211 protein-coding genes and 4 pseudogenes (2 of these 215 cut by a window edge) are annotated in these 221,858 nt (G+C 68.8%); 124 read left to right on the top strand and 91 right to left on the bottom strand.

Features of this window, described 5'->3' with window-relative positions:
• Positions 1-501, bottom strand: partial view of a glycosyltransferase family 4 protein gene (locus ACSQ2G_RS07945; RefSeq protein ID WP_436029768.1) — the beginning only. The gene continues 744 nt to the left of window position 1, outside the view; the window shows 501 of its 1,245 coding nt (coding positions 1-501); it begins with the start codon at positions 499-501; its stop codon lies beyond the left edge, outside the window.
• 77 nt (positions 502-578) lie between these two features.
• On the opposite strand from ACSQ2G_RS07945, the gene ACSQ2G_RS07940 reads away from it, so the two are divergent.
• Complete coding sequence (locus tag ACSQ2G_RS07940; RefSeq protein ID WP_436029767.1) at positions 579-1,625, top strand: glycosyltransferase family 2 protein; 1,047 nt, start codon at positions 579-581, stop codon at positions 1,623-1,625.
• On the opposite strand, the gene argE is transcribed toward ACSQ2G_RS07940, so the two are convergent.
• A complete protein-coding gene (gene argE, locus ACSQ2G_RS07935; protein WP_436029765.1) occupies positions 1,588-2,781 on the bottom strand; it encodes an acetylornithine deacetylase in 1,194 nt (397 codons plus the stop codon). The two genes, ACSQ2G_RS07940 and argE, sit on opposite strands and share 38 nt — an antisense overlap.
• Before the next feature lie 100 nt (positions 2,782-2,881).
• Between argE and ACSQ2G_RS07930 the strand changes: the two genes are divergently transcribed.
• Positions 2,882-3,526: a glutathione binding-like protein gene (locus ACSQ2G_RS07930; RefSeq protein ID WP_436029763.1), complete on the top strand. Its 645-nt coding sequence runs from the start codon at positions 2,882-2,884 to the stop codon at positions 3,524-3,526.
• 12 nt (positions 3,527-3,538) lie between these two features.
• Here the strand turns inward: ACSQ2G_RS07930 and ACSQ2G_RS07925 are convergent, their stop codons facing one another.
• Positions 3,539-4,057 (bottom strand): FKBP-type peptidyl-prolyl cis-trans isomerase, encoded by a 519-nt coding sequence (locus ACSQ2G_RS07925; RefSeq protein ID WP_436029761.1) that lies wholly within the window; start codon positions 4,055-4,057, stop codon positions 3,539-3,541.
• A gap of 182 nt (positions 4,058-4,239) precedes the next feature.
• Here ACSQ2G_RS07925 and ACSQ2G_RS07920 point away from each other — a divergent pair, with 182 nt between their 5' ends.
• A complete protein-coding gene (locus ACSQ2G_RS07920) occupies positions 4,240-5,106 on the top strand; it encodes a UTP--glucose-1-phosphate uridylyltransferase (protein WP_436029760.1) in 867 nt (288 codons plus the stop codon).
• Positions 5,107-5,152: 46 nt separating this feature from the next.
• Here the strand turns inward: ACSQ2G_RS07920 and ACSQ2G_RS07915 are convergent, their stop codons facing one another.
• Complete coding sequence (locus ACSQ2G_RS07915; RefSeq protein ID WP_436029758.1) at positions 5,153-6,118, bottom strand: hypothetical protein; 966 nt, start codon at positions 6,116-6,118, stop codon at positions 5,153-5,155.
• A 168-nt stretch (positions 6,119-6,286) separates the two neighbouring features.
• Between ACSQ2G_RS07915 and ACSQ2G_RS07910 the strand changes: the two genes are divergently transcribed.
• On the top strand, positions 6,287-7,159 hold the full coding sequence (locus ACSQ2G_RS07910; protein ID WP_436029756.1) for a hypothetical protein: 873 nt from the start codon (positions 6,287-6,289) through the stop codon (positions 7,157-7,159).
• Positions 7,160-7,168: 9 nt separating this feature from the next.
• Here the strand turns inward: ACSQ2G_RS07910 and ACSQ2G_RS07905 are convergent, their stop codons facing one another.
• From ACSQ2G_RS07905 to ACSQ2G_RS07840, 14 genes are all read right to left on the bottom strand, one after another.
• A complete protein-coding gene (locus ACSQ2G_RS07905; RefSeq protein WP_436029754.1) occupies positions 7,169-8,371 on the bottom strand; it encodes a threonine ammonia-lyase in 1,203 nt (400 codons plus the stop codon).
• Positions 8,372-8,473: 102 nt separating this feature from the next.
• A complete protein-coding gene (locus tag ACSQ2G_RS07900; RefSeq protein ID WP_436029752.1) occupies positions 8,474-9,436 on the bottom strand; it encodes an FkbM family methyltransferase in 963 nt (320 codons plus the stop codon).
• Positions 9,437-9,496: 60 nt separating this feature from the next.
• Positions 9,497-11,341: a glycosyltransferase family 61 protein gene (locus ACSQ2G_RS07895; protein WP_436029750.1), complete on the bottom strand. Its 1,845-nt coding sequence runs from the start codon at positions 11,339-11,341 to the stop codon at positions 9,497-9,499.
• A gap of 23 nt (positions 11,342-11,364) precedes the next feature.
• Positions 11,365-12,591 carry a glycosyltransferase gene (locus tag ACSQ2G_RS07890; protein WP_436029748.1) on the bottom strand — a complete coding sequence of 409 codons (1,227 nt, stop codon included), beginning with the start codon at positions 12,589-12,591 and terminating at the stop codon, positions 11,365-11,367.
• Positions 12,591-13,955: a glycosyltransferase family 4 protein gene (locus tag ACSQ2G_RS07885; RefSeq protein ID WP_436029746.1), complete on the bottom strand. Its 1,365-nt coding sequence runs from the start codon at positions 13,953-13,955 to the stop codon at positions 12,591-12,593. Before ACSQ2G_RS07885 ends, ACSQ2G_RS07890 begins: the two co-directional genes overlap by 1 nt.
• A gap of 151 nt (positions 13,956-14,106) precedes the next feature.
• Positions 14,107-14,946 (bottom strand): FkbM family methyltransferase, encoded by an 840-nt coding sequence (locus tag ACSQ2G_RS07880; RefSeq protein ID WP_436029744.1) that lies wholly within the window; start codon positions 14,944-14,946, stop codon positions 14,107-14,109.
• A gap of 82 nt (positions 14,947-15,028) precedes the next feature.
• Positions 15,029-15,778, bottom strand: coding sequence for an ABC transporter ATP-binding protein (locus tag ACSQ2G_RS07875; protein WP_436029742.1), 750 nt, complete (start codon positions 15,776-15,778; stop codon positions 15,029-15,031).
• A gap of 8 nt (positions 15,779-15,786) precedes the next feature.
• Complete coding sequence (locus ACSQ2G_RS07870; RefSeq protein WP_436029739.1) at positions 15,787-16,578, bottom strand: ABC transporter permease; 792 nt, start codon at positions 16,576-16,578, stop codon at positions 15,787-15,789.
• A gap of 390 nt (positions 16,579-16,968) precedes the next feature.
• Positions 16,969-17,937 (bottom strand): UDP-glucuronic acid decarboxylase family protein, encoded by a 969-nt coding sequence (locus ACSQ2G_RS07865; protein ID WP_436029738.1) that lies wholly within the window; start codon positions 17,935-17,937, stop codon positions 16,969-16,971.
• A 136-nt stretch (positions 17,938-18,073) separates the two neighbouring features.
• Entirely contained in the window at positions 18,074-21,388 is a 3,315-nt protein-coding gene (locus ACSQ2G_RS07860; protein ID WP_436029737.1) for a calcium-binding protein, read from the bottom strand.
• Positions 21,389-21,507: 119 nt separating this feature from the next.
• Positions 21,508-25,278: a M10 family metallopeptidase C-terminal domain-containing protein gene (locus ACSQ2G_RS07855; RefSeq protein WP_436029736.1), complete on the bottom strand. Its 3,771-nt coding sequence runs from the start codon at positions 25,276-25,278 to the stop codon at positions 21,508-21,510.
• Between the two features lie 172 nt (positions 25,279-25,450).
• Positions 25,451-26,614, bottom strand: a complete 1,164-nt coding sequence (locus ACSQ2G_RS07850; protein ID WP_436029735.1) for an AGE family epimerase/isomerase — start codon at positions 26,612-26,614, stop codon at positions 25,451-25,453.
• 64 nt (positions 26,615-26,678) lie between these two features.
• The gene (locus tag ACSQ2G_RS07845) at positions 26,679-27,743 is read right to left on the bottom strand and encodes a GHMP family kinase ATP-binding protein (RefSeq protein ID WP_436029734.1); all 1,065 of its coding nucleotides are present in this window, start codon (positions 27,741-27,743) and stop codon (positions 26,679-26,681) included.
• A gap of 155 nt (positions 27,744-27,898) precedes the next feature.
• On the bottom strand, positions 27,899-28,633 hold the full coding sequence (locus tag ACSQ2G_RS07840) for a hypothetical protein (RefSeq protein WP_436029732.1): 735 nt from the start codon (positions 28,631-28,633) through the stop codon (positions 27,899-27,901).
• Between the two features lie 162 nt (positions 28,634-28,795).
• Between ACSQ2G_RS07840 and ACSQ2G_RS07835 the strand changes: the two genes are divergently transcribed.
• Both ACSQ2G_RS07835 and ACSQ2G_RS07830 read left to right on the top strand, forming a co-directional pair.
• Positions 28,796-29,860: a GSCFA domain-containing protein gene (locus ACSQ2G_RS07835; protein WP_436029731.1), complete on the top strand. Its 1,065-nt coding sequence runs from the start codon at positions 28,796-28,798 to the stop codon at positions 29,858-29,860.
• A gap of 389 nt (positions 29,861-30,249) precedes the next feature.
• Entirely contained in the window at positions 30,250-31,047 is a 798-nt protein-coding gene (locus ACSQ2G_RS07830; RefSeq protein ID WP_436029730.1) for a hypothetical protein, read from the top strand.
• 20 nt (positions 31,048-31,067) lie between these two features.
• Here ACSQ2G_RS07830 and ACSQ2G_RS07825 read toward each other — a convergent pair whose 3' ends face one another.
• From ACSQ2G_RS07825 to ACSQ2G_RS07810, 4 genes are all read right to left on the bottom strand, one after another.
• Positions 31,068-31,841, bottom strand: coding sequence for an NAD-dependent epimerase/dehydratase family protein (locus ACSQ2G_RS07825; RefSeq protein ID WP_436029729.1), 774 nt, complete (start codon positions 31,839-31,841; stop codon positions 31,068-31,070).
• 80 nt (positions 31,842-31,921) lie between these two features.
• Complete coding sequence (locus ACSQ2G_RS07820; protein ID WP_436029728.1) at positions 31,922-32,869, bottom strand: NAD-dependent epimerase/dehydratase family protein; 948 nt, start codon at positions 32,867-32,869, stop codon at positions 31,922-31,924.
• 35 nt (positions 32,870-32,904) lie between these two features.
• Positions 32,905-33,555, bottom strand: coding sequence for a D-glycero-alpha-D-manno-heptose-1,7-bisphosphate 7-phosphatase (locus ACSQ2G_RS07815; protein WP_436029726.1), 651 nt, complete (start codon positions 33,553-33,555; stop codon positions 32,905-32,907).
• A complete protein-coding gene (locus ACSQ2G_RS07810) occupies positions 33,552-34,679 on the bottom strand; it encodes an NAD(P)/FAD-dependent oxidoreductase (protein ID WP_436029725.1) in 1,128 nt (375 codons plus the stop codon). The genes ACSQ2G_RS07815 and ACSQ2G_RS07810 overlap by 4 nt, the downstream gene beginning before the upstream one ends.
• 74 nt (positions 34,680-34,753) lie before the next feature.
• Between ACSQ2G_RS07810 and ACSQ2G_RS07805 the strand changes: the two genes are divergently transcribed.
• The gene (locus ACSQ2G_RS07805; protein WP_436029724.1) at positions 34,754-35,476 is read left to right on the top strand and encodes a nucleotidyltransferase family protein; all 723 of its coding nucleotides are present in this window, start codon (positions 34,754-34,756) and stop codon (positions 35,474-35,476) included.
• A 52-nt stretch (positions 35,477-35,528) separates the two neighbouring features.
• Positions 35,529-36,467: an NAD-dependent epimerase/dehydratase family protein gene (locus ACSQ2G_RS07800; protein WP_436029723.1), complete on the top strand. Its 939-nt coding sequence runs from the start codon at positions 35,529-35,531 to the stop codon at positions 36,465-36,467.
• A gap of 64 nt (positions 36,468-36,531) precedes the next feature.
• Here the strand turns inward: ACSQ2G_RS07800 and ACSQ2G_RS07795 are convergent, their stop codons facing one another.
• The gene (locus tag ACSQ2G_RS07795) at positions 36,532-38,580 is read right to left on the bottom strand and encodes an NAD(+) synthase (protein WP_436029721.1); all 2,049 of its coding nucleotides are present in this window, start codon (positions 38,578-38,580) and stop codon (positions 36,532-36,534) included.
• Positions 38,581-38,780: 200 nt separating this feature from the next.
• Between ACSQ2G_RS07795 and tkt the strand changes: the two genes are divergently transcribed.
• From tkt to ACSQ2G_RS07740, 11 genes are all read left to right on the top strand, one after another.
• Positions 38,781-40,745, top strand: a complete 1,965-nt coding sequence (gene tkt, locus ACSQ2G_RS07790) for a transketolase (protein WP_436029719.1) — start codon at positions 38,781-38,783, stop codon at positions 40,743-40,745.
• Positions 40,746-40,903: 158 nt separating this feature from the next.
• On the top strand, positions 40,904-41,890 hold the full coding sequence (gene gmd, locus ACSQ2G_RS07785) for a GDP-mannose 4,6-dehydratase (RefSeq protein ID WP_436029717.1): 987 nt from the start codon (positions 40,904-40,906) through the stop codon (positions 41,888-41,890).
• Positions 41,887-42,852 (top strand): GDP-mannose 4,6-dehydratase, encoded by a 966-nt coding sequence (locus tag ACSQ2G_RS07780; protein ID WP_436029715.1) that lies wholly within the window; start codon positions 41,887-41,889, stop codon positions 42,850-42,852. The genes gmd and ACSQ2G_RS07780 overlap by 4 nt, the downstream gene beginning before the upstream one ends.
• A 45-nt stretch (positions 42,853-42,897) precedes the next feature.
• Complete coding sequence (locus ACSQ2G_RS07775) at positions 42,898-47,355, top strand: glycosyltransferase (RefSeq protein ID WP_436029713.1); 4,458 nt, start codon at positions 42,898-42,900, stop codon at positions 47,353-47,355.
• Positions 47,356-47,383: 28 nt separating this feature from the next.
• The gene (locus ACSQ2G_RS07770; RefSeq protein WP_436029711.1) at positions 47,384-48,712 is read left to right on the top strand and encodes a mannose-1-phosphate guanylyltransferase; all 1,329 of its coding nucleotides are present in this window, start codon (positions 47,384-47,386) and stop codon (positions 48,710-48,712) included.
• 62 nt (positions 48,713-48,774) lie between these two features.
• The gene (gene fsa, locus ACSQ2G_RS07765) at positions 48,775-49,428 is read left to right on the top strand and encodes a fructose-6-phosphate aldolase (RefSeq protein ID WP_028039372.1); all 654 of its coding nucleotides are present in this window, start codon (positions 48,775-48,777) and stop codon (positions 49,426-49,428) included.
• 132 nt (positions 49,429-49,560) lie between these two features.
• Entirely contained in the window at positions 49,561-49,794 is a 234-nt protein-coding gene (locus ACSQ2G_RS07760; protein WP_436029708.1) for a hypothetical protein, read from the top strand.
• A gap of 101 nt (positions 49,795-49,895) precedes the next feature.
• The gene (locus ACSQ2G_RS07755) at positions 49,896-51,296 is read left to right on the top strand and encodes a pyridoxal-phosphate dependent enzyme (protein ID WP_436029706.1); all 1,401 of its coding nucleotides are present in this window, start codon (positions 49,896-49,898) and stop codon (positions 51,294-51,296) included.
• A 68-nt stretch (positions 51,297-51,364) separates the two neighbouring features.
• Positions 51,365-51,631, top strand: coding sequence for a type II toxin-antitoxin system ParD family antitoxin (locus ACSQ2G_RS07750; RefSeq protein WP_436029704.1), 267 nt, complete (start codon positions 51,365-51,367; stop codon positions 51,629-51,631).
• Complete coding sequence (locus ACSQ2G_RS07745) at positions 51,631-51,951, top strand: type II toxin-antitoxin system RelE/ParE family toxin (protein WP_436029702.1); 321 nt, start codon at positions 51,631-51,633, stop codon at positions 51,949-51,951. Before ACSQ2G_RS07750 ends, ACSQ2G_RS07745 begins: the two co-directional genes overlap by 1 nt.
• Before the next feature lie 14 nt (positions 51,952-51,965).
• Entirely contained in the window at positions 51,966-53,153 is a 1,188-nt protein-coding gene (locus ACSQ2G_RS07740) for a trans-sulfuration enzyme family protein (protein WP_436029700.1), read from the top strand.
• Here the strand turns inward: ACSQ2G_RS07740 and ACSQ2G_RS07735 are convergent.
• Positions 53,071-54,066, bottom strand: coding sequence for a mechanosensitive ion channel family protein (locus ACSQ2G_RS07735; RefSeq protein ID WP_436029699.1), 996 nt, complete (start codon positions 54,064-54,066; stop codon positions 53,071-53,073). The two genes, ACSQ2G_RS07740 and ACSQ2G_RS07735, sit on opposite strands and share 83 nt — an antisense overlap.
• Before the next feature lie 161 nt (positions 54,067-54,227).
• Between ACSQ2G_RS07735 and ACSQ2G_RS07730 the strand changes: the two genes are divergently transcribed.
• The 4 genes from ACSQ2G_RS07730 (at position 54,228) to ACSQ2G_RS07715 (ending at position 58,484) form a co-directional block, all read left to right on the top strand.
• Positions 54,228-55,388 (top strand): DegT/DnrJ/EryC1/StrS family aminotransferase, encoded by a 1,161-nt coding sequence (locus ACSQ2G_RS07730; protein ID WP_436029698.1) that lies wholly within the window; start codon positions 54,228-54,230, stop codon positions 55,386-55,388.
• Between the two features lie 64 nt (positions 55,389-55,452).
• The gene (locus ACSQ2G_RS07725; protein WP_436029696.1) at positions 55,453-56,205 is read left to right on the top strand and encodes a hypothetical protein; all 753 of its coding nucleotides are present in this window, start codon (positions 55,453-55,455) and stop codon (positions 56,203-56,205) included.
• Positions 56,205-57,089 (top strand): hypothetical protein, encoded by an 885-nt coding sequence (locus ACSQ2G_RS07720; protein ID WP_436029694.1) that lies wholly within the window; start codon positions 56,205-56,207, stop codon positions 57,087-57,089. Before ACSQ2G_RS07725 ends, ACSQ2G_RS07720 begins: the two co-directional genes overlap by 1 nt.
• A 171-nt stretch (positions 57,090-57,260) precedes the next feature.
• Positions 57,261-58,484, top strand: a complete 1,224-nt coding sequence (locus tag ACSQ2G_RS07715; RefSeq protein ID WP_436030545.1) for a multidrug effflux MFS transporter — start codon at positions 57,261-57,263, stop codon at positions 58,482-58,484.
• Positions 58,485-58,494: 10 nt separating this feature from the next.
• Here the strand turns inward: ACSQ2G_RS07715 and ACSQ2G_RS07710 are convergent, their stop codons facing one another.
• Positions 58,495-60,099, bottom strand: a complete 1,605-nt coding sequence (locus ACSQ2G_RS07710) for a cisplatin damage response ATP-dependent DNA ligase (protein WP_436029692.1) — start codon at positions 60,097-60,099, stop codon at positions 58,495-58,497.
• A 107-nt stretch (positions 60,100-60,206) separates the two neighbouring features.
• On the opposite strand from ACSQ2G_RS07710, the gene ACSQ2G_RS07705 reads away from it, so the two are divergent.
• Positions 60,207-61,172 (top strand): DUF2167 domain-containing protein, encoded by a 966-nt coding sequence (locus ACSQ2G_RS07705; protein ID WP_436029690.1) that lies wholly within the window; start codon positions 60,207-60,209, stop codon positions 61,170-61,172.
• A 92-nt stretch (positions 61,173-61,264) separates the two neighbouring features.
• Positions 61,265-61,675 (top strand): PaaI family thioesterase, encoded by a 411-nt coding sequence (locus ACSQ2G_RS07700; RefSeq protein ID WP_436029688.1) that lies wholly within the window; start codon positions 61,265-61,267, stop codon positions 61,673-61,675.
• 15 nt (positions 61,676-61,690) lie between these two features.
• Here ACSQ2G_RS07700 and ACSQ2G_RS07695 read toward each other — a convergent pair whose 3' ends face one another.
• Positions 61,691-62,698, bottom strand: a complete 1,008-nt coding sequence (locus tag ACSQ2G_RS07695; protein ID WP_436029686.1) for a ligase-associated DNA damage response exonuclease — start codon at positions 62,696-62,698, stop codon at positions 61,691-61,693.
• Between the two features lie 57 nt (positions 62,699-62,755).
• Here ACSQ2G_RS07695 and ACSQ2G_RS07690 point away from each other — a divergent pair, with 57 nt between their 5' ends.
• Positions 62,756-63,247, top strand: a complete 492-nt coding sequence (locus ACSQ2G_RS07690) for a PaaI family thioesterase (protein ID WP_436030543.1) — start codon at positions 62,756-62,758, stop codon at positions 63,245-63,247.
• Positions 63,244-63,663, top strand: coding sequence for a PaaI family thioesterase (locus tag ACSQ2G_RS07685; RefSeq protein WP_436029684.1), 420 nt, complete (start codon positions 63,244-63,246; stop codon positions 63,661-63,663). Before ACSQ2G_RS07690 ends, ACSQ2G_RS07685 begins: the two co-directional genes overlap by 4 nt.
• 306 nt (positions 63,664-63,969) lie before the next feature.
• Here the strand turns inward: ACSQ2G_RS07685 and ACSQ2G_RS07680 are convergent, their stop codons facing one another.
• Positions 63,970-64,926, bottom strand: a complete 957-nt coding sequence (locus ACSQ2G_RS07680; protein ID WP_436029682.1) for a histone deacetylase family protein — start codon at positions 64,924-64,926, stop codon at positions 63,970-63,972.
• Between the two features lie 79 nt (positions 64,927-65,005).
• On the opposite strand from ACSQ2G_RS07680, the gene tesB reads away from it, so the two are divergent.
• Complete coding sequence (gene tesB / locus ACSQ2G_RS07675; protein WP_436029680.1) at positions 65,006-65,863, top strand: acyl-CoA thioesterase II; 858 nt, start codon at positions 65,006-65,008, stop codon at positions 65,861-65,863.
• A 59-nt stretch (positions 65,864-65,922) separates the two neighbouring features.
• Here the strand turns inward: tesB and ACSQ2G_RS07670 are convergent, their stop codons facing one another.
• The 9 genes from ACSQ2G_RS07670 to ACSQ2G_RS07630 form a co-directional block, all read right to left on the bottom strand.
• Positions 65,923-66,525 carry an NUDIX hydrolase gene (locus ACSQ2G_RS07670; protein ID WP_436029679.1) on the bottom strand — a complete coding sequence of 201 codons (603 nt, stop codon included), beginning with the start codon at positions 66,523-66,525 and terminating at the stop codon, positions 65,923-65,925.
• A 10-nt stretch (positions 66,526-66,535) separates the two neighbouring features.
• The gene (gene rimM / locus ACSQ2G_RS07665; RefSeq protein WP_436029677.1) at positions 66,536-67,093 is read right to left on the bottom strand and encodes a ribosome maturation factor RimM; all 558 of its coding nucleotides are present in this window, start codon (positions 67,091-67,093) and stop codon (positions 66,536-66,538) included.
• Positions 67,094-67,168: 75 nt separating this feature from the next.
• Entirely contained in the window at positions 67,169-67,714 is a 546-nt protein-coding gene (rpsP, locus tag ACSQ2G_RS07660) for a 30S ribosomal protein S16 (protein WP_436029675.1), read from the bottom strand.
• Positions 67,715-67,738: 24 nt separating this feature from the next.
• Positions 67,739-69,274: a signal recognition particle protein gene (ffh, locus tag ACSQ2G_RS07655; protein WP_436029673.1), complete on the bottom strand. Its 1,536-nt coding sequence runs from the start codon at positions 69,272-69,274 to the stop codon at positions 67,739-67,741.
• Positions 69,275-69,465: 191 nt separating this feature from the next.
• Entirely contained in the window at positions 69,466-69,858 is a 393-nt protein-coding gene (locus tag ACSQ2G_RS07650; RefSeq protein WP_436029671.1) for a VOC family protein, read from the bottom strand.
• Between the two features lie 79 nt (positions 69,859-69,937).
• On the bottom strand, positions 69,938-72,070 hold the full coding sequence (locus ACSQ2G_RS07645) for a M10 family metallopeptidase C-terminal domain-containing protein (protein ID WP_436029669.1): 2,133 nt from the start codon (positions 72,068-72,070) through the stop codon (positions 69,938-69,940).
• A gap of 55 nt (positions 72,071-72,125) precedes the next feature.
• Positions 72,126-72,581 (bottom strand): hypothetical protein, encoded by a 456-nt coding sequence (locus tag ACSQ2G_RS07640; RefSeq protein ID WP_436029667.1) that lies wholly within the window; start codon positions 72,579-72,581, stop codon positions 72,126-72,128.
• 192 nt (positions 72,582-72,773) lie between these two features.
• Positions 72,774-73,775 (bottom strand): TraB/GumN family protein, encoded by a 1,002-nt coding sequence (locus ACSQ2G_RS07635; protein WP_436029666.1) that lies wholly within the window; start codon positions 73,773-73,775, stop codon positions 72,774-72,776.
• 42 nt (positions 73,776-73,817) lie between these two features.
• Positions 73,818-74,747 carry a hydrogen peroxide-inducible genes activator gene (locus ACSQ2G_RS07630; RefSeq protein ID WP_436029664.1) on the bottom strand — a complete coding sequence of 310 codons (930 nt, stop codon included), beginning with the start codon at positions 74,745-74,747 and terminating at the stop codon, positions 73,818-73,820.
• 182 nt (positions 74,748-74,929) lie between these two features.
• Between ACSQ2G_RS07630 and ahpC the strand changes: the two genes are divergently transcribed.
• From ahpC to ACSQ2G_RS07610, 4 genes are all read left to right on the top strand, one after another.
• Positions 74,930-75,493 (top strand): alkyl hydroperoxide reductase subunit C, encoded by a 564-nt coding sequence (gene ahpC / locus ACSQ2G_RS07625; RefSeq protein ID WP_028039395.1) that lies wholly within the window; start codon positions 74,930-74,932, stop codon positions 75,491-75,493.
• 168 nt (positions 75,494-75,661) lie between these two features.
• Entirely contained in the window at positions 75,662-77,266 is a 1,605-nt protein-coding gene (gene ahpF, locus ACSQ2G_RS07620; protein WP_436029662.1) for an alkyl hydroperoxide reductase subunit F, read from the top strand.
• Positions 77,267-77,533: 267 nt separating this feature from the next.
• Positions 77,534-78,922 (top strand): intermediate filament-like cell shape determinant CreS, encoded by a 1,389-nt coding sequence (locus ACSQ2G_RS07615; RefSeq protein ID WP_436029660.1) that lies wholly within the window; start codon positions 77,534-77,536, stop codon positions 78,920-78,922.
• A gap of 214 nt (positions 78,923-79,136) precedes the next feature.
• On the top strand, positions 79,137-80,801 hold the full coding sequence (locus tag ACSQ2G_RS07610; RefSeq protein WP_436029658.1) for a hypothetical protein: 1,665 nt from the start codon (positions 79,137-79,139) through the stop codon (positions 80,799-80,801).
• A 7-nt stretch (positions 80,802-80,808) separates the two neighbouring features.
• On the opposite strand, the gene ACSQ2G_RS07605 is transcribed toward ACSQ2G_RS07610, so the two are convergent.
• The 3 genes from ACSQ2G_RS07605 to ACSQ2G_RS07595 all read right to left on the bottom strand — a co-directional run bounded on the left by ACSQ2G_RS07605 (position 80,809) and on the right by ACSQ2G_RS07595 (position 82,852).
• A complete protein-coding gene (locus ACSQ2G_RS07605; RefSeq protein ID WP_436029656.1) occupies positions 80,809-81,351 on the bottom strand; it encodes an SRPBCC family protein in 543 nt (180 codons plus the stop codon).
• A gap of 158 nt (positions 81,352-81,509) precedes the next feature.
• Positions 81,510-81,860 (bottom strand): type II toxin-antitoxin system PemK/MazF family toxin, encoded by a 351-nt coding sequence (locus tag ACSQ2G_RS07600; protein ID WP_436029654.1) that lies wholly within the window; start codon positions 81,858-81,860, stop codon positions 81,510-81,512.
• Between the two features lie 140 nt (positions 81,861-82,000).
• Complete coding sequence (locus tag ACSQ2G_RS07595; protein WP_436029652.1) at positions 82,001-82,852, bottom strand: glutamate racemase; 852 nt, start codon at positions 82,850-82,852, stop codon at positions 82,001-82,003.
• 230 nt (positions 82,853-83,082) lie between these two features.
• On the opposite strand from ACSQ2G_RS07595, the gene ACSQ2G_RS07590 reads away from it, so the two are divergent.
• From ACSQ2G_RS07590 to ACSQ2G_RS07575, 4 genes are all read left to right on the top strand, one after another.
• The gene (locus tag ACSQ2G_RS07590) at positions 83,083-85,218 is read left to right on the top strand and encodes a M3 family metallopeptidase (RefSeq protein WP_436029650.1); all 2,136 of its coding nucleotides are present in this window, start codon (positions 83,083-83,085) and stop codon (positions 85,216-85,218) included.
• 146 nt (positions 85,219-85,364) lie between these two features.
• Positions 85,365-85,940: a PadR family transcriptional regulator gene (locus ACSQ2G_RS07585; RefSeq protein WP_436029648.1), complete on the top strand. Its 576-nt coding sequence runs from the start codon at positions 85,365-85,367 to the stop codon at positions 85,938-85,940.
• 5 nt (positions 85,941-85,945) lie between these two features.
• Positions 85,946-86,284 (top strand): DUF2218 domain-containing protein, encoded by a 339-nt coding sequence (locus tag ACSQ2G_RS07580; protein ID WP_436029646.1) that lies wholly within the window; start codon positions 85,946-85,948, stop codon positions 86,282-86,284.
• A gap of 122 nt (positions 86,285-86,406) precedes the next feature.
• A complete protein-coding gene (locus tag ACSQ2G_RS07575) occupies positions 86,407-86,553 on the top strand; it encodes a hypothetical protein (RefSeq protein WP_436029644.1) in 147 nt (48 codons plus the stop codon).
• 10 nt (positions 86,554-86,563) lie between these two features.
• On the opposite strand, the gene ACSQ2G_RS07570 is transcribed toward ACSQ2G_RS07575, so the two are convergent.
• A complete protein-coding gene (locus tag ACSQ2G_RS07570) occupies positions 86,564-87,646 on the bottom strand; it encodes a GNAT family N-acetyltransferase (RefSeq protein ID WP_436029642.1) in 1,083 nt (360 codons plus the stop codon).
• A gap of 119 nt (positions 87,647-87,765) precedes the next feature.
• On the bottom strand, positions 87,766-89,907 hold the full coding sequence (locus ACSQ2G_RS07565) for a prolyl oligopeptidase family serine peptidase (protein ID WP_436029640.1): 2,142 nt from the start codon (positions 89,905-89,907) through the stop codon (positions 87,766-87,768).
• 217 nt (positions 89,908-90,124) lie between these two features.
• Here ACSQ2G_RS07565 and dapF point away from each other — a divergent pair, with 217 nt between their 5' ends.
• The 6 genes from dapF to ACSQ2G_RS07535 are packed head-to-tail and all read left to right on the top strand — an operon-like array spanning position 90,125 to position 95,610.
• A complete protein-coding gene (dapF, locus tag ACSQ2G_RS07560) occupies positions 90,125-90,979 on the top strand; it encodes a diaminopimelate epimerase (protein WP_436029638.1) in 855 nt (284 codons plus the stop codon).
• Positions 90,892-91,806, top strand: a complete 915-nt coding sequence (locus ACSQ2G_RS07555) for an SDR family NAD(P)-dependent oxidoreductase (RefSeq protein ID WP_436029636.1) — start codon at positions 90,892-90,894, stop codon at positions 91,804-91,806. Before dapF ends, ACSQ2G_RS07555 begins: the two co-directional genes overlap by 88 nt.
• On the top strand, positions 91,803-92,750 hold the full coding sequence (lepB, locus tag ACSQ2G_RS07550) for a signal peptidase I (RefSeq protein WP_436029634.1): 948 nt from the start codon (positions 91,803-91,805) through the stop codon (positions 92,748-92,750). The genes ACSQ2G_RS07555 and lepB overlap by 4 nt, the downstream gene beginning before the upstream one ends.
• Complete coding sequence (mtaB, locus tag ACSQ2G_RS07545) at positions 92,747-94,078, top strand: tRNA (N(6)-L-threonylcarbamoyladenosine(37)-C(2))-methylthiotransferase MtaB (RefSeq protein WP_436029632.1); 1,332 nt, start codon at positions 92,747-92,749, stop codon at positions 94,076-94,078. The genes lepB and mtaB overlap by 4 nt, the downstream gene beginning before the upstream one ends.
• 2 nt (positions 94,079-94,080) lie before the next feature.
• Entirely contained in the window at positions 94,081-95,160 is a 1,080-nt protein-coding gene (locus tag ACSQ2G_RS07540; protein WP_436029630.1) for an endonuclease/exonuclease/phosphatase family protein, read from the top strand.
• Positions 95,161-95,169: 9 nt separating this feature from the next.
• Positions 95,170-95,610 carry a GFA family protein gene (locus ACSQ2G_RS07535; protein WP_436029629.1) on the top strand — a complete coding sequence of 147 codons (441 nt, stop codon included), beginning with the start codon at positions 95,170-95,172 and terminating at the stop codon, positions 95,608-95,610.
• A gap of 7 nt (positions 95,611-95,617) precedes the next feature.
• Here the strand turns inward: ACSQ2G_RS07535 and ACSQ2G_RS07530 are convergent, their stop codons facing one another.
• The gene (locus ACSQ2G_RS07530) at positions 95,618-96,010 is read right to left on the bottom strand and encodes a thermonuclease family protein (RefSeq protein WP_436029627.1); all 393 of its coding nucleotides are present in this window, start codon (positions 96,008-96,010) and stop codon (positions 95,618-95,620) included.
• Between the two features lie 176 nt (positions 96,011-96,186).
• On the opposite strand from ACSQ2G_RS07530, the gene ACSQ2G_RS07525 reads away from it, so the two are divergent.
• Positions 96,187-96,564, top strand: coding sequence for a helix-turn-helix domain-containing protein (locus ACSQ2G_RS07525; protein ID WP_436029626.1), 378 nt, complete (start codon positions 96,187-96,189; stop codon positions 96,562-96,564).
• Here ACSQ2G_RS07525 and ACSQ2G_RS07520 read toward each other — a convergent pair.
• Positions 96,561-97,193, bottom strand: a complete 633-nt coding sequence (locus ACSQ2G_RS07520; RefSeq protein ID WP_436029624.1) for a trimeric intracellular cation channel family protein — start codon at positions 97,191-97,193, stop codon at positions 96,561-96,563. The genes ACSQ2G_RS07525 and ACSQ2G_RS07520 overlap by 4 nt on opposite strands.
• Positions 97,194-97,308: 115 nt before the next feature.
• Between ACSQ2G_RS07520 and ftsY the strand changes: the two genes are divergently transcribed.
• The 4 genes from ftsY (at position 97,309) to ACSQ2G_RS07500 (ending at position 100,451) form a co-directional block, all read left to right on the top strand.
• Complete coding sequence (gene ftsY, locus ACSQ2G_RS07515; protein WP_163233351.1) at positions 97,309-98,250, top strand: signal recognition particle-docking protein FtsY; 942 nt, start codon at positions 97,309-97,311, stop codon at positions 98,248-98,250.
• A 3-nt stretch (positions 98,251-98,253) separates the two neighbouring features.
• On the top strand, positions 98,254-98,892 hold the full coding sequence (locus ACSQ2G_RS07510; protein ID WP_436029622.1) for an inner membrane-spanning protein YciB: 639 nt from the start codon (positions 98,254-98,256) through the stop codon (positions 98,890-98,892).
• A gap of 87 nt (positions 98,893-98,979) precedes the next feature.
• On the top strand, positions 98,980-99,555 hold the full coding sequence (locus tag ACSQ2G_RS07505; protein WP_436029620.1) for a MarR family winged helix-turn-helix transcriptional regulator: 576 nt from the start codon (positions 98,980-98,982) through the stop codon (positions 99,553-99,555).
• 785 nt (positions 99,556-100,340) lie between these two features.
• On the top strand, positions 100,341-100,451 hold the full coding sequence (locus ACSQ2G_RS07500) for a hypothetical protein (RefSeq protein ID WP_018061233.1): 111 nt from the start codon (positions 100,341-100,343) through the stop codon (positions 100,449-100,451).
• A 15-nt stretch (positions 100,452-100,466) separates the two neighbouring features.
• Here the strand turns inward: ACSQ2G_RS07500 and ACSQ2G_RS07495 are convergent, their stop codons facing one another.
• The 8 genes from ACSQ2G_RS07495 to ACSQ2G_RS07460 form a co-directional block, all read right to left on the bottom strand.
• Positions 100,467-101,951: an FAD-dependent monooxygenase gene (locus ACSQ2G_RS07495; RefSeq protein ID WP_436029617.1), complete on the bottom strand. Its 1,485-nt coding sequence runs from the start codon at positions 101,949-101,951 to the stop codon at positions 100,467-100,469.
• 213 nt (positions 101,952-102,164) lie between these two features.
• Positions 102,165-102,500, bottom strand: a complete 336-nt coding sequence (gene trxA, locus ACSQ2G_RS07490) for a thioredoxin (RefSeq protein WP_018061274.1) — start codon at positions 102,498-102,500, stop codon at positions 102,165-102,167.
• Between the two features lie 117 nt (positions 102,501-102,617).
• Positions 102,618-106,085, bottom strand: coding sequence for a double-strand break repair helicase AddA (gene addA / locus ACSQ2G_RS07485; RefSeq protein WP_436029615.1), 3,468 nt, complete (start codon positions 106,083-106,085; stop codon positions 102,618-102,620).
• A gap of 133 nt (positions 106,086-106,218) precedes the next feature.
• Positions 106,219-109,203 (bottom strand): double-strand break repair protein AddB, encoded by a 2,985-nt coding sequence (gene addB / locus ACSQ2G_RS07480; RefSeq protein WP_436029613.1) that lies wholly within the window; start codon positions 109,201-109,203, stop codon positions 106,219-106,221.
• 2 nt (positions 109,204-109,205) lie between these two features.
• The gene (gene murU, locus ACSQ2G_RS07475; protein WP_436029611.1) at positions 109,206-109,961 is read right to left on the bottom strand and encodes an N-acetylmuramate alpha-1-phosphate uridylyltransferase MurU; all 756 of its coding nucleotides are present in this window, start codon (positions 109,959-109,961) and stop codon (positions 109,206-109,208) included.
• Positions 109,958-111,049, bottom strand: a complete 1,092-nt coding sequence (gene amgK / locus ACSQ2G_RS07470; RefSeq protein WP_436029609.1) for an N-acetylmuramate/N-acetylglucosamine kinase AmgK — start codon at positions 111,047-111,049, stop codon at positions 109,958-109,960. The genes murU and amgK overlap by 4 nt, the downstream gene beginning before the upstream one ends.
• Positions 111,039-111,494 (bottom strand): tRNA (adenosine(37)-N6)-threonylcarbamoyltransferase complex ATPase subunit type 1 TsaE, encoded by a 456-nt coding sequence (gene tsaE / locus ACSQ2G_RS07465; RefSeq protein ID WP_436029607.1) that lies wholly within the window; start codon positions 111,492-111,494, stop codon positions 111,039-111,041. The genes amgK and tsaE overlap by 11 nt, the downstream gene beginning before the upstream one ends.
• Positions 111,491-112,345, bottom strand: a complete 855-nt coding sequence (locus ACSQ2G_RS07460) for a 1-acyl-sn-glycerol-3-phosphate acyltransferase (RefSeq protein WP_436029605.1) — start codon at positions 112,343-112,345, stop codon at positions 111,491-111,493. The genes tsaE and ACSQ2G_RS07460 overlap by 4 nt, the downstream gene beginning before the upstream one ends.
• Before the next feature lie 105 nt (positions 112,346-112,450).
• Here ACSQ2G_RS07460 and ACSQ2G_RS07455 point away from each other — a divergent pair, with 105 nt between their 5' ends.
• Complete coding sequence (locus ACSQ2G_RS07455) at positions 112,451-113,086, top strand: hypothetical protein (RefSeq protein ID WP_436029604.1); 636 nt, start codon at positions 112,451-112,453, stop codon at positions 113,084-113,086.
• A 152-nt stretch (positions 113,087-113,238) separates the two neighbouring features.
• Here ACSQ2G_RS07455 and ACSQ2G_RS07450 read toward each other — a convergent pair whose 3' ends face one another.
• The gene (locus tag ACSQ2G_RS07450) at positions 113,239-113,430 is read right to left on the bottom strand and encodes a hypothetical protein (RefSeq protein ID WP_436029602.1); all 192 of its coding nucleotides are present in this window, start codon (positions 113,428-113,430) and stop codon (positions 113,239-113,241) included.
• Between the two features lie 130 nt (positions 113,431-113,560).
• On the opposite strand from ACSQ2G_RS07450, the gene zapE reads away from it, so the two are divergent.
• From zapE to ACSQ2G_RS07410, 8 genes are all read left to right on the top strand, one after another.
• A complete protein-coding gene (zapE, locus tag ACSQ2G_RS07445) occupies positions 113,561-114,679 on the top strand; it encodes a cell division protein ZapE (protein WP_436029600.1) in 1,119 nt (372 codons plus the stop codon).
• A gap of 167 nt (positions 114,680-114,846) precedes the next feature.
• A complete protein-coding gene (locus tag ACSQ2G_RS07440) occupies positions 114,847-115,428 on the top strand; it encodes an NUDIX domain-containing protein (RefSeq protein WP_436029598.1) in 582 nt (193 codons plus the stop codon).
• Between the two features lie 126 nt (positions 115,429-115,554).
• Complete coding sequence (sdhC, locus tag ACSQ2G_RS07435; protein WP_436029596.1) at positions 115,555-115,962, top strand: succinate dehydrogenase, cytochrome b556 subunit; 408 nt, start codon at positions 115,555-115,557, stop codon at positions 115,960-115,962.
• A gap of 2 nt (positions 115,963-115,964) precedes the next feature.
• Positions 115,965-116,372, top strand: coding sequence for a succinate dehydrogenase, hydrophobic membrane anchor protein (gene sdhD / locus ACSQ2G_RS07430; protein ID WP_436029595.1), 408 nt, complete (start codon positions 115,965-115,967; stop codon positions 116,370-116,372).
• The gene (gene sdhA, locus ACSQ2G_RS07425) at positions 116,372-118,159 is read left to right on the top strand and encodes a succinate dehydrogenase flavoprotein subunit (RefSeq protein WP_436029593.1); all 1,788 of its coding nucleotides are present in this window, start codon (positions 116,372-116,374) and stop codon (positions 118,157-118,159) included. The genes sdhD and sdhA overlap by 1 nt, the downstream gene beginning before the upstream one ends.
• 11 nt (positions 118,160-118,170) lie before the next feature.
• On the top strand, positions 118,171-118,953 hold the full coding sequence (locus tag ACSQ2G_RS07420; RefSeq protein WP_310080265.1) for a succinate dehydrogenase iron-sulfur subunit: 783 nt from the start codon (positions 118,171-118,173) through the stop codon (positions 118,951-118,953).
• A 194-nt stretch (positions 118,954-119,147) separates the two neighbouring features.
• Positions 119,148-120,368 (top strand): NAD(P)/FAD-dependent oxidoreductase, encoded by a 1,221-nt coding sequence (locus tag ACSQ2G_RS07415; RefSeq protein WP_436030541.1) that lies wholly within the window; start codon positions 119,148-119,150, stop codon positions 120,366-120,368.
• Between the two features lie 31 nt (positions 120,369-120,399).
• Positions 120,400-120,720 carry a 2Fe-2S iron-sulfur cluster-binding protein gene (locus tag ACSQ2G_RS07410; RefSeq protein WP_028039434.1) on the top strand — a complete coding sequence of 107 codons (321 nt, stop codon included), beginning with the start codon at positions 120,400-120,402 and terminating at the stop codon, positions 120,718-120,720.
• A gap of 140 nt (positions 120,721-120,860) precedes the next feature.
• Here ACSQ2G_RS07410 and divL read toward each other — a convergent pair whose 3' ends face one another.
• Positions 120,861-123,173 (bottom strand): cell cycle protein kinase DivL, encoded by a 2,313-nt coding sequence (gene divL, locus ACSQ2G_RS07405; protein WP_436029590.1) that lies wholly within the window; start codon positions 123,171-123,173, stop codon positions 120,861-120,863.
• 139 nt (positions 123,174-123,312) lie between these two features.
• On the opposite strand from divL, the gene ACSQ2G_RS07400 reads away from it, so the two are divergent.
• Both ACSQ2G_RS07400 and ACSQ2G_RS07395 read left to right on the top strand, forming a co-directional pair.
• Complete coding sequence (locus ACSQ2G_RS07400) at positions 123,313-123,726, top strand: metallopeptidase family protein (RefSeq protein ID WP_436029589.1); 414 nt, start codon at positions 123,313-123,315, stop codon at positions 123,724-123,726.
• Positions 123,723-124,145 (top strand): SWIM zinc finger family protein, encoded by a 423-nt coding sequence (locus ACSQ2G_RS07395; protein WP_436029587.1) that lies wholly within the window; start codon positions 123,723-123,725, stop codon positions 124,143-124,145. Before ACSQ2G_RS07400 ends, ACSQ2G_RS07395 begins: the two co-directional genes overlap by 4 nt.
• Positions 124,146-124,160: 15 nt before the next feature.
• Here the strand turns inward: ACSQ2G_RS07395 and ACSQ2G_RS07390 are convergent, their stop codons facing one another.
• Entirely contained in the window at positions 124,161-124,616 is a 456-nt protein-coding gene (locus ACSQ2G_RS07390; protein ID WP_436029585.1) for a VOC family protein, read from the bottom strand.
• Between the two features lie 113 nt (positions 124,617-124,729).
• Positions 124,730-125,437, bottom strand: coding sequence for an NAD-dependent deacylase (locus ACSQ2G_RS07385; RefSeq protein WP_436029584.1), 708 nt, complete (start codon positions 125,435-125,437; stop codon positions 124,730-124,732).
• Positions 125,438-125,605: 168 nt separating this feature from the next.
• Between ACSQ2G_RS07385 and ACSQ2G_RS07380 the strand changes: the two genes are divergently transcribed.
• The 5 genes from ACSQ2G_RS07380 (at position 125,606) to mmcB (ending at position 128,514) form a co-directional block, all read left to right on the top strand.
• Positions 125,606-126,730 (top strand): ferritin-like domain-containing protein, encoded by a 1,125-nt coding sequence (locus ACSQ2G_RS07380; RefSeq protein ID WP_436030540.1) that lies wholly within the window; start codon positions 125,606-125,608, stop codon positions 126,728-126,730.
• 87 nt (positions 126,731-126,817) lie between these two features.
• Positions 126,818-127,345, top strand: coding sequence for a lipocalin family protein (locus tag ACSQ2G_RS07375; RefSeq protein WP_436029582.1), 528 nt, complete (start codon positions 126,818-126,820; stop codon positions 127,343-127,345).
• Between the two features lie 153 nt (positions 127,346-127,498).
• Positions 127,499-127,753: a type II toxin-antitoxin system Phd/YefM family antitoxin gene (locus ACSQ2G_RS07370; RefSeq protein ID WP_436029580.1), complete on the top strand. Its 255-nt coding sequence runs from the start codon at positions 127,499-127,501 to the stop codon at positions 127,751-127,753.
• Positions 127,750-128,016 carry a Txe/YoeB family addiction module toxin gene (locus tag ACSQ2G_RS07365; RefSeq protein ID WP_436029578.1) on the top strand — a complete coding sequence of 89 codons (267 nt, stop codon included), beginning with the start codon at positions 127,750-127,752 and terminating at the stop codon, positions 128,014-128,016. The genes ACSQ2G_RS07370 and ACSQ2G_RS07365 overlap by 4 nt, the downstream gene beginning before the upstream one ends.
• Positions 128,017-128,055: 39 nt before the next feature.
• Complete coding sequence (mmcB, locus tag ACSQ2G_RS07360) at positions 128,056-128,514, top strand: DNA repair putative endonuclease MmcB (protein WP_436029576.1); 459 nt, start codon at positions 128,056-128,058, stop codon at positions 128,512-128,514.
• 5 nt (positions 128,515-128,519) lie between these two features.
• Here mmcB and ACSQ2G_RS07355 read toward each other — a convergent pair whose 3' ends face one another.
• Complete coding sequence (locus ACSQ2G_RS07355; RefSeq protein WP_436029574.1) at positions 128,520-128,816, bottom strand: hypothetical protein; 297 nt, start codon at positions 128,814-128,816, stop codon at positions 128,520-128,522.
• Positions 128,817-128,889: 73 nt separating this feature from the next.
• The gene (gene recQ / locus ACSQ2G_RS07350) at positions 128,890-130,725 is read right to left on the bottom strand and encodes a DNA helicase RecQ (protein ID WP_436030538.1); all 1,836 of its coding nucleotides are present in this window, start codon (positions 130,723-130,725) and stop codon (positions 128,890-128,892) included.
• Positions 130,726-131,100: 375 nt separating this feature from the next.
• Here recQ and ACSQ2G_RS07345 point away from each other — a divergent pair, with 375 nt between their 5' ends.
• Positions 131,101-133,065, top strand: coding sequence for a transglycosylase domain-containing protein (locus ACSQ2G_RS07345; RefSeq protein WP_436029572.1), 1,965 nt, complete (start codon positions 131,101-131,103; stop codon positions 133,063-133,065).
• 374 nt (positions 133,066-133,439) lie between these two features.
• Here the strand turns inward: ACSQ2G_RS07345 and ACSQ2G_RS07340 are convergent.
• The 4 genes from ACSQ2G_RS07340 to ACSQ2G_RS07325 form a co-directional block, all read right to left on the bottom strand.
• A protein-coding gene (locus tag ACSQ2G_RS07340; protein ID WP_436027530.1) for an IS630 family transposase occupies positions 133,440-134,385 on the bottom strand; the annotation gives its coding sequence in 2 pieces (ribosomal slippage) (positions 133,440-134,042 and positions 134,044-134,385; 945 coding nt in all).
• Between the two features lie 597 nt (positions 134,386-134,982).
• A complete protein-coding gene (locus tag ACSQ2G_RS07335) occupies positions 134,983-135,702 on the bottom strand; it encodes a M48 family metallopeptidase (protein ID WP_436029570.1) in 720 nt (239 codons plus the stop codon).
• A gap of 240 nt (positions 135,703-135,942) precedes the next feature.
• The gene (locus ACSQ2G_RS07330) at positions 135,943-137,196 is read right to left on the bottom strand and encodes a polyhydroxyalkanoate depolymerase (RefSeq protein ID WP_436029569.1); all 1,254 of its coding nucleotides are present in this window, start codon (positions 137,194-137,196) and stop codon (positions 135,943-135,945) included.
• A 155-nt stretch (positions 137,197-137,351) separates the two neighbouring features.
• Entirely contained in the window at positions 137,352-137,948 is a 597-nt protein-coding gene (locus tag ACSQ2G_RS07325; RefSeq protein ID WP_436029567.1) for an SCO family protein, read from the bottom strand.
• Between the two features lie 55 nt (positions 137,949-138,003).
• On the opposite strand from ACSQ2G_RS07325, the gene ACSQ2G_RS07320 reads away from it, so the two are divergent.
• Together ACSQ2G_RS07320 and ACSQ2G_RS07315 are read left to right on the top strand one after the other, a co-directional pair.
• Positions 138,004-139,413: an ActS/PrrB/RegB family redox-sensitive histidine kinase gene (locus ACSQ2G_RS07320; protein ID WP_436029565.1), complete on the top strand. Its 1,410-nt coding sequence runs from the start codon at positions 138,004-138,006 to the stop codon at positions 139,411-139,413.
• A gap of 88 nt (positions 139,414-139,501) precedes the next feature.
• Positions 139,502-140,059: an ActR/PrrA/RegA family redox response regulator transcription factor gene (locus ACSQ2G_RS07315; RefSeq protein WP_310080238.1), complete on the top strand. Its 558-nt coding sequence runs from the start codon at positions 139,502-139,504 to the stop codon at positions 140,057-140,059.
• A 158-nt stretch (positions 140,060-140,217) separates the two neighbouring features.
• On the opposite strand, the gene ACSQ2G_RS07310 is transcribed toward ACSQ2G_RS07315, so the two are convergent.
• The 3 genes from ACSQ2G_RS07310 to ACSQ2G_RS07300 all read right to left on the bottom strand — a co-directional run bounded on the left by ACSQ2G_RS07310 (position 140,218) and on the right by ACSQ2G_RS07300 (position 142,196).
• On the bottom strand, positions 140,218-141,003 hold the full coding sequence (locus ACSQ2G_RS07310) for an SDR family oxidoreductase (protein WP_436029562.1): 786 nt from the start codon (positions 141,001-141,003) through the stop codon (positions 140,218-140,220).
• Between the two features lie 234 nt (positions 141,004-141,237).
• The gene (locus tag ACSQ2G_RS07305) at positions 141,238-141,525 is read right to left on the bottom strand and encodes a 4a-hydroxytetrahydrobiopterin dehydratase (RefSeq protein WP_436029560.1); all 288 of its coding nucleotides are present in this window, start codon (positions 141,523-141,525) and stop codon (positions 141,238-141,240) included.
• 29 nt (positions 141,526-141,554) lie between these two features.
• Complete coding sequence (locus ACSQ2G_RS07300; RefSeq protein ID WP_436029558.1) at positions 141,555-142,196, bottom strand: HAD-IA family hydrolase; 642 nt, start codon at positions 142,194-142,196, stop codon at positions 141,555-141,557.
• Positions 142,197-142,349: 153 nt separating this feature from the next.
• Between ACSQ2G_RS07300 and ACSQ2G_RS07295 the strand changes: the two genes are divergently transcribed.
• Together ACSQ2G_RS07295 and ACSQ2G_RS07290 are read left to right on the top strand one after the other, a co-directional pair.
• Positions 142,350-142,742: a hypothetical protein gene (locus ACSQ2G_RS07295; protein WP_436029556.1), complete on the top strand. Its 393-nt coding sequence runs from the start codon at positions 142,350-142,352 to the stop codon at positions 142,740-142,742.
• A gap of 371 nt (positions 142,743-143,113) precedes the next feature.
• Positions 143,114-145,240: an AsmA family protein gene (locus ACSQ2G_RS07290; RefSeq protein WP_436029554.1), complete on the top strand. Its 2,127-nt coding sequence runs from the start codon at positions 143,114-143,116 to the stop codon at positions 145,238-145,240.
• A gap of 8 nt (positions 145,241-145,248) precedes the next feature.
• Here the strand turns inward: ACSQ2G_RS07290 and rsmD are convergent, their stop codons facing one another.
• Together rsmD and ACSQ2G_RS07280 are read right to left on the bottom strand one after the other, a co-directional pair.
• Positions 145,249-145,812 (bottom strand): 16S rRNA (guanine(966)-N(2))-methyltransferase RsmD, encoded by a 564-nt coding sequence (gene rsmD, locus ACSQ2G_RS07285; RefSeq protein WP_436029552.1) that lies wholly within the window; start codon positions 145,810-145,812, stop codon positions 145,249-145,251.
• 4 nt (positions 145,813-145,816) lie between these two features.
• Entirely contained in the window at positions 145,817-146,455 is a 639-nt protein-coding gene (locus ACSQ2G_RS07280; protein WP_436029550.1) for a TMEM175 family protein, read from the bottom strand.
• A 142-nt stretch (positions 146,456-146,597) separates the two neighbouring features.
• Between ACSQ2G_RS07280 and ACSQ2G_RS07275 the strand changes: the two genes are divergently transcribed.
• Positions 146,598-147,536, top strand: coding sequence for a CPBP family intramembrane glutamic endopeptidase (locus ACSQ2G_RS07275; RefSeq protein WP_436029548.1), 939 nt, complete (start codon positions 146,598-146,600; stop codon positions 147,534-147,536).
• Positions 147,537-147,646: 110 nt separating this feature from the next.
• Here ACSQ2G_RS07275 and ACSQ2G_RS07270 read toward each other — a convergent pair whose 3' ends face one another.
• Positions 147,647-148,285: a lysophospholipid acyltransferase family protein gene (locus ACSQ2G_RS07270; protein ID WP_436029546.1), complete on the bottom strand. Its 639-nt coding sequence runs from the start codon at positions 148,283-148,285 to the stop codon at positions 147,647-147,649.
• A gap of 16 nt (positions 148,286-148,301) precedes the next feature.
• On the bottom strand, positions 148,302-149,276 hold the full coding sequence (locus ACSQ2G_RS07265) for a phosphatidate cytidylyltransferase (protein ID WP_436029544.1): 975 nt from the start codon (positions 149,274-149,276) through the stop codon (positions 148,302-148,304).
• Positions 149,277-149,351: 75 nt separating this feature from the next.
• Between ACSQ2G_RS07265 and ACSQ2G_RS07260 the strand changes: the two genes are divergently transcribed.
• Positions 149,352-150,014 carry a CDP-alcohol phosphatidyltransferase family protein gene (locus tag ACSQ2G_RS07260; protein ID WP_436029542.1) on the top strand — a complete coding sequence of 221 codons (663 nt, stop codon included), beginning with the start codon at positions 149,352-149,354 and terminating at the stop codon, positions 150,012-150,014.
• 62 nt (positions 150,015-150,076) lie between these two features.
• Here the strand turns inward: ACSQ2G_RS07260 and ACSQ2G_RS07255 are convergent, their stop codons facing one another.
• The gene (locus tag ACSQ2G_RS07255; RefSeq protein ID WP_436029540.1) at positions 150,077-151,582 is read right to left on the bottom strand and encodes a pseudouridine synthase; all 1,506 of its coding nucleotides are present in this window, start codon (positions 151,580-151,582) and stop codon (positions 150,077-150,079) included.
• Positions 151,583-151,632: 50 nt separating this feature from the next.
• Here ACSQ2G_RS07255 and ACSQ2G_RS07250 point away from each other — a divergent pair, with 50 nt between their 5' ends.
• On the top strand, positions 151,633-152,121 hold the full coding sequence (locus tag ACSQ2G_RS07250; RefSeq protein WP_436029538.1) for a nucleoside deaminase: 489 nt from the start codon (positions 151,633-151,635) through the stop codon (positions 152,119-152,121).
• A gap of 13 nt (positions 152,122-152,134) precedes the next feature.
• On the opposite strand, the gene ACSQ2G_RS07245 is transcribed toward ACSQ2G_RS07250, so the two are convergent.
• Positions 152,135-152,542 (bottom strand): hypothetical protein, encoded by a 408-nt coding sequence (locus ACSQ2G_RS07245; protein WP_436029536.1) that lies wholly within the window; start codon positions 152,540-152,542, stop codon positions 152,135-152,137.
• Positions 152,543-152,658: 116 nt separating this feature from the next.
• Here ACSQ2G_RS07245 and pseB point away from each other — a divergent pair, with 116 nt between their 5' ends.
• The 3 genes from pseB (at position 152,659) to ACSQ2G_RS07230 (ending at position 156,354) form a co-directional block, all read left to right on the top strand.
• Positions 152,659-153,693: a UDP-N-acetylglucosamine 4,6-dehydratase (inverting) gene (gene pseB / locus ACSQ2G_RS07240; RefSeq protein WP_436029534.1), complete on the top strand. Its 1,035-nt coding sequence runs from the start codon at positions 152,659-152,661 to the stop codon at positions 153,691-153,693.
• Positions 153,693-154,880, top strand: coding sequence for a UDP-4-amino-4,6-dideoxy-N-acetyl-beta-L-altrosamine transaminase (gene pseC / locus ACSQ2G_RS07235; protein WP_436029532.1), 1,188 nt, complete (start codon positions 153,693-153,695; stop codon positions 154,878-154,880). Before pseB ends, pseC begins: the two co-directional genes overlap by 1 nt.
• Before the next feature lie 421 nt (positions 154,881-155,301).
• Positions 155,302-156,354 carry an alpha/beta hydrolase gene (locus ACSQ2G_RS07230; protein ID WP_436029530.1) on the top strand — a complete coding sequence of 351 codons (1,053 nt, stop codon included), beginning with the start codon at positions 155,302-155,304 and terminating at the stop codon, positions 156,352-156,354.
• A 183-nt stretch (positions 156,355-156,537) separates the two neighbouring features.
• Here ACSQ2G_RS07230 and ACSQ2G_RS07225 read toward each other — a convergent pair whose 3' ends face one another.
• On the bottom strand, positions 156,538-158,247 hold the full coding sequence (locus ACSQ2G_RS07225; RefSeq protein WP_436029528.1) for a hypothetical protein: 1,710 nt from the start codon (positions 158,245-158,247) through the stop codon (positions 156,538-156,540).
• A gap of 242 nt (positions 158,248-158,489) precedes the next feature.
• On the opposite strand from ACSQ2G_RS07225, the gene ACSQ2G_RS07220 reads away from it, so the two are divergent.
• From ACSQ2G_RS07220 to ACSQ2G_RS07200, 5 genes and pseudogenes are all read left to right on the top strand, one after another.
• Positions 158,490-159,200 (top strand): response regulator transcription factor, encoded by a 711-nt coding sequence (locus tag ACSQ2G_RS07220; protein ID WP_035080721.1) that lies wholly within the window; start codon positions 158,490-158,492, stop codon positions 159,198-159,200.
• Positions 159,169-160,860 (top strand): annotated as a pseudogene (locus ACSQ2G_RS07215) (ATP-binding protein); the annotation flags it as partial. The gene ACSQ2G_RS07220 and the pseudogene ACSQ2G_RS07215, both read left to right, overlap by 32 nt.
• 101 nt (positions 160,861-160,961) lie before the next feature.
• Positions 160,962-161,396: an HPr kinase/phosphorylase gene (locus tag ACSQ2G_RS07210; protein WP_436029525.1), complete on the top strand. Its 435-nt coding sequence runs from the start codon at positions 160,962-160,964 to the stop codon at positions 161,394-161,396.
• Positions 161,397-161,471: 75 nt separating this feature from the next.
• Positions 161,472-161,879 carry a PTS sugar transporter subunit IIA gene (locus tag ACSQ2G_RS07205; protein ID WP_310080191.1) on the top strand — a complete coding sequence of 136 codons (408 nt, stop codon included), beginning with the start codon at positions 161,472-161,474 and terminating at the stop codon, positions 161,877-161,879.
• On the top strand, positions 161,876-162,154 hold the full coding sequence (locus tag ACSQ2G_RS07200) for an HPr family phosphocarrier protein (protein WP_028039473.1): 279 nt from the start codon (positions 161,876-161,878) through the stop codon (positions 162,152-162,154). Before ACSQ2G_RS07205 ends, ACSQ2G_RS07200 begins: the two co-directional genes overlap by 4 nt.
• Positions 162,155-162,316: 162 nt before the next feature.
• Here the strand turns inward: ACSQ2G_RS07200 and bioB are convergent, their stop codons facing one another.
• Positions 162,317-163,333, bottom strand: a complete 1,017-nt coding sequence (gene bioB / locus ACSQ2G_RS07195) for a biotin synthase BioB (RefSeq protein WP_436029522.1) — start codon at positions 163,331-163,333, stop codon at positions 162,317-162,319.
• Positions 163,334-163,441: 108 nt separating this feature from the next.
• Between bioB and ACSQ2G_RS07190 the strand changes: the two genes are divergently transcribed.
• From ACSQ2G_RS07190 to ACSQ2G_RS07175, 4 genes are all read left to right on the top strand, one after another.
• Entirely contained in the window at positions 163,442-164,971 is a 1,530-nt protein-coding gene (locus ACSQ2G_RS07190) for a CHAD domain-containing protein (RefSeq protein ID WP_436029520.1), read from the top strand.
• Positions 164,972-165,070: 99 nt separating this feature from the next.
• The gene (gene ahcY, locus ACSQ2G_RS07185) at positions 165,071-166,462 is read left to right on the top strand and encodes an adenosylhomocysteinase (protein ID WP_436029518.1); all 1,392 of its coding nucleotides are present in this window, start codon (positions 165,071-165,073) and stop codon (positions 166,460-166,462) included.
• A 107-nt stretch (positions 166,463-166,569) separates the two neighbouring features.
• Entirely contained in the window at positions 166,570-167,430 is an 861-nt protein-coding gene (locus ACSQ2G_RS07180) for a bifunctional hydroxymethylpyrimidine kinase/phosphomethylpyrimidine kinase (RefSeq protein ID WP_436029516.1), read from the top strand.
• Between the two features lie 114 nt (positions 167,431-167,544).
• Positions 167,545-169,206 (top strand): MFS transporter, encoded by a 1,662-nt coding sequence (locus ACSQ2G_RS07175; protein WP_436029514.1) that lies wholly within the window; start codon positions 167,545-167,547, stop codon positions 169,204-169,206.
• On the opposite strand, the gene ACSQ2G_RS07170 is transcribed toward ACSQ2G_RS07175, so the two are convergent.
• A complete protein-coding gene (locus ACSQ2G_RS07170; RefSeq protein ID WP_436029512.1) occupies positions 169,203-170,081 on the bottom strand; it encodes an NAD(P)-dependent oxidoreductase in 879 nt (292 codons plus the stop codon). The genes ACSQ2G_RS07175 and ACSQ2G_RS07170 overlap by 4 nt on opposite strands.
• 151 nt (positions 170,082-170,232) lie before the next feature.
• Between ACSQ2G_RS07170 and ACSQ2G_RS07165 the strand changes: the two genes are divergently transcribed.
• The 8 genes and pseudogenes from ACSQ2G_RS07165 (at position 170,233) to ACSQ2G_RS07130 (ending at position 175,004) form a co-directional block, all read left to right on the top strand.
• Positions 170,233-170,787 (top strand): (2Fe-2S)-binding protein, encoded by a 555-nt coding sequence (locus ACSQ2G_RS07165; protein WP_436029510.1) that lies wholly within the window; start codon positions 170,233-170,235, stop codon positions 170,785-170,787.
• Positions 170,784-172,973, top strand: coding sequence for a molybdopterin cofactor-binding domain-containing protein (locus tag ACSQ2G_RS07160; RefSeq protein ID WP_436029508.1), 2,190 nt, complete (start codon positions 170,784-170,786; stop codon positions 172,971-172,973). The genes ACSQ2G_RS07165 and ACSQ2G_RS07160 overlap by 4 nt, the downstream gene beginning before the upstream one ends.
• A 134-nt stretch (positions 172,974-173,107) precedes the next feature.
• A pseudogene (locus tag ACSQ2G_RS07155) lies at positions 173,108-173,287 on the top strand (response regulator transcription factor); the annotation flags it as partial.
• 124 nt (positions 173,288-173,411) lie between these two features.
• Positions 173,412-173,672 (top strand): hypothetical protein, encoded by a 261-nt coding sequence (locus ACSQ2G_RS07150; protein WP_310080172.1) that lies wholly within the window; start codon positions 173,412-173,414, stop codon positions 173,670-173,672.
• Positions 173,673-173,677: 5 nt separating this feature from the next.
• On the top strand, positions 173,678-173,815 hold the full coding sequence (locus tag ACSQ2G_RS07145) for a hypothetical protein (RefSeq protein ID WP_165916653.1): 138 nt from the start codon (positions 173,678-173,680) through the stop codon (positions 173,813-173,815).
• A gap of 74 nt (positions 173,816-173,889) precedes the next feature.
• A complete protein-coding gene (locus tag ACSQ2G_RS07140) occupies positions 173,890-174,237 on the top strand; it encodes a hypothetical protein (protein ID WP_436029506.1) in 348 nt (115 codons plus the stop codon).
• A 58-nt stretch (positions 174,238-174,295) separates the two neighbouring features.
• Positions 174,296-174,520 carry a hypothetical protein gene (locus ACSQ2G_RS07135; protein WP_436029504.1) on the top strand — a complete coding sequence of 75 codons (225 nt, stop codon included), beginning with the start codon at positions 174,296-174,298 and terminating at the stop codon, positions 174,518-174,520.
• Positions 174,521-174,593: 73 nt separating this feature from the next.
• Positions 174,594-175,004 carry a hypothetical protein gene (locus ACSQ2G_RS07130; RefSeq protein ID WP_436029502.1) on the top strand — a complete coding sequence of 137 codons (411 nt, stop codon included), beginning with the start codon at positions 174,594-174,596 and terminating at the stop codon, positions 175,002-175,004.
• A gap of 21 nt (positions 175,005-175,025) precedes the next feature.
• Here ACSQ2G_RS07130 and ACSQ2G_RS07125 read toward each other — a convergent pair whose 3' ends face one another.
• Positions 175,026-175,631, bottom strand: a complete 606-nt coding sequence (locus ACSQ2G_RS07125; RefSeq protein WP_436029500.1) for a nucleotidyltransferase family protein — start codon at positions 175,629-175,631, stop codon at positions 175,026-175,028.
• Positions 175,632-175,660: 29 nt separating this feature from the next.
• On the opposite strand from ACSQ2G_RS07125, the gene moaA reads away from it, so the two are divergent.
• Genes moaA through moaC form a run of 5 tightly spaced genes read left to right on the top strand, consistent with a single transcriptional unit; the run spans position 175,661 to position 178,446 of the window.
• Positions 175,661-176,707 (top strand): GTP 3',8-cyclase MoaA, encoded by a 1,047-nt coding sequence (gene moaA / locus ACSQ2G_RS07120; RefSeq protein WP_436029498.1) that lies wholly within the window; start codon positions 175,661-175,663, stop codon positions 176,705-176,707.
• Positions 176,708-176,709: 2 nt separating this feature from the next.
• Positions 176,710-176,949, top strand: a complete 240-nt coding sequence (locus tag ACSQ2G_RS07115) for a MoaD/ThiS family protein (RefSeq protein WP_057186034.1) — start codon at positions 176,710-176,712, stop codon at positions 176,947-176,949.
• The gene (locus ACSQ2G_RS07110) at positions 176,946-177,401 is read left to right on the top strand and encodes a molybdenum cofactor biosynthesis protein MoaE (protein WP_436029495.1); all 456 of its coding nucleotides are present in this window, start codon (positions 176,946-176,948) and stop codon (positions 177,399-177,401) included. The genes ACSQ2G_RS07115 and ACSQ2G_RS07110 overlap by 4 nt, the downstream gene beginning before the upstream one ends.
• 9 nt (positions 177,402-177,410) lie before the next feature.
• On the top strand, positions 177,411-177,962 hold the full coding sequence (gene moaB, locus ACSQ2G_RS07105) for a molybdenum cofactor biosynthesis protein B (protein ID WP_436029493.1): 552 nt from the start codon (positions 177,411-177,413) through the stop codon (positions 177,960-177,962).
• Positions 177,963-177,975: 13 nt separating this feature from the next.
• On the top strand, positions 177,976-178,446 hold the full coding sequence (moaC, locus tag ACSQ2G_RS07100; protein WP_436029491.1) for a cyclic pyranopterin monophosphate synthase MoaC: 471 nt from the start codon (positions 177,976-177,978) through the stop codon (positions 178,444-178,446).
• Between the two features lie 114 nt (positions 178,447-178,560).
• On the opposite strand, the gene ACSQ2G_RS07095 is transcribed toward moaC, so the two are convergent.
• Complete coding sequence (locus ACSQ2G_RS07095) at positions 178,561-178,902, bottom strand: endonuclease domain-containing protein (protein WP_436029489.1); 342 nt, start codon at positions 178,900-178,902, stop codon at positions 178,561-178,563.
• Positions 178,903-179,602: 700 nt separating this feature from the next.
• The gene (locus ACSQ2G_RS07090) at positions 179,603-180,655 is read right to left on the bottom strand and encodes an XdhC family protein (RefSeq protein WP_436029487.1); all 1,053 of its coding nucleotides are present in this window, start codon (positions 180,653-180,655) and stop codon (positions 179,603-179,605) included.
• A 99-nt stretch (positions 180,656-180,754) separates the two neighbouring features.
• Here ACSQ2G_RS07090 and ACSQ2G_RS07085 point away from each other — a divergent pair, with 99 nt between their 5' ends.
• From ACSQ2G_RS07085 to ACSQ2G_RS07075, 3 genes and pseudogenes are all read left to right on the top strand, one after another.
• The gene (locus tag ACSQ2G_RS07085; RefSeq protein WP_436029485.1) at positions 180,755-181,630 is read left to right on the top strand and encodes a bifunctional regulator KidO; all 876 of its coding nucleotides are present in this window, start codon (positions 180,755-180,757) and stop codon (positions 181,628-181,630) included.
• A 66-nt stretch (positions 181,631-181,696) separates the two neighbouring features.
• Entirely contained in the window at positions 181,697-182,401 is a 705-nt protein-coding gene (locus tag ACSQ2G_RS07080; protein WP_436029483.1) for a glycosyltransferase family protein, read from the top strand.
• A gap of 23 nt (positions 182,402-182,424) precedes the next feature.
• Positions 182,425-182,531: pseudogene (locus tag ACSQ2G_RS07075) on the top strand (hypothetical protein).
• Here the strand turns inward: ACSQ2G_RS07075 and ald are convergent.
• Positions 182,513-183,625 (bottom strand): alanine dehydrogenase, encoded by a 1,113-nt coding sequence (ald, locus tag ACSQ2G_RS07070; protein ID WP_436029481.1) that lies wholly within the window; start codon positions 183,623-183,625, stop codon positions 182,513-182,515. The pseudogene ACSQ2G_RS07075 and the gene ald sit on opposite strands and share 19 nt — an antisense overlap.
• 120 nt (positions 183,626-183,745) lie before the next feature.
• Here ald and ACSQ2G_RS07065 point away from each other — a divergent pair, with 120 nt between their 5' ends.
• From ACSQ2G_RS07065 to ACSQ2G_RS07045, 5 genes are all read left to right on the top strand, one after another.
• Positions 183,746-184,219 carry an Lrp/AsnC family transcriptional regulator gene (locus tag ACSQ2G_RS07065; protein ID WP_028040077.1) on the top strand — a complete coding sequence of 158 codons (474 nt, stop codon included), beginning with the start codon at positions 183,746-183,748 and terminating at the stop codon, positions 184,217-184,219.
• Positions 184,220-184,300: 81 nt separating this feature from the next.
• On the top strand, positions 184,301-185,131 hold the full coding sequence (locus ACSQ2G_RS07060) for a carbonic anhydrase (RefSeq protein ID WP_436029478.1): 831 nt from the start codon (positions 184,301-184,303) through the stop codon (positions 185,129-185,131).
• A gap of 134 nt (positions 185,132-185,265) precedes the next feature.
• Positions 185,266-190,299: an alpha-2-macroglobulin family protein gene (locus ACSQ2G_RS07055; RefSeq protein ID WP_436029476.1), complete on the top strand. Its 5,034-nt coding sequence runs from the start codon at positions 185,266-185,268 to the stop codon at positions 190,297-190,299.
• Positions 190,300-190,431: 132 nt separating this feature from the next.
• Positions 190,432-192,474, top strand: a complete 2,043-nt coding sequence (gene pbpC, locus ACSQ2G_RS07050) for a penicillin-binding protein 1C (RefSeq protein WP_436030536.1) — start codon at positions 190,432-190,434, stop codon at positions 192,472-192,474.
• 274 nt (positions 192,475-192,748) lie between these two features.
• Positions 192,749-193,576: a flagellin gene (locus tag ACSQ2G_RS07045; protein WP_436029474.1), complete on the top strand. Its 828-nt coding sequence runs from the start codon at positions 192,749-192,751 to the stop codon at positions 193,574-193,576.
• Positions 193,577-193,644: 68 nt separating this feature from the next.
• Here ACSQ2G_RS07045 and ACSQ2G_RS07040 read toward each other — a convergent pair whose 3' ends face one another.
• From ACSQ2G_RS07040 to ACSQ2G_RS07030, 3 genes are read right to left on the bottom strand one after another with little or no spacing between them, the layout of a single operon-like run.
• The gene (locus tag ACSQ2G_RS07040) at positions 193,645-194,271 is read right to left on the bottom strand and encodes a carbonic anhydrase (RefSeq protein ID WP_436029472.1); all 627 of its coding nucleotides are present in this window, start codon (positions 194,269-194,271) and stop codon (positions 193,645-193,647) included.
• Positions 194,264-194,905, bottom strand: coding sequence for a maleylacetoacetate isomerase (maiA, locus tag ACSQ2G_RS07035; RefSeq protein ID WP_436029470.1), 642 nt, complete (start codon positions 194,903-194,905; stop codon positions 194,264-194,266). The genes ACSQ2G_RS07040 and maiA overlap by 8 nt, the downstream gene beginning before the upstream one ends.
• A gap of 8 nt (positions 194,906-194,913) precedes the next feature.
• Positions 194,914-195,591: a fumarylacetoacetate hydrolase family protein gene (locus ACSQ2G_RS07030; protein ID WP_436029468.1), complete on the bottom strand. Its 678-nt coding sequence runs from the start codon at positions 195,589-195,591 to the stop codon at positions 194,914-194,916.
• 190 nt (positions 195,592-195,781) lie between these two features.
• Here ACSQ2G_RS07030 and ACSQ2G_RS07025 point away from each other — a divergent pair, with 190 nt between their 5' ends.
• The 3 genes from ACSQ2G_RS07025 to ACSQ2G_RS07015 are packed head-to-tail and all read left to right on the top strand — an operon-like array spanning position 195,782 to position 200,738.
• Positions 195,782-196,660 (top strand): ABC transporter ATP-binding protein, encoded by an 879-nt coding sequence (locus ACSQ2G_RS07025; protein ID WP_436029466.1) that lies wholly within the window; start codon positions 195,782-195,784, stop codon positions 196,658-196,660.
• Positions 196,661-196,686: 26 nt separating this feature from the next.
• A complete protein-coding gene (locus ACSQ2G_RS07020) occupies positions 196,687-200,307 on the top strand; it encodes an ABC transporter permease subunit (RefSeq protein WP_436029464.1) in 3,621 nt (1,206 codons plus the stop codon).
• Positions 200,304-200,738, top strand: a complete 435-nt coding sequence (locus ACSQ2G_RS07015) for a PaaI family thioesterase (RefSeq protein ID WP_436029462.1) — start codon at positions 200,304-200,306, stop codon at positions 200,736-200,738. Before ACSQ2G_RS07020 ends, ACSQ2G_RS07015 begins: the two co-directional genes overlap by 4 nt.
• Positions 200,739-200,762: 24 nt before the next feature.
• Here the strand turns inward: ACSQ2G_RS07015 and ACSQ2G_RS07010 are convergent, their stop codons facing one another.
• A complete protein-coding gene (locus tag ACSQ2G_RS07010; protein ID WP_436029460.1) occupies positions 200,763-201,437 on the bottom strand; it encodes a DUF4142 domain-containing protein in 675 nt (224 codons plus the stop codon).
• A 124-nt stretch (positions 201,438-201,561) separates the two neighbouring features.
• On the opposite strand from ACSQ2G_RS07010, the gene ACSQ2G_RS07005 reads away from it, so the two are divergent.
• A complete protein-coding gene (locus ACSQ2G_RS07005; protein WP_436029458.1) occupies positions 201,562-202,758 on the top strand; it encodes a CaiB/BaiF CoA transferase family protein in 1,197 nt (398 codons plus the stop codon).
• A complete protein-coding gene (locus tag ACSQ2G_RS07000) occupies positions 202,758-203,171 on the top strand; it encodes a GFA family protein (protein WP_436029456.1) in 414 nt (137 codons plus the stop codon). The genes ACSQ2G_RS07005 and ACSQ2G_RS07000 overlap by 1 nt, the downstream gene beginning before the upstream one ends.
• Positions 203,172-203,472: 301 nt before the next feature.
• Here ACSQ2G_RS07000 and ACSQ2G_RS06995 read toward each other — a convergent pair.
• Both ACSQ2G_RS06995 and ACSQ2G_RS06990 read right to left on the bottom strand, forming a co-directional pair.
• Positions 203,473-203,567, bottom strand: a pseudogene (locus ACSQ2G_RS06995) (hypothetical protein); the annotation flags it as partial.
• Between the two features lie 467 nt (positions 203,568-204,034).
• On the bottom strand, positions 204,035-205,948 hold the full coding sequence (locus tag ACSQ2G_RS06990) for an HWE histidine kinase domain-containing protein (protein ID WP_436029455.1): 1,914 nt from the start codon (positions 205,946-205,948) through the stop codon (positions 204,035-204,037).
• 196 nt (positions 205,949-206,144) lie between these two features.
• On the opposite strand from ACSQ2G_RS06990, the gene ACSQ2G_RS06985 reads away from it, so the two are divergent.
• The 3 genes from ACSQ2G_RS06985 (at position 206,145) to ACSQ2G_RS06975 (ending at position 207,727) form a co-directional block, all read left to right on the top strand.
• Positions 206,145-206,531: a hypothetical protein gene (locus ACSQ2G_RS06985; protein WP_436029453.1), complete on the top strand. Its 387-nt coding sequence runs from the start codon at positions 206,145-206,147 to the stop codon at positions 206,529-206,531.
• Positions 206,528-206,923: a hypothetical protein gene (locus ACSQ2G_RS06980; protein WP_436029451.1), complete on the top strand. Its 396-nt coding sequence runs from the start codon at positions 206,528-206,530 to the stop codon at positions 206,921-206,923. The genes ACSQ2G_RS06985 and ACSQ2G_RS06980 overlap by 4 nt, the downstream gene beginning before the upstream one ends.
• A 186-nt stretch (positions 206,924-207,109) precedes the next feature.
• A complete protein-coding gene (locus tag ACSQ2G_RS06975; RefSeq protein ID WP_436029449.1) occupies positions 207,110-207,727 on the top strand; it encodes a superoxide dismutase in 618 nt (205 codons plus the stop codon).
• A gap of 15 nt (positions 207,728-207,742) precedes the next feature.
• On the opposite strand, the gene ACSQ2G_RS06970 is transcribed toward ACSQ2G_RS06975, so the two are convergent.
• Complete coding sequence (locus ACSQ2G_RS06970) at positions 207,743-208,594, bottom strand: metallophosphoesterase family protein (protein ID WP_436029447.1); 852 nt, start codon at positions 208,592-208,594, stop codon at positions 207,743-207,745.
• Entirely contained in the window at positions 208,591-209,439 is an 849-nt protein-coding gene (locus ACSQ2G_RS06965) for a diacylglycerol/lipid kinase family protein (protein WP_436029445.1), read from the bottom strand. Before ACSQ2G_RS06965 ends, ACSQ2G_RS06970 begins: the two co-directional genes overlap by 4 nt.
• Positions 209,440-209,592: 153 nt before the next feature.
• Between ACSQ2G_RS06965 and ACSQ2G_RS06960 the strand changes: the two genes are divergently transcribed.
• The 4 genes from ACSQ2G_RS06960 (at position 209,593) to ACSQ2G_RS06945 (ending at position 211,271) form a co-directional block, all read left to right on the top strand.
• Positions 209,593-209,934 carry a glycine zipper domain-containing protein gene (locus ACSQ2G_RS06960; RefSeq protein WP_028040099.1) on the top strand — a complete coding sequence of 114 codons (342 nt, stop codon included), beginning with the start codon at positions 209,593-209,595 and terminating at the stop codon, positions 209,932-209,934.
• A gap of 80 nt (positions 209,935-210,014) precedes the next feature.
• Positions 210,015-210,479: an OmpA family protein gene (locus tag ACSQ2G_RS06955; RefSeq protein ID WP_436029443.1), complete on the top strand. Its 465-nt coding sequence runs from the start codon at positions 210,015-210,017 to the stop codon at positions 210,477-210,479.
• 318 nt (positions 210,480-210,797) lie between these two features.
• Positions 210,798-211,007: a hypothetical protein gene (locus ACSQ2G_RS06950; RefSeq protein WP_436029441.1), complete on the top strand. Its 210-nt coding sequence runs from the start codon at positions 210,798-210,800 to the stop codon at positions 211,005-211,007.
• A 12-nt stretch (positions 211,008-211,019) separates the two neighbouring features.
• Positions 211,020-211,271 (top strand): hypothetical protein, encoded by a 252-nt coding sequence (locus ACSQ2G_RS06945; RefSeq protein ID WP_436029440.1) that lies wholly within the window; start codon positions 211,020-211,022, stop codon positions 211,269-211,271.
• A 97-nt stretch (positions 211,272-211,368) separates the two neighbouring features.
• Here ACSQ2G_RS06945 and phyR read toward each other — a convergent pair whose 3' ends face one another.
• Positions 211,369-212,169, bottom strand: coding sequence for an anti-anti sigma factor/receiver protein PhyR (phyR, locus tag ACSQ2G_RS06940; protein WP_436029438.1), 801 nt, complete (start codon positions 212,167-212,169; stop codon positions 211,369-211,371).
• Positions 212,170-212,414: 245 nt separating this feature from the next.
• Between phyR and nepR the strand changes: the two genes are divergently transcribed.
• The 5 genes from nepR to ACSQ2G_RS06915 all read left to right on the top strand — a co-directional run bounded on the left by nepR (position 212,415) and on the right by ACSQ2G_RS06915 (position 216,469).
• Complete coding sequence (gene nepR / locus ACSQ2G_RS06935; RefSeq protein WP_310080096.1) at positions 212,415-212,600, top strand: anti-sigma T factor NepR; 186 nt, start codon at positions 212,415-212,417, stop codon at positions 212,598-212,600.
• Positions 212,601-212,602: 2 nt separating this feature from the next.
• Positions 212,603-213,208, top strand: a complete 606-nt coding sequence (locus ACSQ2G_RS06930) for a sigma-70 family RNA polymerase sigma factor (RefSeq protein WP_310080094.1) — start codon at positions 212,603-212,605, stop codon at positions 213,206-213,208.
• A complete protein-coding gene (gene phyK, locus ACSQ2G_RS06925) occupies positions 213,205-214,917 on the top strand; it encodes a sensor histidine kinase PhyK (RefSeq protein WP_436029435.1) in 1,713 nt (570 codons plus the stop codon). The genes ACSQ2G_RS06930 and phyK overlap by 4 nt, the downstream gene beginning before the upstream one ends.
• Before the next feature lie 68 nt (positions 214,918-214,985).
• The gene (locus ACSQ2G_RS06920) at positions 214,986-215,120 is read left to right on the top strand and encodes an entericidin A/B family lipoprotein (RefSeq protein ID WP_028040107.1); all 135 of its coding nucleotides are present in this window, start codon (positions 214,986-214,988) and stop codon (positions 215,118-215,120) included.
• A gap of 287 nt (positions 215,121-215,407) precedes the next feature.
• Positions 215,408-216,469 carry a hypothetical protein gene (locus ACSQ2G_RS06915; protein WP_436029433.1) on the top strand — a complete coding sequence of 354 codons (1,062 nt, stop codon included), beginning with the start codon at positions 215,408-215,410 and terminating at the stop codon, positions 216,467-216,469.
• Between the two features lie 13 nt (positions 216,470-216,482).
• On the opposite strand, the gene ACSQ2G_RS06910 is transcribed toward ACSQ2G_RS06915, so the two are convergent.
• From ACSQ2G_RS06910 to chpT, 3 genes are all read right to left on the bottom strand, one after another.
• Positions 216,483-217,295 carry a CheR family methyltransferase gene (locus ACSQ2G_RS06910; RefSeq protein ID WP_310080089.1) on the bottom strand — a complete coding sequence of 271 codons (813 nt, stop codon included), beginning with the start codon at positions 217,293-217,295 and terminating at the stop codon, positions 216,483-216,485.
• A complete protein-coding gene (locus ACSQ2G_RS06905) occupies positions 217,292-217,669 on the bottom strand; it encodes a response regulator (protein ID WP_165916747.1) in 378 nt (125 codons plus the stop codon). The genes ACSQ2G_RS06910 and ACSQ2G_RS06905 overlap by 4 nt, the downstream gene beginning before the upstream one ends.
• 82 nt (positions 217,670-217,751) lie before the next feature.
• On the bottom strand, positions 217,752-218,444 hold the full coding sequence (gene chpT / locus ACSQ2G_RS06900) for a histidine phosphotransferase ChpT (RefSeq protein WP_436029431.1): 693 nt from the start codon (positions 218,442-218,444) through the stop codon (positions 217,752-217,754).
• 65 nt (positions 218,445-218,509) lie between these two features.
• On the opposite strand from chpT, the gene ACSQ2G_RS06895 reads away from it, so the two are divergent.
• Positions 218,510-218,695, top strand: coding sequence for a DUF3553 domain-containing protein (locus ACSQ2G_RS06895; protein ID WP_028040112.1), 186 nt, complete (start codon positions 218,510-218,512; stop codon positions 218,693-218,695).
• Positions 218,696-219,472, top strand: a complete 777-nt coding sequence (gene cysQ, locus ACSQ2G_RS06890) for a 3'(2'),5'-bisphosphate nucleotidase CysQ (protein WP_436029430.1) — start codon at positions 218,696-218,698, stop codon at positions 219,470-219,472.
• A gap of 99 nt (positions 219,473-219,571) precedes the next feature.
• Here the strand turns inward: cysQ and ACSQ2G_RS06885 are convergent, their stop codons facing one another.
• Together ACSQ2G_RS06885 and ACSQ2G_RS06880 are read right to left on the bottom strand one after the other, a co-directional pair.
• The gene (locus tag ACSQ2G_RS06885) at positions 219,572-220,513 is read right to left on the bottom strand and encodes an EF-hand domain-containing protein (protein ID WP_436029429.1); all 942 of its coding nucleotides are present in this window, start codon (positions 220,511-220,513) and stop codon (positions 219,572-219,574) included.
• Between the two features lie 46 nt (positions 220,514-220,559).
• Positions 220,560-221,390: a helix-turn-helix domain-containing protein gene (locus tag ACSQ2G_RS06880; RefSeq protein WP_436029427.1), complete on the bottom strand. Its 831-nt coding sequence runs from the start codon at positions 221,388-221,390 to the stop codon at positions 220,560-220,562.
• Between the two features lie 122 nt (positions 221,391-221,512).
• On the opposite strand from ACSQ2G_RS06880, the gene ACSQ2G_RS06875 reads away from it, so the two are divergent.
• Positions 221,513-221,858, top strand: the beginning of a protein-coding gene (locus ACSQ2G_RS06875) for an alpha/beta fold hydrolase (protein ID WP_436029425.1). 626 nt of this gene lie beyond the right edge of the window; the window shows 346 of its 972 coding nt (coding positions 1-346); it begins with the start codon at positions 221,513-221,515; its stop codon lies off the right edge, out of view.

Raw genomic sequence — 221,858 nt, 5'->3', positions numbered from 1 at the left:
AGCGTCGGCGGTGAATTCCGAGAGGGCCCAGACCTCGTCGACATAGCGGAACGCCGGCTTCCACAGGGCCGGAATCTCGGAAAGCTCCCAGGCCCAATAACCGATGACGTACTTGCCCTCGAACGCCGCCGCCCCCGTCGTGCTGATCAGGCGAATCAGCTCGGGCGGGTTCATCTGGGCGATCAGCATGCCTGGACCCGGCGCGGGCGGAGTCGGATCGCCCGCCGACAGGCGTCGCGCGTGACCCATCAGTTCGGAAATGTCCCAGGCTCCCGCCCCCACGCCGGCGTCGCTCAAGGCCAGGGTCGTCGAACGGACAGCCTCGCCCAGGCCGAGGACGGCGCCGTGGAAACCGGCGACGGTGATCGGCGCGACGCGCGGCGGCCGCGCGCGGCGGCGCCAACCGTAGAGGCGGTAGGCCCTGAGCGCGGGCAGGCGCGTCGAAACCGCCTGGCTGAACGCCGGCGCATGGCGCCAAGTCAGGTCGCGGAGATATTTCATTACGATCACTGTACCTGAGACGGGTCGAGCTGTGTTAGCCAGTTCCTCCGCTTGGCTTCAATAGAACAGTCGTGTCCATGGGTTCGCCGCCGCTCGTCAGCGTGATCATCGTCTCGTATCAGAGCGGTCCGACGTTGACGCGATGCCTGGAGGCGTTGCGGGCCCAGACCTTCACCGATTTCGAGATCCTGTTGGTCGACAACGCCTCGAACGACGGCGCGCCCCAAGCCGCCGTCGCGGCGGATCCGACCCTGCGTTTCCTGCAGCCCGGCGTCAATCTCGGCTTCGCGGCCGGCAACAACCTGGCGGTCCGGCAGGCCAAGGGGCGCTGGTTGGTGCTGCTCAACCCCGACGCCTATGCTCGGCCCGACTGGCTGGAGGCCCTGCTCGCGGGCGCCGCGCGCCATCCCGAGGTCCGCTGCTTCACGTCGCTGCAGATGGTGGCCGACGAGCCGGGCCTGATGGACGGAACGGGCGATGTGATGACCTCCGCCGGCATCCCGTACCGGGGCGGCTATCGGCGGCGCCGGCCGCCGAACCTGCCGGAGGGCGAGGTGTTCTCGGCCTGCGGCGCGGCGACCCTGATCGATCGCGAGCTGTTCCTGGGCGCGGGCGGATTCGATGAGCGGTTCTTCTGCTATTGCGAGGACGTCGATCTGGGCTATCGCCTGCGGCTGGCCGGCGAGCCGACCTTGCTGCTGCCGACGGCGGTGGTCGAGCATGTGGGCTCGGCCAGCACGGGAGTGCGGTCGGACTTCGCGATCTTCCACGGTTCGCGCAACCGCGTCTGGACCTTCATCAAGAACACCCCGCCGCTCTTGCTGTGGCTGACGACGCCTCTGCACGTGGCGGTGACGGCCGGCCTGCTGCTGCTGCATTGGCGGCGGGGCGACGCCGGTCCGGTGGTGCGCGGGATCCGAGCCGCCTTCCAGCGCCAGGCGCTGAGCCCGATCCTGGCTTCGCGGCGTGAACTGCAGGCCGGTCGCAAGGTCGGGTCCTGGGCCATCCTGCGGGCCATGGCCATCGATCCGGCGGCCTTTGTCGGCCGGCGGATCGTCATCCGCCGCCACCGGTCGCCGAAACCGGTCACGCCCGTGAAAGGTCCTCGATCAGCCGGCGCATGAAGGCCGCGCCGCGCTCCATCTGGCTGACCTCCACATATTCGTCGGGCTGGTGAGCCTGGTCGATCGAGCCGGGGCCGCAGATCACGGTCGAGAAGCCCGCGCCCTGGAACTGGCCGGCCTCGGCGGCGTAGGGCACGACGCGCGGCGGGCCGTTGTCGCCGGCGATGCGGCGGGCGAAGGTCTCGGCCGCCCCGTCGACCTCGGGGGCGAAGGCCGGGGTCATCGAGCGGGTCTCGACCACGACGCCGCCCTCGGGGGCCTTGGCCTTGACCTGGCCGTCCAGCGCGTCGGCCAGGGCGAAGAAGTCGGCCAGGATCTCCCTGGGCTCCAGGCCCGCGGGAACGCGCAGGTCGAAGATGAACACGCATTCCCGGGCCAGGATGTTGACCGCGGTGCCGCCGTTCACCTGGCCGACGGTCAGGGTCGCGCCCTTGGGGGTGAACGGCGAGGCCGGGTCGGCCTCGCGCTCCAGCCGCTCGGACAGCTCGACCAGGTGGTTCATCAACTTGATGGCGACCATGTTGGCCGAGACGCCCAGGTGGGTCAGGCTGGAATGGGCCTCGCGGCCGGTGACCGTGACGCGGAAGCTGGCGATGCCCTTGTGGCCGCGCACCGCGACCATGTCGGTGGGCTCGCCGACCACCACCAGGGCGGGGCGGGGCAGCTCGCTGGCGATCACCGCGATCATGTCCGGCGCGCCCAGGCAGCCGACTTCCTCGTCATAGGAGAAGGCCAGGTGGACGGGGCGGTCGAGGGCGGCCTGGGCCAGGTCGGGCGCGGCGGCCAGGGCCAGGGCCAGGAAGCCCTTCATGTCGCAGGTCCCGCGACCGTAGAGCCGGCCGTCGCGGGGGGTCAGGACGAACGGGTCGCTGCTCCAAGGCTGGCCGTCGACCGGCACCACGTCGGTATGGCCCGACAGCACGACGCCGCCCGGGACCGTCGGGCCGATGCTGGCCAGCAGGTTGCTCTTTGTTCCGTCGTGATTGGGCACTCGCCGGGAGGCGACGCCGAGATCCGACAGATAGGCCTCGACCCATTCGACCAGGGCCAGGTTGGACAGCCGCGAGGTGGTGTCGAAGGCCACCAGGGTGGCGAGGATGTCGACGGCGCGGGCGGCCAGGACTTCGGACGAGGCGATCTGCGGGGAACGAACCATGGCGCGACCCTAGCCCGGCGGCCGGCGCGCGCCTACCGGCAGCCTGGTCCAGGCGAGCAGTTTCGCGTTCTAATGCCTGGACGACAAGCGGAGACGCGCCATGATCGACCTCTACACCTGGACCACCCCGAACGGCCGCAAGATCCCCATCGCGCTCGAAGAGCTGGGGTTGGAGTACCGCACGCACCCGGTCGATATCGGCCAGAACCAGCAGTTCGCGCCGGATTTCCTGGCCATCTCGCCCAACAACAAGATCCCCGCCATCGTCGACCATGACCCGCCAAGTGGATTGGGGGACGGGCCGCAGTCGGTGTTCGAGAGCGGGGCGATCCTGGTCTATCTGGCCGAGAAGACCGGAAAGCTGCTGGCGGCTTCGGGCCGGGCCCGGGTGGCGGCGCTGGAATGGACCTTCTGGCAGGTCGGCGGGCTGGGGCCGATGGCGGGCCAACTGGGCTATTTCGCCCTGCGCGCCCCCGAGCCGGTCGAGCTGGCCATCGACCGCTTCGCCGACGAGGTGCGGCGGTTGCTGGGGGTGATGGAAGGGCGGCTGGAGAAGGTCCGCTACCTGGCCGGCGACGACTATTCGATCGCCGACATCGCCAGTTTCGCCTGGACCCTGGCGGCGCTGGAGACCCTGGAGAAGATCCAGCCGGACCGTCCGCCCCTGCCGGCGGTGCGCGCCTGGCTGGAGCGGGTCGGTGAGCGGGCCGCTGTGCGACGCGGCATGGCCGTGCCCAAGGTGTGAAGGGGACCGCCCCTAGGCGGGCGGGCGTTGCTTGGGGGCCTGGATCTTCGTGGGCAGGACGTCGATCAGTTCGATGCGGAAGATCATCACGCTGTTGCCGGGGATCGGGCCCTTGTCCTCGGCGCCGTAGCCCAGTTCCGGCGGGACATAGAGCGTCCATTCGTCGCCGGGCCGCATCATGACCAGGGCTTCCTTCCAGGCTGGCACCAGGCCCTGCAGGGGGAACGAGGCGGGCACGCCGCGCTCGTAGGAACTGTCGAACACCGTGCCGTCGACCAGCTTGCCCTCGTAATTGACCTTGACCTCGTCGGTCGGCGCCGGCTTGGCCCCGCCGGGCGGGCCGGAGCGGACGACCTTGTACTGCAGGCCGTCGGCCAGGGTGACGACGCCGGGCTGCTTGGCGTTCTGGGCCATGAACGCCTGGGCGGCGGCCAGGCTTTCCTGCTGCTTTTTGCTGGGGCCGCAGGCCGACAGGGCCAGGGCGGCGCCGAGGGCGATGGCGGCGAGGACGAAGCTTAGGGGGCGGACCATGGGACGGCGGACTCCGACGAGCATTCGTCCGTGCTAGACCAATTCGCGCTCGTCCGCGCGCCGATTTTCGGCAGCCACAAGCTTGGCCGGAGTTTGAGACGCGCAGTCACAGAACAGTGGTGGCGCCCGATCGCAGCGCGCCCTAGAAACCGTCCGCACCAGTGACCGCTCACGAGGCCTTCATGAAACCCGTCCGCAAAGCCGTCCTTCCCGTCGCAGGCTTCGGCACCCGAGTCCTGCCGGGCACCAAGACGACCCCGAAGGAGCTGCTGAACGTCGTCGATCGGCCGATCCTGTCGTACATCGTCGAAGAAGGCCGCGCCGCGGGCATCGAGCACTTCGTCTTCGTGACCGGGCGCAACAAGGGCGCGATCGAGGACTATTTCGACCACCAGGTCGAGCTGGAGGCCGCCTTGGCCGCCAAGGGCAAGACCGCCCTGCTCGAAGAGCTGCTGGGCGAGTTGCCCCGGCCGGGCGAGATGAGCTTCGTGCGCCAGATGGCCCCGCTGGGCCTGGGCCACGCGGTGTGGTGCGCCCGCGACATCGTCGGCGACGAGCCCTTCGCGGTGATGCTGCCCGACATGGTGATGTCGGCCAGCAAGCCGGCCCTGGCCCAGGCCATCGAGGCCTATGACCAGAAGGGCGGCAACATCGTCGTGGTCGAGCCCGCCCCCGAAGGCATGGCCCACCAGTACGGCATCGTCGCGCTGGACGGCCAGGACGGCCGCCTGAACCGCATGACGGGCATGGTCGAGAAGCCGCCGAAGGGGACCGAGCCCTCGAACCTGTTCATCTCGGGCCGCTACATCCTGCAGCCGGAAATCTTCGACCTGCTGGAGAAGCAGGGCAAGGGCGCCGGCGGCGAGATCCAGCTGACCGATTCGATGCTGACCCTGCTGGAAAGCCAGGATTTCCACGCCCTGGAGTACGAGGGCGAAACCTATGACTGCGGCGACAAGATCGGCCTGCTGCGAGCCAATGTCGCCCTGGCCCTGAAGCGTCCGGACCTGGCCGACGCGGCGCGGACGATGATCAAGGGGCTGCTGTAGGACCCTCGTCGGCCTCGCGGCCGATCGAGAGTCCCACGAAAGGCGGCTACTTCAGCGGCGTGGTCGAGGTCGGCGCACCGTTGTTGACGTTGCCGTCGACCTGGTTGTTGCCGTACGAGATCAGCTGCCCGCTGCTCTGCGGGTTTAGGCCCGTGGTGTTGCCGGTGACGGTCGACGAGCCGAAGATGATCGACGCCGTCGAGCCGTTGGCGTTCAGGCCGTTGGTGCCGTTGTTGGCCGCGATCGACTGATTGAGCATGATGGCGACCGGCGAGGCGGTGGTCGTCAGGGCGATCACGCCGCCGAAGCCGTTGCTGACGAAGCTGCCGCCCGTCACGGTAATCTTCACGCCGGCCGCAGCGGCCGTGGCCCCTTCACCGCGGATCCCGAAGGTGTTGCGGGTGAACTGGCTGTTGGTGATCGTGACATTGGCCGACCCCGTCCCGCCGGTCGGGCGGACGATGAGCCCGCCGCCGGTGGTCGTGGCGATGGTGCCGTTGTTGGTGATGTTGCTGTCGATCACGTGCAGCACGCTGGCCCCGGCCGGCGAGAAGTCGATGCCGAACCCGGCGTTGGCCCCGGCGATGTCGCATTGGTCGACGATCAGCGCCGCGCCGGCCAGGAAGCGGATCCCGTTGACGCCGGTGCCGGCGCCTTGGATGCCGATGCGGCGCAAAACCACGACATCGTTGACGCCGGCGTTGATCGTCACGCCGTTCGTGCCTGCGTTGAGGATGCCGCCATAGCCTTCCGGCCCGTTGATGGTGATCGCCTTGGTGACGGTCACCGCGCCGAAGCCGCCCGGATCGAGCACGTCGATCTCGCCGCCGGCCGCGGTCTTGGAGATGGCGCCCGCGAAGGTCTTGCAGGGCGCGGTGCGACTGCAGGGGTTGACGTCATCGCCGACGCCCGAAACCCAGGTCCTGGTCGCCTGGGCATGGGCGCTGGAGCCGATCAGCGTGGCGGCGACGAGCGCCCCCAGGAAGCATGACTTGATCTTGGAGATGGTCATTCAGCGGTCCTCTTTTGGGCTAATGGGACGCCGAGCGGGTCAGGCGGCGGGTCCCCCTTTCACGCGAACTTCACCATAAGACATCTTGCAACGAGAGTGTCGAGCCATATTCTACCCGGAGGGGAGTCTTGGACTGGTGAACCCGGGACGGCTGGTCGGAGGCCGCGCGTGGCTGATTCTTTGTGGGGAGACACGGCGGAGGGGTGGCTGCTGGACCGCAGCGCCAACCGCCGCCTGCCCGTGTTCCACGGCCAGGACGGCCGGCTGCTGGCCAATCCCCGCCAGGGCGACGGTCCGCCGGTGGCGATCATCTCGATTCCCAAGGCTGGCACCTACCTGATGGCCCTGCTGCTCGAACGCCTGGGCTACCAGGACACGGAGCTGCACGTGTCCCAGGCCTTCCTGACCGACTACCGGCGGCTGTCGATCGCCGAGAAGCGCGGCCGGGGCTTTGCCGAGCGCAACTACGCCCTGCCGATCGGCGCCAGCGCCCAACTGGTCGGCGATGGGCAGTTCCTGGTCGGCCACCTGCGGCTCGACGACGACGCCCGGCGGGCCCTGATCGGCTTCAAGAAGGTGTTTCTCTATCGCGACCTGGTCGACGCGACGCTGTCGCACCTGCGATTCTTCATCGACACGGGGCGCGCCGACCCCCAGGCCTGTTGGGCGTCGATGCAGCCTTCACCGGCCCAGGTCCTGGGCTTCCTGAAGGATCACAGCGGCTACCTGTTCGACCTGGCCTATAGGCCGATGATCGGCTGGCTGGACGAGCCCGACCTGTTCGCCATCTCGTTCGAGGAGTTGGCGGGAGATCATGGCGTCGAGCACCGTGCGGCCCGCCTGCGGGACCTGGCGGCATACCTCGGCGCGGAGGACGACCTGGAGACGCTGCTGACGACCCAGGTCATGGGGCGGGAGACCAAGACCCTGTCCAGCGGCCGCACGCGGGCCGAGCCGTATCTGGACGAGGCGGTCCGCCAGGCTTTGCGCGACCTGGGCCTCAACGCGCTGCACGCCCGGCTGGGCTATCCGCCGGTCTGAGGCGAGCGGCTACACCGCCCGCGGCGGGTAGCCCTTCTCGCGCAGGGCGTCCATGACGTCCTGGGTGTGCTGGGCGTCGCGGGTCTCGATGGTGATGTCGAACTCCGCGCCCTTGGCCGGCACGTCCAGGGCCAGACGGTTGTGGTTCACCTCGATGATGTTGGCGCCCATCGAGCCGATGACGCTGGCCACGGTGGACAGAAGGCCCGGGCGGTCGTCGCCGACGATGCGCAGGGACACCAGCCGCTGGGCGCGCACCAGCTCACGGGTCAGGACCGAGGCCAGCAGGCGGGTGTCGATATTGCCGCCGCACAGGATCAGGCCGCACTTCTTGCCACGGAAGCGCTCGGGATAGGCCAGCAGGGCCGCCAACGAGGCCGCGCCGGCCCCTTCGGCGATCGTCTTCTCTACATTGCAGTAGAGCGCCACGGCCTGCTCGATGTGCGGCTCTTCCAGCAGCAGCACGTCGTCGATCAGCGGCCGGGCGACGCCGTAGGTCAGCTCGCCGACCGTCTTGACCGCGACGCCCTCGGCGATGGTCTGGCCGCCGCAATGGGCGGCGACGCCGCGCATCTTGGCGGTGAACGAGGGATACATGGCCGGCTCGCAGCCGATGATGCGGATGTCGGGCTTGACCGCCTTGGCCGCCGTGGCCACGCCGCTGATCAGGCCGCCGCCGCCGATCGGGACAGGCAGCACCTCCAGGTCGGGCGCGTCCTCCAGCATCTCCAGCGCGATCGTGCCCTGGCCGGCCATGATGTCGTAGTCGTCGAACGGATGGACGAAGGTCAGGCCCTGCTCGGCCTGCAGCTTGCGGGCGTGGGCGGAGGCGTCGTCATAGGTCTCGCCCTCGATGACCACAGTCGCCCCGAAGTCGCGCGTATGCTGCACCTTCACGAACGGGGTGGTCTTGGGCATGACGATGGTCACTGGCACGCCCAGGCGGGCGCCGTGATAGGCCAAACCCTGGGCGTGGTTGCCGGCGCTGGCGGCGATGACGCCCTGGGCCTTCTCGGCGTCCGACAGGAGCATGAGCTTGTTGAGCGCCCCCCGCTCCTTATAGGCGGCGGTGAACTGCAGGTTTTCGAACTTCACCCACACTTCCGCGCCGGTAATCTTCGACAAGGTCCGGGAATAGCGGCACGGCGTGCGCTCGATCTGGCCGGCGAGGCGAGCCGCGGCGGCACGGATGGTGGTGATGTCGAGGGTCATCGAGAGCTTTGCGGCTGCGAGCAAGGGCGCGGAACTTAGCCGCGACGGGTCCGCCCGGCAATGCGCGGCCCTCGCCCGCGGAACGAGGGTCGCGGCGTGGGGCTAGGCCAGGGACATGTTTCGCCAAAGCTGTGACCCGTCCTTGTAGGTCAGGCCGGTCAGGGTGGGTGAGTCGGCCATGCCATAGAAGCGGCAGGGCTTCTCGCGAAACAGCTTCCAGTTCTTCCGGATCAGCAGGTCGATCAGGTCGCCTTCGATCTTCCGGTTGTGGGTGCCTACGGTCATGCAGCGGACCTTGGAACAGAAGAAGTCGATCGCGTTGCTGATCAGCTCCCACTCCGCGCCCTGGATGTCGATGTGCATGAAGTCGATGACGGCATAGGGCGCGCAGAGGTCTGGGATCGAGATCGCCGGCACGCGTTCGTGGTCGAACACCTGGCCACGATAGTCAGCGGTCTCGCCGCCTGAGCGGGTGACCGCCAGGCCGGCGTCCTCGATCGAGGCGTTGCGCGGGAAGAACAGGGTCTCCTTTCGCCACCAGCCGGCGGCGCGCAGGGCGTGCACGGTGACCGTCCCGGTGGTGGCGGTGGTGGCGTCGACCGACGGCAGCAGACCGTTCTCGAAAAGATGCGACTGCAGCCCCAGGAAGCGCTTCTCGTCCGCCTCGATGCCGATCGAGGTGACCTTCTCGAAGCCCTTGCGCTCGGCCAGCTTGGCCATCAGCGCGGTCCACGGACCCCAGCCGGCGCCGACCTCGATGAAGGTGAAATCGGGGCCCAGGGCGTCCTTCAGGGCGATGCCGACCGACGCGTATTCGATGCCTTCAGCCAAATAGGTGTCGTCAGGGAACGGCGGCTGGGTAAGCACTTCGCCGCCCCGGTGCGCCGCCCAGGCCATGCGGTCGGCCCGCGTGTGGACGCCAAAGAAGTCGGTGATAAAGCCCGGACGAACCTCGCCCGCCACGCCGAGCGCCGCGACGCGCTCAAGGTCTTCAATCTCGTAGCCGCGATAAATTTCGTCTTCGCAGACTTGCGGGAAACGCGTTTCGGCGCCGGTCTCGTTCATCAAATTTCCAATCCACTCTATCGGATCCAAGTTTCCGAACCGGTAGGTCCCACTCGGACGTCAGGCCGACAACAAGGTCTCGAGGGCGATCTTCAGCGCGCCGGGATCGACGATGATGTCCCGGTTGTGCACGTTGCCGAACGAAGAATAATCGACGCCTTCGACCACCTCTTCGTCCACGGAGATCACCTGGTGGCGTAGGCCGCAGACCACGGCCAACTCCGAGAACATCCGCGCCAGGCCTACCGATATGTTGCGAGGGTTCTCGAGCAGCAGCATCCGACAGTCGGGCGGCGAGAAGATCATGTTGGCCAACCCGGCTCCATGCACCCCGATGACCGCCTCGGCCTGCGAGAACAGGCGGATCTGTTCGATGACGCTGAGATCCTCGAGTATGACCGGCTCGAAGCCGTACGTCAGCAGCAGCGGCTCGATCACGTCGATATTGGCGATGCGCCGCTTGGGAGTGTCGAACTTCTGCCGACTGATGAAGATCCTTCGCCGACGCGTTTCCGTCGGTTCGTCCGACGTCAGGCCAGCCATCACCTTGCTGGCGAATTCCCTGACGATCTCGGGATAGTATTTCGTCTGCGGAAGGAACGAGACGAGGATCGCCTCTTCTAGTTGGTAGTCATACGCGTCGTCGGCGAAGAAGATCCGCTCCTGGGGAACGCCAAGCGCCAGCAGGAACGAGCGATAGGGCTCGATCGCCGCCCGATGGTCGATCATGAACTTGACCGAGGGGTCGTGGAACACTTCGGGGGCTAGCCGCTCGAGCACCAAAAGGCGCGGGCACCAGTTGAAGAGCCAATGATAGTAAGCGTTGTCGACAGGGCCGCCGATCACGACGTGCTTTCCCGGGAGGGGTATCACCCGGTCTGACTCGAACGTGTAGCGCCCATCGTCCGTGCGCGGTCTCAGATTGAACCAGGCCGCGGCGTCGACATAGATCTGGTTCAGGAACAGCCTGTTCTTGAATGCGTCGATGCTGACATAGCAACTGGAGACTATGGCGTTCGGCACGCTGAAGGTGACCAGCGGCGCTTCCTCGGCCTGACCCGAAGGCCAGTCGACCACGGCGGTCGAGACCTGCCTGTGGTTGGAATAGTCCCAGGCGATCTCATGATCGGCGATGATCACGCCCTCGGTGCGAACCGAGCGGGCCTGCCCCATTCGAAGGGCGCGTTCCTCGAGCCGGCCCCAGGGTGGGGCAGTGTCGAGCGCCACCGTGTCGAGCCTGTTGACTAACTCGAAGCTGGCCTGGCGGTCGCCCATGATGCTGTGTAGTTGCTTCGCGCCGGCCTGACCGGGATCGAGCGGGCTGACCAAGCCAGTCAGGCTGTCGACTACGCCCACCGCGCCGATCAGGGCGACCAGGCGGTCCAAGAGCTCTCCGAGTTCGAGATTGTTCGCTTCCAGTTCGACGTCGGTGAAGCGCAGGAGCACGAGCGGATTGCTGGCGGCGAGCGAGGCCCGGGCCCCCTCCAGACTCCGCAGCGCCTCGACCACGGGCACGGCGGCTTCGATCAGATCGATGTCGCCGAACGTCGCGTGGCTCTCGTCGATCGTGGTCCCGCCTTCGCGACCTGAACCGAAGGTGTCGGTCACAATGGCGATCCGGTCGTCCAAGCCGTTCAGGGCGAAGGTTTCACGGAGATTGGCGACCAGAGAGGGTGACGCCTCGGAAATCCAAATCCTCGCCTGCTGATAGTTGTCGTGGATGGAAAAGGCGCCGGTCCCAATGCCGCCGCCCAGGCACAAGGCCTTGGAAACGGGCAGGTTCTCGCGATTCCTGTGGAGCAGGTTGAACAGGGCCGACTTGTCGTGGCCGGGCAAAGCTTGGAACCGCCAATCGTCGTGGGGACCGACAATGTTGTAGGGCTTCAGCAGTTGAAACGTGCGCACTACCATTTCCTGGTCAACGAGCATTATGCGGCTTGGTCCAGCTTGAGCAGAGCGCGAACATCGTTCGCTAGGGTGCTGTCGGCGAAACCTCGATCCCAATACACGGTTTCACGCAAAAGCAGATCTTTCTTCTTCAGCTTCAACGATGGCTGTTTGAAGACCTGCGCGATCGCTCGACGGAAGGTTTCGGGGGTGTCAGCTATGACCACGCCCGGCGCATCGCGAAAAGCGTCGAAGCCGCGCATCGCCGTGCTCGTGGCGATCACGTGCTTGTTCGACGCCAGCGCCTCGGCGGTCTTGAGATTGCTGCCGCCGCCAAACTGGATCGGCAGCAGGACAACATGGCAAGCGGCCTTGAGCGCTGAAAGGTCGTCGTCGGAAATATCGGGAAAGAAGTGCAGGCGCTCGCTGTTAGCGATCAGGAAGCGCTGGTACTGGCGACTATTGAAGATGCCGTCCGAGACGCCCCCGCACACGGCAAAGCGCTTTTCGGGCGGCGCCATGTAGAGGCCCCCGTCAGCGACGAGATTGCAGAAACCCTCGATATTGGGCGGATAGGCGCTGCCCACGAACAGCGCGAACGGCTTGTCGCCGAAGATTTTACGCTGCGCCGGGGTGAGGACGGCGTCGCCGGGCGACCGCTGCACGCCATTGGGCACCACGTGGACGGGGGTGTCGTCGGTCAAGGCGCGATATTGGGCCGCGTCGCTCTCGGAGACGGCGACGATGAGATCCGACGCCTCGATCACGTCGCGCTCGAGTTCCAGGATCCGCTCTCCGACCTCCGCGGCCCGTGCTTCGGGCACGCCGCTGCGTCGAAGGATGTCCACCTTCAGCGGCGCCTCCCAGTTGTGGGAAGAGTAGAAGAGTTTCACGTCGGCCAGCAGGCCCTCGTCGCGCAAGACGCGCACCAGCGGCCACATGAAAGGATGGTCCAACTGGATCGCGGCGGGTCGGACGGTTTCGATCACCTGTCGAAAGTGGGCGAGGCCGGAGCCTGTGGCCGCGAAATCGCCCGAGAGGATGTCGTCGACGAACGGAACGCCGTTCCAGCGCGGATCGACGTGGCCGAGCTTCAGGTCATGCCGGCCGACCTCGTGCGCCTGATAGGGTGGCGACTGGTAGATCGAGGCGGACTGGAAATCCAGGCCGAGTCCACGATAGAAATCGCCGAAGGCCGCGACGCGTCGCTGGCCGCCATGGCGAGGCGCGGCGATCGGATAGGTCGTGAGGCTGAGGATCGCGGGCATCACGCCACCAGCTCGGGAAGTTGTTCGAAGAACCGACGCGAGGCCATGTCCCAGGTCACGGGCGAGAAATCCGCCTCGATCCGTTCTCGATGCTTGTTCAGCAGGTCCGGGTCGTTGAAGAAGGCCGCCATCGCCTCCGCCCAGCCAAAGATGTCCAGCGGGTCCTTGTAGACCACGAAGGATTGTCCGACCTCGCGCAGCGACCCCGCCGAACTAGAAATGCAGGGCTTGCCATGGCCCAGCAGTTCGGAAACCGGCAGGCCGTAGCCCTCGTAGAACGAGGGGAAGATGCCGAAATCGGCGCCCTGGTACAGCGCGCGCAACGTCGCGTCGTCCACCGAGCCAGTCACCACGATCGTGTCGCTGGTGACGGGATTGGCGCCGATCTCGTGCATCAGTTCGTTGATATTCCATCCTGGTCGGCCGACGAAGACCAAGCGGCAGGTTTGCGGGTCGATTTGACCCGTCTCGATCCCGTGCGCCCAGGCTTGATAGGCGACACGGTGGTTCTTGCGGGGTTCCAGCGTGGACACGAAGATCGCGTAGCGTTTTCCGATCAGGGCGCCGGGAACGTTGGCGACGGCGTCGACGGCGCGCGGCAGATCGCTACCCAGCGGGAAGCTGCGCGTCGGCGGCGGCGTGACGCCCAGTCGTCGGCAGTGGTCCAGCAGGTCCCTCTGAGTGGATTCCGAGATGCACATGAAGCCGTCCGACAACCAAAGCAGCTCGCCGAAATAATCGTGCAGCAGCTCGACATAGCCCGGCACCAGGAAGTGCGGCATCAGCAGCGGAATGACGTCGTAGACTATCGCGACATAGCGGAAGTTTTTCTTCTGCTTGAGCCGGTAGAGTGCGCGAAGGTCCTTGTGTTCCCAGTCGAGACCGCCCGAAATCACCGTCACGTCAGGCGACAGGACCACGTCTCCGTCGCAGACCTGGGAAAGGGGCAGCACGGTCGGCTTTGACGTGACATCCAGTCTTCCCCGCGCCTCGTGGGCTCGGATCTCCGCGATCTGTTCCAGGCTGAAGGACAGGCCGCGCAGGCGTTGGACCTGTCGGTAGACCCGTGGAAACCTCAGCACGAGGTCGCGGACTTGGCGGCGCAGGCTGACGGCGGGCGCGGTCTCCGACAGAGGGCTGACATCCTGATCGAAATTGACCCCGACTCGGCCTTCGATGATGTCCAGCGCCGCCTCGGGGGTCAGGATGCGGAAGCGGTTCTCCGACTTCACATAGACGCAGTAGCCGATGTCGCCTTGGAGATGGGCCATCGCGCGGCGTGCTAGTTCGCGTTCAACACGAACGATCCCAACGCTATGGCCCGACCACCGCGCGGATGTGGTCAGGTCAAAATAGAACTGCAAAGTCGCATCCCCTGAGCAAGCTTGGCCTGATATGGAAACCCGACCGTGGCGCGCAGCGCTTCCATCCGCCAGCCCCGCTGGTCTTTGCCACAGTTCCCCGGGGGAGTGAAGCCTTCGCGCCCGAGCCTGCCTTCCGGTTCGCGCCGATCGCCTAACCGAAAACGACGCCGTGGGCGGCGACATCCGCCACGCTGTCATCGTGGAGGAAGAAGTAGTTGACTGACATCAGCGGCCCGCCCAGCGGTTGCAGCCGGTTCTCGGTCGGGAAGTAGGTGTAGCCGCCGAATCCTTGGCTCCGCATCCAGTCGACGACCTCGGACGTGTCGCTGCGTTCGCACAAGACGATGGGCTTGGACCGAGCCAGGGTTTCGCGCCCACCCTTCAGCACCCCCAGCTCGCCGCCTTCCACGTCGATCTTCAGGAACTTCGGCGCCAGGTTGAAGGAATCGAGGGTGCGGATCTCGGCGTCCAAGCGCAGCAGTTCGAAGCTGTCGCGCCCGGTGATCTGCCGCCAGCCGTGGAGACGGGATTCGAGGTCGAAGATCGCCGGGTCCAGGGCCGACCAGGCCGTGCACAGCAGGTCCTGGAACACGGGCACATAGACGCTGGTCTTGCTGGACCGGTCGGACAGCCCGACCGTGTTGAAGGTGAAGTCAGGCACGTCCTTGGCCACCCGTTCGAGGACGCGGCCCAACAGCGGCACCAGTTCGAACGAATGAATCTTCACGCTCTTGTTGACGTTGCGCGTCGAGATCGCGGAGGCGCCCATATTGGCGCCGACATCCACGAACAGTCCTGGTTCGCCGTCGAAGCTCCCGAACAGCCGGAAGTCTTCTTCATGCACGGGGCTGTCGACGAACGCGGTCCGGGTGTTGGCGTAGTTGGTTTCCGCCATTCGGGACAGGCTGGTCCAGCCATGCCAGTTCGAGGTGGCGTACTCGGTTTCGAAGCGGCGCTTCTTGAACGTATTGAGTTCGACGATCTCGTACATGGGACACTCCTGGCGGTCGCGCTGCGGCGACCGTCGTCGGGCACGCGGCGAGGCGGCCGACCAGATTTGAAGGTCTTGACTGTCAGGCGGCGTTTTGGGCCTGTCGCATGAACCAGGTCAGCGTGTCGCCGAAGTACTTCACCTTGCCCCCGTCCATCACGCAGACCTTGTTGCAGACCCGTTGGACCAGGCCGTAATCGTGCGAGGCCAGGACCACGATGCGGGCTTGGTCGACGAACGAGCTCATCCGGTCGGCGGCCTTGGAGAAGAAGTCGGCGTCGCCGGCCCCCAGCCACTCGTCGAGCACCAGGATTTCGGGGTCGAACGCGGTGGTCACGGCGAACATCAGACGGGCGATCATCCCGGCCGAATAGGTGCGGACCGGGAAGTCGATGAACTGGGCCAGACCGGAGAATTCGACGATCGAGTCGATCTTCGACTCGACGACCTTCTTGGACACCATGCGCATCATGCCTAGGGTGCGGATGTTCTTCAGTCCGCTGGCTTCCATGTCCAGGCCGGCGCCGAACGAAATCGTCGAGGTGATGTGACCCTGGGAGGCGATCCGCCCGGATGTCGGCTCGAAGATTCCGGCGATCACCTTCAGCAGGGTGGTCTTGCCCGAACCGTTGTGGCCGATTAGGGCCAGGCGGTCGCCCTCGTTGAGAGTGAAGCTGACGCCGCTGAGGGCGCGCACCAGGGGCGTATTGTTGCTGCGATACAGCTTGCCGCCGACGGTGGCGTTGAACACGCTGGTTCGCAGCGATCGGGCCGAGAGCGTGTAGATGGGATAGTCGAGGCTGACTTGATTGAGTTCGAGGCGCGTGTGCATGAAGCTCCTCACATCCAAAAGATGACGCGCTTGCGGAACATCGCCAGCAAGATCACGGTCGTGATGAAACCGATGATGCAGATTCCGATCGACCAGATCCAGTGCATCGGATCAGGGGCGACGCCCATCAGGGGTTGGCGGATAAGTTCCAGTTCGTGGGCCAGCGGGTTGTAGTCCACCAGCAACCGGCGCACACCCGTCATCTTGTCGGCAGGCCAGAAGACCGGGGTCAGGAAAAACAACACGCTGGCCGCCAGACCAGCCATGTGGCTGACGTCCCGGAACCGGGTCGCGGGGAAGGCGACGATGAAACTGAGGAAGAAGGTGTTGATCGTCACCAGAACAATCGCCGGAAGGAACGTCCACGACGGGATCGAGAACAGGCCCAGGGCGATCAGCAGCACCACCGCGACGACGAACTGGCAGAAGTAGTTGATCACCATCCGGTACATGTGAAGCACGACGTGGAAGCTGAGCGGCAACTTCTGGACCATCATCATCGGGGCGCCCACGATGAACGCGTTCGCGCCTTCGGCGATGGCCGCGCCCATCAGCGACCAGGCCAGAACGCCGTAGATCACATGCTCGAAGGTCTTGGTCCAGTCAGATCCCAGCAGTCCGCCGAATACAAAGCTCAGGGCGAACGCCATGCCCAGCAGGCCTGACGACAACCAGAACGGGCCAAGCAGGGTTCTCTGGAAGCGGGATCGCGTCTGATCCCATCCGATCGCGCCCCAGAGCGGCGCTAGTTTGATGCTGGCTTGAAGATCGGAAAGCGCCGCCTTGACTTGAGCAATCATATTGTCTCGCCTGCCTTCACGATCGGATCGCAAGGCGTGTTGTTACGACCCAGGCCAAGCCAGGTTTTGTATCGACCGACGTCAGGTCCGGTCGCGATATCAAGGTCAAATCCATGAATCCAAGATCTTGCAGGCTGTTCTTGAAGCACGTCCCGACCTTCCCAGAAATCCCAGGAAGGCCTGGCTATTAGCGGTTGCCCCCAATCAAGGCAAGGTGATCGGATTTGTTATTTATTGACCCGCTCGCGACCGGCTTTCGGCCAACTTCGCCCCTTTTTCCGAGGCGGCGCGCGAGCGGATTTCGCGGGGATCCGATACCGCGATTGGTGTGGTGGAAATGAGGCGACGGTCGGTTCGCGGGCAGGGATGCCCAACCGCCGCCTCAGGGTCTCAGCCAAGCTTCAGTACAGACTCGAAGTAGGGAATGGCGCGCTCCAGACCCTGACGAAGGGACACGCGCGGCTCCCAATCCAGCATGGTTTTGGCCTTGCTGATGTCTGGGCGGCGCTGGCGGGGATCGTCCTGGGGAAGAGGCTTGAAGACCAGTTCCGAGCGCGAACCTGTCAGTTCGAGCACCAATTCCGCCAACTCGCGGATGGTGAATTCCGAAGGATTGCCCAGGTTGATCGGGCCGGTGACGTCCCCGGGCGAGTTCATCAATCGCATCAAAGCATCGACCAGATCGTCGACATAGCAGAACGACCGCGTCTGCTGCCCGTCACCGAACAGAGTGATGGGGCGGCCCAGGAGGGCCTGCATCACGAAGTTCGACACCACGCGACCGTCGCTCGGGTGCATGTTGGGGCCGTAGGTGTTGAATATGCGGGCGACCTTGATGCTGACCTGATGCTGACGCCAGTAGTCGAAGAACAGGGTTTCGGCGCAACGCTTGCCCTCGTCATAACAGGAGCGGAAGCCGATCGGATTGACATTGCCCCAGTATTCCTCGGTCTGGGGGTGTTCGACGGGATCGCCATAGACCTCGCTGGTGGAGGCTTGGAGGATTCGCGCCTTCACGCGCTTGGCCAGGCCCAGCATGTTGATCGCACCGTGGACGCTGGTCTTGGTCGTCTGCACGGGGTCGAATTGGTAGTGCACCGGGCTGGCGGGGCAGGCTAGGTTGTAGATCTGGTCGACTTCCACGAACAGCGGCACGGTCACGTCGTGACGCATGAGCTCGAAGGACGGGTGGTTGAGAAGATCGCCCAGGTTGTCGCGCGCGCCAGTAAAGAAATTATCGACGCACAGGACCTCGTGGCCCTGATCGATAAGGCGGCGGCATAGGTGAGAACCGATGAAGCCAGCCCCGCCCGTGACGAGGATACGCGTCCGACGAAATTCCCGTACGGTGGATGACATGCGAACTCGGTCCCTTAGGCACGCTCTTTTCGAGAGCGTACCCCTTTAGACCAGCAGCGAACGGCTCGCCACCGCTCGTATGAGGCGGCGAACCGTTTCCGCGAACGGCCGTCTGGCAGACGTCTTCGACAGCCTGCTAGAACAGGTAGTCGCCGCTGGAGATGGCGGCGGTTCCGGTGAGTTGGATGGTCATGTCGCCGACGCCATCGCCGTGCAAGTCGACGAAGACGAAGGTCGAGCCGCCTGTGCTGTAGACGCCCAGCACGTCGGAAGCGCCCGTGCGCACGGCGGTCAGGTCCAGTTTGTCGACGCCCGACTGGAAATCGAAGATCGAGTCGGTGTTGGCGGCGGTGGAATCACTGGCGGCCAGGTACCTGAAGACGTCGGCCCCGGCCTGGCCGTACAGCACGTCGCCGCCGCCGCCGCCGATGATCACGTCATCGCCGTCGCCCGATTGGATAATGTCGGCGTTGACGCCGCCAATGAAGGTGTTCGCCGTCTCGTCGCCGATCATGTAGATGCCGTGACTATCGCCGGTGATGATGTCCTGGCCGTTGAGGTCGTAGCCAATTGTAGCCAGTTGCATCGGGCCGAAAGAGGTGTTGGCGAACAGGAAGGTCGAGCCGCCCGAGCGAATCAGGCTGACCTCCTTGGGATAGACGCTGCCGAGGTCGATCTTGTCGACGCCGGTCTCGAACACGAACAGGCCGTCCGAGCCGCTGGCGTTGCTGTCCATCGCCGAGCGGTACGTTATGGTGTCCGCCCCCGCCTGGCCGAAGATCACGTCGCCGCCGCCGCCGCCGATGATCACGTCGTCGCCGGCGCCGCTCTGGATGACGTCGCCGGCGATGCCGCCGATCAGGGTGTTGGCCGCTCCGTCGCCGATCATGTAGACGCCGTGGCCGTCGTAAGTCAGCACGTCGATGCCGTTGACCTGACCGTTGGCGGCGATGGTCATCTGGCCGCCGGGCGCGCTGACGAACACGAAGGTCGCGGCGCCGGAGGTGACCAGCGAGACTTCGACGGGCCGGACGCCGATCAGGTCGAGCAGGTCCGAGCCGACGGTGAAGTCGGTGATGATGTCATAAGCGTCGGGCTTGCTGTCCGCCACGTACGCATAGCGGAAGGTGTCGTTCCCCGCGCCGCCGGTCAGGGAATCCCCGCCTCCCCCGCCGATCAGGATGTCGTTCCCGGCGCCGCCGTCGAGGGTGTCCGAGCCCGCGCCGCCGTCCAGGTAATCGGCTCCATCGCCACCGCCCAGCGTGTCGTCGCCCGCGTTTCCGGCAAGAATGTCGTTGCCCGCTTCGCCCCACAGGACGTCGGCGGCGTCTCCTCCGGTCAGCGTGTCGTCGCCGCCGCCGCCGGAGAAGCTCATCGCGAAGGCTTGGTTCTGACCGTTCATGTGGTTTTCGAGGGCGTTGCCGACCGCCGCCACGGGGGCCGCGCCCAGCACCGAAAGATGCTCGACATTGTCGGCCAGCGTCAGGAAGGTCTGGCTGTTGAGATCCTGAAGGACGACGGTGTCTACGCCTTCGCCCGCGCTCTCGACGATCTTGTCGTTCGCGTCGACCTGGTGGTGGAAGTTGTAGGTGTCGTCGCCCCGACCGCCCGCCATCGTATCGGCGCCCATATCGCCATCGAGGACGTCGTTTCCGTCGCCGCCGCTGAGCATGTCGTCCCCCCACCCAGCGAGAAGCGTGTCGCTTGCCGCGCCGCCCTGCAGGGTATCGCCGCCGCCGCCGGTCGAAACCCAGCTTCCACCGGCCGCGGCGGTGACCTGCAAGCCGAGCCACCCGGTGTAGCTGAAGGCCTCGACATTGGCGTAGGCGGCCAAGTCGAACGTCGGCTTGAACACGACATCGACAACGAGCCGATCATAACCCCCGTCGGAGGCCTCGATGATCGCGTCGCTCGCCTCGTCGATTTGATAGGTATCGTCTCCCGCGCCGCCGGTCATGACGCGACCGTCGAGGATGTCGTTCCCGTCGCCGCCGGCCAGGTGATCGTCTCCGTCGCCACCGTGCAGTTCGTCGTTCCCAGAGCCCCCGTCGAGCGTGTCCGCCCCTGCGCCTCCGTACAGCACGTCCGCCCCGGCCCCGCCTTCCAGCGTGTCGTCGCCTCCGTTGCCGGCGAGGACGTCGTCGCCCGCGTCGCCCCGCAAATGGTCGACCATCTGTCCGCCGCTCAGCCAGTCGTCCCCGTCGCCTCCCGAGAAGTCCACCGCGAAGAAGGTCGAGTTCTCGGCGTTCATGCGGTTCCTGAGCGCGTTGCCGACCACCTCGACGGCGCCGCGGTCCATTGTCGAGACGTTCTCGACATTGTCCGCCAGCGAAATAGTGGCGGCGTCGTAGAGCAGGACGGTGTCGACGCCTTCGTTGGCGTTCTCGACGATCGCGTCGTTCGGATCGACCCCGGCATAGAAGCTGTAGGTGTCGTCGCCCCGTCCGCCGATCATCATGTCGGCGCCCAGCCCGCCTTCGAGCATGTCGCCGCCGTCGCCACCGCGGAGCGTGTCGTTTCCGGCCCCGCCAACCAACGCGTCGTCGCCGGCGCCGCCTTGGAGCGTGTCGACGCCGCTGCCGGTGGTGATCCAACTTCCGCCGGCCGCGGCGGTCACTTGCAGGCCGGTTGGCCCGTCATAGCTGAATGCGTCGACATTGACGTAGTCGGCCATGTCGAAGGTCAGCTTGAAAGCGTAGTCGATGGTGAGCTGGTCGAAGCCCTCGTTAGGGTTCTCGACGATCGTGTCGTTCACGTCGTCGATGCTATAGATGTCGTCTCCCAGACCCCCGATCAGCACGTCGTGGCCAAGTTCGCCGCGCAGCAGGTCGCCGCCGCCGCCGCCGACTAGCCAGTCATTTCCGTCGCCGCCGCTCATCATGTCGTTGCCGGCGCCGCCGGTGATGCGATCGTCACCCTGTCCGCCCAGGAAGGAGATCTCCTCGATGCGGGTGAGCGAGCCGTGGGCGATCCCGCCGACCGTTATCGCATTGACGGCGTCGGCGTCGCTGAGGTCCAGCACGACGGCCTGGTTCGCATAGCGATAGTTGAGATGGGCCCAGTCGCGGCCGGCGCCGCCGTCGATGACGTCCGCCCCCCAGTCATAGGCGCTCGTCTGGACGACATAGCCGTCGTTGGCGCTCGGATTTCCCGCACCGTTGAGGATGGAATCGTCGCCGTCATCGCCGTGCAGGAGATCCGCGCCGCCGCCGCCGAAGATCACGTCGTCGCCCGCTCCGCCGTGAATCGTATCGGCTCCGGCCGCGTAATAGTCGGCGCCTACGCCTTCCCCGGCGATAAAATCATCGCCGTCCCCGCCGTTCAGCGTGTCTCCGCCAAGGCCGCCGTCGAGAACGTCCTGGCCGGCCAGGCCGTCCGCGATATCGACGCCGGCGTCGCCGACATACTTGTCGTCACCCGCGGTGGCGGTCCCCGAAATCCAAGCCCCCACGTTCCACCCTCAAGACTTCCACTTGAGGTTTTCAACCACACGTATCAGGTGCTGTCCAGCATCGAGGCCCGCCACGCGCCGAACGTGGCGGGCCTCGTCGCCAAGTCGGCGCGGCGCCTCTAGAACAGGTAGTCGCTGCTGGTGATGGAGGCGGTTCCGGACAGTTGGATGGTCATGTCCCCCACCCCGTCGCCGTGCAGGTCGATGAACAGGAAGGTCGAGCCGCCGGAATTGACGACGCCCAGCAGGTCGCTGGCCCCGGTGCGTAGGGCCGACAGATCGATCTTGTCCACGCCGGACTGGAAGTCGAAAATGGTGTCGGTTCCGGCGCTGTTGCTGTCGGTGGCGGCCAGATAACGGAACACGTCCGCCCCTGCCCCGCCCCAGATGGCGTCGCCGCCGCCACCGCCGATGATGATGTCGTCGCCGGCGTTCGCTTGGATCACGTCGCCGGTCGAGCCGCCGATCAGAGTGTCGCTGACGCTGTCGCCGATCATGTAGAAGCCGTGATTGTCGCCGGTGATCACATCGCGGCCGTTGAGATCGTAGCCGACCGTGGCCAGCTGCATCGGGCCTTGGGGCGTGCTCGCGAACAGGAAGGTCGAGCCGCCCGAGCGAATCAGGCTGACCTCACCGGGATGCATCGCCGACAGATCGATCTTGTCGACGCCGGTTTCGAACACGAACAAGCCGTCAGAGCCGTTGGCGTTGCTATCCAGGACCGAGAGATACTTGATGGTGTCGGCTCCGGCCTGGCCGAAGATCACGTCGCCGCCGCCGCCGCCGACGATCACGTCATCGCCCGCGCCGCTCTGGATGACGTCGCCGGTGGCTCCGCCGACCAGGGTGTTGGCCGCCCCGTCGCCGATCATGTAAACGCCGTGGCCGTCGTGGGTCAGCACGTCCGAGCCGTTGACCTGACCATTGGCGGCGATGGTCATCTGGCCGCCGGGCGCGTTGACGAACACGAAGGTCGCGGCGCCGGAGGTGACCAGCGACACCTCGGTCGGCGTCACGCCCCTCAGGTCCAATTGGTCCGAGCCCGTCGTGAAGTCGGCGATGATGTCGTAGGCGTCCGGGTTGCTGTCGCTGGCCGCCGTGTATTTGAAGATGTCGTTGCCGCCGCCGCCGGTCAGGCTGTCGCCGCCGCCGCCGCCGACCAGGGTGTCCGAGCCCGCGCCGCCGGTCAGGGTGTCCGCGCCCGCGCCGCCCGTATAGGTCTGGCCTGGATTGGACAGGATCAGGTCGCCGGCCTGAAGCGAGGCGGTCAGCCGCACCGTCAACACCGCGCCGCCGGCGGCGGTCACTTGCAGGGTGGTGTAGCCGTCGGCCTGGCCGATCGTGTAGGCGCTGGGCGAAAGGGCCGACACGTCGATCTTGTCGACGCCGCTGACGAAGTCCTGGATCACGTCCGGCGCGATCGTATCGGTCGACACCGAGTCCGTGGCCGCGGAGTAGATGAAGGTGTCCGCCCCAGCCCCGCCGGTCAGCTGATCGCTGTCGCCCCCGCCGGCGATGAAATCGTTCCCGTCGCCGCCCAGGATCAGGTCGCTCCCGGCGGCGCCGAAGATGATGTCGTCGCCGGCGAAGCCCTGAATGACGTTGGCGGTTGCATCGCCGCTCAGAATGTCCCCGAAATTGCTGCCGAGCAGGCCTTCGATCGACGCATAGCTGTCGCCCGATGCTTCGCCGCTGTTGGAGCTGGGGTTGTTCAGCGCCGCGCTGACGCCGGTCAGGGCGCCGGTGTAGGACGCATAGTCGAAGCCGCCGTCGCCGCGCAGGGCGTCGGCGCCGGCGCCCCCCTCGAGCAGGTCGTCGCCGTCACCGCCAATGAGGTTGTCCCCGCCGTCCAAGCCGAACAGCACGTTAGAGCCGGCGTTGCCGTACAGGAAGTCAGAGTAGTTCGAACCCGCTAGGTTCTCGACGTTCGTGTAGGTGTCGCCGGCGGCGTCGCCGGCGTTTAGGCTCGGCGTGCCGAGCGAGGCCACCAGGTTGACGTCGGGACCGCTCGTCACATAGCTGACCAGGTCCACGCCCAAGCCGCCGTCCAGGCTGTCGGCGCCGGCGCCGCCGACCAAGGTGTCGTCGCCAGTCCCGCCGATGATCGTGTCGTTTCCTGCGTCGCCGTTCAGCGTATTGCCGCCGCCGTTACCGCCGCGCAGCGTGTCGTCCCCCTCCAGGCCGCGCAAGGTCACGCCATAGCTGTCGTTGGCGAACAGCGTGTCGTTGAAATTGCTGCCGTCGAGTTGCTGGATGTATTCGTAGGTGTCGCCGGCGGCGTCGCCTGTGTTGAGGCTGGCGTTGCCGAGCGAGGCGATGACTCCGGCCGAGGCCGTACTGTAGGCGGCGATGTTGTGGCCCGCGCTGCCGGACAAGGTGTCCGCGCCGGCGCCGCCGATCAGAGTGTCGTCGCCCGCGTTGCCGATCAGGGTGTCGTTCCCGCCGGCGCCTTGCAGGGTGTCGTTCGAGCTCGCGCCGATGATCAGATCGGCGAAGGCCGTGCCGATGAGGCCCTCGACCGAGGTGTAGGTGTCGCCAGCGGCGTTGCCGGTGTTGACGCCGGGCAATTCCAGCGAGATCGTCAGGCCGACCGTCGATTCACTGTAGATCGCGTAGTCGAAGCCCGCGCCGCCATCGAGGACGTCGGCCCCAAGACCGCCTTCCAGCAAATCCTCGCCGCCGCCGCCCCGCAGGGTGTCGGCTCCAGCCGCTCCGAAAAGAACGTTGGAGGCGCCATCGCCTTCGAGGGTGTCGTTGAAGGCCGAACCGACCATGTTTTCGACGCTCGAATAGGTGTCGCCGGCGGCGTCGCCAGTGTTCGAGCCAGCGTTGGCCAGCGAGGCCGAAACCGCAGCCAGGGCGTCGCTATAGGCCGCCGCGTCGATACCCGCGCCGCCGTCCAGGGCGTCGCCGCCGCCGCCGCCGTCGAGGGTGTCGTCGCCATCGCCGCCGTGCAGGGTGTCGCTGCCGAACAGGCCGCCATAGGCGAGGCGGAGCGGGTCGCCGAGCAGGTTGTTGTTGCCCGCGTCGCCATAGAGCACGTCGTTGAAGGGTGAGCCAGCCAGGTCGGCGCCGAGCAGGCCGATATAGGTGTCACCCGCCGCGTCGCCGGTGTTGAGCGCGGTATTGGCCAGCGAGGCGGTTACGCCGCTCGCCGCGGTTTCGTAGTCAACTTCGTTGCCCGCCGTACCGCCGTGCAGTTCGTCGGCCCCCTCGCCACCGATCAGCACCGTGTAGGCGCCGGCGCCGTAGAGGATGTCGTTGCCGCCCTGGCCCTGAAGCTGGTTCAGGTTCAAGGCGTTGGTGTTGCCGCGGATGACGTCGTTGAAGTTGGTGCCGATGACGTCGTGGACATTGGCGTAGGTGTCGCCGGCCGCGTCCCCCGTGTTGAGGCCGTTGTCGGCCAGGGAGACCGTCACGCCGCTGGTGGACAGGATGTAGGAGACGGTGTTTTCCCCATCGCCGCCGTCCATGATGTCCAGGCCGGCCCCGCCGACCAGGGTGTCGTCGCCGGCTTCGCCGAACAGCCGGCTCGTCGAACCCACCGAGCCGAAGCCGTACAGGGTGTCCATTCCCCCGCCGCCGTACAGCTTGTTGTTCTGGCCATTGCCCGAGATGTAGTCGTCGAAGGCGGTGCCGACGACGTTCTCGATCGAGTTGTAGGTGTCGCCAAGGGCGTCGCCCACGGGCGAGCCGCCGCCGGTCAGGAAGACCTGGACCCGCGAGGTCGCGGTCGCGTAGGAGGCCGTATCCTCGCCCGTTCCGCCCTCGAGCGTATCGCCGCCCCCGCCTCCGATCAGGATGTCGTCGCCACCAAGCCCCTGCAGGGTGTCGGCGCCGGCCGTTCCCTGCAGGGTCTCGGAGATCGCGGTGCCGGTGATGATGGCCATGGTGCCTCTACGATGAAGGGGCTGCTGAGAAGGGGTCGCGGACCGGGCGTGACAACAATGGCGCGGAACGCCGCCGACGCGTCGCGATGCTAGGTTGTACGCCCCCGAGTTCGCCGGACCTTATCAATCAAAAGTAAACGCGCTCCTGACGGCCGATTCTCAGGCGCCGGCTTCAGTCGGCGGCGATCACCTTGGCGATCCGCAGCGCTTCGGCGAAGGCGAGGAACACATGATACAACGTCGAGGTCGGGATGTTCTTGGCGGTCGGGGCCAGGGTCTCGTCGAAGACGTCGATCCACACGCCCGGCGGCTTCTGGGCCAGGTAACGATCGAGCAGCACCCGGCCGCTGTCGGCGATCACCGCCCGGGGATCATCGCCCCGCAGGGCGTGCATAGCCACTGCGCCCTTGATCCGCTCGGTATTGGGCCAGGTGCGCGAGGTGCGCTTGAGCGGCGTGCCGTCGTCGCGCACGACGTCGTAGACGGCGCGGGTCCCGGGATCCACGCCATGACGCTCGGCGAAATCGAACAGGCTGCAGGCCTGGTCGGCGACGTCGGCTCCGTTCAGGCGGCGATGATTGGCCAGGATCCAGGACCATTCGAATTGGTGGCCCGGCTCGACTATCCGACCCTGTTCGCCAGGCGCGCGCGACCAATCGTCGCCGAAATACTCGGCCAGGGTCCGGCCATCGAAGAATCGGCGGGCGAACAGGTCGGCCAGTTCGTCGGCGAGGGCGCGCCAGCGGGGCTCGCCGCTCGCTTCGCACAGCACCAGGGCCGCTTCCAGCATGTGCATATGCGGGTTCTGGAGGCGCCAGCCGGTGGCGGGCAGCTCGTGCAGGAAGCCCTCCCCGCCGGGATGCCGCAGGTGCTTGTCGATGAAGTCCATCGTCCGGTGCGCCAGGGCCAGGGATTCCTCGCAACCCAGCGCCAGGTTTCGCCAGCCCAGCGCGAAGAGCACGAAGGCGTGGTCGTAGAGGTCCGGGGTCGTGTCGAGCGGTTGGCCCTCGGCGTCCAGGGTGCGAGCCCAGCCACGATCGTCGCCCAGCCAGGCCTTGTCCCGTAGAAAGGCGAAGCCGTGGTCCGACAGCGCCGCGCCTTGAGTCCAGCCGAGCTTGTGAGCGTGAGCAAAAACGTAGATCTGGCGACAGACGACCCGCGTCCTGCGGAATGTGGCCGTCGGGTTCAGATCGAAGTCGAGGGATTCCACATAGCCGCCAACCCGTCGGTCGACGCCCTGTTCGCCCCAGAAGGGGAGGGCCTCCTCGAACATCCAGCGTCGGGCGTCGGTGATGAAGGCGTCGAACGTGGCGATCGCCTCGGCGTGGTCAGTCATGCGAACTCCTGGGCGGCCGGGTCCGACCGGCTGCTTACGTTAATCTGAAGAGGCTAAAAACGCGCTAGACGGTGGTGAGTCGGCGGCTCTCGTCGAGCGAACGGTCGTAGTTCATCGTCAGATCGGGGCGATGCAGGACGACGGTGCTGCCTTCCTCTTCCATGTGCATCGGCACGTGGGTCGCGCCGGCGCCGATGCCCGCGAGGGCCTGTTTGACCGCGTCTTGTCGGTCGAGCGGCACGAAGAACAGCAAAAACCCGCCGCCGCCCGCGCCGAGCAGCTTGCCCCCAAGGGCGCCAGCCCGCAGAGCCGCGGCGTACAGAGCGTCGATCGGGCCTGAAGAGACCGCGCTCGACAGCGCTCTCTTGTATTGCCAACCTTCGTGGAGGAGCGCGCCGAAATCGTCGAGCGAGGCGAAGGGATTCTCCAGAATTTTCCGTCCACGATCGACCATTTCATAGAGCCGCGCCATTTCGGCGGTCCGGTCCTTGAAAGAGTCGATCTTGGTCTTCTCGATGCCTCCGGCGTCGCGGGTGAAGCCGGTGAAGAACATCATCAGTCGGCTATCGAGCTCGGTCTTGCGGCGACGGCCCAGGTCGATGGGATCGATCAGCAGGGAACCGTCGGCCTTGAAGTCGATGCGATTAAGGCCGCCGAACGCCACGGCCGTCTGGTCCTGCGAGCCCACCGGCTCGCACAGCAGTTCTTGCTCCACGCGAATGGCTTCGCGGGCCAGGCGCATCTTGTCGCAGCCCTGGTTGCGGTAGCGGAACATGGCGTGCAGGGCGGCGACCGTGAAGGCCGAGGACGAGCCCAGACCGGATCGGGCCGGAAGGTCGGCGTGGTAGACCACCTCGTAGCCGCAGGCGCCGCTCGGCGCGAAATGGCGAAGAACTTCGCGGACGACGGGGTGCTGGATCTCGTCGATCGTGTTGCACTGCTCGACCCGGCTCCACACGACGCGATACTTGAAGCTGAAGATGGGCGGGAGCGGACGGATGGTGATGTAGACGTATTGATCGATCGACGTCGAAAGAACCGCGCCCGGGCCATGCTGCTTGAACCAGGTCGGATGGTCGGTGCCGCCTCCGAAGAATGACACTCTCAGTGGTGTGCGGACAATGATCATTCGGTCTACGTTTTCTCCCTGCGCGCCGCAGATCACCAAAACTCAGGGCGGACGCTCGAGCACATACAAGATCAATTTCGCTCTTCCGGTCGCCCCGCGGAAAGGTGGTCTGACGCAGCTTTAGCGGCCAATCGCCTGAAGAGCCAGCGACGCGATTACGAAAACTTGTCGTCAAGTGCTCTCAGCAGCGCGGCGCCGTAGGCGTTGTTGGCGTGCATAGAGTCATCTTTGATATGTTCGGCGCGCATGTAGCCTGCTTCCGTGATGTTGTCGGGCGGCACGGGGAAGAATTCGACCCCCGAACGCTCGCATTCCTCGCGGATGATCTCGGAATGCAACAGGAACATCTTATGACGAAGCGGAGCCTTGGTCACGCCGTGGGCTAGGCAAAGCTGCTTCAGGCCTGGCGGGGCGTGTTCCATGACGTGGGCGTCGTCCTCGATCGGCGGAGGCGGCTCGATATAGACGATCGGCATGGAGGCGGTTTCGCTGATGACCCGAAGGCCCAACACCACATGGCGAATGTGCAAACGCAGCTCGCTGCGGATCTCCGCGTAGGGGATCAGGCGCGCGTCCTCGATTTCCGGCAGATCCGGATGCGACGGCAGGACGAAGTCGAACTCCTCCTCGCGTTTGCTGAGGCAGTAGTTCAGCCAGTCGCTGCCCGAGATCGTCACCAGCAGGCGCTCGGCCTCCAGCGCCTGTAGCCAGGCGCGCAGATCTGGCAGGAGGGCATAGTCATCCCACGCGCCGTGTTCGGGAACGATGATCCTTGAGCCGGAATTATAGTTGCCGAGATATTCGAACTCGAAGGTGTTTCGGGTTTCAATGCGCCCCTTCAGCATCGCGTAAATGTGGCTGCTACCCAGAACCTGAACCTTCAATTCCATACTCCGTTGGTCCTCGCGCCGGGTAAGCGCGCCGGGATGTTTATCGTTGACCGGACAAGGTGTGCAAGCCGTTCCCATCGGCAGTCGTCGTGTGTATCGTGTGCAGGAGGAGCAGGGTTAAGGGCCCTGCCGCAACGCCGCCGCAAGGAAATTTCAGCGCCGATGAAGAATCCGTACGCTTCGGCCCCTCAGCACGCTTTCTGGTCGCGTGCGATTTCGAGAAAGGCGTCCGACGAGGTCGATCCGGTTGTCGCCCCCTCTTTCCGGATCTCTCCCAAGACCAAGGTGGCGACCGCCGGTAGCTGCTTCGCCCAGCATATCGCCAAGCATTTGCGCAAGGTAGGCATCAATCCGCTGGTGACGGAGCGCCCCCACGCCGAGGTCGTCCGGTTTGCCGAGGACTTCCACTATGGCGTCTATACCGCCCGCTACGGCAACATTTATAGCGGTCGGCAACTTGTCCAGCTTTTCGAGCGGGCCTACGGCGCGTTCGTGCCGGAGGAACAGCCTTGGCGCGGCAAGGGCGGCGAATATATCGACCCCTTCCGGCCGCTGATTCCGGCGGGCTTCGCGACAATCCGCGAGTTCGAGCGCGACCGCGAACGTCACTTCGCCGCCATCCGCGAGATGTTCGAAACGCTGGATGTGATGGTCTTCACCCTGGGCCTGACCGAGACTTGGGCTTCGCGCGCCGACGGCGCGGTCTTCCCTTCCTGTCCCGGTTCCGTGGCGGGTGTCTGGGATCCTGACAAGTATGTCTTCGTCAACCAGTCGGTGACGGATGTGGTTGCCGACCTGACGCGGTTCATCGCCCGGCTGCGCACGGTCAACCCCGACGCCAAGGTCCTGCTCACGGTGTCACCGGTGCCGCTCGTTGCGACGGCGACCGGCGGCCACGTGTTGCCCGCGACCGTCTATTCGAAATCCGTTCTCCGGGTCGCCGCCCAGCAGGTGGTCGACGTCCATGAAAACGTCGACTATTTCCCCTCGTACGAGATCATCACGGGACCCCACGCAGGCGCCTATTTCGAGGACGACCGGCGCAATGTCCGCTCGGCGGGTGTCGAGGCGGTCATGAAGGTCTTCGGCCGTCAGTATGTCGACGCCGCCGGGGTCGTGGAAGATGTCGCGCCACTGGACCAGTGTCCGAGTTCGGACACCGACCTGGCCAGTCGAGAGATGGATGTGATCTGCGACGAGCTGTTCCATGACTATGAGGAACCCTAGAGCAAGCCGCGTGATCATAGGGACCGCTCGACCTGCTCTAGATTTTGGTTTTCGCGTCGTTTTGCGGAAAACCGGCATCCACTTTTCCGCGCGATGCTCTAGCCGCGGTTTGGTCGCGGTCGGAAGCGGCGCGTTCCATGCGGTCAGCCGCATGCTGCCTTCGCGGCATCTTCGCATTTGGGGGAGAGGCAATTCAACGTTGTTTTTGCTCGCCTACATTGTATGCGCTTGCGGCGGCGTTATTCCTCCGCCAGAAACCCAACTCAATGGCCGAGCCAAATTGACCCCGAAGGTTGGTCTTCTTCGGGGGCATTGTCGTACATAAACAATAAAAATCGCCCGCCGCCGGATTATTCCGATGTGTAGAGGTTCTGCGCAGAGATCGTGTAATGGAAAAACAAGTTAATATTTCCCTAAAGAAGAGCTTTGAAAAGTTTGAAGCACTCCACCCTAGCCAGTCTGTACTCATAAATTCCACGCCGAAAGCGGGTACACATCTTCTCCGTAACGTCGTAGCCCACTTCGTGGGCGAAAACTGCCGCGAACAGTTCGTGATGTATGACGATATCGCGACAACCTTTCCGCTCGCTGAGGGCCAGGTTGTTGTCGGACACGTGCCTTGGTGTGTGGATGGCATTTTGGCCACGCGAGGCTTGCCGCAGATCTTGCTGATCCGCGATCCGGTTGATGTCCTGGTCTCGCTCAGCCGAGCGGCGTTCGCCCCAAATGAAACGCGAAACGATTATGTGTTCGCAAGGGAGAATCTGACTCTTCATCAGTACATGGCGCTGCTGGTCACCGGATATGATATCGACGGCGTCTCCGTTGGGTCGTTTTCCAGGTTTCTCCACGAATTCATGATCGGCTGGTACGGTCAGGACGTCTTTCTGATCGACTTCTCCGAGGTGATCTCGCTGGATCGGTCTATGTTGCGGGACCTGCTGGGCTTTATCGGCGTGAACCTGCCACGGGATTGGCGCAAGCGCCTGGCCGCGGGCATGAAGCCCAGCCTGAGCGCGACCTATATCCCCCCCTTGCCGCAACGCGAGAAGGCGGAGGCTCGGGCCTTCGCCGAGGACCTGCTCACCTTCCACATGCCTGGCGCCATCACGTGGTATTCGAACGCGCGCGAGGCGGTGGCCCGGCGGCGCGCTTGTAGCGGGCAGCCGGGCGCGATCGGCGTCTGAGACCCCTCGAAACTCCGACTTTAGCGGCCTTCAGTCAGGAAGAAGGCCTCGACCTCGTCCGCCGAACTCGGCAGGGACACGCCGGTCAGGCGGGCGAGCTTGTCGGTCGAGATTTCGAAGCGGATCCGGCGGGCCTGATCGGCGAAGGGAGAGCCAGTCTGGAGGCGCGCGTGGAGGTCGCCGATCCTGACCACGCCGCGCGCGCCCAGATTGACGGTCTCTTGGCCGACGCCGTTTTCATATAGCCGCCAGACCAGCCGCGCGGCCGTATCGGTGCTGATGAACTGCAGCTCGCTGTCGGGCGTCAACCACACAGGTTGGGCGTTGAGCATGTCGAAGACCGCGTTCTTCAGCATGCCCGGCCCGACGAACCCGCCCATGCGCATCACGATCCAGCGCGGATGCAACGACCGCACCAGGTGTTCGGCCATGTGCTTGTGCAAGCCGTAGCGGCTCTGCCGTCGGGAATCGATGTCCTGACTTTCCAACGAGACTTCGGGCGAATGGGTCTCGGGATAGACGTCGCCCGTGGACAGATGGATGTAGCAATCCGACTTGATGTCCTCCAGCGAGTGCAGGACCGAGCGCACGGACGCATCGAACTCCCACTTGGGATCGCGATCAGCCATGAACTTCTTGGAGTTGCCGTTGGCGTTGATCAGCACGTCGCAGCGCTGGCCCACGAAGTCGGCGTAGTTGGCGCGGGTGATCACTTGATGCTCGAGCCCCAGGTGCTGGAACAGCCGGGGATAGGCCGAACCGACATAGCCTTCGCCGCCGATGATGAAGATCATGAGAGCCTACTCCAAGCGCTCGCCCGCCGGCGCCATGTGCCAAGGGTTGGAAGCCGCGCCAGGCGCGCCTTCCACAATGTCTAGAGACGCAGACCGTCGCCGGCGGTGGCGTAGTTCTTGGCGAACCAGTCGATGGTGCGTTTCAGGCCGTCACGCAGCGGGGTGTCGCAAGACAAGCCCAGGCCCGCCAGCCGCTCGGTGGCGAAGATTTTGAACATCTGGCCATCGGGCTTGTCGGCGTCCCAGCGGATCTCGCCGTTGAAGTTGACGAGCTCGGCGATAGTCTCCGCCAGTTCCTTGATCTCAGTGGTCCTGCCAGCCGAAATGTTGACGGGTTCGTAGCTGTCGTAGCTGTCGATGAAATAGGGGATCAGGGCCGCCACATCGGCGGCGTAGACGAAATCGCGCGTCGGCTTGCCCGAGCCCCACATCACGACTTCCTTGGCGCCGTTCAACTCGGCCTCGTAATAGCGACGCAGCATGGCGGGCACCACGTGGCTATCGAGCGTCGAGAAGTTGTCGTACTCGCCGTACATGTTGCCCGGGATAATGACGACGGCGTTTAGACCATACTGGGTGCGGTACGACTTGGCCGCCACCGTGCCCATCATCTTGGCCGTCGAATAGCCGGCGCTTTCGTTCTGGGGGTAGCCCTTCCAGAGCTGGGACTCATCAATCGGGCTGGTGGCTACGGCCGGATAGGAGCAGCCGCCCATCGGGTAGACCAGCTTGCTGACCTTGCGACGCGCGGCGACCTCGAAGGTCAGGGCGGTCAGGATCGTGTTGCGGAAGTAGAAGTCGGCCGGATAGGCGCGGTTTGCGCCGATGCCACCGGAATAGGCCGCATAGTGGACGACGACGTCGGGTTCGACTTCTTCGAACATGCGCTCGACCTGAGAGCGGTCCATCAGGTCGTAGTCCGATGACGAGACGCCGACGACGTTGTCGGCGCCATAGGCCTTCTGAAGGACGGGGAGGGTATGGCGACCAAGGAAGCCAGAAGCTCCCGTCAGCAGAACGCGCGTCATCGGATTTCCAGAGCTGCGAAGAATTCGCGCCCTGGTTACCCGGCGGGTCTGGCCTGCGCAAGCCGCGCCCAGTCGCCGAGGCCGCGAAGCTCGGCCAAATCCTCAACCAGCCGCAGATCACGCCGTCCGACGCCGAAGGCCTCGACGTCCGGCCGCAGGCGGCGGCCATGGCCGGTGCGCAGGTGAACCAGGGTATCGACCCCCGCGGCGGCTCCAGCCTGCATGTCGGTGAGGTGGTCTCCCGCCATGATGCTCCGCGAAAGGTCGAGGCCCAGAGCGTCGGCCGCGTGCAACAGCATGCCTGGATTGGGCTTTCGCCAGGGGTGCCCGTCGATCCGCAGTTCCGGGGTGACGGCCTGCGGGTGGCAGCCGCTGGCGGCGATGAAATCGAACGGCGCGTCGCCGGACCCGATCTGTCGGGCGATCTCGGCCTGGACCGCCTCGAAGTCGGCCCAGCCGTAGTAGCCGCGGCCAACACCGGCCTGGTTGGTGACCACGCCGACCGCGAAGCCGTGCGACCGGGCATGTTCCAGCAGATCGGCCACCCCGTCCAGCAACCGCACGTCCTCCACCTGACCTAGGTAATCGACTTCCTCGACGAGGACGCCATCCCGGTCGAGGAACAACGCCGGACGGCCGTCGCCCGGGCGCGCGTAGGCGCGCCAGTAGGTCTGCGGTATCGTCACGCGCGGGTCTCCTTGAGAATTTGGCGCACCCGTTCGGCGATCGACAATGATCCTGTCAGGCCGGGACTCTCCATGCCCAGCAGATTGACAAGGCCATTGACGCCGTGCTCGGCCGGGCCCTGGATCACGAAGTCCGCCGCCGGCTCGGCCGGGCCGGCGAGCTTGGCCCGCACGCCGGCATAGGCGGGCAGGATGGCGCCGTCGGGAAGGCCTGGCCAGTAGCGGCGCACCGCGGCGTAAAACCCATCGGCCCGCCGCACGTCGACGGCGTATTCGATCGTGTCGACCCATTCGACGTCCGGCCCGAACCGCATGGCCCCGCTCATGTCCAGCGTCACGTGAACGCCCAGTCCGCCCGCTTCCGGCGCGGGATAGATCAGCCGCGAGAACGGGGCGCGGCCGCGGTAGGCGAAATAGCTGCCTTTGGCGAAATGTAGGCGTGGCGCACGATCCTCTGGGAAGCCGTCGATCGCCCGCAACAGCACTTCCTGACCAAGACCGGTGCTGGTCACCAGATTGCGGGCCAGAACGTCGTGGCGCTCGCCGCCGGATTCTACATGAAGCACGATCCCTTCGGCGGTGACGGCGCCGCCCGTCACTCGGCTGTTGAAGGCGATCATGCCGCCAGCATCCTCGAGCTCGCCCCGCAGCGACAGCATGTAGGCGTGGCTGTCGAGGATGCCGGTCTCCGCCGACAGCAGCGCACCCGTGCAGGACAGCGCCGGCTCAAGGGCCTGGGCCTGGGCCGCGGACAGACGTGACATGCCCTCCACCTCGTTAGCGCGGGCGCTGGCCTCCAGGCGGTCGAGCACCGCCAACTCGGCCTGGCTGGTGGCGACGATCAGCTTGCCGCACCGGCGGTAGGGCACACGCCGCGCGTCGCAGTAGTCGTAGAGGCGCCGGCGGCCGTCCACGCACAGCTCGGCCTTCAGGCTTCGCCGCGGGTAGTAGATGCCCGCGTGGATCACCTCGCTGTTGCGCGACGAGGTCTCGGAGCCGATCAGCGACGCCGCCTCGATCACCACCACCTCCAGGCCGGATCGGGCGAGGGCCCTGGCGCAAGCCAGGCCGATGACGCCCGCCCCCACGACCACACAGTCAATACTATCCAACGGGACCTCCAAGGAGGCGCTTTTCGCCGAGGTTGCGTCGGTCCGCAAGCAGCCGCTATTGCTCTCGCCAGCAGGAGAGCCGCCGCATGTCCGCTTCGCACGATCGTCTGGACGCCATCATTCTGGCCGGGGGGCTCGGAACGCGTCTGCGCGAGGTGGTGTCGGACGTGCCAAAACCCCTGGCGCCGGTGAATGGCCGACCCTTCCTCGACTATCAACTGGCGCAACTGGCCCGCTTTCCCCAGATCGGCAAGGTCGTGCTCGCTATCGGCCATATGGCCGACAAGGTCGTCGCCCACTATCGCGAGAACCCGCCGCCCCTGCCGGTGGAGTTCGTGGTCGAGACCGAATTGTTGGGCACAGGCGGTGGCTTGCGCAACGCCCTGGACGCCACGCGCGGCGGTCGCGTCTTGGCGCTCAACGGCGACAGCGTCTTTCGATGGGGGCTGGAGCCGCTGATCGAGGCCCACGTGGCGGCCGACGCCCTGGCCACCCTAGCGCTAGTCGAGGTCGACGACACCAGCCGATACGGCGCTGTCACCCTGGACCAGGGCCACGTTTTGGCCTTCGTGGAAAAGCAGGCGGCGGCGGGCGCGGGAACGATCAACGCGGGCGTCTATCTGTTCGAGCGTTCGGCGCTCGCCGCCATTCCGACCGGGGAAGTGGTTTCGCTGGAACGGGAAGTCTTTCCGGGCCTTTGCCATCGCGGGCGACTAGCGGCGACGGTGTTCAGGTCGCAATTCATTGACATCGGCCTGCCGCAGACTTACTCGGCGGCCGGGACCATCTTGCCTGGTTTGACCGATTAGACGTCGCGGCCGCGACGGTCGCGCGCTGAGCCAGGCCCATCAAGGAAACACCATGACTCAACGCGTGCTCGTCACGGGCGGCTCCGGCTACATCGGCTCGATCCTCGTGCCTCAACTCCTGGCGGCCGGCCACCAGGTCACGGTGCTGGACACCTTCCGTCATGGTGGGACCGAGCTGGCCCCGGCCTGCCAATACGCGACCTTCAAGCCGATCAAGGGCGACGCGCGCGACGAACGCTTGCTCGACGAGTTGGTCCCGCAGCACGACCTGCTGATTCCGCTGGCCGCGTTGGTCGGCGCGCCGCTCTGCAAGGAAGACCAGATCGGTGCGGTGACCCTGAACCGCGACGCCGTCGCGGCCCTGGTCAAGCGCACCAGCAAGGACCAACGAGTCATCTACCCGACCACCAATTCGGGCTATGGCATCGGCGAGCAGGGCAAGTTCTGCACCGAAGAGACGCCGCTGCGCCCGATCTCGCTGTACGGCGTGACCAAGTCCGAAGCCGAAGCGGTGGTGCTGGAGCACGGCAACGGCGTCAGCTTCCGCCTGGCCACGGTGTTCGGCATGGGTCCGCGAATGCGGATCGACCTACTGGTCAACGATTTCACCTATCGGGCGGTCAACGACCGCGCCGTGCTGATCTTCGAAGGCCACTTCAAGCGCAACTACATCCATATCCGCGATGTGGTGAAGGCGTTCGTGCACGCCATGGACAACTTCGAGGCCATGAAGGGCCAAGCCTATAACTTGGGCCTGTCGTCGGCGAACCTCTCCAAGCTGGAACTGTGCGAACGGATCCAGAAGCAGTTGCCGAATTTCGTCTATGTCGAAGCGCCGATCGGCGAGGACCCCGACAAGCGCGACTACATCGTCTCGAACGAGAAGCTCGAAAAGGCCGGCTGGACGCCGGACTGGACGCTGGACGCCGGCATCGCCGAGCTGATCCGCGGCTATACGATGATCCGCAACTCCAAGTTCGCCAACGTCTAGCAAGGTCGCGCCCAGGTCAGGAAAGGCGCCGCGAGAGCGGCGTCTTTTTTGTCGCCTGCCTCCGTCAGCCCGGCGTTCCAGCCCGGAGCTCGGCCAACCATGCATCCGCCGTGGCATCCGACGGCATGCGCCAGTCGCCGCGCGGCGACAGGGCTCCGCCGGACGAGATCTTCGGTCCGTTGGGCATGGCCGAGCGCTTGAACTGGTTGGCGAAGAACCGCTTCAGGAACAGCTCCAGCCAGCGCTTGATCTCCGGCAGGTCGTAGGCCCGCCGGGCCGCCTCGGGGATCCCGGCCGGCCAGGCGCCGGCGGCCGCGTCGTGCCAAGCGCTCCAGGCCAGGAAGGCGATCTTCGACGGCGCCATGCCGTAGCGGGTCAGGTAGTAGAGGTTGAAGTCCTGCAGGGCGTAGGGGCCCACGAAGCTCTCGGTGGCCTGGACCGCCTCGCCCGGCACCAGTTCCGGCGAGATCTCGGTAGCCAGGATGTCTTCCAGCAGGTCGCCGGTCGCCGCATCGACATCGCCCGAGGCCGCGACGAAGCGGATCAGGTGCTGGATCAGGGTCTTGGGCACCCCGGAATTGGGATTGTAGTGGCTCATCTGGTCGCCGACCCCGTAGGTGCACCAGCCCAGGGCCAGTTCCGACAGGTCGCCGGTGCCAACCACCATGCCCCGGTGGTGGTTGGCCAACCGGAACAGGTAGTCGGTGCGCAGGCCGGCCTGGACGTTCTCGAAGGTCACGTCATAGACCGGCTCGCCCTTGGCGAACGGATGGCCAAGGTCGGCCAGCATCTGCCGGGCGGCGGGGCGGATGTCGATCTCGTCGGCGGTGACGCCGATGGCCTTCATCAGCGCCCAGGCGTTGGACTTGGTGCGGTCCGAGGTCGCGAAGCCCGGCAAGGTGTAGGCCCGGATGTCCGAACGCGGTCGGCCCAGCTGGTCCATGGCCTTGGCGGCGACGATCAGGGCGTGGGTCGAGTCCAGCCCGCCGGAGATCCCGATCACCAGGCTCTTCGAGCCCGTCGCCTCGACCCGGCGCGCCAGGCCCTGGACCTGGATATTGTAGGCCTCGTAGCAGTTCTCGGCCAGCTTGGTCGGGTCGGACGGGGTGAACGGGAAGCGTTCGATCGGCCGCACCAGGGCCAGGTCGCCGGCCGGCGGCGCGAAGTCCAGCGGCACGAGCCGGAAAGGCGCCGGCGGCGGGCTCAGGGTGGTGGAGTCGCCGAAGCTGCCGACCCGCATCCGCTCCTGCCGCAGGCGGGCGACATCGACGTCAGCCATGGCCATCGCCGGGCCGGTCGAGAACCGCGGACTCTGGGCCAGCAGGTTCCCCATCTCGTGGATGTCGACGTGGCCGTCCCAGGCCAGGTCGGTCGAGCTCTCGCCTGCCCCGGCCGCCGAATAGACATAGGCCGAGATCGTCCGGGCCGACTGGCTGGCGCACAGCAGGCGGCGGGTCTCGGACTTGCCGATGGTGATGTTGCTGGCCGACAGGTTCAGCAGGATCTCGGCCCCGGCCATGGCCTGGGCGGTGCTGGGCGGCGCCGGGGTCCAGACGTCCTCGCAGATCTCGATCCCGACGGTGAAGGCGGTCTGGCCCCCAGGACTGGGGAGGTTGCGCAACAGCACGTCGGTTCCGAACGGCACGGCCTGACCGGCCAGGTCCAGGGTGCGGCCGACCACGCCCGCGCCGGGGCTGAACCACCGCCGCTCGTAGAACTCGCGATAGTTGGGCAGGAAGCTCTTGGGGACCACCGCTCGCACCTGGCCGCCCTGGATGGCGACGGCGGTGTTGTAGAGCCGGCCGGCGTCGCGCAGCGGCGCGCCGACCACGAACAGCGGCGAGAGCGCCTTGCTCTCCCGGGCCAGGGTGGCGATCGCCGTCTCGACCGTGTCGAGCAGGGCGTCCTGCTGCAGCAGATCGTCGACCGTGTAGCCGGTCAGGCCCAGCTCGGGCAGGACCAGCACCGCGACGCCGGCGTCATGCGCCTGGCGCACCAGGGCCAGCACGCTCTGGGCGTTGGCGGCGGGATCCGCCAGCTTGACCTTGGGAACGGCGGTGGCGACCCGGACGAAGCCGTGACGATAGGGCGAGAAGAACGACGGAGAACTCAAGAGACCCGGCCTTTCAAGGTTATGCTGAAAATGAGCATAAGGCTGTCTCCAGCTATAACGCCTGCCGACGTTGTTGCATAGCGCCCACGCGACCGCCCCCGTAAACCTCGAGGGCTGGCTCGCGGGTTGACCCCCAGGGGGTCGTCGTGCGACCTGCCGCCTCGCGCAGCTCTGCAAAACAAGAAAAAACCGGATCATTCATGCCCGTTTCGCCCGTCAAGATGGCCGACGCGATCCGCGTCCTTTCCATGGACGCCGTCCACAAGGCCAAGTCCGGCCACCAGGGCATGCCGATGGGCATGGCCGACGTGGCCACGGTGCTGTGGGGCAAGTTCCTGAAGTTCGACGCCAGCAAACCCGACTGGGCCGACCGCGACCGCTTCGTGCTGTCGGCCGGCCACGGCTCGATGCTGCTCTATTCCCTGCTGCACCTGACCGGCTTCAAGGCCGTGACGATGCGGGAGATCGAGAACTTCCGCCAATGGGGCTCGCTGACCCCCGGCCACCCCGAGGTGCACCACACCCCCGGCGTTGAATGCACCACCGGTCCGCTCGGCCAAGGCCTGGCGATGTCGGTCGGCATGGCCATGGCCGAAGCCCACCTCGCCGCCCGTTTCGGCGCGGATGTGGTCGACCACCGCACCTGGGTGATCGCCGGCGACGGCTGCCTGATGGAGGGCGTCAGTCACGAGGCGATCAGCCTGGCCGGCCGCCTGAAGCTCAGCAAGCTGACGGTGCTGTTCGACGACAACAACACCACCATCGACGGCGAGGCGACCATCGCCGAGACCGGCGACCAGCTGGCCCGGTTCAAGGCCGCCGGCTGGGCGGTCAAGGCCGTCGACGGCCATGACCACGGCAAGATCGCCGCCGCCCTGCGCTGGGCCACCCGGCAGGACCGCCCGACCCTGATCGCCTGCAAGACCCTGATCTCCAAGGGCGCGGGCCCCAAGGAAGGCGACCCCCACAGCCACGGCTACACCCTGTTCGACGACCAGATCCGCGACGCGCGCCTGGCCATGGGCTGGGACGCCCAGCCGTTCACCGTGCCGGAAGACATCGCCAAGGCCTGGAAGAGCGTCGGCCGCCGCGGCGCCCGCGTCCGCAAGGCCTGGGAAGCCGCCGTCGCCGCCTCTCCCCTGGCCGAGGACTTCGCCCGGGCCATGAAGGGCCAGCTGCCGGCCGACGCCTTCAAGGCCCTGGACGCCCACATCGCCGAGGCGGCCAGGACCAAGCCAGGCAACGCCACCCGCGTCCACTCGGGCGCGGCGCTGGACCAGCTGATCCCGACCGTCACCGACATGGTCGGCGGCTCGGCCGACCTGACCGGCTCGAACAACACCTTCGTCAAGGGCATGAAGCCGTTCGACGCCCCCGACTACGCCGGCCGCTACGTGCACTACGGCGTGCGCGAGTTCGGCATGGCGGCGGCGATGAACGGCATGGCCCTGCACGGCGGCATCATCCCTTATTCGGGCACCTTCCTGGCTTTCGCCGACTACAGCCGTCCGGCCATTCGTCTGGGGGCCCTGATGGGCGCCAAGGTCATCCACGTGATGACCCACGACTCCATCGGCCTGGGCGAGGACGGCCCCACCCACCAGCCGGTCGAGCACGTGGCGTCCTTGCGCGCCATTCCCAACCTGCTGGTCTTCCGTCCGGCCGACGCGGTCGAGACCGCCGAGTGCTGGAAGCTCGCCCTGCAACAGGCCGCCACCCCGTCGGTGATGTGCCTGTCGCGCCAGAAGGTCCCGGGCGTGCGCGACACCGCCGCGCAGAACCTGTCGGCCAAGGGCGCCTATGAGCTGCTGGCCGCCGAAGGCGGTGAAGCCGCCGTGACGATCTTCGCCTCGGGCACCGAAGTTTCGGTCGCCGCGGCGGCCCGCGACATCCTGCAGGGCCAGGGCAAGCCGACCCGTGTCGTCTCGACTCCCTGCTGGGAGCTGTTCGAGCAGCAGGACGCCGCCTACAAGGCCGCGGTGATCGGCGCCGCCCCTGTCCGAGTGGCGGTGGAAGCCGCGGTGCGCATGGGCTGGGAGCGCTTCATCGGCGAGGACGGCAAGTTCGTCGGCATGACCGGATTCGGCGCCAGCGCGCCCTACGAGCGCCTGTACAAGGAATTCGGCGTGACGGCCGAAGCGGTTGCCGCCGCCGCCGGCGGCTGACGCCGGTCAAGGCGTCCAATCCGCGTGGCCTGGGCGCGCGTCGCGGGGGAGCCGCCTCGGTCCGGCTCTCGGTGTGATTGAGCCCGCCGGGACGACTTGTTAAAGTAAATACCGGGTGTTACTAGCCGGAAAACAATCAAGCGAAACTAAGGATTTCTATGGCCCGTACAGCCTTGGTCACTGGTATTACCGGTCAGGATGGAGCATATCTCGCTCAATTGTTGGTATCCAAGGGCTACAAGGTCCATGGATTGGTGCGTCGGAGCAGCCACGCAGAGGTCCATTTCCATCGATTACAGTGGCTGGGCGTTGAAAATGACGTCGAATTTCATGACGGTGACTTGACAGATCTTTCGTCGCTGTCACGTCTGGTTCGCCAGCTTCAACCTGACGAGGTTTATAATCTCGCAGCGCAATCCTTCGTGAAAGCTTCCTGGCAGCAGCCGCTGCTGACGACCGCCGTTACGGGCACGGGCGTCGCCAATATTCTAGAGGCCGTTCGACTGGAAGCGCCGGGAGCGCGTTTCTACCAAGCCTCTTCTTCGGAAATGTTCGGCCTGATCCAGGCCGCCGAGCAAAACGAAAAGACCCCGTTCTACCCGCGCAGTCCCTATGCGGTGGCCAAGCTCTACGGCCACTGGCTGACCGTGAACTATCGCGAGAGCTTCGGGCTTCACGCCTCCAGCGGCATCCTGTTCAACCACGAGTCGCCGTTGCGCGGACTCGAGTTCGTGACCCGGAAGGTTACGGACGGCGCGGCGCGGATCAAGCTCGGGATGGCCAGCATGCTCGAAATGGGCAACCTGGACGCCACCCGCGACTGGGGTCACGCCCGGGACTATGTCGACGCCATGTGGCGTATGCTGCAACAGGACGTCGCCGACGACTATGTCGTCGCCACGGGCCGCACGATCTCGGTGCGCGAACTCTGTCGCCTCGCCTTCGCCCAGGTCGGCCTGGACTATCAGGACCATGTGCGCCTAGCCGAGCAGTTCATGCGCCCCGCCGAGGTCGACGTGTTGCTGGGCGACCCATCCAAGGCGCGCGACAAGCTGGGTTGGACGCCCTCGACCTCGTTCGAGGACATGATCGCGGAGATGGTCGAGGCGGACCTGGCGCGCCACGGCAAGGGCGCAGGCAAATGACAGCCGACGTCTCGGGTCCTGTGCTCCTCACGGGCGCTTCGGGGTTCATAGGCACGGCCTTGCTGCCGGTTCTCGCCGCGCGATACGGTGACCGCCGCATCGTGGCGGCGGGCGGCCGATCGCGGCCCGCCCGCCTGCCGGAGGGCGTCGAAGGGGCGGTTCTCGATCTCAACGATCCCCGGGGCGTTCGTGACCTGATCGGCGGCCTGGCGCCCTCGACCGTCATTCATCTGGCCGCCCTGTCCAGCGTGCAACAGTCGGCGGTCGATCCGATCTCCGTCTGGTCGGCGAACATGCTGAGCGTGGTGGGGTTGGTCCAGGCCGTCCAGGCCGCTCGGCCCGACGCCCTGTTTGTTCATGCGTCCTCGGCCGAGGTCTATGGCCAGTCGTTCCTGAGCGGCGAGCCGCTCACCGAGGACGCGCCGTTGCAGCCCGGCAACCCCTACGCGCGCAGCAAGGCCGCGTGCGAGATGGTTCTGCGCGATATCCATCGACCGGACGGCCGCTTGGTCATCCTCAGGACCTTCAACCATATCGGTCCCGGTCAGGACGAGCGTTTCGTGGCCGCCACCTTCGCGGCGCAGATCGCCCGCATCGAATCGGGCGTCGCCGAGCCGATGATCCGGGTCGGAGATCTGTCCGCCGAGCGCGACTTCGGCGATATTCAGGATCTGGTGGAAGCGTATGACGCAATTTTAGCGCATGCTGGCGACTTTCCGCCTGTCAGCGTCTTCAATGTCTGCTCCGGCGTCACCCGGCCGGTTGCGGAATTGCTGGCCACCCTCAAGGGCATGGCGCGCACCCCCGTGGAGATCGAGGTGGATCCCGCCCGGTTGAGACCGCAGGGCATCCCTCGCGCGGCTGGGTCTTGCGCCGCCTTGACGGCGGCCACGGGATGGCGACCCAAGGTGCCGTTCGAGACATCGCTCGAGCGAATTCTGGATGCATGGCGCGCACGCTAGCCGTTTTAAAACGGCAGGCGGGAACAATAAAGACCCGGGAGTTACATGGCTGTTTTCTATATCGCCGAGCAGAGCGCGGTGTCCATCAGCGGCCACTACTACGCCTACACGCAATGCGTCGCGCGGAGCGCCCGCGCGGCTGGCTTCGACGTCGTCATTCTTGAAAACACCCGCTTCCACGACGACTGGAACACCGAGGGCGTCAAGGGCGTCCCGGCTTTCAGCAAGACCTGGGGTGAAGCCGAGCAGATCTTCTTCCACCTGTGGGCGCCGGGCAACATCGCCTACGAGTTCGTCGAGGCAACTCGCTCGAATCCGCCGCGCGCGGGCGACCATGTCCTGTTCCATACGCTCGGTTTCGCCGAGCTGCGCTGCATTCTCGACTATTTGATCGATCTGCCGGTTTCCGACGACCTGCCCTTCATCCATGTGCTGCTGCGCTACGATCCGGAGCTCATCCGGATCAACATCGACCTGTTCGGCTCGCTGTTCGATAAGATCAACGCCACGGAGCACCTCCGGCGCAAGGTGGTGTTCCACACCGACACCGACTTGCTGTCGGCGGAGTACGCCCGGCTGACCGGCACGCCTTTCAACACCTTGCCGATCCCCTTCCAACAGAAGCGCCTGCGCGAGCGGCTGGCGTCGCCCGCCCCGCGCGAACCGGGCAGTCCCCTGGTCATCACCTATCTGGGCGACGCGCGCCTGGAGAAGGGTTATCGCGACTTCCCCGCGGCCCTGGAGTTCGTGAAGCCGCAGCTCGCCGCGAGCAAGGTCCGTTTCCGTCTGCAGTCCAACTTCAACAGCGTCGGCGGCGAAGCGGGGATCATGGCCGCCGTCCAAAAGCTGGGCCAGTATCCGGCCAGTCAGGTCGAGCTGATGATGAATCCGCTCGATCACAATGCGTACTACGACCATCTCGTCGATGCGGACGCCGTCCTCATCCCTTACGATCCGGACCGCTATCGCGCGCGCAGCTCCGGGGTCCTGATAGAGGCGATGTCGGCCGGCAAGCCGGTGATCACCACCCGCGGCTCGTGGATGGAGACCCAAGTCACGGCCGAGAACGCCGTCTTGTGCGACGACAGCTCGAAGCTTGGTCCGGCTCTGCTGGAGATGGTTCAGAATTTCAGTCGCTACGACGCCGGCGCGAAGGCCCGCGCGGCGACCGCGCTGAAAACCTCGACGGGCGATCATTTCGTCGCCGAACTGCTGAAGTCCACCAAGCTCAGAACTCCGCCCGCACGCGTGGACAAGGCCCCGCGCGTGCTCGTCGTGATGAACGGCGACGCGGTCATCCAGCAGAACGGCGCGGGTCAGGTCGCCTGCAGCCAGTTCGCGTACCTGAAGAAGGCCGGATATAAGGTCGTGGGCCTGTTCCTGGCCAATGACGCCGAGGCTGGGCCCAAGGCCATGGAGGCGTGGACTCGGCTGCTGCTTCGTCAGATGGCGCCCCACGACCTCGAGGCGGTCTTCGTCGCGGCCCCCGGGCGCTTGTCCACCGACGTGCTTCGCCAGCAGGCGGGGCGCCATCGCCACGAGTCGTCGATCCGCCACGAACTGGAGAAGGTCGCGGCTTACGACGTCCATCTCGAGTTGGTCGATCACCTGCGCCAGCGTCCCGTCGACGTGACGTTGCTGAACTACATCACCAGCTTTCCCCTGGTCGAGCGGCTGGGCCTGACCGACGGTCCCGTGATCTGCGAAATGCTGGACGTGCAGTCGTTCCAGAAGGCGATCTACGGCCACCGGCCGGTCACCCAGGCCGACCTAGACGAGGAGTTCGCGCTGCTGGGGCGTTGCCAACAGCTGATCTCGCTCAACCCGACCGAGACCAAGTTCGTCCTCGAACGCCTGCCTGGAACGCCGATCGTGACCACGGGCATCTTCCCCTCCGTGGAAGCCGCGAGGCTTGACGCCCTGGCCGGCGTGACCTCGGTGGCCGAACTGGTTTCCAGCACTCAGCCGCTGCGGCCCGAATTCCAGATGACCACGCTGCGCGGCGGCCCCGGTGAAAAGCTGGCGGCCCTGCAGGACAAGGCAGGCGTCGATCTGCTGTTCGTGAGTTCCAGCCACCTAGCCAATGTCGGCGGCCTGCGCTGGTTCCTCGAGAATGTCTTCCTGCCCAATCTCGCGCCGTTGGGCGTGCATATGATGGTGGCCGGTTCGATCGGCGACATCGCCGGCTGGCCTGAGCATCCCAACCTGACCTTCATCGGCCGGGTTGGTGACCTAGCCCCGTTGTACGCGGCGGCGCGGGTGGTTGTGATCCCGATTCTCGAAGGGGCCGGCGCGCCGGTGAAGACCTTCGAAGCCCTTTGCTACGGCACGCCGGTCGTGGCCACGACGATCGCCATGCGCGCCTGCGAGGATGTGGACGGCGTCCTCGTGGGCGACAGCCCGGAAGACTTCACGGCGGCGATCGAAACCCTGCTGGCCTCCAGGACGCTGCGGGAACGACAGGCCGCCAAGGCGCTCGTGGCGGCTAACCGGATGAGCAGCCCCAACCTCTATGTTCGCCAGATGAACACCGCGTTTGAGCGGGTGCTCGGAAAGCGCACGTTGAAGGTGGCCGAGCAGCCGGCGACCGCCGCGCCGACCCATGAACCGCCGGAACTCGACCGTCGGATCTTCGCGGTCAACCGCCTGATCCGCAACTGGATCGACAACGAGCCACTCTCGGGCGACGCTCTTCAACTGCTGGCCGCCGAACCGGCCGAAGCGGTCGCGGATCTGGTTGGCAGGCTGGCCGACGCGATGATCGTCAAGCACACCGCGCCGTTGCTCGTCGCGGAGCCGCGGATCCTCAGCCGGGTGCTGCAAGAGAACATCGCCACCCAGGCCGAGTCCTGCAAGGACTTGATCATCCATGCAATCGCGATCCATCGTCCAGTCGCGGACGAGGGCGCGCTCGACGTCACCGGCCTTTCGAGCGCGAGCCTGGACGTCCATGTGGTTCAGCGGTCCGGCGCCGCCCCCAAGACCATCGCGGTGGATGGCGAAGCCCTGCCGCTCTTGGCCACCGGCGCGACGAATGTCCGCCGCGCGGTTCGCGCCGCGCTCAAGGCGCCGGCCTACGATCTAAGCTTCTACCGCGTGCAGAAGCCCTCGGGCAAGGGCGAGGCGCACTTGGTCGTCAGCCAGGACGTCTCGTTCGCCAGCGGCTGCAAGCTCTATGGCGAGGACATTCTGCTGGTGCATGGACGTCAGGTCGGCAAGGGCTCGCGGGTGCGCCTGTTCGATGGCGAGACCGCCGACGGCGTGATCCCCCGGCCAGCCGCCGTCGACGGCGTCGGCAGCGCATTTCTCGATATCCTTGCCCAGCAGGAATCGGAAGCCGAACTCGAGATTAAGCTTGATGGCGCCGTCGTGTGCGCCGTCAAGCTGCTGGCCGACGATCACAGCGTCTACCGCGTAAGGGTTTCCGCCCGAGAGCCTGGCGCGCGTTACGGTCTGTCGACACTGAACATCGAGGCCTTCGGCGACGTGACCCTGTTGGGGGCCCGCCTGCACCTGGTCTCCGGCCCGACCCCCGAGGCAACGTTGAGCGAGGTGGACGCCGCAGAGGGCAAGGATGTTCTCGATGAGGGCGTCAGTCTCGTTGCGCGCGCCTCGATGATCAACTCTCTCACGCAGACGGCTCGCACCGGGGCCGGTTCCGACCGGACTCGCGCCGAGGCCCTGCGACGCCATCTGCTGGCGTCGGGAGATCGCGTCGAGACCTCGACGGCGCTGGCAGAACTAGGTTCGGCCGTTTCCGCGGCTCAGATCGCCGCCTATCTCGAACCCGTCCGCGTCCTGGCGAGCGCTCGCGAGGCGGCGACGCCAGCCGACACCATGTTTGTCGCCGCCGCCGGCCTGACCTTGGAAATCGAGGCGCGAGTCGAATCGCCCTCGGGCGCCGCCGTCGCCTGTCTGGTCGACGGCGCGGCGGCGATATCCCTGGGCGCCGTTGCGCCCGACGCGGAGCGGTGGCGGATTCCCGGCGTCGTCGCTTCCGATACGGCCTGGTTACGGACGGTGAAGTTCGTCACCGGCGGCGCGCCCGTGACGCCCACCCGAGTGGCGGCCTGGTTTCGCCTGCCCGCGCGACTGGATCCGGTCACGGGCGAGACGTTCCTGCGCGTCGAGAACACGCATGCGCCGGAACTCCTGGACGCCTATACGGGTCTGGTCTGGACCGGCCCTCGCCCCCGCATGACGCTTCAATTGCCCGTGGCGATCACCCATCCTGGGCAATTGCAGGTCAGGATCGTCAATCTGGGCCACAATCGCCAGCCGCAGGACTTGGACGTATTCATCAACGGGCGGCCCGTTGCGTTCGGCCTGGACTGCGAGGGCGATGTGGCGGTTATGACGGCGGCGTTTGAGGCCGAGGCCAGTCCGCTGGCGGTCACGGAAATCCAGATCGTTTCGCGCAAGTTGCACACGATCCCCTTTGATCGTCGGCGCTTGGGTTTCGCCATCGGCGAAATCGCTCTAGCGCTCTGGCTGCGGGGCTGAGGGCGGCAGTGACAAGGGTGGAAGGTCCATGACCGCGTTGTATCCCGTCATCCTGTGCGGCGGTTCGGGCACCCGACTCTGGCCGTCGTCGCGCCCAGATCGTCCCAAGCAGTTTCTCAAGCTGATCGGCGAGCGGTCGAGCTTTCAAGATACGATTTTGCGCGTGACATCGATGGGCGCGGCGGAGGTCGTGATCGTCACGGGCCAGAGCATGGCCGAGATGGTCGAGCGGCAGGCCGCCGAGATCGGCGCCGACGTGACAGTCATTATCGAGCCCGAGGCCCGGGATTCCGGACCGGCGATCGCCGCCGCGGCCGCTTATGTGCTGACGCGCGATCCGAAGGGCATCGTGCTGATGCTGGCCGCCGACCACCACATCGTTGAGCCGGACATGTTTCGCGACGCCGCGATCGTCGCCACCCGCGCGGCCGAGGAGGGCATGATCGCGACCTTCGGCGTCAAGCCGACTTCGGCCGCTACGGGATTTGGCTATATCAAGCCGGGCGAGATGCTCGATTGCGGTGTCCAGCGCGTCGATTCCTTCGTCGAGAAGCCCGATGAGATCACCGCGGCGCGGTACGTCCAGGACGGTTATTACTGGAACAGCGGCAATTTCGCCTTCGCCGCCTCGATCCTGCTCGAGGAACTGCAGTTGTACGAGCCGGCGATAGCCGCGGCGGCGCTGGGCGCCATCGCGGCGGCCCGCACCGAAGATGGTCGGTTGCATCTGGACCGCGGCTTCTTCGTACAGGCGCCCAAGAAGTCGCTGGACTACGCCGTGATGGAACACACCAAGCGCGCCGTCGTGGCGGCCGCGTCCTTCACCTGGTCGGACCTGGGCTCTTGGGATGCGATCTGGACCTCGTCACTACAAGACGCGACCGGGAACAGTTCGGCGGGCGATGTCCATCTGATCAACACCAAAGGCGTCCTGGCGCGCTCGAACGGACCGTTCGTCGGAGTCATCGGCGTACATGACCTGATGGTGATCGCCGAACCGGACGCGGTACTGATCTGCCATCGCAACGACGCCCAAGCGGTCAAGGTGATGGTCGACGTCCTCAAGGCCAATGGTCGGGACATCGCGCACAGACATGCGATCAGCTATAGCGGCGGCGTCGAGCGCCAACCGCTGACCCGCACCAAGAGCACGGTCGTCGAGCTCTGGCGGGTGGAGGACGGCGTTCTGATCAGCCTGCCCGTGGGACTGATCCACGTGCTCGAGGGGCGACTGGCCGGCGCCGACGAGACGTTCGACACCGGTGCGCGGGCCGACCTGACGTCGATCACCCTCGTGCGGGCGGCGGGCGGGGCTGCGATCTTGGTGACGCGCCCGGCCGAAGACGCCAGCCTGTAGCTGGCGTCGCGGAGCCGGGCGGGCTAAACGGACGACAAAACACCTTCAAGGCGCGCAGACCCATGCAGATCTTCCTCGACAGCACCGACACCAAGGTCATCGCCGACCTGGCTTCCACCGGCCTGGTGGACGGGGTGACCACCAACCCGACCCTGATCGCCAAGGCGGGCCGTCCGATGCTCGAGGTGATCGCCGAAATCTGCGACCTGGTGCCGGGCCCGATCAGCGCCGAGGTCGCCGCCACCACCCATGAGGCGATGGTCGCCGAGGGCCGGAAGCTGGCCGCGATCGCCCCGAACGTCGTCGTCAAGATCCCGCTGACCCGCGACGGCCTGATCGCCTGCGCGGCCTTCGCCGGCGAGGGCATCTCGACCAATGTCACCCTCTGCTTCTCGCCGACCCAGGCCCTGCTGGCCGCCAAGGCTGGCGCGACTTACGTCTCGCCGTTCATCGGCCGCCTGGATGACTACGGCTTCGACGGCATGGACCTGATCCGCGACATCCGCGCGATCTACGACAACTACGGCTACGAGACCGAGATCCTGGCGGCCTCGGTGCGCAACGTCGCCCACGTCAAGGACGCGGCCATCGTCGGCGCCGACGTGGTCACCATCCCGCCGGCCGTGTTCGGCGACCTGTTCAAGCACCCGCTGACCGACAAGGGTCTGGAACAGTTCCTGAAGGATTGGGCCGGAACCGGGCAATCGATCCTCTAGATCGACCGTCATCGCCCGATTATCGCGCGGCCCCGGATTTAATCCGGGGCCGTTTTATTGTGCAGCTGCGAACTGGGTTCGCATTTGCGAGTTCATGCGTTAGGGTCCTGTCAACCACGCGGGAGCGCGCCCATGAACGCCGCCGACATCGCCGTCGAGATCTGCATCGCCTCGGCCGAGGAAGCCCTGCGCTTCTCCGGGTTCGTCCGGGACTTCCTGGCCCGCAACGGCTTTCCGTTCGTGATGATCCACGACGCGCCGGGCCTTTCCGGTGAGCGCCGCAAGGTGGTGTTCGAAGACGCCGTGGTCGGCCGCAAGTTCGCCCGCGAGTGGCGGATGGACCGGCTCGCCGCCAGCGGCGTCTGAGGTCGCGGGCGTCTGGCGGTCAAGCTCGCGTAACGCTGTTGGCGCTTTCGTGAAACGGGCCTAAATAGGGAGATCATTTCTCTCTGTCGCCGAGTTGCGCCATGAACGACCCCAAATTCACGCTTCCTCCGGTCGTCGGTTCCGCGCTTGAGCTGATCGGCCGCACGCCGATGATCGAGGTCCGCAACCTCGACACCGGCCCGTGCCGGCTGTTCCTGAAGTTGGAGAACCAGAACCCCGGAGGCTCGATCAAGGACCGCGTGGCCCGGGCGATGATCGAGGCGGCCGAGGCCGACGGCAGCCTCAAGCCGGGCGGCACGATCATCGAGGCGACGGCCGGCAATACCGGCCTGGGCCTGGCCCAGGTGGCGACGCTGAAGGGCTACAAGCTGATCCTGGTCGTGCCCGACAAGATGGCGCGAGAGAAGATCCTGCATCTGCGGGCCATGGGCGTGGACGTGCGCCTGACCCGCAGCGACGTTGGCAAGGGGCACCCGGAATACTACCAGGACATGGCCCAGGCCCTGGCCCAGTCGATCCCGGGCGCGCTCTACGCCAACCAGTTCGAGAACCCGGCCAACCCGCTGGCCCACGAGACCACCACCGGCCCGGAGATCTTCGAGCAGATGGGCGGCGACGTCGACGCCGTGGTCGTGGGTGTCGGCTCGGGCGGCACCCTGACCGGCATCGGCCGGTTCATGGCCAGGCATTCACCGAAGACGCAGATGGTGTTGGCCGACCCGGTCGGCTCGATCCTCTGCGACTACGTGGCGACCGGAACCTATGGCGAGGCCGGCTCGTGGATCGTCGAGGGCATCGGCGAGGACTTCATCCCGGCCAACGCCCAGATGGATCTCGTCCGGAAAGCCTATTCGATCAGCGATCGTGAGAGCGTCGACACCGCCCGCCTGCTGCTGCGCAAGGAAGGCGTGCTCGCGGGCTCGTCCTCGGGCACCCTGCTGGCCGCGGCGTTGCGCTGGTGCCGCGAGCAGACCGAACCGAAGCGGGTGGTGACCCTGGTCTGCGACACCGGCGCCAAGTACCTGACCAAGATGTTCAACGACATGTGGCTGGCCGCCCACGGCTTCGACCAGCGCGAGCTGCACGGCGACCTGCGCGACCTGATCGCCAAGCGCTACGCCGACGGCGGGGTGGTGGCCATCGGGCCGGACGACACCCTGATGACCGCCTATAACCGCATGCGCAGCGCCGACATCAGCCAGCTGCCGGTGGTCGACCACGGCAAGCTGGTCGGCATCCTCGACGAGAGCGACATCCTGGCCGCCGTCGAGGGGCCCGACGACGCCCGCGGGCCCAAGTTCAAGACCCTGGTCGGAGCGGCCATGACCAAGGCGGTCAACACTCTCCAGTCGACCCAGGGCGTCGACGCCCTGCCGGAGGTGTTCGACCGCGACGAGGTGGCCCTGGTGGTCGATGGCGACGAGTTCGTGGGCGTGATCACCCGCGTCGACCTGATCAATCACCTGCGGATGAGCGCGTAGGCGTTGCGGAAATGTTCCAAGAAGACCATTCTCCTAGACTGAGAATGGGAGACGAGGGTCGCTTGGCCATGAACGTCAAACTGTCACCGGACGTCGAAAAGTTCGCCGAGGCGTGTGTCGCGGAAGGTCGCTTCGGTGGCGTCGGCGAAGTGGTTGATGCGGCCATGCACCTGCTCCAGGATCAGGAGGAGCGGCGGCGAGCGTTCATCCAGTCGTTGAAGGACGCCGAGGAAGAATCAGAGCGTGACGGCTATGTCACCCTGGAAGAGGTGATGGCTGATATCGACGCCATCATCGAAGCCGCCGAAGCTTCTGAAGCCGCCCAGGCCGATTAGTGCCGCCTGCTCGCCTGACGCTGCAAGCCCGTCGTGACGTGCGGGCCGCGTTTGTCGCGATTTCCGCTGACAGTGCGTGGGCCGCCCGTCGCTTCCAGACCTTGCTGAAAGATCTGCTGATCCGCCTTGGCGAATACCCGGCGATCGGTGTTGAGCGTCCCGAGATCATCGGTCCGCCTTACCGATTCGTCGCCTTTCGCGGCTTTCCGTACCTTGCCGTTTACAATTCGCGCCATCGACCGCCGCTAGTCGTGCGTATCCCCCACGGCGCCCAGGACTTGGCGAATCTGCTTCGTGACCTGCCGCTGAACGACGTTTGAACCGAAAGTCTCCCATGACCGACATCCCCGGCAAGAACCGCCTGGCCTTCGCCACCCGCACGATCCATGGCGGCCAGTTTCCCGACCCGACGACCGGGGCGGTGATGGTGCCGATCTACGCGACCTCGACCTATGTCCAGTCCAGTCCGGGCGAGCACAAGGGTTTCGAGTACAGCCGCAGCCACAACCCCACCCGCTTCGCCTTCGAGCGCTGCATCGCCGACCTGGAGAGCGGCACGGCGGGCTTCGCCTTCGCCTCGGGGCTGGCGGCGGCCTCGACGATCCTGGAGATCCTCGACAGCGGCGCGCACGTGATCGCCAGCGACGATCTCTATGGCGGCTCGTTCCGGCTGTTCGACAAGGTGCGCAAGCGCTCGGCCGGGCTGAAGTTCAGCTTCGTCGACATGGGCGACCTGGCGGCCATCGAAGCGGCCATCACGCCCGAGACACGGATGATCTGGGTGGAGACCCCGACCAATCCTATGCTGCGCCTGGCCGACCTTTCGGCCATCGCCGCCCTGGCCAAGAAGCATGCCCTGATCACCGTGGCTGACAACACCTTCGCCAGCCCCTTCGTCCAGCGGCCGCTGGAGCTGGGCTTCGACATCGTCATGCACTCGGCCACCAAGTACCTGAACGGCCATTCCGACGTGGTGGCGGGGGTGGCGGTGGTCGGCGACAACGCCGAGATCGCAGAGAAGCTGAAGTTCCTGCAGAACGCCGTCGGGGCGGTGCTGGGGCCGTTCGACAGCTTCCTGGCCCTGCGCGGCGTCAAGACCCTGGCCCTGCGCATGCAGCGGGCCTGCGACAGCGCCCTGGCCATCGCCCAATGGCTGTCGACCCGCAAGGACGTCGCCCGGGTGATCTATCCGGGCCTGTCCAGCCACCCGCAGCACGATTTGGCCCGGCGCCAGATGCGGGGCGGGTTCGGCGGGATCATCTCGGTCGAACTGAACGGCGACGTCAACACCGCCCGGCGGATGCTGGAGCGCACGCGCCTGTTCACGCTGGCGGAAAGTCTGGGCGGGGTCGAGAGCCTGATCGAGCATCCGGCCATCATGACCCACGCCTCGATTCCGGCCGATCAGCGCGCCGCCCTAGGCATCTCCGACACCCTGATCAGGCTGTCGGTGGGGATCGAGGACTGCGAGGATCTGATCGCCGATCTTTCCGAGGCCCTAGGCGGGGGTGGGGCAGCCTGAACAGATGGTGCTCGGCGTCGCCGGGCATGGCCGGCGAGGGATCCGGCGCCTTCGAGGGGCGCGGTGGCGGCAGGACCCGCGTCGGGTCCTCGGCCCACAGGTGGGCGGCCAGCATCAGGTCAGTCTTGACCGGGCCGTAGTCCTCCTTGGCGGTCCAGACGCGGATGGCGGCCTGGGCGAAGGCTTCGCTGAGGTCGACCACCTCGATCATCGGCGCCGGCTCCTTGCGCACCCGCGGATCGCCCTCGGCCCGCTCGCGCATCTTCTGCAGCACCGTCACCAGGTCGGTCTTCAGCGGGACCTTGAACACCACGTCGGCCCGGCGGCTGCGGTGGGTCGAGTAGTTGAGGATGACATCGCCAAACACCTTGCTGTTGGGGATCATCACCTTGACGTTGTCGGGCGTGGCGATCTCGGTGAATAGCAGATCCAGCGCCTTGACCGTGCCGTTGCGGGTCGATGTCTCGATCACGTCGCCCACCTTGTAGGGCCGGAACAACAGGATCATCACCCCGGCGGCCACGTTCGATAGCGCGCCCTGCAGGGCCAGGCCGATGGCCAGCGACGCCGCGCCCAGGACGGCGATGATCGAGGTGGCCTGGACCCCCAGCTGCTGCAGCACCGCCACCAAGCCGACGGCGACAACGGCGTAGCGCACCAGGGACGAGACGAAGCTTTCCAGGGTCGGATCGGGGTTCTTGCGGTGCATGCGGCCCAGCCCGCGCCGCGCCACGCCCGCCAACCAGGCCGCCACCCAGAAGGTGACGACCAGGATCAGGGCGGCGACCACCAGGTTGACCGCCAGCTTGCCCAGCCAGTCGAGGAAGTGGCCGAACATCGTCTCGTCGGCCTTTACATTGGCCAGGGAGGGCAGGGAGGTGTCGGCGGGGATCAGGCTGGGCTTGGTCTGCATGGATCTCTGGATGGCGCCCCCGCCCCAAACCGTCAACGAAGACCCGTCAACGAACGGGGTGGACCCCCGTTCCCGCCAAAGGCGGCGCTTCGTTCTCCGGAAACAGTCGGTTACATCAATTGGCTCGAACCCGAGCCGATCCGCCTCTAAGAGCGCCGCCCATGAGCATGTCTTTCATCGACCTCGCCGCGCAGCAGCGCCGGATCCGCGACCGGATCGACGCCGCGATCGCCGCCGTCCTGGACAGCGGCGCCTATGTGATGGGGCCGCAGGTCCGCGAGTTCGAGGCGAAGCTGGCGGCGTTCGGTCAGGCCAGGCTGGCCTTGTCCTGCGCCAACGGCACAGACGCTATCGCCCTGCCGCTGATGGCCTGGGGCGTGGGCCCCGGCGACGCGGTCTTCTGTCCGTCCTTCACCTTCGCCGCCACGCCCGAAGTCGTGCCGTGGGTCGGGGCGACGCCGGTGTTCGTGGACGTGCTGCCCGACACCTTCAACCTCGATCCCGCCAGGCTGGAGGCCGCGATCGCCGGTGTGAAGGCGGACGGCAAGCTGGTCCCCAGGGTGGTGATCGCCGTCGACCTGTTCGGCCAGCCCGCCGACTATCCCGCCATCAACGCCATCTGCGAGCGCGAAGGCCTGAAGCTGATCGCCGACAGCGCCCAGGGCTTCGGCTGCACGCTGGACGGCAAGCATCCGCTGCACTGGGCCGACGTGGCCACCACCAGCTTCTTCCCGGCCAAGCCCCTGGGCTGCTACGGCGACGGCGGGGCGGTGCTGACCGACGACCAGGATCTGTGGGACCTGATGGACAGCTTCCGGGTGCACGGCAAGGCCGTCGCCCCCGACCTGGTCGGCCGGACCTTCGATCACGACACCAAATACCTGAACACCCGCATCGGCATGAACTCGCGGCTGGACACGATCCAGGCGGCGATCCTGATCGAGAAGCTGGCCCTCTTCCAGGAAGAGATCAACCTGCGCCAGGTGGTGGCCGACCGCTACGCCGAGGGCCTGAAGGGCGCGGTGATCGCCACGCCCAAGGTCATCGACGGCGGCGTCTCCGTCTGGGCTCAGTACGTGATCGAGCACCAGAACCGCGACGGCCTGGCGGCGCACCTGAAGACGCAGGGGATCCCGACGGCGGTCTACTATCCGGTGCCGATGCACGTGCAGGCCCCCTATGCAGCCTTCCCGCGCGGCGCGGGCGGCCTGCCGGTGACCGAAGCCAAGGCCGAGACGGTGCTGGCCCTGCCGATGCATCCTTATCTGTCGCAGTCAGACCAGCAACGCATCATCGACGCGATCCGCGCCTTTAACGGCTAAGCTGCGCCCCATTCACGCCTCACCCTGGGGTATGTTGGCGTCGAAAATAGATTCGAAGGTTCAGATGCACGATCCGGTTACGTCGTTCGTGGTCGCGGTGTTCAGCATGCCTGGCGCCGCCCTGATGATGGCGGCCGCCATCCTGGTCTTCGCCGTCGGGCTGATCTTTCAGTCGGGGCATTTCGAATACGTGCCGCTGATGGACGACCTACGTCGTCGCGCCGACCTGCTGGACGACCTGCGCGGGGATCGCCAGAAGGTGTTCGCCGAATCCTTCGAGGCGATCGACAAGCGCTTGAGCGGCCTGGCCCATCCCGTCATCGAACTGGGCTGGGCGCACTATCGCGGCCAGTTGACGCCCACCGAGGACGGACGCCTGGCGGCCTCGATCCATGCTTCCGACGCCTTCGATCTCGCCGATACGCCGGCCCGCACCCTGGAATGGTGGGCCAACATCATGGTCGCCGTCGGCCTAGTCATCACCTTCATGGGCATCGTGGCGGCCTTGACCGAGGCGACCTCGGCCATGGGCGGCGGGGGCGCGGCCATGCAGGGCGCCTTGATCAACCTGCTGACGATCGCCGCCACCAAGTTCTGGACCTCGATCGCCGGCGTGCTGGCCTCGATCATCCTGCGCCTGGTCGCGCGGCGGCGGCGTCAGGCCATCGAGGCGCAGGAAGCTCATTTCTTCGCGCTGCTGGACGCCTGCGTCCGCTTCGCGCCGCCGGAAAAGGTGATGCTCGAGCAATTGACGATGCTGGGCCGCATCGAAGCCGCCCTGACCCGCTTCGCCGCTTCGCCTCGGGGCGCTGCCTGATGAGACGCAAGCGCGGCCGTACGGTCGATGTCGAGGAGGGCGAAAGCTACTACGTCTCGATGACCGACATGATGGTGGGGGTGATCTTCATCTTCATCATCATGCTCAGCTACTTCGCGTTCGAATTCCGCTCGACCACCGCCAAGCTGACCACGGCCAGGCATCCGGAGACGGCGGCCCTGTTGCAGACGGCCGCCAATCTCACGCCCAAGACCGCCGACATCGAGATCGACTACAAGGCCCAGGTGCTGTGCGTGCCCGAGGCGACCCTGTCGGAAACCGGCCAGGGCGCGGCAGGCGAACGGCGCTGCTTCGCGTTCTCGCCGCCAACCCAGGCTTCGACCCAGACCGCCACGGCGGTCGATGCGCAAAAGCTGCTCATGCAATCACTCGATGCGGATCTGCGCGACGCGAAGGTGTCGATCTCCGGCGACCCGTCGGGCGGCTCGCTCGCCTTCCGGGCCGACCAGCTGTTCGTCGCCGGCGCGGCCACGCTTTCGCCGGAGGGCCAGCGGATCGCGGGCCAGGTGGCCCAGATCCTGATCCGGCGCCTGCCCTGCCTGGGCTATGGCGTGCCGACCGACGCCAGCTGCCAGGACGGAGCGCCCAAGCTGGCGGTGGCCAACGTGGTCAGCCAGACCAACCTCGACGCCTTCAGCGCCGAGGGCCAGCGCGCGGCCAGCCTGGCCCTGCAGCGGGCCGCGGCCTTCCATCAGGCTCTGACCGCCGCCCAGCCCGGCCTGGCGGCCCTGCGTAACGCGCCGCCCGGACAGGCCGGCTCCCAGCCCCTGCTGCGGGTGGCCAGCGTGGGTCAGTCGCAGGAAGGGGCCTCGAAGGTCGGCGACGACCAGACGGTGAGCATCCAGTTCCAGATGGCGCCCTAAGGGCGACTCCATTTGGCGTATGGGCGGCGCTGCCCTATATCGCGGCCAACGCGTCCCGCGCCCGCCGGCGCTTCGGCGTTCCGGCCCGTGAAGAAGAGCGTCATGTCGTCCAGTCCCATCGCCGCCCCCACTCGCGGGGACCCGCGCCCTGCTACCGGCCCCCATCCGGGCATGGGCTTTGGCCAGTTCGTCGCCTTGATCGCGGCGATGATGGCCACCAACGCCCTGGCCATCGACTCGATGCTGCCAGCCATGCCGCAGATCGGCCGCGCCCTGGGCGTGGCGACCGACAACGAGCGGCAGTGGATCCTGACCGCCTATCTGCTGGGCTTCGGCGCGGCCCAGATCGTCTACGGCCCGCTGGCCGACCGCTACGGGCGCAAGCCGGTGCTGCTGGTGGGTCTGTCGCTGTACGTCGTCTTCGCCGCCCTCTGCGCCTTTTCCACCTCGTTCGAGATGCTGCTGGCCGCCCGCGCCCTGTGCGGGGTCGGGGCGGCCGCCACCCGGGTGCTGTCGGTGTCGATCGTCCGCGACTGCTACAGCGGTCGGCAGATGGCGCGGGTGATGTCGCTGTCGTTCATCGTCTTTCTGGGGGTGCCGATCGTCGCCCCGTCGGTAGGCCAGGCCATCCTGCTGGTCGCGCCCTGGCCGTGGGTGTTCGGCGTCCTGTCGATCTTCGGCCTGGCCGTGATCGCCTGGTCGTGGATCAAGCTGCCCGAGACCCTGCATCCGCAGGACCGCGTGCCCCTGGAGGTCACGCCGGTGCTGGCGGCGTTCAAGGAGTGCCTGACCAACCGGGTCGCCGTCGGCTACACCCTGGCCGCCACCCTGGTTCTGGGCGGACTGTTCGGCTTCCTCAACTCGGCCCAGCAGGTGTTCGTCGACGTGCTGGGGGCGGGCAAGTTCTTCCCGCTGATCTTCGCGGGCATCGCCGGCGGCATCGCCGTCTCGTCCCTGCTCAATTCCCGCATCGTCGGACGCCTGGGCATGCGGCTGGTCTCGCATGTCGCGCTGCTCGGCTATATCGGCTTCGCGGTGGTCCACGCCCTGGTCGCCCTGAGCGGCCATGAGACGCTGTGGACCTTCTCGCTGCTGCAGGCGGGGATGATGTTCTGCTTTGGCCTGGTGATGTCGAACTTCGGCTCGATCGCCATGGAGCCGCTGGGCCACCTGGCCGGCACGGCGGCTTCGGTGCAGGGATTCATCACCACCATCGGCGGGGCGCTGTTCGGCTTCTGGATCGGCCAGCTGTTCGACGGCACGACCGTGCCCCTGACCTTGGGTTTCGCCGGCTTCGGCATCGCCGGCCTGCTGGCCGTGCTGATCACCGAGAAGGGCCGGATGTTCCATGCCGGCGCGGGCGTGGCGGCCGCGGAAGGAGCGGGGGTCCACTAACCGCTGTCATTCAGTCCAGCATCCGCTCCAGGGTTTCCAGCTCATCCGCCTCGCGCGAGGGCTTGTCCCAGCGGATGCGGTTGATCCGCGGAAAGCGCATGGCCACGCCCGACTTGTGGCGGGTGGAGCGCTGCAGGCCCTCGAACGCCACTTCGAACACCAGGCCGAACTCCAGGTCGGCGCGCACCGATCGTACCGGGCCGAACCGCTCGACGGTATGGTCGCGCACGAACTTGTCGATCTGTTTCAGCTCCTCGTCGGTGAAGCCGAAATAGGCCTTGCCCACAGGGGTAAGATGGCGCGTCCCGGTCTCGTCCTCGCGCCAGACCCCGAAGGTGTAGTCGGAATAGAAGCTGGACCGCTTGCCGTGGCCGCGCTGGGCGTACATCAGCACCGCGTCGATCAGGCGTGGGTCGCGCTTCCACTTGAACCACGGACCCTTGGGGCGGCCGGGTTCGTAGACGCTGTCCCAGCGCTTGAGCATCAGGCCCTCGGCGATGGCCGGATCGCCTTCCGGCGGCCGGGCGCGCAGGGCCGCCAGCGCTTCCCAGGTCGCGAACGGCTGGATCGGCGACAGGTCGATGCGCGGGCTGGCCGCCTGGCCCACGAACGTCTCCAGCCGCACTCGCCGTTCCCTGAACGGCAATCCGCGCAGGTCGACCTCGCCGTCCAGCAGCAGGTCGTAGGCGCGGATCCCGGCCGGATAGGTCTGCAGTTGCTTGGCGTCGACGGTCTTGCGGTTCAGTCGCTGCTGCAGGTCGCCGAAGCTGGCCACGGCGCCGTCGCGCATCACCAGAAGCTCGCCGTCGATCGCCCCTTCGAAAGTCAGGGCCTCGACCACGTCGGGGAAGGTCGCCGAGATGTCGTCGCCGGTGCGGGTGTAGAGCCGCTTCTCGCCGCGCTCGCTGACCGCCTGGACGCGGATGCCGTCCCACTTCCATTCGGCGGCGTAGTCGCCCGGATCCAGCTTGGCGAAGTCGACCGCCTCGTCGATCGCCTGGGCCAGCATCACCGGCCGGAACCGCCCCGGCGCATAGGGCGAGGGCTGTTCGGACCGGCCCTCCAGCCAGGCGAACAGGTCGCCATAGGGCGGGGTCATGGCGTGCCAGACCTCCTCGACCTGGCCGATCTCCACCTGGCCGAAGTCGGCGCAGGCCTGCTTGGCCAGCCGCGCCGAGACGCCTACCCGCAGTCCGCCGGTCATCAGCTTCAGCAAGGCCCAGCGGCCGTCGGCGTCCAGGGCGTCCAGCCAGCCCTCGATCAGCCGCTGCACCTCGGTTCGAGATGCGGTGCGCAGGCTCTCGACCACCTCCGACAGGTCCGGTTCGCGATTGGCGCCGGGCTTCTGGGGCCAGACCAGGGCGACGGTCTCGGCCAGATCGCCGACATAGTCGTAGGACCAGGCGAACAGCTGGGCGTCCATCCGGCTCTCGACGGCCTTGCGGATGAAGGCCGGTTTGGCGGCGTTGAAAGACAGCGCCCCGGTCAGGGCCGCCAGCACCCAGCCGCGCTCGGGATCGGGCGTCTCGCCCAGGAAGCCCCGGATCAGGGTCAGCTTGGCGTTGCGCGAGCTGGTCAAGGACAGCCGGTCGAGAAGGTGGGCGAAGGCGCGCATGGTCGTCCTTCAACGCGCGAAATCGCGCCGGGGCCAAGCCTTTTCCCATATGGCCAAGTCTGTTCCGCCACGCTAGCCTCGGCTGAGTTGTTTGGGGGAAACACGTCTTGCGTCAGTTCCAAGCCGCCGTCGCGGCCGCCGTCCTCACCGTCGCCGCGCCCGCGTTCGCGGCCGACCAGCCCTCCGCCCCGCCGGCGGTCACGGCCTCCGCGCCGGACCTGTCCTGGCAGGACCGGCTGGAGCGCCACACCGGCGTCGTCGACCTGCCGCAGGCCAAGGCCCGGCTCAACCTCGGGACCGACTACTACTATCTCGACGCGGCGGCCTCGCGCCGCGTGCTGGTCGAAGGCTGGGGCAATCCGCCGGACGCCGCCGACGGCGTGCTGGGCATGATCTTTCCCGCCCGCTTCAAGCCGCTGGACGGACCGTCGTGGGGCGCGGTGATCACCTACCAGGATTCCGGCTACGTCGCCGACAAGGACGCGCGCGACACCGACTACGACAAGCTGCTGGACGACCTGCGCGAGTCCGAGCCCGAGCAGAACGCCGAACGTGAGAAGGCCGGCTATCCCAGCCTGCACCTGGTGGGCTGGGCCGAGCGCCCGACCTATGACCCCGCCCGGCACGCGGTGATCTGGGCGCGCGACCTGAGGTCCGGCAACGCCTCGGTCGACACGTTGAACTACGACATCCGCCTGCTGGGGCGGAAAGGCGTGCTGAGCCTGAACGTCATCTCCAGCATCAACGACCTGCCCGAGGTGCGCGCCGCCGCCGGCCACATCGCCGACCAGGCCGCCTTTGTTCCGGGCCAGACCTATGCCGACTTCCGCAAGGGCCAGGACAAGATGGCCGAATACGGCGTCGCGGGCCTGATCGCCGCCGGCGTGGGCGCCGCGGCCGCCAAGAAGCTGGGCCTGCTGGCGATCCTGGCCATCTTCCTCAAGAAGGGGGCGGTGGTGCTGGTGGCGGCGTTCGGCGCGGTCGCCGCGTGGTTCCGCAGGACCTTCCTGGGCAAGAAGGACGTCGCCGCCAAAGGCTCCAAGCCGCCCAGCGGGCCAGACCTGATCTCCTAGGACGGCGACGGCTCTGGGGCGAGGTTGGGCTTGTGAGCGGTTCGAACATCTGTTTGAATCGGTCGCGTCCAGAACCCGGACCGGAGGCGACCATGACCCCGCCCGAGCCGTTCGTCCCCCATCCTCGCAAGAGTCCGCTGACCACGCCGTGGGAGCCGATCTTCGCCGATATCCGCGACGATCGCTGGGTGCTGGCGGTGGAGTTGCGCGAGCCGCACACAAACTCCCGCGGCGGCCCGCACGGCGGCCTGATCGCCGCCCTGGCCGACAACGCCATGGGCCTGTCGTGCGGGGTGGTGCTGGCCCGGCTGCAGATCCCCAGCAAGGGCCTGGTCACCGTCTCGCTGGGGCTCGACTACCTGGCCGCCGCGCAGATCGGCCAATGGCTGGCGTTCGACACCGACTTCATCAAGCCGGGCAAGAGCCTGTGCTACGCCGAGGCCACGGTGCGGGCCGACGACAAGCCGGTGGCGCGAGCCCGGGCGACGTTCAAGGTGGTGTGAGCGGCCTGACGCCCCCTACTCTCCCTCCTCCTCGTCATAGCCCACCAGCCGCAGCGCCCGGGCCGGTATGCCCTGCAACTCGCACCAGCGCTCCAGGGCCTCCTCGCGGCCGTGGGTGATCCACACTTCGCCAGGGCGCAGCTCGTCGAGGGTGGCGGTCAGTTCGTCCCAGTCGGCATGGTCGGAGATGATCAGCGGCAGTTCCACGCCACGCTGGCGAGCCCGGGCCCGCACCCGCATCCAGCCGCTGGCGAAGCAGTCGACCGGATCGGGGAAGCGCCGCGACCAGCGGTCGGCCAGGGCCGAGGGCGGGGCGACGATGATCGCGCCCTCGAAGTCCTTCTTCACGCCGGTCGTGGCGGGCGCTAGCAGGCCCAGATCGACGCCGTGGCGGCCATAAAGCCGGTTCAGCCGCTCCATCGCGCCGTGCACGTGGATGGTCCGGTCCCAGCCGGCCTCGCGCAGCAGGCGGATCACCCGCTGGGCCTTGCCCAGGGCGTAGGCCCCGACGATGTGCGAGCGCTCGGGGAACTGCTCGACCGACTTCAACAGGGCCGCCACCTCGCCCTTGTCGTCGGGATGGCGGAAGACCGGCAGGCCGAAGGTCGCCTCGGTCACGAACACGTCGCAGGGCACGGGCTCGAAGCCTGCGCAGGTGGGATCGCGGCGGCGCTTGTAGTCGCCGGAGACCACGATGGTCATGCCTTTCCAGCGGATCACCGCCTGGGCCGAGCCCAGCACGTGGCCGGCCGGGACCAGCCCGACCTCGACGCCGTTGTGGGTGAAGGCCTCGCCATAGGCCACCGGTTGGCGACGGCCGGCGAAGTCCTCGCCGTAGCGCTCGGCCATGATCGCCAGGGTCTCGGGCGTGGCGGCGACCACGCCGTGTCCGGCCCTGGCGTGGTCGGCGTGGCCATGGGTGATCACCGCCCGGTCCACGGGGCGGACGGGGTCGATATAGAAGTCTCCGGGCGGGCAATAGAGCCCGTCGGGCTTCGGACAGATCAGGTCCTGCGGCTTCATTGGCTGGATAGGGAACGCACGTGGCTATAAACCTATCCCATGACGACAGACAGCAGCATGGGCGAACAGCACCGGTTCATCGCCAACGCCATGAACGAAGGCAGCCCGCAGGCGCGCGCCCTGGGCCTGGTGACCTTGGAGATCGGCGACGCGGTCGCCATCCTCAGGGTGCCCTATCGGCCCGAGATCGTCGGCGACCCGGAGACCGGGGTGATCGCCGGCGGGGTGGTGACCACCCTGCTGGACCACGCCAGCGGCCAGGCGGTGCACGCCGCCCTCAGCGAATGGACCTCGATCGCCACCCTGGATCTGCGCATCGACTACATGCGGCCGGCCCAGCCGGGCCGCGACGTGCTGGCCCGCGCCCATTGCTACAAGGTCACCCGCTCGGTCGCCTTCGTGCGGGCCGTGGCCTATGAGGACGACCCCGACGATCCGGTGGCCGCCGCCCAGGCGGCCTTCATGCTGGACTCCAGCGCCGGCAAGAAGCCCGGCGCCAACCTCAAGCCGCCCCGCAGCAAGGCCCCTGGCGAGGGAGACGCCGCATGAGCGACGCCGACACCCGCCTGAGCGCCGTGCTGGGCTCGATCCCCTACGCCAAGTTCATCGGTATGCGCGCCGAGCTGGCCGGCGACGAGATGACCGCCGTCCTGCCGTTCTCCGACCACATCATCGGCAATCCGATGCTGCCGGCCATCCATGGCGGCGTGCTGGGCGCCTTCATGGAGATGACCGCCCTGGCCCAGCTGTCGGTGGCCGAGCCGCTGAAGCGCCAGCCGCGCACCATCGACATCTCGATCGAATACCTGCGCTCGGGCCGGCCCCTGACCACCTTCGCCCGCGCCAAGATCAACAAGGTCGGTCGACGGATCGCCAACGTCCATGTCGAGGCCTGGCAGGAGCAGCGCGCCGCCCCCATCGCCGCCCTGCGCGGCCATTTCCTCCTGACCGCCGCCGAGGACTGATCCGGGCGGAGAACGTCGGTCTCAAAGGTGAAAGTTTCCAATGCAACGGTTTTAATCGACCACATTACACCCCTGTAATGCCGGTTATCGACGCCAACGTTTCTTAAAAACGCTTCATGAAGCAAAGGTAACGGGTGTTCACTATCCTGCGGGCCTATACCCCTGATCACCGGACGCGGACGGCGCGCCGGACCCACAGGGAACCAAGATCATGACCTTCTCGAACAACGCCTTTTCCGGTTTCGCCAGCATCGTCCTGGCCATGCTGCCCCTCGTCGTGATCGCCGGTTCGCTCGTCTCGAGCTTCTAGGTGATCGCCGCGTAGCTCCACCGGTTTGCGACCCCTCGGGCTCCCAGAGCCGTGCGGGCCGCCCGGTGGAGAAGGGCGTGACGATGCGCCAGACGATCGATGTCGGCGTCGTATCCGCCGCCGATCACCCCGGCCACGGGGATCCCCCTCTCCAGACACGAACCCAGGACGAACGCCTCGCGCCGCGCCAGGCCGTCGTCGCTCAAGTTCAGACGCCCCAGCTTGTCGTCCGCATGCGGATCGACCCCGGCGTTGAAGAACACCAGGTCCGGCGCCACCCGCGCCAGCAGATCCGGCAGGATCTCTTCCAGCTTCCCCAGATAGACGTCGTCGCCCGTGCCGTCCGGCAGGTCGACATCCAGATCGCCGGCCGCCTTGCGGGCCGGGAAGTTCTTCTCGGCGTGCATCGAGAAGGTGAAGACGCTGGGATCATTCTCAAAGATCCGGGCCGTTCCGTCGCCCTGATGGACGTCGAGATCGACGACCAGCACCTGGCCGACCTTGCCCTCTTCCAGCAGGCGCCGCGCCGCCACCGCCACGTCGTTGAACACGCAGAAGCCGGCGCCGGTTTCGGCCTGGGCGTGATGGCTGCCGCCGGCGGTGTTGCAGGCGATGCCGTGCGCTAGCGCCAGGCGCGCCGCCGCCAGCGTGCCGCCCACGGCCGCCTGGGCCCGGCGCGCCACCGACTCGGTGTTGGGCAGGCCCACCCGCCGGGCGACGTCGGCCGGCAGGCTCAGGTCGAGCACCCCGCTCACATAGGCCGCGTCATGGACCAGCAGCAGGCTGTCCAGGTCGATCGGCTCGGGAAGGACGAAGCCCGCTGGTCCGGCGACGCCCTCGGCCTCCAGCACGGCCGCCAAGCGCGCGAACTTGTCCATCGGAAAGCGGTGCCCCGCCGGCATCTCCGCGCGGAAGGCGGGATGGTGGACGATGGGCGGAACGGAAGCGGCCATGACCCAACGATGGGAAAGACGCGGCCTTGACGCAAGGTCACGTCTTGCCCCGCCGGTTCCACGCGCCTAACCAACCGCCATGCGCACGCCCGAGAACCTCGCCGAGATCCTGACCCTCGAAGCCATCGAGGTGAACCTGTTCCGAGGCGTCAGTCCCAATGACGGCTTCCCGAGGATCTTCGGCGGCCTGGTCATCGCCCAGGCCCTGACGGCGGCCTACAAGACCGTGCCCGACCGCATCTGCCACTCGCTGCACGCCTATTTCATCCGGCCCGGCGACGTGAACGCGCCCGTGCTCTACGAGGTCGAGCGGGCCCGCGACGGCGGCACCTTCACCACCCGTCGGGTAGCGGCCATCCAGCACGGCGAGCAGATCTTCAACCTGGCCTGCTCGTTCCAGACCCCCGAAGAGGGGCTGAAGCACCAGATGGGCATGCCCGACGCGCCCGATCCGGAAAGCCTGCCGACCGAGGCCGAGTACCTGCGCTCGCTGGGCGAGGAGGTTCATCCCCGTTTCGTGAAGATGGCGGAACACCCCCGGCCGGTGGACCTGCGCTGGGTCGACCCGCAGCATCCGACCAAACCCGTGCCCAAGTCCTCGACCAAGCAGGTGTGGATGCGGGCCCGGGCGCCGATCGGCGACGACGTCCGCCTGCAGCAGTGCGCCCTGGCCTACGCCTCGGACATGGCCTTCATGGAAAGCGCCCTGCGTCCGCACGGCCTGATCTGGACGACGCCCGGCCTGCAGGCCGCCAGCCTCGACCACGCCATGTGGTTCCACCACCCGTTCGACTTCAACGACTGGATCCTGTTCTCGCAGGACAGCCCGTCGGCCTCGCAGGGCCGCGGCCTGGTGCGCGGCCAGATGTTCAGCCGCGACGGCAAGCTGATGGCCTCGGTGGCCCAGGAATGTCTGATGCGGGTGCGGAAGGGCTAGGAGCGTCGCGCGGAAAAGGGGATGCCGATTTTCCGCAAAAGCGATGCGAAAACAAAAAGCTAGAGCAAGGTTGGCTTGCTCTGGGCGGCTGACTCGCCGCCGACGCTGATCGTCGCCACGCCCGCCTGGGTCAGCCCCCGCAACAGCGAGCCCACCTGCATGCCCACCACCAGTTCGCCGGCCAGGGCCATGCGCACGGCCTCGGCGGCCGTGACCCAGAAGCGCTCGATGCGTTCGGTCGGATCGTCCTTCGGCTCGGCGACCTGGACCACGTCGCGGGCCAGGATCGTGTGGACGCGGTTGGTATGGGTGCCGGTGTTGGGTCGGGAATCGCCCACCCAGGTCATGGCGCCGGCGCAGCCGGTTTCCTCCAGCAGTTCGCGGGCCGCCGCGGCGCAGGGGTCAGTGTCGGCGGGATCCACGCCCCCAGCCGGCAACTCGACCGAAAACCCGCCCATGGCATGTCGGTACTGTCGCACCAGGAGTACGTTGTCTTCGGCGTCCAGGGCCACGACCTCGACCCAGTCCGGATATTCCAGCACGTAGTAGGGCGCGACCGGCACGTCGTTCTCGGTCAGGCAATCGTCGGCGCGCAGGGCGATCCAGCGGTCCTTGTGGATGTAGCGCGACGCTGTCACCCGCCATTTGCCGTCGGTCGTCATGGCCGAGCTCCTAGATCTGGTCGTCGTCCTCGATCGGGCCTTCCGGTTCGCCAACCATCACGGGCGGGTCCGCCAGGACCAGACCCTCGGCGAGTCTAATCTCGGGCACGGCCGCGCGCGTGAACGGCAGGTACCAGGTCTGGCCGCCCAGGGCCGGGGTGATTTCCAGGAGGTCGTCGGCGCCGAAGTTCTGGACGCTCTTGATCTTGCCGATCAGGCCGTTGGTGGCCACGTGGCGCACGGTCAGGCCGATCAGGTCGGCCAGGTAGAATTCGTCCTCGTCCGGCTCGGGCAGGGCCGAGCGCGGGACGTAGAGGCGCAGGCCGCGCAGGGCGTCGGCGGCTTCCTTGGTGTCGATCCCCACGCAGCGAGCGACGACGCCGTCCTTGGCCGCGCGGGCGGTGGCCAGGGTCAGGGCGGGCGAGCCGTCCTGGCGCGTCAGCACTTTGAACCGCGTCAGGGTCAGCGGGTCCTCGGTATAGGCCGCGATCCGCACCTCGCCGCGCACGCCGAAAGCGCCGGCGACGCGGCCGACCAGGATCAGGGTCTGCGAAAGAGACTGGGTCATGGGCGTGACTTGGGGAGCGCGCAAAAGAAAACGCCGCCGCCGAACGGGTGTCCGGCGGCGGCGCTCCCGAGGGCCTTAGCCTTCGGTGGTTTCTTCCGAAGCCGGGGCTTCTTCAGCGGCGGCCTCGGCGGCGGGGGCCTCTTCGGCAGCGGCTTCGGCCGGAGCTTCTTCGGCGACGACTTCCGGTTCCGGAGCCGGAGCAGCGGCGGCTTCGGCGGCCGCGGCGGCGGCGGCTTCAGCGGCGGCCTTGGCGTCTTCCTTGGCCTGGGCTTCGGCGGCGGCGCGGTCGGCGTCGCGCTGGGTGCGCTCGGCGTCACGTTCCTGGGCCTTCTTGCCCGGCTTGGCCTTCTCGGGGTTGTTGCCGTGGGTCCACTGGACCAGGCCTTGGGCGGCCAGGAAGCGGGCGACACGGTCGGTCGGCTGGGCGCCCTTGGCGAGCCAGGCCTGGATCGACTCGACCTTCAGAGTCACGCGCGCGGCGTCGTCCTTCTTGAGCAGCGGGTTGTAGGTGCCGACCTTCTCGATGAAGCGGCCGTCGCGGGGCGAGTGGCTGTCGGCGACGACGATCGAGTAGTAGGGGCGCTTCTTGGCGCCGCCACGGGCGAGACGGATCTTCAGCATTGTCGTAGTCCTTGGTCTAAAGTTCTATTTCTTGAACGGGTTGAAGCCGGGGGGCAGGCCGCCCAGTCCGGACAGGAGGTTGGGCTTGGCGTCGCCGCCGCCCCCGGATCCCGGAAGACCGGGGAGCCCCGGAAGGCCGCCAAGGCCCCCCGCGGAAGTCTGGTCGGGCGCGGCTGTCTTGCCGCCCCCCATGGCTTTCAGTCGGCTCATGTCGCCGCCGCCCATCATCTGGGCCATGCGGGCCATGCCCTTGCCGCCGTCCTTGCTCATGGCCTTGAACATGTCGGCCATCTGGCGGTGCTGCTTGAGCAGGCGGTTGACCTCGGCGACGTCGACGCCGGCCCCGGCCGCGATGCGGCGCTTGCGCGAGGCGGCCAGGATGTCGGGCTTCTTGCGCTCCAGCTTGGTCATCGAGCCGATGATCGCCTGCTGGCGGCGGAAGATGCTGTCGTCGATGCCGCCTTCGGCGATCTGCTTCTTGACCTTCTGGACCCCGGGCAGCAGGCCCATGATCCCCTGCATGCCGCCCATCTTCTGCATCTGGCCCAGCTGAGCCGACAGGTCGTTGAGGTCGAACTGGCCCTTGGCCAGCTTCTTGGCCATGCGCTCGGCTTCGGCCACGTCCAGGTCCTGGGCGGCCCTCTCGACCAGGGCGACGACGTCGCCTTGCCCGAGGATCCGGCCGGCCACGCGGCGGGCGTCGAACACGTCCAGGGCGTCGATCTTCTCGCCGGCCCCGAGGAACTTGATCGGCAGGCCGGTGACATGGCGCATCGACAGCGCCGCGCCGCCGCGGCCGTCGCCGTCGGCGCGGGTCAGGATCAGGCCGGTCAGCGGCAGGCGCTCGTGGAAGGCTTTCGCCGTGCGCACGGCGTCCTGGCCGGTCAGGCTGTCGGCGACCAGGATGGTCTCGGACGGCATGGCGATGCGGGCGATTTCCGCCGCCTCGCTCATCATCGCCTCGTCCAGGGTGGTGCGGCCGGCGGTGTCGAGGATCAGGACGTCGTAGCCGCCCAGCTTGGCGGCGGTCAGGGCGCGGCGGGCGATGTCGGCGGCGCTCTGGCCCGCGACGATCGGCAGGCTCTCGACCTCGACCTGCTTGGCCAGCATGGCCAGCTGTTCCATGGCGGCCGGGCGGCGGGTGTCGAGTGAGGCGACCAACACCTTCTTGCGCTCGATCTTGTTCAGCCGCAGGGCCAGCTTGCCGGTGGTGGTGGTCTTGCCCGAGCCCTGCAGGCCGGCCATCAGGATCACCGACGGCGGGTTCAGGGCCAGATTCAGGCCGGTAGGGACCTCGCCGCCCAGCATGTCGACCAGGCCGTCATAGACGATCTTGACCACCTGGTCGGCCGGCTTGACCGAGCGGATGACCGCCTCGCCCGAAGCGCTTTCCTTGGCCTTGCTGATGAAGTCCTTGACCACCGGCAGGGCGACGTCGGCTTCCAGCAGGGCGACGCGGACCTCGCGCAGCGCCTCGTCGACGTCCTTCTCGGACAGCACGCCGCGACCGCCAAGGCGGTCGAAGACCCCTGAAAGTCGCTCTGTAAGGCCGTCGAACATGCGAAACCCTAGTCCAAACACGAGTCCAAACGCGATCAGCCCCCATGGACGATCACGTCGATGGGGGTCCTCACCGGCCTCGTCCAGATGGATCCCGCGCTAGCGGGCTGGGGTCGTGACGGTAGAGGCGCTGCTGATGAAGCGCCGGAAGCGCGCGCTTATGCACGAAAGGGGGCGGGGAGTCAAAACGATCAGCCCCGCAGCTCCAACCCATTGCCTTCCGGGTCCGACAGGTAGAGCGAGGTCGCCTCGCCGGTAGAGCCGTAGCGTTCGCCGACGTCGCCGATCGCCACGCCGTGGCTTTCCAGGTGCGCCCGCACCGTGTCGACGTCGAAGTCGATTACCCGCAGGCACAGGTGGTCCATGTTGTGACCGTCCGCGCCCGGCGCGGCGCCACCCATTCGGCCCAGGCGGCCGGCGGCGTCGACCAGATCGATCAGCTGGGCGCCGGCGCGCAACTGCACCAGGCCGATGGCCTCCTGCCGTCGCTCGACCGCGCAGCCCAGCACCTGGACATAGAACCGCTCCATCAGGGCTGGGTCGCGGGCGCGGATCACCACGTGGTCGATGCCGAGCAGGCGCATGGCGAAGGTCTCCGACGACTATCCCGCCGAGGTATTCACGGTCGGCCGGCCGGGCAAGGCCGGCCGACGCGTGTTCGTCTCAGAGCAGCCAGCCGCTGGTCGACAGGCCGCTTCCCGACACCAGCACCGCGAAGTCGGAATTGGCGTCGCCGTCCAGGTCGCCCCAGATGACCGAGGCCTGGCTGAACAGGCCGCCCAGGCCGAACGCGCCCAGGTCGACGCCGCCCAGGACGCCGACCGCCGAGAAGATGCTGGCGTAGCTGCTGACCATGATCTGGCCCAAGCCGCTGGCGGTGAGGTGCGAGACCAGCGAGAAGGCCTGGTCGCCGTCCAGAGCGCTGTCGCCATCCAGGGCGCTGAAGTCGAACAGGTCGCTGCGACCGTAGTCGCTGACATAGTCGATCGACCGGCCCCCGGTCCCGAACGAGGCGCTGTCGAAGACGAAGATGTCGGCGCCGCCGCCGCCGACCAGGATGTCGAAGTCGGCCCCGCCGTTCAGCCGGTCGGCGCCCGACCCGCCCAGCAGGATGTCCTTGCCGCCGGCCCCGAACAGGCTGTCGGCGCCGCCTTCGCCGCTCAGCAGGTTGAAGGCGTCGTTGCCCTCGACGACGTTGGCCGCGCTGTTGCCCGTGCCCAGGGTGGCGTCGCCGGTCAGCCGCAGGTTTTCCAGGTGGGTCGAAAGGCTGTAGCTGATCGAGCTCCAGACGGTGTCGGTTCCGCCGCCGGCCAGTTCGGTCACCGTGTCGCGCCAGGTGTCGACGACATAGCGGTCGTCGCCGGCTCCGCCGGTCATCTTGTCGACGCCGCTGCCGCCGTCCAGCACGTCATTGCCCAGGCCGCCGAGAAGGATATCGGCGCCGTCGCGGCCCTCCAGCGTGTCGTTGCCGGCGTTGCCGGTCAGGGTGTTGGCGGCGGCGTTGCCGATCAGCCGGTCCGAGCCGGAGCCGCCGACCCCGTTCTCGATCGTCGCGCCATAGGCGATGCCGACATTGTCGGTCAGCCGGCCGACCACCGGATGGGCCGCCAGCGCGACCATGTTGGAATTATACGTCGCCAGGGCCACGGGAGCGTAGCCCGCCGCCGCCCGGTTGGCGTTGACCTGCTCGAACGACGGGGCGGTGTCGTAGGTCACCCCGCCGATGCTGCTGAGCGAACCGGGGGTCAGGTCGATGACCTGATCGGTCGCATAGCCCGAGGCGTCCAGGGTGTCGGTCCCGCCGGCGTCCCAGATGGCCATGACCGGGGCCGGGGTCTTGGTGAAGTCGTAGGAGTCGCGCCCGGCGTTGCTGTTGAAGCCGTAGGTCGTGTCGCCCGTGCGGGTGGTCATGTCGGCGCCGTAGATCGCCTGGATGGCGGCGATGTCGTGCACCAGGGGCGTGGAGGCGTAGACGGTGGTCGACAGGTTGAAGTCGAAGTGCCGCGCGCCGGTCTCGGACGCGGCGAAATAGGACATGATGCTGTAGGCCCGGCTGTCCTGGTAGTACTCCGCGTCGGCCGCGTAGGTGATGCTGACGCCGGGGGCGGCGTTGTAGTCGCCGGGGTGCTCCAGCCCCAGGGCGTGGCCGCTTTCGTGGGTCAGGGTGTGGATGCCGTAGAGGCCCTCGTCCAGCTGGAAATTGCTGGGCTGGTTGGCGCTGATCCAGACGTCGCCGGCGATCAGGTCGGCGTTGTCGGGCGTGTAGTCGTGCGGCAGGTAGGCATAGGCCTGGGTGCCGGGGCGGTTGGTGTAGTTGGCGAAGGTGATATCGGCCTGTTCGGGCGCGGTCTCCACCAGGGTCGGGGCGATCAGGTCGTCCCAGCTGGCCATGGCCTCGCGGGCGGCGACCTTCTGGTCCTCGGTGAACGGCGCGAAGCCGAAATATTCGGTGCGGCCGTACAGCTGGCCGTCCTGTTCATAGACATAGGGCTCGGCGAACATGCTTTCGGCGGTGTGGAAGCCGAAGTTCAGTACGCTGACGTCGCCGTCGCGCGGCGTGGCGTGAGCGGCGTCGCCCGGGGTCCAGGCGGCGTCGCCGCGGTTCAGCTGCGCGATCACCTGCTCGATCGTGAACACCGGCTTGTCGCGGATCGTGCCCCCCTGGCCGTCCACCGAGGCGTTGACCGGCGCGACCGAGACATCCAGCGCGGCGACCGCGTCGGCCGGCCCCTGGAACACCGGATGGCCGGTCTCGTGATCGAGATTCTGGTCCAGGCTTTCGTCGTGAAGGCGCATCGGTTCTTTCCGTTGGCTGGTGGTGAGGTCGTTTTTTCGTGATCGGGGGGCGAGGTCAGGGCGTTGGCCGTGATCGCCACGGCAGGGTCTCGTCGAGCGCGGCGTTCACGGCCGCGTCGAACCGGGGGTTGGGCTTGGCGGGGCCGGACGGCAGGGCCGTTGCGCGCGGCGCGGCTCCGAACAGCTCGGACGGGGCGGCCGTGGCGCGGAACACGCGCAGGCTGAAGACCAGCAGCGAGCCGCCTCGGGCTTCATCCGGTTGGAGGTTGGCGTGGAACAGCAGGACGGCGGTGTCGGCGGCGATCAGGTCGGGATCGCCTGGCGCCAGCAGGACGACCGGGATCGGCGCCCTATCGGCGGCCAGGGCCCTGATCCGCTCGCAGAGCGCGGCTTGAAGCTGGCGGCGATCCGGCGCGCGGTCGGGGTCGACCAGGCACTGGACGCCCAACCGCCGGGCGCCGTCCCAGGCCAGGACCGGGGTCGAGGCCGCGGCTGCGTCGCCATTATTCATGACCCCTATCGGGAATAGGGCGCAGGCCCATGCCATGAAGTGTCGAATTGGCGACATGAATTTCCCGCGGCCGATCCGTCCGAGGCGTCTTCGGCCCCAGGACCTTCGCCAGGAAATCTGTGCTATGCAAGCACAAGCTGTATTGTGAAGCTTAGATATTTCAACTTGTGGTCAAGCTTGCCGCGACGCGCCTCAGTCGACGGGCGAGGTGATGGTCGCGCCGGAGGCCTTCAGGCGGTCCAGGACGCCGTTGGCCGGCAGCAGGAAGGACAGGTCGACGATGGCGATGGTCACGCCGGGTCGGTTCAGCGCCTCGTTCAGGGCGTTGGCCGATTGGCCGATCTGGTCGGCCAGCAGGCCGGGACCGCCAGGCGCCCGCATCAGGCAGCGTTGAGCGGCCGAACTGGAATAGCGGGCGCGCACGCTGGCCAGGTCGCCATTGGCCCAGTCGCTCCCGATCGTGGTGGCGTGGGCCGCGTCGTAATCGATTTCCGATAGGGCGTCCCTCAGGCAGGCCAGCTGGCCCTCGTCCGACAGTTTGCCGACCACGCCCAGCACCGGTCCCAGCCGGTATTGGCTCATGGCCTTGACCTTGACCCCCTTGGCCTTGGCCATCCGCTCGATCGTGCTGACCGGCTTGGCCTCGGAGAGGCCGGCGGCCTGTCGGAAATCCGACATCACGATGAAGCCCGCCACGGCAGGTTTCCAATCCTTGTAAGGTACGGCGGTGCGGCCCGCCTGCTCGCGAGCATTGACGAACCGGGCCTTCAGGTCGGGCGGGAGGCGATCCTCCAGGTTCTTGCTGAACGGGCGGTAACGCACCCCGCCGCCGCCGGTCAGGAAGAACTTGGTGACCTGCAAGGGGCCAACCGACGCTTCTGGCGGCACCAGGACCAGGCTGGCCTGGTCCATGGCGCGGTTCAGGCGCGGGCTGTCCCACTTCAGCTGGTGCGGCAGGGGCGGAGCCGAGCCGACCACATAGAGCTTTGCGCCGCCCTTCTCGACCAGCCAGAGGGCAGGGCCAGGCGGCCGGGCGACCACCTGCAATTCCTCGACCACGGCGCTGCCGGTGTCCTGGGGGAACAGCTCGACGGTCCGGGGCGGGGACGGCGGGGTCTGGGCCCACGCCTGCGGGGCCAGGGCCGCCAAGCCGAGGGCCGCGCCGCCGATCAGCGCTGGTATGCGTCGAGCCATGGGCGTCCTCGTCTCGTGAAGCGTAGCGGGAGAATAGGTGCTCTAATGCCGTGGCGAAAGCGCGGCGGGCGGCAGGTCGCGCAGGGTCTGGGCCAGCAGCCGGCCCTCGGCGCCGCGGCTGGAGCCCGCCCGCCAGGCGACGACGATCTCGCGGCTGGAATGATCGGAGTCCAGCGGTCGGATGGTGACCGGCGCGTTGTGGGCCAGACCCGCGGCCACGGCCATCGACGGCAGGAACGACACGCCCAGGCCCGAGCCGATCATCTGCACCAGGGTGGGCAGGGACGTGGCCGCGAAGCTTTCCTCGTCACCGAGGCTCGAGCCGCGCGGCGGCTCCAGCCCGCAGGCGGCCAGGGCGTGGTCGCGCAGGCAGTGGCCGTCCTCCAGCAGGATCATGTCGTCGCCGCGCAGGGTTTCCGGATCGACCCGGTCGAAGGCCGCCATGCGGTGGTTGGCCGGCGCGGCGGCCAGCAGCTCGTCGTCCTCGACATGGGCCCAGTCCAGGCCGGTCATGTCGTAGGGCAGGGCGATCAGCGCCGCGTCCAGGCCGCCCGACTTCAGGGCGGCGATCAGCCGATGGGTCAGGTCCTCGCGCAGATAGAGCTTCAGCTTCGGGAACTGGTCGCGCAGGGCCGGCAGGGCGCGGGGCAGCAGGTAGGGGGCGACGGTGGGGATCACCCCCAGGCGGAACCGGCCGGCCAGCGGCTGGCCCGCCCCGCGGGCCGCCTGCACCAGGTCCTCGGCCTGGGCCAGGATCGCCTCGGCCCGGCGCACGGCTTCCTGGCCGGCGGCGGTCAGGATCACGCCGGACCGGGCGCGGTCGACCACCGAGGCGCCGAGGATCTTCTCCAGCTCCTGGATTCCGGCCGACAGGGTCGGCTGGGTGACGTGGCAGGCCTCGGCCGCCCGGCTGAACGAACCATGCTCGGACAGGAGCTTCAGATATTGCAGCTGGCGCAGGGTGGGGAGCATGTCCGCAAGATAGGTGCGGTCTATCGGAAATCAAAAGGTAATCGACGGGACCTTTGCTGCACCCGCGAACGCGCCGGGTGGCGCATATAGATTCACTCTATCGTCAAGAATGAAACAATCGATTGGCCCTATCAAACTCCCTTGCGTAGAAGGGCCTTCGCAATTCCTTGCAGGAGAACTTCATGTCCTTGATCAACACCCAGATCAAACCCTTCACCGCCCAGGCCTACAAGGGCGGCAAGTTCGTCGAGGTCAGCGACGCCGACCTGAAGGGCAAGTGGTCCGTCGTGTTCTTCTATCCGGCCGACTTCACCTTCGTCTGCCCGACGGAACTGGAAGATCTGGCCGACAACTACGCCACGTTCCAGCGCCTGGGCGTCGAGATCTACGCGGTGTCGACCGACACCCACTTCTCGCACAAGGCCTGGCACGACACCTCGCCGGCCATCGGCAAGATCCAGTACACCATGGTCGGCGACCCGTCGGGCCAGATCACCAACAACTTCGGCGTCATGCGCGAAGGCGTCGGCCTGGCCGACCGCGGCACCTTCCTGATCGATCCGGAAGGCGTGATCCAGTTCGTGGAAGTCACCGCCGAAGGCATCGGCCGCAACGCGATCGAACTGCTGCGCAAGATCAAGGCCGCCCAGTACGTCGCGTCCCACCCGGGCGAAGTCTGCCCGGCCAAGTGGGAAGAGGGTGAAAAGACCCTCGCCCCGTCGCTCGACCTGGTCGGCAAGATCTAAGCCCGCCAGCGACTTGCCGCGGCTCCCAGGGTCGCGGCGGGGCTCGCCGCTGGTTCCTCCGTCCCTTGATGGGCTTGGGAACCGGCGGCTTCGCCCCCTCATTCCAGACATTCCAAAAAAGATCCGGCGTCGCGTCCCTCCCCGCGCGCCTGAAAGTCGGAGCCCGCCATGTTGGACGATGGTCTGAAGACCCAGCTGAAAGCCTATCTGCAGAACCTGCGCCAGCCGATCGAGCTGGTCGCCTCGCTGGGCGAGGGCCAGGGCTCCAAGGACATGCTGGCGCTGCTCGAGGACGTGGCCGGGACCTCCGACAAGGTCAGCCTGAACCTGGCCGGCGACGACGCCCGCAAGCCGTCCTTCGCGATCGCTCGCGCCTCTCCTGGTGAGGCGGGGGGCAGCGCCGATGTCCGCTTCGCCGGCCTGCCCCTGGGCCACGAGTTCACCTCGCTGGTGCTGGCCCTGCTGCATGTCGGCGGCCACCCGCCGAAGTTCGACGCCGAGGTGCTGGACCAGGTCCGCGCCCTCGAAGGCGAGTTCCGCTTCGAGACCTATTTCTCCCAGAGCTGCCAGAACTGCCCGGACGTGGTCCAGGCGCTCAACACCATGGCGGCCCTCAACCCCGCCATCACCCACGTGGCCATCGACGGCGCGCTCTTCCAGCAGGAAGTTGAAGCGCGCCAGATCATGGCCGTGCCGACCATCCTGCTGAACGGCCAGCCGTTCGGCCAGGGCCGCATGAGCCTGGAACAGATCCTGGCCAAGCTGGACACCGGCGCCGTGGCTCGCGAGGCCGAGAAGCTCAAGACCAAGGACGCCTTCGACGTTCTGGTGGTCGGTGGCGGCCCCGCTGGCGCCGCGGCGGCGATCTACGCCGCCCGCAAGGGCATTCGCACCGGCGTGGCCGCCGAGCGCTTCGGCGGCCAGGTGCTGGACACCATGGCCATCGAGAACTTCATCTCGGTGTCGCACACCGAAGGCCCCAAGCTGGCCTCGGCCCTGGAGCAGCACGTCAAGGACTATGACGTCGACATCATGAACCTGCAGAGGGCGGTCGGCCTGGTCCCGGCCAAGACGCCGGGCGGTCTGATCGAGGTCAAGCTGGAGAACGGCGCCAGCCTGAAGTCGCGCAGCGTGATCCTGGCCACCGGCGCCCGCTGGCGGAACATCAACGTGCCCGGCGAGGCCGAGTACAAGAACAAGGGCGTGGCCTATTGCCCGCACTGCGACGGCCCACTGTTCAAGGGCAAGCGCGTGGCGGTGATCGGCGGCGGCAACAGCGGCGTCGAGGCGGCCATCGACCTGGCCGGCCTCGTCGCCCACGTGACCCTGATCGAGTTCGACAGCCAGCTGCGCGCCGACGCGGTGCTGCAACGCAAGCTGGCCAGCCTGCCCAACGTGCGCATCGTCACCTCGGCCCTGACCACGCAGGTGCTGGGCGACGGGACCAGGGTCACCGGCCTGACCTACAAGGATCGCAACCACGACCAGGTTCATACGGTCGACCTGGAAGGCGTGTTCGTGCAGATCGGCCTGGTCCCCAACACCGAGTGGCTGAAGGACACAGGCATCGCCCTGACCCAGCGCGGCGAGATCGAGGTCGATCATCGCGGCGAGACCTCGCTGCCGGGCGTGTTCGCCGCCGGCGACGCGACGACCACGCCCTACAAGCAGATCATCATCGCCATGGGCGAGGGCTCGAAGGCGGCCCTGTCGGCCTTCGACTACATGATCCGCCTGGAGCCGGCGGTCCCGGCCGAGCAAGAGGCCGCCTGAGGCTTTCACACGGGGCGGAAACGCCTCGGATCGGCCTGCTCGAAGCCGCCGCGACCGCTCGTTTTGAGGTCGCGGCGGCTTTCGTGCGCCGGCTTCGTGCATTTGGCGATGCGTCAATGCGCCTCTCGCCGAACGCGTGATCTTGACCTCGACAGCAATCTTGGGCGCGGGCTATCCTGTTAACGAATGGGCAAATGATTCTGCGCGGCTGAGGGGCCGAATCGGCGCGATGGGCGTCGTGTCGCGGGTCGTTAAGGGGTGGGCAAGATGAGGCTGCTGTCGAAGGGCGATCGCAACACCAAGGGCGGCGTCAAGCCGGTGATGCTGGCCGCCGAGAATGATCGTCTCGAGGGCGACGGCGGCGCCGACCGTCTGGTCGAGGCCACCCAAGCCATCGGCGTCCGCTACGAGACCATCCACGGCGGGCTGGACAGCATCAGCCGCGTCGTCGAGCACCTGCGGGCCATCGAGCCGCTGCTTTCCGAGATCCGGGGTCCGGTCGCCGAGGAGTTCGAGGCCCGTCGCGCCGAGCACGCCGAGCTGATCGCCCTGCGCGCCGCCCACGACCAGGCCGCCCGCCAGCTGGCCGTCGTCCTGGCCGAGGAGCGCGAGCTCTCGGCCCGTCTGGCGACCACCGACGCGGCCCTGACCGAGTCCGAGGCGCGCCGCCAGTCCCTGGACGTCGCCCTGGAAGACAGCGCGCTGGAGATCGACCGCCTGCGCAACGGCCTGCAGCAGTCCGAGCTCAAGGTCGGCGGCCTGGAGGCCGCGCTGCGCGACGCCACCGCCCGCGCCGAACACCTGGCCCAGGACGTCGAGACCCTGCGGACCCAGACCCAGGACATCGACGCCCGTCGCGGCGAGTCCGAGGCCGCCCTGGCCGCCGCCCGGCAGCAGTCGGCCCTGCAGGCCGAGGAACTGGGCACGGTGAAGAAGCGCCTGGAACAGGCCGGCGCCGACGTCGCCCGCCTGTCGCGCATCGAGACCGAGCTGGAAGCCCAGGTCGCCGCCGAGCGCGCCCGCGTGCTGGCCGCCGACAACGCCCTGGCCACGATCCAGGCCGACAGCGCCCGCACGATCCGCGGCTTGGAAGCCCAGGTCGAAGCCGGCCGCGCCGAGGCGCTGGCCTTGCAGACCCGCCTGGAGACCGCCACCGGCCGCGCCGACAAGCTGGAAGAAATGAACGGCCAGATCTCTGGCCGTCTCAACGAGAGCAGCGCCCAGCAGCAGGCCGTCGAGCGCCGGGCCGGCGACCTCAATGTCGCCCTGGAGCGCGCCCTCGAACGGGTTCGCAATCTCGAGGACGAGGTCGAGGACCTGCGTGGCCGCCATGCCGGCGTCGACACCGCTCGCGCGGCGGCGATCGAGCGCGCCGACCAGCTGGCCAAGGCGGTCGGCGCCCACGAGAAGGCGCTCAAGCGGTCCGAGGAACGCGCCGCCCAGCTGCGCACCCGCTTCGAGGCCCTGCAGGCCTCCGAAGACGAGATCCGTCGCGCCCACGACGACAAGATCGCCGAGATGCAGGCCGAGATTGAACGGGTCCGCTCGGAGGCCGCCCTGGCCGAAGGCGCCCTGGAATCGGCCCGCCGCGACCGCTCGCGCCTGCAGATGGCCTTGCTGGGCGCCACCAGCGACGACATGCAGGCCGCCAGCTAGCCTCCGGATCGGCTCTGGCCGATCGAGGCGTTGGATCATCCTCGAACCCCGGGCCTCGCGCCCGGGGTTTTAGTTTGGGCGCGCCACACGATCTCTACCTAAGAGATCATATATTGACGTTTCCTCCATAGAGTGATCACCTTTCCGACGGGGCTTGGGCGATCGACGCGGGCGCGACGCCGCGTGACTCCCGGCCGGCACGGCGGAGGGCGCGATGAAGATCTCGAAACCGGGACGGACGTTCGGCTGGCGGGCGCTGACCGCGGCGCTGGTGTGCCTGGCCGGCGGCGGCGCACTGTTCGCCGCCCAGGCGATCAAGGCCGCCGCGCCGGTCAAGCCGGCCTATCTGGCCGCCTTCCCCAACTTCGCGCCCAGGCTGACGCCGCAGATGCCGGGCGACGTCGATATCGCGTTGAAGACCCAGCTGGAGAAGGCCCAGAAGTTCTCCGAGGTGCAGCGCGAGTTCGACCTCTATTCCTGGCAGATGTTCCTGGCCCTGAACTGGCCCACCAACAGCCAGGGCCAGGCCGCGCCCAAGCTGACCGACACCCGCTTTGGCCAGCCGCACTGGACGCTGTGGCACAATTCCAGCGCGATCTTCCAGACCGACGGCGCGCGGCCCGCCGCCTGCGGCGTGACGCCCAAGGCCCGGACCCTGGTCCTGTTCCGCGGCGACCTGGCCAAGCCGGTCAGCAAGGGGCTGGCGCCGTTCTCGGCCCAGGCCACGGCCAACGCCGATCCGCGCTCGACCCGGTTCCTGGGGGTGCTGTCGGCGGTGGGCGAACTGAACGCGGCCAATCTCGGCGACGACATCGACCAGGCCTTCTCGGGCCCGATGCTCGATCAGAACGGCGAGTTCGTCTATTACGAGATCATGATCGACCCCAACGAGGTCGGCTATCTCTGCGACAGCAGCCTCTACAACATCAACGGCCAGGTCGCCTTCACCAAGGCCGGCGGCAAGGTCGCCATGCCGATCGGCACGCCCGACCAGGACTGGAGCGGGTCGTTCGAGCTGAAGTTCGCCTGGCGGATCCTCAAGCCGGGCAAGGACGACTTCAGCCGCTTCCACACCAGCCCGGCGGTGGTCATGGATCCCGGACCGGACGGCAAGCCGCTGGAGCGCAAGGTGACGGTCGGCTTGGTCGGCATGCACATCGGCCACAAGACCAAGACCTCGCCGCAGTGGATCTGGTCCACCTTCGAGCAGGTCGACAACCTGGACGTCGACACGGTCGCTCATCCCAAGCTGAACCCGTCGTTCGTCGACCCCAACTGCCCGATGTGCGCCGTCAACCAGCTGCCGCAGAAGGTCAAGGGCGTCTATCCGCGCATCCCGACCCAGGCCTGGCGCGGCGTTCCGATCCCCGGCGACAAGGTCGCCCTGAACCGCCAGGCCCAGGCGGCGCTGAAGGCCCAGGGCTCGGTGTGGCAGTACTACCAGTTGATCGACACCCAGTGGCCGACCGACCCGACGGCGCCGCCCGCGCCGTGGAACGGCGGTCTTCCCAACGCCATCGGCAACAAGCCGGGCGGCGCCCCCACGCCGGTGTTCCTGACCAACATCACCATGGAAACCTACTTCCAGAAGGGCAACCAGGTGGCCTGCAACGGCGAGGAACTGCCCGGCGGCCAGGACTGCCCCGCCTCGGGCCCCGCTCAGCCGCCGGTCTGGAACTCGGCGCTCAACGGCCTGGGTAAGCCGGTGACGCCGGGGATCAACACCCTGACCTTCCAGACCGAAAGCTGCATGGGCTGCCACTCGTCGGCGGGGGTGTGGACGGCGTACGATCCCAAGAGCGGCAAGGGCAAGCAGTCGGGCCAGCTGACGGCCGACTTCTCCTGGCTGCTCAGCCAGAAGGCCAGTTACGAGAAGTAGAAGGCGGCTACGGGGCCTTGCCCGTCTCGACATAGACCTTCAGCCGGTCGAACTGCTCGCCCAGCACCTGGTCGACGACCGGCGCGATCTTGTCGAGCCCGCCGGTCATGTAGCCGCCGACGTCGTAGGTCTGGGTCAGGGTGGTCTTGCCGTCCTTCTCCGCCAGGGTCCAGCCCAGGTGTCCGGTCGCGCCGGACATCTGCAGCGGCCCCAGGGCGCCGGACAGCCGCAGGCCCTGGCCGGGCTGGGCGTAGACCACGGTCATGTGCATCACCGAGCCGCCGTTCGGCAGCTTCTCGCAGAAGCAGCCGCCCGCCATCGGGGCCAGGGACAGGTTGGCGGCCGAACCCGACCAGGTGTGGTCCTTGTTCCACCATTGCGACGGTTGGGAGAGCGCTGCGTAGACCTTGTCGGCCTGGGCGTTCAGCACCGCCGTGCGCTTGACCTGGAAGCCGTTGGGCTGGGCGTCGACGACTTCGGCCCTTGCTTCGGGCGCGACGGCGGTCGCGGCGGTCAGGACCAGCGCGAGGGCGGTGAGAAGGCGCTTCATGGCTTCACCCTGGTTGCGGGCGCAAAAAACCCCGCCGGAGCGGGGTGGATCTGCGTCGTGAAATGGCTTGATGTCGCCACAGCTCACGACGGCCCCGGGTGGGGTCTTAGACGCGGATCGCCGAAGCGAGAGCCGCTTACGAAGCTGAATATACGTCGTCAGAGGTGTTTAGTCAAGTGTGCGAGCCCGATTCCATGTAGAACGCAAGCCCGGACCCGACTGATGTCCTCCCGGTTTATTCTCGAGTAATAGTATTGTCGGCGACCATCCGCGGCTTTCCCAAGCCGAATGAAATCAAGGCGATGGAACGCGACGCTGGAAATCATATCTCCCTTTACCCAAACACCGTCGCTACGCATCCAATCCGGCAATTCGGGGCGGATATCGATCTGGCAGTTATAGCTCTGAGGCGGGGTGGGCGCCGTAGTGCTCAGGGAAACGACTGTACAAAGTCCCGGGCGCGCAAGGATTTTCGGGCTGATGACGATGACCGGGCGACGTTTGACCATTTCGGGTTCACGAAATCCGGAGCCGAAGTCACACACATCAATAATGAACCGATTGGCGGATGCTCTCTAATCGCCACGCTGTTCCTCTTAGGTGATCCGCAACTCTAAGGATCGGCGTTTAGTTTAGGCAAGCGTTGATCCTAAGCCGCCTCGAACCGCAGCGGTCCGCCCCAGAAGCTCTCCACCAGGCCGTTCTGCGGACCGGGCGCGCCGGTGGTCAGGAACTGGCGCGAGCCGCCGGTCCCGGGGGTGAGCTCCGGATGGCGTTGCAGGTACAGCTCCAGCGCGTCGGCGGTCGCGGCCGGCTGGTGGATCACCGGCGTGCCGGCCGGCAGGGCGGTGCGGAAGATGTCGGCGATGATCTCGTAATGGGTGCAGCCCAGCACGGCCCGGTCCGGATAACGGCCGATGCGGGTCTTCAGCGCCTGGACATAGCCCTCGACCGCCTTGGCCAGGTCCACGGCGCCGGCGTCGGCCTCGATCATCGGCACGAGGTCCGGACAGGCTTGCGAAAACACCGCGATGTCCTGCTTGCGCTTGTCGATCTCGATCTCGTAGACGCGCGAATTGGTCGTCCCCTGGGTGGAGAACACGCCCAGCACGTCCAGCTGCTCGACCTTGTCGCCGCGCCGCTCGGCCTCGTGCTCCCACGGCAAGCCGGTGGCCGCCTCGATCGTCGGCACGATGATGCCCAGCACGTTGATCGATCGACCGAGCTGCTTGCGATAGCCGGGCAACCAGGTCTGCTGCAGACGACGCAGGGCGATGGCCGAGGCGGTGTTGCAGGCCAGAACCACCAGGCTGGCGCCGGCGTCGAACAGGCGCTCGCAGCCGCCCCTGGTCAGGGCGACGACCTCCTCGCCGGGCCGGCCGCCATAGGGGGCGTTGGCCTGGTCGGCGAGATAGACGAAGTCCGCCTGGGGCAGACGGTTCACGAGGGCGCGGTGGACCGTGAGGCCGCCCACGCCGGAGTCGAAGACGCCGATGGACATGGACTGGGCTTACCGCGCTCTTGCCGAACCGTCCACGCGCCGCCCTTGAGATTTTCGCGCAGGCTACGTGCAGGGGCGGCGTTTCGCGCACGAACGCGCCTCTCCCAAGCCAGCCCTCACGGGAATTCTGTCGCAAAATTCACGATCGGCGGGACGAATTCCGCATGAAAGCGCTTACGTCGCAGCCACGCGGCGCTCTAGGGTCCAGGTTCGTTCCCTTGGAGACCGCCGTGAAGCGCCGTTCCTTCCTCGCCGCCGCCAGCGCGGCCGCCCTGACGCCCATGATCACCAAAGCCGCCACGCCCGCCGCCCCTCCGTCCAATCCCCTGCTGGCCCCATGGACGGGTCCGCACGGCGGCCTGCCGCCGCTGGACAAGGTCAAGCCCGAGCTGTTCGCCTCGGCCTTCGAGGCGGCGATGGCGCAGCAGCGGCAGGAGATCTTCGCCCTGACCGCCAAGCGCATGGCGCCGACCTTCGAGGGGGTCATGGCCGCCTTCCAGGACTCCGGGCGGACCCTGAACCGGGTCAGCGCCCTGTTCGGGGTGTTCACCTCGACCATGAACGACGCGGCCATGCAGAAGGTCGAGGCCGAGACCACGCCGAAGCTGGCGGCTTTCAGCGACGAGATCATCCAGAACGAGCAACTGTTTTCCCGTATCAAGGCCGTCTACGACGCCCGCGAGACCTCGAACCTGACCCCCGAGCAGAAGCGCCTGTCCTGGGTGGTCTACAACAGCTTCGCCCGCCAGGGCGCGGCGCTGGACGCCGCCAAGAAGGCGCGCCTGGGCCAGATCAATCAGGCCCTGGCCAGCCTCTATACCAAGTTCAGCCAAAACGAGCTGGCCGACGAGGAAGGCTACACCCTGGAACTGGCCGAGGGCGACCTGGCCGGCCTGCCGGACTCGGTGAAGGCCGGCGCGGCGGCCGCCGCGGCGGAGAAGGGCCTGACGGGCAAGTGGCTGATCACCAACACCCGCTCGTCGATGGAGCCTTTCCTCGTCTATTCCGACCGCCGCGACCTGCGCGAGAAGGGTTGGCGGCTGTGGGTGTCGCGTGGCGACAACAACGACGCGCACGACAACAAGGCGGTGATCACCGAGATCCTCAAGCTGCGGGCCGAGAAGGCCCAACTGCTGGGCTTCGAAACCTACGCCCACTGGATCACCGACGACCAGATGGCCAAGACGCCCCAGGCGGCCATGGACCTGATGATGCAGGTCTGGAAGCCCGCCGTGGCTCGCGTCCACGAGGAGGTCGCCGACATGCAGAAGGTCGCCGACGCCGAAGGCGCGACCTTCAAGATCGCCCCCTGGGACTATCGCCACTACGCCGAAAAGGTGCGCAAGGCGCGCTACGATCTCGACCAGAACGTGGTCAAACCTTACCTGCAGTTGGAGAAGCTGCGCGAGGCCATTCACTGGGCGGCCGGCCAGCTGTACGGCTTCACCTTCACCCAGATCACCGACGTGCCCGTCTGCCATCCGGACGTCCGCGTCTGGGAGGTGACCAAGGGCGCCCAGCGCGTAGGCCTATGGTACTTCGACCCCTACGCCCGGGCCGGCAAGCAGTCGGGCGCCTGGATGAGCGAGTACCGCACCCAGGAGAAGTTCCGGGGCGTGGTCACCCCGATCGTCTCCAACAACTGCAACTTCGTGAAGGGCAAGCCCGGCGAGCCGGTGCTGATCTCGTGGGACGACGCCACGACCATGTTCCACGAGTTCGGCCACGCCCTTCACGGGTTGAACTCTGACGTGACCTATCCCGCCCTGGCCGGCACCAACGTGGCTCGCGACTTCGTCGAGTTCCCCAGCCAGCTGAACGAGCACTGGCTGCCGACCAAGCCGGTCCTCAGCCGGTTCGCCGTGCACTACCAGACCGGCCAACCGATCCCCGACGAACTGGTGGCCAAGATCGAGAAGGCCAAGACCTTCAACCAGGGCTTCTCGACGGTCGAATACCTGGCCTCGGCGATCTACGACATGAAGATCCACCTGGCGGCTAAAGGCCAGGCCATCGACCCGGCCGCGTTCGAACAGACGACCATGGCCGAGATCGGCATGCCGCCCGAGATCGTCATGCGCCACCGGCCCACCCAGTTCGGGCACATCTTCTCCGGCGAGGGCTATTCGGCCGGCTATTACGACTACATCTGGGCCGACACCCTGACCGCCGACGCCGCCGAGGCCTTCGAGCAGGCGCCGGGCGGCTTCTACGACAAGACGGTGGCCAAGCGCCTGCACGACGACATCATGAGCGTGGGCAACACCATCGACGCGGGCGAGGCCTTCCGTCGGTTCCGCGGCCGCGACGTGAAGATCGGCGCCCTGATGCGCAACCGCGGCTTCCCGGTCCCGCCGGGGACGTAGGGCGACACAACGATCGGGGACAGGCGCATGCGCCTGTCCCCAGACATGGTACGATCCGTTTCAGATATATCTAAAACCACTCTTGACGTTCAGGCAATCCGATATATCTGTAAGTTCGATATAACGAAACAGGATCGAAATCTCACATGTTTGGACGTCATCCCCACCATCCCGGCCACCACGGCGGTCATCACGGCGCGCCCTTCGGCCGCCATCCGTTCGGCTTCCATGGCCACGAAGGTCATCATCGTCGCGGCGGCCGCATGGGCCGGTTCTTCGATCACGGCGACCTGCGCCTGGTCGTACTGAAGCTGATCGCCGAAAAGCCCAGTCACGGCTACGAACTGATCAAGGCCGTCGAGACCGCCGCCGGCGGCGCCTATACCCCCAGCCCCGGCGTGATCTATCCGACCCTGACCTTGCTGGAGGAGCTGGGCTACGTCACCGCGGCCGACGCCGGCGGCGGCAAGAAGCTCTACACGATCACCGACGAGGGTCGGGCCTTCCTCGAGGCCAACAGCCAGCCGGTCCACGGCCTGTTCGCCCGCATGGCCGAGGCTGCCGCCCAGAGCGCCGCCTTCTCGCCGCAGATCATGCGGGCCCGCGAGAACCTCAAGACCGCCCTGCGCCTGAAGCTGACCTCCGGCTCGCTGACCCCCGAGCAGGTCGCGGCGATCGCCAAGATCATGGACGACGCGGCCGCCGCCATCGAAGGAGTCTGACCCTCATGCAGAGCCATGCCCGACTGAACACCGACCGCGGCGCGCGCTACATGATCCAGCTGGCCAAGCACTGGGCTCATCGGTTCGAGGCGACGCACGACGAGGTCTCGGCCCTGATCCCGCTGCCGCTGGGGACCTGCAGCATGCTGGCCGACCCCGAAGGCCTGGACGTCACGATCGAGGCCGTCGACCTGGAGGCCCTGGCGCGGCTGGAGGACGTGGTCGCCGAGCACCTGCTGCGCTTCGCCTTCCGCGAACCGGTCAAGCGGCTGGGCTGGACGCGGGCCTGGGAGGCGGGCTGCATCGACCCGCCGGCCCTGCGGATCAACCGGGTCTCGCCCTAGCTTCGAGCGCCACGTGTTCGAGACCATTTCTGGGACAGATGATCAAGCTTGACTTGTGCGTGTCCTGGAACGAGGGTTCCCCTGACTCGAGCTCCAGTAGAGAGCCTTTTCGGGAGGAAGCCATGGGTCATGTGATCCGCGGCGCGCCCAACCAGGCGCGCCAGGGCGGCCGTTCGAACCGGCTTGGCTGGCTTTTGCTGGTTTCCGCCGCCAGCCTCGCCCTGTGGTGCGGCGTGATCGTCTTGATCGTTCGCGCTCTAAATTCTTGAATCCAGGGCCTTAACGCAGGCCGCGCAGCAAGTCGATCCGGCGCATCGCCTTGCCCGGCAAGGCCGACACGGGCCCCAGCGGCAGGGCCTCGGCCATGCCGCGCAGGCCATAGATCGCCGTGCGGGCCAGTGTCGAGACCGACGGCGCGCCCAGGAACCCGAACATCACGGCCTGCTGGTGGTTCGACAGCTCGCGCTTGAAGCGATAGTCGCCGGCCCCGAGGTCGAGACGCTTGTAGGGGCCGCCATCCAGGCTCCTGAGGATGTCCTGGAACAGCAGCAGGCCGGGCGAATAGCGCTCGAACTTCGGGTCGTGGGCGATCATCCAGCCATGGATCGTGCCGCCGCCCCGCAGATGGAAATGCACGGCCGCCAGCTCGTCGCCCAGGTGCAAGGTATAGAGACCGCCGCCGAACGCCGGGTCACGGGTCTCCAGCAGGTCATCCATCAGCCGCATGACCCAGCCGGTGCGGAACAGGTCGGTCTGGCCGGTGGCCGCCAGCTGGGCGCGCTTCCAGGCGATCAACTGTTCGAAATCGGCGCGGGAGTCCGACAAGGCGGTGAACCGGGTCGGGCCCACCTCGCGCTCGACCTTGCGGCGCTTCTTGTCGATGTCCTTCAGCGCGCCGACGCCGGCGGCCTTGCGCTCGGCCTCATAGGCGGCGTAGCCGTCGGCGACCTCGATCACCCAGGAAACGCACTGGCCGCGGGCGTGGCCCTGGAAGGCCGGGTCCTGAGCCTGCATGTGGCAGAAATCATAGCGCGAGACACCCAGGGCCTGCAGCATGGCGCGGGGGTCGGCCCGAAACCCGTCACGGGTCACCAGGGCCTGGTAGTCGCTCATCGGCGCGCCGACCGGCATGGCGGTCGAGCCGCGCTTGCGCACCGCCAGGAAGGCGGCCGGGTCGCCGGCCTTGTCGTACTGGACGACGACCTTGGTGCTGTTGGCGGGGCCCCGCGCCCGCGCCACGGCCTGGGCCCACAGCGGCGACAGGAACGGGCTGTCGAAGCGCGTCTCGCCGGCCTGGGCGGTCGACCAGGCCGAGCGGACCTCCTCGGGCAGTTCCAGGGCGGGGAAGACGTCGATCTTCAAGGCAACCTCGATCCGGCTCGGGCCGAACGTGCGGCCGGATATTCGACGCCACCTTGACGCGGATAGATTGAACGAGGGTTTACGTCTCGAAGATCGACGTTCTTCGAAGCGCGAGCGCCTCAGTCCATCAGCTTCCTCGACAGATAGACATATTCCAGCGCCTGTCGGCGGGCGGTCTCGGCCAGGTTGGCGCTGGCCGCGTGGCCGCCGTCGATGTTCTCGTAATAGAGCACCGGATAGCCCAGGTCCTCCAGCCGCGCGGCGGCCTTGCGGGCGTGGGCCGGGTGGACGCGGTCGTCCTTGGTCGAGGTCTCGATGAACACCTCGGGATATTTCCGGCCGGTCCTGAGGTTGGAATAGGGGTCGTACTTGGCGATCACCGCCCGTTCGGACGGGATGGCCGGGTCGCCATATTCGCCCACCCACGAGGCCCCGGCCCCGATCTGGCTGTAGCGGATCATGTCGAACAGCGGCACCTGCACGACGATGGCGTTGTAGAGCTCGGGCCGCTGGGTCAGGGCCACGCCCATCAGCAGCCCGCCGTTGCTGCCGCCCATAATCCCCAGGCGGCGGGGCGAGGTGATCTTGCGGTCGATCAGGTCCTGGGAGACGGCGAAGAAGTCGTTATAGGCCTTCTGCCGGTTTTCCTTCAGGGCCGCGTCGTGCCAGGCGGGACCGAACTCGCCGCCGCCGCGGATGTTGGCGACCACATAGGTCCCGCCGCGCTCCAGCCACAGCTTGCCCATCACCCCTGAATAGGCCGGGGTCATCGACACCTGGAAGCCGCCATAGGCGTAGAGCAGGGTCGGGGCCGTGCCGTCGTACTTCACGCCCTTGGGCCGCACGACGAAGTAGGGGATCTTCACGCCGTCGCTGGAGGTCGCCTCGAACTGCTCGACCGCGTGGGTCGAGGCGTCGAAGCGGGCTGGCGAGGCCTTGACCTGCTCCAGCTTCAGCGAGGCGGCGTCGGCCAGCCAGTAGGTCGAGGGCGTCAGATAGCCGGTGACGCTGACGAACAGGCGGTCGTCCTTCTGCGAGGCCGAGCCCAGCCCGATCGTCGAATTGGCCGGCAGGGCCAGCTTCTGGTGCGCCCAGCCCTGCGGACCGTGGCGGTAGACCAGGGCCGCGCCGGTGACGTTGTCCAGCAGGCCGACCACCAGCCGGTCGCGGGTGGTGGTGACGCTCTCCACCGATTGCTTGGCGGTGGGACGCAGGACCAGGGTCGCCGCGGCCTTGGCCGGGTCGGCCTTGAAAGCGGCCAGGTCGAAGCTGATCAGATCGCCGGTCTTGAAACCGCGCTCGGACCAGTCCTGCTCCAACGATACGACCATCTGGCCGGCCACATAGGCCTGGATCGAGTGCTTCAGCGGCAGGGGCAGCTTCACGGGGCTGGCGTCGGTCAGCAGGTAAGTTTCTGCCTCGAAGAAGCTGACCCCGCGATTGGCCAGGACGGCCACGACGTTTCCGTCGGCGTCGGTCAGGGTGTAGGCCGAGGCCGAGACGTCGTCCGGCGTGCCGCGGAACACCTCCTTGGCGTCCGCCAGGGCCTGGCCGCGCTTCAGCGCCTTGACCACATAGGGATAGCTGGACTTGGTCACCTGGCCCGGCTCCCATTCGCGGGCGACCAACAGGGTGTCCTTGTCCAGCCAGGCGACGTTCTGCTTGCCCTCGGGCAGGCTGAAGCCGCCGGGCACGAACGCCTTGGTCGTGGTGTCGAACTCGCGGATCGTCACCGCGTCCTTGCCGCCGTTCGACAGGGTCAGCAGGCAGCGGGTCTCTTCGGGCGGCAGGCAGCTGGCGCCCTTGAACACCCAGTTGGCGCTCTCGGCCTTGGATAGGGCGTCGATGTCGAGGATCGTCTCCCACTGGGGCTCGGCCGTGCGGTAGCTGTCCAGCGTGGTCTTGCGCCACAGGCCGCGCACATGGTCGGCGTCCTGCCAGAAGTTGCGCAGGGATCCGTCGCCGGCGAACGACACGCTCGGCACCCGGTCCTTGGCGTTGAGGATCGCCAGGGCCTGGGCCTGGAGACCGGCGTAGCGGGCGTCGCCCTGCAGGATCGCCAGGCTGCGCGTGTTCTGCGCCTTGGCCCAGGCCAGCGGCCGCTCGCCCTCGATCTCCTCCATCCATTTGTAGGGATCGTCCTTGCCCAGGTCGGCCAGCGGCGTGCGGGCTTCGGTATCGGCGGGCGGAGCGGGGTCGGCGGCTTGGGCTGCGGTCATGAGGCTCGTGGAGGCGAGGAGGGCGAGAAGCAGGCTACGCATCTAGGGATCCGGCGGCTGTCGTGACAGGTGGCCCGCTGCAGGCAAGCGGGGCCTTTGCGCGACGGTATCGTAAAAGAAGGCCGGCGCCAGATGGCTTGAGCCTCGCGACCGTCCTGATCACGCCCTCAACCCCTTCCGCACGAAAACCCAAGCTCAAATCGCCGCAGTTGGGCCCGGCCTCTGACTCGGCCGAGGTTTTCCACTATATAGCCCCACCATGAGCCGCACCTTTCTCAAGATGAACGGCCTCGGCAACGACTTCGTCGTGATCGAGACCCTGACCCAGCCCTTCAATCCGACGGCTGAGGACATCCGCGCCATCGCCAAACGGGATGAGGGCGGGATCGGCTGCGACCAGGTGATCGCCATCGACCCGCCCAGGGCCGAGGGCGCCAGCGCCTATGTGCGGTTCTGGAACTCGGACGGTGAGGAGATCGGGGCCTGCGGCAACGGTACGCGCTGCGTGGCCTGGCTGCTGATGCAGTCGGGCAAGAAGGACGCGGTGGCCTTCGACACGGTGGCCGGACGGCTGTCGGGCGTGATGGCCGGCGACAAGCTGGTCACCGTCGACATGGGCCAGCCGGGCCTGGTCTGGGACGAGATCCCTCTGGCCGAAGAGATGGATACGGTCGGGATCGAGCTGCAGGTCGGCCCGATCGACGCGCCGCTGGTCCACACGCCCGGCTGCGTCTCGATGGGCAATCCGCACGTGGTGTTCTTCGTCGACGCCCCAGTCGACGACGCGTTCGCCACGGGCACGGGAAGCCTCGTCGAGCACCACCCGCTGTTCCCGGAAGGCGTCAATGTCGGCTTCGCCCACGTCGCCGCTCGCGACCATATCCAGCTGAAGGTCTGGGAGCGCGGCGCGGGCCTGACGACGGCCTGCGGCACCGGCGCCTGCGCGGCCCAGGTGGCCGCCGTGCGGCGCGGCCTGACCGATCGCACGGCCAAGGTCGAGTTCGAAAGCGGCGCCTTGACCGTCGAATGGCGCGAGGCCGACGGCCACGTGATCATGACCGGTCCGGTGACCATGGAGTTCGTTGGCAAGCTGCCGGAGCGCGCGGCTGCATGACCGTCCACCCCGCCATTGGACCGGGCAAGACGGCGGTGATCACCGGCGCGGCCGACGGCATCGGCCTGGCCGCCGCCCGGGCCTTCGCCGACCTCGGCATGAACGTGGTCATGGCCGACATCATGGGCCGGGCCCTGAAGAAGGCCGCCGACGCGATCGGCGATAAGGCCTTGGCCGTGCCGACCGATGTCGCCGACCGCGCCGCCGTCCAGGCCCTGCGCGACGCCGCCGTCGAGCGGTTCGGCGCGATCGACGTGCTGATGAACAACGCCGGGGTCGGTGGCGGGGGCGACGCCTTCTCGGGCGAGGACCCGTGGAAGCGGGTGCTGGACGTCAACCTGTGGGGCGTGATCAACGGCGTCCAGCTGATCGGCGAGGAGATGGCGGCCAGCGGCCGTCCCGGCCTGATCATCAACACCGGCTCCAAACAAGGGATCACCCAGCCGCCGGGCAATACCGCCTACAACGTCAGCAAGTCGGCGGTGAAGGCCCTGACTGAAGGGCTGGCGCATAGCCTGCGCGAGATCATCGACTGCCAGGTCGACGCCCGCCTGCTGATCCCCGGCTTCGTCCATACCGGCATGACCCGGCGCGGGACCGACAAGCCGGCGGGAGCCTGGACGCCCGAGCAGACCGTGCAGTTCATGCTCGACAGCATCGCCCGCGGCGACTTCTACATCCTGTGCCCCGACAACGACGTGCCGCGGTCGCTGGACGAAAAGCGCATGGCCTGGGCCATGGGCGACGTCATCGACAACCGCCCGGCCCTGTCGCGCTGGCATCCGGACTGGAAGGACGCCTTCGCCGCGTTCGTGGACCGGCCGTGACCGAAGCCGTTTTCTCTTCCCCACAGATCGACGAAGCCTTGGCCAAGCGACCGTCGCGTCGCGGCGTTGTCTGCGCGGTCGTTCTGAACCTGCTGCTTCCGCCAGCGGGGTACGTATTCGTTGGCCGCATGCGTCTGGCGCTGGGTTTTCTGGCCCTGCTGATCGTTGCGACCTTGGCGGCGCTGGGTTGGACGTTCCACATGCCGCCGGGCGTCTATCGCTGGGCGGACGATGCATCCAATGTCGGTCCGATCTGGATCCTGAACGTGGCGGCGGCGGTGCACGCCGGCTGGATCGCCTGGCGAGCTCGGACGGCGGGCGTGGCCGCCAAGCGGCCCAATGTCCTGGTCCACGTGCTGTTCGCTGTGACGCCACTTTTGATCGGGCTGGGGTTGCGTCTGTTCTTTCCGCTGTCCGTCTACACGATCCCCTCTGCGTCAATGAACCCGACTCTGAGCCAGGGCGATGTCCTGGGCGTGTACGGCGGGCGGGCATTGTGCGGCTCGATCAAGCCGGCCGTGGGCGACGTCGTCATCCATCGCATCGGCAAGGTGCGTTTCGTCAAGCGGATCGTGGCCGGGGGCGGCCAGATCGTGGCTCTGCGCGCCGGTGTGCTGAGCATCGACGGCCATGTCGTGACCCGTCAATCCGAGGAACGTAGCCTGCCGATCGCCGACGGCGGTTACTCGCCCAGCGGCCAGGTCTATCGCGAGACCCTGCCAGGCGGACGCAGCTATGAAACCCTCGATCTGGCGCCAGATGGCGAGTTCGATGACTTCGGCCCGCTCACCGTTCCCGCCAACGCCTGGTTCGCGTTGGGCGACAATCGCGACAACAGCCTCGACTCCCGAACCCAGGGTCCATTCGCCCAGAAGGACGTCTGCGGCGTGGTGACCAAGGTTCTGCAATCGTCCAACGCCGCTCGCGTGGGGTTGAGGCCGTGACGACCTACACGCTCATCTCCAGGCCCCCGACGCCCAAGCCCGCCATCGGTGAAGAGGGCGGGCCGGCGACGACGATGTCGGGACCGGACGGCGTCGATGTCGTCACCTTCGGTTGCCGGCTGAACGCCTACGAGTCCGAGGCCATCCGGGCCCGCGCCTCGGCCGACGGCCTGGCGGACGCGGTGGTGTTCAACACCTGCGCGGTGACCAACGAGGCCGTGCGCCAGGCCCGCCAGGCGATCCGCAAGGCCCGCCGCGAGCGGCCCGACGCCCGGCTGATCGTCACCGGCTGCGCCGCCCAGATCGACCCGGCCGCCTTCGCCGCCATGCCGGAAGTGGACCTGGTGCTGGGCAACGCCGAGAAGGCCGCGCCGGGGGCCCTGCTCGACACCTCCACCCGCGTGCGGGTCAACGACATCATGTCGATCAAGGAGACCGCCGGTCACCTGATCGCCGGCCTGAAGGATCGCGCGCGGGCCTATGTCGAGGTCCAGAACGGCTGCGACCACCGCTGCACCTTCTGCATCATCCCCTACGGCCGGGGCAATTCGCGCTCGGCCCCGGCCGGCGAGGTCGTCGAGCAGGTCCGCCGCCTGTCGGCCGAGGGCTATCGCGAGGTCGTGCTGACCGGCGTCGACGTCACCTCCTGGGGCGCCGACCTGCCCGGCCAGCCGACCCTGGGCCAACTGGTCGCCCGGATCCTCAAGCTGGTCCCCGACCTGCCGCGCCTGCGCCTGTCGTCGATCGACGCGGCCGAGATCGACCCGGACCTGTTCAAGCTGCTCGAGACCGAGCCGCGGCTGATGCCCTATCTGCACCTGTCGCTCCAGGCCGGGGACAACATGATCCTCAAGCGCATGAAGCGCCGTCACAGCCGCGAGGACGCCCTGAAGCTGGTGTCGGAGGTTCGCCGCGTGCGCCCCGACACCGCCTTCGGCGCCGACCTGATCGCCGGCTTCCCGACCGAGAGCGACGCGGCCTTCGAGAACACCCTGAAGCTGGTCGAGGAGGCGGGCCTGGCCTTCCTGCACGTCTTCCCCTACAGCGCCCGCCCCGGCACGCCGGCGGCGCGGATGCCGCCCGTCAAGGGGCCGGTGATCAAGGACCGCGCCCGCCGTCTGCGCGAGGCCGGCCAGGCCGGGCTCGAACGGCACCTGCAGCGCCAGCTGGGCCGGACGCTGTCGGGCCTAGTCGAGCGCGAGGGCGTGGCCCGGGCCGAGGACTTCACCGAAATCGCCTTCGAAGGCCCCGCGCCCCAGGGAGAGATCGCCGCCTTCCGGGTGGTCGGGCACGACGGGACGCGCGTGATCGCGGAGCTCACCGCCTGAGCATGCTCGACCGCCTCGTCCTGACCGCCGCCCTGGTCGCGACCCTGTCGTTCGGCGCCTCGGCGCGCGCCCAGGAGGCCGCGCCGCTTCCGGAGCCGAAAACCGAGGACACCCCGCCCGCCGCCTTCCATCCGGTCGGCCCGATGCAGCCGGTCGAACTCAGCGTGATGACCTACAATGTCGAGGGCCTGCCCTGGCCGGTGCGATCTGGGCGCGGCTCCAAGCTGAAGGCCATCGGCCGCCAGCTGGCCGCCCTGCGCGAGAAGGGGCTGCAGCCCGACGTCGTCCTGCTGCAGGAGGGCTTCCGCGACGAGGTCCGCGACCTGATCGCACTGAGCGGCTATCCGCACGTCGCCCGGGGACCGCGCAAGCGGCAGCGCGACGCCAACCCGTTCAGCAAGGACGACCGCCCGCGCTACAAGCGGGTGAAGTACCGCCGCAAGGGCGAGGGCTGGGGCAAGTGGGGCTCCAGCGGCCTGTGGGTGCTGAGCGACCATCCGATCAACTGGGTCAAGTCGCACGCCTATCGCTACTGCGCGGGCCTGGACTGCCTGGCCAACAAGGGCGTGATGCTGGTCAGCCTGGACGTGCCGGGCCTGCCGACGCCGGTCGAGATCGCCGACACACACCTCAATTCCAAGGGCGCGTCCGGCGTGCCGCGCAACCGCAACCGCATGGCCCACCATCTGCAGGCCGAGGAGCTGGGCCACTTCATGGAGAGCGACCGCACGCCTGGCGCGCCCCTGATCGTCGGCGGCGACTTCAACGTCATGCACGCGCCGGACCGCTATGACTATGTGATGCAGCGCTATCCGTTCGAGGTGGTCAGCCAGGTGTGCTTCCAGGCGCCGCGGAGCTGCGACGCCAAGATCTCGGCCGACGGCGACGCCCCGTGGCTGGACACCCAGGACCTGATCGGCTTCAAGCCGGGCGACAAGGTGGCGATCCGGCCGGTCCAGGTCGAGGCCCGGTTCGACGGCTCGGCGACGGGCGGGCCGGTGCTGTCCGACCATGACGCCTATGAGGTCACCTTCCGCCTGACGCCGATCCCGACCCTGTCGGTCCCGCCGCACCAGCCCTGAGGTCTTGCCATGTCCGACCTTCCCCTGACCGGCGGCTGCCAGTGCGGCGCGGTGCGTTTCCGGGTCGAGGGCGAGCCCGGCCGCGCCTCGATCTGCCATTGCCGCATGTGCCAGAAGGCCTTCGCCGGGCCGTTCGGGGCCTTGATCACCGTCAAGGTCGCCGACCTGGCCTGGACGCGGGGCGCGCCGTTGCGCTTCCAGAGCTCGGACACGGTCCGGCGCGGCTTCTGCGCCGCCTGCGGCACGCCCCTGACCTTCGAATGGAGCGCCGACCAGATCGACCTGGCGGTGTTCGCCTTCGACGATCCCTCGCGGGTCGAGCCGACGGTGCAGTTGGCCGTCGAGGGGCGTCCGGCCTGGATGGACCACCTGGCCGACATGCCGGTGCGGCCGCCTCTGGGGCCGTCGGGGCCGGTGGTCAGCCGGCAACACCCAGACCACGACACCTGATCCCGGCTTAATTGCCGCCCTCGACCGCCCCGTTCCGGCGCAGCAGGTCGCCGACCCCCGCGCCGTTCAGCTGGCAACGGGCCACCACCCGGTCGTAGGACTGCCGTCCGGCCCGGCAGACCAGGTATTGGCCGTAGGTCAGGGCCTTGAGCATGGCCTTCGCCCGCGCCCCGCCGGCGTCGTGCAGTTCGGGGGCCGAGAAATCGCCGAGCCGCACCTCGATCCAGGTCTGGGGATCGGAGCTTCGGCTGACGCAAAGACTGTCGCCGTCGCCGATATAGCGGACAACGCCGCTGAAGGTGGTCGAGGGACCGGGCAGCGGCGCGACGCAGGGGTCGGCCAGGGCGCTGACGGGCAGGGCGAGCAGAAGGCTCGCCAGCAGGATAGGGCGGAACGGCATCATGATCTCCCAGGCTGTGCCGGGAAAACCGTATCATCGCCTTAACCGCTTGAATTTTCTCAAGGATTACTACTATATCGGGATTATGTCCGTTGCGTTAACGCGATGCGTGCAGGTTCGGTAAAGTTCATCGGCACGCCCGCAAACCATGACAAGATCGATCCGGAGGTGGTGTGATGGAACTGAAGATCAGCATCATCCGCGACGAGGCCGGCTACGCCGAGGCCCTGGCCGCGTTCGAAGCCTATTTCGACAATGAGCCCGAAGCCGGCAGCGACGACGGCGACCGGTTTGAGTTGCTGGGTCTGCTGCTGGCCAAGTACGAGCAGGAGCATTTCCCCTTGCCGAGGATCGGTCCGGTCGAGGCGATCCGCTTCGCCATGGACCGTCGGGGCCTGAGCCAATCGGACTTCGCTGATTTGCTGGGCTCGCGGTCCCGGGCCTCCGAAATCCTCAATGGCCGCCGGGAGCTGACCCTGCCTCAGATCCGGCTGCTGTCGAAAGTCTGGGGCGTTCCGGCGCAGGCCCTGATCGCCGAGCCCGAAGCGGCCTAAGGCCTGGGAGCGTCCTCGCCGCCCGCGAAGCCCGGCAGGCTCCAGCCCAGCTTCAGGGCGCAGGCCCGCAGGCCGAAGGCGGCGGCGAAGCCGGCGATCCCGGCGGGCCAGAAGCCGACGTGCAGCAGGGTCAGGCCCGCGAACACCGCCGCGCCCAGCAGGGCGGCGGTGATGTAGATCTCGCGGCGAAGCAGCAGGTTGGGCTCCTCGGCCAGCACGTCGCGGATCACCCCGCCGAACGCGGTGGTCAGCACCCCCATCATCACCGCCGTGAACGGATGGACGTGCAGGCTCAGCGCCTTGGCCGTGCCGACCACGGCGTAGGCGGCCATGCCCAGGGCGTCCAGCCACAGCAGGGCCCGGAACCGCCAGCCGCGCTTGCCCAGCAACCAGACCGCCACCGCCGCGGCCAGGCAGACCATGACGTAGCCGGGCCTCTGGACCCAGAACACCGGCGCGCCGATCAGCAGGTCGCGCAGCGTGCCGCCGCCCACCCCGGTGATGGCCGCGAAGAAGCCGAAGGTGATGATGTCGTGCTTGCGGCGGGCGGCCGCCAGCGCCCCGGTCGCCCCGAACACGGCGACGGCGGCGTAATCCAGCCAGAAGAGCGTGGTCGAAAGCGCGTCCATCGGCGTTTCATGCCACGGCCGATGGAGCCTGTCCCGAGCTCCATCCCTATTTATTGGCGCGTGGCGGACGCTGAAACCGCTCACACTTTCAGCCGCCACGCTCTAAAGGAACGCCATGAGCGAAAAGCCCGAGCAGAAAAAAGGCTGGTTCCAGCGCCTGACCTCCGGCCTGGCCCGGTCGTCCCAGCAGATGACCGAGCAGGTCACCGGGGCCTTCACCAAGAAGCCGCTGGACCAGGAGCAGCTGGACCAGCTGGAGGAGATGCTGATCGAGGCCGACCTGGGCCCGCAGATCGCCGCCCGCATCACCGACGCCTTCGGCAAGGCCCGGTTCGGCAAGTCGTCGACCGAGACCGAGGTCAAGGAGGCCCTGGCCGAGCTGGTCGCCGCCGAGCTGGCCGACCGCGAGGGCGTGTTCGACCCGCTGTCGGGGCCCAAGCCCTATGTGGTGCTGTTCATCGGGGTCAACGGCTCGGGCAAGACCACCACCCTGGGCAAGATCGCCTCGGACCTGGCGGGCAAGAACGCCAAGGTGCTGATCGCCGCCGGCGACACCTTCCGCGCCGCCGCCGTCGAGCAGCTGAAGGTCTGGGCCGACCGGGCCGGGGCCGACTTCATGTCGCGGCCGCCCGGCGCCGACGCCGCCGCCCTGGCCTACGAGGCCGTCGAGCGCGCCAAGGCCGAGGGCCACGACGTCGTGCTGATCGACACCGCCGGCCGGCTGCAGAACAAGCAGGGCCTGATGGACGAGCTGCTGAAAGTGATCCGCGTGCTCAAGAAGGTCGACCCCGACGCCCCGCACGAGACGCTGTTGGTGCTGGACGCCACGGTCGGTCGCAACGCCCTGGCCCAGGAGAAGATCTTCGGCAACCAGGTGGGCGTGTCCGGCATCGTGATGACCAAGCTGGACGGCACCGCGCGGGGCGGGGTGCTGGTGCCGGTGGCCCGGGCCTCCGACAGCCCGATCAAGCTGATCGGCGTCGGCGAGGGGGTCGACGACCTGCAGCCGTTCGACGCTCGCGCCTTCTCCCGTTCGCTGGTGGGCCTGGAGGACTAGGTGATGAGCACGCCCGAAACGCCGCCCCCCGTCCCGAACGCCACCGCCAAGCGGTCCGCCTGGATCCGCCACGCGGTCGACTATGGGCCGCTGCTGGCCTTCCTGGTCAGCTTCCTGATCACCCGCAGCATCACCGCCGCGACCTGGGTGCTGGTGGCCGCCTCGGCGATCGCCCTGGCGTTCGGCTTCGCCGTCGAGCGCCGCCTGGCGCCGATGCCGCTGATCGCCGGCCTGGGCGCCCTGGTGTTCGGCGGCCTGGCCCTGGTGTTCCATGATCCGCGCCTGCTGAAGATCAAGCCGACCGTGCTCAACGTCGCCTATGCCGGCTTCCTGTTCGGCGGCGTGGCGCTGCGCAAGAATCCGCTGAAGGTGCTGCTGGGCGAGGCGATGCACCTGTCCGACGCCGCCTGGCGGACGCTGACCATCCGCTACGGCGCCTGCTTCCTGGTCCTGGCCGGCGTCAACGAGGCGGTCTGGCGGACCCAGTCCGACGCGGTGTGGGTGTGGTTCAAGTTCCCGGGCCTGGCGGTCCTGATGATCCTGTTCTCGCTGACCCAGGTGCCGTTCATGATGAAGCATATGCACGACGGCGATCAGGACAAGGCGCCGAAGGAGCCCGGCGCGGACCCGGAGGCCGGATAACCCGCCGCCCACGGACCATCTGTCGTCAAAACGACGTGTAAGCGTGGTACTGAAAGCTCCGTCGGCGGAAAAGAGGGACGACGGACCATGGCCAAGACCAAGGGCGACACCAAGGGCGGCGAACACGGCGGGGTCCTGGCCCGCTCGCCCAGCCACCTGCTGCACCGCGTCCTGCAACTGGCCCTCGACATCTATGCCGAGGAAAGCGGGTCGGGCGGCATCACCCAGCGCCAATACGCCGTCCTGGCCGCCGTGGCCGAGAACGAGGGCGTCACCCAGACCGGCCTGGTCCGGGCCACCGGCATCGACCGCTCCACCCTGGCCGACATGGTCGCCCGGATGATCACCAAGGGCCACCTGGAGCGCCAGCGCTCCGACCAGGACGCCCGCGCCAACACCGTCAGCCTGACCCCGGCCGGCGCCGCGGTGCTGGAGGAGAGCCGCCCCAAGGTGGCGATGGCCGACGCCCGCATTCTCGCCTTGCTCAAGCCCAGCAAGCGTGAGGGTTTCCTGGAGCTGCTGGCCGACATGGCCGTCTCCGACGTCCACGCCGAGCCCGAGGCCAAGGGCAAGAAGCCCAAGGCCGCCAAGGTGGAGAAAGCCGGCCATGGCAAGAAGGACAAGAAGCCCAAGAAGGAAAAGGCGGCCAAGAAGGCGGCCTGATCGGGAGGAAAGCCCCCTCAGTCGCTTCGCGACAGCTCCCCCAGAGGGGGAGCATCTTAGCGCTGACTAGATCCTCCCCCTCTGGGGGAGGTGGCCCGGAGGGCCGGAGGGGGCATGCGGAGGCGGCCTCAGGCGGAGACCCGCTGAGGGCTGGGGAGGCGGCGGAGCGTCCGGGCCATGCCCGGTGTAGGGTTTTGGAGAGTACCGTTTCGACACGTCACGGGCGCTCCGCGCGGCGCGTTTTCCAGAAGCCTTCGGGTCGCGGATTTTTAACCCGCTCCGATGGAGGCCCCCGGCGGGCGGAAGGTCGGCAAACCCTCCGGACCGCGCGGGCGATTTCAGCCCGCGCCTGGTGCGCTTCGCCGTTCGGCCCCGAAGGGGTGTTCCCGCCGTCCGGTCCGGACCGCCCGAGGCCCTATCCAGGACCCCCACGCTCCGCCGACCGACCCGAAGGGCCTTCGACGCCGGCCGGCGGACGCTTCCCGCTCGACCGCCCCCGCCGCACGTCGAGGTCGCCGGCCGGACGTCCTCCCCTGCGACAGGGCGAGGATGAGTATGGGGCCGGCCTGGAGGGGTGAGGATCAAATCGGGTCGAGAATTTTCAATGCATTGATTTTCTTAAGCTTTTCTTGCGACGCGCGAAGCATGGGGAGGGGTTCGCCCCGGCCGAGACCTCGAAAGGCCTAGGTGGCGCGGCGGCGAAGCCCTAAGGAACACCTCACGCCGAAAGGGCGGCTCGGCCCGCTGGATCTCCCCGGCGCGCGAGCGTCCCGGCAGGAGCCGCCATGGCCAAGGGTCAGAAGAAGTCCAACAAGGAAGTCCGCAAACCGAAGGCCGACAAGAAGACGGCCCCGGCCTCGGTGTCGCCGTTCATCGTCACGCCGGGCAAGAAGTAGGACCATTCCTCCGTCTCAAGGCGAGACGACCGCTGGCCGGGCGGGGCCGACCCAGGCGTCGAGCGCCGCCGCCAGGCCGTCCGCGCGCCCGTCGCCATCCACCCAGGCGACGTGGCCGTCCGGGCGGATGAGCACGGCGAGGGGGGACGGGACCTCGCCCAGCACCGGCAGCCGCCAGGGGCCGGCGTAGCGCGCCTCGACGTGCCGGAGGCGACCGGTCCAGGGCCCCAGGTCCGGGCGCGCCGCCAGGCCAAGGTCGAGCAGCACGGGGCGGGCCGGGTGCAGAAGCTCGTAGGTCCGGACCGGCCCGTCCGCGGTCGCCAAGTCGAGGTCGGGCATCCGGCGGCCGAGCAAGGGATGTCCCGGGCCAAGGTCGTAGCGGATGTCCAGGCCCGACATCATGCCGGCCAGCCAGGCGCGCGGCGCGTCCAACTTCAGGAGCTCGGCCATCACCTCGCGCAGGGCGGCCTTGCGGTCGTCGAGGCGGCCCAGCAGCGCCACCTGGGCCATGGTGTTGCGCAGGACGCGGGTGACGACGGGACGTCGCTCGCGCTCGTAGCTGTCGAGCAGGCTCTCGGGGGCGGTCTTCCGGACGACCTGGCCGAGCTTCCAGCCAAGATTGACCGCGTCCTGGACGCCCAGGTTCAGGCCCTGGCCGCCGGCGGGATAGTGGACGTGCGCCGCGTCCCCGGCCAGCAGCACCCGGCCCGCGCGATAGGCGGACGCCTGGCGGGCGGCGTCGTTGAAACGGGAGATCCAGGCCGGATCATGGACGCCGTAGTCCGTGCCGTAGACGGCGACCAGGGCCGACTTCAGGTCCTCCAGGCTGGGGTCGCCCGCCTGCCCCGACTGGGACTCGGTGACCAGGATGCCGACGCCGGAGCCGTCCGGCAGCGGGTTCAGCCCGTGCAGCCCCTGTGCGTCGTGGCGCATGCCCCATTCCGGCGTCTGGGCCAGCTTCGCCTCGGCGATGATGTGGCTGATCGTCGGCCCCGAGCCGGGGAAGGCGATGCCGGCGGCCTTGCGCACCAGGCTGCGCCCGCCGTCGCAGCCGACCAGATAGGCGCCGCGCAGGCGCGCGCCGTCGGACAGGACGACCTCCACGCCCGCGTCGTCCTGGTGGACTTGGGCTGCCGCCCGACCGCGCAGCACCGGCGCGCCCAGGTCCCCGACCCAGTCGGCGAGCAAGCGCTCGGTCGGCTGCTGGGCCAGGGCGAGGCCGTAGTTGTGACGGGTCGGGAAGTCGCTGATGTCCAGCGGCATCCAGGCGAAGCCGGCGACCTGGGCCTTGCGGCCGGCCGCGAGGAAACGGTCGACCACGCCCCGCTGGTCCAGGATCTCCAGCGTGCGCGCATGCAGGCCGCCGGCGCGACGGCCGAACAGATCCTGGTTCGGACGCCGCTCGATGACCACGGCGTCCACGCCGGCCAGGGCCAGTTCGGCGGCCAACATCAGTCCCGTCGGGCCGCCGCCGGCGATCAGTACGTCGTGCTGGATCATGTCGCCCTCCTGCTGCGATGAGGGCTCCACAAGCTGCGCATATTTCGGCGCGCGGCAATTCTTGAACGCGGTTTTTTCGCGCCCATCTCCAGAATGGCGGGAGAGGGATGCGAGCTCGCCGCGACACTTCCGCGACCGCTCGCCGCCCCCAAACGCAAACCGCCCGCCTCGCGTCGGCGAGGCGGGCGGCTGTGCGCCAAAATCAGCGAACGCTTAGGCGGGCTGGTGCACGCCGGCTTCGTTCAGCCATTCCAGGATCTTGGCCTTGGGCATGGCCCCGACCTTCATCGAGGCCATCTGGCCGCCGCGGAACAGCATCATGGTCGGGATGCCGCGCACGCCGTAGCGCGACGGGGTGGTGGGGCTGTCCTCGATATTGACCTTGGCCACGGTGACGTGGTCGGCCAGTTCCTCGGAGATCTGCTCCAGGGCCGGGGCGATCTGCTTGCACGGACCGCACCATTCGGCCCAGAAGTCGACCAGGACCGGCTTGTCGGCCTGCAGGACGTCCTTTTCGAAGGACTCGTCGGTCACCGTCACGGTGCTCATCGCTTGGCTCCATCTGCGCCCGGAAGATCGGGGCGCGCTAGAAAACTGTGGTGGCTGGGGATTCGCTTCCCCGTCTTGCGTCAAGATTTAGGGACCCGCGCCCCCCTCGGCAATGATCTAGAACAGCCGGGCCAGGGCGGCGGCCATCACCTTTTCTGGAACCGCCATGAGTTTGGGACCGTCCGTCCAGACGATCGCGGCCTCGATCGGGCGGTCGGGGAACACCTCGGCCAGCACCGCGGCATAGACCGCCATCTGCGACAGATAGGCCGGATCGGCGTGCTCGATGCGGTCGGGCGAGGGGCGGTTGGTCTTGTAGTCGACCACCAGGACGCGGTCCGGCGTGACCACCAGCCGGTCGACCCGGCCGGCGATCTTCAGCTCGGCGGGCAGGCCGCGCGCCCCGCCGGCCACCGAGACCTCGGCCCGCGAGCCGGGACCGAACACCGCCGCGAACCGCTCGTCCTCCAGCACCCCGAAGGCGGCGGCGGCCATCTCGTCGCGCTGGTCGTCGGTCAGGTCGCGCTCGGCGGCCAGCAGGCGTCCGGCGGCCGTCCTGCGGCCCTCGGGCTCGATATCTGGGAGAAGCTGCAGCAGCCGGTGGATGATCTCGCCGCGCCGGTAGCGGCCCAGGCCCGACACCGCCGCCAGGGGCGAAGGGGCGCTGCCCCGGGCCTCGTCCTCCAGGGTCGAGGGGGCGGCGTAGCGGGCGGCGGGCGTCTCGGGCGCGGCCGGGGCCAGGGTCCAGGCCGGCGTCGGGACCAGGGCGGGGACGGCGCGCGGAGCCAGGGCCTCGGCCCGCATCGGGTCGGGTCCGAAGCGTTTGCGGCCTTCCTCGCCGATCTCGCGTACGCCCGGTGCGATGTCGGGATGGGCGAAGGCGGCCTGGGCGGCGGCGTACCAGCCGCCGACGTTCTCGTCCTTGGTCCGCGCGTCGATCCGGCCACACAGCACCAGCCGGTCCCGCGCCCGGGTCAGGGCCACATAGTAGAGGCGCAGGGCCTCCTCGGCGTCCTTCTTCTCGCGCAGTTCCCGCGCCCGCGTCGAGGCCTCGCAGTCGTTGGCCTTGCTGGCGCACCACAGGAAGCCGCCCGCCTCGGTGCGCATCAGCGGCGAGCCGCGCGCCCCGCCCTTCATCGTGGTCTCGGGCAGGAAGACGATCGGCGCCTCCAGCCCCTTGGCGCCGTGGGCGGTCATCACCCGCACCTCGTGGCGCGCGCCCTCCATCTCGCGTTTCACGACGATGTCCAGGCTGGCGAAGTCGGCGACCAGGGCCTCCAGGTCGCGAACCCCCCGCTGCTCGGCGGCCAGGATCTGGGCCAGGAACTCGTCCAGGGCCTCGGCGGCCTCCTCGCCCAGGCGGGTCAGCACCTTGGCGCGGTTGGAGCGGGTGGTGTCGTCCACCCGGCCCAGCAGCAGGGCGTAGAACTCGAACGGCTGCCGGCGGCGGCTCTCGGCCACGGCCCAGCGCAGCAGGTCGCGCGCGGCGGACCACCTCGGCTGCTCGGCGGCGCGCGCGTTGACGGCCTGCCACAGGGTGCCTGGCCGGCCCTTGGCCAGGGCGTAAAGATGGTCGTCCGACAGGCCGCAGAACGGACTCTTGAGCAGGGCCGCCAGGGTCAGGTCGTCGTCGGGGAACAGGCAGAACCGGCCCAGGGCCAGCAGGTCGTCGAACACGATATGGGCCGACAGGCTCAGGCGGTCGGCGCCGGCCACGGGCACGCCGCGCCGCTTCAGGGCCCGCAGCACCTCCTCGAACAGCGCCTTGCGCCGGCGCACCAGCACCAGGACGTCGCCGGGGTGGGCCGGCCGCCACTGTCGGGTCTCCTTGTCGAACACCGCGTCGCCCCGGGCGATCAGCGCCTGGATCTCGGCGGCGATCTTCTCGGCCAGGCGACGGTTGGCGCCCTGCTCGCTCTCGGCGTCCAGCGGCGCGTCCCAGGCCTCGCGCTCCTCGCCGGGCAGCTCGCGCTCCAGCGGCCACAGGTCCACGCAGCCCTTGTGGTCGATCCGGAACGGCTGGTGGCGGACCACGTCCTCGCCGGCCGGGGCCGGCACGCCCGAGCGGGTCTCCGGCGCCGAGAACAGGGCGTCGACGAAGCTCAGCACCTCCACGGTCGAGCGGTACGAGGTGATCAGGGGTACGTGCTTGCCGATCCGTCCGACGTCGGTGATCTGGGCGATGTAGTTCTGCGTCTCGGCCAGCAGGCGCTGGGGATCTGCGCCCTGGAACGAATAGATCGACTGCTTCTCGTCGCCGACCACGAACAGGGTGCGGGCGTCCTCGCCCGGGTGCTGGGCCCGCCAGCGGACGGCGCTTTCGCCGGCGAAGAAGTCGGAGGTCAGGGCCCGCAGGATCGCCCACTGCTCGGGCGCGGTGTCCTGGGCCTCGTCCAGCAGGATGTGGTCGATGCCGCCGTCCAGCTTGTACAGCACCCAGGCCGCGTCGACCTTTTCGGTCAGCAGCACCCGGGTCTTGTCGATCAGGTCGGCGAAGTCCAGGGCGCCGCGGGCGTCCTTCTCGATCTGGTGCGAGGTGACGTAGAGCGCGGCCAGCCGCAGGGCGTCGGCGCTGTCCTCGGCCACCCGGGCAGCGCGCAGCCATTCGCGGGCCTCGGCCAGGCGCTCCTGCTCGGCCAGCAGCCGCGCGCGCAGGTCCTCCCGCGATTTCAGGCCGGAAGTCTTGGCCGGCCAGGTCATGGGCGTGCCGGCCCCCTTCTCGGTGAACAGCGCCGCCAGGGCCTGGTCGAGGTCGGCGTCGGGATCGCTCGCCACGGCCCGAAGCTGGCCGGCGCACTTGATGTCGGTCTTGGTGCCGCTCAGCAGCACGTCGGCGACCGAGCGCCAGAGGTCGCGGTCGATCTCGGCCATGGCCTCGGCCGTGACGGCCTCCACGCTGCTGGGACCATAGTGGAAACCGCAGACCTTCCAGACGTCCTCGACCGCGCCCTGCAGGCCACCGACCTGGTCCAGATACGCCCCGATCGCTCCGCGCTGGGCCTCGAACGCGGCGAACATCGCCTCGAAGCTGGCGAAGTCCAGGGCCACCGAGAACCGGGCGTAGGCCTGGGCGAAGGCGTCGTGGTGGTCGGTGACATAGGTCGCCACCTGCCGCAGGGCGCCCTGGGCGATGGCGGCGCTGGCGCTGTCGTCCATCACCTGGAAGCCGGGCGACACCCCGGCCTCCAGCGGAAACCGCCGCAGCAGCTTCTCGCAGAAGGCGTGGATGGTCTGGATCTTCAGGCCGCCCGGGGTCTCCAGCGCCTTGGCGAACAGGCCCCGGGCCTTGGACAGTTCGCGGTGGTCGAAGGCGGCCGGCTCGCGCCCCTCCAGGGCGCCCAGCTGCTCGCGCAGCCGGACGTCGGGGGTGACGCACCACTCGCCCAGCCGCTCGAACAGCCGCCGCTGCATCTCGGCGGCGGCGGCCTTGGTGTAGGTGACGCACAGGATCGCCTCCGGCGCGGCTCCGGCCAGCAGCAGGCGCGCGACCCGGTCGATCAGGGTCTTGGTCTTGCCCGACCCGGCGTTGGCGGTGACGAAGGCCGAGATCGCGGGATCGGCGGCGATGCGCTGGGGGTCGATCATGGAGGTCCTCCCCCCGTGGGGGAGGTGGCGCGAAGCGCCGGAGGGGGGAGTGGTCCCGCCTCGGCGATATCCCCCCACCGATCGCTTCGCGATCGCCTCCCCCACGGGGGGAGGGACTGTTGGGATCGGTCGGTCATTCGCCGCCCTCCCCGTCGTCGCCGCTGGTCGACCATTCGAATACCCGCGCGAGGTGTCCGTAGTCTCCCACGTGGTCATGCACGAACTGTGGAGCCACGCGCGACAGATACGGCTGCTTCGGGTTGTCGTAACGCTCGATCAGGTCTCGCAAACCCTGCAAAGCCTTGATCGCCGCCTCCTGGCTATCGACCCCGGCGGTGGCGCGGACCTCCTCGACGCCGGCCGGCTTGCGGCCCGTGACCCGCAGATAGGTCAGCTCGCCCGGCTCGCGCGGACCGATGTCGGGAAAGCCGCCCTCGCGCAGGATGGCGGCGGTCAGGGTCAGCTGGGGCGAGAAGCCGGTCTCGACCTGCTTCTTCGACGGCGCGGCGCCGGTCTTGTAGTCGAGGATGTGGGCCAGGCCGTCCGGGGTCGGCTCGATGCGGTCGGCCTTGGCGGTGACCGTGAACGGCCGTCCGCCGATGTCGAAGGTCAGTTCGCCGGCGGCCTCGACCACGATCCGCTCGGCCCCGGCCCGGCGGCGGGTCTCCAGCTCGGCGACCCACAGCGCTGCCTCGCGGGCCAGGGCGCGTTCGCGGGCCAGGGCGGCGGCGGGCATGCCGGCCTTCTTCAGTTCGCCCAGATAGAGGCCAGCGAAGATCTCGGCGGCGTTCTCCGGCACGGGGCCGGGATGCTCCAGCGAGAACGTTTCGAACGCCGCGTGGATCGCCGTGCCGCGCGCCCGGGCCTCGACCGGCTCGTCGGGGCGGTCCAGCGGATAGAGCTTGAGGATGTCGCGGGCCCAGACGGCGTAGGGGTCGCGGGTCAGGGCCTCGACCCGGGTCACGGCCATCTTGCGCGGCCGGTCGGCGACTGGCGGGGTGGGGGCGGGGCGCTTGATCGGCTCGTAGGGGCCCGGCGCGTCGAGGTCGCGGGCCCAGGCCAGCACGTCCGGGCGTTCGGTCAGATGCAGGCCGGCGCCGCGCGCCAGGGTCTTCAGCCGCCACAGCCAACGGCTCTCGACGGCCGGCGCCCCGCCGCGCCGCTCGCTGTGGACCAGGACCACGTCGGGGGCGCAGGCGGCCTGGGCGAAGTCGTGGGCGGTCAGGCCGATGCGGCGCTCGGGCGGCGGCAGGTCCAGCTTGGCGCGCATCGGCCGCGACAGGAACGGGTCGATCGGCGCGCCGCGCGGCCAGATCCCCTCCTCCAACCCGGCCAGGATCAGCCGGTCGGCCCGCACCATGCGCGCCTCGATAGCCCCGAAGATCCGCAGGCGTGGATGGGTGGCCCCGCCGGTGCGCAGGGTCTCCTCGTTGACCAGGCGGTCCAGCAGGTCGGCGAAGCCCTGGGCCGAGGCCGGCGGCAGGGCGAGGCCGTCGGTGATCAGCGACGACAGCAGGCCGGCCAGGCTCTCGCCGGCCGAGCCGGCCCACAGGTCGGTCGGATCGGCCAGGGCCTCCAGCGCCTCGACCAGGGCGCGGGCGGCGGCGGCCGGCTGGCCCGCCCTGGGATCGGCGATATAGGGCGCGGCGACGCGATGGGCCGCGGCCAGCCCGCGCTCGACCAGGGCCTTGGCCTCGGGGTGGTTCTTGAGCCGTTCCAGAAGCTGGCCGGCGTCGCGCGGGGCCGAGCCGCGCAGGCCGTGGCGCTCCAGGTCGCGCGCGGCCGGGGCGTCGGCCCGCAGCAGCGGGTGCTTGGCCACGGCCAGCAGGCGGACGGGGTCCAGCGGATCCACGGCCAGGCCGGCGACGTGCTGGGCCAGGATCGCCGCGGCGCTGGCGGCCAGGGGCGCGCCGGCCGAGCTGTCGGGGACCACGCCCCAGCGCATCAGCCGGGCGCTGACTCGCCGGGCCAACTCCTGGTCGGGCGTGACCAGGGCGGCGGTCAGGCCGGGGGTCTCCAGGGCCTCGCGCAACAGCAGGGCGCAGGCGACGGCGGCCTCCTCCTCGGTGCGGGCGCTGACCAGGGACAGGCCTTTCAGCCCTTCCTCGATCGGGTCCAGGCCCGGCGCCTCGGCCCGCAGGCGGTCGATCTGGGCCAGCCAGTCGGCGGTGGCCTCGGCCGGGCGCAGGGCCTCGTTGATCAGCCGCCGCCGCCAGCGGCCCCGGCTGTCGGCCTCGGGCCACCAGGGGCGGACGTCGTCGCGGGTCGCGCCCGCCCCGACCAGCAGGCGCTTCATCGCCCCCTGCGGATGCTGTTCGCCCGCCAGGCCGTCGACCTTGTCCCAGGCGTCCTCGGCCAGGCCGTCGTCCAGGCCGGGCAGCACGACCGCGCCCTGCGGCAGGCCGGCGATCACCCGCAGCAGGCGGGCGGTGGCCGGGGCCGTGCCGGTCGAGCCGGCGGCGACCAACACGCCTTGCGGCGGGCTCTGTTCCCACTGGTCCGACAGCGCGTTGAGCAGCCGCACCCGCCGGTCGCTGACGTCGATCAGCCCCATCTCGTCCAGTCGCCTCGGCCAGGCGGTCAGAACCGCCTTCAGGAACCGCGCCGAGACTTGCCAGTGCTGGGCCAGGTCGCCCTCGGCCAGGCCGTCCAGCCGGCCGTCGTCGGTGACCACCTCCTCGATCTGGCAGCTGTCGAGGAAGTCGGCCAGGGCCTTGGCCATTTCCAGGGCCTGGCCCGCCTGAGGCTGGAACGACAGCAGGTGGGCGTGGTCGGCCACCAGCCGGGCCAGCTCGAACCGGCGGCGGCGCGAGGAGACGGCCGGAGCCAGGTCCAGGCTCAGGTCGCCGGGCTCGAACGGCGGCTCGCCCTCGTCCAGGTCGCCCAGCGGCCGGATCTGCGGCAGCAGCAGGGCCTTGCCGCCGCCGGCGGCCACAAAGGCGTCGGCCAGAGCGCGGGCTCCGCGTCGGGTGGGGGTCAGGACGGTGGCGGCGGGCAGGGCCTCGGGCCCCAGCGGCGCCAGGGCCTGCAGCAGCCCGCGCGCCAGGTCCTCGACGAAGGGCCGGTGGGCGGGGATCGAGAACCAGCGCGGCCCCGGATGGTCGAAGGGGCCGGCCATGGCTAGGTCGACCCCGTCGGGCCGCGGCCGGCCAGCCGCGCCTGGGCCGCGTCGCGCGCCTGGGGATCGCCGACGTGCATCCAGACGCCGGCCGGGGCGACCCCGTGCACGCGGCGGTCGGCGGCCAGGGCCTTCCAGATCGGGGTCAGCGAGAACGGCCCGTCGGGACCACCGGCCACCACCTGGGGCTTGCAGATGTGGACGCCGACATAGACCAGCGGCGCGGTCTCGCCAGGATCCTTGAACCGCACGACCCCGTCCTCGGCCAGGAAGACGTCGCCGCTGTCGTGGAAGCCCAGGGAGTCGGCCGTCGAGGCCAGCATCAGGCAGACGTCCATCCGGGTGGGATCCCAGGCCCGGGCCACCGCCTCGATGGCCGAGGCGTCCTCGATCCAGATCGAGTCGATATTGGCCACCCAGATCGGGTCGTCGCCCAGCAGCGGCAGGGCGTGCTTGACGCCGCCGCCGGTCTCCAGGGCCTGGGGCCGCTCGTCGGAGATGACGATGTGCGGCAGGGGATGGGTCGCGGCGCGCCGGACCAGGTGTTGCTCCAGCCGATCGGCGAAGTAGTGGACATTGACCACGGCCGTCTCGACCCCGGCGGCGGCCAGGCGGTCCAGCATGTGGTCGATCAGCGCCTTGCCGCCGACCTCGACCAGGGCCTTGGGCCGGTCGTCGGTCAGGGGGCGCATGCGGGTGCCGAGGCCCGCGGCCAGGACCATGGCGACCTTGGGCGCTTGGTTGAGGGGCGCGCTCATCGGCGGAACTCCGAGGGCACATGCTGGTCGAACCAGGCCTTCAGTCCCGCCATCGCCGGATCCTGGAGATTGCGCTCCAGATAGCGCCAGGTGCGCGGCATGTAGGCCTCGTACTGCGGTCGGCCCAGCAGCGTCTGGCGGGCGAACACCCGGCCCAGGATCCGGGCGGCGTTGGAGGCGGCCAGGGCCCGGTAGTCGGCGACGAAGGCGGCGCGGTCCACCTGGGGCCGGGCGGCCAGGTAGCGGTCGAGCATGGCCTGCTCAAGCTCTGGCGACACGTCGCGGCGGGCGTCCTGCAGCAGGTGGGTCAGGTCCCAGGCCGGGTGAGCGCGCAGGGCGTCCTGGAAATCCAGCAGGCCCACGCGGGCCACGCCCTGGCGGTCGGGCAGCCACAGCAGGTTCTGGGCGTGGAAATCGCGATGGGTGAACACCGAGGCGCCGGCCTCGCCGCGCACCCAGACCGGAGCCCACAGGGCGTCCCACTCGGCCACGGCCTCGGCGCCGAAGGCCGGCAGCCCCGAGAACTTCGGCCACCATTCCAGGAACGTGTCGGTGGCGATCTTCAGGGCCAGGGCGTCGTAGGTCAGCAGCGGCCAGGCCACGCCGCCCTCCGCCGTCAAGACGTCAGGCGGGGTTTCGGCGTGCAGCGCGACCTGGACGTCGACGGCGGTCTCGTACAGCGGAACCTCGTCCTGGCCGTCGGCGATCAGGGTGGCGTAGAGGCCGTCGCCCAGGTCCTCCAGCACCGCCAGCCCGGCCCCGACGTCGTGGGCCAGGATGGCGGGGGCCGACAGGCCGCGCCCGCGCAGATAGGCGGCCGTGGCCACGAAGGCGGCGACCGAGCCGGCGGCCAGGCGGGCGGCGGCGTTGTAGCCCAGGGCCACGCGCTCGGCGTCGCTGGCGCCGGGCGGGCAGACCACGCTCTCCAGGGCCGGCGGCTGGTCCATGAAGATGAAGCTCGCGCCGTCTCGATAGAGGCGCTCGTAGCCGCGGGTCGAGGCGTCGCCGCCCAGCGGCTCGCGACGGGCGTCGCCAAAGCCGTGCGTCGCCAGGAAGGCCGCCTTGAGGGGTTCGCGATCAGAGCTCAAGCGGGCGTCCTTCGAAGGTTCCGTGGGCCACGATCACGGCGCGGCGCGCCTGGCCGTCGTCGCCCATGGGGGTGATGTCTATAGCGAGTCGGTCGGCAGGCAGGCGGCCTTGCAAGCGCTGCGGCCATTCGATCAGGGCCGCCCCGTCCTCCAGCGCCTCCTCCAGCCCGATCTCGTAGGCCTCGTCGGGGTCGGTCAGGCGGTAGAGGTCGAAATGGGCGACCGGGAAGTCGGGGCCGTCATAGAACTGCACCAGGGTGAAGGTCGGGCTGGGGACTTCCTCGTCCGGCGAGGTCAGGGCGCGGACCAGGGCGCGGGCCAGGGTCGACTTGCCCGCGCCGAGGGGGCCGGTCAGGCAGACGGCGTCGCCGGGCCGCAGGGCGGCGGCCAGCCTTGCGCCCAGGGCCTGGGTGGCGGCCTCGTCGGGCAGGTCGATCTGGATCATCGCAGCACCGCGTCGGGGTTGGTGGGCAGCACCCGCTCGACGAAGTGCTTGAGCGCGCCGGTCGCCATGGCCGCATCGGGGTCCAGCGCCTCGGCCGCGATCGGCCGGCCGACGATCAGCGAGAAGCGACGCCCGCGCTTGTTGAGCATCTCGTGGAACAGGGTGATGTCGCGCAGCTCCTGGAAGCGGCCGTCAAACAGGTGGAACAGGGTCGACCATGGGCCGGTCAGGTGCAGGGGCACGATCGGCGCGCCGCTCCAGCGGGCGATCGACACGGCCGAGGTCTGCCAGGGCTTGTCCGTGAGCCGACCCTGAACCTTGGTCGCCAAACGCCCGGCGGGGAAGATCGCCAGGGGACGCTCGGCCTTGAGCGCCGCGCGGGTGCGTTCCAGCACGCCGCGAGTGTGGGCCAGGGTGCGCTTGGCCTGCACCCACTCGACCGGGATCAGCGCCTCGCCCAGGCGGGGACAGACCCGCGTGGCGTCGGCGTTGGCGTAGAACAGGATGTCGGGCCGCCGGGCCTTCAGGGCGTCATAGACCGCCACCCCGTCGGCGACGCCCGTCGGATGGTTGCAGACCAGCAGGGCCGCGCCGGCGGCGGGCAGGTTGTCCAGGCCCTGGACCGCGACCTCGAGGCTCAGCAGGCCGGACACGTAGTCCAGCGCCTCGCGGCCGCCCATGGCGGCGACGGCCTCGGCCAGGGCGCGGGCCTTGCCGTAGCTGAGCAGGGCGTGCAGCGGCCCGCGCGCCAGGGGCCAGGCCGGCGAGCCGCACAGCTTCGGCGCCCGTTCGGCGATCAGGGTGTCGATGATGTCGGGGCGCGCCGGTTCGAGGGCCTGCGTCGAGGTCATCCGCCGAGTCTAGAGAAGCCGCCGCGAGGTTCCAAGGCGAAGGCTGGAAATTTGACGCGGAGCCCGTGCTGTCCGACCTTGGTGGTGGGCATTCGGGAGCGCTTCATGAAAAACCTCGGCCGCTGGCTGATCCTCGCCGCCTCGATCGTCGCCGTCGGCGCGGGGATCTGGGCCTATTGGAACTTCGAGCTGCGCTGGCGGCCCAAGACCATCACCAAGAATCAGGCCGAGATCGCGCGCATTCTCGAGAGTTCGGGCTGGGTGTCGCCGGGCCTGTCCGGGTCTCGGCTCTACATGGTCAGCTTCCGCACCTGCCCCGACTGCGTGCGGTTCAAGAAGGAGGAGTATCCGGGCCTGCACAAGGCCGGGGTCGACACCCGGCTGATCGAGATCGCCCGCGCCGACCGCAACGGCGTGCCGAAATCCACGCCGGTCGAGCGGGCGACCGTGGCCGAGCTGTGGGTCAACCGCGATTGGGCGCTGTCGGAGCGCTGGGACGCCACGCCGGTCGAAGCCTGGAAGGCGACGGGTATCGCCCCAGCCGACGGCGACATGGCCCGCACCGCCGTGATCGAGGCCGGCCGCAAGACCGTCGAGGACCTGCGGCCGCTGCTCAAGGCCAACGGCGTGAACTTCGCCTATCCGCTGCTGGTCTGGTGGACCAAGGACGGCAAGATGAAGGCCTGCGCCTGCGAGCGGCGCGAGACGTATCGGTTCGTGCGGAAGGATCTGGGGGTTTAGGAAACCCAACGCGAGTTGTCATCCCGGAAGCCTCGCAGAGGCTGTCCGGGACCCAGGGGACTGGGCGAAGGCGGTGCGGTTCACCTGGGTCCCGGACAAGCGCTGCGCGCTTTCCGGGATGACAACGGCGGGGTTGGGATTGATCGCGAATTCTAGACCGGCCGGTTGCTGATCTCGTTCTTGCGGGCACGGCGGGTCTTGGTCCCGTGCTGACTGTCCAACTGGCCATTGCGGGGCTCGTCGCCGGCGTCGATGTTCAGGTTGTCGTCGGCGTCGTAGAGCGCCGCCGTCTCGCCTTCGGGGGCGAGGTCCGAGGGAATCGTGCGGTCTTCGGGCTGGGCCATGTCGGTCTCCTCTGACGTTGCGGGAAACAGAACGACTTCGCCTCCAGCCACGTTTCATGGCCGGTTTCCCGACGCTCGCGGACCTGTGGGGACTTCCCCCATCGCCCTCGCCGCGCTAACCCGCGTGGCGATGCCCACATCCGTCCGCACCGCCTACCGAGAGCGCCTGGCCCAGGGCGAGATCAAGCCCGACGTCGCCCAGGCCGCCGCGGTCGACGCCCTGTCGCGGCTGGAGGCCGACCTCGACAACGCCGGCGAGCCGGGCTTCACGTTGTTCGGGCGCAAGCCCAAGGGCCAGAAGGGCGTCTACCTCTGGGGGCCGGTCGGGCGTGGCAAGTCCATGCTGATGGACCTGTTCTTCGACAGCGCCCCGGTCAGCCGCAAGCGCCGCGTGCACTTCCACGTGTTCATGGCCGAGGTGCACGAGCACATAAACGCCTGGCGCAAGGGCGACGCGGGCGAGCGCAAGGCCCGCTTCGGCCAGCACAAGGGCGACGACCCGATCGTCCCGACCGCCGACCTGATCGCCGCCGACGCCCGCCTGCTGTGCTTCGACGAGCTGCAGGTCACCGACATCGCCGACGCGATGATCCTGGGCCGGCTGTTCGAAGCCCTGTTCGCGCAAGGGGTCACCCTGGTGGCCACCTCCAACCGACCGCCCGACGACCTCTACAAGGACGGTCTCAACCGCCAGCTCTTCACGCCGTTCATCGAGATGCTGAAGGAGAAGCTGGACGTGGTGGCGGTGCGCGGGCCGGTGGATTTCCGGCTGGACCGCCTGCGCGCCGCCCGCACCTGGCTGGCGCCCGACGACAAGACCAACGCCGCCGAGTTCGACCGCCTGTGGACCGACATGCTGGACGGGGCCGAGGAGACCGGCGTCACGCTGGAAGTCCTGGGGCGCAAGATGCGCTTCCCCCGCGCCGCCGGCGGCCTGCTGCGCGCCTCGTTCGCCAGCCTGTGCCAGCAGGCCCTGGGGCCTCAGGACTATCTGGCGATCGCCGAGCGCTTCCACACCCTGTTCCTCGAGGACGTGCCGCTGCTGACCCCCGAGCGGCGCGACGCGGCCAAGCGCTTCAACACCCTGGTCGACGCCCTCTACGAGGCCGACGCCAAGCTGGTGGCCCTGGCCCATGGCGAGCCCGAGGCGCTGTACCCGGCCGGCGACGGGTCGTTCGAGTTCGAGCGCACCGTGTCGCGCCTGCAGGAGATGCGCTCGGCCGACTATGTGGCCCGGGTGCGGGATTAGAAAGCGTTGGACGCTCCCGGGCCGAAAACCTCGTCCTTCGACGAGCTCAGGATGAGGTTTCCTACTGAGCCGACGTTGAAATTAGCCCTCATCCTGAGCCTGTCGAAGGACGAGGGCGGGCCCACGGTCGTCTATCGTGGAGCCTCTACCGAGCCTAGGAGACCCAGATGAGCGTCAAGGATCGCGTCCGCGTCCACGAGACCCGGCTGCTGTCGGACAACTGGTACGTCCTGAAGACCGCCACCTTCGACTGGAAGCGCCGCGACGGGACCTGGCAGACGCAGCACCGCGAGGTCTACGACCGCGGCAACGGGGCGGTGCTGCTGCCCTACAACCTGGCCAACCGCACCGTGCTGCTGGTCAGGCAGTTCCGCTATCCGGCCTTCGTCAACGGCCATGACGACCTGCTGATCGAGGCCGCCGCCGGCCTGCTGGACAACGCCGAGCCGGAGGTCCGCATCCGCGCCGAGGTCGAGGAGGAGCTGGGCTATCGCCTGGGCGAGGTCCAGCCGGTGTTCCAGGCCTTCATGAGCCCGGGCTCGGTCACCGAGATCCTGCACTTCTTCGTCGCCGAGTACGACGCGGCCATGCGGATCGGCGACGGCGGCGGCCATCCGGACGAGGGCGAGGACATCGAGGTGCTGGAACTGGCCCTCGACGAGGCCCTGGCCATGGTCGCCGACGGCGCCATCCGCGACGCCAAGACCATCATGCTGCTGCAGCACGCGGCGCTGAACCTGTTTCGCTGAACCCGTCAGCCCTGCTCGCGGCGCCCGCCTGAGAACGTTTCTCAACAAGGGCGGCCGCGTTGACACCCCCAACGTCGCGCTTAAAAGCATCCCGCAACGCACAAAGCCAAAGGGTTGGACGCAACCATGACCGACACCCGCGGGGGCCTTCCCGACCGCCCCCTGTCGCCGCACCTGCAAGTCTGGCGCTGGCACATCACCATGGCCTGCTCGATCCTGCACCGGGCCACGGTCTTCGCCCTTTATGTCGGCGTGCTGTTGCTGGCCGGTTGGGCCGTGGCCCTGGCCTCGGGCCCCGAGGCCTATGCCTGCTACACCGGGGCTCTGGGTTCGCCGCTCGGCAAGCTGGTGCTGTTCGGCCTGACGGTCGCCGTGCTCTACAACATCGCCTACACCGTGCGTCAGACCTTCTGGGACGCCGGCAAGGGCTTCACGCCGAAGACCGCCGACATGACCGGGGCGGGCGCCATCGCCTTCGCGGTGGTCGGCGCGATCGTCGTCTGGGTCATCGCCGCCCAAACCGGAGCGCTCTGATCATGGCTGGCCCTTCCTCCTCCGCCCGCTACCGTACGCCGATGTCCCGGGCCCGCGGCCTGGGCGCCTCGCACCACGGCGTCGGCCACTTCATCACCGAGCGCGTGTCGGGCATCGCCCTGATCCCGCTGGCCCTGTGGGGTCTGTTCGCCGGCCTGCGCCTGGCCGCCCTGGACTTCGACGGCGCCGCCATCTGGGTGTCGATCCCGCACAACACCGTCCTGCTCAGCCTGCTGATCGTCGTCGCCCTGATCCACTTGAAGGGTCAGGTGCAGGTGGTGATCGAGGATTACGTCCCGGACTTCACGACCAAGACCGTGCTGGTCCTCGCCAATCTTTTCGTCTGCGTCCTCGGCGGCGCTCTTGGGGTCGTGGCGATCCTCAAGGTCGCCTTCACCGGAGCCCTCTGATGTCGGCCTACAAGTTCATCGACCACAAGTTCGACGTCGTCGTCGTCGGGGCCGGCGGCTCGGGCCTCCGCGCCGCGCTGGGCTGCGCCCAAGCCGGCCTGAAGACCGCCTGCGTGACCAAGGTGTTCCCGACCCGCAGCCACACGGTCGCCGCCCAGGGCGGGATCTCCGCCTCGCTGGGCAATATGGGCCAGGACGACTGGCGCTGGCACATGTTCGACACCGTAAAGGGCTCGGACTGGCTGGGCGACCAGGACGCCATCGAGTACCTGACCCGCAACGCCCCGGCCGCGGTCTATGAGCTGGAGCACTGGGGCGTGCCGTTCTCGCGCACCGCCGACGGCAAGATCTACCAGCGCGCCTTCGGCGGCATGACCAAGAACTTCGGCGAGGGCCCGATCCAGCGCACCTGCGCGGCGGCCGACCGCACCGGTCACGCCATGCTGCACACGATGTACGGCCAGTCCCTGGCCCACGACACCGAGTTCTTCATCGAGTACTTCGCCCTCGACCTGATCATGGAAGACGGCGTCTGCCGCGGCGTCACCGCCTGGAAGTTGGACGACGGCACGCTGCACCGCTTCCAGGCTCAGATGGTCATTCTGGCCACCGGCGGCTACGGTCGCGCCTACTTCTCGGCCACCTCGGCCCACACCTGCACCGGCGACGGCAACGCCATGGCCCTGCGGGCCGGCCTGCCGCTGCAGGACATGGAATTCGTCCAGTTCCACCCCACCGGCATCTACGGCGCCGGCTGCCTGATCACCGAGGGCGCGCGCGGCGAGGGCGGCTACCTGACCAATTCCGAGGGCGAGCGCTTCATGGAGCGCTACGCCCCGTCGGTGAAGGACCTGGCCCCGCGCGACATGGTCAGCCGGGCCATGACCATCGAGATCCGCGAAGGCCGCGGCGTGGGTCCCAACAAGGACCACATCTTCCTGCACCTGGACCATCTGGACCCGAAGATCCTGCACGAGCGCCTGCCCGGCATCTCCGAGACCGCCAAGGTGTTCGCCGGCGTCGACGTGACCAAGGCCCCGATCCCGGTGCTGCCGACCGTGCACTACAACATGGGCGGCATCCCGACCAACTATCACGGCGAGGTCGTCACGAAGTCGGGCGACAATCCCGACCAGGTGATCCCCGGCCTGATGGCCGTGGGCGAGGCGGCCTGCGTCTCGGTGCACGGCGCCAACCGCCTGGGCTCCAACAGCCTGATCGACCTGGTGGTGTTTGGCCGCGCCGCGGCCCTGCGCTGCGCCGAGATCCTCAAGCCGATGGCCACCCAGCCGGAGCTGAAGGCCAGCATGACCGACGGCCACGTGGCGCGCTTCGACCGCTTCCGCAACGCCAACGGCGGCCAGCCGACGGCGGCCCTGCGCCTGGAGATGCAAAAGGCCATGCAGGAGGACGCCGCGGTGTTCCGCACCGGCGAGAGCCTGGAAAGCGGCGTCAAGCGCCTGGGCGTGGTCTGGGACAAGGCCAAGGACATCAAGGTCAGCGACCGCGGGCTGGTGTGGAACACCGACCTGATGGAGACCCTGGAGTTCGACAACCTGATCGGCCAGGCCGTCGTCACCGTGGCCGGGGCGGTCAACCGCACCGAAAGCCGCGGCGCCCACGCCCGCGAGGACTTCTCCACGCGCGACGACGCCAACTGGATGAAGCACACCCTGGCCTGGCTCGACCAGGGCACCGGCCAGGTGAAGATCGATTTCCGGCCGGTGCACAGCTACACCATGTCGAAAGACATCGACTACATCCCGCCCAAGCAGCGCGTGTACTGAGGGTACGATCGATGGTTCAGCTCACCCTCCCCAAGAACTCCACCGTCCAGAACGGCAAGACCTGGCCCGCCCCTGCCGGCGCCAAGAACACGCGGTCGTTCAAGGTCTACCGCTACGATCCGGAAGACGGCCGCAACCCGCGCTGGGACACCTATGAGGTGGACGTCGACGCCTGCGGCCCGATGGTCCTGGACGCGCTGCTGTACATCAAGAACACCATCGACCCGACGCTGGCCTTCCGCCGCTCGTGTCGCGAGGGCGTCTGCGGTTCGTGCGCGATGAACATCGGCGGCCGCAACACCCTGGCCTGCACCCACGGCCACGCCGACACGCCCGGCAAGGCCGTGCAGATCAGCCCGCTGCCCAGCCAGCCGGTGGTCAAGGACCTGATCCCGGACCTGACGCTGTTCTACGCCCAGTACGCCTCGATCGAGCCCTGGCTGCACACCGTCACGCCCGAGCCGCAGACCGAGTGGAAGCAGTCGCCGGAAGACCGCTCCAAGCTGGACGGCCTCTACGAGTGCATCCTGTGCGCCTGCTGCTCGACCTCGTGCCCCAGCTACTGGTGGAACGGCGACAAGTACCTGGGCCCGGCCACCCTGCTGCACGCCTACCGCTGGCTGATCGACAGCCGCGACGAAGCCACGGGCGATCGCCTCGACGACCTCGAGGACCCGTTCAAGCTCTATCGCTGCCACACGATCATGAACTGCGCCCAGGTCTGCCCCAAGGGCCTGAACCCGGCCAAGGCGATCGCCGAGATCAAGAAGATGCTGGTGGAGCGCGTCGTCTAGGGCGACACGCTTTCCGCCTCGTCCTTCGACGGGCTCGGGACGAGGCTCATCCAATCGCCGTAGAAGGCCGGGTTCCTGTCGCATGGGGCCTGGCCTTCGAGCCCAAGGCCGATCGGCTTGCAAAAAGGTGACGCTGTCGTCATCTTTGCTCGAACGGGAGGACGTTGGCGTTGAGTGAACCAGGGACCGGCGATCTGAGCGCCCGCGTCGTCATCGTCGGGGCCGGCCACGCCGGCGGCTCGGCCGCGGCCTTTCTTCGCCAGTACGGCCACACCGGCCCGATCGTGCTGATCGGCGACGAGCCCCTGCTGCCCTACCAGCGCCCGCCGCTCAGCAAGGCCTGGCTGAAGGGCGAGGCCGACGCCGACAGCCTGCAGCTCAAGCCCAGCAGCTGGTACGAGGAGGCCGGCGTCTCCCTGCGCCTGGGCGGGACGGTGGTCTCGATCAACCGCGGGGCCAAGACCGTGACCCTGGCCTCGGGCGAGCACCTGCCCTACGACTACCTGATCCTGGCCACCGGCGCCCGGGCCCGCGCCCTGCCGCTTCCCGGGGCCGACCTCTCCGGCGTCCTGGCCCTGCGCACGGCGGCCGACGCCGAGGCCCTGAAGGGCGCGCTGGGTCCCGGCAAGCGGCTGGCGGTGGTGGGCGGCGGCTATGTGGGCCTGGAGGCGGCGGCCTCGGCCACGGCCCTGGGCGGCCACGCCACGATCATCGAGCGCGAGCCGCGGGTCCTGGCCCGGGTGGCCTGCGAGACCCTGTCGACCTTCTTCCAGGACTATCACGGGGCGCGCGGCGTGGCCTTCGTGCTCGACGCCAAGGTGGCGGGCTTTGACGGTCAGGACGGCCATGTCACCGGCGTGCGGCTGGCCGACGGCACGGTGATCGCCTGCGACGTCGCCCTGGTCGGGGTGGGGGCGATCCCCAACGAGGAGCTGGCCCGCGATGCAGGGCTGGACTGCACCAACGGCGTGGTGGTCGACCTGGAGGCGCGCACGGCCGACCCGTTCGTGTTCGCCATTGGCGACCTGACCCACCGGCCGCTGCCGACCTACGGGCGCCAATTCCGCCTGGAAAGCGTGCCCAACGCTCTGGAGCAGGCCAAGCAGGCCGCCGCCGCCATCGCCGGCCGGCCGATGCCGCCGCACGAGATCCCGTGGTTCTGGTCCGACCAGTACGACCTGAAACTGCAGATCGCCGGTTTGCCGTTCGACGCCGACCGCCAGGTGGTGCGCGGCGACGTGGCCGCCGCCCGGTTCGCCGTCTTCCACCTGAAGGGCGACCTGGTGCAGGCCGTCGAGGCGGTCAACGCGCCGCCCGAATTCATGGCCGGCAAGCAGCTGATCGCCCGACGCACGCCCGTCGATATCGCCCGGTTGATGGATCCGGCGATTTCCATGAAGGACGTAGCGGCGTAAAACGACCGTTCAAAACCAGTCCAGGGGACCCATGGCCAAGATCACCTATATCGAGCACGACGGCACGGACCACGTCATCGACGTCAAGCCGGGCCTGACGGTCATGGAAGGCGCGGTGAAGAACAACGTGCCGGGCATCGACGCCGACTGCGGCGGCGCCTGCGCCTGCGCCACCTGCCACGTCTATGTGGACGACGCCTGGCTGTCCAAGACCGGCGACAAGTCGGCCATGGAGGAGTCGATGCTGGACTTCGCCGAGAACGTCGAGCCGAACTCGCGCCTGTCGTGCCAGATCAAGGTGAGCGACGCGCTGGACGGGCTGGTGGTGCGTCTGCCCGAGAGCCAGCACTAAATTCCTCCCCCTGTGGGGGAGGCGATCGCGCAGCGATCGGTGGGGGGAGTTTTAGGATCGTTGATCCAGGTGCGGTCGCCTTCCGATCACTCCCCCCACCGTCGGCTTCGCCGACACCTCCCCCACAGGGGGAGGACTTTCTAAAACCCGAACTCCGGCTGCGCCGCCCCCGGCTGCTGGGTCTCGGGCAGGTGGCAGGTGAAGGTCGAGCCCGCGCCCGGTTCGCTTTCCAGCGCCACCCAGCCGCCGTGCAGCTCGACCAGCGCCTTGACCAGGGCCAGGCCCAGGCCCGGGCCGCCGCGATCCCGTCCCACGAAACGGTCGAAGATGTGGGCCTGGACGTGGAACGGCACGCCCCGGCCGGTGTCCGAGACGTCCAGCCGCACCTCGCCCAGGGCCCGGCGGGCCGACAGGGTGACCACCCCGTCCGGCGGCGTCTGGCGCAGGGCGTTCTCGATCAGGTGGTCCAGGATCTGCGACAGGCGCTTGTGGTCGCCGCGGATCAGGCCGACGTCCTTGTCGCATTCCACCGACAGCGTCACCCCGCCCAACTGGGCGACCTTCAGCGACCGTTCCTGGGCGTCGGTCAGCAGGCCGGCCACGCGGATGTCCTCGATCTCCAGCGCCATCTCGCCGGCGTCGATCTGGGCCATGTCCAGCACGTCGTCGATCGAGCGGGCCAGCTGGGTGGCGGCGGCGCGCACCGAGGCCACGTGCCCGCGGCTGCGCTCCGACAGGCCGTCGGCCCGCTCCAGCAGCTCCGAATAGCCGATGATCGTCGTCAGCGGGGTGCGCAGTTCGTAGGAGACGTTGCCGACGAAGTCGCGCTTGAGCCGCTCGGCCTCGGTCAGGGCCGCCGAGCGGTCGTCCAGGGCGTTCTGCAGGGCGCGGGTGTCGGTGACGTCGGCGAAGGCGATCAGGGTCGCGCCGTCCGGCAGTGGCCGGCTCTGGTAGACGACGATGCGGTTGTCGGAGGTGCGGGTCTCGCCCGAGGTCGGGGCGCGCATCTGCGGATCGGGATCGGCGACCCGGCCCTTCAGCTCGCGCCAGAAGCTGAGATCGTGCAGGCGCGGCACGCACAGCTCGACCACGCCCTCGAAGTCGACCGCCGCCTCCAGGGCCTGGGCCGAGACGTTCCAGAAGGTCTCGAAGGCCTCGTTGTGCAGCCGCAGGCGGCCGTCCGAGCCGAACACCGCCACCGCATCGTTCAGCTTGTCCAGCGTGGCCTGCTGCACCTGGATCAGGGCGTTGTACTGGGCTTTCAGCCGCAGCTCGCCGGTGATGTCGGAATAGAGCAGGAGCATTCCGCCCAGCGGGTGGGGCTGGCGCACGACGCGCAGGGTGCGGCCGTCGGGCAGGTCCCACATCTCGTCGGCCTGGGGGCCCAGGTCCTCGTAGCGCGCCAGCTCGGCGGCCTTCCATTTCGCATAGTCGACCGTCTCGGGCAGGCGGCGGCGCTGGCGCAGGCGGTCCAACACCTCGCCGTGGGTCGGGCGCTCGGCCAGCCAGGCCGGCTCCAGGCCCCACAGCTCGGCGAAGGCGGTGTTGTGGAAGGCCAGGCGCCGGCCGGCGCTGAAGATCGCCACCCCGTCGGCGATGTGGTTCAGGGTCTCGTCGTGGGCGGCCACGTGCTTCTTCAGCGCGTCGCGCATGTCCTCGACTTCGGTGACGTCGCTGCTGAACACCCCCACCCCGCCGCCGTCCAGCGGCTGAGCCGAGAAGCGCAGGGCGCGGCGGCGGCCGTCCAGCGGCACCCAGCGCACCAACTCGCGCAGTTCGCCGGCCTTGGCCGCCTCGATCGCCAGGGCGTCGGCGGCCCGGTCGAGCGACTTGTTGTCGCGCGCCGCGTCGGCGGCGGTCTCGACCCCGACCACGCGCAGATAGGCCGCGTTGCCCCAGACCGGCGCGCCGTCGGCGCCCGAGATCCAGGCCGGCTCGACCAGGCCGTCCATGAAGGCGGCGAAGCGTTGGGCGTCGGGCAGGCCGGTCTCGTCGGCGGCGGCCGCGGCCAGGCGCAGCCAGGCTCGGGTCCCGGCGGCCCGGCCCTCGACCAGCACGCCGCCGCGCGCGCCGCGCGTCTCGAAGGCGCAGGTCTCGCCCTGCTCGAACAGGGCCTTCAGCTTGTGGGCGTGGGACGGATCGGCCTCGGTCAGGGCCACGACCACGGCCTGGGCGTCGGCGAGGACGTCGAGGATCCCGGCGCAGACGGCCAGGGCGTCCTGGCCGGAGACCAGGTCGACGCCGTCGTCGTGGAGGACGACCACGGCGGTCTCGAAGGCCTCGGCCGCGCCCTGGCTGTCCATCAGCCGCGTCTCCAGCGTGGCGGCGCGGGCCTTCAGCCGGACGAGATGGTCCTCGAACCGCCGTCGCTGCGACATCGCCCACAAGGTGGCGCAGAGCGCGAGGCAGACCGCGCCGGCCGTCGCGGCCAGGATCAAGTCGGACGAAGTCATCAGGCTTGTCGTCGGCCCCCGGGCTGCGGACGTGGTTAGCGAATCAGATTCACAGATTAGGCCGCGCGTGGCCAGAGCGCGATGAGCTGCGCCGTCACGGCGCCTTTCCGGCGCGTCTCCTCCGGCCTATGTAGCGACCATGACCTGGATCGACCGACCCGCCTCGGCGCTGGCCCCGTCGCTGGACGACTTCGCCGCCCTGGCGCGCAAGGCCTTCGACGACCTGCCCGCCGACTTCCGCCGCCAGACCGGCGACGTGGTGTTCCGGATCGACGACTTCGCCGCCGACGAGGTGCTGGACGAGCTGGGCATCGAGGATCCGTTCGAGCTGACCGGCCTCTATCAGGGCGTGGACCTTGGCCGCCGCTCGATCCTGGACCCCTCGCCGCAGCCGTCGATGGTGTTCCTGTACCGCCGACCGATCCTGGACGAATGGTGCGAGCGCGGCGACGTCACCCTGGGCGAGCTGATCACCCACGTGCTGGTCCATGAGATCGGCCACCATTTCGGCCTGTCCGACGACGACATCCACCGCATCGAGGACGACGCATGAGCCACGCCGACCGCCTGTTCGACGCCGATGCCTGGCGCGGCCGCATGGACGAGCGCTGGTTCGAGAGCGGCGCGGCCATGGCCGAGGCCGGGGCCGTCGACCTAGTGGCGATCGAGGACGACGTCGTCACCGGCCACGTCACCGGCAGCGCCGGCGACCTCTATGTCGTCACCCTGCGCGCGCCGGCCGGCGAGGGCGTCTGCACCTGTCCCGGCTTCGACAAGTTCGGGGCCTGCAAGCACCAGGCGGCGGTGGTGGCGGCGGCCAACCTGCTGGACGCGACCGGCCGGGGTTATGTCCGCGACCGCCTGGCCCGCCTGCGCGACGGCCTGGCGCTGGAGAGCCGCGACGCCCTGATCGAGCGGATCGTCGAACTGGCCAAGAAGGACCCCAAGGTGCTGGCGGGGCTGGAAGGGTAGGGCGACGTCGGCCCTTCACTCGGGCTTGGGTTCCCAGAGCTCGATCTTGGTGCCGTCGGGATCGAGGATCCAGGCGAATTTTCCGGTGGGACCGGCGTCGTCGCGCTTGAGAATGGTCACACCCTTCTCCTTCAGCCGGGCGAGATAGCTATCCAGGTCATCGACGGCGAAGTTGATCATGAACTCGCGCGTCGAGGGGCCCATGTAGCCGGTGGTGCTCGGAAAGGCCTTCCAGGTCACGGCCGGCGGGTGTCCGGGCGCGTCGTAGCTGAGCGTCGCTCCGCCCCAGGGTTCGAGCGGAACGCCCAGCACGTCCCGATACCAGCCAGCCAGGGCCTTGGGGTCCTTGCTCTTCACGAAAATGCCCCCGACGCCAGTGATGCGCCCGCTCGGCTCGGCATGGACCGTCGTGGCGAGGCCAAGCCCCAGCGCCAGGGCCAGCCAGCCAAGGCTTCCGTGGTGAATCGCCATCCTTCGTCGCCTCCGGTGCAGGTCTGGGCTCAACCTATCGTTCGACGCGCGGCGCGTCCAACGTCGGCGATCGCGGGCGGGCGCAAGCGGTGGAGGGACGGCGGCTGACTCCCCTATCCGCCCAGCACTTCGTCCACCCAGGTCGGCACGATCTCCGTCGCCGGGCCGTAGCGGCGCTCGTCGAAGGCCCGCGCGTTGTCGGAGGGCTCCAGGTTCAACTCGCAGGTCCGGATCCCCAGGCGCTGGGCTCGGGCCACGAAGCCGGCGGCCGGATAGACCGCGCCAGACGTGCCGATCGCGACGAACAGGTCGCTGTCCTCCAGGGCGTCGTCGATCGCGTCCATGAACAGCGGGACTTCGCCGAACCAGACCACGTGCGGCCGCGCCGTTCCGGTTTCGCCGCAGCGGGCGCAGGCGGTTTCGCCGCTCAGCGGCGCGGCGTCCGGCCAAGTCGTCCCGCAGGCGTGGCAGCGGGTGACCCCCAGCTGGCCGTGCATGTGGACCACGTCGGCGCAGCCGCCCTGCTCGTGCAGGTCATCGACGTTCTGGGTGCATAGGAACAGGCGTCCGCTCCGCGCGGCCAGGCCCTTCTGGAGCCGGGCCAGGGCCAGGTGCGCGGCGTTGGGCGTCGCGTCCGCCAGGTTGGCCCGGCGCGCGTTATAGAAGGCCCGGACCTTGGCCGGGTCGCGGGCGAAACCCTCGGGCGTGGCGACTTCCGCCAGGTCGTACTGGGTCCAGATCCCGCTGGCGTCGCGGAACGTGCCCAGGCCGCTCTCGGCCGAGATCCCGGCGCCGGTCAGGATGAAGATGTTCAGGCCCACGGCGCGTTTCTCAGCATAATCCGGACGTTCTCCAAACCTGACGCAGTCGTCATTTTTAATTTGACCCCGCCTGCCCTTTGAGTTGACAGTGTTTAGATAGGCCAGAGACCCGCGTTAGACGGAGCCTGGCCAGCCCCTTCAGGCGAGGAGCCCCCCAGGATGACAAGCGTGACGGACAAGAACATCACCAAGGACGCCATGTATGACGCGGTGGCGCCGGACGACTTCGAGTCGATGCTCGAACTGGACCGCTACAACAACCGCTCCACGGCGTTCGACAAGATCATTTCGGCGACCCACGACCACTTCTGGGACCCGCTGGACAAGGCCTATATCGACTATGACGAGCCATTCGACATGGAGAATCAGGCGCTGGTTCCCGAGGACTTGGTGATCGCGCTGTCGACCGACTACGTCTCCAACCACCTCAGCGACCCCAAGCAGCGCATCCGCTTCATCAACCAGTCGGTGCTGCGCAGCTTCTCGTCGATCCTGCACGGCGAGCAGGGCGCGCTGAACCTGTCGGCCAGCCTGTGCCACGTGCTCAAGGACCAGGGCGCCCAGGAATACGCCGCCAACCAGACCCGCGAGGAAGCCCGCCACGTCACGGCCTTCGCCAAGTACATCAAGGCCCGCTGGGGCAAGCCGGTCGCCTGTGGCCCGGCCTTGCAGACCCTGCTGGTCGAGATCATCGGCGCGCCCGAGGTCTACAAGAAGATCATCGGCATGCAGATGCTGGTCGAGGGCCTGGCCATGGGCGCCTTCGCCACTTTCTACACCCAGATCAACGACCCGCTGGGCAAGAAGATGCTGCAGCTGGTGATGACCGACGAGGCCTTCCACCACAAGTTCGGGAAGATCTGGGCCGACCGCACGGTGCCCAAGCTGACCGCCGAGGAGCACGCGATCATCGAGGACTGGGCGGCCCACTGCTTCCAGACCCTGCTGTTCAACCTGGTCTCGCCGCACCAGCAGCTGGATCTCTACGCCGAGTTCGGCCTGGATCCCGACAAGGTGGTCGAGGAGTACGGGAAGATCATGACCGACGACCTGCGTCGGGAGAACATGAAGGAGCAGACCAACATCTTCCGGGTGCTGGTCAAGACGCTGCTCAACGCCGGCATCATCACCGAGCGCACCAAGGCCTTCTACGCCATGTACGTCGACCTGGACGAGCTGAAGGGCGAGGGCGAGCGGATGGTCGGCGACGACATCGCCGAGGAGGGCATCCGCCACCTGCAGGCCATCAACTTCAGGGATCGCGCCGCGCCCGCGACCATCGCCGCCGAATAGGCCGCCGCCGCACGAGCGCCAGCGCCTCGCCGGAACCTTGGCGGGGCGCTTTGCGTTTCTGGCGTCCTTTGGGGCAAGATGGGCGTCATGCGCAGACTTACGATCCTGATCGCCGCGACCCTGCTCGCGACCCAGCCCCCGGTCGCGGCCTGGGCGGCGGCTCAGCAGCCGTCCAAGCCGGTGGCCGCCAGCTTCTATACCGGCAAGTGGTACGAGATCGCCCGCACGCCCAATTCGGGCCAGCGCGACTGCCAGGCGCCGACCACCGAATTCACCGGCAAGGGCGCCAACGGCTTCTTCGTGCACCAGATCTGCCGCAAGGGTTCGGCCTCGGGCGCGGAAAAGGTGTTCGACACCACCGGCCAGATCGTTTCGGGAACCCAGAACGCCAAGTTCAAGATGAGCTTCCTGGGCGGCCTGAAGAAGCAGGAATACTGGGTGCTCGACCGGGCCGACGACCAGTCCTGGGCGATCATGGCCACGCCGGGCGGCAATTTCGTCTGGCTGCTGTCGCGCAAGCCGGTGATGGACCCGGCCGCCAAGGCCGCGGCCTTGGCGCGGGTCAAGGCCCTGGGCTACGCCAAGCTGGAACATCCGCAGCAGCCGCCGGCCTGACCGTATCCGTCGCTTGCCGGCCTGCCGCCGCCCTGGCCGTTCTGCACAACCAGGCCAGGGCTTGATGCATCGACGCCGCCGGTGACGAAGCAGGCGCCTTGATCTGTACAGAATATTGTACCACATTAGCGGCCTCGATCATGGAGGACCGCCGTGGACGTGATCAGCTATTCCGACACCCGGGCCAATCTCAAGGAAGTCATGGACCGGGTGGTCGAGGACCGCGCGCCGGTCGTGGTGACGCGCCAGAAGGCCGAGTCCGTCGTGATGGTCTCGCTGTCGGACTGGCATGCGATGGAGGAGACCCTGCACCTCCTGTCGTCGCCGGCCAACGCCGAGCGCCTGCGGCAGTCGATCGCGCAGCTGGACGCCGGGCAAGGCTCGGAGCGGACTCTGATCGAGCCGTGAAGCTGGTCTTCTCCGACCAGGCCTGGGAAGACTATCTGCACTGGCAGGCCACCGATCAGACGACGCTGGATCGGGTGAACGCCCTGATCAAGGAATGCCAGCGCACGCCGTTCAAGGGCACGGGCAAGCCGGAGCCCCTGAAGGGCGACCTGAAGGGCTGGTGGTCGCGACGCGTCACGCTGGAGGACCGACTGGTCTATCGCCTCGCCGGCTCGGGCGACGACCAGCGGCTGGAAGTGGCGCAATGCCGCTACCACTACTGACCCCTTGATCCCCGAACAAAGCTGGAACAAGGTTCCGGCATGGACGTCGTCGTCGATCTTCGGCCCTCGCGGCCCGAGACCACCGACCTGGTGACCCGCGGGGCCGGGCGGTTCCTGGTGTCGCTGGGCTACGCGCCCCTGGCCGAGGTCACCCTGCCCAACGGCCGCCGCGCCGACCTGATGGCCCTGGGGCCCAAGGGCGACGTGCTGATCGTCGAGGTCAAGTCGGGGCTGGAGGACTTCCGTGTCGACCGCAAGTGGCCCGAATACGCCCCCTATTGCGACGCCTTCTATTTCGCGGTGTCGCCGGATTTTCCCGAGGGGATCCTGCCCGAGGAGCCGGGCCTGATCGTCGCCGACGGCTTCGGCGGGGCGGTGGTGCGCGAGGCGCCGGTCGCGCCGCTGGCCCCGGCGCGGCGCAAGGCGCTGACCCTGGCCTTCGCCCGGATGGCCGCCCTGCGCGCCGCCGGCGTCACCGCCGAGCGGCTCTCGCTCTAATCGATCTAGCGGTCGAAGTTGCGGGCCAGCAGGAAGCCGAACACCAGGCCGGCCACGAAGGTCCCGACCGCCAGGGCGACGGGATGCTCCTCGGCCTGCTGGTGGGCGACCTGAGCCTTTTCGGCGGTCCAGGTCTTGCCGATGTCGGCCTTCTCGGCGGCGTAGGCGCGGGCGACCTCGGTCTTTTCGGCCACGGTCTCGACGGCCTTTTCGACGGCGACCTTGGCGCGCTTGACGCCGGCCTGGGCTTTCGTCTTGGCGGAGGCCTTGGGGGCCGGGGTCTTGATCGTGAAGTCGGTCATGCGAAATCCCGTGGAGTGAGGCGCCAACAGCCTAACACGTCGCGCGGCGAAACGTTTCCCTCGCCGGCGCCACTTAGTTGTCGCGCACCACCTTCAGCACCGCCTCGCCGTAGCGGTCAAGCTTGCCCTGGCCGACGCCGCCGGCCTTGGCCAGGGCGGCGGCCGTGGCCGGGCGGGCGGCGGCGATCTCGGCCAGGGTGGCGTCGTGGAAGATCACATAGGGCGGCACGTGCTGCAGGGCCGCCTCCTCGCGCCGCCAGCTTCGCAGGGCTTCGAACAGCGCCTGGTCCTCCAGCGGCACGGTCAGGGCCTGGCGCTTGCGGGCCGTCTTGCCGGCGCCTGATCGACCCGGACTGTCGGTGGTCGCCGCCTGCTGGCGCACCGAGACCAGCCGCTCGCCGCGATAGACCTGGCGCACGCCCTCGCCGTCGCCCAGGCCGATCAGCGGCCGGCCGTCGTTGGGGTCCTCGCGCAGCAGGCCCTCGAACACCAGGGTGTCGATCAGGTCGCGCCAGCCTTGCGGGCTGAACTCCTTGCCGATGCCGAAGGTCGACATGGTCGCCTCGGCCGGGGTGACGTCCTTGGTCTTGCCCAGCAGGTGGTCGACCAGGCGGCCGCGCCCGAACCGACCGCCCATCCGGTGGGCGGCCGACAGCGCCTTCTGGGCGGCTTGCGTGGCGTCGACGCCGGTCGGCGGCGAAAGGCAAATGTCGCAGACCCCGCAGCGCTCGACCCCCTCCTCGCCGAAATAGCGGCGGACGGCGGCGGCGCGGCAGGTGACGCCCTCCAGCATGGCGTAGAACTGGCGCAGCTTGCGCAGCTGCACCGCCTTGACCTCGTCGGGCGCGCTCTGGGCCTCGATCCGGCGCACGGCCCAGGCCAGGTCGGCCGAGCTGTAGAGGGTGATGCCCTCGGCCGGCTGGCGGTCGCGGCCCGCCCGGCCGATCTCCTGCCAGTAGGCCTCGATGGCCGCCGGCGGGTCGGCGTGGATCACGAAGCGGACGTCGGGCTTGTCGACCCCCATGCCGAAGGCGATGGTCGCCACCATCACCGCCTCGTCGGCCTCCAGGAACTCCTCCAGCCGCCGGGCGCGCACGGCCTTGTCGAGGCCGGCATGGTAGGCCAGGGCCGGAATGCCCTCGGCGATCAGCTTCTCGGCCAGCTTCTCGGTGGAGTCGCGGCTGCCGGCATAGACCACCCCGGCCCGGTTCGGCCGCTCGGTGACCAGTTCGATGACCCGGTCGTGGCCCTTGCCCTTCTTGCGCTCGGCGTTCAGGGCCAGTTCGTGGCGGGCGAAACTGTCGACGAACTCGGCCGCGCCCGAAAGGCGCAGTTCGGCGCGGATGTCGTCGCGGGTGCGGGCGTCGGCGGTGGCGGTGACCGCCAGGCGCGGGGCGTGGGGGAACACCTCGGCCAGCCGCCCCAGCATCCGGTATTCGGGCCGGAAGTCGTGGCCCCACTGGCTGACGCAGTGGGCCTCGTCGACCGCGACCAGCGACAGGGGCAGGCGCGACAGCCGCTCCAGCATCGACGGCTGCATCAGGCCTTCGGGCGACAGGTAGAGCAGGTCCAGCGCCCCGGCGTCGATCCGCCGCCAGATCTCGGCCCGCTCGCCCGGCAGGGTGTTGCTGTCCAGCCGCTCGGCCGCCACCCCCGCCTGCTGCAGGCCGGCCACCTGGTCGGCCATCAGGGCGATCAGCGGCGAGACCACCAGGCCCAGGCCCGGGCGGACCAGGGCGGGGATCTGGTAGCACAGGCTCTTGCCGCCGCCGGTGGGCAGCACGGCCAGGGCGCTGCGCCCGGCCAGCAGCTCGCCGATCACCCCGGCCTGCAGGCCCCGGAAGTCCGAATGGCCGAAGGTGCGGCGCAGCACCTCGCGCGCCGCGTCGAGCGAGGCGGGCGGCCCCAGGTCACGGGGCGCGTAGGCGGAATCAGGATGATCGTACACGGGCGTCTTTTGACAGCGCGCGGGGGCCAGGCCAAGCGCGGCGCCACGATCCGGCCCTCAAAATCGGTTTGAAAGCGGACATAGGTCCCATGGGGGGCCTTATCGGGGGCCTCATCGGGTCTGCAAGGCGGCTCATCAGCGTGTTCGCGGTGCGATCGGAAGTCGAAACGAACCATGAACACGCGCGAGGCGCAAGCGGCGGCGCGAGGCTGGGGCGAAGGGGGCGGCGGGCGGCGTTCATTCCTCGTCAATCTTGTCGCGCGTCTTGTGCGCTTCGGCTAAACGGATTGCGGCCCGGCCCCGGAAGGGTCGCGCCTTCGCGGGATTAAGGACGACATGGCCAACGGTACCTTCGGCGGGAACAAGCCGGCGAAGCCGCAACGCACGCCCCTGCAGGCGTTGCTCTACTGGACCGTCGTGCTCGGCGTCTGGGGCCTGATCTTCGTCGTCGCCTTCTTCGCGGTGTTCGCCAGCGACCTGCCCGACACCTCCAAGCTGTACGACGTCAAGCGCCAGCCCTCGATCAACTATCTGGACCGCTCGGGGGCCCTTCTGGCCGTGCGCGGCAGCCAGTACGCCCCGCCGGTCGACCTGGACGCCCTGCCCGAATATGTGCCGGCGGCCTTCGTGGCCATCGAGGACCGCCAGTTCTACCACCATATCGGCTTCAACCCCTGGGGCATCGCCCGCTCGCTGATCTGGAACCTGAGCCACGAGGGCGGTCCCCAGCGCGGGGGCTCGACCATCACCCAGCAGCTGGCCAAGAACCTGTTCCTCAGCCCGGCTCAGAACTACCGCCGCAAGGCCCAGGAGCTGATCCTGGCCGTCTGGCTGGAGCTGAAGTTCAGCAAGAAGCAGATTCTGGCCCTCTACATGAACCGGGTCTATTTCGGGGCCGGGGCCTATGGGATCGAGGCCGCCTCGCAGCGCTATTTCAACAAGCCCGCCTCGCAGCTGACGGTCGGCGAAGCGGCCCTGCTGGCCGGGCTGATGAAGGCCCCGGCTCGCTATTCGCCGGTCTCGGCCAGCGACCGCGCCGCCCGCCGCGCCACCGTCGTGCTCGACGAGATGGTGCGGATGAAGGCCATCACCGCCCAGCAGCGCGACGAGGCCTTCCAGGAGCCGGTGCGGGTCTCGGCCACCCTGGCCAACCAGCGCGCCCAGTACTTCACCGACTATGTCGACGCCCAGGTGCGCTCGCTGGTCGGCGAGCCCACCGAGGACCTGGTGGTCGAGACCACCCTGGACCTGCCGATCCAGGTGGCCGCCGAGCGCTCGGTGCAGACCGGCGTCGAGGGCCACAAGGGCCAGGGCGTGCAGCAGGCGGCCCTGGTGGCCATCGACGGCGAGGGCCGCATCCGCGCCTATGTCGGCGGCGCCGACTACAGCGAAAGCCAGTTCGACCGCGCCACCAGCGCCCGCCGCCAGGCCGGCTCGGCCTTCAAGCCGTTCGTCTACCTGACCGCCATGGACCAGGGCCGCAATCCCAGCGTCATGGTGGTCGACGAGCCGGTGAAGATCGGCAACTGGGAGCCGAAGAACTACACCAACAAGTACCTGGGCCCCATGACCCTGCAGACGGCTCTCGCCCAGTCGATCAACACGGTCGCCGCTCGCCTGGCCAGCGAGGTCGGCACCAGCAACGTCGCCGCCACCGCCCGCCGCCTGGGCATCACCAGCAAGATCCAGCTGGACCCGTCGATGGCCCTGGGCGCGGTCGAGGTCTCGCCGATGGAGATGGCCCAGGCCTACGCCCCATTCTCGAACGGCGGCTTCCTGGCCAAGGGCTACGGCGTCGAGCGCATCCGCACCACCAGCGGCAAGGTCCTGTACGACCACAGCGTCGACAAGCCGCCGCGCCCGGCGGTGATCGCTTCGCCGTCGCTGCAGTACATGAACCAGATGATGCGCCAGGTCGTGGCCGGCGGCACCGGGACCCGGGCCAAGGTCGAGGGCTACGACATCGCCGGCAAGACCGGCACCACCAGCGACTACCGTGACGCCTGGTTCGTCGGCTACACCGGCGGCTTCGTCACCGCGGTGTGGACCGGCAAGGACGACAACACCTCGATGAAACGGGTCACCGGCGGCGGCGCCCCGGCCGAGATCTGGCACAACTTCATGGCCGCGACCCTGCCGCGCCTGAAGGCCACCCCGATCCCCGGCGGCGTGATCGAGCCTCCGCCCCCGGTCACGGCCGACCCGATCGGCGACATCCTGGTGGATCCGAGCGGCGCGCAGGGGCCCGCCGCCGAGACCCCCGCGCCGGGCACGCCGGCGCCGGAGCAGCTGCCCTACTGACATCGATCCTCCTGACCGCGCCCCTCCCCCTGTGGGGGAGGCGATCGCGCAGCGATCGGTGGGGGGAGTTTTGGGGTCGAAGATCCGGGTTGTTGTCATCGGCCGATCACTCCCCCCTCCGTCGCCCCTTGGGCGACACCTCCCCCACAGGGGGAGGATCTTGGATGCACGATCTCTCGTCCTCACGCGGATCACCGCTGAGCTGATGGAAAGGGACGCGGAGCGCCGGACGACGTCCGGAGTGTTTGAGTAGTAACCGTTTCGACGAAGCCCGATCGCTCCGCGCGGTCGTTATCCGGAAGCCCGCGGCGCTGAGCCCTGTTAGGACCTCGCCGCCTTGAAGCCTCCGACGGGCGGGCTAGAGCGTGTTGAGATTAGGCGGCATAGCCTGAGTTTCTGAGATAGTTGGCGCATTCTTCTGGAGGGAAGGCGTTGAGGAGCATGCCGGTGGCCTTGAGCAGGCCATTGTGTGAGCGGGCCTGAGCCTTTCGCAGGAGGTGCTTGAGCTTGGAGAAGACCTGCTCGATGGGGTTCAGGTCGGGGGAGTATTTGGGCAGGAAGAGGAGCCTGGCCCCGGCTTGGCGGATGGCCTGGCGGACCATCTTGCCGCGATGGCTGCCCAGATTGTCCATAACCACGACGTCGCCGGCTTGAAGGGTGGGGACCAGGAAGGTCCGCACCCAGGCCAGGAAGATCTGGCCGTTGATCGGGCCATCGAGCAGGCAGGGCGCATCGATCCGGTCGCGCCTGAGGGCGGCGATGAAGGTCAGGGTCTTCCATCGGCCGAACGGGGCCTTGGCCTTGAGTCGGGCGCCACGAGGGCTCCAACCGCGCAGGGGCGCCATGTTGGTCTTGGCCCAGGTCTCGTCGATAAACACCAGGCGATCAGCGTCGATGCGCCCCTGATACTTGCGCCATTGCTCACGTCGGCGAGCCACGTCAGGCCGATCCTGCTCCTTGGCCAACAGGCTTTTTTTTGAAGCTGAGGCCTTGGGCGTGCAGGAACTCCCAGACCGAACGCCGGTCCACCTTCAGGCCCCGCACCCGCTGCAGCTCCTCCACCAACTGGCTGATGGTGAAGTCCTTCTCCCGGCAGCGGGCGACCAGCCAGTCGGCATGCTCGCCACGCAGCGTCCTTGGCTTGTAGCCGCCCATCTTGGCCGGCGCGACGCTCCCGGTCGCCCGGAACCGCGCCACCCACTTGATCGCCGAACTGGGCGCCACGCCAAACCGCGCCGCGGCCTGTTGGCGCGACAGGCCGCCGCTCTCAACCGCCGCCACCACGCGCTCACGAAGATCCAACGAACAGGGCTTGCCCATCCATGCTGGCCTCCTTCCCAGCCAGCATCTTGAATCAGACCCTAGCTGATTTGGGAATCCCGCGATTCAGCTAAACCTCAACCCGCTCTAGGTCAACGAACCCCGGTCCCGGACCGCGAGCGCGTCACCGCCCGCCTGTTGCTCCGCCAGCCCTCGCGCCACGCCGTTTTAGTGTTCCATGCCCGGCCGGCCCTGGAGACGCGAGGTTTGGTCCCAAAGGACCGCCGACGGAGCTTCCCGCTCGATCGCCCCCCGCCGCCGCATCGGTCGCTGGCCATGCGCCCTTTCCATGCGACGAGGTGAGGACAGGATAAGGGCGGTCTGGGAGGGTGGGGATCAACTTGGGTCGAGAAAGTTCAGGGCATTGGAATCCCGGGAGTTTATTAGCTGAACGCCGAGCGCAAGCCGGGGACGTGCTCTCACGGCAAGGCCTCGCGGATCGATTCACGGCCTCTGGGTGAGTGCATGTCCCCAACGCCATCCACGGCGTCACGAGACTTCAGCGCCGGACTCAGCGGCTCCGTTGGGGACACGCACGCACAGTCAGCGCCCTGCGCGCCGGCCGACGCCTTGCCGTGCGTGCGCGTCCCCGGTCCTCTACGCCGAGATCGCGTGCAGCTCCGCCGCATGCGCCCGCAGCCAGCGGCGGTGGGGCGCGGGATCGCCCGACAGCTGTTCGCACAGCGCCCAGAAGCGTGGGCCGTGGTTGGCCTCGACCAGGTGGGCGCACTCGTGGGCGACGACATAGTCGGCCACCTCGAACGGGGCCAGCACCAGCCGCCAGCTGTAGCGGATCGCCGCCGGGTGGCCGGGCCGGGCCGGGCGGCACGAGCCCCAGCGGGCCTTGGGGTCGGCGATGGCCACCGAGGGCAGGGGGCGGCCCAGGGCGGCGGCATGATGGGCGGTGCGCTCGGTCAGCCGGACCAGGGCCTCGCGCTTGGCCAGGCGCAGGATACGCAGCGACCAGGTGCTGTCGTCGGGGGCGACCAGCGCCTCGTCCGTCATCTTGGGCCGGCCCGGGCCGACCTCCAGCCGATAGGGCTTGCCCAGCAGCCGCAGGATCCCGCCGGGGGCGATGACCTGGCGGTTGGGCAGGGCGGCCAGCTGGCCGGCGATCCAGTCGGCCTTCTCGTGGGCGAAGGCCACGGCCTCGGACAGCCGGCGTGGGGTGGGGGCCAGGGCCACCACCTCGGACTTGGCCCGGTCGACCCGCAGCGAGATCCGCCGCGCCCGGCCGTCGACCTTCAGCCGCACCGCGCAGCCGCGCACGTCCAGCCGGTCGCCGTCGGCGTAGCGCTGCGGGCGGAAGAGATTCATGGTCCCTAGATCGCTCCTCGTGCTGCGTCGCGCAAGGCTGTGCAAGTCCCTCCCCCGTGGGGGAGGCGGCCGAAGGCCGGTGGGGGTGTTTGCGGCCACACGTGCGGTTGTCATCCCGGAAAGCGCGCAGCGCTTGTCCGGGACCCAGGACGGCCGCACCGCATCGGCCCAGTCCCCTGGGTCCCGGACAGCCTCTGCGAGGCTTCCGGGATGACAACGGAAGGGAGAGGCTCGACCTCGCTAGCCGAAGTTCGGGTCGCTCTTGAGGATGAAGTCGCGGACCCGCGGGTAGATCTCCTCGCGGAACCGGCGGCCGTTGAACACCCCGTAGTGGCCGACGTCCGGCTGGACGTAGTCCTTCTTCAGGGCGTCGGGCAGGGACGAGCACAGGCCGTGGGCCGCCTGGGTCTGGCCGACGCCCGAAATGTCGTCGTTCTCGCCCTCGACCGTCATCAGGCCGATGTCGGTGATCGCCTCGGGCCGCACCAGCCGGCCGCGATGGCTCAGCTCGCCCTTCGGCAGCAAGTGCTGCTGGAAGACGATGTCGATGGTCTGGAGGTAGAACTCCTCGGTCAGGTCCAGCACCGACAGGTATTCGTCGTAGAACTCCAGGTGCTTGTCGGCGCTGTCGCCGTCACCCTTGACCAGGTCGTTGAAGTAGCGGCGATGGGCTTCCTGGTGCTTCTCGGCGTTCATGCTCATGAAGCTGGCCAGCTGGACGAAGCCCGGATAGACGCGCCGGCCCATGCCCGGATAGGGCGGGGGCACGGTGTAGATCATGTTCGACTGGAACCAGGTGAACGGCTTTTCCTCGGCCAGCTGGTTGGTCACGGTCGGCGACAGGCGCGCGTCGATCGGCGAGCCCATGAAGGTCATGCTGGCGGGGCGCGAGGGATCGCCGTCCTCGGCCATCAGGGCCGCGGCGGCCAGGACCGGCGGGCCGGGCTGGCAGACGGCCACCACGTTGGGGCGCGGCCCCAGGGCGGTCAGCATCTGGCGGATGTGGTCGATATAGTCGTGGAAGTCGAAGCGGCCCTCCAGGACCGAGACCTCGCGGGCGTTGACCCAGTCGACGATGAACACCGCGTGGTCGGGCAGGAAGGCCTCGACCGTACCGCGCAACAGCGTCGCGTAGTGACCCGACAGCGGCGCGACGATCAGCACGGCAGGGTCCAGCGAGAACTTGCCGGCCCGACGCATGTCGGACATGTCGCGGTCGAACTGGATCAGCCGCGCCCAGGGGCTTTCCCAGACCACGGTCGGCCGCACCCGCACGTCGACCTGGCCGACCTTGACGGTGTCGATGCGCCAGTCGGGCTTGCCGTAGCGGCGGGTGACGTTGGAGACCAGGTCCGCGCCGGCGTGGATGCGGCGGCCAAGATCGCTCTCGGCCGCCGGGTTCAGGGGCGAGCCCCAGAAGTCACGGGCCGCGCGGGCGGCGAGGCGCAGGGGCGTTGAGGCGTAGAAACCGGCCTCGTGCAGGGCGTACAGCATGGCGCATCCGATATGTTGCGATGCAGCATAACACGCCGAAGCCTAAGAAAGTACAGCCTTCCGGTAGCGGTGCAGCGTCGCGCGAACGCAACGCGCTAGATTTTTGTTTCGCATCGCTTTGCGGAAAACCGGCATCCACTTTTCCGCGCGATGCTCTAGCCGCGCCCCGCCATGGCGTCGCGGATCTGCCGGGCGATCTCGTCGGGCGGCAGGTTGTAGGGGATGACTTTGACGAACCGGCCCTTGGGATCCATCAGATAGACCGCCGTGGAGTGGTCGACGCTGTAGTCTGGCCCATCGCCGACGGCCTTGTAGTAGACGCGGTAGGCCTTGGCGGCGGCGGCCGTCTGCTCGGGCGTGCCGGTCAGGCCCAGGATGTTGCCGGGCAGGGTGGGGCCCGACAGGAAGGCCTTCAACTGCTCGGGCTTGTCGCGGCCGGGGTCGACCGAGATGAAGACGATCTTCAGGTCCTTGGCCTTGGGGCCCAGCTGGTCGCTGGCCGCGGCCAGGGCCTGCAGGGTGCCGGGGCAGACGTCCGGGCAGTAGGTGAAGCCGAAGAACACCGCGTTCCACTGGCCCTTCAGCGCCGCCTCGGTGGTCGGCCTGCCGTTCTGGTCGACCAGCTGGAACGGTCCGCCCACCAGGGACGGGGGCGGGGCCTTGTCCAGCACCCCGGTCCTGAGGATCAGCCCGCCGGCCAGCAGGACGGCCAGCAGACCCGCCAGAATCGCAAGCAACCGATGGCGTGGCATGGGCTTTGAACCTTTCGCTCTCGCCAGACGAGAATTTCTGGCCTTATGGTGCGACATGGCAGACGCGTCTCTCAGGAATGCGCCGCACAGTTCGCCTCGGACCGGGCTCGATAGGCCCGACGTCGAGGCGGCGCAAGACGAGGACTGGTCCTGGGCGGGGCCAGGGCTGCGTCGTGGACGCCTGAGGGTCCGCACCCTGATCGCCCAGCGCTGGCTGATGGTGGTGGGCCAGGCGATCGCGGTGCTGGTCGCCGGCCTGGTCCTGGACCTCAAGGTTCCCTACGCCCTGTGCTTTTCCCTGATCGCCCTGTCGGCCTGGCTGAACGTGCTGATCGGCCTGGCGTTCGGCGGCCAGCGGATGGCCCGCGAGGGCGAAGCCACGGCCCAGATCGCCTTCGACACCCTGCAGCTGGCGGGGATGCTTTACCTGACCGGCGGGATCGTCAATCCGTTCTCCCTGCTGCTGATCGCCCCCGTCACCCTGGCCGCGGCCACCCTGCCGGCCCGGTACTCCGTGGCGATCGGGGCCCTGGCGGTGGCGGCCTGCCTGGTCCTGACCTTCTTCTTCATGCCGATACCCTACCCGCCGTCGGCCGGCCCGGGACCCACGCCCGGCGGCCTGACCCTGATGACCATCGTGCTGGCGCGGGTCCTGGGGATCGCCCTGACCGGGGCCTATGCCTGGCAGGCGGCGACGGAGTCGGCGCGGATGGAGTTGGCGCTGAACGTCACCGAGACGGTGCTGGCCCGCGAGCAGCGGCTCTCGGCCCTGGGCGCCCTGGCCGCCGCCGCCGCCCACGAGCTGGGCACGCCGCTGGCCACCATCTCGGTCGTGGCCCGCGAGATGGTCCGCAACGCCCCGGACGAGCAGACCCGCGAGGACGCCGAGCTGATGATCGGCCAGGCCGCGCGCTGTCGCGAGATCCTGGCCCGGCTGACCGAGATGCCCGAGGCCAAGGACGCCGTGCACGAGCGCATCAGCCTCACCCAGCTGGTGCACGAGGTGATCGAGCCGCACATGATCCACGGCATCCGGGTCGAGGCGGTGGTCAACGGCCCGCCGGGCGATTCGGCGCCCGACATCTGGCGCCGGGCCGAGATCCTCCACGCCCTGACGACGATCGTCGAGAACGCCGTCGATTTCGCCCGGGCCGAGGTCATCGTGGTGGCCCGCTTCGACGCCCGGGCGGTGGTGATCGAGGTGCGCGACGACGGGCCGGGCTTCTCGCCCGAGATCCTGGCCAAGCTGGGCGAGCCCTATGTCACCTCTCGCCCCGGGGCGGAGGGGTCCAGGACCGGCCACATCGGCATGGGCCTGGGCTTCTTCATCGCCAAGACGCTGCTGGAACGAACCGGGGCGAGCGTGGATTTCAAGAACGGTCGGCGCGGCGGCGCGGTGGTCGCCGCGCGCTGGCCAAGGTCGGCGCTGGAGGCGCCGGCCATCATTGGAGCGAGCGAGCTTTAATGAAACACTTGCGACACTCGCCAATTGGGCAACAAGATGGCTCGCTCGTGGCGTGGTTGAGTGTCGGCGTTGGGAGGCGCTGAAGTTCATGGCGGATATTGCTGAGATGGTCGCGGCCCTGCCCGACAAGTCCCTGCTGCTTCTCGACGACGACGCGCCCTTGCGGACGCGGCTGGGTCGAGCCCTGGAGCAGCGCGGATTCGCGGTCACGCTCTGCGCTTCGGTGGCCGAGGCGATGAGCGCCCTGCGAAGTCAGGCGCCGGCCCACGCCGTGCTCGACATGCGGCTGGAGGACGGCACGGGGCTGAAGGTGGTCGAGGCCGTGCGCGACGTGCGTCCGGACGCCAAGGTCATCATGCTGACCGGCTACGGCAACATCGCCACCGCCGTCGCGGCCGTGAAGGCCGGGGTGATCGACTACCTGTCCAAGCCGGCCGACGCCGACGACGTGGCCCGCGCCCTGCTGGCCGCCAAGGACGCCGCCCCGGTTCCGCCGGAGAACCCGATGAGCGCCGACCGCGTCCGCTGGGAGCACATCCAGCGGGTCTACGAGATGTGCGGCCACAACGTGTCGGAAACCGCGCGGCGGCTGAACATGCACCGGCGGACCCTGCAGCGGATCCTGGCCAAGCGGGCGCCGCGGTAGACAGGTCCAAGGGCCTCCCCCTGTGGGGGAGGCGATCGCGCAGCGATCGGTGGGGGGAGTTTTCGGATGGTTGATCCGGGCTGCGACCGCCGCCGATTCACGTCCCCCTCCGTCGGCCTGCGGCCGCCACCTCCCCCACAGGGGGAGGTCGGCTCGTTTCACATCGCCGAGATGCCGCCGTCCAGCTTCAGCTCGGCGCCGGTCATGAACTTGCTCTCGTCGCTGGCCAGGTAGAGCACGGCGTTGGCGATGTCGTTCGGCTCGCCGATATGGCCCAGCGGGATCTGCCGGCCCAGCTTGGCGTGGGCCTCTTCCTTGCCCAGGCGCTGGCTCAGCGGGTCGAGAATCGGGGTGTCGATGAAGGTCGGGTGGATCGAGTTGGAGCGGATATTCAGCCCCATCTTGGCGCAGTAGAGGGCGATGTTCTTGCTCAGCATCCAGACCCCGGCCTTGGAGGCGTTATAGGCCGGGGAGTTGTGGTTGGCGATCAGGCCGGCGATCGAGCTGATGTTGATGATCGAGCCCGGCTGATGGGCGCGCATGTATTTCAGGGCGTGCTTGGCCCCCAGGAAAACGCTGTCGACATTGATCGACATGATCTTCTTCCAGAGGTCGAACTCCATCTGCTCCAGCGGCTTGTCGCCGGCCACCCCGGCGTTGTTGAGCAGCACCGAGATCCCGCCCATGGCGGCGTCGGCCTTTTCCAGGGCCTCGATCCACTGGTCTTCCTGGGTGACGTCGAGCGCGAGGGCGAAGGCCGTGCCCGCCCCGTGGGCGGCGTTGATCTCGTCGGCCACGGCCTGGGCCCCGGCGAAGTTGATGTCGGCCAGGCTGACCTGGGCGCCTTCCTTGGCCAGCAGCCGCGCGGCGGCCGCGCCCAGCCCCTGGGCCCCGCCGGTGATGAAGGCCTTCTTGCCGGCGACCCGGCCCGTGCTCTGCGCCATTGGCGGCGTCCTCCCGATTATAATTCAAACATTAGTTTGAACTGGAAGCGCGGCGGGCGGAAGGGGGAAACGGAGAGGTGGGCGCCCAGATCCTCCCCCCGTGGGGGAGGTGATCGCGCAGCGATCGGTGGGGGGAGTTTTAGGATCGAAGATCCGGGCCGCGGCCGCCGGCCGATCACTCCCCCCTCCGTCGGTTTCGCCGACACCTCCCCCACAGGGGGAGGATCTTCAGCGTCAGCCCGCGATCGAATCCATGAACCGCGCCATCGTCACGTCCAGCGCGCTGACCCCGTCGGCGTCGTGGGTGGTCAGCACCACCTCGACGCGGTTGTAGACGTTGAACCATTCGGGATGGTGGTCCAGCTTGTCGGCCATCAGGGCCACCCGGGTCATGAAGCCGAAGGCGGCGTTGAAATCGGCGAACCGGAAGGTCTTGGCGATGGCGTCCTTCTCGGACACGGCGGTCCAGCCTTCCAGCTGGGAAAGGGCGGCGGCGGCGCCGATCTTGGCGGGACGGGACATGGCGGCTCCTGCGAACGGACTTTTCCCAGTCAGAACGCCAAACCGGTCGCGGCCGCAAGCTCCTCCAGCGCCTGGTCCTCGGTCGTGACCTTGATGGCGGTCATGCCCAGGGCCGCCGCCGGCTTGCAGTTGATCCCCAGGTCGTCGAGATAGACGCATCGCTCCGGCGTCACGGCCAGCAGCTCGCACATCATCCGGTAGATGCGCGGGTCGGGCTTGCGCACCCCCGCCCTGGAGCTTTCGATCACCGCGTCGAACCGCGCGAAGATGCCGGCGATCGCCTGGGCTTTCTCGGCCGAGCCGGCCATGCCGGTCCCGTGCCCGGTCACGACGTTGTTGGTGATGCAGCCGACCTTGAACCGCGCCTTGCAGGCGTCCAGGGCCGCCACCACGCGCGGCCGCACGTCGCCCGACAGCAGCGGCAGCACCTCGGCCCCGCGCAGCGGATGGCCCAGGCGCGTCGCCTCCTCCAGGAACATGGCGTCGAAGGCCGCCGCATCGATTTCGTTGCGCTCGAACAGCGCCCAGGCGTTGGCGTCGGGATCGGCGGCGTTGACCCGGCGGATGAAGTCGGCCGGCAGGCCGCGCTGGGCCTCGAACCGCCGGAAGGCCTCGAACGGCGAGGTGGTGAACACCCCGCCGAAGTCCCAGATCACCGCCTCGATCGCCATGCGCGCCTCAAACATCTGTTTGACGCGACGCTAGGCGGCCGGCGCGGTCCTGACAATCGCCCTGAGAATCTTCATGGCCACGCTCGCGTCGAAGGCGAAAAGGCGCGAAACCTGCCGGCGGCTCTGGTTTGTTAACCTTCTGGAGTTCTCGCCATGGTCCGCCGCCTGCTTCCGTCGCTCGCGCTCGCCGCCGTCCTCTGCGGCGTGGGAACCGCCGCCTCCGCCCAGGCCTGGCCGGGCGAGTGCGTGACCCGGCGGGTCACCGGCCCGGGCGGCGCCTATCGCTGGGACCGCGTCGAGTGCGAGGCCCATGCCGGGCCGAGCGACTTCGACCGCTGGGGCCGGCGACCGCTGGACGTGGTGGAAGATCCGCCGCTGGACGGCCCGCTGATCGGTGACCGCTATGGCGGTTGGCGCCGGGCGCCCGCCTATCCGGCCTATGACGAAGGCCCGTACCGGGAGGAGCCCTACCCGTACTATCCGACCTACCGCGTCGCGGGCCGCGACGAGGACGGCTTCCTGGTCTGGCCGGGCAAGCTGCCGTAGCGGCCGGCGTCGTGGCCCGGGGCTTGCGTGGGAGGCGGTCGTTCGCGCCAATCCGGGACGAGGGGGCTTTTCCATCATGCGCACGCCGAGCAAGCGGGTCTTCGAGACCTATGAGATCGTGGCGATCGTCGCCTTCGTGCTGGCCGCGGTCGCCGTCGCCGCCCTGAGACTGATCGCCTAGGCTGGATCAATCTTCAGCCCTGGAGCCGAAAACCTCGTCCTTCGACAAGCTCAGGATGAGGTTTTCTAATGCCACGGCCTGCACAATGGTCCTCATCCTGAGCTTGTCGAAGGACGAGGACCACGCACGGCGTTCACGTCGGCCCGGCCAAGCCCCCGCCGGAACCGGCCGGTTTCGGAACACAAGAGCCTTGTCCGCGCGTTGTGGACGGGTATCTGGAGGTTCCGCCCTGACGACGCTCGTCCCTGATCCCCCGCCCAGCCTGGCCGCGCGCCTGCGCGGCCTGCCGCCGCGCGCCCGCTGGGGGATGATCGGGGCGATCCTGCTGACCGTGGCGATCGTCGTCTTCCTGGTGATCTTCGACTGGAACTGGTTTCGCGGCCCGCTGGGACGCTTCGCCTCGGCCCGGCTGAACCGCGAGGTGGTGATCACCGGCGACCTGCGCGTCCATCCCTGGTCGTTCTCGCCCAAGGCCGAGGCTCTGGGCGTCCGCATCGCCCAGCCCGACTGGGCCGCCAAGGCCGATCCCAAGGCCGATCCCAAGGGCTCGCCGGCCGGCGCGCCGATGGCCCAGGTCGGCCGCATCGCGGTGCAGATCAAGCTGCTGGCCCTGCTGAAGGGCGACGTGATCCTGCCGCTGCTGGCCGTCGACCGCCCCGACCTGCGACTGCTGCGCGAGGCCTCGGGCCGCGCCAACTGGACGTTCGGCGACCCCGACGCCCCCAGGAAGCCGCTGAAACTGCCGGCCATCCAGCACTTCATCATCAATGACGGCCAGTTGCGCTACGAGGACCAGCAGCGCGACGTCGTCTTCGTGGGCACGGTCAGCTCCAACGAACACGCCGGCGGCGACGGGCGCGGCAGGTTCGTGCTGGAAGGCAAGGGCCAGCTGAACCGCGCGCCGTTCACCGCCCTGGTCACCGGCGGCCCGCTGCTGAACATCTCGCCCAACCGGCCCTATCCGTTCGACGCGCGGGTCGATGCCGGCTCGACTCATGTCACGGCCAAGGGCGACATCACCAAGCCGTTCAACCTGGGCCTGTTCGAGACCCAGCTGACGGTGTCGGGCTCGGACCTGAACCGCCTCTACGCCCTGACCGGCTTGGCCCTGCCCAACACCCCGCCCTACCGGATCAGCGGCCACCTGAGCCGCAAGGGCGAGCGCTTCGACTTCAAGCGGCTGGACGGCCGGGTCGGCGACAGCGACGTCTCGGGCGACCTGTTCGTGCTGATGGGGCGCGAGCGGCCCTATCTGGAGGCCGACCTGCAGTCGCGCCGCCTGGACTTCGACGACCTGGGCAGTCTGGTCGGCGCCGCGCCGGCCACCGGCCGGGGCGAGACCGCCTCGCCCGGCCAGAAGGTCGAGGCCGCCCAGCGCGACGCCACCCGCCGCCTGCTGCCGGACGCCACCCTGCAGGTCGATCGGGTCAAGGCCATGGACGCCAAGGTCAAGTACCGCGCCCTGGCGGTCAACGCGCCCAACCTGCCGCTCCAGAAGGTCCGGCTGGACCTGACGCTGGACAAGGGCGTGCTGACCATGGACCCGCTGGCCTTCACCTTCTCGCGCGGCGACCTGGCCGGAAAGGTGCGGCTGGACGCCAATCCGAAGGTCCCCCGCACCGACCTCGACATGCGGCTGACCAACGCCAAGCTGGAGGACTTCATCCCGATCCAGAGCGGCGGCAAGCCGGCGATCGAGGGCGGGGTGATGGCCCGGGCCAAGCTGACCGGTTACGGCAATTCGGTGCACCGCGCCGCCTCGTCGGCCAACGGCCAGGTGACGGTGGTGTCGCCCCGGGGCGAGATCCGCCAGGCCTTCGCCGAGCTGCTGGGCGTCAACGCCTCCAAGGGACTGATCCTGCTGCTGAGCAAGGACAACCGCGAAACCAGCGTCCGCTGCGCCGTGGCCGACTTCAGCGTTAAGGACGGGATCATGACCGCCAACCAGATCGTCGCCGACACCGGGGTGGTGCTGGCCAAGGGCAAGGGCACGGTCGACCTCCAGACCGAGCGTTTGGACCTGAAGATCGAGGGCGACAGCAAGAAGCCCCGCCTGGTCCGCCTGTTCATCCCGATCACCATCCGGGGGCCGTTCATGACCCCGAAGGTCGGGCTGGAGACCGGCGGCGCCGTGGCCCAGGGCGGCCTCGCCGCGGCCCTGGGCAGCCTGGTCACGCCCCTGGCCGCCATCCTGCCCTTCGTCACCGGCGGCGAGGCCAAGGACGCCGACTGCGCCAGCCTGGTGGCCGAGGCCCGCCGCGAGGGCGCGCCGGTCAAGGTGGCCCAGACCACGCCGGCCAAGGTCAGGAAGAAGTAGGTGCTAGCTCAGGTTCGCCGGAAGAAGAACACCTTGGCCGCTCCGTAGTCGCGCGCGTCGAGCCGCTCGAAGCCCGCGGGCGCGGGGTCGGGCTCGTCGCGGCCGCGCTCGAACATCACCACCGCGCCGGGGACCAGCCAGTCCCCGGCGAGCAGCTGGTCCAGGGCCTTCTCGCCCAGGCCCCTGGCGTAGGGCGGGTCGAGGAAGGCGACGTCGAACGGCGCGCCGACGCTGCCGGGGCGCGGGCCCAGGTCGGTGGCGTCGCGCCGGTGCACGCGGGCCTGGCCGAACAGGCCGAAGGCCTCCAGGTTCTCGCGGATCGCGCCGCGCGCGGCGTCGTCGGTCTCGACGAACAGGCAGAAGCCCGCCCCGCGCGACATGGCCTCCAGGCCGAGAGCCCCGGAACCGGCGAACAGGTCGATCACCCGCGCGTCGTGCAGCGCCGGCGCCCAGGCGGCGTGCTCGAGGATGTTGAACACCGCCTGCCGCGCCCGGTCGGAGGTGGGGCGGGTGGTGGCGCCCGGCGGGGTGGCGATGGCCTTGCCGCGATATCGGCCCGAGACGATGCGCAAGCGGTCAGTCCTCGGCGATCTGGGCGGCCGAGAGCTTGCCGCTCCGGACCATCAGCCGGTTGATCAGCGACAGCGCGCCGAGGACCAGGGCGATGCCCAGCCAGCCCCAGGGCGTGCGGGTGACGATGCTGAGGAAGATCAGGCCGCACATCAGCCCGGGCAGCAGGGCCACGCGCAGCAGCACGTAGATCTTCTCGATCGCCGGCATCGGTTCCGACAGGCCGCCGAGGAAGGCGGCGTAGCCCCAGGCCATCGCGTGGGCCAGGCCGATGGCGGTCACCAGGCCGACATAGACGAACACCGCCGGGGCGGAGCCGCTTTCCCACAGCAGCTCGGTGGCCAGCGGCAACAGGGCCAGCAGGCCCAGCATGACCAGGTTCAGGACATCCAGGGCGCCGTCGGCCTTGCGCAGGCGCGAATAGATGCGGCGATGGCTGATCCAGTAGATGCCGACCACCGCGAAGCTGACGGCGTAGGCCATCAGCTTGTGCTGCATCTGGCCGAACAGGTCGGCCACGCCATGCCAGTGCTCGGGCGGATGGATCTCGATGGCCAGCAGCGTGATGGCGATCGCGAACACCGCGTCCGAGAACAGGATCAGGCGATGCAGGTGCTGCGCTTCCTTGTCGGTGATGTCGGTCATGAGGCGCCCCGTTCCTGTCCCGCCCGCTTTCGCCCCGATGTGTGCCGCGCGTCGGCCATCGCGGCAAGTCGCGTGTCGCGCCGCTTGCGTCGCGCGCGGCGAACGCCTAGCGAAGAAGCGGGCTCAGGATCGAAAAACAGTGGTGCTAGCAGAGCTTCGACGGTCGCCGTTCCTGGACGATCTGACGCCGGCCGACCGGCGCGTGGTTCCGCTGCTGCTGACCCTGGTGGTCGGCGTGGTCGCCGCCCTGCTGGCCGCCGTGATCTGCGGCATCGCGGTGTTCGTGGCCTTCGCGATCGGCGGCGGCGGCGTGGAGTCGGCCGAGCGGCTGATGGCCATGATCGGCGGCGGCGGGACGCCGGCCGGCCTGACCCAGATCGCCTTCGTGATCAGCCTGCTGGCCTTCGTCAACGGCGGCATGGCCCTGGCTTTCGTCGGCGTCGCCGCCCTGCTGCACCATCGCCGGTTGGCCTCATATTTCACCGCCGCCGCGGGCTTCCGCTGGCGGCTGCTGCTGCTGGGCCTGGGCCTGTTCGCTGTGACGATCGGCCCCCTGCTGCTGGCCTCGGCGGCGCTGGACCCCAAGGCGCATGGCGCGCCGCTGCTGGCCGTCAGCCCGGACCTGGGCGGACGCCTGGCCTATGCGGCCCTGACCGTCTCCCTGCTGGTGATCGCCGCGGCGGCCGAGGAACTGGTCTTCCGCGGCTGGCTGGTCAAGATCGTCGGCGCCTGGTTCCCCGACCCGCGCGTGGTGCTGGTGCTGAGCGGCCTGCTGTTCTCGGCGATCCACTTCGATCCCAATCTCGACGCCTTCCTGATGCGGCTGGCCATGGGCGTGGGCCTGGCCTGGATGACCCTGCGGCTGGGCGGGATCGAGTTCGCGGTCGGCGCCCATGCGGCCAACAACATCCTGATCCTGCTGTTCGTCCAGCCGATGTCGCTGAAGCCCGACCCGCCGCACGGCTTTCCGCCGGAGACCCTGGTGATCGCGCCGCTGATGCTGGCCGGCTATGTCGCCCTGGCCGAGATCGTGGCCCGATGGGCCCCGCTGCGCCGCTGGACCCGCCTGGCCGCCACCTAGAGCGAACCGCGCGATGTAGGAATCGCGCGGTTCGCTCTAGATTTTTGTTTTCGCATCGCTTTTGCGGAAAACCGGCATCCACTTTTCCGCGCGATGCTCTAGACCAGACCTCAGGACCACCGCAGGGGCGGCGCCTGGTCCTTCAGGGCCAGCAGCGCCGCGCGCAGCCGCGCCATGAAGGCCGGCCGGTCGCCCTCCCAGTCCAGCGGCTCGCCGACCAGCACCGCGCAGTTCAGCGGCGCGGGGATGGCCTCGCCCTTGGGCAGGACCCGGCCGGCGCCCTGGATCCAGACCGGCGTCACCGGCGCCTCGGGAAAGGCCTCGGCCAGGCGCGCCACGCCGCCCTTCAACCGGCCCAGCTGGTCGCCGTCGCCGCGCGTGCCTTCGGGAAACACCACCACGATGTCGCCGGCCGCCAGGGCGGCGCGGGCCGGGGCCAGCACGTCCTCGCCCGCCCCGGCCTTCAGCCGGGCCACCGGCACGATGCCGATCACGTGGCGCGAGAACCAGCCGATCACCGGGTCGCGCAGGAAATAGTCGGCCGCCGCCACGGGCCGCACCCGGGCCACGGCGCGCGACGGGAAGATCGCCAGCAGCAGCAGGGTGTCAACGTGGCTGGAATGGTTGGCCGCGACGATGGCCGGGCCCTTCAGCGGCAGGCGCTCGCGGCCGGTGACGTCGGCCCCGGTCAGGAACAGGGCCAGGGGCCGGGCCGCCAGCACCAGCAGCAGGAAACGCAGCCAACCCATCGTCAAAACTTGCTCATCAGAACTTGCTTAGGGCGAACACCGCCAGCAGGTGGAAATAGAGCGGCGCGGTGAAGGTCAGGCTGTCGGCGCGGTCCAGCACCCCGCCGTGGCCGGGAATGGCGTGCGAGGTGTCCTTGACCCCGATGTCGCGCTTGATCGCGCTCATGGTCACGTCGCCGGCGAAGCCCGCCAGCGGCAGGGTGAAGGCGACCACCAGCAGGCCAAGGCCGGCCAGCGGCGTGAACAATGGTCCGGCGAACCCGATCAGCAGCCCCGTCGCCAGCCAGCCGCCGAGGAAGCCTTCCCAGGTCTTGTTGGGGCTGACCGTGGGCGCGATCTTGTGGCGGCCCAGCAGCTTGCCGACCACGTACTGGGCTACGTCGTTGAATTCGGTGACCAGCAACAGGAAGAACACCAGCCCCGCCGCCCCGGCCGGCAGGCGGTCGCTGTCGGGGACCCGCATCAGGAAGGCCGCGAAGCCCAGATTGTAGACGCAGGTCACCAGGCCCCAGTGGAAGGTCGCGGCCGTGGTCAGGAAGCCCCGCGTCTGGCCCAGCATGGCCATCAGGAACGGCAGGCCCAGGAAGGCCCAGACCGGGATGAAGACCAGGTAAAACATGTACTTGTCGGCGGCGATGAAGCCGTAGGCGGCGACCAGGGCCAGGTAGGCGGCGAAGATGGCGGGCCGGTCCTCCTTGCGGATCGGGGCCAGGGACAGGAACTCGCGCAGGGCCATGAACGAGATCAGGGCGAAGACCAGCACCGTGGCCCCCCAGCCCAGCAGCAGGGCCCCGGCCAGCAGGGCGACCATCACCCACCAGCTGGCGATGCGCTGGCGCAGCTCGCGATAGTCCTTGTCCGGCTTCAGGACGGTCAGCAGGGTGGCGGTCGCCCCGGCCACGCTGAGCAGGGCCACCACGCCCGCCAGGCCCGCCAGCAGGATCGGCGGCTGGGCGGCGAAGAAGGTTCGAACGGTCGCGACGATGTCCATGCGGCTCCCGCCAACGCGCCTCCTGGCGGCGCTCGCGTTTAGCTATAGCCTAGTTCTCGCCTTGGAGGAGACGCCATGACCCAGGACCTGGACAACCGCCGCCCGCTGAAGGTCCGCGACGCCGCCTTCGCGCGTCGGATGGCCCGAAGCCTGGCCGAGGCCAAGGTCGAGCCGGACGTCATCTCCGCCACCAGCGTCGCCTTCGCGGTCCTGGGCGGCGCCTTGCTGATGACGGCCGGGGCGCTGGATAACGGGCTCTTTCGGGCGGTGCTGTTCGTGCTGGCGGCGCTGTGCATCCAGGCCCGGCTGCTGTGCAACCTGCTGGACGGCCTGGTGGCGGTCGAGCACGGCCGGGGCGGGTCGGCGGGACCGATCTGGAACGAGCTGCCCGACCGGATCGCCGACGTCCTGCTGCTGGCCGGGGCCGGCTATGGCGTGCAGTCGGCCGGGATCGCGGGCGGGACGGCCGCCGGCTGGATCGCGGCCGTGCTGGCGGTGCTGACCGCCTATGTCCGCGAGTTGGGCCGGGGCCTTGGCCAGCCGGCCGACTTCTCCGGTCCGATGGCCAAGCAACAGCGGATGGCCACCCTGACCGCGTTCTGCCTGATCTCGGCGCTGGAGCCGCTGTGGCGCGGCCATGGCGCGGTGCTGCTGTGCGGGCTGGTGGTGATCGCCGCGGGAAGCCTGGTCACGGTGATCCGGCGGACAGGCAACCTGGCGCGCGGGCTGCGGGCCTGACTCGCCACCCGCCGACGGGGACAGGCACATGTGCCTGTCCCCAACCGTTCCCCGACCGTTCGCTAGCGCTTGCCGCGCGGCGGGCCCGAACCGCCCGGACGCGGACCGCCTGGCTTGCCGCCGGCGCGTGGCGCGCCCTTGGGAGCGTCTGGCCGAGCGCCGGCCGACTTCGCCATGCCGGGCTTGGACCACACCTTGCCCGCTTCGCCCGGCTTGGAGCCAACGGTCTTGGGGCCCGCCGCCTTGACCGTGCTCGGCTTGCCGCCGGGACGCGCGCCGCCGGGCTTGCCGCCCGCCTTGGCCGGGCCCTCGGTCAGCGGCTTGTAGCCATTGGCCCGCAGCGCGCCGAGCTTCGGCTTGGACGTCGCCTGAGCGTCCGACTTGGCTGGACGGGCCGCCTTGCCCTGGGCGGCGCGCTTGTCGGCGGCGTTCTTCTCGGCCAGGTCCCTGTCGCGGACCCGCTTGGCGGCGGCGTCGCGATAGGACAGCGGCTTGGGGCCGATCATCTTGCTCTCGATCGACTTCTTGGCCGGACGAACGGGTTCGCGGCCGGCGATGGCCGGCTTCTTCTTGGGCTTGGCCCAGCCCGGCTTGCGGACGAACTTGTCTTCCTCGACCTTTTCCTCGGGCGTGATGATCGAGACCTGGGCCAGCCGGTTGGTGCGGGGCACGCCGCGGCGCTGCATGTCGCCGCCGCCCGCTGTGCCGACCGCCTTCAGCGGATCGGCCACCCCGATGAACTGCGGCTTGTCGCCCTTGGGCATGTTCTCTTCGGCGACGATGCCTTCCAGCAGCTCGCGGATCACCCGGGGGCCGACCTCCTCGACCTGGCCCGGCAGCAGGGTCCCCAGCGCGAACGGGCCGTAGGACAGGCGGATCAGCCGGTTGACCTTCAGGCCGATGGATTCCAGCACCCGCCGCACTTCGCGGTTCTTGCCTTCGCTCAGCGACAGGGTGATCCAGATGTTCTTGCCGCCGCCCGCCTTTTCCTGGGCCTTGTCGAGACGCGCCTCGATAGGGCCGTAGCGCACGCCCTCGACCGTGCACCCGTCCTTCAGCCGATCCAGCTTGGCCTGGGTGGTGTCGCCGAAGGCGCGGGCCCGATAGCGGCGCACCCAGGCGTTGTTCGGCATCTCCAAGGCCCGTGACAGGGCGCCGTCATTGGTCAGCAGCAGCAGGCCCTCGGAGTTGAGGTCCAGGCGTCCCACCGAGATCAGGCGCGGCAGGTCGCGCGGCAGGGCCTGGAACACCGTCGGGCGGTTCTTGGGATCGTTGTGGGTGGTCATCAGCCCGGTGGGCTTGTGATAGCGGAAGACCCGCGTCGCCTCGGGCTCGTCGATCATCTTGCCGTCGACGGTCAGGATGTCGCCCGGACGGACCTTGACGGCGGGGGTGGTCAGAACCTCGCCGTTCAGGGCGACTCGGCCATCTTCGATCAGCCGCTCGACCGCGCGCCGCGAGGCCACGCCGGCCCGGGCCAGCATCTTGGCGACCCGCGCCCCGTCTCCGTCGTCGTCTTGACCCGGAATGGCGTTGTCATGCAGGTGGGGCTGGTATTTGTCGGTCACGGCGTCGGTCCTTCAAGGGCTGGGCGCATCTCACGATGGGCGGTTTTCTAATGCGCACCGATCAGGGCGAGGATCAAGACGCCCGGGATCTGGCGGCCATGGCCCTGGCCCTGGACGAGGCCCGCGCCGCCGCCGAGGCGGGCGAGACGCCGGTCGGCGCGGTGATCCTCGACCCGGCGACCGGCGAGATCCTGGCCCGGGCCGGCAACGGGCCGATCGGCGCCCACGACCCCACGGCCCACGCCGAGATCGCGGCGATCCGGCTTGCGGCCGCCAAGCTTGGCAATTACCGCCTGACCGACCTGACCCTGGTGGTGACGCTGGAGCCCTGCGCCATGTGCGCGGGAGCGATCAGCCACGCGCGGATCGGCCGGGTAGTGTTCGGGGCCGAGGATCCCAAGGGCGGGGCGGTGGTCCACGGTCCCAGGTTCTTCGCCCAGCCCACCTGCCACTGGCGGCCGGAGGTCACCGGCGGGGTGATGGCCCAGGAGAGCGCGGACCTGCTGCGGGGGTTCTTCAGGGAACGGCGGAAGAAGTAGGCTCGCGCGGCCTTCAGTTCACCATCGCCGAGCCCAGCAGCACCTTGGACCCCTTGCGGCCCAGCACCTGGTCGGCGGCGTCCTGCATGCGCGAGCCCAGATAGGTCAGGTCCGGGGCCGCGCCGCGCGGCAGGCCGGCGGTATAGGTCATCAGCACCTGGGCGAAGGCGGCGCGCAGACGCGGTTCCGACTGCCGGGCGCGCTCCATCAGGACCGGATCCAGCGCCTGGACCCCAGTCTCCAGGGTCATGACGCCCCGCCGGCCGTCGCGGCGGATCGCGGTGGCGGTCAGGGGCTGCAGGGCGAAATAGGTCGCGGGCGCCGTCTTCTCTTCCTTGCCGTGGCCGGCGAAGGCGGGCGGGGCGGCCAGGCTGGCGGCGGCCAGCAGCGACAGGAGGGGCAGGGCGAGGGCGCGGCGCATGGGGCCTTGTCGCACGACCGGGTTGACGTCCTCTTTACGTCTGGCGGGCACAAAGGGACGTTAACCATGACCCGCCTCGCGCGCCGATCCGGCGGCGGAGGCTCAGGAGGCTGAAATTGGGGCGCTTTTCACCAAAAACCCTCGATCTGGACGGCAAGGTCATCCTGGTGACCGGCGGCACCGGGTCGTTCGGCCGCCGTTTCATCGAGACCGTCCTGCGACGTTCGGACCCGCGGAAGGTGATCATCTATTCCCGCGACGAATTGAAGCAGAGCGACATGCAGCTGGAGCTGCGCGAGCAGTTCGACGAGGCTGTCTGCGGCAAGCTCCGCTTCTTCCTGGGCGACGTGCGCGACCGTGAGCGCCTGACCCTGGCCCTGCGCGGCGTCGACATCGTCATCCACGCGGCCGCCCTCAAGCAGGTGCCGGCCGCCGAGTACAACCCCTCGGAATGCATCCACACCAACGTGCTGGGCGCCGAGAACGTGGTCTGGGCCAGCCTCAACAACCATGTCAAGCAAGTGGTGGCCCTGTCGACCGACAAGGCCTGCAATCCGATCAACCTGTACGGCGCGACCAAGCTGGCCTCCGACAAGACCTTCGTGGCGGCCAACAACCTGTCGGGCGACATCGGCACCCGCTTCGCGGTTGTTCGTTATGGGAACGTCGTTGGGTCGCGCGGCAGCGTGGTGCCGCTCTACAAGCGCCTGCTGGGCCAGGGCGCGACCGAGCTGCCGGTCACCGACGCCCGGATGACCCGGTTCTGGATCACCCTGAACGAGGGCGTGGCGTTCGTGCTGTCGTCGCTGGAGATCATGCGCGGCGGCGAGATCTTCGTGCCCAAGATCCCGTCGATGACCATGCCGGACCTGGTCAAGGCCATGTCGCCGGACGTCGGCATGAAGATCGTCGGCATCCGCCCGGGCGAGAAGCTGCACGAGATGATGATCAGCGCCGACGACGCCCGCGCCACCGTCGAACTCGAGGACCGCTACGTGATCGAGCCCACCTTCGTGGAATATCCGCGCAAGCCGTTCCGCGGCGAGGCGGGGGCCAGGGACGTGGCCGAGGGCTTCAGCTACAGCAGCGACAGCAACGACGACTGGCTCAGCGAGGACGGCCTCAACGCCATGCTGGCCGAGAAGGCCTGATGTCGGCGTCGTCTTCTGGAGGGGGGGCGCCGCCCTTCCTCCCCTACGGCCGCCAGACCATCGAGGACGACGACGTGGCGGCGGTGGCGGCGGCCCTGCGCGCCGACTTCCTGACCACCGGCCCGACGGTCGAGGCCTTCGAGACGGCGTTCAAGCAGAAGGTCGGGGCCGAGCACGCCATCGCCGCGGCCAACGGCACCGCCACCCTGCACCTGGCCATGCTGGCCCTGGGCGTGGGCGAGGGCGACGTCTGCATCGCCCCGTCGGTCACCTTCCTGGCCACCGCCAACTGCGCCCGCTATGTCGGCGCCGAGGTGGTGTTCGCCGACGTCGACCCGGGCAGCGGCCTGATGACGCCGGACACCTTGGCCGAGGCCCTGAAGCGGGCCGAGGGCCGGCGGGTGCGGGCCGTGCTGCCGGTGCACCTGCGCGGCGACGTTTGCGATCTGCCGGGCCTGAAGGCCCTGGCTGACGGCGTCGGCGCGGTGCTGGTCGAGGACGCGCCCCACGCCCTAGGCTCGGTTGGCGCGTTCGACGGGGTCGCCCACCCGGTCGGTGACGGCGCCTTTTCCAGCTTCGCCAGCTTCTCGTTCCACCCGGTCAAGACCCTGGCCACCGGCGAAGGCGGCATGCTGACCACCAACGACGCGGCCCTGGCGGCGCGGGCCCGTAGCCTGCGCGGCCACGGCATGGTCCGCCCGGCCGGGGCCGAGCCCTGGGTCTACGAGATGCCCGAGCTGGGTTTCAACTACCGCATCCCCGACGTGCTGTGCGCCCTGGGGATCTCGCAGCTGGCCAAGCTGGACCGCTTCGTCGCTCGCCGGCGGACGCTGGCGGCGCTCTATGTCGACAAGCTGGCCGCCCTGGCCCCGGTGGTGCGCCTGGCGGAAAGCCCCGCCTGGTCCGATCCGGCCCTGCACCTGCTGACCGTGCTGATCGACTTCGAAGCCCTGGGCACGACCCGCCTGGCGGTGGTCGAGGCCCTGAAGGCGGCAGGTGTCGGCAGCCAGGTGCACTACATCCCGGTCCACACCCAGCCCTATTACCAGGCCCGCTACGGCGCCCCGGACCTACCCGGCGCCGACGCCTGGTACGCGCGGTGCCTGACCCTGCCGCTGTATCCGGGCATGGCCGACGGGGACGTGGACCGGGTGGTCGAGGCGCTGGCTAGCGCTTTGGGGCGGTAGACGGCCGAGGAGCCAGGTTTCTTCTCCCGCAAGGGGAGAAGACCGTGAAAGTCCATCTCTCCCAACCCCGCCCGCAGCGGCGTGGCCGCATCCGAGGCAGATGCGGTCCGTCGCCAAGCGGACCTTTCGAGAGTCGAGAAGGGTGGTTGTCGGACGCCTCCTCGAGTCGCTTTGGCAGACGGTCTCGCTCGCCTCAGAAAACCAACCTCTAGCTTGGGGCGCGGCGGGCTTGCAGGCGCGAAGCGCCTTGAGATGGAGGAAACCAGGACACTCCAGGCATGAATTTCACGCATGGCTCCCCGTAGTTTAGGTCGATTGTCGGCCCTCGCCATAAGGCCTTCAATGCAGACATTGCTGAGGTCAGGCGGCCTGGGCCCGATGAACGCTCGTCGCCGACGAAGTATCGGAGCCAATCAAAATCATGAGATTCTTCTTCCGCGTCGCGCTGACCACCACTGTGCTGCTTGGCGCCAGCGGTCTCGCTCTGGAGCTGGCGCATTGCTTTGCCGGTCAACTGCCTCCCCTCTCGTTGGAGACTCCTCGGGCAACAGCGCCGCTCGACGCGTGGCCTGTCGGCGATACGGAGCGGGTTTGGTCAGCGCCCCATGGCCTGGTCCAGGAGCCTGTCTGGCCTGGCGAGCCCCCGAACATGGTCGGCGCGCAATCCGATCCAGAAAGCGTGCGCGTCGCCAAGACGCCCGACGCGCTCACGGGCGATCGATCCGAGACGGTGCTCAACGTTAGCCGTCCGACCATGACGATCTATCCGCCCAAGGGACGCAATACGGGCGCCGCGATCATCGTATTTCCCGGCGGCGGTTTTCGTGCGGTGGCGATCACGTTGGAGGGGACTGAAGTCTGCGATTGGATCACGGCAAGGGGCGTGACGTGCATCCTGTCTAAGTATCGGGTGCCCGGCAGCAACCACTACTGGAACCCCCAATGCCGCTGCGTCATTGACCCCAAGCCGCCCCGCGCGCTCCAAGACGCCCAACGAACGATCCGCCTCGTCAGGACGCGAGCTGCCAGCCTGGGCGTTGATCCGCACAAAATCGGCGTCATGGGCTTTTCGGCTGGGGGGTATCTGGTGGCCCAGACCAGCAACATCTTCGAGTCTAGTTACGCGCCGGTCGATGGGGCGGACCGAGTTAGCAGCCGCCCTGACTTCGCCATCGCTTTCTTTCCTGGGCATCTCTGCCGGAATGGCGACTTGGATCCTGGCATACGGGTCACCGAACGTACCCCACCGACCTTCTTACTTCAGTCCTGGGACGACCCAGTAGACCCCATCTGTAACAGCACACTATATGCCCGAGCGTTGAATGACGCGAACGTATCGGCCGAAGTTCACCTATTCGCCCATGGCGGTCACGCTTTCGCACTAAGGCGTAACCATTCGCCTGACACAGTCTGGCCCGGTCTGCTGGAAAACTGGCTGGCTCAGATCGGCATACTGTCCAATCCGTCACGGTAGCCCTGCTATTGCTTTATTCATCCAGGCTTGAGCTTGGCCAAGCTTTTGAATGTCCGCATTTCGCCCGACCATCAGGGTCAGTTACGGGTGGATGGTCCTTCTGCCCGACCCTCCCTCTCTCGAAGAGAGAGGGCGTTTATGAGCATCCGCTAAGGGTCGAAAGCGGGCTTAGCGCCGCTCCCCCTAAGCCGCCGCCTTCTGTTGAACCATGCCCTTGAGCAGGTCCATGGTCTCGGGCGAGCCGGCCAGTTCCTCGCGGGCCTCGGGCGTGCGGGCCAGCCTTATCGCTTCGGCCTTGGCGCGGTCGGCGACCGGGCCGGTCGGGCCGGCCTCGCCCATGGCCAGCTTGATCAGCAGGGCCATCTTCTGGGGCAGGGGGGCGGGCGCGCGGACCAGCATGGCGACCAGGCGGGCGTCGGCCTCGATCATGCCGCCCACCTCGCCCAGGCGGGCGCACAGCGGCTCGTAGTCCTCGACCACCAGGCCCGAGCGGACCAGGGCCCTCTGCAGCGCGGCCAGGGCGGCCAGCTTCGACGCCGGCGAGTCCGGACCCTGGCGCAGCTCGCGCTCGAAGCGCAGGGCCAGGACGTTGGCCGACAGCCAGCGGGCGGCCATGCGCTTGTTGACCGCGCCCATGACGTTCTCGGCCAGGCGGATCAGCATCAGGATCTCTTCGCGCGACGAGCGGTCGCGGCCGAGCAGGGCCTCGATGAACTCGCCGTTCAGCAGGGTCTTGGACCGGGTGGTGAAGGCGCTGGTGATGTCTTCCGGCGGCAGGATGCGGCCGGCGGCGGCCGTCAGGCTCATGGCCAGGGCGCGCAGATATTCGATCTCGGCCTCGGCGTCGGCGGGCTTGAGGCGGCGCACGCCGTTCAGTTCCTTGAGCACCCGCTGGGCGATCGACATCCGTACGGCCGGGAAGTCCTCGCCGGCCAGCCAGTCGCTCAGGCGCTTGGCCGTGCCGGAAAGCTCGGGCATGCAGGTTCGCACCCCGGCCTCCATGCGGATCAGGCCCTCGACCTGGGCCCCGCCGGCCAGGCGGGTCATGGCGGCCAGGGTCGTGCCCAGGTCGGCGTCGCCGGCTCCCAGCAGGTCGGCCATCCCCGCCTTGGAGCCGATGATCTCGGCCAGGGGCGTCTCGATGGCGGCCAGGGCGGCGGCGCGGGCCTTCGGGTCGCTGGGCGCGGCGTCGGCCAGGTCGATCAGGCGGGCGATCTTCTCGGACCAGTTCTTGCCGGGCGCGATCGAGGCGGCGACCCCGGCCCCCAGCAGGAAGGCGCGGTCGGGATCGGCGGCCAGCCGCTCGGCGGCCCGGGCGAAGCCTTCCCTGTCCAGGTCGGGCAGGGCGCCCCTCTTGAACTGCTTCATCAGGTTGGCGACGGTGCGCTCGACCAGGCCCTGGAAGGTGCGGATCAGCTCGTGGACCGACATGCCCCGGGCCTCGGCCTCGGGGATGGCGATCTTCTGCAACGCGTGCTGCAGGTCGGTGCCCGAGGCTTCCAGCTTCTCGACCAGGTCGGGACGGTGCAGCAGCTCGAACGGGGTGGCGTTGTGACGGTCCAGCCAGGCTTCCAGCAGCCGGCCGATCCGGTCGCGGGCGTGGGCGGTGTAGAGGTCGGCCGGCTGGACGCAGAGCGGATCCAGGTCCTCCTGCACCTTCTTGGGCTTGCCGCCGTCGACCTGGCCCTTGGTGAAGATCGAGATCGACTTGTATTCGCGGCTTTCGGGGTCGAGGGTTTCCTTGCTGACGCGCACGGCGATCGCCCGCCCCTGCTCCAGCGCCTCCTCGGCGGTCTGCAGGGCGTAGGCGCGGATCTCGGTGGCCATGTCGAGCGTCCACTGCGCGCCAGGCTTGCGGCGCACGAACAGCTCGTAATGGACTTGGTCGCTCATCGGCAAAGGGCTCCCCGAACCTCCCTTATGGGATACAAGACCTTAAGGTGAGGTTGCCGCCCGGGTGCGTCACGGACGCCCTTCCGGACGGCCCCTCCGGGCCGCGCCGCAATCGCGCCACGCTGGAGCCGCAAAAGGCAGGGAAAGCTTAGCCGCCCCATGCGTTGTAGGGGGCGCGTTGTAGCGGGCGCCGCCGATCGATAGTATTGGCAGGAAAATCGCGAAAGGACCCATAGGGCTCGATGGCCGATATTACTCTCATCGACGACGACGAGAACATCGTCGCTTCGGTTTCGCTGGCGCTGGAAAGCCACGGTCACGTGGTGAAGGCCTATTACGACGGCGCGTCGGGGCTCGACGCGGTCGAGAGCCAGGCGCCCGACCTGGTGATCCTGGACGTCAAGATGCCGCGGATGGACGGCATGGAGGTGCTGCGCCGCCTGCGCCAGACCACCGAGATCCCGGTGATCATGCTGACCTCCAAGGACGACGAGATCGACGAGATCCTCGGCTTCAACCTCGGGGCCGACGACTACATCCACAAGCCGTTCAGCCAGCGCCTGCTGCTGGAGCGGGTCAAGGCCGTGCTGCGCCGCGCCCGCCCCGAGGAGGAGGACGCCGCCAGCGCCGCCCCCGGCTCGGCCAATTCCAAGATCATGAAGCGCGGCAAGCTGACGCTGGATTCCGCCCGCCACGACAGCCTGTGGGACGGCAAGCCGGTGCGCCTGACGGTCACCGAGTTCCTGCTGCTGCAGTCGCTGGCCCAGCGCCCGGGCTTCGTGAAGAGCCGCGACAACCTGATGGACGCCGCCTACGACGACCAGGTCTATGTCGATGACCGCACCATCGACAGCCACATCAAGCGGATGCGCAAGAAGTTCCGCCAGGTCGATCCCGAATTCGATTCCATCGAAACCCTGTATGGCGTCGGCTACCGATATCGCGAATCCTGATCGCAAGAGGGCCGGCGAGCCCGGACCGGAGGCCGCGGCCAGGCGACGTCTGACCTGGCCGCCTTCCGGCTTGCCCAGGCTTGGCTGGCCCAAGCTGGCCTGGCCCAGGGGCTCGCGCCTGGGCCGGCTGATCATCGGCCTGAACCTGCTGGCCCTGGCCGTGCTGCTGGGCGGGGCCCTGGTGCTCAACGAGCTGCGCAGCGGCCTGATCAACACCCGCATCGACAGCCTGACCACCCAGGGCGAGCTGATCGCCAACGTGATCGACCTGGCCGCCACGGTCGGCGACCCCGAGCCGCGCCTGGTGCCCGACCAGGCCAGCGACATCCTGCAGAGCCTGTTCATCCCGCGCTCGCAGCGCGCCCGGCTGTTCGACGCCCAGGGCAACCAGCTGGCCGATTCCTACGTCGTCGCCGACCGGGTGGAGTCCAAGGTTCTGCCGCCGGCCCGCCGGCCCGGCCAGCCGGCCTTCGGCCTGCCGACCCATAGTCCCGACACCAAGCCCAGGGTGGCCGAGGCGGCGCGCGAGGCCCTGGCCGCCGAAATCGCCCAGGCCAAGCTGGGCGAGCCGGTGGCCGGCACCCGCATCGACGAGATGGGCGAGCGGGTGGTGTCGGTGTCGATCCCGATCCAGCACGTGCGCGCGGTCCTGGGCGTCCTGACCCTGGAGGCCGGCGACGTCGACCAGATCATCGCCGCCGAGCGCAAGGCCCTGCTGCCGTTCGCCCTGATCGCCATCGCCACCACCCTGATCTCGTCGTTCCTGCTCAACCGCCTGATCGCCCAGCCGGTGCTGCGCATGGCCAGCGCCGCCGACCGCGTGCGGCTGGACGGCGCCCGGGCCATCTCCCTGCCCGACATCTCGGGCCGCAAGGACGAGCTGGGCGACCTGTCGCGGGCCCTGGAGGAAATGACCGACTCGATGTCCGAACGGATGGACGCCATCGAGCGCTTCGCCGCCGACGTCGCCCACGAGATCAAGAACCCCCTGACCTCGATCCGCTCGGCGATCGAGACCCTGGACCTGGTGACCGACCCCGCCGCCCGGGCCCGGCTGCTGGGCATCCTGCAGCAGGACGTCACCCGCCTGGACCGCCTGGTCACCGACATCTCCAATGCGTCCCGGCTGGACGCGGAGCTGTCGCGCGAGGCGCCGCGGGCCTTCGAGCTGGACGGCCTGCTGGCCGAGGTCATCCACCTCTACGAGGCCCAGCTGCGCCCGGGCGAGGCCCCGGGCAGCGTGCGGGTGACCTTCGACGCCAAGGGCGCGCCGCAGCACGCCCGGATCGTGGCGCGCGAGACCCCCGTGGGCCAGGTGTTCCGCAACCTGATCGACAACGCCCGCTCGTTCAGCGCCGCCGACGGCGAGGTCCGCGTCACGCTCAAGCGCGACCCGGGCCTGCGCGACCATCACAATCGCCTGATCGTCACGGTCGACGACGACGGTCCCGGCATCCCGCCCGACAATCTGGAGACCATCTTCGAGCGCTTCTACACCTCGCGGCCCAAGGGCAAGGCGTTCGGCGGCAATTCGGGCCTGGGCCTGTCGATCGCCCGCCAGATCGTCGAGGCGCACGGCGGGACCATGCGGGCCGAGAACCGCAAGGACGCCGAGGGCAAGGTGATCGGCGCCCGGTTCCTGGTCGATCTGCCCGAAGCCAACGCCCACAATGGTCACCATCATCACCACGGCGGCCGTGATGGCGGCCCGCGCGACGGGGGCCATCGCGACGGGGGCCATCGCGACGGGGGGGCGCGCGAATGATCCGCCACGCCGGACTGATCGCCCGTCGGGTCGCCGGCGTCTGGCGCGGGGCCCTGATCGAGGGTCCTTCGGGGGTCGGCAAGAGCGACCTGATGCTGCGGGCGCTGGACCAGGGCTTCGTCCTGGTCGCCGACGACCGCACCCTGGTGTTCGTGTCCGGCGGCCGGCTGCATGGTCGCGCGCCGGACACCCTGGCCGGGTTGATCGAGGCTCGGGGCCTGGGCGTGTTGTCCCAGCCGCACCGGCCGTTCTGCCGAATCGATCTTCTGGTCCGCTGCGTGGATCGGCCGCAGGCCGTCGAACGCCTGCCGGACCCCATGTTCCAGGTCATCGAGGGGATTTCCACGCGGGTGCTGGACCTGTGGCCCCTGGAACCCGGAGCGCCCGGGAAAATCAGACGGGTGTTTGAGCATCTTGGAGTCGCCGACTAACAAGCGTATCAAGGCGGCCCGCGCGGCGCCTCCCTGCCGCCACGGGTTATGGGGATCCCGTTTGAGAGATCAGGCATGATCGGGCTCGTGATAGTCACGCACGGGCGGCTGGCCGAGGAGTTCGTCTCCGCCATGGAGCACGTGGTCGGACCGCAAGGCGCGGTGCAGGCCATCTGCATCGGCCCGGAAGACGACATGGAGCGTCGCCGGTCCGACATTCTGAAGGCGTGCGCCGCGGTCGACGAACAGGGCGACGGCGTGATCCTGCTGACCGACATGTTCGGCGGCACGCCGTCGAACCTGGCCATCTCGGTGATGGAGCAGACCAAGGCCGAGGTGATCGCCGGCCTGAACCTGCCGATGCTTATCAAGCTGGCCAGCGTGCGCCAGCGCGAGCCTCTGCCGGCCTGCGTCGCCCACGCCCAGGAGGCTGGACGCAAATATATCTCCGTGGCCTCCTACGTGCTCGCGGGAGAAAAATGAGTCGCATGGCGGCGCGTACGGTCGAGATCGTCAACGAGCGAGGGCTGCACGCCCGCGCCTCGGCCAAGTTCGTCAAGCTGGCCTCGGGCTTCGACGCCGAGGTCACGGTGGCCCGCGACGGGACCAGCGTCGACGCCCGCTCGATCATGGGCCTGATGATGCTGGCCGCCGGCATCGGCTCGACGATCGACATCGCCGCCGAGGGTCCCGAGGCCGACGCGGCGGTCGAGGCCCTGACCGAGCTGGTGTCGAACAGGTTCGACGAGGAACGGTAGGCTAGCTCGATCCTCCCCCTGTGGGGGAGGTGTCGGCGAAGCCGACGGAGGGGGGCGTGATCGGGCCACGGCGGACCTGGATCGACGACCCTAAAACTTCCCCCACCGATCGCTGCGCGATCGCCTCCCCCACAGGGGGAGGACCTTCGGAAACGACTCGAACTACTCCGCCGCCACGGCTTCCGGCGCCGCGGTCTTCACGCCCATCGGCCGCAGGTTCAGGTCCTGGAACAGGGCGCTGTCCTCGTCCTGGCCCGGCAGGGGGGTGGTCAGCAGCTTGCCGCCGACGAAGATGGAGTTGGCGCCGGCCAGGAAGCACAGGGCCTGCAGCTCGCGGCTCATGGTGTCGCGGCCGGCCGACAGGCGGACCATCGAGCGGGGGCAGACGATGCGGGCCACGGCGATGGTGCGCACGAACTCGATGGAATCGATGGCCTTGGCGCCGTCGGCCAGCACCTGGTCGCCCAGCGGCGTGCCGCTGACCGGCACCAGGCCATTGATCGGCAGGCTGTCGGGATGGCTGGGCAGGGTCGCCAGCTGATGCAGCAGGCTGGCGCGGTCGCGGCGGGTCTCGCCCATGCCGACGATGCCGCCGCAGCAGGTGCTCATGCCGGCGTCGCGGACATGGGCCAGGGTGTCCAGCCGCTCCTGGTAGGTGCGGGTGGTGACCACCTCGCCGTAATATTCCGGGCCGGTGTCGAGGTTGTGGTTGTAATAGTCCAGGCCCGCGTCCTTCAGCTGCCGGGCCTGGTCCGGGGTCAGCATGCCCAGGGTGGCGCAGGTCTCCAGGCCCAGGGCCTTCACCCCGCCGATCATCGCCGCCAGCTTGGGCAGGTCGCGGTCCTTCAGCTCGCGCCAGGCCGCGCCCATGCAGAAGCGCTGGGCCCCGCCGTCGCGGGCCTGGCGGGCCTTGGCGATGACGACGTCGGCGTCCATCAGCTTCTCGGCCTTCAGGCCGGTCTTGAAATGGGCGCTCTGGCTGCAATAGCCGCAGTTCTCGGCGCAGCCGCCGGTCTTGACCGACAGCAGCTGCGACAGCTGCACCTCGGACGGGTCGAACCCGGCTCGGTGCACGGTCGCGGCCTGGAACACCAGCTCCATGAACGGCAGGTCGAACAGGGCCTCGACCTGGTCCAGGGTCCAGTCGTGGCGAGGGGCGGCGGCGTTGATCTGGCTCATGGCGCGCAGGTTTGGACTCCGCCACATTGATTGGCAAGCACCTCCCACGTGCGTCCGCGCAAGACAGCCCATGGAGCCAAAACCGGCGGGCCCGGTTATAACCGTCGCATGGATCACGAAATCGAGCTGAAGTTCCTGATCGCCCCGGAGGCTTCGAACGCGATCCTGGCCCGGCTCGAGGGGCGGGAAGCGGTTCGACAGCTCGACGCCACCTATTTCGACACGGCCGACCACGCCCTGCGCAAGGCCGGTTTCGGCCTGCGCATCCGCGACGGCGAGAACGGCCGCAAGCAGACCCTGAAATCGGCCTCGTCCGGCGGCGTCTTCGCGCGCGGCGAGTGGGAAAGCGCGGTCGAGGGGCCCGAGCCCGACCGGGACCTGCTGGCCGCCACCCCGGCCGCCAAGGCGGTCGACGGCGACGTCCTGGTTCCGGTGTTCGCCACCAGGGTCCGGCGCGTGACCCGGCTGATCGAGCGCGACGGCGCCACCATCGAGGCGGCCCTGGACCAGGGCGAGCTGCTGGCCGGCGGGCGGCGCGCGGGGGTCAGCGAGCTGGAGCTGGAGCTGAAGGCCGGCGCGCCGCGCGTGCTGTTCGACCTGGCGCGCGACCTGGCCGCCCACGCGCCGCTGCGCCTGTCCCTGGTCAGCAAGGCCGAGCGCGGCTACGCCCTGGCCCTGGGCGAGGCGGAAGGGCTTCGCGCCGAGGCGGTCCTGACGCCCGGCGCCGCCACCGGCGAGGCGCTGCAGGCCCTGGGCCGCGCCGCCCTGGACCGGCTGTGCGCCGCCGCCGAGGGCGTGCGGACCCGTCCCGGTCCCGAGCGCGTGCACAAGCTGCGGGTGGCGGCGCGGCGGTTCCGGGCCCTGCTGTCGACCTTCAAGGCCCTGGCCGCCGATCCGGCCGCCGGTCAGGTCAGGGCCGAGCTGAAGTGGCTGGCCGACGCCCTGGGCGCGGCGCGGAACCTGGACGTGTTCATCGCCGACGTCTGGCGGCCGGCGGTCGAAAACCAGCCGGCGCCGGACCCGGCCGCCCAGGACGAGACGGTCCAGGACGAGGCCCGGGCCCTGGCGGCGTTCGGCAAGGCCCTGCTGGCCGCACAGACCGACGCCTACGCCCGGGCCGGCGAGGCCGTGGACAGCGCCCGCTTCCGCGCCCTGGCCATCGACGCCGCCGCCTGGCTGGAGGCCGGCCCCTGGACCACCGACCGGCGGCTGGAAAAGATCCGCGCCCGGCCCGCCGCCGACTTCGCCGCCAAGGCCCTGGACAAGCGCCGCGACCGCATCCGCAAGGACGGCCGCGACCTGGCCGCCCTCGGTCCCGAGGATCGTCACCACCTGCGCATCCGCGGCAAGAAGCTGCGCTACGCGGTCGAGGACCTGGGCGGGCTGTTCCCCGACCATCCCAAACGCCGCGAGCGCTTCGTCGCGGCGGCCAAGGACCTGCAGGACGCCCTGGGCCTGCTCAACGACCAGGCCGGCCGCGAGGCCCTGGCCCGCGACGTGGCGATGGCCTGCGAGGATCCCCAGGCCGCCTTCGCCGCCGGCCGCCTGACCGCCGGCGCGGCCGACCGCGAGGCCGACCTTCTGGCCGAGGCCCAGGGCGCCTACGTGACCTTCGCCGAAGCCAGGCGGTTCTGGTGAGCCTGGGCATATAAAGAAATCCTTATGCCTTAATTGCGAGAAGGGGCCGGGCGCGGTATAGACCGCGCAAGACCATCCCCCGACCGCAGGAGCCCGACCGTGGCCGACTACATCGTCAAGGACATCTCGCTCGCCGATTTCGGCCGCAAGGAAATCGCCATCGCCGAGACCGAAATGCCCGGTCTGATGGCCACCCGCGCCGAATACGGCCCGGCCCAGGTCCTGAAGGGCGCCCGCATCGCCGGCAGCCTGCACATGACCATCCAGACCGCCGTGCTGATCGAGACGCTGACCGCCCTGGGCGCCGACGTCCGCTGGGCCTCGTGCAACATCTTCTCGACCCAGGACCACGCCGCCGCGGCCATCGCCGCCTCGGGCGTGCCGGTGTTCGCCTTCAAGGGCGAGAACCTGGTCGAGTACTGGGAATACGCCCACAAGATCTTCGAATGGGCGGATGGCGGCTATCCGAACCTGATCCTCGACGACGGCGGCGACGCGACCCTGCTCTGCGTGCTGGGCCCGAAGGCCGAGAAGGATCCCTCGATCCTCAACAACCCGACCAACGAGGAAGAAGAAGCCCTCTACACGGTGATGAAGCGCTACCTGGCCGAAAAGCCGGGCTTCTACACCGCGATCCGCGACGCCATCGGCGGCGTGTCGGAAGAAACCACCACGGGCGTGCACCGCCTGTACCAGATGGCCCAGAAGGGCGAGCTGCCGTTCCCGGCCATCAACGTCAACGACAGCGTCACCAAGTCCAAGTTCGACAACCTCTATGGCTGCCGGGAATCGCTGGTCGACGCCATCCGCCGCGGCACCGACGTGATGCTGTCGGGCAAGGTCGCGGTGGTCTGCGGCTACGGCGACGTCGGCAAGGGCTCGGCGGCTTCGCTGCGCCAAGGCGGCGCCCGGGTGATCGTCACCGAGATCGACCCGATCTGCGCCCTGCAGGCGGCGATGGAAGGCTATGAGGTCCAGACCCTGGATGACGTGGCCGGCCGCGCCGACATCTTCGTCACCGCCACGGGCAACAAGGACGTCATCACCGTCGATCACATGCGGCAGATGCGCAACAACGCCATCGTCTGCAACATCGGCCACTTCGACTCGGAAATTCAGGTCGCCGGCCTGAAGAACTTCAAGTGGGACGAGATCAAGCCGCAGGTCCACCACGTGGAATTCCCGGACGGCAAGAAGATCATCCTGCTGTCGGAAGGCCGCCTGGTGAACCTGGGCAACGCGACGGGCCACCCCTCGTTCGTGATGTCGGCCAGCTTCACCAACCAGACCCTGGCCCAGATCGAACTGTGGACCAACAAGTCGGCCTACAAGAACGACGTCTACACCCTGCCCAAGCACCTCGACGAAAAGGTCGCCCTGCTGCACCTGGAGAAGCTGGGCGCCAAGCTGTCGACCCTGCGCAAGGACCAGGCCGACTATATCGGCGTGCCGGAAAAGGGCCCGTTCAAGCCGGACCACTACCGCTACTAGGCTTCGCTCAAAGCCAAGCCGCAAGGGCCCGCCGCGGAAACGCGGCGGGCCTCTTTCGTGCGCGCCCGCCCTGTTCAAGGCCGCGAGGCTCGGCTAAGCCGCTGGTCATGCCGATGGCCCTGATCCTCTCCAGCCATGTCGCGGGCAGCCAGGTGGGCGCCTCGGCCCAGGTCGCCGCCCTGGCCCAGTTCGGCGTCGACTCGATGGTCGTGCCGACCGTGCTCTACGGCCGGCATCCGGGCTGGGGGCCGCCGGGCGGCGCGCCGACGTCCGTCGAGGTGATGGCGGGCATGCTCGAGGGGGTCGAGGCCAACGGCCTGCTGAGCCTGACGGACCTGGTCATCACCGGCTATTTCGCCAGCGCCGCCCAGGTGCGCGTCGCCGCCCAGGCCATCGACGCCGTGCGCGCCGCGCCGCGCGAAGACTCGCCCAAGGGCGCGTCCTCGCGCGCGCCGATCGTGATCGTCGACCCGACCATGGGCGACGCCGGCAAGGGCTTGTACGTGCCCGCCGAGGTGGCCGAGGCCATCGCCGGCGAGCTGGTCCCGCGCGCCGACCTGGTGGCCTGCAACGCCTGGGAGCTGCAGCATCTGACCGGCGCGGACTGCGGCGACCCGCTGGCCGCGGTGCGCGCCGGCCGGCTCCTGGGCAAGCCGGTCCTGGTGTCGTCGGTGCGACGGGAAGACGAGATCGGCGTGGTCTATGTCGACCGCGATGAAGCCTGGCTGGCGGCCCACGCCAGGGCCGAGCGCGCGCCCAACGGCACGGGCGACCTGCTGACCGCCCTGTTCGCCACCTCGCTGCTGGAAGGCCAGACCCTGCCCTACGGCCTGGCCCGCGCCGTCGGCGGCGTGGCCGAGACGGTGACCGCCGCCAACCTCTGGGACGCGCCGGAGCTGCCGATCGTGGCCATGGCCGCGCGGATCAGGCAAACCTCGCCGGCCGTGCGCATCGAGCGGCTGGCCTAGGGGTGTGATCCCGAATCTTGGTGCTGCACGCCTTGTCCAACAGGACGATCCGCCTTCCCACCCCGCCCGAAACCACGCTAAGCATTTCCCCAAGAACACCGGGGGAAACCACGCATGACGGCCAAGGCTCAGGGTGAGAACCGCGCCTCGATGCGCACGGTGGTGGCGGCCTCGTCCGCGGGCACGGCCTTCGAATGGTACGACTTCTTCATCTTCGGCAGCCTGGCCCAGGTGATCTCCAGGACCTTCTTCACCGGCCTGTCGGAGACGGCCGGCTACATCGCCGCCCTGGCCCTGTTCGGGGTGGGCTTCGCGTTCCGGCCTCTGGGCGCGCTGGTGTTCGGCAAGATCGGCGACCAGGCCGGGCGCAAGGGGGCGTTCCTGGCCACGGTGCTGCTGATGGGCGGGGCGACCTTCGCCATCGCCCTGCTGCCGACCTACCAGCAGGCGGGGATCGTCTCGCCGATCCTGCTGATCCTGCTGCGCTGCGTGCAGGGCTTCGCCCTGGGCGGCGAATATGGCGGGGCGGCGATCTATGTGGCCGAGCATTCGCCGCCGGAGCAGCGCGGCCGCTCGACCGCCTGGGTGCAGAGCTCGGCCTCCCTGGGCCTGTTCGCGGCGCTGCTGGTCATCCTGGCGACCCGCTGGCTGCTGGGCGGTCTGGCCGGGCCGGCCGCCTTCGACGCCTGGGGCTGGCGCATCCCCTTCGCCGTCTCGATCGGCCTGCTGGCGGTCTCGGTCTGGATGCGCCTGAAACTCAGCGAAAGCCCGACCTTCGCCCGGATGAAGCAAGAGGGCGCGGCGTCCAAGGCGCCCTACGCCGAGGCCTTCGGCCAGTGGAAGAACCTCAAGCTGGTGCTGCTGGCCTTCTTCGCCGTCATGTCGGCCCAGGGCGCGGTCTGGTACACGACGTTCTTCTACATCCAGACCTTCATGGAGAAGTTCCTGAAGGTCGCGCCGGGCACGATCAACGGCCTGATGATGGCCGCCGCGGCGGTCAGCGCGGTGCTCTATGTGGTGTTCGGCTGGCTGTCGGACAGGATCGGCCGCAAGCCGGTGATGCTGGGCGGCATGATCGTGGCCCTGGTCTTCTATTTCCCGGGCTTCCACCTGCTGGAGCGCGCCGCCAACCCGGCCCTGGCCGAGGCTTCGGCCCGGGCTCCGGTCACAGTCACCGCCGATCCCAAGGACTGCGCCCTGCAGTTCGACCCCATCGGCAAGGCCGCCTTCGTCTCGTCCTGCGACATCGCCAAGAGCGCTCTGGCCAACGCCGGGATCTCCTATGCCAACCAGGCCGGCCCGGCCGGCTCGGCGGCCGTCGTCCAGATCGGCGAGACCCGCGTCGTCTCGCGCAGCGCCGAGGGCCTCGCGGCCAAGGAAGGCAAGGCGGTGAAGGCCGCCGGCGAGGCCGCCATCAAGGCCGCCCTGGTCAAGGCCGGTTACCCGGCCAAGGCCGATCCGGCGCGGATGAACTGGTGGGGCGTGTTCGGCGTGCTGCTGGTGTTCGTGGTCGGCGCCACCGCCCTGTACGGACCATTGGCGGCGGCGCTCGTCGAGCTGTTCCCGACCCGCGTGCGCTACACCGCCCTGTCGCTGCCCTATCACATCGGTACGGGCTGGATCGGCGGCTTCGTGCCGTTCAGCGCCTTCGCCATCGTCGCGGCGGTGGGCAACATCTATGCCGGGCTGTGGTACCCGGTGATCTTCACCCTGATCAGCGTGCTGACGACGCTGTTCCTGCTGCCGGAGACCAAGGACCGAAGCCTGGACGGTTAGATCGCCTCGACCGCCACCGAGGCGGCCGCGAGCGCCTGGACGATCGCCGGATCGACCGGGGCTACGATCAGCCGCACGATCTGCTTGCCCTCCCGGGCCAGGGCCACAAGTGTCTCGGCGCTGGCCTCGGCGGGCTCCAGCCGCTGGGCGTCGCGGCGGGCCATGGTCACGATCTCGGGGTCGGCGCCGTCGTCGGCGACCAGCACGTCGGCCGCGCCCAGGGCCCGCAGGGCCCTCAGGGTCAGAAGGTCGGACGGCCCCTTGCCGGCGATGAACCGCACCTTGCCCTCGCGGCCGACGCCCTTGGCCAGGGCGTCGCGAAGCAGCTGGCCGGCCTTGTCCATGTCGCCGGCCATGGCGGCCTGGGCGGCCTCGCCGGTCACGGCGTCGCGCAGGAAGGCCCGGCGTTCGTGCAGGACGGGCAGGGCGGCGCGCACCTCGTCCTGGAACTTGCGCAACAGGGCCGCCACCCGGCCGGCGCCCTCGGGGACCTGGGCCTCGATGTCGTTGCGCAGCTTGGTGGCCAGGGTCGGCGAGCCGCCGCCGGTGCCGACCGCCGCCACCACCTCGCCGCGGTCGATCACCGCCGGGGTGTTGAAATCGCTCATGGCCGGCTTGTCGACGACATTGACCAGCACCCGCGCCGCCCGCGCCGCGCTGGCCGCCGCCTGCAGGAACACCTCGTCGTCGCCGGCCACGAAGGCCAGCACCGCGCCGGCGTAGGTCCCCGGCAGGAAGGCGGCGTGGCCGTCCACCCGCACCAGCGTCGCCGGCGAGCCGTCGAACAATCGCGCCTTGTTGTCGGCGGCCTCGCCGCTGCCGGCGATCACGACCCTGCGGCCGGCCAGGGGGAAATAGGCGGGAAAGGAATCCAAGGGCGCGGGTCCTGAAGGCGGAAGCGGGTGAAGATCCCGTTCAGGCTAGCCTGCCTGACGCAAGATTTCACTGGCGGGATTGGGTCTGAGCAGTGTTAGGTTCGCGCAAACCGGGTCGTCAGGCCCCTCTTTTCGCGTGGGAGGCGAAAGCATGGCGTCGATGTTGGACATCAACGGCAAGACCGTCACGGTGAAAGCGGCCCCCGAGACGCCGCTGCTGTGGGTGCTGCGCGACGAACTGGGCCTGACGGGCACCAAGTTCGGCTGCGGCATGGCCCAGTGCGGGGCCTGCACGGTCCACGTCAACGGCGACCCGGTGCGCTCGTGCGTGACGCCGATCGCCGCCCTGTCGGGGGCCAAGATCGCCACCATCGAGAGCCTGGGCGGAACCCATCCGCTGCAGCAGGCCTGGGTCAAGCACGACGTCCCGCAGTGCGGCTACTGCCAGTCGGGCCAGATCATGTCGGCCGCCGCCCTGCTGGCCCAGACCAAGGCGCCCAGCGACGAGGACATCGACAACGCCATGAGCGGCAACATCTGCCGCTGCGGCACCTACCAGCGCATCCGCGCCGCCATCAAGGACGCCGCCGGCCTGACCGCGGCCCCGGCGGTCGGCGCGCCCGCCGCCAAGCCGCTGGCCTCCAACGACGTCGACGACGACATCGCCGCCGCCTCGGGCTCGACCGGCCGGGGAGCGGGCCAATGAACGGGCCGTTCGAGAAGTTGCGCCGCCAGGACGGCGTCAGCCGCCGCGACCTGGTGGTCGGCGCGACCCTGGTCGGCGGCGCCCTGCTGGTCGGCTGCTCGCCGGCCGACCTGATGAGCGCCGGCTCCAAGGTCGAGCCCGGCGCCTTCGGGCCGTTCATCCAGTTCGATCCGGACGGGGCGGTGACGGTGCTGTCCAAGCACATCGAGTTCGGCCAGGGCAACCATGCGGGCCTGGCGGCCATCGTCGCCGAGGAGCTGGACGCCGACTGGAGCCGGGTCAAGGTCGTCCACGCGCCGGCCAACGCCAAGCTCTACGGCAACAGCACGGCCGGCATCCAGCTGACCGGCGGTTCGTCGGCGATCTCCAACTCCTGGGAGCAGCTGCGCAAGGCCGGGGCCGGGGCGCGGGCGATGTTCGTGCAGGCGGCGGCGACGCGGTGGAACGTCCCGGTCGGCCAGGTCACCGTCAAGGACGGTGTGGTCGGCCACGCCAGCGGCAAGAGCGCGGGGTTCGGCGAGCTGATCGCCGACGCCGCCAAGGTCGCGCCGCCCGAGAGCCCGACCCTGAAGGACCCCAAGACCTTCACCCTGATCGGCACCGACCGGGTGCGCCGCAAGGACAGCCTGGTCAAGAGCACGGGCGCGGCCCGCTACACCCAGGACGTCCAGCTGCCGAACATGCTGGTGGCGGTGGTCGCCCACCCGCCGCGTTTCGGGGCCACGGTCAAGAGCTTCAACGCCGACGAGGCCAGGAAGGTGGCCGGCGTGGTCGACGTTTATGAGATCCCGACCGGAGTCGCGGTGGTCGCCGACACCACCTACGCCGCCCGCATGGGTCGCGAGGCGCTCAAGGTCGAGTGGGACGAGGCCAAGGCCGAGACCCGAAGCTCGGCGGCGATCGCCCAGCAGTGGCGCGACATCGCCGCCGGCAAGGGTCCCGCCGACCTGAAATGGGAGGCGTTCGACTCCAGGGGCGACGCGGCGGCGGCCTCGGCCGGCAAGGGCGCGTCGGTGTTCCAGACCGCCTACGACTTCCCCTACCTGGCCCATGCGGCCATGGAGCCGATGAACTGCGTGGCGATCGTCGATGGCAGCAAGGTCAAGCTGATCCACGGCTCCCAGGCCCAGACCCTGGACCAGATGAACGCGGCCAAGATCGTCAAGACCCTGCCCGGCTCGGTCGAGATCGAGACCCTGTTCGCCGGCGGTTCGTTCGGCCGGCGCGCCAACTTCCCGTCCGACTACGTGGCCGAGTGCGTGACCATCGCCCACAAGGTCGGTGGCGGCCGGCCGGTGAAGCTGGTCTGGACCCGCGAAGACGACATGCAGGCGGGCTTCTTCCGGCCGCTGGTCCATCACGCCGTGCGGGTGACGCTGGACAAGGACGGCTATCCGGCGACCTGGCGCCACCGGATCGTCACCCAGTCGATCATGAAGGGCTCGCCGATGCCCATGAAGGGGCCGGACCAGACCGCGATCGAGGGCACGGCCGGCTCGCCCTATCTGAAGGCGACGCCGGTCGTCGACGCCCAACTGGCCCTGCCCGAGGGCGGCGTGCCGGTCCTGTGGTGGCGGTCGGTGGGCGCGACCCACACCGCCTTCGTCATGGAGCACACGATCGACCAGCTGGCGCTCAAGGCCGGCAAGGATCCCGTCGACTATCGCCGGGCGCTCTACGCCAAGGCCGGGGCCCAGCGGCACCTGGCGGCCCTGAACCTGGCGGTCGAGAAGGCCGGCCCGGCGCCGGCCGCGGGCTTTACGCGCGGCGTGGCGGTGCACGAGAGCTTCGGCTCGGTGGTCGCCCAGGTGGCCGAGGTCAGGCTGATCGACGGCCATCCGCGCGTCGGCCGGGTGGTCACGGCCATCGACTGCGGCGTGGCGGTCTCGCCCGACCAGGTCGCGGCCCAGATGGAAGGCGGAACCTGTTTCGGCCTGTCGGCGGCGCTGTATGGCGAGATCACCCTGACCGACGGCAAGGTCGACCAGAGCAATTTCGACACCTATCGGGTGCTGCGGATCAACGAGGCGCCGACCGTCGAGACCTACGTCGTGCCGTCGGGCAATCCGCCCAGCGGCGTGGGCGAGCCCGGCACGCCGGTCATCGCCCCGGCGGTGGCCAATGCTCTGCTGGCCCTGTCGAAGACGCCCACCACCCGCCTGCCGTTCGTCCGCGCGGGGGTCTGAGCGTCGGGCCGCCGACAATAATCGACGTTGGGCTTAGCGAAATTCGATGCGCCTTTTGACCGAACGCGCCCTCTGTGGACGTTATCAGTCAAGTCTTGCTGGACGGGAGGCGAGCCACGAACCATTTTAGCGCCATGGTGGACTCCAGCGACAACCTGGGCTTCAAGCGGCTGACTCCTCGCGAGCGCGAGATTCTGCGGCTGATCGCCCAGCATCGGCAGTCCAAGGAAATCGCCCGTCTGCTGAGCCTGTCGCCGAAGACGGTCGAGATGCACGTGCTCAGCGCCCGCCGCCGCCTGGCCGGCCTGGGCCGGCGCGACGCCGCCCTGGCGTTCATCGCCTGGGAAACCGACCCCGGTAATGACTACCGTAAGCAATCGGCCGAGCTAGCCACGGCCCAGTTAGAGGGCTCTTCTCGTTTCAACAGCGAGGGCAGCCATGACCAAACCTTCCACGAACAGTCCGCATCCGGCCTCGGCCTTCTTCATCGCGAGCTGGCAGTCCCTCGAAGAGGGCCTGACCCTGATGGCGGGGACGCCCGAGCGCGGCCGGCTGGTGGCGGAGACGGTCTCGGCCCTGCGCAAGGCGCAGGCGGCGGGCGATCCTCCGGGCAAGCTGCTCCTGAGGGTCCTGGCCGCGACGGCCTTCCTGGCGGACGACACGCCGCTCCGTATGGAAGGAGTTGGCGCGATGACCTGACTCCCTTGCAATGGTTGGGCCTGATCCTCGCGGTCGCCACCCTGGGCGGAATCCTGCTCGGGACGGTCACGATGGGCGCCCATGAATTCCTCTACGCCCTCCAGCGGTTCCGCGAGGGCTGGAGCCCACCCCCGGCGCCCTGAGCGCCGAGCTTCCAGGACCATTTTCATAGACTTGAACGTGCGGGGGGCACCCGTGCGACCGGGAGAGTCATGCCATGAAACGTACCGAAGCCGCCCGAGCCGGCGCCGAAAAGCTGATGCGCGCCGAGGCCGCGATCGACGCCGCCCTGCGCGAAACCGCCGAACTGATGGGCCTGCTGCCCGCGCTGCGGCTCGAGACCAGATTGTCGGCCGTACTCGGCCAGGAAGCCGTCGCCAATCTCGGCGAGACCCTGGCCCATATCGTTTCGGCGCGGCGGACGATCATCGAAACCCACAGCGCCCTGGCTACGGTGCGCAGTCAGATCGGCTGCGGCTCTCTGGCCAGCGGCGACATGGACAAGCCGGGCGATCCGCCCCGCACCAGCGGCCTGCACGCGGTTCCCGGCGGCCTGGCCGCCTGATTCCGAATCGTTTCCCACCCACGGCGCAAGCCGTCCTTCGACCCAAAAGAGGTGTGCAATGAGCACCGCCCAGATCGTCCAGCTGCAGCAGGACGCCTCGCTTGATGAGATGAACGAATTTCGCCGACACCTGCGGGCCCTTGGTCCCGTGCAGCGCCGGATCCTGTCGGTGCTGATGCCGCAACTGGTCGCGCTCGAACAGGCCGGCGACTCCGACGGCGCGCTGAGCATCATCGAGGAAGTGAAGACGATCCTGTGGGAAGGCCGTCGCACGCGCCATTGACCGACCTCTGGTTGCTACCCTGGGCGCCGCGCCTGGGGCATGGTGACGCCCGACCTAACCGGGCGTCATCCTCGTGCAGCTCCACACGCTCATCTCCCTGATCCTCGCCATCCTGGTCTGCGGATTGGCCATGTGGCGCGGCGACCGCGCGGCGCGCGGGGTCGGCGCGGTGTTCCTGGCTTCCTGGCTGGGATCGATGCTGGTCTATCGGCGCGACCCCTACAACGCCGACTACGGCATCCTGGCGGTCGACGCCGCGACCCTGGTGGTCTTCGTCTGGATCTCGATGCGGACCCGGCGGATCTGGACCGTCGTCGCCTCGGCCTTCATGGCCATCATCGTCGCCTCGCACGTGGCGGTGATGATCGACCTTCGGGTCACCCTGGGCACCCTGTTCATCGGCATGGCGATGTGGAGCTACGGCGTCCTGGCCTGCATCGCGTTCGGGACCTGGGCCGCCCGCCGCGGCCACGCGCGGTCCTGATCCGTCGGAATCCGCCAGCCCTCAGGCCAGGTCCTCGGGCCGGTCGACATCGAACAGGACGCCGGCATGGAAGGTGTCGACCCACGCCAGGCGGTCGCCCAGGACGGCCAGCACGTCCCGCGCCCCGACATCGCCGCCCAGGGCTCGCAGCGCGGGAAAACAGTCGCGCCCGAACAGCACCGGATGCCCCCGCCGTCCCGCGAGGCGCGGCGCGACCGCGTCGACGCCGGGGACCAGCGCGCGGACCAGGTCCCGGGCGAGGCCGGGCGGGACGCAGGGCATGTCGCCCAGGAACACGAAGACGCCGTCGGCGTCCGGCGGCAAGGCCTCGACCCCGGCCCGCAGCGAGGCGCCCATGCCCTCCGCGGCGTCGGCGGCCACCACGATCTGGAGATCGTCGTCCCGGCCCAGCGCCCGGGCGTGCTCACGCGCGAAGGCAGCCAGCTCTCGGTCGCCGTCGGTGACCAGCAGGACCCGCCGGACCGGGGCCGCGAACGCCGCGTCCAGGGCCCCCGCCGCCAGGGGCCGGCCCTCGAACGGCGCGAGCAGCTTGCGCCCGCCGAACCGGCGTCCCGCCCCCGCCGCCAGGACCACGGCGTCGCACCGTGCGCTTTTACTTTCCGCCATGCCGTCGCGCGCCTATCTTATAAAGCGACATGACGCCCTATGACGCCAGCCCCGCGCAAGCGGCAACCCGTTCGCCGCGCTTGCCCAGCCGATTGATCGACGGCTTCGGTCGCGCGGTGACCTATCTGCGCGTCTCGGTCACCGACCGCTGCGACCTGCGCTGCACCTATTGCATGGCCGAGCACATGACCTTCCTGCCCAAGGCGGAGGTGCTGTCGCTGGAGGAGCTGGACCGCCTGGCCTCGGTCTTCGTGGGCCTGGGCGTGCGCAAGCTGCGGCTGACCGGCGGCGAGCCCCTGGTCCGCAAGGGGATCATGACCCTGGTCGAGAGCCTGTCCCGTCACCTGCGGTCCGGCGCCCTGGACGAACTGACGATGACCACCAACGGCACCCAGCTGGCCGGCCACGCCGCCGACCTGGCCCGCCTGGGGGTGCGGCGGATCAATGTCTCGCTCGACACCCTCAAGCCCGACCTGTTCCGCAGGCTGACCCGAGGCGGCGACCTGTCCAAGGTGCTGGCCGGGATCGACGCGGCCCTGGCGGCCGGGATCCAGGTCAAGGTCAACGCCGTGGCGCTGAAGCACGACAACGCCGAGGAACTGCCGGCCCTGATCCAGTGGGCCCACGGCCTGGGCGCCGACATGACCCTGATCGAGACCATGCCGCTGGGCGAGATCGACGAGGACCGCACCGACCAGTACCTGTCGCTGAAGGACGTCCGCCGCGACCTCTCGGCGTTCTGGACCCTGACCGACCTGACCTACGCCACGGGCGGTCCGGCCCGTTACGTGCGGGTCGAGGAGACCGGCGGGCGGCTGGGCCTGATCACCCCGCTGAGCCACAATTTCTGCGAGGCCTGCAACCGGGTGCGCCTGACCTGCACCGGCACCCTGCACACCTGCCTGGGCCGCGACGACGCCAGCGACCTGCGGGCGGTGATCCGCGGCGGGGCCGACGAGGCGGGCCTGGAGCGGGCGATCTTCGCGGCCATCGGCGCCAAGCCGCAGGGCCACGACTTCCAGATCGACGGCGCGCGGCCGGCCGTGGCCCGCCACATGTCGACGACCGGGGGCTGACGGTGGCCCGCGTGCTGCTGTTCGGACGCCTGGCCGACCAGGCCGGCTGGCGCGACCGGGCCGTCGAGGCCGGCTCCCTGGCCGCCCTGCGCGAGGCCCTGGCCGCCGACGATCCGGACCTGGCCGAGGCCCTGTCCGGGCCCGGCGTGCAGGTGGCGGTCGACAAGGTCCTGGTCCGCGGCGAAGCCAGCCTGGCGGCGGCGACCGAGGTGGCCTTCCTGCCGCCGATGAGCGGCGGATGACGACCCTGCCGTCCATCAGCCTGACCGCCCAGGCGTTCGAGCCGGGGGCCCTGCTGACGACGTTCTGCGCCGGCCGCGACGAGACCGGGGCGGTGGCCAGCTTCGTCGGTCTGGCCCGGGCCGAGCGGGGCCAGGCCACGATACTGGAGCTGGAGGCCTATCCCGGCTTCACCGACGCGGCGATCGCCGCCTTGGCCGAGGACGCCAAGGCCCGGTTCGACCTTCACGACTACCGCATCGTCCATCGCATCGGCCGCATCGCCCCGGGCGAAGCGATCGTCTTCGTGGCCACCGCGGCCAGCCATCGCCGCGCCGCCTTCGAGGGCTGCGACTTCCTGATGGACTACCTCAAGAGCCGTGCGCCGTTCTGGAAGAAGGAGCACGGCCCGGACGGCGACCGCTGGATCGAGCCGACGGCTCGGGATAGGACCGACGCCGAGCGTTGGGACTAGGAGAACACGATGTCGGCAGGCCTCACCCCGGGCGGCGGGATCAAGCCGGAGCTTCCGTTCAAGCCGGTGCGAGTGGCGGTCCTGACCGTCTCGGACACCCGCGACGAGTCCACCGACACCTCCGGCCAGCTGCTGGTCGAGCGGATCAAGGACGCGGGCCATGAGCTGGCCGGCCGCCTGGTGGTCCGCGACGATGTCGAAAAGATCCGCCAGACCGTGCGCGACTGGGTCGCCGGCGGCCAGGTCGACGCCGTCGTCACCACCGGCGGGACCGGCCTGACCGGCCGCGACGTCACGGTCGAGGCCCTGGAACCGTTGTTCGACAAGAAGATCGACGGCTTCTCGGTGGTGTTCCACCTGGTCAGCTACGCCACGGTGGGCCTGTCCACCCTGCAGAGCCGCGCCACGGCCGGCCTGGTCGGCGGGGTGTTCGTGTTCTGCCTGCCGGGCAGCAACGGGGCGGTCAAGGACGGCTGGGACAAGATCATCTCGGCCCAGCTCGACAGCCGCCACAAGCCCTGCAACATGGTCGAACTGATGCCCCGACTCCTGGAGCAATAGGACTGCTGGAACAGTGACCCGCCTGACCCACATCGACGACCAGGGCCGCGCCCGCATGGTCGACGTCTCGGACAAGGCCGAGACGGTCCGCGAGGCGATCGCCGTCGGCTTCGTGCGGATGCGGCCCTCGACCCGTGAGCTGGCCATCGCCGGAACCGGCCGCAAGGGCGACGTCCGCGCCGTGGCCGAGATCGCCGGAGTGATGGCGGCCAAGAAAACCTCCGACCTGATCCCGCTGTGCCACCCGCTGGCCCTGTCCAAGGTCGAGGTGTCGGTCGAGCCGGCCGAGGGCGGGCTGGCGGTCATGGCCCGCGTCAAGCTGAAGGGCCAGACAGGGGTGGAGATGGAGGCCCTGACCGCCGTCTCGGTGGCCTGCCTGACGATCTACGACATGCTGAAGGCCGCCGAGAAGGGCATGGTCATCGAGGCCGTGCGCCTGGTCGAGAAGACCGGCGGCAAGTCGGGCGATTGGCGGGCGGAGTAGGGGGCGGTTCGGGCGTGTCCGCAAGCGTCGGCTTTCGACCCGTTGAGGACTTAAACCCCTCTCTCTTTGAGAGAGGGAGGGGCCCGCCGCCGCAGGCGGTGGGAGGGTGAGAGGTTACAGCCTCTCGGGTCGAAGCACGGCCAGGATGTCGTCGGCGACCCCGCCCGGATCGGCCAGGACCCGCCCGTTGGGGAACCTCAGGACCATATAGCCAAACAGTTCCAGCACCTGCGTGCGGCGGGCGTCGTAATCCTCCCGTTCCTGGTGAGCGGCGCCGTCCAGTTCGACGATCAGCTTGCCCGCCTCGCAGACGAAGTCAGCGAAATAGCGGTCGATCGAGACCTGGCGCAGGAACTTGAAGCCGCCCAGCCGGCGGTTGCGCACCAGCTTCCAGAACGCCTTCTCGGCCAGGGTCTGGTTCTGGCGAAGGCGGCGGGCGTTGGTGGTCGTATCCATGGCGACAGCCTGGAAGCACCGCGAAGACCACGCAACGGAAGGAATCGGGATTTTCCGGCCAGCGGTGAAACCTCTCACCCTCCCACCGCTTCGCGACGGGCCCCTCCCTCTCTCAAAGAGAGAGGGGTTCAGGGGGATGGACGGCGCTCTATCCCCGTCGTCGGCGGTACGAACCTCAACAATCTCAACGCCCTGAAAAATAATCAGCGTCACGAACGCGCCAGCCCTGAAACCTCCCGCACAATCATCGCTGTCCCCATCGCGGGGGAGGGCTCTTGGTACCGGCCCAAGCAGGCGATGGGGGTGGAACCGAGCGGGGCCGCCTGGGCCTGGCGATCGGATCGCGACGGGCGGCGGGGCTCAGAAGGCTCCAAGGCCCGGCGGGGGCGATGGCGGGACAGGCGGGTTGACGGGGCCGGGAGGTTCAAACCGGCCTGTTCGAGGATCAGTCGGAGTCGCCGACGGCCCCTTCCGGGCGACTTTGATCCTGCCCGCCTGAGGGGAAACGTCGATCGGGATGAAACAAGCCCTCAATCGCCGTCCCTCGAGACAAACGGTTTCGCGGAGCGGTCAGGTCTAGCCGAAACGCACACTCAATACCCACGGTCATCCGGGCTCGGCCCGGACCGCTCCGCGCCTCCCCACCCACTCGCCAGCGCAAGCCCGAGGTCGAGAAGCCGTGCCTGCAACACCATGGCCGCTAAGACTTGCCCCCACCTGGCGGCTTCGCCGCCTGTCCGCCGCCATCGGGGACGGAGGACGACCGTCGCGCCAGGGCCGGCTGGCCGTGGCGGCTGGCCATGATCTCGCCGATCACCGCCACGGCCACCTCGAACGGGGCCTTGCCGCCGAGGTCGAGGCCGATCGGCGCGCGCAGCTTGCGGAGGTCGGCCTCGGCGACCCCGGCGGCGCGCAGGCGGTCCAGCCGCGCGCCCAGCCGTCGCCGGGCGCCCAGCAGGCCGACATAGGGCGCGGCCGAGGGCAGGGCGGCCAGCAGGGCCTGGTGGTCGACCTCCTCGTCATGGCCGCAGACCGCCACCGCCGTCCAGGCGTCCAGCCCCACCGCCGCCACGGCGCCGGCCACGTCGTCGCGGCGATAGGCCACGCCCGGCAGGGGCGGCGGCGCGATCGGGCCCTTGGGGCGGACCAGGGTGGTCGAAAAGCCCGACTGGGCCCCGAGGCTGGCCACGGCCAGGGCGGTGGGATCGCCGCCGAACACCACCAGCCGGGGCGGCGGGTCGAATCGCCGCGAAAAGGCGCTGGGCCAGGGTTGCACGGCGTCCGACGCCGGGGCGCAAAGCCGCCGCTCGCCGTCGCTGATCCAGGTGGCCGGGACGCGGGCCTCGGCCAAGGCCAGCAGCGCCCGGGCGGCGGCGTCGTCGGGGGCGATGCGCTCGACCAGGATCTCGATCCGCGCGCCGCACAGCAGGCGGATGTCCGGCCAGGGGCTGCCCTCGCCATAGACCAGGCGCCGGGGCCGGCCGTCGGCCATGCAGGCCTGGGCGTGGGCCTCGACATCGGCCTCGATGCAGCCGCCCGACAGGAAACCGGCGCGGCTTTCCATGCCGAACACCATCTGGGCGCCGACCGGGCGCGGGCCGCCTTCACCCAGGGAAATGATCGTCGCCAGGCCGGCCGCCCCGTGCGCCAGGGCCTGGGCCAGGGCGGGCCGCATGTCCTCGGCCAGGCCGTGCAGCGGCCAGTCCCCGGCGATTTCGGAGGCCTGGTCGAGCGGGGGATCGGGAAGCTTCATCGCCGGCGATGTTAACCCCTCGGCAAGTTTCCAGAAACGCCTTCTTCAGTCCTTTGGCCTAGGCTCGTCGATACTGGTGTTCCATCCGCACGGATTTCCATGTCGCTCTCGGTTTCCAAGCTCGGTCTCGCCGCCGCCCAGTTCGGACTGGACGGCATGAGCGCGTCGCCGCGCGCCCGTTCGCCCGAAACCGAAGCCCGTGACATTCTCGCCATCGCCGCCCGCGCCCGCCTGTCGGTGCTGGACGTGTCGGGCAACCATGGCCGCGCCGAGCAGGTGCTGGGCGACCTGATCCCGCGTCCCGTGCCGTTCCGCGTCACCCTGTCGGCCGCCCGCGCCGACCGCGGCCCGGACTTCGTCGAGGCCGAGGCCCGCGCCAGCCTGCGCCGCCTGGCCGTGGAACGCGCCGACGCCATCATCGTCCCCTCGCCCGCCGAACTGTTCGGCCCGCACGGCGCGGCCGTCTGGGACCGCCTGGCCCGGCTGCGCGACGAGGGGCTGTTCGCCAAGATCGGCGTCGCCGCCCACGCCAGCGACGATCCGGTCGGCGTCGCCCGCCGCTTCAAGCCCGATATTCTTCAAGCGCCGGCCAGCCTGCTGGACCAGCGCCTGCTGGCCGACGGCTCGCTGCAGCGCATCGCCGGCATGGGGATCGAGGTGCAACTGCGCTCGATCTTCCTGAACGGCCTGCTGTTCCTGCCGCCCGACCGCGTCCCCGCCCAGCTGAAGGGGGCCTCGGGCCGCCTGTCGAAGGTGCGCCGGATGATCGCCGAGGGTCGGTCCGACCCGCTGCAGGCCGCCCTGGGCTTCGCCCTGTCGCGTGTCGAGGCCAGCGCCGTCCTGGTGGGCGTCACCTCGGCCGCCGAGCTGTCGGCCGTGGTCGCCGCCGCCTCCAGCCCGCCGCCCGACCTCGACTGGGACGACATGGCCATCGACGATCCGGTGGCCCTGGACCCGCGACGTTGGGTCGCCTGACGCCGGAGCGAATAAAGGCTCAGCCTCGAACACAGTGCTGAGAAGCCGAAGAGGGAGCCGAACGCCATGATCCTCGCCGTCGTCCAGGCCCGCATGGGCTCCAAGCGTCTGCCCGGCAAGGCGGTCGCCACCCTCCAGGGCCAGCCGATGATCCTGCGCCAGCTGGAGCGGCTGCGCGGCGCCCGGCGCCTGACCAAGATCATCGTCGCCACCAGCAGCGACCCGGCCGACGACGGCCTGGCCGGCCTGGTGGTGTCGCGCGGCTACGCCGTGCACCGCGGCGCGGGCAGCGACATCCTGGACCGCATCGCCCGCTGCGCCGAGGCCGCCGGCCCGGTCAGCCACATCGTCCGCATCAAGGGCGACGCCCCGTTCGTCGATCCGGCCGTGATCGACGAGGCCGTCCGCCTGGCCCAGGCCACCGGCGCGGCCTACACCTCCAACCGCGTGGAGCGCACCTTTCCGGCTGGCTTGGAGGTCGAGGTGATCACCGTCGAGGCGCTGCGCGTCGCCGCCGCCGAGGTCCGCGACCCCCTGGCCATGATCTCGCCGACCGCCGCCATCCGCGCGCGGCCCGACCGCTTCCGCCAGGCGCATCTGAAGGCCCACCGCGACTGGTCGCGCTACGACTGGCGGGTCAAGACCCCGGCGGACCTGGCCTTCGCCCGCTCGATCTACGACGCCCTGTACGCCGCCGATCCGGGCTTCTCGATGCACGACGTGCTCGACCTGGTGGAGAGCCGCCAGGATTTGGCGCGGTTCGCGGCTTAGGCCTTGCGTCCTTCGAGGCTCGGCTGCGCCTCGCACCTCAGGATGAGGAAAGCAGCAAATCGCTCCTCATCCTGAGGCGCCCACGCAGTGGGCCTCGAAGGACGCAGGGCGCTACTTCCAAGCCCCATAGGGATCTACCGACGTCTTCCCCAGCGCCTCGGCGACGGCCGGATGGGTCAGTTGGCCGGCCAGGACGTTGAGGCCCTTGGCCAGGTGGACGTTGCTGTTCAGCGCGTCCAGGCCGTGGTCGGCCAGGGCCAGGCCGAACGGCAGGGTGGCGTTGCCCAGGGCTTCGGACGAGGTGCGCGGCGCCGCGCCCGGCATGTTGGCCACGCAGTAGTGGACGACGCCGTCGACCGTGTAGGTCGGCTCGGCGTGGGTGGTCGGATGGCTGGTCTCGAAACAGCCGCCCTGGTCGATCGACACGTCGACCAGCACCGAGCCGGGCTTCATCTTCGACAGGTGCTCGCGCTTGACCAGCTTGGGCGCGGCGGCCCCGGCGGTCAGCACCGCGCCGATGATCACGTCGGCCTTGAGGATCTCGTCCTCGACCGCCGCCATGGTCGAATAGCGCGTGAGGATGCGGCCCTGGTAGAGGTCGTCCAGCTCGCGCATCCGGGGGATCGAGCGCTCCAGCACCACCACCTCGGCGCCGAGGCCGGCGGCCATCCGCGCGGCGTTGGAGCCGACCACGCCGCCGCCCAGCACCGCCACCCGGGCCGGGGGCACGCCGGGCACGCCGCAGAGCAGCAGGCCCATGCCGCCATTGTGCTTGAGCAGGGTCTCGGCGGCGCTGAACACCGCGATGCGGCCGGCCACTTCCGACATCGGGGCCAGCAGCGGCAGGCCGCCGCGCGCGTCGGTGACGGTCTCGTAGGCGATGGCCGCGCAGCCCGAGGCCAGCAGGCCCTCGGTCTGGGCGGGGTCGGGCGCCAGGTGGAGATAGGTGAACAGGATGTGGCGGGGCGTCAGGCGCTCCCACTCCACCTTCTGCGGTTCCTTGACCTTGATGATCAGCTCGGCGCCCGCGAACACCGCGTCGGCGTCGGGCGCGATGGTCGCGCCGGCCTTGACGTAGAGGTCGTCGCCGTAGCCGGCTCCCAGGCCCGCGCCGGCCTGGACCAGCACCGCGTGGCCATGGCCGACATATTCGCGCACGGCGGTGGGGGTCAGGCCCACCCGGTGTTCGCCCGGCTTGATCTCGGAAGGTACGCCAACGCGCATGATAGTCTCCTCCAAATGGCTTTTCACGCTGGTTTACGCCTGAGTTTGCGCAGGTTCCTGGGGAGTTTCATGCGTCCATAACCGTGATATGCAGGAATCCATCACGATGGAGCCCTTGCGGTGAAGAAACCTGCGGCCAACCTCGACGCCTTCGATCGCAAGCTGCTGAACCTGCTCCAGCGGCGGGGCCGAGCCAGCTATGTGGAAATGGCCGAGGCGGTGAATCTTTCCGAATCCGCCTGCCTGCGCCGGGTCAAGGCGCTGGAGGAGACCGGGGTGATCGGGCGCTACGCCGCGGTGATCGACGAGCGGGCGGTGGGCCTGCCGCTCAGCGTCTTCGTTACCGTCACCCTGTCGTCCCAGGCCGAGGCGACGCTCAGCGCCTTCGAGAAGGCGATCGCCAATGTCCGCGAGGTGGCCGAGTGCTACCTGATGACCGGCGGCTCGGACTATCTGCTGCGGCTGGTGGTGGCCGACGTCGACGACCTGGAGCGGGTGCACGCCCAGGAGCTGACGCGGATTCCGGGTGTGGTGCGGGTCAGCTCGTCGATCGCCCTGCGCACGGTGGTCAAGCGTGTCGAATTGCCGCTTTGAGGCGAGCCCGCCGTTGCGGCGAGGTTAACCTTCCCCTGCCAGGACTGTAGGCCACAGTCGTCGCGCTCGTCGGGGGATGAGATGGTTTCGAGACGTTTGCTGCTGGGCGCCCTGGCGTCCGGCCTCGCCGCGCCCGCCCTGGCCTGGGCCGAGGGCGACGGCGCCACGCCGTCGGTGCTGACCCGCAAGGGCCGCCGCACGCGCCGGGCGCTGGCGACCCAAGCCACCGACAAGGCCGCCCTCGACAAGGCCCTGGCCCAGGTCAAGCCGCTGGAAGAGCCCGACGCGGTCGAGCCGGCCGAGGTGCACCCGCCCCAGCTGGTCAGCCCCGACGAAGCGCTGGGCCGCCTCAAGCAGGGCAACGCCATCTTCGCCCGCGGCGGCGCCAGCATCGTCCTGCCGTCCATGGTCCGGATCGCCGAACTGTCCAAGGGCCAGAAGCCGTTCGCGGTGATCGTCGGCTGCAGCGACAGCCGGGTCGGCCCCGAGCTGGTCTTCGACTGCAATCTGGGCGAGCTGTTCGTGGTCCGCGTGGCCGGCTCGACCGTCAGCCAGGAGGGCCTGGGTTCTATCGTCTACGCGGTCGAGCACCTGGGCGCGCCGCTGGTTGTCGTCCTGGGCCACAGCAAGTGCGGCGCCGTCGGCGCGGCGGTGGACGTGGCCACCAAGCACAGCGAGCTGCACGGCTCGCTGCTGAACATGGTGCTGCCGATCATCCCGGCGGTGCTGGAGGCCCAGGAGACGCACCCGGCCGACCTGCAGGACGCGGCAATCCGCCAGAACGTCCGCGACGTCGCCGCCCGCCTGAAGGTGGCCGACGGGACCCTGGCCGAGAAGCAGGCCGAGGGCCGGCTGAAGATCGTCTCGGCCACCTACGACCTGGCCACCGGCGTGGTGGCGTTCGACGCGTAGAAATCCTTCTTCCCTAGCTACGGTCGGGGACAGGCGCATGCGCCTGTCCTCAGCCAAGCAACGCAGATCCGTTGACCCCTTGCCCGGCTTAGGTTCAAGTCCCCCTGACACGCTAAAGTTGGGGGAGGCCTGGGATGTCGACGGACGAGACGCCGCCGGAAGGCGGCCACGAGCCCAAGACGTCCCGCTGGGCGGCCTTCAAGGCCAAGCTCCCGACCGGCCTCAAATCCCCCCTCGTGCTGGTCGGCGCGGCCGCCCTGGTGCTGGGCTTCGGCGGTGGTTTCGCGGCCGGCAAGGTCGCCGACTTCGGCTGGTTCGGCCACAAGGCGGCGACGGCCGAGGCCCCCAAGGGCCAGGCCTGGTCACTGTTCGGCAAGCCCCGCTCGGCCGGCGCCCCGCGTCGCGGAATCCCCAAGCCGGAAGGCTTCGCCGTCTGGCGCAGCCGCATCGACAGCACCGGCGCCGAGCCGATGGCCTGCGTCCAGATGAGCAAGCCGCTGGACCCGTCCAAGGCCTATGCCGACTTCGTGCTGATCTCGCCGGACCTGGGCCGCCAGCCGGCCGTGCGGGTCAAGGACGACGAGCTGTGTATCGGCGGCGTCGGCTTCACCGACCACCGCGTCACCCTGCTCAAGGGCCTGCCCGGCAAGGGCGGCGAGACCCTGGCCGCCAACGCCGACGTCGACTTCACCTTTGGCGAGAAGCCGCCCTATGTCGGCTTCGCCGGCGACGGCGTGATCCTGCCGCGCGAGGAGTCCGACGGCGTGGCGCTGGAGACCATGAACGTCTCCAAGCTGGCCATCGAGGTCTGGCGCGTGTCGGACCGCAACCTGGTGCGCAAGTCGATCGGCGCCCCCGACCCGACCGGCGAGGGCGACTACGCCAGCGACTATGGCGACGACAGCCCCGACGACGAGGGCCGCCAGGTCTGGAAGGGCGTGATCGACGTGCAGGGCGCGGCGGGCCAGAAGGCCACGACCGTCTTCCCGCTGGGCGCGGTGCTCAAGGAGATGAAGCCCGGCGGCTATGTGATCAAGGCGCGCGACGCCTCGGGCGGCCGCGACCCGACCGGCGAGGGCGACCCGACCCCGGCCCAGGCCCGCCGCTGGATCATGTTCACCGACATGGCGCTGATCGGCTATGACGGGGCCGAATCCCTGGACGTGGTGGTCCGCTCGCTGAAGAGCGCCAAGACCGTGGCCGGCGTGCGCGTGGCCCTGGTGGCCAAGGACGGCGAGGACCTGGCGGTGGCCAAGACCGACGCCGACGGCCGGGCGCGCTTCGCCCACGCCCTGCTCGAGGGCGACGGGGCGGCGCGGGCCAAGATGGTCATGGCCTATGGCGACCAGGGCGACCTGGCGGTGCTGGACCTGGACCGCTCGCCGGTCGACCTGTCCAAGCAGGGCGTCGGCGGCCGCACCGAGTCCGACGGCGGCCGGGCGCTTTCCAGCGACATCGACGGCTATCTCTATGCCGACCGCGGCATCTACCGCCCTGGCGAGACCGTGCACCTGACGGCCATGGTCCGCGATCGCCTGGCCAAGGCGGTCAACGACCGCAAGGGCTATATCCTGGTCAAGCGGCCCTCGGGCGTGGAGTTCAAGCGCTACAACTTCAGCCGCGCCGACGCCGGCGCCGTGCTGGCCGACATCGCACTCCCCCGGAGTGCTCCGCGTGGCCGCTGGACAGCGGTGCTGAAGATGGAAGGATCCGACGCCGAGGCCGGCTCGTTCAGCTTCAGCGTCGAGGACTTCGCGCCGCAGCGGCTGGCGGTCACCGCCACGGGCCAGGAGTCCGTGCCGGTCGCGGCCGGCCAGGAGCGCAAGATCGACGTCTCGGCCCGCTTCCTCTACGGCGCGCCGGGCGCGGGCCTGCAGACCCAGGGCGAGGCGCGGCTGCGCACCGACGCCGACCCCTTCCCGCAATACAAGGGCTATGAGTGGGGCGACGACCTGGCGCCCTTCGACGAGAAGTTCATCGAGCTGGGCACGACCGTCACCGACGGCGACGGCCACGCCATGTTGAACCTGGGAACAGGCGAGGCCGGCGACACGGCTCAGCCGTTGGTGGCGGCGGTGACCGCCTCAGTGTTCGAGCCCGGCGGCCGTCCGGTGCGCGAAGGCTTGGAACTGAAGGTGCGCGGCAAGCCCGTGTACTACGGCGTCAAGGTCGAGCAGGGCGACGCCGGGAACGGCGACCCGCCGGTCAGCCTGGAGATGATCGCCGTCAACGCCGCCGGGGCGCGGATTTCGTCGACGGCGACCTACACCCTGATCAGCGAGAACTGGAACTATGACTGGTTCCAGCAGGACGGCCGCTGGCAGTGGCGGCGCACCAGCCGCGACGCGGTGGTGGCCAAGGCCACGGTCAATATCGGCGCCGGAGCGCCCGCGCGCTTCAACCGCCGCCTGGGCTGGGGCGACTACCGCCTGGTGGTCGAAGGGCCGGACGGCTCCAGGACCGTGACCAAGTTCTCGTCCGGCTGGGGCTCGCCGGCCAAGGAAGGCGAGGCGCCCGACTTCGTGCGGGTCAGCGCCGGGACCAAGGCCTACAATCAGGGCGACACGGTCGAACTGACCCTGAAGTCGCCCTATGCAGGCCAGGTGCAGGTGGCGGTGGCCACCGACCGGCTGATCGACTTCAAGACGCTCAGCGTCGGCGAGAACGGCACGACCGTCCGCCTGAAGACCTCGGCCGCCTGGGGCGGCGGGGCCTATGTGATGGTCACCGTGATCCAGCCGCGCGACCCGGTCAGCTCGCCCAAGCCCAAGCGGGCCCTGGGCCTGATCTATGTGCCGCTGGAGCCCAAGGGGCGGCGGCTGACTGTGGACATCGGCACGCCGGTGAAGCTGGACAGCAAGGTCCCGGTCGAGGTGCCGATCAAGGTCCAGGGCCTGGGCTTCGGCCAGAAGGCCAAGGTCACCATCGCCGCCGTCGACGAGGGCATCCTGCGCCTGACCCGCCAGGACAGCCCCGACCCGGCCAAGTGGTACTTCGGCAAGCGGGCCCTGACCCTGAACTATCGCGACGACTACGGCCGCCTGCTCGACCCGAACATGGGCGCGCCGGCCAATGTCAATTTCGGCGCCGACGAACTGGGCGGCGAGGGGCTGACGGTGACGCCGATCAAGACCGTGGCCCTGTGGTCGGGCATCGTCGAGACGGGGATGGACGGCAAGGCCGTGGTCAAGCTGCCGGCCGCCGACTTCAACGGCGAGCTGCGGATCATGGCGGTGGCCTGGACCGACAACGCCGTCGGCTCGGGCTCCAAGGCCATGACCGTGCGCCAGCCGGTGGTCGCCGACCTCAACCTGCCGCGCTTCCTGGCTCCCGGCGACAAGCCGATGGCGACGCTGGAGCTGCACAATGTCGAGGGCCAGGCCGGCGACTATACGGTCGAAGCCAGCGCCACCAACGGCATCGCGGTGGCTTTCAAGAAGGTCATCAGACTGGTCCTGGGCCAGCGGATCGCCGAGAAGATCCCGTTCCTGGCCCCCACCGTCACGGGGATCGGCAAGGTCGGCTTCAAGGTGGCCGGCCCCGGCTTCCAGACGGCCAAGGACTATCCGATCCAGACCCGCCTGGGCTGGGGCGACGTGGTGCGCACGACGACGGAACTGCAGCAGCCGGGCATGAGCTACACCCCCAACGCCCAGCTGCTGTCGGGCCTGGCGGCCGGCGAGATCACCCTGCAGGTCAGCTACTCGCCGTTCAAGGGCTTCGACCCCTCGGCGATCGCCGTGGCCCTGCAGCGCTATCCCTATGGCTGCACCGAGCAGCTGGTCTCGACCGCCTATCCGCTGCTGTACGCCCAGGGCGTCTCCAGCGATCCCAAACTCAAGCGCAATCCGGCCATCCTGGCCGGGGCGGTGGGCAAGCTGCTGGATCGCCAGACCCTGGACGGGGCCTTCGGCCTGTGGCGGGTGGGCGACGGCGAGGCCGACGCCTGGCTGGGCGCCTACGCCACCGACTTCCTGGTCGAGGCCAAGGCCCAGGGGATCGCCGTGCCGGACGAGGCGATGGACAAGGCGCTGAACGCCATGCGCCAGATCAGCCGCCCCGACGGCTGGAGCTCGGTGTCCTATCGCCTGGAATATCCCGAATGGTGGGGCCGTACGCCGGACGACTCCAAGAAGGCCACCGAGCGCATGCGCCGCCGGGCCAGCGCCTACGCCCTCTACGTGATGGCCAAGGCCGGGCGCGGCGACCTGGCGCGGCTGCGCTGGTGGCACGACGTGCAGATGAAGGACGAGGACCAGCCCCTGGCCAAGGCCCAGGTGGCGGCGGGCCTGGCCCTGATGGGCGACCAGGCCCGGGCCCGCTCGGCCATGCGCCAGGCGGTCCGCTCGCTGGGTTGGCGCGACGACGCCGACTGGTACCAGAGCCCGCTGCGCGACGTCGCCGCGGTCACCGCCCTGGCGGTCCAGGCCGGCCAGGGCGACGTCGCCCGCCAGCTGCAGGGCCGCCTGGAGAACGTGGTCAAGGATCCCGACGCCCTCAACACCCAGGAGCAGGCGGCGGTGCTGTCGGCGGCCTACCAGCTGCTGAAGGCGGCCGGGCCGATGACCATCGACGCGCAAGGCGTGACCGCCCTGCCGCCGGCCGGCGGCGCGCCGCGCTGGGCCGTGGGCCGTCTGGCCGACGCCCGCTTCGTCAACAAGGGCAAGGGCGCCCTGTGGCGGACGGTCAGCGTGCGCGGCACGCCGGTCGCCGCCCCGGGGGCCGAGGCCAACGGCATCTCGGTGTCCAAGCGCCTGTTCTCGATGAACGGCGGGGCGATCGATCCGGCCCAGATCCACCAGGGCGACCGGGTGATCGTGCTGGTGTCCGGCCGCTCGATGCAGGCCCGCTCGACCGCCCTGGTGGTCGACGACGCCCTGCCGGCCGGCTTCGAGATCGAGACCACCCTGGGCGCCGACGACGCCCAGAACGGTCCGTTCAAGTTCCTGGGCGAGCTGACCAATCCCGACGTCCAGGAAAGCCGTGACGACCGCTACATCGCCGCGCTGGACCTGGGCGGCGAGAAGCCGTTCGCCATGGCCTATGTGGCGCGAGCGGTGACGCCGGGCGAGTTCTTCCTGCCCGGGGCGATCGCCAAGGATATGTACCGGCCCAGCCTGAACGCGCGGTCGGAGGCGGGACGCGTGGCGATCTCACCGGGGCAATGAGGTGATCCAGTTACATCTCCCTTCCCCCTCGATGGGGGAAGGGCCGGGGATGGGGGTGAAAGCGTGTCCGGATGAGGCGCGGCCGTTGTGAACCCCGCCGCCCCAGTCACCCCCACCCCCGACCCCTCCCCCATCAAGGGGGAGGGGAGAATCGTTCGCCTCCTCGTCGCCTTCATCGCCGCCCAAGTCGCGCTCTTCCTCCTGGGCGCCGCCTTCCCGCCCGACATGGCCCGCGCGAAACGCTCGTCGCCGGTGGTGCTGGACCATCGCGGCGCCTGGCTGCGCGCCCTGCCGGTCGAGGACGGGCGCTGGCGGGTGCGGGCCGACCTCCAGCGCACCGACCCCACGTTTCAGAAGCGGCTGATCGCGGTCGAGGACGCGCGGTTCTACGGCCACCTGGGCGTCGATCCGCTGGCCCTGGTCCGGGCGGTCGGCTCGGCGGCGGTCCATGGCCGGGCCACCTCGGGCGCCTCGACCCTGACCATGCAGACCGCCCGCCTGCTGGAGCCCCGGCCGCGTAATCTGGGTTCGAAGCTGGTCGAGATGGTCCGCGCCGCCCAGCTGGAGGCGCGACTGACCAAGCGCGAGATCCTGGCCCTCTACCTGACCCTGGCCCCCTATGGCGGCAACCTGGAGGGGGTGCGGGCCGCCAGCCTGGCCTATTTCGGCCACGAGCCGACCAGCCTGACCGACGGCGAACAGGCCCTGCTGATCGCCTTGCCGCAGTCGCCCGAGGCCCGTCGTCCGGACCGCCATCCCGAGGCCGCCCGCGCCGCCCGCCGCGCCGTGCTGGACAAGATGGTCCGGGCCCATGTGCTGACCGAAGCCGCCGCCAGCGAGGCCGACGCCGAGCCCCTGCCCCGCCGCGGCCCGTTCCCGACCCTGGCCTGGCACGTGGCCGGCGAACTGGCCGCCGCCGCGCCGCCCAGCCAGCCCAGCGTGGTCTCCACCCTCGACGCCGACCTCCAGACCCGGCTGGAGCCGATGGCCGCCGCCGTCGCCGCCGCCCAGGGGCCCGACGTCACCGCCGCCATCCTGGTCGTCGAGATCAAGGGCCGGGCGGTGCGGGCCCTGGTCGGCTCGGCCGGCCGCGACCGGCCCGGCGGCTGGATCGACCTGACCCGCGCCGTGCGCTCGCCGGGCTCTGCCCTGAAGCCCTTCATCTACGCCTTCGCCTTCGACGACGGGACCCTGGCGCCCGACACCCAGATCGACGACGCCGCCACCCGCTTCGCCGACTACCAGCCCGAGAACTTCGACCACGTGTTCCACGACAAGGTCACGGCCCGCGAGGCCCTGGCCTATTCGCTGAACGTGCCGGCCGTCGCCACCCTGGAAAAGATCGGTCCCGACGCCTTCGCGGCCCGGCTGGAGAGTGGCGGCGTGCGGCTGGTGCGGCCCAAGACGGCGATCAAGGCTTCGGGGCTTGCGTTGGCCCTGGGCGGGGCGGGGATCACGCCGCGCGACATGGCCGTGCTCTACGCCGCCCTCGGCGACGGCGGCGTGGCCAAGCCCCTGGCCTTCACCGAGGCCGAGGCCAAGTCGCGCGAGCGCATGGGCGGGACCCGGATCGTCCGGACCGAGGCCGCCGCCCAGGTGCTGGACATCCTGCGCGAGGCCCCCGCGCCGCGCGGCCGCGCGCCGTCGGCCCTGACCCGGGGCGGACCGGCCATGGCCTTCAAGACCGGCACCTCGTACGGCTTCCGCGACGCCGTGGCGGCGGGGGTGGTCGGCGGCTATGCGATCATCGTCTGGACCGGCCGGGCCGACGGCGGGGCGCGCGGCGGCCTGACCGGGCGCGACGCGGCCCTGCCGCTGCTGTTCGACGTCGCCGACGTGATCGACGCCCCGACCCTGGCCCCCCGTCCGATCGCCCCCAAGGCGGCGCCGGGCGCGCTGCAGCGGCTGCAACAGGCGTCCGAAGGCCCCCGCCTGATCTTCCCGCCCGACGGCGCCACGGTGCAGGTCGACGCGGTCGGCCCCAGCGCCCGCGGCCTGGTGATGGCGGCCGGCGGCGAGCGCCTGACCTGGTATGTGGCCGGCCAGCCGCTGGCCGCCGATCCGGTCAGCGGCAAGGTGATCTGGCGACCGGCGGCGGCGGGATTCTACCGGCTGCGGGTCGTCGATGACCAGGGCCGCGCCGCCTCGGCGCGGGTGCGGATCAAGGGCGGCTGAGGCCATCTTGGTCCTGGCCCAAGGCCGAGGCTCGCCTTCGCCGTGAAGTCCATTTTGAGAAATGATGATTTCATTTCGCGACAGAACGCCGCAAATGAAGATTTCAATGTTCCATCTAAGTAGATTTACAGGTGTGCTGAAATGGCGCGGGCAAGTCTTGCGCCAAACGCAGCCGGTTCATTCTTCCTAAAGGCAAGTAACTCGTTGCTAGGATCGGGCAAAAAGCTCCCGGCCGTCAAAGCGACGGCGGAACCTTGAATGAGGATTTCCTGCAATGGCCTTGAATAGCATCAACACCAATACCGGGGCGATGATCGCCCTGCAGAACCTGAACGCAACCAGCGCCGAGCTGATGACGGTCCAGCAACGGATCAACACCGGCAAGAAGGTCGGCAACGCCAAGGACAACGGCGCGATCTGGGCGATGGCCAAGAACCAGTCGACCACCGCCAACTCCCTGAACGCCGTCAAGGACTCGCTGCAACGCGGCCAGTCGACCATCGACGTGGCCCTGGCCGCCGGCGACACCGTCACCGAGCTCTTGGGCAAGATGAAGGAAAAGGCCCTGGCCGCGTCCGACACCTCGCTGAACACCGCTTCGTTCAACGCCCTGGTCTCGGACTTCACCTCGCTGCGCGACCAGATCACCAAGGCGGTGACCAACGCCAAGTTCAACGGCGTCAGCATCGCCGACGGCTCGACCACCAAGCTGACCTTCCTGGCCAATTCGGACGGCACCGGCTTCACGGTCACCGCCAAGACCCTGTCGCTGGTCGGTCTGGGCCTGGCCGCCGGTTCGACCTTCGCCACCGCCGCCGCCGCCAAGACCATGATCACCACCGTAACCAACGCGATCGGCACGGCGACCAACAAGCTGGCCTCGCTGGGCACCAGCTCGACCGGCCTGGACACCCACCTGACCTTCGTCGGCAAGCTGCAGGACAGCCTGGAAGCCGGGGTCGGCAACCTGGTCGACGCCGACCTGGCCAAGGAAAGCGCCCGCCTGCAGTCGCTGCAGACCAAGCAGCAGCTGGGCATCCAGGCGCTGTCGATCGCCAACCAGTCTTCGTCGTCGATCCTCAGCCTGTTCCGCTCGGCCTAGGCCGCTTCAGCGGTCCTTGAGACGGACTGGGGCGGGTCGCCGGGCCCGCCCCCTTTTTTGCGTTCACCTCAGACGGCGCCGCTGGCCACCTTCTCGTAGTCCGCCAGGCTGGAGATCCCGACATTGAGGTCGGTGACCAGGCCGTTGCCCAGCGAATAGACCCAGCCGTGGACGGACAGTTGCTGGCCGCGCGCCCAGGCGTCCTGGACGAAGACGTCAGAGGCGACGTTGCGCACCTGGCGGATGACGTTCAGCTCGCACAGCCGGTTGAGCTTGTCCTGCTGGGTCGGCAGGGCGTCCAGCTCGTGGCGGTGCTCGGCATGGACCTCGCGGATCGGGTGCAGCCAGTGGTCGACCAGGCCGCGCCGCTGGCCGTCGATGGCCGCCGCCACGCCGCCGCAGCCGTAGTGGCCCACGACCATCACGTGCTTGACCTTGATCACGTCGACCGCGAACTGCAGCACCGACAGGTAGTTGGCGTCCTGCGGCGGGGCCAGGTTGGCGACGTTGCGGTGGACGAACAGCTCGCCGGGATCGAGGCCGACGATCTCGTTGGCCGGCACCCGGCTGTCGCTGCAGCCGATCCACAGATATTCCGGGCTCTGCTGGCCTTCCAGACGCTTGAAGAACTGGGGGTCGGCCTCGGTCTTGCGCAGCGACCAGGCCAGGTTGTTGCTCTTGAGGTCTTCAAGCATGGATGGCGTCCGGCTGTTGGTTGGGATGGGCGGCGGCGAAGGCCGGGTGTTCGGCGCAGCGCGCGGCGACCGCGCGGAGAGCCGGGAACGGGGTCAGGTCGGTCTTGAAGCGCTCGGCGTTGTAGACCTGCGGGACCAGGCAGCAGTCGGCCAGGGTCGGGGTTTCGCCGAAGGCGTAGCCGGCGCCATGCCCGGCGACCATCGTCTCCAGGGCGGTGAAGCCGTCGGTGATCCAGCGCCCGATCCAGGCCTCGCGGCCCGGCTCGTCGACGCCCAGTTCAGTCAGGGCGCGCAGGATCCGCAGGTTGTTCACCGGATGGATGTCGCTGGCGACGATCTGGGCCATGGCCCGCACCTGGGCGCGATCGAACGGATCGGTCGGCAACAGGGGCGGGGCCGGGACGGTCTCGTCCAGCCAGTCCAGGATCGCCAGGCTCTGGGTCAGCACCCGGCCGTCCACCTCGAGGGCCGGTAGCAGCCGTTGCGGGTTCAGGGCGGCGAAGGCCGGCGCCTGGTGCTGGTTGGCCACCAGGTTCACCGGGGCGATGCCGTAGGCCAAGCCCTTGAGGTTCAGGCCGATCCGCACCCGGTAGGCGGCGCTGGACCGCCAGGCGCTGTGGAGGGTGAGCTGCATGACCCGGTTCAGACGACGGTGAAGGCGAGCTTGCCGACGCCCTCGACCGCCCCCTCGACCCGGTCGCCCCGGCCCAGGGCGCCCACGCCCTCCGGGGTGCCGGTGAAGATCAGGTCGCCGGCCGCCAGGGTCCACAGCTTGGAGGCCTCGGCGATGATCTCGGGGATCGTCCAGATCATGGCGGCCACCTGGCCCCGCTGGCGAAGCTGGCCGTTGACCGACAGGGTGATCGCGCCGTCGGGACGGGCCCGGTCGGCGGGGACGATGGCGCTGATCGGGGCGCTGGCGTCGAAGCCCTTGGCCGCGTCCCACGGGTGGCTCTTGGCCTTGGCTGCGGCCTGCAGGTCGCGCCGGGTCAGGTCGACGCCCACCGCGTAGCCGAACACGTGGCCCATGGCCTCCTCCACCGCGATGTTGGCGCCGCCCGACTTCAGGGCGACCACCAGTTCGATCTCGTGATGCAGCTCGTGGGTGGCGACCGGATAGGGGACCTTGTCGCTCACCACGATGGCGTCGGCGGGCTTGGCGAAGAAGAACGGCGGATCGCGCTGGTCGGCGCCCATTTCGCGGGCGTGGGCCGCGTAGTTGCGGCCGACGCAGAGGATGCGGCGCACCGGAAAGACGGAGTCGCCGCCTTCGACCGGGACCGTGGACGGGGCGGGCGGGGGGAAGGCGAAGGGCGTCATGGCGCCTGATTAGACCCAAACCCGCTCCGCCAAAAGTCACCTTCGTGAGGACATGATCGTGCAACACGCTGGCGATCACGCCCGCCTAAACGTTCTTTCACTTGCCCCCACCTGTGGCGGCGAGGCATGACGGGTGGGCAATTGTGGCGAAAACCCGCCACGCCGACGTCGAAGGGGCCTGGGACCGACGATGCTGATCATCGAGAACCTGACTCACGTCTACGCCAACGGCGTGAAGGCCCTCGACGAGGTCAGCCTGACCATCCCGCGCGGCATGTACGGCCTGCTGGGCCCGAACGGCGCCGGCAAGTCGACCCTGATGCGCACCGTCGCCACCCTGCAGTCGCCGACCTCGGGCCATATCCGCTTCGGCGACATCGACGTGCTGAAGTCGCCGGACCTGCTGCGCCGCACCCTGGGCTACCTGCCGCAGGATTTCGGCGTCTATCCGCGCGTGTCGGCCTACGACATGCTGGACCACATGGCGGTGCTGAAGGGCATCGCCGGGGCCAGGGAACGCAAGGATGTCGTCGAGAGCCTGCTGAACCAGGTCAATCTGTGGACCGTCCGCAAGAAGGCCATCGCCGGCTTCTCGGGCGGCATGCGCCAGCGGTTCGGCATCGCCCAGGCCCTGATCGGCGATCCGCGGCTGATCATCGTCGACGAGCCCACCGCCGGCCTCGACCCGGAGGAACGCAACCGGTTCCTCAACCTGCTGGCCGAGATCGGCGAGAACGTGGTGGTGATCCTGTCGACTCACATCGTCGAGGATGTCTCCGACCTCTGCCCGGCCATGGCGATCATCTGCGACGGCCGCATCGTCAAGGAAGGCGCGCCCGCCGACCTGGTCCGCCAGCTGTCGGGCCGCATCTGGAAGAAGGTCATCGACAAGGCCGAGCTCGAGGCGGCCAAGGCCGAGCACCAGGTGATCTCCACCCGTCTGCTGGCCGGCCGCACCGTGATCCACGTCCTGGCCGACCAGGACCCCGGCGACGGCTTCGGCCTGGTCGAGGGCGGACTGGAGGACGTCTATTTCTCCACCCTGTCCAACACCCGGTGCGCGGCCTGATGGCCATGGAAGCGGGGCGCGCGGGCATGTTCGGAAAGGTCGCCGCCTTCGAGTTCCGCTACCAGGCGCGCCAGCCCGTTTTCTGGGTCGGGGTGATCATCTTCTTCCTGCTGGCCTTCGCGGCCGTCGCCGCGCCGAACATCGTCCAGCTGGGCTCCACGGCCAATGTGCACAAGAACGCCGCGACGGTGATCGCCAACGCCAACCTGTTCTTCGCCCTGGTCTACATGTTCATCACGGCCGCCTTCGTGGCCAACATCATCGTGCGCGACGAGGACACCGGCTTCGACGGCATCCTGCGCTCCACGCCGCTGACCAAGTTCGACTATCTGTACGGTCGCTTCAGCGGCGCCTTCGCCGCCACGGCCCTGTCGTTCCTGGCCGCGCCCGCCGGCATGGCGCTGGGCGCGGTGATGTGGTGGGTCGACCCCGACAGCGTCGGCCCCTTCGTGCTGAACCACTATCTGTTCGCCTATTTCGTCCTGGCCCTGCCGTCGCTGCTGCTGACCTCGGCGGTGTTCTTCGCATTGACCACCATCACGCGGTCGATGATGTGGACCTATGTCGGCGTCATCGCCTTCATGGTGGCGACGTTCATCAGCTCGACCATGCTGCGCCAGCCGGGCCTGGAGAAGGTGGCCGCCCTCTGGGAGCCCTTCGGCGGCGGCGCCTATGGCCTGGCGATCCGCTACTGGACCGCGGCCGAGCGCAACACCCAGGTCCCGGCCCTGGCCGGCTACCTGCTGGCCAACCGGCTGATCTGGATCGGCATCGCCCTGCTGATCATCGCGGCCGCCCATTGGCTGTTCGATCTGCGCAAGGGCGACGGCGCCACGCGGGTCAAGCGCGAGAAGCCCGGCGCCGACGCGCCGCGTCCCGCCACGGTCACCCACGGCGCGCCGGTATTCGACCAGGCGACCCGCTGGGCGCAGCTGTGGGCCCGGGCTCGACTGGACGCGCGGCAGGTCTTCCTCAGTCCGGCCTATCTGGTGCTGGTGGGCCTGGCGGCGGCGCTGTCGGTGTTCAATCTCTGGCGCGTCACCGACGACAGCCTGTATGGCGGGGCGATCTATCCGGTCACCCGGATGATGATCCAGGCCCTGAACGGCATCTTCCCGTTCATCTCGATGATCATCGCCGCGTTCTACGCCGGCGAGCTGGTCTGGCGCGAGCAGGACCGGCGCACCCACGAGCTGATCGACGTCACCCCGATCCCCGACTGGGCCTTCGTGGTCCCCAAGACCCTGGCCATCAGCCTGGTGCTGCTGTCGACCTTCCTGGCCGGGGTGGTCGTGGCCGTGATCATCCAGCTGATCAAGGGTTACACCCACCTGGAGCTGGTCAACTACGTGGTCTGGTGGGTGCTGCCCCAGGCGGCCGACTGCGTCCTGCTGGCCGCGCTGGCGGTGTTCCTGCAGGTGCTGTCGCCGCACAAGTTCGTCGGCTGGGGCCTGATGGTGCTCTACATCATCGGCACGATCGTCGCCTCCAGCTGGGGGCTGGAGCACAACCTCTACCTCTATGACGGCGCGCCGGGCGTGCCGATCTCCGACTTCAACGGCCTGAGCCGCTTCTGGATCGGGGCCTGGTGGTTCCGGCTCTACTGGGCGGCGTTCGCGGTGGTGCTGCTGGTGCTGTGCCACGCGCTGTGGCGGCGGGGGACCGAGAGCCGGCTGTGGCCGCGCCTGGCCGCCCTGCCGCGCCGGCTGGCGGGCCCGTCCGGCCTGATCGCGGCGGGCGCCCTGCTGACCTTCGCCGGCGTCGGCGCCTTCATCTACATGAACACCAATGTCTGGAACGCATACCGCACCACGCTCAGCAACGAGCGCTGGACGGCCGACTACGAGAAGGCCCTGCTGCCGTTCGAGAACACGCCCCAGCCCAAGATCGCCGCGGTCAAGCTGGACGTCGACATCCATCCGGGCGTCCCGCGCATCGACACCAAGGGCGTCTACGAGATCGAGAACCGCACCGACAAGCCGCTGCGCGAGATCCATGTCCGCTTCGACCGCGACCTGAAGGTCCTGGCCCTGTCGATCGAGGGCGCCCGGCCCAAGCGGACCTTCGAGCGCTTCAACTACCGGATCTTCGCCTTCGACACCCCGATGCAGCCAGGCGAGCGCCGCTCGATGTCGTTCAGCACCGCGCGCCTGGCCATGGGCTTCCCCAACAGCAACCCCGACACCCGGATGGTCGACAACGGGACGTTCATCAACGACCAGCAGCTGGCCCCGTCGCTGGGCATGGACCGCAACGGCCTGCTGACCGACCGCACCAAGCGGCGCAAGTACGGCCTGAAGCCCGAGCTGCGGCCGGCCAGGCTGGGCGACGTCGCCTCGCGGCAGTTCAACGGCCTGCGCCGCGACAGCGACTGGGTGACCGCCGACATCACCGTCACCACCGACGCCGACCAGACGCCGATGGCCCCCGGCTACAAGGTCTCCGAGCGCACCTGGCGCGAGTCGGCCGAGATGAGCGGCCCGGTCGGCAAGGCCGGCGACCGCCGCACGGCGCGTTTCGTGACCGAGGCCCCGATCCTGCACTTCTTCTCGATCCAGTCGGCCCGCTACGCCGTGCGGACCGAACCGTACAAGGGCGTGCAGCTGGCGGTCTACTACCACCCGGCCCACGCCTGGAACGTCGAGCGGATGATCAGCTCGATGAAGCGGTCGCTGGACTACGACCAGGCCCATTTCAGCCCCTACCAGTTCCGCCAGCTGCGCTACCTGGAGTTCCCGGCCTACGAGAACTTCGCCCAGTCGTTCGCCAACACCATCCCCTGGTCCGAGAACCTGGGCTTCGTGTCGCGGTACGAGGACCCGACCAAGATCGACATGGTCACCTATGTCGGGGCCCACGAGATCGCCCACCAATGGTGGGCCCATCAGCTGATCGGCGCCGACCAGCAGGGCGGCGCGGCCCTGTCCGAGACCCTGGCCCAGTACTCGGCCCTGATGGTGATGAAGAAGACCTACGGCGAGCCGATGATCCGCAAGTTCCTCAAGTACGAGCTGGACCGCTACCTGCGGGCCCGGGGCGGCGAGGTGATCGAGGAACTGCCGCTGCGCCAGGTCGAAAGCCAGCCCTACATCTACTACAACAAGGGCTCGCTGGTGATGTACCGCCTGGCCGACGAGATCGGCGAGGACAAGGTCAACGCCGCCCTGCGCGACCTGCTGGCGACCTACGCCTTCAAGGGCCCGCCCTATCCGACCGCCCTGGAGCTGGTCGCCGCCCTGCGCCGCCACGCTCCGGCCGACAAGCAGGCGCTGATCACCGACCTGTTCGAAAAGATCACCCTCTATGACCTGAAGACCACCATGGCCACGGCCCGCAAGCGGCCCGACGGCCGCTACGACGTGACGCTGACGGTGCAGGCCCGCAAGCTCTACGCCCAGGGTCGCGGCCAGGAGCGGGAAGCGCCGATGAGCGAGCCGATGGACGTCGGCCTGTTCACCCTGGAGCCGGGCAAGAAGGGCTTCGGCGCCGACAAGATCGTGGCCTTCGAGCGCCGGACCATCCGCTCGGGAACCCAGACCCTGACCTTCGTGACCAGGACCTTGCCCAAGGCGGCGGGGGTGGATCCCTACAACATGGTCATCGACCGCAACGGCGACGACAACACCGCCAAGGTCGAGCTGCGGTGAGCGCCGAGCCCGACCCCGCGACGCTGAAGCTCGACGCGGCGGCGCTCAACGCCTTCCTGGCCAAGGCCTTTCCCGAGGCCGAGACGCACCGTCCCGAGGTGGTCGAGGCCGAGCCGGGTCGGGTGCTGGTGCGCCAGGCCTTCGCCAGCCGGACCCTGCGGCCGGGCGGGCTGATCTCGGGGCCGGCCCAGATGGGCGTGGCCGACGTGGCGGCCTACGCCCTGGTCCTGGCCCATATCGGCGAGGTGGCCATGGCGGTGACGTCGTCGCTGACCATCCACTTCCTGCGTGGCGCCAAGCCGGGCGACCTCTACGCCGAGGGGGCCCTGCTGAAGCTCGGCCGGCGTATCGCGACGGTCGAGGTGCTGGTCTGGTCGGAATCGCGCGAGCGAGCCGCCGCCAAGGCGACGGTCGCCTACGCGATTCCTTAGCCCGGGTTACTTCTTGAGCCAGGGCTACTTCTTGGCTTTTTCCTCGGCGACCTTCGCCTTGGCGTCGGCGACCTTGTCCTCGGCCTTGGCCACGTCCTTGCCGGTGTCGAAGCCCTTCTTCAGGCCCTCGGCCATGTTCAGGTGCTCCTGCACGGCCGGGGCCGTGGCGGCGGCGAAGGCCTTGATGGCGGCGGTGTCGCCGTCCTGGGCGTAGCGCTGCAGCAGGTCCAGGGCCGCCTGGTGGGCGTCGACCTGGCTGTCGGCGTACTTCTTGTCGAAGTCCTTGTCGTTGGCCTTGGTCAGGTCGTCCAGCTTGCCCTGCAGGTCTTCGGGCAGGGCGGCCGGCGGGGTCAGGGCGGCGCCCGAGGCGGCGATCGCGGCCTTCAGGTCCTCGGTGGTCTTGGTGTGGGCCTTTTCCATCTTGGCGGCGAAGGCCTTGATCTCGGCGTTGGTCGAGCGCTTGGCGGCCAGCTTGGCGGCCTCGATCTCGAACATGTCGCTGGCGGCGGCCTTCTCGACGAAGGTGGCGGCCTTGGTCTCGTCCGACGGGGTCGGGACGGTGGCCGCCGGGTTGGCGTCCGGGGTGGCGGCCTGCTCGGCCGGGGTGGCGGCGCCCTTGGTCTCGTCGGACTTCTGGCCGCAGGCGGCGACGCTGAGGGCGGCGATGGCGGCGCCGACGATGAGAAGCTTACGGGTCATGGCTTTCTTTCCCTGCGCGTTTTTCTAGAACGTTGATGGTTCGGGGCGCCGCGCTTGCGCCGACGTGGGATAAAAACTTCACGCGGCCGTGATCGGTTCCGTGATCGCTCGGGAGGGAAACGGCATGGCCGAAGCGCCGCTGAAGGGCCTGCGGGTCATCGAAATGGGCTCGCTGATCGCCGGTCCGTTCTGCGGCCAGGTGCTGGGCGATTTCGGCGCCGAGGTGATCAAGCTGGAGGATCCCAAGGCCGGCGACCCGATGCGCCAGTGGGGCCGCACCAAGCCCAAGGGCCACTCGCCCTGGTGGCCGGTGATCGGCCGCAACAAGACCTCGGTGACCCTGGATCTGCGCGCCTCGGAGGGCCGCGACATCGCCCGCGCCCTGATCGACACGGCCGACGTGGTGGTCGAGAACTTCCGTCCCGGCACGCTGGAAAAGTGGGGCATGGGCTATGACGACCTGGCCCGGACCAATCCCGGCCTGGTCATGGCCCGGGTCTCGGGCTTCGGCCAGACCGGCCCCTATGCGCACCGCGCCGGCTACGCCCTGATCGGCGAGGCCATGGGCGGGCTGCGCCACATCACCGGCGAGGCCGACCGGCCGCCGGCCCGGGCGGGCATCTCGATCGGCGACAGCCTGGCCGGCCTCAACGCCGCCCTGGGCGTGATGATGGCCCTGCACGCCCGCCAGAGCAGCGGCCGGGGCCAGGTGGTCGACGCGGCGATCTACGAAAGCGTGCTGACGGTGATGGAGAACCTGATTACCGAATACGACCTGTCGGGCTATGTGCGCGAGCGCTCGGGCGCGATCCTGCCCGGCATCGCCCCGTCCAACGTCTATCCCACCCGCAGCGGCGAGTTGATCCTGATCGGCGCCAACCAGGACACCCTGTTCAAGCGCCTGTGCGACGCCATGGGCCGGCCGGAGCTGGCGACCGACGCCCGCTATCGCGATCATGCCGCGCGCGGCGTCAATCAGCTGCAGCTGGACGCCACCATCGCCGGCTGGACCGTCGAGCGCGACATCGACGACCTGCTGCCGCTGCTGGAGGAGGCCGGCCTCGCCGTCGGACGGGTCTATCGCGCGCCCGACATGCTGAAGGACCCGCAGTTCGCCGCCCGCCAGTCGATCGTCGAGGTGGCCCATCCCGTGTTCGGCACGGTGAAGATGCAGAACGCCTTCCCCCGACTGTCCGAAACCCCCGGCGGGGTCCGCTGGCCGGGGCCGGCCCTGGGCGAGCACACCGACGCGGTGCTGGGCGCGGTGGCCGGCCTGTCGGCCGAGGCGATCGCCGGCCTGCGGGCCAAGGGAGTGGTGTGATGATCGACGCGCTCTACACCGGCGGCTGCCTGTGCGGCGCCCTGCGCTACGAGGCGCGCGGCCAGCCGCTGTACATGGGCCATTGCTACTGCGCCGACTGCCGCAAGGCCTCGGGCTCGGGCTTCATCCCGTTCATGGCCTTCGCGGCCGCCGACCTGACCTTCAGCGCCCCGAGCCGGACCTTCACCTGCGTCTCGGCGCGAGGGAGCGACGCGGTGCGCAACAGCTGCCCGACCTGCGCCAGCCTGGTGTTCGGCGGGCCGGTGGGCCAGACCGACTCGCACACGATCTACGCCGGCTCGCTGGACGACCCGTCGCTGTTCCGCCCGGCCGTGGCGATCTTCGTCAAGGGCCGCCCCGACTGGGCGGTGATCCCGGAGGGGCTGGCGGTGTTCGACGGGCTGCCGGACTAGGCGCACAACCGGGGACGTGCACTCACGGCAGGGCGCCGGACAGGTCCGCGCCGAGCCCAGGGTGAGTGCATGTCCCCAACGGACCCGCTGAGTCCGGCGCTGAAGTCCCATGACGCTATGGATGGCGTTGGGGACATGCACTCACCCCGAGGCCGTGAATCGATCCGCGAGGCCTTGCCGTGAGAGCACGTCCCCGGCTTGCGCTCGGCGTTCAGCGAACAAAGCCCCACGATTTCAACGCCCTGAACTTTCTCGACCCAATTCTGTCCTCACCCTCCCAGACCGCCCTTATCCTGTCCTCACCTCGTCGCGTGGAAAGGGCGCATGGCCAGCGACCGATGCGGCGGCGGGGGGCGATCGAGCGGGACTGGGCTGGAGGGGGTTACTCCAGCGTGTCCGGGGACTTCCATCGTTGGGAAGCCCGCCCGCCGTCGGCGTCGCACGGGGATCGGCGTGCGTGTCTTGATGATCCGCGTCCCCCGTCACCGGACCTCGTCGGAAACGGCGAACCGGCTTCCGGCTAGGCCTCAACAGGGCCGCCTACCGGACGCGGACGGAAAACGAGCGCGCGGAGCGATCGGCTTCGTCGAAACGGTAATAGTCAAAACACTCCGGACGATGTCCGGCGCTCCGCGTCCCTTTCCATCACTCAGCGGTGATCCGCGTGAGGCGGCGAAGCCGTGCATCCCAGATCCTCCCCCTGTGGGGGAGGTGTCGGCGAAGCCGACGGAGGGGGGAGTGATCGGCAGATGACCGCAACCTGGATCTTCGACCCGAAAACTCCCCCCACCGGCCTTCGGCCGCCTCCCCCACGGGGGGAGGATCTGGATGAGCCGGTCCGTAGGGGGCAAGTGATGGAGTCCCTACCGCCCCGTCACCGACGCCAGGGCGCGGGCGATCTGGTGGACGTTGTAGGGCTTGCGGACGATCGGGGCGTCGAAGCCCATCGGGGCGGCCTTGTCGGCGTAGCCGGTGGCGAACACGAACGGGCGGCCCTCGCGGCGCAGCACCTCGGCGACCGGGGCCACCGACTGGCCGTTGAGGTCGGCGTCCAGCACGGCGGCGTCGAACGTCAGCTCCAGCATCGACAGCGCCTCGGCCAGCTCGGCCGCGCAGCCCACCACCTCGACGCCGGAATCCACCAGCCCCGCCTCCAGCTCCATGGCCAGCAGCAGCGAGTCCTCGACGATCAGCACCTTCAGGCCCGCGATGTCGCCGGTCCGGAAGCTGTCGTCGCCGCCGCCGACCGTCTCGACGATCCGGGTGTTGGGGACCTCGACCGGTTCGGGCTCGGGCTCGTCGACCAGGGCGTCGGCGGCGGCGTGGATCATCGCCGTGACGCCGCTGCGCTTGTATTCGACGGTCGCCCGCCCGCCGAGCTCCCGGCCGACCACGTCCTCGATCAGGGTCATGCCGAAGCCGCGGACGTCCGGCGGCGAGGTCATCGGCCCGCCGGTCTCCAGCCATTCCAGGTTGAAGCCGCCGCCGGGGGCCACGCGCCAGACCACCTCGACCCGGCCGCTCTCGACCGACAGCGACCCGTACTTGACGGCGTTGACGGCCAGCTCGTGCAGGGTCAGCGACAGGGCCGCCGCCGCGCGAGGCGTCAGGAACAGCTCGGGCCCGTCCCAGCGGGTCTGGTTGGGGGCCAGGCCGCCCAGCTCGGCCGCCGCGATCCGCGCCAGGGTGGCGCCGCGCCAGCGGGCGGCGCTGAGCAGGTCGTGGGCCGAGCTCATCGCCTTGAGCCGGCCGTTGAAGGCCTTCAGGAAGCCGTCCAGGGACGAGGCCTTGCGGGCCGACTGGCCGGCCACCGACTGCACGGCGGCCAGGATGTTCTTGATCCGGTGGTCCAGTTCGGTGAGCAGGTTCTCGCGCTGGTCGTCGGCGTCCTTGCGGGCGGTGACGTCCTGGACCACCCCGATCAGCCGCAGCGGCTTGCCTTCGGCGTCCCGGACCAGCAGGCCGGCCACCCGGTTCCAGACCACCCGGTGCGGATCGGACGACACGCGCCGGAACTCGACCTCGTAGCGGCCCTGGGCCTTCAGCTGGGCCTCGACCTCGGCGCGGACCGCCTCGCGGTCGTCGGGATGGATGAAGCCGTACAGGGCCTCGCCGCGTTCGGCCGGCGCCACGCCTTCGGGAACTTCGGTGATCGACGCCATCCGGGCGCTGACCCGCACGGTGTCGGTCGCCATGTCCCAGACGAACTCGCCGAGGTTGGCGGCGTGCAGGGCCAGGGCGATCCGCTCGCTGTCCAGGGTGCGCTCGGCGACGTTGCGGGCCGTCTCGGCGTCGTGCAGCAGTTCTTCCATCGCCAGGGCGGCCAGGTCGGCCAGGGCGTCGGTCAAGCCGGGATCGACGGCCTCCCGGGGCGCGGGGTCCTCGACGGTTAGCAGGCCGACGATCTCGCCCGAGGCGGTCTTCAGCGGCGCGCAGGCGAAGAAGCGGCTGTCGGCGCACCAGGGGCGCAGGGTCTGGTCGGGATCGGCGGCGAGGTCGGGATGGGCCACCACGCCGTTCTCGCGCATCCGTTCGGCCAGGCCAGGGGGGCGAGGTTCCTCGACATGGTCGAACCCGACCTTGGCCTTCAGCCAGACGCTGTCCTTGCCGATCAGGCGGATCGCCGCCCGTGGGGCGCCGAACAGGCGCGAGGCCAGACGCACGATGCGATCGAACCGGGGGTCGGCCGGGTCGCCGCCAAAGGCGCGGAGAGCATTGAGGGCGCGCAGTCGTCGCGCCTCCTGATCATCCGCCAGCGTTGCGCTCGCATCGTCCATGATTCGACCATAGACCGGGTTCGCGCGAGGCGCGAGATCGATAAAGGCGGCCTCCGTGATCGCCGGCGAAGATCGCCTGTGGTGAAGCTCAAACCTTGGGGCTACAATGGAACTCGTCGCTTCGGCTTTGCGTTGAGCGGGCGCAGCTTCGCAGCTGCCCGCCCCCCACAAGCCGAGCCGCGAACTGGAGATCATCATGCCCGACAACGCCCTCAACCCCGCCTTGAAGGAAGCCAGCAAGGCGTCGTCGAACGCCGGCGCGGCTCTCGACCACGCCGAGCGCAGCTTCGGCGAGGCGACCGCCGCCGCCCGCGGCCATCTCGGCGAGGCCGCCGCGGTCGCCAAGGCCAACCTGGCCGACGCCGCCAAGCGCATCGAAGCCTCCCTGACCCAAGGCCTGGAAACCCTGCGCGCCCAGACCCGCACCTATACCGACACCGCCGGCCAGTCGGTCGACGAAGCCAGCCGCTATGTCAGCGAGCGCGTTCGCGAGCGGCCGATCACCGCCACCCTGGCCGGCCTCGGCGTCGGCGTGCTGCTGGGCCTGCTGCTGGCCGGAAACCGTGGCGGCCGCGACAAGTGATCTTCGGCAAGACCCTGACGACCCTGGCAGCGGCCGCGGCGATCGCCGCGGCCGCTGCCGTGAGCGTGTTCGCCGCGGCCTTCGCGCTGTTCGCGGTGCTGCAGCCCCATCTCGGCGCCGCCGGCGCGGCGGCGGTGGTCGCCGCGGTGGCCGCCGCGATCGTCGGGCTGGCCGGCCTGCTGGCCGCGCTCAAGGCGGAGGAAAAGGCGCGGCCGGCGCCGGCGCCGGACGCCTTCGCCTTCGCCGAGAAGGCGATCGAGATGGTCAAGGATCGTCCGATCCTGACCGTCAGCGCGGGCCTGGCGGCGGGGATCATCGCTTTCCGCAACCCCGCCCTGGCCGCGATCGTCGCCAAGGCGCTGCTGGATTCGCAGAAACCGCCGTCGCGGTAGAACGTGACAGCCGAAAGTGGATGCCGGTTTCGGCGTCTGTCACGCTCCAAGTGTTTAACCTGGAGCCTGCCATTTCCAACGGAAACGGGCAGGCTCCAGCGACAATCGACAAGACGAGTCTTTCCCGCCTCTGGTTTTCTGGGCCTCCCCGCCCATCTTCCGGGGGCGTTTTGCCCTGGAGCGATCATGTTCAAACTCCCCGACCTCCCCTACGCCTATGAAGCCCTGGAGCCGACCATCTCGGCCAACACGCTTCATTTCCACCATGACAAGCACCACGCGGCCTATGTGAACGCGCTGAACGGCCTGCTGCCGGAAGGCGACAAGCGGCCGCTGGAAGCGGTGATCCGCGAGGCCGGCCCCGGCAAGGTGTTCAACAACGCCGCCCAGGCCTGGAACCACGCCTTCTTCTGGGACTGCATGAGCGCCGACAAGGCCGCCCCGTCGGCCGAGTTGACCGCCGCCATCGACGAGGCGTTCGGCGGCCTGGCCGGCCTGAAGGAAAAGTTCGTCGCCGAAGGCGTCGGCCATTTCGGCTCGGGCTGGGTCTGGCTGGCCGTGCAGGACGGCAAGCTGGTGGTGCTCTCGACCCACGACGCCGACGACACCCTGACCAAGCCGGGCGTCACCCCGCTGCTGGTCTGCGACCTGTGGGAACACGCCTACTATCTGGACCACCAGAACAACCGGAAGGGCTTCCTGGAAGCCTGGTTCGACGTCCTGCCCAACTGGGCGTTCGCCGACGCCCAGTTCGCCGCGGCCAAGGGCCAGGGTGCGGCCTGGACCTATCCCGAACCGGCCTGACCGATCTTTCGGAATCTAGACCTTGAGCGGCGCGACCTCGGTCGCGCCGTTTTCGTCTAAAGTCTTGGGAACGCGGCGGCGGGGAACCGACCAGGTCCGGAAGGTCGTGAACCGGGTGCGTTCGAAGGCCAGGGCCGTGATGCGGATGTCGACGTCGTCGACCTCGATCACGTTGAAGCTGGGCGGCACGCCGCGCTCGCGCACCGACAACGTCCCCGAGCCGACCGCCTGGGTGCAGCCGTCCGAGAACGGATAGGGATGCACGAACGGCGCGTGGATGTGCCCGGTCAGGACCAGGTCGACCCCGGCGTGCGAGAAGGCCTGGGCCGCCGCGGTGCCGCCATGCACCCGGGCCGTCATCGGCCCGCCCAGCATCTCGATCAGCGGGTGGTGGCAGACCACGATCTTCAGGGCTCCGGGCGCGGCGCCCTTCAGGTCGGCGCAGACCTCGCGGACCTGGCGGCGCGACACCGCGCCCTTCGACCAGTTCGGCCGCAGCTGGAAGGCGCGGGCCGAGTTGAGGGTGACCACCGTGGCCCGCGGGTCGTCCCAGTCGCTGTTCATCCGCTCGCCGAACCGGCTCTCGTAGCGCCGCCATGGCGCGACCAGCCGGGCCAGGATCTCGCGCGGACCGGCGAACGGGACGTCGTGATTGCCCGGCGTGACCAGGCGCGGCCGGGGCAGCCGGTCGAGCCAGGCCTGGGCGGCGTCGAACTCCTCGACCTTGCCGTCCTTGGTCAGGTCGCCGGCGGCGATCACCAGGTCGGGCCGTTCGGCGTGGATGCGCTCGACCGCCGCCTCGACGGCGGCCTTGTGCTCGCCGCCGAAATGGATGTCGGACACCTGGACCAGCTTGAGCGGCCTCATGAGGCGGGGACCAGGGCGCGGAAGGCCTTGGGGCGGAAGCGGATGGCGACGGTGTCGTCCAGCCGCACCGGTTCGCCGTCGAGGATGGCGGGGATCCGACCCCCGGCCCAGACCTTGCCGATCCGGCAGCGGCCGACGACCACCGACGGGTCGTTGCGCCAGTTGCCGGTTACGGTGTTGACCCCCAGGCGGAAGATGTCGAGCGCGCCGGCGGGGTCGAGGGCGGCGGCCTCCAGGGCCTGCTCGTCGGCGTCCAGGTCGGCCGAGACCAGGGGGCAGAGCAGGCTCAGGGCCTCGGTCTTGCCCTTGGGGCGGCCGTCCAGCACGTAGCGCAGCCGGCTGGAGAAGGCGCGGCGCATGGCCCGGCGGGCGCGCAGCAGCGCCAGGTCGGCCCGGCCCGCCCGCGCCGCCTCGCGCGCCTCGGCCCACAGGGCGGGGCTGCCGAGGATGGCGGCGACGAAGAACAGCCGGCCGTTGATCTCGCCGCCGGAGATCATCCGTTCCTGGCCGCCCTTCAGGCAGTTGACCATGGCCTCGGACCAGGGAACGACGCCGTACAGCGCGTGGGGCAGCATGTTCATGGTGCCGCCGGGCAGGGGCGCGATCAGCGGACCGTCGGGACCGGCCATCTCGGCGGCGGCCCGGGCGGTGCCGTCGCCCGCCACCACCAGCAGGGCGTCGGGCCGCGAGTCGAGGGCGTCGCGCAGGCAGGCGATCAGCTCGCCCTCGCTGGGCGCATGGACCCGTCCGGTGACCCCGTGCTCGGCCAGGATGGCCTCGGCCTGGGCGGGCGCGTCCCGACCCACCGAGCCGGAGGCGATGTTGGTGACGACTTCCACACGCATGCGAAGTTCCAGGGCGCACGGGGCGCGGGGGCCAGGGCGCGGATGCGCAAGAAGGATCGAGACCAGAAACGGCGGCGCTTGGCTGGGGTTCCCGGAACCGTTGACCTGCGCGGCTCGTTTGCTGCCAGGGACAAGCTCGAACGGAGAGCCACGATGAACAAGACCTTGATCGCCCTCTTGGGCGTCGGCGTGCTGGCCAGCGCTTGCACCGCCACCGGCAACACCGAACGCAACGCCGCCGGCGGCGCGGCCCTGGGCGCCCTGGCGGGCGCGATCGTCGGCAACAACGTCGGCGGCGGCAGCGCCACGACGGGCGCCGCGGTCGGCGCGGCGCTGGGCGGCACTGTCGGCGCCGTGAAGGGCTGCCGCGAGGACGGGGGCTGCGGCGCCACCAACGTCAATCGCCGTCAGTACTATGACGAGCGCGCCGGACGGTATTACTACTACGACTCGCGGAGCGGTCGTTACTACTGGGAAGACGGCAGCCCGCGTTAAGTCGGGCAGGTCGAACCCTCGTAAAGGCGGCCGGCTCGCGTCGGCCGCCTTTTGCGCGCCGTGGCGTCAGAGAGGGCAAGATGAAGACGATCGGACGGGCGATAATCGGCGTGGCGGTCCTGGGCGGCCTGGTGGCGGGATGCGTGAGCCATCCAGGGCCCAAGTCGCGGTCACAGGTCGTGCAGATGGCGCCCAGCTGCGAAGACTTTTCGGTCCAGATCTATTTCGAGAGCCGATCGGCCCAGCTGACCAACGAAGCGCGCTCGGTGCTGAAGGGGGCGGACGCCCTGGCCACGGGTTGCAAGGTCGCCTCGGTGCGGGTTGTCGGTCTGGCCGACGCCGTCGGGGCCCCCGACGCCAACCTGGCGCTGTCCAAGCAGCGCGCCGATGTCGTGACGCGGGCGCTGGACAAGATGGGCTACAGCAATGTGACGCTCGATGTCGGCGCGGCGGGCGACGCCGGGGCCATGACCAACGACGGCGAGAATCGCCCCTTGCGGCGTCAGGCCGACATCCGGTTCGATCTGGACGGCAGGCTGCGCTAGCGCGCCGGGCGTTGAAGCCGGACATCGAAAAGGCGGATCCGAACGGGTCCGCCTGAAGGCTTTCCAAGGTGGGGTGCGGAGGCGGCAGGCTGGCTTTCACCAGCCTCAAGTCGGGGGGGCGTCGCCGCCTCCGCAATTCGAAAACGCCGCTCCCCCGGGGCGGTTCCCGCCCCGCGAAACTTTTTCGCCTTTCCCGCGATGTTTTTTCGCGACGCCGTTCGGCCGTTCTTCGCCGGGTGGCGGCGGCAGGGAACGTCGCAAGGGACGACACGTTGATTTCCCGAAGGCCGCATGGCCTCGCACAGGGGAGCAACGTTCGTGATCCGCACCTATCAAGCCGAACACGGTGGAATGGCCTTCGACAGCGCGCTGTCGCGTCGGCAAAGGATCAGGCGCAATCGTATCACGGCCCTGGCGGTGATCGTCACCGTGGCGGCGTCGGCCGGCGTTCTCCAGCACTTCAACGAAAACCTCGCTCCCAGCGGCCCGGCGACGCCCGGTGCGGGAGCCTATTCCGCCGTCCGATAAAGGAGGCCCAAGATGCCCGCCGACCTCGAACAACATCATCCCGCCGTCAACGCGACCCGTGTCCGCCAGGGGCGCTGGGGCAAGCACGTCTTCTGGGTGCTGATCATCTCGACCGTACTGGCCGCTGCGGCGTTGTTCGGCGCTTGGGGCCTGCGCTCAGGAGACCTGGCCGGCGTCGAGCATACCAAGGGCGCGACCACCACCCAGGAAGCCGAGCGCTATTCCGGCGAACAGGCGCCGGTCAGGCAGACACCTTCCAACTAACCTGGCTCGCGACCGCGAAGATTAGCCCATGAAAAAGGCCCCGGCGAAAACCGGGGCCTTGATCGTTTCGGGGTCTGACCCGGACGAGCAGCCGGTATCAGGCCGCCTTTTGCGTCCGGCGCGGGTGGAAGAACAGCGCCTGGCCGATCGCCGCCTTCACCGTCTCCGGCTGGAAGGGCTTGGTGATCAGGAAGGTCGGCTCCGGGCGCTCGCCGGTCAGCAGGCGCTCGGGGAAGGCCGTGATGAAGATCACCGGCACGTCGAGACGGGCCAGGATGTCCTTGACCGCGTCGATGCCCGACGAGCCGTCGGCCAGCTGGATGTCGGCCAGCACCAGGCCGGGCGTGCGCCGGGTGACGGCGTCGACCGCCTCGCCGCGCGTGGCGGCGATGTCGATCACGTCGTGGCCCAGTTCCTTGACCAGGGCCTCGATGTCGGCGGCGATCACCGGTTCGTCCTCGATGATCAGGACCTCGGTGGCCAGTTCGGCGTCGATCTCGCTCTGGGCCTCGGCGATCAGCCGTTCGACCTCGGCGAAGTCGCAATCCAGGATCTGCGAGGCCTCGGTGGGGGTGAAGCCTTCCAGGGCGGTGAGCAGGAAGGCCTGACGCGAGCGCGGGGCGATCCGCATCAGCCGCTGCGAGGCGTCGTCGGCCGCGCCGGTCAGGTCGTCGCGGCGCGCTTCCAACTGGGCGCCCGAGGACAGCCAGATGGCGTGGAACACGCGATAGAGCGCGACCCGGGGCGACAGGTTGGCGTCCAGCGACCGCTCGCCGGCCGCCAGGGCCTCGAGCGCGACGCGCACATAGTGGTCGCCAGTGGTCTGGTCGCCGGTCAGCGCGCGGGCATAGCGACGAACATAAGGCAAGTGCGGCGCCAGCCGGGCAAGAAGACTCATGACCCCTCCCGTGTGAGTGTCTTCGGATACAAAAAAGCCTGCGGTGTGGTGAAGCTACGCCGTTCGGCCATCCGAACATAAACGCAACCCTCAGACACCGGTTCCATAACGGGTTTCGAAGCGACGACAATTTTGCCATCATATGCTCAAGCTTGTGGAACCCCATAGGGAATCCGACGTTGTCATCCGGCGTACACTCATTCGGCCAAAGGGGGCGGGCGCCGCGTCTCGTCGGCGTCGAGGACATGATCGAACACGTACCCATGGAAGATCACCGCAAAGGGACGGCCGCGCTCGACGAAGCGCGGCTCCGTCAGCAGGCTATCGGCGTCAAGCTTCGCCAGATGTTCGACGAGGTCGTCAACGAGCCTGTGCCCGACGAGTTTCTGGACATCCTGCGCAAGGCCGAGACGCCTTCGGGAGAGCGTTGAGCATGAGCGAAGCGCAAGTCGGCCGGTCCCCCTTCGATCCGGCCCGTGACGGGGCCTTCAAGAAGGAACTCGTCACGCTCATTCCGCATCTGCGCGCCTTCGCCCGCACCCTGACCGGCGACCCCACCGCGGCTGACGATCTGGCGCAGGACGCCATGATGAAGGCCTGGGACGCCCGCGCCAGCTTCCAGCTGGGCACCAACATGAAGGCCTGGACCTTCATGATCCTGCGCAACCAGTTCTATTCCGAGAAGCGCCGGTCCTGGCGCCAGAGCCAGCTCGACCAGGAGGCTGCCGAACGCACCCTGGTGGCGGTCGACGATCCCGAGGCGCCGGTGGCCCTGGACGAGCTGCGGCTCAGCCTGGCCATGCTGCCGCCGGAACAGCGCGAGGCCCTGATCCTGGTCGGGGCGGGCGGCTTCGCCTACGAGGAAGCCGCCGAGATCTGCGGCTGCGCGGTGGGCACGGTGAAGAGCCGGGTCAGCCGGGCGCGGCGAGCCCTGCAGGCGATTCTCGAGGCCGGCGCCTATGACCGCGACGGCGCCGCCGCCGGCGACGCCATGTACGCCATCCTGGCCGACGCGGAGAGACTGAGCACCCTGCGGTGAAGCCCCTCCTCAGGCGAGGAGTCGGGACGGTCGGATCCATCCGGGTCCGGCTGGCCGGCGCGTTGTTCCTCGCGCTCTTGCCGGTCCTGATCCTGGGCGTGCTGCAATCGGTCTTCGCCTTCAAGGCCGAGGCCGATTCGCGCCGCCAGAGCCTGGAGCTGGCGGCCGGCCGCAGCGCCGCGATCGCCCGGGCCCGCATCGAAGCCGCCGGCGTCCTCCTCCAGACCCTGGGGCCTGGGTCGGTCGGGCTGGAGTGCACCCAGCGCCTGGACACGGTGAAGCAGCGCCTGCCGGGCTACGCCAACCTGATCCGCTTCGACGCCTACGGTCGCGTGTCGTGCGCCGCCGCCACCACGCCGCCGGACGCCACCCGCGCCAACCGGCGGTGGTTCCAGCGCCTGGCCACCGGATCGCACATGGTGGTGGCCAGCATTCCGGGCGTCTCCTATGCCGACGAACCCGCCGTGCTGACCGCCGTCCGGGCCGAGAAGCGCGACGGCCGGTTCGACGGGGCCATGGCCGCCGTGCTGACCCTGTCGACGATCCAGCCGGAGACCGCCAACCGCTACCTGCCGGGCGGGGCCGAGGTGGCCCTGGCCGACTCTGAAGGCCATGTCTTCGCGGCCACCAACCCGCGGGCGTTCGGAAGTCCGTCCACCGCCTGGCGGGACCAGACCCTCAAGAGCGGCTCGGCCCTGTGGTCGGGGCGCGACGCCGACGACCGCCCGCGGGACTTCTCGGCCGCGCCGCTGGTCGGGCAGGAGGTGTTCGTCATCCTGTCGGCCAAGGCGCCTGGCCTGGCCTCGTGGGCCTGGCTGAACCCGATGCTGCGCCTGCTGGCGCCGCTGCTGGCCTTCGTCCTGGCCCTGGCGGCCGTGCTCTACGCCACCGAGCAGGCGGTGATCCGCTGGATCGTCTATCTGCGCCGGGTCGCGGCCATCTACGCCCGGGGCCGGTTCACCGTGCGTCCCCTGCAGGCCGAGCGCGCGCCGCCGGAGATCCGCGAACTGGCCGCCACCCTCGACGACATGGCGGCCGGCATCGTCGCCCGCGACGCCTCGCTGCGCGACAGCCTGGATGAGAAGGACGCGCTGATGCGCGAGATCCACCACCGGGTGAAGAACAACCTGCAGATCATCTCGAGCCTGCTGAACATGCAGCAGCGTGCGCTGACCGACCCCGCCGCCCGCACCGCCCTGAACGACACCCGCCAGCGGATCACCGCCCTGGCCCAGATCTACCGGGCGCTCTACCAGGGGCCCGACCTCAAGCGCGTGGACCTGCGGCCGTTCCTGGAGGAGCTGACGGCCCTGCTGCTGGCCGGGGACATGTCGACCGGCGGCGCGATCCGCACCGAGGTCCATGCCGACCCGCTGGTCATCGACCCGGACCGCCTGGCGCCCCTGGCCCTGTTCGCGGTCGAGGCCATCACCAACGCCCAGAAGCACGCCCTGGCCGAACGCGGCGGCACGCTGACGGTGGACTTCTTCGTACGGGGCGAAGAGGCCGAGCTGGCGATCGGCGACGATGGCCCTGGAGCGCCCATGGGGCCGGTCGAGGGCGTGGGCCGAACCCTGATGACGGCCTTCGCCCGGCAGCTGCGCGGCAAGCTGCTGTTCGACACCTCGCCGGCCGGCGGCCTGCTGGTGCGGCTGGTGTTCCCGACCCCGGAGGCGCCGCCGGCCGAGCCCGCCGCCACCGGAACCTAGCCGGGAGGCCCACGTTCAAGTGGGGCAACACATTGGACGCCCATTCGGGCGATCACCGGAGAAGACCCATGCGCAAGCTCATCATTCTGGCCGCGATCGCCGCCAGCCTCACCGTCGCCGCCTGCAACACGGTCGAGGGCGCCGGCAAGGACGTCTCGTCGGCGGGTCAAGCCGTCAGCGACACCGCCAAGGACGCCAAGTAGTCCTCGACGGAAAACTGGGCCCGGGCGACCGGGCCGTGAACGAGCCCGCTGATCCTGGATCGGCGGGTTTTTTTGCGGCAAGTCGCGTTCCTCAGATCCCTCCGAGGCGACATTTCCAAGATGCAATTCAAAGCCGAAGCGGCAACGCCCGGCCGCGTTTCGTGACAATCGCCCTCGCCCATGACGGGCCGGTTACAAATCCGGTTCCAGTTCAACCTTGACCGATATCCGCCAGCCAAGCTGACGCGCCAGCCTGTGGTCGTTTTTCCCATGGGTGTGATCTTCAATTGCCGCGTCCTTCTTCCGCGCCGATCTTCGTCCATAGCGGCTGGCGGTGCTCCAGCACCTATGTCTGGCACCGCTTCCGCGCTGTCCCCGAGGTGATGGCCTATTACGAACCCTGGCACGAACAGCTGGCCTGGCTGACGCCCGAGCGGATCGAGCACGAACGGCCGGCCACCAGCGGCCTGCGCCATCCGAACGAGGGCCTGCCTTATCTCTCCGAGTTCGCCGGCCTGCTACGGCCGGACGGCGGCGTCCGCGACTTCGAGGCTCGCCTGGCGTTGGACGACTATTTCCTGCCGCCCGGCCGGGAGGATCCTGGCCAGGCCGTCTATGTCGAGACGCTGATCGCGGAAGCGCGGCGCCAGGATCGCACCCCGGTGCTGGCCTGCTGCCGCACGCTGGGCCGGATCGGCTGGCTGCGGCGGCGGTTCGGCGGCACCCATATCGTGCTGATCCGCGATCCGGTGCAGCAATGGCGATCGTTCTATTCGCTGCGCAAGCGGCCCCGGCCGACCTATTTCGAGCTCTGCCAATACGTGATCCTGTCCGAGGCGGCCTGCGGCGAAGCCGGCGCCCGGCGGTTGGGCCTGACGGCGGGGAAGGGCGAGCTTGGCGACCGCATCCGGGCGGTGCGCAAGCGGCTGAAGCGGGCGCCCGCCCGAGTGTCGTTCGCCGCCTTTCTGGCGGTCTATGTGCTGTCCTACGTGGCGGCCCTGCCGCGCGCCGACCTGGTCATCGATGTCGACCGCCTGGGCGGCGACCCTGAATACGCCCGGACCATGGCCACGGCGATCCAGGTGCTGACCGGCGTGAAGCTGGACTTCAGCGACTGCCGCACGCCCCCGCCGCATGCCGGCGGCCCGCTCATTGATTACCGCAGGGAGGCCGTGGCGATGATCGAGGCCCTGGACCTTTCGGCGGCGCTGACGGCGCCCGGATCGGTCCAGACCCTCTATCGCAAGCTGGTCAGGGCGCTGCCTGAGCGCGAGCCGGCGACGCCCTGGGCGCGGATGCTGGCCTTGTGGCGCGAGCATGGCCTGAAGCCGGGCGCGGTCGAGGCCTGAGGCGATCTCCGGGTCAGGCCGCGGCGCGGGCGAAAAGGCCCGAGGGTCCGGCGATCGCCTGCACGGCGTTGGTGACGCCCTCCAGCGATTCTCCGCTGCCGACCAGCAGCACGCCGTCGTCTTCCAGGCGGGCGGCAAGGCTCTCGATCACCCGGCCGTGCACGGCCGGGTCCAGGCCTGGCAGGACGTTGCGCAGCAGGATGACGTCGAACTTGCCCATCGAGGACAGGTCGGCCAGCAGGTTGATCCGCCGCCAGCGCACCGCCTGGCGGATGCGCGGGGTGATCGCCCACATCTCGTCCTGGTTCTCGAAGTGCTTGACGAGCAGGCGGATCGGCAGACCGCGCTGGACCTCGAACTGGGTGTAGAGGCCGCTCTGGGCCTTTTCCAGGCAGCGGTCCGACAGGTCCGAACCGAAGAATTCGAACCGGGCGCCCGGCGCGATGTCGCGCGCCTCGGCGGCGGTCATCGCCAGGGAATAGACCTCCTGGCCGGTCGAGCAAGCCGCGCTCCAGATGCGGATCGGCCGGTCGCGCCCTTGCCTGGACAGGCCCGGCAGCAGGTCGTCGCGCAGGTGGGCGAAGACCTCGCGGTCGCGGAAGAAGGCGGTCTCATTCTGGGTCAGGGCCTCGACCACGGCCCAGATCAACCGGTCGTCGCGATCGGCGCGCAGGGCAGCGATCATCACCTCGATCGACTCGAAGCCTTCGCGGCGGGCCAGCGGGTTGAGCCGGCTCTCGACCAGATAGGCCTTGTCGCTCTCGATCCGCAGACCGGCGCGCTGCCGGGCCAGGGCGGCCAGCAGGTCCATATCCTCGGGCGTCACAGCAGGCCCGCCTCGGCGAACTTCGCCGCGATGATGTCGCCGTCGAACGGCTTCATGATGTACTCGTCCGCCCCGGCGTCCAGCGCCTCGCGGATGGCCTCGATCCTGTTCTCGACGGTGCAGAAGACCACGGTCGGCCCCTGGCCGCCCGGCTCCTGGCGCAGATGGCGCAGGAACTCGATCCCGTTCATGACCGGCATGTTCCAGTCCAGGAGCACGGCGTCGGGCATCGCCGCACGGCACCAGGCCAGGGCTTCCACGCCGTCGGCGGCTTCGGCGATCTCGAAGCCTATGTCTTCCAGGACGCGCCGGGCGACTTTGCGGATCACCCGGCTGTCGTCAACGACGAGACAGGTCTTCACGGCACGCTCCAATCCAATCCCCTCAGCTTGCGGCCGAGGGTGTTAAGGACCGGTGACGGCGATGACGATCTTAGGTTTTATCGCTCGGAAGGGCTCAGGCGGGGACCCAGGCGGCGAGGGTGACCTGGTCCTCGCCCAGTTCGACCCCGACCTGGCCGCCGGCCGCGCGCACCAGGGCGTTCAGATAGGCCGCCTGCACCCAGGGACCGCCCAGGCCTTCGGCGAGGGCTTCGCCTTTCAGGCCCGCCAGCACTTCCGGCCGCAGGCGGGCGCGGGGGCCCGCGGCGTGAGCGGTGATCGCCACCCGGTCGTCCGCGACCACGGCCCGCAGGGTCGCCTTACCGCCGGCCGGCAGGGCGCTGGCGGCGATCTGGGCGATGTTGAGGATGGCGCGGGCGGTGGCCTTGTTCATGGTCGAGGGCGGGATCGCCCAGTCCAGGGTGGGGCGCACGTGGGCGAACACGCCCTGGGCCAGCTTTTCCAGCTCGCGGGAATCGAAGTTCTCGGCCGAGGCGGAGGCGCCGAACGCCACCCGAGTGAACTGCAGCAGGTCGGCCAGCTTGCGGGCGCTGGACGAGATCAGGCTCATGGCGTCCTCGCGCATGTCCTGGGCGGAGGGATCCTCCAGCAGGTCCAGGCCCGAGACGATGGCGCTGGCCGGGCTGATGAAGTCGTGGCAGAGGCGCGCGGCCAGGAGGGCGGCGAAGTCCGGACCTCCGATATCGACCCTTGGGGCGTTCAATTCGGGCGCGGCGGCCTGCGGCGCGGATGCGGCTTCATCGGTCATGGCGCGATCTTTGGCGTGATTTGGGACTTTGGCAAACGCTGCTGGCGGCCTATCAGGAGCGCGTCATGGATCCGTTTCTCGAGCCGGGCGTCCTCGTGCGCCATCCCGACCAGCCCGACTGGGGCCTGGGCCAGGTGCAGTCGGTGATCGGCCATCGCGTGACCGTCAATTTCGAAGACGCCGGCAAGCAGACGGTCGACGCCACGCGCGTCGCCCTGGTGTTCGTCGGCGACGACCCCCGAGGAAGCTGAATGGCCCATACGAACCTGGCGGACTACGGCCGCGAGCTGGCGACGATCGTCGAGGCGGCCGCCGAGGTCATCCTGCCGTTCTGGCGCACCGAGCTGGATGTCGTCCGCAAGGCCGACGAGAGCCCGGTCACCGAGGCCGACCGGGCCGGAGAGCGCCTGATCCTGGCCCGGCTGGCCGAGCGCTTCCCGGAGATCCCGGCGATCTCCGAGGAGCACGCCTGCGAGTTCGGAACGCCCGACGCCATCGGCCCGCGCTTCTTTCTGGTCGACCCGGTCGACGGGACCAAGGCCTTCGTGCGCGGCGATCCCAACTTCACGGTCAATATCGGCCTGATCGACGACGGCGTTCCGGTGGCCGGCGCCATCTGCGCCCCGGCGACCGGCGAGGTCTGGTTCACCAGCGCCGAAGGCGTGCTCAAGCGCGAGGGTCCCGGCGGCGTTGAGACCCGGGTCCAGGCGCGGACCTGGCCCGAAGGCCAGGCCCTGGCCCTGGTCAGCCACACGATGAAGGAAGAACGGGCGACCGAACTGGCGGCCCAGTACGGCTTTTCCCTGCGCGCCCCGATGGACAGCTCGATCAAGCTGGTGCGCATCGCCGAGGGCGCGGCCGACATCTATCCGCGCCACGGGCCGACCATGGAGTGGGACACCGCCGCCGGCCACGCCATCCTCGTCGCCGCGGGCGGCCGCTTCACGACGCCGGAGGGCGAGGCCTTCACCTACGGCAAGGCCGACCAGGGCTTCCGCAACGGCTGGTTCGTGGCCCGGGGCGCCTAGAGCGTTTCCCGACCTGATTGCATCAGGCCGGGGCTCCAGGTTTTTGGTTCCAACGCATTTTCTTCACGCGAACCGGTATCCACTTCGCTCGAAAATGCCTTAGGCCGTCCGGTTCAGGGCGCCGCCCAGTTCCGAGACCATCTGGTCGCTCAGGCCGCGCATGGTCGAGTGCAGGAGCCGGCTCAGCAGCATCTCGCCGCTCGAGGGCGGGACGGGCGCGCCGCTGATCTGGTCGCGCATGAAAAGCAGCGGGTGGCGTCTGGCGGCCGCTTGCAGTTCGCCGGCGGAGAGCTTCGCGTCCCCGTCGCGGTCGGCCGATCGCATCAGGTCGCCGACGTCGCTCGGGTCGAGGTTCTGGGCCTTGACCGCCGCCGTCAGTTCGTCGGCCGACAGGGCGCCGTCGCCATCGCTGTCGCCGCGCGTGGACAGGACGCCGGCCGCCTGGCTGGTGTCGGCGAGCCGGATGAGTTGCGGCGCGGCCTTGAGTTTGGTCGCCAGCTCTTCCGCCGATAGCTGCCCGTCCTTGTCGGCGTCGGTCCAGCCGAAATGCTGGACGTTGACGTCTTCGACCGGGTCCCAGACGCTCTTGCCGTCCACGGTCCGGCCCGAGCGGATGGTGGGCGAGGCCACGCCCGCATATTCGTCGGCGGACAAGGTCCCGTCGCCGTCGGTGTCGGCCCGAGCGATCAGCCAGTTGGCCATGCCCGCCTCGTCCTGTACGCCCAGCAGGGTCTGCAGGTTCTTGCCGTCCAGCAGCCTGGAGGCGCCGAATTCGCTGGTGTCCAGCGCGCCGTCGCCATTCCTGTCGAAAGCCGAGACCAGGGCCTGCTTGTCGGCAAGCTTGTCCGGGTCGTTATTGCCGAGCTTGGCGATCTCCTGCGCCGAAACCTTGCCGTCCTGGTCGGCGTCGAAAGCCTTGAACGCCTGGCCCTTGACGGCGGCCAGCATGGCCATGCCGCCTAGATCCAGCGATTTCAGGGTCGTGATGCGGCTTTCGCGTTGGATGCCGCTCGCGCCGATGTCCATGGTGTCGCCCTTCATGCTCGCGGTCCCCGCAGCAAGTTTGGCGCCAGAGGTTGTATTGCGGTCAGGCGACCTTTTCCGCCAACGCCTTGCAGAACGCCGCTGTCTCGTCGTCGGCGGGGAACATGCACTCCACCCGCAGCTCCTCCAGCGTGATGTCGCGCGAGGTTCCGAACGTGGTCAGGGTCGAGAAGAAGGTCAGGCGCTGGTCGCCCTTGCGGAAGGTGACGGTCATCAGCGGCAGGGGCGTGGCGCCCAGCTCACGCCGTTCCCAGCGCGCCGGTACGTCCGGATAGGCCAACACCTCGTCCAGCAGGGCGCGGGAGGTCCTGTCGGTGGCGGCCTCGTGATGCAGGTGACGGATCAGGTCGCCGGCCACCTCTTCCCAGTTCTCGACGAAAGGCCGCATGTCGGCGGGGTCGAAGACCTGGCGCATGATATTGCCGTGCGGCTGGACCCCGTCGCGCAGCCAGTCGAACACCCTGAGCAGGCCCTTGTTGGCCATCAGTACGTCCCAGTGGCGGTTCACCACGAAGGCGGGATAGGGCTCCTGCTGGGCCAGGATGAACTCGATGGCCCGCCGCATCAGGGCCATCTGCGGATCGGTCAGGGCGGTCTCGCGGTAGCCCGGCGCGTAGCCGGCCACCACCAGCAGGGCGTTGCGGTCGCGCATCGGCATGTCCAGCGCCCCGGCCAGCAAGGCGACCAGCTCGCGGCTGGGTCGCGCCTTGCCGGTCTCGACATAGCTGAGGTGGCGGGTCGAGATCCCGGCCTCCAGCGCCAGGTCCATCTGGCTCATGCGGCGGGCGCTGCGCCACTGGCGCAGCAGGTCGCCCAACGGATGGTCGGCGACGGCGGGAACGCCCCGAGGCGGCGGCGAGGTCATCGTGTTCATGGCGTGACACTAACCGCGTCGGGCATGATCGCCATAACCTTGCAGGTCATGGAGCCGGTGATCCGGCGATCCTACTCCTCCGGCTCATCGGGGCTTCCGCCCCCCCCATGAGGATCGGACCCATGCAAAGACGACAGTTCCTGACCGCTTCCGCGGGCTTGGCGGCCCTGGCCGCCGCCGGCGCGGCTCGCGCGGACGGAGGCTTGCCCCGCGCCGAGGACGACGCGAGCGCCGCGCGCGCCTGGAACGCGGCCCGCCGCTACCTGCCGACCCGGTTTGGCGACATCGCCTATGTCGAGCGCGGCGCCGGCCCGGTCGCCCTGTTCCTGCACGGTTTCCCCTTGAACGGCTTCCAGTGGCGCGGGGCGTTCGACCGCCTGGCGTCGCATCGTCGTTGCATCGCCCCGGACTCCCTGGGCCTGGGCTTCACCCGCGTGGCCGGGGGCCAGGGCGTGACGCCGTCCGACC

It is taken from the genome of Caulobacter sp. LjRoot300, assembly GCF_964253875.1.
In the GTDB taxonomy this organism is placed as follows: Bacteria; Pseudomonadota; Alphaproteobacteria; order Caulobacterales; family Caulobacteraceae; genus Caulobacter.
This window is presented reverse-complemented; position numbering and strand designations above follow the sequence as displayed.

What these genes read in the sequence shown, in the direction of transcription:
- sdhD (WP_436029595.1), top strand. Translation starts at nt 115,965, where the DNA reads ATGGCTGGCCCTTCCTCCTCCGCCCGCTACCGTACGCCGATGTCCCGG.
- ACSQ2G_RS07930 (WP_436029763.1), top strand. Translation starts at nt 2,882, where the DNA reads ATGATCGACCTCTACACCTGGACCACCCCGAACGGCCGCAAGATCCCC.
- ACSQ2G_RS07760 (WP_436029708.1), top strand. Translation starts at nt 49,561, where the DNA reads ATGAACGCCGCCGACATCGCCGTCGAGATCTGCATCGCCTCGGCCGAG.
- ACSQ2G_RS07865 (WP_436029738.1), bottom strand. Translation starts at nt 17,937, where the DNA reads ATGTCATCCACCGTACGGGAATTTCGTCGGACGCGTATCCTCGTCACG.
- ACSQ2G_RS07685 (WP_436029684.1), top strand. Translation starts at nt 63,244, where the DNA reads ATGAGCGACGCCGACACCCGCCTGAGCGCCGTGCTGGGCTCGATCCCC.
- ACSQ2G_RS07875 (WP_436029742.1), bottom strand. Translation starts at nt 15,778, where the DNA reads ATGCACACGCGCCTCGAACTCAATCAAGTCAGCCTCGACTATCCCATC.
- ACSQ2G_RS07280 (WP_436029550.1), bottom strand. Translation starts at nt 146,455, where the DNA reads ATGACCGACATCACCGACAAGGAAGCGCAGCACCTGCATCGCCTGATC.
- ACSQ2G_RS07535 (WP_436029629.1), top strand. Translation starts at nt 95,170, where the DNA reads ATGTCCGACCTTCCCCTGACCGGCGGCTGCCAGTGCGGCGCGGTGCGT.
- ACSQ2G_RS07245 (WP_436029536.1), bottom strand. Translation starts at nt 152,542, where the DNA reads ATGCGCCGCGCCCTCGCCCTGCCCCTCCTGTCGCTGCTGGCCGCCGCC.
- ACSQ2G_RS07220 (WP_035080721.1), top strand. Translation starts at nt 158,490, where the DNA reads ATGGCCGATATTACTCTCATCGACGACGACGAGAACATCGTCGCTTCG.
- ACSQ2G_RS07025 (WP_436029466.1), top strand. Translation starts at nt 195,782, where the DNA reads ATGCTGATCATCGAGAACCTGACTCACGTCTACGCCAACGGCGTGAAG.
- ACSQ2G_RS07915 (WP_436029758.1), bottom strand. Translation starts at nt 6,118, where the DNA reads ATGACCATCTCCAAGATCAAGTCATGCTTCCTGGGGGCGCTCGTCGCC.
- ACSQ2G_RS07265 (WP_436029544.1), bottom strand. Translation starts at nt 149,276, where the DNA reads ATGGACATCGTCGCGACCGTTCGAACCTTCTTCGCCGCCCAGCCGCCG.
- ACSQ2G_RS07690 (WP_436030543.1), top strand. Translation starts at nt 62,756, where the DNA reads ATGGGCGAACAGCACCGGTTCATCGCCAACGCCATGAACGAAGGCAGC.
- zapE (WP_436029600.1), top strand. Translation starts at nt 113,561, where the DNA reads ATGCCCACATCCGTCCGCACCGCCTACCGAGAGCGCCTGGCCCAGGGC.
- ACSQ2G_RS07135 (WP_436029504.1), top strand. Translation starts at nt 174,296, where the DNA reads ATGAGCACCGCCCAGATCGTCCAGCTGCAGCAGGACGCCTCGCTTGAT.
- ACSQ2G_RS07005 (WP_436029458.1), top strand. Translation starts at nt 201,562, where the DNA reads ATGGCCGAAGCGCCGCTGAAGGGCCTGCGGGTCATCGAAATGGGCTCG.
- ACSQ2G_RS06990 (WP_436029455.1), bottom strand. Translation starts at nt 205,948, where the DNA reads ATGGACGATGCGAGCGCAACGCTGGCGGATGATCAGGAGGCGCGACGA.
- ACSQ2G_RS07355 (WP_436029574.1), bottom strand. Translation starts at nt 128,816, where the DNA reads ATGACCGACTTCACGATCAAGACCCCGGCCCCCAAGGCCTCCGCCAAG.
- ACSQ2G_RS07310 (WP_436029562.1), bottom strand. Translation starts at nt 141,003, where the DNA reads ATGGCGCAGAGCACGGGCCGGGTCGCCGGCAAGAAGGCCTTCATCACC.
- ACSQ2G_RS07300 (WP_436029558.1), bottom strand. Translation starts at nt 142,196, where the DNA reads ATGGCGATCGAGGCGGTGATCTGGGACTTCGGCGGGGTGTTCACCACC.
- ACSQ2G_RS07190 (WP_436029520.1), top strand. Translation starts at nt 163,442, where the DNA reads ATGGATCACGAAATCGAGCTGAAGTTCCTGATCGCCCCGGAGGCTTCG.
- ACSQ2G_RS07500 (WP_018061233.1), top strand. Translation starts at nt 100,341, where the DNA reads ATGGCCAAGGGTCAGAAGAAGTCCAACAAGGAAGTCCGCAAACCGAAG.
- ACSQ2G_RS07390 (WP_436029585.1), bottom strand. Translation starts at nt 124,616, where the DNA reads ATGGCGATTCACCACGGAAGCCTTGGCTGGCTGGCCCTGGCGCTGGGG.
- tsaE (WP_436029607.1), bottom strand. Translation starts at nt 111,494, where the DNA reads ATGATCCAGATCGACCTGCCCGACGAGGCCGCCACCCAGGCCCTGGGC.
- ACSQ2G_RS07440 (WP_436029598.1), top strand. Translation starts at nt 114,847, where the DNA reads ATGAGCGTCAAGGATCGCGTCCGCGTCCACGAGACCCGGCTGCTGTCG.
- addA (WP_436029615.1), bottom strand. Translation starts at nt 106,085, where the DNA reads ATGATCGACCCCCAGCGCATCGCCGCCGATCCCGCGATCTCGGCCTTC.
- ACSQ2G_RS06975 (WP_436029449.1), top strand. Translation starts at nt 207,110, where the DNA reads ATGTTCAAACTCCCCGACCTCCCCTACGCCTATGAAGCCCTGGAGCCG.
- moaB (WP_436029493.1), top strand. Translation starts at nt 177,411, where the DNA reads ATGTCGGCAGGCCTCACCCCGGGCGGCGGGATCAAGCCGGAGCTTCCG.
- ACSQ2G_RS07830 (WP_436029730.1), top strand. Translation starts at nt 30,250, where the DNA reads ATGGAAAAACAAGTTAATATTTCCCTAAAGAAGAGCTTTGAAAAGTTT.
- ACSQ2G_RS07315 (WP_310080238.1), top strand. Translation starts at nt 139,502, where the DNA reads ATGGCGGATATTGCTGAGATGGTCGCGGCCCTGCCCGACAAGTCCCTG.
- divL (WP_436029590.1), bottom strand. Translation starts at nt 123,173, where the DNA reads ATGACTTCGTCCGACTTGATCCTGGCCGCGACGGCCGGCGCGGTCTGC.
- ACSQ2G_RS07090 (WP_436029487.1), bottom strand. Translation starts at nt 180,655, where the DNA reads ATGAAGCTTCCCGATCCCCCGCTCGACCAGGCCTCCGAAATCGCCGGG.
- ACSQ2G_RS07700 (WP_436029688.1), top strand. Translation starts at nt 61,265, where the DNA reads ATGACCCCGCCCGAGCCGTTCGTCCCCCATCCTCGCAAGAGTCCGCTG.
- ACSQ2G_RS07460 (WP_436029605.1), bottom strand. Translation starts at nt 112,345, where the DNA reads ATGACCTCGACGCAGGCCCTCGAACCGGCGCGCCCCGACATCATCGAC.
- ACSQ2G_RS07740 (WP_436029700.1), top strand. Translation starts at nt 51,966, where the DNA reads ATGACCGACATCCCCGGCAAGAACCGCCTGGCCTTCGCCACCCGCACG.
- ACSQ2G_RS07870 (WP_436029739.1), bottom strand. Translation starts at nt 16,578, where the DNA reads ATGATTGCTCAAGTCAAGGCGGCGCTTTCCGATCTTCAAGCCAGCATC.
- ACSQ2G_RS07045 (WP_436029474.1), top strand. Translation starts at nt 192,749, where the DNA reads ATGGCCTTGAATAGCATCAACACCAATACCGGGGCGATGATCGCCCTG.
- ACSQ2G_RS07555 (WP_436029636.1), top strand. Translation starts at nt 90,892, where the DNA reads ATGGCGCGAGGCCGACGGCCACGTGATCATGACCGGTCCGGTGACCAT.
- trxA (WP_018061274.1), bottom strand. Translation starts at nt 102,500, where the DNA reads ATGAGCACCGTGACGGTGACCGACGAGTCCTTCGAAAAGGACGTCCTG.
- ACSQ2G_RS07270 (WP_436029546.1), bottom strand. Translation starts at nt 148,285, where the DNA reads ATGGGTTGGCTGCGTTTCCTGCTGCTGGTGCTGGCGGCCCGGCCCCTG.
- ACSQ2G_RS07750 (WP_436029704.1), top strand. Translation starts at nt 51,365, where the DNA reads ATGAACGTCAAACTGTCACCGGACGTCGAAAAGTTCGCCGAGGCGTGT.
- nepR (WP_310080096.1), top strand. Translation starts at nt 212,415, where the DNA reads ATGATCGAACACGTACCCATGGAAGATCACCGCAAAGGGACGGCCGCG.
- ACSQ2G_RS07000 (WP_436029456.1), top strand. Translation starts at nt 202,758, where the DNA reads ATGATCGACGCGCTCTACACCGGCGGCTGCCTGTGCGGCGCCCTGCGC.
- ACSQ2G_RS07210 (WP_436029525.1), top strand. Translation starts at nt 160,962, where the DNA reads ATGATCCGCCACGCCGGACTGATCGCCCGTCGGGTCGCCGGCGTCTGG.
- ACSQ2G_RS07825 (WP_436029729.1), bottom strand. Translation starts at nt 31,841, where the DNA reads ATGATCTTCATCATCGGCGGCGAAGGCTATGTCGGTTCGGCCTATCCC.
- ACSQ2G_RS07200 (WP_028039473.1), top strand. Translation starts at nt 161,876, where the DNA reads ATGAGTCGCATGGCGGCGCGTACGGTCGAGATCGTCAACGAGCGAGGG.
- ACSQ2G_RS07375 (WP_436029582.1), top strand. Translation starts at nt 126,818, where the DNA reads ATGCGCAGACTTACGATCCTGATCGCCGCGACCCTGCTCGCGACCCAG.
- ACSQ2G_RS07320 (WP_436029565.1), top strand. Translation starts at nt 138,004, where the DNA reads ATGGCAGACGCGTCTCTCAGGAATGCGCCGCACAGTTCGCCTCGGACC.
- ACSQ2G_RS07855 (WP_436029736.1), bottom strand. Translation starts at nt 25,278, where the DNA reads ATGGCCATCATCACCGGCACCGCGATCTCCGAGACCCTGCAGGGAACG.
- ACSQ2G_RS07780 (WP_436029715.1), top strand. Translation starts at nt 41,887, where the DNA reads ATGACAGCCGACGTCTCGGGTCCTGTGCTCCTCACGGGCGCTTCGGGG.
- ACSQ2G_RS07330 (WP_436029569.1), bottom strand. Translation starts at nt 137,196, where the DNA reads ATGCTGTACGCCCTGCACGAGGCCGGTTTCTACGCCTCAACGCCCCTG.
- ACSQ2G_RS07205 (WP_310080191.1), top strand. Translation starts at nt 161,472, where the DNA reads ATGATCGGGCTCGTGATAGTCACGCACGGGCGGCTGGCCGAGGAGTTC.
- bioB (WP_436029522.1), bottom strand. Translation starts at nt 163,333, where the DNA reads ATGAGCCAGATCAACGCCGCCGCCCCTCGCCACGACTGGACCCTGGAC.
- moaA (WP_436029498.1), top strand. Translation starts at nt 175,661, where the DNA reads ATGACGCCCTATGACGCCAGCCCCGCGCAAGCGGCAACCCGTTCGCCG.
- phyR (WP_436029438.1), bottom strand. Translation starts at nt 212,169, where the DNA reads ATGAGTCTTCTTGCCCGGCTGGCGCCGCACTTGCCTTATGTTCGTCGC.
- ACSQ2G_RS07715 (WP_436030545.1), top strand. Translation starts at nt 57,261, where the DNA reads ATGGGCTTTGGCCAGTTCGTCGCCTTGATCGCGGCGATGATGGCCACC.
- ACSQ2G_RS07055 (WP_436029476.1), top strand. Translation starts at nt 185,266, where the DNA reads ATGTCGACGGACGAGACGCCGCCGGAAGGCGGCCACGAGCCCAAGACG.
- ACSQ2G_RS07495 (WP_436029617.1), bottom strand. Translation starts at nt 101,951, where the DNA reads ATGATCCAGCACGACGTACTGATCGCCGGCGGCGGCCCGACGGGACTG.
- ACSQ2G_RS07585 (WP_436029648.1), top strand. Translation starts at nt 85,365, where the DNA reads ATGTTTGGACGTCATCCCCACCATCCCGGCCACCACGGCGGTCATCAC.
- ACSQ2G_RS07680 (WP_436029682.1), bottom strand. Translation starts at nt 64,926, where the DNA reads ATGGCCGCTTCCGTTCCGCCCATCGTCCACCATCCCGCCTTCCGCGCG.
- ACSQ2G_RS06885 (WP_436029429.1), bottom strand. Translation starts at nt 220,513, where the DNA reads ATGAAGGGCGACACCATGGACATCGGCGCGAGCGGCATCCAACGCGAA.
- ACSQ2G_RS06955 (WP_436029443.1), top strand. Translation starts at nt 210,015, where the DNA reads ATGAAGACGATCGGACGGGCGATAATCGGCGTGGCGGTCCTGGGCGGC.
- tesB (WP_436029680.1), top strand. Translation starts at nt 65,006, where the DNA reads ATGCGCACGCCCGAGAACCTCGCCGAGATCCTGACCCTCGAAGCCATC.
- ACSQ2G_RS07530 (WP_436029627.1), bottom strand. Translation starts at nt 96,010, where the DNA reads ATGCCGTTCCGCCCTATCCTGCTGGCGAGCCTTCTGCTCGCCCTGCCC.
- tkt (WP_436029719.1), top strand. Translation starts at nt 38,781, where the DNA reads ATGCCCGTTTCGCCCGTCAAGATGGCCGACGCGATCCGCGTCCTTTCC.
- ACSQ2G_RS07325 (WP_436029567.1), bottom strand. Translation starts at nt 137,948, where the DNA reads ATGCCACGCCATCGGTTGCTTGCGATTCTGGCGGGTCTGCTGGCCGTC.
- ACSQ2G_RS07110 (WP_436029495.1), top strand. Translation starts at nt 176,946, where the DNA reads ATGACGACCCTGCCGTCCATCAGCCTGACCGCCCAGGCGTTCGAGCCG.
- ACSQ2G_RS07695 (WP_436029686.1), bottom strand. Translation starts at nt 62,698, where the DNA reads ATGAAGCCGCAGGACCTGATCTGTCCGAAGCCCGACGGGCTCTATTGC.
- ACSQ2G_RS07180 (WP_436029516.1), top strand. Translation starts at nt 166,570, where the DNA reads ATGCCGATGGCCCTGATCCTCTCCAGCCATGTCGCGGGCAGCCAGGTG.
- gmd (WP_436029717.1), top strand. Translation starts at nt 40,904, where the DNA reads ATGGCCCGTACAGCCTTGGTCACTGGTATTACCGGTCAGGATGGAGCA.
- argE (WP_436029765.1), bottom strand. Translation starts at nt 2,781, where the DNA reads ATGGTTCGTTCCCCGCAGATCGCCTCGTCCGAAGTCCTGGCCGCCCGC.
- ACSQ2G_RS07160 (WP_436029508.1), top strand. Translation starts at nt 170,784, where the DNA reads ATGAACGGGCCGTTCGAGAAGTTGCGCCGCCAGGACGGCGTCAGCCGC.
- ACSQ2G_RS07250 (WP_436029538.1), top strand. Translation starts at nt 151,633, where the DNA reads ATGCGCACCGATCAGGGCGAGGATCAAGACGCCCGGGATCTGGCGGCC.
- ACSQ2G_RS07335 (WP_436029570.1), bottom strand. Translation starts at nt 135,702, where the DNA reads ATGAATCTCTTCCGCCCGCAGCGCTACGCCGACGGCGACCGGCTGGAC.
- ACSQ2G_RS07400 (WP_436029589.1), top strand. Translation starts at nt 123,313, where the DNA reads ATGACCTGGATCGACCGACCCGCCTCGGCGCTGGCCCCGTCGCTGGAC.
- addB (WP_436029613.1), bottom strand. Translation starts at nt 109,203, where the DNA reads ATGGCCGGCCCCTTCGACCATCCGGGGCCGCGCTGGTTCTCGATCCCC.
- ACSQ2G_RS06960 (WP_028040099.1), top strand. Translation starts at nt 209,593, where the DNA reads ATGAACAAGACCTTGATCGCCCTCTTGGGCGTCGGCGTGCTGGCCAGC.
- ftsY (WP_163233351.1), top strand. Translation starts at nt 97,309, where the DNA reads ATGAGCGAAAAGCCCGAGCAGAAAAAAGGCTGGTTCCAGCGCCTGACC.
- ACSQ2G_RS07565 (WP_436029640.1), bottom strand. Translation starts at nt 89,907, where the DNA reads ATGCGTAGCCTGCTTCTCGCCCTCCTCGCCTCCACGAGCCTCATGACC.
- ACSQ2G_RS07580 (WP_436029646.1), top strand. Translation starts at nt 85,946, where the DNA reads ATGCAGAGCCATGCCCGACTGAACACCGACCGCGGCGCGCGCTACATG.
- ACSQ2G_RS07645 (WP_436029669.1), bottom strand. Translation starts at nt 72,070, where the DNA reads ATGCGCCTTCACGACGAAAGCCTGGACCAGAATCTCGATCACGAGACC.
- ACSQ2G_RS06945 (WP_436029440.1), top strand. Translation starts at nt 211,020, where the DNA reads ATGCCCGCCGACCTCGAACAACATCATCCCGCCGTCAACGCGACCCGT.
- ACSQ2G_RS07525 (WP_436029626.1), top strand. Translation starts at nt 96,187, where the DNA reads ATGGAACTGAAGATCAGCATCATCCGCGACGAGGCCGGCTACGCCGAG.
- ACSQ2G_RS07455 (WP_436029604.1), top strand. Translation starts at nt 112,451, where the DNA reads ATGAAAAACCTCGGCCGCTGGCTGATCCTCGCCGCCTCGATCGTCGCC.
- ACSQ2G_RS07420 (WP_310080265.1), top strand. Translation starts at nt 118,171, where the DNA reads ATGGTTCAGCTCACCCTCCCCAAGAACTCCACCGTCCAGAACGGCAAG.
- murU (WP_436029611.1), bottom strand. Translation starts at nt 109,961, where the DNA reads ATGAGCGCGCCCCTCAACCAAGCGCCCAAGGTCGCCATGGTCCTGGCC.
- ACSQ2G_RS07095 (WP_436029489.1), bottom strand. Translation starts at nt 178,902, where the DNA reads ATGGATACGACCACCAACGCCCGCCGCCTTCGCCAGAACCAGACCCTG.
- sdhA (WP_436029593.1), top strand. Translation starts at nt 116,372, where the DNA reads ATGTCGGCCTACAAGTTCATCGACCACAAGTTCGACGTCGTCGTCGTC.
- sdhC (WP_436029596.1), top strand. Translation starts at nt 115,555, where the DNA reads ATGACCGACACCCGCGGGGGCCTTCCCGACCGCCCCCTGTCGCCGCAC.
- ACSQ2G_RS07840 (WP_436029732.1), bottom strand. Translation starts at nt 28,633, where the DNA reads ATGGAATTGAAGGTTCAGGTTCTGGGTAGCAGCCACATTTACGCGATG.
- ACSQ2G_RS07600 (WP_436029654.1), bottom strand. Translation starts at nt 81,860, where the DNA reads ATGGTCAAACGTCGCCCGGTCATCGTCATCAGCCCGAAAATCCTTGCG.
- ACSQ2G_RS07920 (WP_436029760.1), top strand. Translation starts at nt 4,240, where the DNA reads ATGAAACCCGTCCGCAAAGCCGTCCTTCCCGTCGCAGGCTTCGGCACC.
- mmcB (WP_436029576.1), top strand. Translation starts at nt 128,056, where the DNA reads ATGGACGTCGTCGTCGATCTTCGGCCCTCGCGGCCCGAGACCACCGAC.
- ACSQ2G_RS07230 (WP_436029530.1), top strand. Translation starts at nt 155,302, where the DNA reads ATGAGATTCTTCTTCCGCGTCGCGCTGACCACCACTGTGCTGCTTGGC.
- ACSQ2G_RS07010 (WP_436029460.1), bottom strand. Translation starts at nt 201,437, where the DNA reads ATGACCCGTAAGCTTCTCATCGTCGGCGCCGCCATCGCCGCCCTCAGC.
- ACSQ2G_RS07395 (WP_436029587.1), top strand. Translation starts at nt 123,723, where the DNA reads ATGAGCCACGCCGACCGCCTGTTCGACGCCGATGCCTGGCGCGGCCGC.
- ACSQ2G_RS07890 (WP_436029748.1), bottom strand. Translation starts at nt 12,591, where the DNA reads ATGCCCGCGATCCTCAGCCTCACGACCTATCCGATCGCCGCGCCTCGC.
- rpsP (WP_436029675.1), bottom strand. Translation starts at nt 67,714, where the DNA reads ATGCTGAAGATCCGTCTCGCCCGTGGCGGCGCCAAGAAGCGCCCCTAC.
- chpT (WP_436029431.1), bottom strand. Translation starts at nt 218,444, where the DNA reads ATGACCGATGAAGCCGCATCCGCGCCGCAGGCCGCCGCGCCCGAATTG.
- ACSQ2G_RS07540 (WP_436029630.1), top strand. Translation starts at nt 94,081, where the DNA reads ATGCTCGACCGCCTCGTCCTGACCGCCGCCCTGGTCGCGACCCTGTCG.
- rimM (WP_436029677.1), bottom strand. Translation starts at nt 67,093, where the DNA reads ATGACCCAGTCTCTTTCGCAGACCCTGATCCTGGTCGGCCGCGTCGCC.
- ACSQ2G_RS07175 (WP_436029514.1), top strand. Translation starts at nt 167,545, where the DNA reads ATGACGGCCAAGGCTCAGGGTGAGAACCGCGCCTCGATGCGCACGGTG.
- ACSQ2G_RS07905 (WP_436029754.1), bottom strand. Translation starts at nt 8,371, where the DNA reads ATGACCCTCGACATCACCACCATCCGTGCCGCCGCGGCTCGCCTCGCC.
- ACSQ2G_RS07450 (WP_436029602.1), bottom strand. Translation starts at nt 113,430, where the DNA reads ATGGCCCAGCCCGAAGACCGCACGATTCCCTCGGACCTCGCCCCCGAA.
- ACSQ2G_RS07720 (WP_436029694.1), top strand. Translation starts at nt 56,205, where the DNA reads ATGAGACGCAAGCGCGGCCGTACGGTCGATGTCGAGGAGGGCGAAAGC.
- ACSQ2G_RS07835 (WP_436029731.1), top strand. Translation starts at nt 28,796, where the DNA reads ATGAAGAATCCGTACGCTTCGGCCCCTCAGCACGCTTTCTGGTCGCGT.
- ACSQ2G_RS07610 (WP_436029658.1), top strand. Translation starts at nt 79,137, where the DNA reads ATGAAGATCTCGAAACCGGGACGGACGTTCGGCTGGCGGGCGCTGACC.
- ACSQ2G_RS06970 (WP_436029447.1), bottom strand. Translation starts at nt 208,594, where the DNA reads ATGAGGCCGCTCAAGCTGGTCCAGGTGTCCGACATCCATTTCGGCGGC.
- ACSQ2G_RS07030 (WP_436029468.1), bottom strand. Translation starts at nt 195,591, where the DNA reads ATGACGCCCTTCGCCTTCCCCCCGCCCGCCCCGTCCACGGTCCCGGTC.
- ACSQ2G_RS07085 (WP_436029485.1), top strand. Translation starts at nt 180,755, where the DNA reads ATGTCGCTCTCGGTTTCCAAGCTCGGTCTCGCCGCCGCCCAGTTCGGA.
- ACSQ2G_RS07125 (WP_436029500.1), bottom strand. Translation starts at nt 175,631, where the DNA reads ATGGCGGAAAGTAAAAGCGCACGGTGCGACGCCGTGGTCCTGGCGGCG.
- ACSQ2G_RS07820 (WP_436029728.1), bottom strand. Translation starts at nt 32,869, where the DNA reads ATGACGCGCGTTCTGCTGACGGGAGCTTCTGGCTTCCTTGGTCGCCAT.
- ACSQ2G_RS07735 (WP_436029699.1), bottom strand. Translation starts at nt 54,066, where the DNA reads ATGCAGACCAAGCCCAGCCTGATCCCCGCCGACACCTCCCTGCCCTCC.
- ACSQ2G_RS07165 (WP_436029510.1), top strand. Translation starts at nt 170,233, where the DNA reads ATGGCGTCGATGTTGGACATCAACGGCAAGACCGTCACGGTGAAAGCG.
- ACSQ2G_RS07940 (WP_436029767.1), top strand. Translation starts at nt 579, where the DNA reads ATGGGTTCGCCGCCGCTCGTCAGCGTGATCATCGTCTCGTATCAGAGC.
- ACSQ2G_RS07805 (WP_436029724.1), top strand. Translation starts at nt 34,754, where the DNA reads ATGTCCGCTTCGCACGATCGTCTGGACGCCATCATTCTGGCCGGGGGG.
- ACSQ2G_RS07775 (WP_436029713.1), top strand. Translation starts at nt 42,898, where the DNA reads ATGGCTGTTTTCTATATCGCCGAGCAGAGCGCGGTGTCCATCAGCGGC.
- ffh (WP_436029673.1), bottom strand. Translation starts at nt 69,274, where the DNA reads ATGTTCGACGGCCTTACAGAGCGACTTTCAGGGGTCTTCGACCGCCTT.
- ACSQ2G_RS07505 (WP_436029620.1), top strand. Translation starts at nt 98,980, where the DNA reads ATGGCCAAGACCAAGGGCGACACCAAGGGCGGCGAACACGGCGGGGTC.
- ACSQ2G_RS07595 (WP_436029652.1), bottom strand. Translation starts at nt 82,852, where the DNA reads ATGTCCATCGGCGTCTTCGACTCCGGCGTGGGCGGCCTCACGGTCCAC.
- ACSQ2G_RS07770 (WP_436029711.1), top strand. Translation starts at nt 47,384, where the DNA reads ATGACCGCGTTGTATCCCGTCATCCTGTGCGGCGGTTCGGGCACCCGA.
- pseC (WP_436029532.1), top strand. Translation starts at nt 153,693, where the DNA reads ATGTCGGCGTCGTCTTCTGGAGGGGGGGCGCCGCCCTTCCTCCCCTAC.
- ACSQ2G_RS07295 (WP_436029556.1), top strand. Translation starts at nt 142,350, where the DNA reads ATGGTCCGCCGCCTGCTTCCGTCGCTCGCGCTCGCCGCCGTCCTCTGC.
- ACSQ2G_RS07730 (WP_436029698.1), top strand. Translation starts at nt 54,228, where the DNA reads ATGAGCATGTCTTTCATCGACCTCGCCGCGCAGCAGCGCCGGATCCGC.
- ACSQ2G_RS07880 (WP_436029744.1), bottom strand. Translation starts at nt 14,946, where the DNA reads ATGTACGAGATCGTCGAACTCAATACGTTCAAGAAGCGCCGCTTCGAA.
- ACSQ2G_RS07800 (WP_436029723.1), top strand. Translation starts at nt 35,529, where the DNA reads ATGACTCAACGCGTGCTCGTCACGGGCGGCTCCGGCTACATCGGCTCG.
- ACSQ2G_RS07140 (WP_436029506.1), top strand. Translation starts at nt 173,890, where the DNA reads ATGAAACGTACCGAAGCCGCCCGAGCCGGCGCCGAAAAGCTGATGCGC.
- ACSQ2G_RS07755 (WP_436029706.1), top strand. Translation starts at nt 49,896, where the DNA reads ATGAACGACCCCAAATTCACGCTTCCTCCGGTCGTCGGTTCCGCGCTT.
- ahpC (WP_028039395.1), top strand. Translation starts at nt 74,930, where the DNA reads ATGTCCTTGATCAACACCCAGATCAAACCCTTCACCGCCCAGGCCTAC.
- ald (WP_436029481.1), bottom strand. Translation starts at nt 183,625, where the DNA reads ATGCGCGTTGGCGTACCTTCCGAGATCAAGCCGGGCGAACACCGGGTG.
- fsa (WP_028039372.1), top strand. Translation starts at nt 48,775, where the DNA reads ATGCAGATCTTCCTCGACAGCACCGACACCAAGGTCATCGCCGACCTG.
- ACSQ2G_RS07060 (WP_436029478.1), top strand. Translation starts at nt 184,301, where the DNA reads ATGGTTTCGAGACGTTTGCTGCTGGGCGCCCTGGCGTCCGGCCTCGCC.
- ahpF (WP_436029662.1), top strand. Translation starts at nt 75,662, where the DNA reads ATGTTGGACGATGGTCTGAAGACCCAGCTGAAAGCCTATCTGCAGAAC.
- ACSQ2G_RS07020 (WP_436029464.1), top strand. Translation starts at nt 196,687, where the DNA reads ATGTTCGGAAAGGTCGCCGCCTTCGAGTTCCGCTACCAGGCGCGCCAG.
- ACSQ2G_RS07670 (WP_436029679.1), bottom strand. Translation starts at nt 66,525, where the DNA reads ATGACGACCGACGGCAAATGGCGGGTGACAGCGTCGCGCTACATCCAC.
- ACSQ2G_RS07080 (WP_436029483.1), top strand. Translation starts at nt 181,697, where the DNA reads ATGATCCTCGCCGTCGTCCAGGCCCGCATGGGCTCCAAGCGTCTGCCC.
- ACSQ2G_RS06965 (WP_436029445.1), bottom strand. Translation starts at nt 209,439, where the DNA reads ATGCGTGTGGAAGTCGTCACCAACATCGCCTCCGGCTCGGTGGGTCGG.
- ACSQ2G_RS06895 (WP_028040112.1), top strand. Translation starts at nt 218,510, where the DNA reads ATGGATCCGTTTCTCGAGCCGGGCGTCCTCGTGCGCCATCCCGACCAG.
- ACSQ2G_RS06930 (WP_310080094.1), top strand. Translation starts at nt 212,603, where the DNA reads ATGAGCGAAGCGCAAGTCGGCCGGTCCCCCTTCGATCCGGCCCGTGAC.
- ACSQ2G_RS07410 (WP_028039434.1), top strand. Translation starts at nt 120,400, where the DNA reads ATGGCCAAGATCACCTATATCGAGCACGACGGCACGGACCACGTCATC.
- ACSQ2G_RS07345 (WP_436029572.1), top strand. Translation starts at nt 131,101, where the DNA reads ATGGCCAACGGTACCTTCGGCGGGAACAAGCCGGCGAAGCCGCAACGC.
- ACSQ2G_RS07615 (WP_436029660.1), top strand. Translation starts at nt 77,534, where the DNA reads ATGAGGCTGCTGTCGAAGGGCGATCGCAACACCAAGGGCGGCGTCAAG.
- ACSQ2G_RS07850 (WP_436029735.1), bottom strand. Translation starts at nt 26,614, where the DNA reads ATGACTGACCACGCCGAGGCGATCGCCACGTTCGACGCCTTCATCACC.
- dapF (WP_436029638.1), top strand. Translation starts at nt 90,125, where the DNA reads ATGAGCCGCACCTTTCTCAAGATGAACGGCCTCGGCAACGACTTCGTC.
- ACSQ2G_RS07725 (WP_436029696.1), top strand. Translation starts at nt 55,453, where the DNA reads ATGCACGATCCGGTTACGTCGTTCGTGGTCGCGGTGTTCAGCATGCCT.
- ACSQ2G_RS06920 (WP_028040107.1), top strand. Translation starts at nt 214,986, where the DNA reads ATGCGCAAGCTCATCATTCTGGCCGCGATCGCCGCCAGCCTCACCGTC.
- ACSQ2G_RS07260 (WP_436029542.1), top strand. Translation starts at nt 149,352, where the DNA reads ATGACCCAGGACCTGGACAACCGCCGCCCGCTGAAGGTCCGCGACGCC.
- cysQ (WP_436029430.1), top strand. Translation starts at nt 218,696, where the DNA reads ATGGCCCATACGAACCTGGCGGACTACGGCCGCGAGCTGGCGACGATC.
- ACSQ2G_RS07900 (WP_436029752.1), bottom strand. Translation starts at nt 9,436, where the DNA reads ATGAACGAGACCGGCGCCGAAACGCGTTTCCCGCAAGTCTGCGAAGAC.
- ACSQ2G_RS06985 (WP_436029453.1), top strand. Translation starts at nt 206,145, where the DNA reads ATGCCCGACAACGCCCTCAACCCCGCCTTGAAGGAAGCCAGCAAGGCG.
- ACSQ2G_RS07225 (WP_436029528.1), bottom strand. Translation starts at nt 158,247, where the DNA reads ATGAGCGACCAAGTCCATTACGAGCTGTTCGTGCGCCGCAAGCCTGGC.
- ACSQ2G_RS07605 (WP_436029656.1), bottom strand. Translation starts at nt 81,351, where the DNA reads ATGAAGCGCCTTCTCACCGCCCTCGCGCTGGTCCTGACCGCCGCGACC.
- ACSQ2G_RS07630 (WP_436029664.1), bottom strand. Translation starts at nt 74,747, where the DNA reads ATGCTCCCCACCCTGCGCCAGCTGCAATATCTGAAGCTCCTGTCCGAG.
- ACSQ2G_RS07925 (WP_436029761.1), bottom strand. Translation starts at nt 4,057, where the DNA reads ATGGTCCGCCCCCTAAGCTTCGTCCTCGCCGCCATCGCCCTCGGCGCC.
- maiA (WP_436029470.1), bottom strand. Translation starts at nt 194,905, where the DNA reads ATGCAGCTCACCCTCCACAGCGCCTGGCGGTCCAGCGCCGCCTACCGG.
- ACSQ2G_RS06880 (WP_436029427.1), bottom strand. Translation starts at nt 221,390, where the DNA reads ATGAACACGATGACCTCGCCGCCGCCTCGGGGCGTTCCCGCCGTCGCC.
- ACSQ2G_RS07635 (WP_436029666.1), bottom strand. Translation starts at nt 73,775, where the DNA reads ATGGCTCGACGCATACCAGCGCTGATCGGCGGCGCGGCCCTCGGCTTG.
- ACSQ2G_RS07150 (WP_310080172.1), top strand. Translation starts at nt 173,412, where the DNA reads ATGACCAAACCTTCCACGAACAGTCCGCATCCGGCCTCGGCCTTCTTC.
- ACSQ2G_RS07040 (WP_436029472.1), bottom strand. Translation starts at nt 194,271, where the DNA reads ATGCTTGAAGACCTCAAGAGCAACAACCTGGCCTGGTCGCTGCGCAAG.
- ACSQ2G_RS07710 (WP_436029692.1), bottom strand. Translation starts at nt 60,099, where the DNA reads ATGCGCGCCTTCGCCCACCTTCTCGACCGGCTGTCCTTGACCAGCTCG.
- ACSQ2G_RS07520 (WP_436029624.1), bottom strand. Translation starts at nt 97,193, where the DNA reads ATGGACGCGCTTTCGACCACGCTCTTCTGGCTGGATTACGCCGCCGTC.
- ACSQ2G_RS07845 (WP_436029734.1), bottom strand. Translation starts at nt 27,743, where the DNA reads ATGATCATTGTCCGCACACCACTGAGAGTGTCATTCTTCGGAGGCGGC.
- ACSQ2G_RS07510 (WP_436029622.1), top strand. Translation starts at nt 98,254, where the DNA reads ATGAGCACGCCCGAAACGCCGCCCCCCGTCCCGAACGCCACCGCCAAG.
- ACSQ2G_RS07305 (WP_436029560.1), bottom strand. Translation starts at nt 141,525, where the DNA reads ATGTCCCGTCCCGCCAAGATCGGCGCCGCCGCCGCCCTTTCCCAGCTG.
- ACSQ2G_RS07640 (WP_436029667.1), bottom strand. Translation starts at nt 72,581, where the DNA reads ATGAATAATGGCGACGCAGCCGCGGCCTCGACCCCGGTCCTGGCCTGG.
- ACSQ2G_RS07575 (WP_436029644.1), top strand. Translation starts at nt 86,407, where the DNA reads ATGGGTCATGTGATCCGCGGCGCGCCCAACCAGGCGCGCCAGGGCGGC.
- ACSQ2G_RS07650 (WP_436029671.1), bottom strand. Translation starts at nt 69,858, where the DNA reads ATGCGCCTGCTCGGCATCGACCACGTGGTGATCCGCGCCCGCGACCCA.